This window comes from Kocuria sp. KKT182, assembly GCF_055635395.1.
On record NZ_CM145757.1, the window covers coordinates 2,978,847 to 3,204,499 of the forward strand.

Annotated in this window: 191 protein-coding genes, 1 tRNA gene and 1 pseudogene (2 of these 193 cut by a window edge); 95 read left to right on the top strand and 98 right to left on the bottom strand. The window is 73.9% G+C overall.

The window, feature by feature from the left end; translation table 11 throughout:
* On the top strand, positions 1-323 hold the 3' end of the coding sequence (locus ACZ2G1_RS13940; protein ID WP_470377022.1) for a ferritin family protein. Its footprint begins 373 nt before the window's first position; 323 of the gene's 696 nt are visible here — the last part of the coding sequence; its start codon lies off the left edge, out of view; its stop codon occupies positions 321-323.
* A 196-nt stretch (positions 324-519) separates the two neighbouring features.
* A complete protein-coding gene (locus tag ACZ2G1_RS13945) occupies positions 520-1,635 on the top strand; it encodes an NAD(P)-dependent alcohol dehydrogenase (RefSeq protein WP_336650334.1) in 1,116 nt (371 codons plus the stop codon).
* Positions 1,636-1,678: 43 nt separating this feature from the next.
* Here ACZ2G1_RS13945 and ACZ2G1_RS13950 read toward each other — a convergent pair whose 3' ends face one another.
* Entirely contained in the window at positions 1,679-2,353 is a 675-nt protein-coding gene (locus ACZ2G1_RS13950; RefSeq protein ID WP_336650335.1) for an SDR family NAD(P)-dependent oxidoreductase, read from the bottom strand.
* A 219-nt stretch (positions 2,354-2,572) separates the two neighbouring features.
* Here ACZ2G1_RS13950 and ACZ2G1_RS13955 point away from each other — a divergent pair, with 219 nt between their 5' ends.
* Positions 2,573-3,445: a hypothetical protein gene (locus tag ACZ2G1_RS13955; protein ID WP_470377023.1), complete on the top strand. Its 873-nt coding sequence runs from the start codon at positions 2,573-2,575 to the stop codon at positions 3,443-3,445.
* A gap of 67 nt (positions 3,446-3,512) precedes the next feature.
* On the opposite strand, the gene ACZ2G1_RS13960 is transcribed toward ACZ2G1_RS13955, so the two are convergent.
* The 4 genes from ACZ2G1_RS13960 to ACZ2G1_RS13975 all read right to left on the bottom strand — a co-directional run bounded on the left by ACZ2G1_RS13960 (position 3,513) and on the right by ACZ2G1_RS13975 (position 8,901).
* Positions 3,513-4,358: an IclR family transcriptional regulator gene (locus tag ACZ2G1_RS13960; RefSeq protein ID WP_017833551.1), complete on the bottom strand. Its 846-nt coding sequence runs from the start codon at positions 4,356-4,358 to the stop codon at positions 3,513-3,515.
* Positions 4,359-4,494: 136 nt separating this feature from the next.
* Complete coding sequence (locus ACZ2G1_RS13965; protein ID WP_470377024.1) at positions 4,495-6,444, bottom strand: BCCT family transporter; 1,950 nt, start codon at positions 6,442-6,444, stop codon at positions 4,495-4,497.
* Complete coding sequence (locus ACZ2G1_RS13970; protein WP_035923494.1) at positions 6,434-7,633, bottom strand: aromatic ring-hydroxylating oxygenase subunit alpha; 1,200 nt, start codon at positions 7,631-7,633, stop codon at positions 6,434-6,436. The genes ACZ2G1_RS13965 and ACZ2G1_RS13970 overlap by 11 nt, the downstream gene beginning before the upstream one ends.
* Before the next feature lie 77 nt (positions 7,634-7,710).
* Entirely contained in the window at positions 7,711-8,901 is a 1,191-nt protein-coding gene (locus tag ACZ2G1_RS13975; protein ID WP_109221432.1) for an NAD(P)/FAD-dependent oxidoreductase, read from the bottom strand.
* Positions 8,902-9,252: 351 nt separating this feature from the next.
* Here ACZ2G1_RS13975 and ACZ2G1_RS13980 point away from each other — a divergent pair, with 351 nt between their 5' ends.
* The 4 genes from ACZ2G1_RS13980 (at position 9,253) to ACZ2G1_RS13995 (ending at position 14,124) form a co-directional block, all read left to right on the top strand.
* A complete protein-coding gene (locus ACZ2G1_RS13980; RefSeq protein ID WP_035923488.1) occupies positions 9,253-9,615 on the top strand; it encodes a bifunctional 3-phenylpropionate/cinnamic acid dioxygenase ferredoxin subunit in 363 nt (120 codons plus the stop codon).
* A 48-nt stretch (positions 9,616-9,663) separates the two neighbouring features.
* Positions 9,664-12,132: a GcvT family protein gene (locus ACZ2G1_RS13985; protein WP_470377025.1), complete on the top strand. Its 2,469-nt coding sequence runs from the start codon at positions 9,664-9,666 to the stop codon at positions 12,130-12,132.
* Between the two features lie 133 nt (positions 12,133-12,265).
* The gene (locus ACZ2G1_RS13990) at positions 12,266-13,447 is read left to right on the top strand and encodes an S-(hydroxymethyl)mycothiol dehydrogenase (RefSeq protein ID WP_109221430.1); all 1,182 of its coding nucleotides are present in this window, start codon (positions 12,266-12,268) and stop codon (positions 13,445-13,447) included.
* Complete coding sequence (locus tag ACZ2G1_RS13995; RefSeq protein ID WP_109221429.1) at positions 13,444-14,124, top strand: MBL fold metallo-hydrolase; 681 nt, start codon at positions 13,444-13,446, stop codon at positions 14,122-14,124. Before ACZ2G1_RS13990 ends, ACZ2G1_RS13995 begins: the two co-directional genes overlap by 4 nt.
* Positions 14,125-14,236: 112 nt before the next feature.
* On the opposite strand, the gene purU (ACZ2G1_RS14000) is transcribed toward ACZ2G1_RS13995, so the two are convergent.
* The 7 genes from purU (ACZ2G1_RS14000) to glyA are packed head-to-tail and all read right to left on the bottom strand — an operon-like array spanning position 14,237 to position 22,943.
* Positions 14,237-15,124 (bottom strand): formyltetrahydrofolate deformylase, encoded by an 888-nt coding sequence (purU, locus tag ACZ2G1_RS14000; RefSeq protein ID WP_109221642.1) that lies wholly within the window; start codon positions 15,122-15,124, stop codon positions 14,237-14,239.
* A gap of 7 nt (positions 15,125-15,131) precedes the next feature.
* Positions 15,132-16,532, bottom strand: coding sequence for an L-serine ammonia-lyase (locus ACZ2G1_RS14005; RefSeq protein ID WP_336650340.1), 1,401 nt, complete (start codon positions 16,530-16,532; stop codon positions 15,132-15,134).
* Entirely contained in the window at positions 16,532-17,212 is a 681-nt protein-coding gene (locus tag ACZ2G1_RS14010) for a sarcosine oxidase subunit gamma (RefSeq protein ID WP_109221427.1), read from the bottom strand. Before ACZ2G1_RS14010 ends, ACZ2G1_RS14005 begins: the two co-directional genes overlap by 1 nt.
* Positions 17,202-20,117: a sarcosine oxidase subunit alpha family protein gene (locus ACZ2G1_RS14015; RefSeq protein WP_470377026.1), complete on the bottom strand. Its 2,916-nt coding sequence runs from the start codon at positions 20,115-20,117 to the stop codon at positions 17,202-17,204. The genes ACZ2G1_RS14010 and ACZ2G1_RS14015 overlap by 11 nt, the downstream gene beginning before the upstream one ends.
* Positions 20,114-20,401 (bottom strand): sarcosine oxidase subunit delta, encoded by a 288-nt coding sequence (locus ACZ2G1_RS14020; protein ID WP_017833539.1) that lies wholly within the window; start codon positions 20,399-20,401, stop codon positions 20,114-20,116. Before ACZ2G1_RS14020 ends, ACZ2G1_RS14015 begins: the two co-directional genes overlap by 4 nt.
* A 14-nt stretch (positions 20,402-20,415) precedes the next feature.
* Positions 20,416-21,633, bottom strand: a complete 1,218-nt coding sequence (locus ACZ2G1_RS14025) for a sarcosine oxidase subunit beta family protein (protein WP_336650342.1) — start codon at positions 21,631-21,633, stop codon at positions 20,416-20,418.
* Positions 21,633-22,943 carry a serine hydroxymethyltransferase gene (gene glyA, locus ACZ2G1_RS14030; protein WP_470377027.1) on the bottom strand — a complete coding sequence of 437 codons (1,311 nt, stop codon included), beginning with the start codon at positions 22,941-22,943 and terminating at the stop codon, positions 21,633-21,635. Before glyA ends, ACZ2G1_RS14025 begins: the two co-directional genes overlap by 1 nt.
* 151 nt (positions 22,944-23,094) lie before the next feature.
* On the opposite strand from glyA, the gene ACZ2G1_RS14035 reads away from it, so the two are divergent.
* The 6 genes from ACZ2G1_RS14035 to ACZ2G1_RS14060 all read left to right on the top strand — a co-directional run bounded on the left by ACZ2G1_RS14035 (position 23,095) and on the right by ACZ2G1_RS14060 (position 30,283).
* Positions 23,095-23,754 (top strand): GntR family transcriptional regulator, encoded by a 660-nt coding sequence (locus ACZ2G1_RS14035; protein ID WP_470377028.1) that lies wholly within the window; start codon positions 23,095-23,097, stop codon positions 23,752-23,754.
* Positions 23,755-23,947: 193 nt separating this feature from the next.
* Positions 23,948-25,291 carry an MFS transporter gene (locus tag ACZ2G1_RS14040; RefSeq protein ID WP_470377029.1) on the top strand — a complete coding sequence of 448 codons (1,344 nt, stop codon included), beginning with the start codon at positions 23,948-23,950 and terminating at the stop codon, positions 25,289-25,291.
* 87 nt (positions 25,292-25,378) lie between these two features.
* The gene (locus tag ACZ2G1_RS14045; protein ID WP_109221423.1) at positions 25,379-26,638 is read left to right on the top strand and encodes a M24 family metallopeptidase; all 1,260 of its coding nucleotides are present in this window, start codon (positions 25,379-25,381) and stop codon (positions 26,636-26,638) included.
* Between the two features lie 116 nt (positions 26,639-26,754).
* Complete coding sequence (locus ACZ2G1_RS14050) at positions 26,755-27,531, top strand: creatininase (protein WP_109221422.1); 777 nt, start codon at positions 26,755-26,757, stop codon at positions 27,529-27,531.
* A 7-nt stretch (positions 27,532-27,538) separates the two neighbouring features.
* A complete protein-coding gene (locus ACZ2G1_RS14055) occupies positions 27,539-29,284 on the top strand; it encodes a BCCT family transporter (RefSeq protein WP_035923471.1) in 1,746 nt (581 codons plus the stop codon).
* A gap of 168 nt (positions 29,285-29,452) precedes the next feature.
* The gene (locus tag ACZ2G1_RS14060) at positions 29,453-30,283 is read left to right on the top strand and encodes an IclR family transcriptional regulator (protein WP_081994055.1); all 831 of its coding nucleotides are present in this window, start codon (positions 29,453-29,455) and stop codon (positions 30,281-30,283) included.
* A 12-nt stretch (positions 30,284-30,295) separates the two neighbouring features.
* On the opposite strand, the gene ACZ2G1_RS14065 is transcribed toward ACZ2G1_RS14060, so the two are convergent.
* Positions 30,296-31,489, bottom strand: a complete 1,194-nt coding sequence (locus ACZ2G1_RS14065; protein WP_470377030.1) for an acyl-CoA dehydrogenase family protein — start codon at positions 31,487-31,489, stop codon at positions 30,296-30,298.
* Complete coding sequence (locus ACZ2G1_RS14070) at positions 31,486-32,160, bottom strand: TetR/AcrR family transcriptional regulator (protein WP_470377031.1); 675 nt, start codon at positions 32,158-32,160, stop codon at positions 31,486-31,488. Before ACZ2G1_RS14070 ends, ACZ2G1_RS14065 begins: the two co-directional genes overlap by 4 nt.
* Before the next feature lie 124 nt (positions 32,161-32,284).
* Between ACZ2G1_RS14070 and ACZ2G1_RS14075 the strand changes: the two genes are divergently transcribed.
* The 7 genes from ACZ2G1_RS14075 (at position 32,285) to ACZ2G1_RS14105 (ending at position 40,564) form a co-directional block, all read left to right on the top strand.
* A complete protein-coding gene (locus ACZ2G1_RS14075) occupies positions 32,285-33,892 on the top strand; it encodes a carboxyl transferase domain-containing protein (protein ID WP_470377032.1) in 1,608 nt (535 codons plus the stop codon).
* Complete coding sequence (locus tag ACZ2G1_RS14080) at positions 33,889-36,042, top strand: acetyl/propionyl/methylcrotonyl-CoA carboxylase subunit alpha (protein ID WP_470377033.1); 2,154 nt, start codon at positions 33,889-33,891, stop codon at positions 36,040-36,042. The genes ACZ2G1_RS14075 and ACZ2G1_RS14080 overlap by 4 nt, the downstream gene beginning before the upstream one ends.
* Positions 36,039-37,199 (top strand): acyl-CoA dehydrogenase family protein, encoded by a 1,161-nt coding sequence (locus ACZ2G1_RS14085; RefSeq protein ID WP_470377034.1) that lies wholly within the window; start codon positions 36,039-36,041, stop codon positions 37,197-37,199. Before ACZ2G1_RS14080 ends, ACZ2G1_RS14085 begins: the two co-directional genes overlap by 4 nt.
* Before the next feature lie 10 nt (positions 37,200-37,209).
* On the top strand, positions 37,210-37,698 hold the full coding sequence (locus ACZ2G1_RS14090; RefSeq protein WP_031282867.1) for a MaoC family dehydratase: 489 nt from the start codon (positions 37,210-37,212) through the stop codon (positions 37,696-37,698).
* Positions 37,699-37,771: 73 nt separating this feature from the next.
* Positions 37,772-38,593 carry an HpcH/HpaI aldolase/citrate lyase family protein gene (locus ACZ2G1_RS14095; RefSeq protein ID WP_109221415.1) on the top strand — a complete coding sequence of 274 codons (822 nt, stop codon included), beginning with the start codon at positions 37,772-37,774 and terminating at the stop codon, positions 38,591-38,593.
* A gap of 83 nt (positions 38,594-38,676) precedes the next feature.
* The gene (locus tag ACZ2G1_RS14100; RefSeq protein ID WP_470377035.1) at positions 38,677-39,501 is read left to right on the top strand and encodes an electron transfer flavoprotein subunit beta/FixA family protein; all 825 of its coding nucleotides are present in this window, start codon (positions 38,677-38,679) and stop codon (positions 39,499-39,501) included.
* A gap of 67 nt (positions 39,502-39,568) precedes the next feature.
* On the top strand, positions 39,569-40,564 hold the full coding sequence (locus ACZ2G1_RS14105; RefSeq protein WP_470377036.1) for an electron transfer flavoprotein subunit alpha/FixB family protein: 996 nt from the start codon (positions 39,569-39,571) through the stop codon (positions 40,562-40,564).
* A 45-nt stretch (positions 40,565-40,609) separates the two neighbouring features.
* Here ACZ2G1_RS14105 and selB read toward each other — a convergent pair whose 3' ends face one another.
* From selB to ACZ2G1_RS14120, 3 genes are all read right to left on the bottom strand, one after another.
* Positions 40,610-42,400, bottom strand: a complete 1,791-nt coding sequence (selB, locus tag ACZ2G1_RS14110; RefSeq protein ID WP_470377732.1) for a selenocysteine-specific translation elongation factor — start codon at positions 42,398-42,400, stop codon at positions 40,610-40,612.
* A 2-nt stretch (positions 42,401-42,402) separates the two neighbouring features.
* Complete coding sequence (gene selA / locus ACZ2G1_RS14115; protein ID WP_470377037.1) at positions 42,403-43,740, bottom strand: L-seryl-tRNA(Sec) selenium transferase; 1,338 nt, start codon at positions 43,738-43,740, stop codon at positions 42,403-42,405.
* A 49-nt stretch (positions 43,741-43,789) separates the two neighbouring features.
* Positions 43,790-43,884, bottom strand: a tRNA-Sec gene (locus ACZ2G1_RS14120).
* A 41-nt stretch (positions 43,885-43,925) separates the two neighbouring features.
* On the opposite strand from ACZ2G1_RS14120, the gene selD reads away from it, so the two are divergent.
* Positions 43,926-44,945, top strand: coding sequence for a selenide, water dikinase SelD (selD, locus tag ACZ2G1_RS14125; RefSeq protein WP_470377038.1), 1,020 nt, complete (start codon positions 43,926-43,928; stop codon positions 44,943-44,945).
* 27 nt (positions 44,946-44,972) lie between these two features.
* Here the strand turns inward: selD and nrfD are convergent, their stop codons facing one another.
* From nrfD to fdh, 3 genes are read right to left on the bottom strand one after another with little or no spacing between them, the layout of a single operon-like run.
* The gene (nrfD, locus tag ACZ2G1_RS14130; RefSeq protein ID WP_470377039.1) at positions 44,973-46,064 is read right to left on the bottom strand and encodes an NrfD/PsrC family molybdoenzyme membrane anchor subunit; all 1,092 of its coding nucleotides are present in this window, start codon (positions 46,062-46,064) and stop codon (positions 44,973-44,975) included.
* A complete protein-coding gene (locus ACZ2G1_RS14135) occupies positions 46,061-47,065 on the bottom strand; it encodes a 4Fe-4S dicluster domain-containing protein (protein ID WP_035923449.1) in 1,005 nt (334 codons plus the stop codon). The genes nrfD and ACZ2G1_RS14135 overlap by 4 nt, the downstream gene beginning before the upstream one ends.
* Entirely contained in the window at positions 47,065-50,430 is a 3,366-nt protein-coding gene (gene fdh, locus ACZ2G1_RS14140) for a formate dehydrogenase (RefSeq protein WP_181821146.1), read from the bottom strand. Before fdh ends, ACZ2G1_RS14135 begins: the two co-directional genes overlap by 1 nt.
* 218 nt (positions 50,431-50,648) lie before the next feature.
* On the opposite strand from fdh, the pseudogene ACZ2G1_RS14145 reads away from it, so the two are divergent.
* Positions 50,649-51,656: pseudogene (locus ACZ2G1_RS14145) on the top strand (IS481 family transposase); the annotation flags it as partial.
* Here the strand turns inward: ACZ2G1_RS14145 and ACZ2G1_RS14150 are convergent.
* Positions 51,656-52,897 carry a heparan-alpha-glucosaminide N-acetyltransferase domain-containing protein gene (locus ACZ2G1_RS14150; protein ID WP_470377040.1) on the bottom strand — a complete coding sequence of 414 codons (1,242 nt, stop codon included), beginning with the start codon at positions 52,895-52,897 and terminating at the stop codon, positions 51,656-51,658. The pseudogene ACZ2G1_RS14145 and the gene ACZ2G1_RS14150 overlap by 1 nt on opposite strands.
* Before the next feature lie 429 nt (positions 52,898-53,326).
* Between ACZ2G1_RS14150 and ACZ2G1_RS14155 the strand changes: the two genes are divergently transcribed.
* The 6 genes from ACZ2G1_RS14155 (at position 53,327) to ACZ2G1_RS14180 (ending at position 59,752) form a co-directional block, all read left to right on the top strand.
* Positions 53,327-53,785, top strand: a complete 459-nt coding sequence (locus ACZ2G1_RS14155; RefSeq protein ID WP_017833148.1) for a hypothetical protein — start codon at positions 53,327-53,329, stop codon at positions 53,783-53,785.
* Between the two features lie 279 nt (positions 53,786-54,064).
* Positions 54,065-55,696, top strand: a complete 1,632-nt coding sequence (locus ACZ2G1_RS14160) for a peptide ABC transporter substrate-binding protein (protein WP_043738875.1) — start codon at positions 54,065-54,067, stop codon at positions 55,694-55,696.
* Positions 55,697-55,779: 83 nt separating this feature from the next.
* The gene (locus tag ACZ2G1_RS14165) at positions 55,780-56,703 is read left to right on the top strand and encodes an ABC transporter permease (RefSeq protein ID WP_017833150.1); all 924 of its coding nucleotides are present in this window, start codon (positions 55,780-55,782) and stop codon (positions 56,701-56,703) included.
* Positions 56,696-57,664, top strand: a complete 969-nt coding sequence (locus ACZ2G1_RS14170) for an ABC transporter permease (protein ID WP_109221407.1) — start codon at positions 56,696-56,698, stop codon at positions 57,662-57,664. The genes ACZ2G1_RS14165 and ACZ2G1_RS14170 overlap by 8 nt, the downstream gene beginning before the upstream one ends.
* On the top strand, positions 57,661-58,728 hold the full coding sequence (locus tag ACZ2G1_RS14175; protein WP_031282879.1) for an ABC transporter ATP-binding protein: 1,068 nt from the start codon (positions 57,661-57,663) through the stop codon (positions 58,726-58,728). Before ACZ2G1_RS14170 ends, ACZ2G1_RS14175 begins: the two co-directional genes overlap by 4 nt.
* The gene (locus tag ACZ2G1_RS14180) at positions 58,721-59,752 is read left to right on the top strand and encodes an ABC transporter ATP-binding protein (RefSeq protein WP_284562878.1); all 1,032 of its coding nucleotides are present in this window, start codon (positions 58,721-58,723) and stop codon (positions 59,750-59,752) included. The genes ACZ2G1_RS14175 and ACZ2G1_RS14180 overlap by 8 nt, the downstream gene beginning before the upstream one ends.
* 39 nt (positions 59,753-59,791) lie before the next feature.
* On the opposite strand, the gene ACZ2G1_RS14185 is transcribed toward ACZ2G1_RS14180, so the two are convergent.
* Positions 59,792-60,781, bottom strand: a complete 990-nt coding sequence (locus ACZ2G1_RS14185; RefSeq protein WP_470377041.1) for a DNA-3-methyladenine glycosylase family protein — start codon at positions 60,779-60,781, stop codon at positions 59,792-59,794.
* Positions 60,782-60,981: 200 nt separating this feature from the next.
* Between ACZ2G1_RS14185 and ACZ2G1_RS14190 the strand changes: the two genes are divergently transcribed.
* Entirely contained in the window at positions 60,982-62,235 is a 1,254-nt protein-coding gene (locus ACZ2G1_RS14190; protein WP_373994745.1) for an NRAMP family divalent metal transporter, read from the top strand.
* A gap of 71 nt (positions 62,236-62,306) precedes the next feature.
* The gene (locus tag ACZ2G1_RS14195) at positions 62,307-63,050 is read left to right on the top strand and encodes a putative hydro-lyase (protein WP_229588624.1); all 744 of its coding nucleotides are present in this window, start codon (positions 62,307-62,309) and stop codon (positions 63,048-63,050) included.
* On the opposite strand, the gene ACZ2G1_RS14200 is transcribed toward ACZ2G1_RS14195, so the two are convergent.
* Positions 63,013-63,747, bottom strand: coding sequence for a GntR family transcriptional regulator (locus ACZ2G1_RS14200; RefSeq protein WP_217905330.1), 735 nt, complete (start codon positions 63,745-63,747; stop codon positions 63,013-63,015). The genes ACZ2G1_RS14195 and ACZ2G1_RS14200 overlap by 38 nt on opposite strands.
* A gap of 112 nt (positions 63,748-63,859) precedes the next feature.
* Here ACZ2G1_RS14200 and ACZ2G1_RS14205 point away from each other — a divergent pair, with 112 nt between their 5' ends.
* Positions 63,860-64,822 carry an ABC transporter substrate-binding protein gene (locus ACZ2G1_RS14205; RefSeq protein ID WP_115163428.1) on the top strand — a complete coding sequence of 321 codons (963 nt, stop codon included), beginning with the start codon at positions 63,860-63,862 and terminating at the stop codon, positions 64,820-64,822.
* A gap of 40 nt (positions 64,823-64,862) precedes the next feature.
* On the opposite strand, the gene ACZ2G1_RS14210 is transcribed toward ACZ2G1_RS14205, so the two are convergent.
* Genes ACZ2G1_RS14210 through ACZ2G1_RS14220 form a run of 3 tightly spaced genes read right to left on the bottom strand, consistent with a single transcriptional unit; the run spans position 64,863 to position 69,017 of the window.
* On the bottom strand, positions 64,863-66,593 hold the full coding sequence (locus ACZ2G1_RS14210) for an acetyl/propionyl/methylcrotonyl-CoA carboxylase subunit alpha (RefSeq protein ID WP_035923430.1): 1,731 nt from the start codon (positions 66,591-66,593) through the stop codon (positions 64,863-64,865).
* Positions 66,594-66,597: 4 nt separating this feature from the next.
* On the bottom strand, positions 66,598-68,256 hold the full coding sequence (locus tag ACZ2G1_RS14215; RefSeq protein WP_470377042.1) for a 5-oxoprolinase subunit B/C family protein: 1,659 nt from the start codon (positions 68,254-68,256) through the stop codon (positions 66,598-66,600).
* Complete coding sequence (locus ACZ2G1_RS14220) at positions 68,253-69,017, bottom strand: LamB/YcsF family protein (RefSeq protein ID WP_035923428.1); 765 nt, start codon at positions 69,015-69,017, stop codon at positions 68,253-68,255. The genes ACZ2G1_RS14215 and ACZ2G1_RS14220 overlap by 4 nt, the downstream gene beginning before the upstream one ends.
* A 206-nt stretch (positions 69,018-69,223) precedes the next feature.
* Here ACZ2G1_RS14220 and ACZ2G1_RS14225 point away from each other — a divergent pair, with 206 nt between their 5' ends.
* On the top strand, positions 69,224-69,730 hold the full coding sequence (locus tag ACZ2G1_RS14225; protein ID WP_017833162.1) for a PTS sugar transporter subunit IIA: 507 nt from the start codon (positions 69,224-69,226) through the stop codon (positions 69,728-69,730).
* A 141-nt stretch (positions 69,731-69,871) separates the two neighbouring features.
* On the opposite strand, the gene xylB is transcribed toward ACZ2G1_RS14225, so the two are convergent.
* Positions 69,872-71,296: a xylulokinase gene (xylB, locus tag ACZ2G1_RS14230; protein WP_109243174.1), complete on the bottom strand. Its 1,425-nt coding sequence runs from the start codon at positions 71,294-71,296 to the stop codon at positions 69,872-69,874.
* A gap of 150 nt (positions 71,297-71,446) precedes the next feature.
* A complete protein-coding gene (gene xylA, locus ACZ2G1_RS14235; RefSeq protein WP_017833164.1) occupies positions 71,447-72,670 on the bottom strand; it encodes a xylose isomerase in 1,224 nt (407 codons plus the stop codon).
* 148 nt (positions 72,671-72,818) lie between these two features.
* Here xylA and ACZ2G1_RS14240 point away from each other — a divergent pair, with 148 nt between their 5' ends.
* On the top strand, positions 72,819-73,985 hold the full coding sequence (locus ACZ2G1_RS14240) for an ROK family transcriptional regulator (protein WP_115163433.1): 1,167 nt from the start codon (positions 72,819-72,821) through the stop codon (positions 73,983-73,985).
* Positions 73,986-74,067: 82 nt separating this feature from the next.
* Here ACZ2G1_RS14240 and ACZ2G1_RS14245 read toward each other — a convergent pair whose 3' ends face one another.
* From ACZ2G1_RS14245 to ACZ2G1_RS14265, 5 genes are all read right to left on the bottom strand, one after another.
* On the bottom strand, positions 74,068-75,063 hold the full coding sequence (locus ACZ2G1_RS14245; protein WP_470377043.1) for an endo-1,4-beta-xylanase: 996 nt from the start codon (positions 75,061-75,063) through the stop codon (positions 74,068-74,070).
* 261 nt (positions 75,064-75,324) lie between these two features.
* Positions 75,325-77,682, bottom strand: a complete 2,358-nt coding sequence (locus ACZ2G1_RS14250) for a glycoside hydrolase family 3 N-terminal domain-containing protein (RefSeq protein WP_144835757.1) — start codon at positions 77,680-77,682, stop codon at positions 75,325-75,327.
* 29 nt (positions 77,683-77,711) lie between these two features.
* A complete protein-coding gene (locus tag ACZ2G1_RS14255; RefSeq protein ID WP_081615855.1) occupies positions 77,712-78,626 on the bottom strand; it encodes a carbohydrate ABC transporter permease in 915 nt (304 codons plus the stop codon).
* A 4-nt stretch (positions 78,627-78,630) separates the two neighbouring features.
* Positions 78,631-79,536, bottom strand: coding sequence for a carbohydrate ABC transporter permease (locus ACZ2G1_RS14260; RefSeq protein WP_017834650.1), 906 nt, complete (start codon positions 79,534-79,536; stop codon positions 78,631-78,633).
* On the bottom strand, positions 79,536-80,885 hold the full coding sequence (locus tag ACZ2G1_RS14265; RefSeq protein ID WP_081615857.1) for an extracellular solute-binding protein: 1,350 nt from the start codon (positions 80,883-80,885) through the stop codon (positions 79,536-79,538). Before ACZ2G1_RS14265 ends, ACZ2G1_RS14260 begins: the two co-directional genes overlap by 1 nt.
* A 192-nt stretch (positions 80,886-81,077) precedes the next feature.
* Between ACZ2G1_RS14265 and ACZ2G1_RS14270 the strand changes: the two genes are divergently transcribed.
* Complete coding sequence (locus ACZ2G1_RS14270) at positions 81,078-82,118, top strand: LacI family DNA-binding transcriptional regulator (protein ID WP_109268364.1); 1,041 nt, start codon at positions 81,078-81,080, stop codon at positions 82,116-82,118.
* Here the strand turns inward: ACZ2G1_RS14270 and ACZ2G1_RS14275 are convergent.
* The 6 genes from ACZ2G1_RS14275 to ACZ2G1_RS14300 form a co-directional block, all read right to left on the bottom strand.
* Entirely contained in the window at positions 82,105-83,322 is a 1,218-nt protein-coding gene (locus tag ACZ2G1_RS14275) for an MFS transporter (protein WP_109268363.1), read from the bottom strand. The genes ACZ2G1_RS14270 and ACZ2G1_RS14275 overlap by 14 nt on opposite strands.
* Before the next feature lie 127 nt (positions 83,323-83,449).
* Positions 83,450-84,427, bottom strand: coding sequence for an AEC family transporter (locus ACZ2G1_RS14280; protein WP_095650251.1), 978 nt, complete (start codon positions 84,425-84,427; stop codon positions 83,450-83,452).
* Positions 84,428-84,446: 19 nt separating this feature from the next.
* On the bottom strand, positions 84,447-85,775 hold the full coding sequence (locus tag ACZ2G1_RS14285; RefSeq protein WP_095650252.1) for an enolase C-terminal domain-like protein: 1,329 nt from the start codon (positions 85,773-85,775) through the stop codon (positions 84,447-84,449).
* Positions 85,772-87,397 carry an aldehyde dehydrogenase (NADP(+)) gene (locus ACZ2G1_RS14290; protein ID WP_470377044.1) on the bottom strand — a complete coding sequence of 542 codons (1,626 nt, stop codon included), beginning with the start codon at positions 87,395-87,397 and terminating at the stop codon, positions 85,772-85,774. The genes ACZ2G1_RS14285 and ACZ2G1_RS14290 overlap by 4 nt, the downstream gene beginning before the upstream one ends.
* 49 nt (positions 87,398-87,446) lie before the next feature.
* Complete coding sequence (gene kdgD, locus ACZ2G1_RS14295) at positions 87,447-88,394, bottom strand: 5-dehydro-4-deoxyglucarate dehydratase (protein WP_109243165.1); 948 nt, start codon at positions 88,392-88,394, stop codon at positions 87,447-87,449.
* Between the two features lie 132 nt (positions 88,395-88,526).
* Positions 88,527-89,411 carry a LysR family transcriptional regulator gene (locus ACZ2G1_RS14300; protein ID WP_017834658.1) on the bottom strand — a complete coding sequence of 295 codons (885 nt, stop codon included), beginning with the start codon at positions 89,409-89,411 and terminating at the stop codon, positions 88,527-88,529.
* 163 nt (positions 89,412-89,574) lie between these two features.
* Between ACZ2G1_RS14300 and ACZ2G1_RS14305 the strand changes: the two genes are divergently transcribed.
* Genes ACZ2G1_RS14305 through ACZ2G1_RS14320 form a run of 4 tightly spaced genes read left to right on the top strand, consistent with a single transcriptional unit; the run spans position 89,575 to position 93,193 of the window.
* The gene (locus ACZ2G1_RS14305; RefSeq protein WP_017834659.1) at positions 89,575-90,576 is read left to right on the top strand and encodes a Bug family tripartite tricarboxylate transporter substrate binding protein; all 1,002 of its coding nucleotides are present in this window, start codon (positions 89,575-89,577) and stop codon (positions 90,574-90,576) included.
* A 14-nt stretch (positions 90,577-90,590) separates the two neighbouring features.
* Positions 90,591-91,199, top strand: a complete 609-nt coding sequence (locus ACZ2G1_RS14310) for a tripartite tricarboxylate transporter TctB family protein (RefSeq protein ID WP_229587592.1) — start codon at positions 90,591-90,593, stop codon at positions 91,197-91,199.
* Between the two features lie 39 nt (positions 91,200-91,238).
* On the top strand, positions 91,239-92,792 hold the full coding sequence (locus tag ACZ2G1_RS14315) for a tripartite tricarboxylate transporter permease (protein ID WP_017834661.1): 1,554 nt from the start codon (positions 91,239-91,241) through the stop codon (positions 92,790-92,792).
* Positions 92,789-93,193, top strand: a complete 405-nt coding sequence (locus ACZ2G1_RS14320) for a universal stress protein (RefSeq protein ID WP_017834662.1) — start codon at positions 92,789-92,791, stop codon at positions 93,191-93,193. The genes ACZ2G1_RS14315 and ACZ2G1_RS14320 overlap by 4 nt, the downstream gene beginning before the upstream one ends.
* A 74-nt stretch (positions 93,194-93,267) precedes the next feature.
* Here ACZ2G1_RS14320 and ACZ2G1_RS14325 read toward each other — a convergent pair whose 3' ends face one another.
* Positions 93,268-94,266: a LacI family DNA-binding transcriptional regulator gene (locus ACZ2G1_RS14325; protein ID WP_470377045.1), complete on the bottom strand. Its 999-nt coding sequence runs from the start codon at positions 94,264-94,266 to the stop codon at positions 93,268-93,270.
* A 153-nt stretch (positions 94,267-94,419) separates the two neighbouring features.
* Here ACZ2G1_RS14325 and ACZ2G1_RS14330 point away from each other — a divergent pair, with 153 nt between their 5' ends.
* From ACZ2G1_RS14330 to ACZ2G1_RS14370, 9 genes are all read left to right on the top strand, one after another.
* Complete coding sequence (locus ACZ2G1_RS14330; RefSeq protein ID WP_470377733.1) at positions 94,420-95,622, top strand: Gfo/Idh/MocA family protein; 1,203 nt, start codon at positions 94,420-94,422, stop codon at positions 95,620-95,622.
* Positions 95,619-96,884: a dihydrodipicolinate synthase family protein gene (locus ACZ2G1_RS14335; RefSeq protein WP_109268362.1), complete on the top strand. Its 1,266-nt coding sequence runs from the start codon at positions 95,619-95,621 to the stop codon at positions 96,882-96,884. Before ACZ2G1_RS14330 ends, ACZ2G1_RS14335 begins: the two co-directional genes overlap by 4 nt.
* On the top strand, positions 96,881-97,780 hold the full coding sequence (locus ACZ2G1_RS14340; RefSeq protein WP_470377046.1) for a sugar phosphate isomerase/epimerase family protein: 900 nt from the start codon (positions 96,881-96,883) through the stop codon (positions 97,778-97,780). Before ACZ2G1_RS14335 ends, ACZ2G1_RS14340 begins: the two co-directional genes overlap by 4 nt.
* Before the next feature lies 1 nt (position 97,781).
* Positions 97,782-98,990 carry a glycerate kinase gene (locus ACZ2G1_RS14345; protein WP_470377047.1) on the top strand — a complete coding sequence of 403 codons (1,209 nt, stop codon included), beginning with the start codon at positions 97,782-97,784 and terminating at the stop codon, positions 98,988-98,990.
* 163 nt (positions 98,991-99,153) lie between these two features.
* The gene (locus tag ACZ2G1_RS14350) at positions 99,154-100,110 is read left to right on the top strand and encodes a carbohydrate ABC transporter permease (RefSeq protein WP_017834668.1); all 957 of its coding nucleotides are present in this window, start codon (positions 99,154-99,156) and stop codon (positions 100,108-100,110) included.
* Complete coding sequence (locus ACZ2G1_RS14355) at positions 100,103-101,047, top strand: carbohydrate ABC transporter permease (protein ID WP_017834669.1); 945 nt, start codon at positions 100,103-100,105, stop codon at positions 101,045-101,047. Before ACZ2G1_RS14350 ends, ACZ2G1_RS14355 begins: the two co-directional genes overlap by 8 nt.
* Positions 101,048-101,157: 110 nt before the next feature.
* Complete coding sequence (locus ACZ2G1_RS14360) at positions 101,158-102,546, top strand: Gfo/Idh/MocA family protein (RefSeq protein ID WP_470377048.1); 1,389 nt, start codon at positions 101,158-101,160, stop codon at positions 102,544-102,546.
* A complete protein-coding gene (locus ACZ2G1_RS14365) occupies positions 102,543-103,508 on the top strand; it encodes an NAD-dependent epimerase/dehydratase family protein (protein ID WP_470377049.1) in 966 nt (321 codons plus the stop codon). The genes ACZ2G1_RS14360 and ACZ2G1_RS14365 overlap by 4 nt, the downstream gene beginning before the upstream one ends.
* Positions 103,505-104,596 (top strand): mandelate racemase/muconate lactonizing enzyme family protein, encoded by a 1,092-nt coding sequence (locus ACZ2G1_RS14370; protein ID WP_229588629.1) that lies wholly within the window; start codon positions 103,505-103,507, stop codon positions 104,594-104,596. The genes ACZ2G1_RS14365 and ACZ2G1_RS14370 overlap by 4 nt, the downstream gene beginning before the upstream one ends.
* Before the next feature lie 80 nt (positions 104,597-104,676).
* Here ACZ2G1_RS14370 and ACZ2G1_RS14375 read toward each other — a convergent pair whose 3' ends face one another.
* The 4 genes from ACZ2G1_RS14375 to ACZ2G1_RS14390 all read right to left on the bottom strand — a co-directional run bounded on the left by ACZ2G1_RS14375 (position 104,677) and on the right by ACZ2G1_RS14390 (position 110,434).
* Positions 104,677-105,741, bottom strand: a complete 1,065-nt coding sequence (locus ACZ2G1_RS14375) for a M24 family metallopeptidase (protein ID WP_095650262.1) — start codon at positions 105,739-105,741, stop codon at positions 104,677-104,679.
* Positions 105,738-107,765 (bottom strand): DUF6807 family protein, encoded by a 2,028-nt coding sequence (locus tag ACZ2G1_RS14380; protein ID WP_470377050.1) that lies wholly within the window; start codon positions 107,763-107,765, stop codon positions 105,738-105,740. The genes ACZ2G1_RS14375 and ACZ2G1_RS14380 overlap by 4 nt, the downstream gene beginning before the upstream one ends.
* A gap of 112 nt (positions 107,766-107,877) precedes the next feature.
* A complete protein-coding gene (locus ACZ2G1_RS14385; protein WP_470377051.1) occupies positions 107,878-109,152 on the bottom strand; it encodes an ABC transporter substrate-binding protein in 1,275 nt (424 codons plus the stop codon).
* A 148-nt stretch (positions 109,153-109,300) separates the two neighbouring features.
* Positions 109,301-110,434, bottom strand: a complete 1,134-nt coding sequence (locus tag ACZ2G1_RS14390; protein WP_109268356.1) for an L-talarate/galactarate dehydratase — start codon at positions 110,432-110,434, stop codon at positions 109,301-109,303.
* Positions 110,435-110,647: 213 nt separating this feature from the next.
* Here ACZ2G1_RS14390 and ACZ2G1_RS14395 point away from each other — a divergent pair, with 213 nt between their 5' ends.
* Genes ACZ2G1_RS14395 through ligM form a run of 3 tightly spaced genes read left to right on the top strand, consistent with a single transcriptional unit; the run spans position 110,648 to position 113,859 of the window.
* On the top strand, positions 110,648-111,520 hold the full coding sequence (locus ACZ2G1_RS14395; protein ID WP_290467602.1) for a methylenetetrahydrofolate reductase: 873 nt from the start codon (positions 110,648-110,650) through the stop codon (positions 111,518-111,520).
* Positions 111,521-111,537: 17 nt separating this feature from the next.
* Positions 111,538-112,392: a formyltetrahydrofolate deformylase gene (gene purU, locus ACZ2G1_RS14400; protein WP_109268461.1), complete on the top strand. Its 855-nt coding sequence runs from the start codon at positions 111,538-111,540 to the stop codon at positions 112,390-112,392.
* 57 nt (positions 112,393-112,449) lie between these two features.
* Positions 112,450-113,859 (top strand): vanillate/3-O-methylgallate O-demethylase, encoded by a 1,410-nt coding sequence (gene ligM / locus ACZ2G1_RS14405; RefSeq protein ID WP_035923410.1) that lies wholly within the window; start codon positions 112,450-112,452, stop codon positions 113,857-113,859.
* Here ligM and ACZ2G1_RS14410 read toward each other — a convergent pair.
* From ACZ2G1_RS14410 to ACZ2G1_RS14420, 3 genes are read right to left on the bottom strand one after another with little or no spacing between them, the layout of a single operon-like run.
* Complete coding sequence (locus tag ACZ2G1_RS14410; RefSeq protein WP_470377052.1) at positions 113,856-115,958, bottom strand: bifunctional anthranilate synthase component I family protein/class IV aminotransferase; 2,103 nt, start codon at positions 115,956-115,958, stop codon at positions 113,856-113,858. The two genes, ligM and ACZ2G1_RS14410, sit on opposite strands and share 4 nt — an antisense overlap.
* Positions 115,959-115,965: 7 nt before the next feature.
* On the bottom strand, positions 115,966-116,676 hold the full coding sequence (locus tag ACZ2G1_RS14415; protein ID WP_095650268.1) for a FadR/GntR family transcriptional regulator: 711 nt from the start codon (positions 116,674-116,676) through the stop codon (positions 115,966-115,968).
* Between the two features lie 45 nt (positions 116,677-116,721).
* Positions 116,722-117,105 (bottom strand): avidin-fold protein, encoded by a 384-nt coding sequence (locus tag ACZ2G1_RS14420; RefSeq protein WP_017834682.1) that lies wholly within the window; start codon positions 117,103-117,105, stop codon positions 116,722-116,724.
* A gap of 136 nt (positions 117,106-117,241) precedes the next feature.
* Here ACZ2G1_RS14420 and ACZ2G1_RS14425 point away from each other — a divergent pair, with 136 nt between their 5' ends.
* Positions 117,242-117,562 (top strand): putative quinol monooxygenase, encoded by a 321-nt coding sequence (locus tag ACZ2G1_RS14425; protein ID WP_017834683.1) that lies wholly within the window; start codon positions 117,242-117,244, stop codon positions 117,560-117,562.
* Between the two features lie 82 nt (positions 117,563-117,644).
* On the top strand, positions 117,645-118,442 hold the full coding sequence (locus tag ACZ2G1_RS14430; RefSeq protein WP_017834684.1) for an IclR family transcriptional regulator: 798 nt from the start codon (positions 117,645-117,647) through the stop codon (positions 118,440-118,442).
* Between the two features lie 21 nt (positions 118,443-118,463).
* Here the strand turns inward: ACZ2G1_RS14430 and ACZ2G1_RS14435 are convergent, their stop codons facing one another.
* Together ACZ2G1_RS14435 and ACZ2G1_RS14440 are read right to left on the bottom strand one after the other, a co-directional pair.
* On the bottom strand, positions 118,464-120,062 hold the full coding sequence (locus ACZ2G1_RS14435; protein ID WP_017834685.1) for a GMC family oxidoreductase: 1,599 nt from the start codon (positions 120,060-120,062) through the stop codon (positions 118,464-118,466).
* A complete protein-coding gene (locus ACZ2G1_RS14440; protein WP_017834686.1) occupies positions 120,059-120,673 on the bottom strand; it encodes a hypothetical protein in 615 nt (204 codons plus the stop codon). Before ACZ2G1_RS14440 ends, ACZ2G1_RS14435 begins: the two co-directional genes overlap by 4 nt.
* A gap of 130 nt (positions 120,674-120,803) precedes the next feature.
* Between ACZ2G1_RS14440 and ACZ2G1_RS14445 the strand changes: the two genes are divergently transcribed.
* Positions 120,804-121,241, top strand: a complete 438-nt coding sequence (locus ACZ2G1_RS14445) for a GNAT family acetyltransferase (protein WP_017834687.1) — start codon at positions 120,804-120,806, stop codon at positions 121,239-121,241.
* 7 nt (positions 121,242-121,248) lie between these two features.
* On the opposite strand, the gene ACZ2G1_RS14450 is transcribed toward ACZ2G1_RS14445, so the two are convergent.
* On the bottom strand, positions 121,249-122,175 hold the full coding sequence (locus tag ACZ2G1_RS14450) for a DUF5996 family protein (protein WP_109221395.1): 927 nt from the start codon (positions 122,173-122,175) through the stop codon (positions 121,249-121,251).
* 219 nt (positions 122,176-122,394) lie between these two features.
* On the opposite strand from ACZ2G1_RS14450, the gene ACZ2G1_RS14455 reads away from it, so the two are divergent.
* Both ACZ2G1_RS14455 and ACZ2G1_RS14460 read left to right on the top strand, forming a co-directional pair.
* Complete coding sequence (locus ACZ2G1_RS14455; RefSeq protein WP_017834689.1) at positions 122,395-123,855, top strand: MFS transporter; 1,461 nt, start codon at positions 122,395-122,397, stop codon at positions 123,853-123,855.
* 187 nt (positions 123,856-124,042) lie between these two features.
* Positions 124,043-125,623 carry an alpha/beta hydrolase gene (locus ACZ2G1_RS14460; protein ID WP_470377053.1) on the top strand — a complete coding sequence of 527 codons (1,581 nt, stop codon included), beginning with the start codon at positions 124,043-124,045 and terminating at the stop codon, positions 125,621-125,623.
* Positions 125,624-125,833: 210 nt separating this feature from the next.
* Here the strand turns inward: ACZ2G1_RS14460 and ACZ2G1_RS14465 are convergent, their stop codons facing one another.
* Positions 125,834-126,796, bottom strand: a complete 963-nt coding sequence (locus ACZ2G1_RS14465; RefSeq protein ID WP_470377054.1) for a DMT family transporter — start codon at positions 126,794-126,796, stop codon at positions 125,834-125,836.
* 93 nt (positions 126,797-126,889) lie between these two features.
* On the opposite strand from ACZ2G1_RS14465, the gene ACZ2G1_RS14470 reads away from it, so the two are divergent.
* From ACZ2G1_RS14470 to ACZ2G1_RS14480, 3 genes are all read left to right on the top strand, one after another.
* Positions 126,890-128,065 (top strand): PQQ-dependent sugar dehydrogenase, encoded by a 1,176-nt coding sequence (locus ACZ2G1_RS14470; protein WP_035923394.1) that lies wholly within the window; start codon positions 126,890-126,892, stop codon positions 128,063-128,065.
* Positions 128,066-128,267: 202 nt separating this feature from the next.
* Positions 128,268-129,449 carry a glycosyl hydrolase family 8 gene (locus ACZ2G1_RS14475; RefSeq protein ID WP_144835765.1) on the top strand — a complete coding sequence of 394 codons (1,182 nt, stop codon included), beginning with the start codon at positions 128,268-128,270 and terminating at the stop codon, positions 129,447-129,449.
* A gap of 118 nt (positions 129,450-129,567) precedes the next feature.
* Positions 129,568-130,743: a DUF418 domain-containing protein gene (locus ACZ2G1_RS14480; protein ID WP_109268344.1), complete on the top strand. Its 1,176-nt coding sequence runs from the start codon at positions 129,568-129,570 to the stop codon at positions 130,741-130,743.
* Between the two features lie 54 nt (positions 130,744-130,797).
* On the opposite strand, the gene ACZ2G1_RS14485 is transcribed toward ACZ2G1_RS14480, so the two are convergent.
* Genes ACZ2G1_RS14485 through ACZ2G1_RS14505 form a run of 5 tightly spaced genes read right to left on the bottom strand, consistent with a single transcriptional unit; the run spans position 130,798 to position 136,114 of the window.
* Positions 130,798-131,850, bottom strand: a complete 1,053-nt coding sequence (locus ACZ2G1_RS14485; RefSeq protein WP_017834695.1) for a siderophore-interacting protein — start codon at positions 131,848-131,850, stop codon at positions 130,798-130,800.
* Positions 131,847-132,812, bottom strand: a complete 966-nt coding sequence (locus ACZ2G1_RS14490) for an ABC transporter ATP-binding protein (RefSeq protein ID WP_017834696.1) — start codon at positions 132,810-132,812, stop codon at positions 131,847-131,849. The genes ACZ2G1_RS14485 and ACZ2G1_RS14490 overlap by 4 nt, the downstream gene beginning before the upstream one ends.
* Positions 132,809-133,888, bottom strand: coding sequence for a FecCD family ABC transporter permease (locus ACZ2G1_RS14495; protein ID WP_017834697.1), 1,080 nt, complete (start codon positions 133,886-133,888; stop codon positions 132,809-132,811). Before ACZ2G1_RS14495 ends, ACZ2G1_RS14490 begins: the two co-directional genes overlap by 4 nt.
* Complete coding sequence (locus ACZ2G1_RS14500; protein ID WP_272026658.1) at positions 133,885-134,976, bottom strand: FecCD family ABC transporter permease; 1,092 nt, start codon at positions 134,974-134,976, stop codon at positions 133,885-133,887. The genes ACZ2G1_RS14495 and ACZ2G1_RS14500 overlap by 4 nt, the downstream gene beginning before the upstream one ends.
* A gap of 13 nt (positions 134,977-134,989) precedes the next feature.
* The gene (locus ACZ2G1_RS14505; protein ID WP_470377055.1) at positions 134,990-136,114 is read right to left on the bottom strand and encodes an iron-siderophore ABC transporter substrate-binding protein; all 1,125 of its coding nucleotides are present in this window, start codon (positions 136,112-136,114) and stop codon (positions 134,990-134,992) included.
* Between the two features lie 213 nt (positions 136,115-136,327).
* Here ACZ2G1_RS14505 and ACZ2G1_RS14510 point away from each other — a divergent pair, with 213 nt between their 5' ends.
* The 5 genes from ACZ2G1_RS14510 to ACZ2G1_RS14530 all read left to right on the top strand — a co-directional run bounded on the left by ACZ2G1_RS14510 (position 136,328) and on the right by ACZ2G1_RS14530 (position 143,872).
* On the top strand, positions 136,328-137,797 hold the full coding sequence (locus ACZ2G1_RS14510; RefSeq protein ID WP_109221386.1) for a pyridoxal phosphate-dependent decarboxylase family protein: 1,470 nt from the start codon (positions 136,328-136,330) through the stop codon (positions 137,795-137,797).
* A complete protein-coding gene (locus ACZ2G1_RS14515) occupies positions 137,797-139,158 on the top strand; it encodes a lysine N(6)-hydroxylase/L-ornithine N(5)-oxygenase family protein (RefSeq protein WP_109221385.1) in 1,362 nt (453 codons plus the stop codon). Before ACZ2G1_RS14510 ends, ACZ2G1_RS14515 begins: the two co-directional genes overlap by 1 nt.
* Positions 139,155-141,554 (top strand): GNAT family N-acetyltransferase, encoded by a 2,400-nt coding sequence (locus ACZ2G1_RS14520; RefSeq protein ID WP_470377056.1) that lies wholly within the window; start codon positions 139,155-139,157, stop codon positions 141,552-141,554. The genes ACZ2G1_RS14515 and ACZ2G1_RS14520 overlap by 4 nt, the downstream gene beginning before the upstream one ends.
* 95 nt (positions 141,555-141,649) lie before the next feature.
* Positions 141,650-142,762 (top strand): hypothetical protein, encoded by a 1,113-nt coding sequence (locus ACZ2G1_RS14525; protein ID WP_109221383.1) that lies wholly within the window; start codon positions 141,650-141,652, stop codon positions 142,760-142,762.
* A gap of 93 nt (positions 142,763-142,855) precedes the next feature.
* Complete coding sequence (locus ACZ2G1_RS14530; RefSeq protein WP_052132701.1) at positions 142,856-143,872, top strand: DNA topoisomerase IB; 1,017 nt, start codon at positions 142,856-142,858, stop codon at positions 143,870-143,872.
* Between the two features lie 43 nt (positions 143,873-143,915).
* Here ACZ2G1_RS14530 and ACZ2G1_RS14535 read toward each other — a convergent pair whose 3' ends face one another.
* Positions 143,916-145,151 (bottom strand): FG-GAP repeat domain-containing protein, encoded by a 1,236-nt coding sequence (locus ACZ2G1_RS14535; protein WP_470377057.1) that lies wholly within the window; start codon positions 145,149-145,151, stop codon positions 143,916-143,918.
* Positions 145,152-145,431: 280 nt separating this feature from the next.
* A complete protein-coding gene (locus tag ACZ2G1_RS14540; protein ID WP_017834706.1) occupies positions 145,432-145,665 on the bottom strand; it encodes a hypothetical protein in 234 nt (77 codons plus the stop codon).
* A 419-nt stretch (positions 145,666-146,084) separates the two neighbouring features.
* Here ACZ2G1_RS14540 and ACZ2G1_RS14545 point away from each other — a divergent pair, with 419 nt between their 5' ends.
* Positions 146,085-146,597: a DUF6544 family protein gene (locus ACZ2G1_RS14545; RefSeq protein WP_470377734.1), complete on the top strand. Its 513-nt coding sequence runs from the start codon at positions 146,085-146,087 to the stop codon at positions 146,595-146,597.
* Between the two features lie 58 nt (positions 146,598-146,655).
* Here the strand turns inward: ACZ2G1_RS14545 and ACZ2G1_RS14550 are convergent, their stop codons facing one another.
* Both ACZ2G1_RS14550 and ACZ2G1_RS14555 read right to left on the bottom strand, forming a co-directional pair.
* Positions 146,656-148,242 carry a DUF4389 domain-containing protein gene (locus ACZ2G1_RS14550; RefSeq protein WP_470377058.1) on the bottom strand — a complete coding sequence of 529 codons (1,587 nt, stop codon included), beginning with the start codon at positions 148,240-148,242 and terminating at the stop codon, positions 146,656-146,658.
* Between the two features lie 169 nt (positions 148,243-148,411).
* Positions 148,412-149,410, bottom strand: a complete 999-nt coding sequence (locus ACZ2G1_RS14555; RefSeq protein WP_017834710.1) for a zinc-dependent alcohol dehydrogenase family protein — start codon at positions 149,408-149,410, stop codon at positions 148,412-148,414.
* A 282-nt stretch (positions 149,411-149,692) separates the two neighbouring features.
* Here ACZ2G1_RS14555 and ACZ2G1_RS14560 point away from each other — a divergent pair, with 282 nt between their 5' ends.
* Complete coding sequence (locus ACZ2G1_RS14560) at positions 149,693-150,556, top strand: VOC family protein (RefSeq protein WP_035923377.1); 864 nt, start codon at positions 149,693-149,695, stop codon at positions 150,554-150,556.
* Between the two features lie 66 nt (positions 150,557-150,622).
* Here ACZ2G1_RS14560 and ACZ2G1_RS14565 read toward each other — a convergent pair whose 3' ends face one another.
* Positions 150,623-150,880 carry a DUF6480 family protein gene (locus tag ACZ2G1_RS14565; protein WP_017834712.1) on the bottom strand — a complete coding sequence of 86 codons (258 nt, stop codon included), beginning with the start codon at positions 150,878-150,880 and terminating at the stop codon, positions 150,623-150,625.
* A 288-nt stretch (positions 150,881-151,168) separates the two neighbouring features.
* Between ACZ2G1_RS14565 and ACZ2G1_RS14570 the strand changes: the two genes are divergently transcribed.
* The 4 genes from ACZ2G1_RS14570 (at position 151,169) to ACZ2G1_RS14585 (ending at position 156,677) form a co-directional block, all read left to right on the top strand.
* A complete protein-coding gene (locus tag ACZ2G1_RS14570) occupies positions 151,169-152,863 on the top strand; it encodes an ABC transporter substrate-binding protein (protein WP_470377059.1) in 1,695 nt (564 codons plus the stop codon).
* A 97-nt stretch (positions 152,864-152,960) separates the two neighbouring features.
* Positions 152,961-153,965 carry an ABC transporter permease gene (locus tag ACZ2G1_RS14575; RefSeq protein ID WP_017834714.1) on the top strand — a complete coding sequence of 335 codons (1,005 nt, stop codon included), beginning with the start codon at positions 152,961-152,963 and terminating at the stop codon, positions 153,963-153,965.
* Positions 153,962-154,924 carry an ABC transporter permease gene (locus ACZ2G1_RS14580; protein WP_017834715.1) on the top strand — a complete coding sequence of 321 codons (963 nt, stop codon included), beginning with the start codon at positions 153,962-153,964 and terminating at the stop codon, positions 154,922-154,924. The genes ACZ2G1_RS14575 and ACZ2G1_RS14580 overlap by 4 nt, the downstream gene beginning before the upstream one ends.
* A 13-nt stretch (positions 154,925-154,937) precedes the next feature.
* Positions 154,938-156,677 (top strand): ABC transporter ATP-binding protein, encoded by a 1,740-nt coding sequence (locus ACZ2G1_RS14585; RefSeq protein WP_470377060.1) that lies wholly within the window; start codon positions 154,938-154,940, stop codon positions 156,675-156,677.
* 20 nt (positions 156,678-156,697) lie between these two features.
* Here the strand turns inward: ACZ2G1_RS14585 and ACZ2G1_RS14590 are convergent, their stop codons facing one another.
* Both ACZ2G1_RS14590 and ACZ2G1_RS14595 read right to left on the bottom strand, forming a co-directional pair.
* On the bottom strand, positions 156,698-157,069 hold the full coding sequence (locus ACZ2G1_RS14590) for a fluoride efflux transporter FluC (protein ID WP_109243137.1): 372 nt from the start codon (positions 157,067-157,069) through the stop codon (positions 156,698-156,700).
* A complete protein-coding gene (locus ACZ2G1_RS14595; RefSeq protein WP_095650291.1) occupies positions 157,066-157,476 on the bottom strand; it encodes a fluoride efflux transporter FluC in 411 nt (136 codons plus the stop codon). The genes ACZ2G1_RS14590 and ACZ2G1_RS14595 overlap by 4 nt, the downstream gene beginning before the upstream one ends.
* Positions 157,477-157,557: 81 nt before the next feature.
* On the opposite strand from ACZ2G1_RS14595, the gene ACZ2G1_RS14600 reads away from it, so the two are divergent.
* Entirely contained in the window at positions 157,558-158,640 is a 1,083-nt protein-coding gene (locus tag ACZ2G1_RS14600; RefSeq protein WP_470377061.1) for an FUSC family protein, read from the top strand.
* 109 nt (positions 158,641-158,749) lie between these two features.
* On the opposite strand, the gene ACZ2G1_RS14605 is transcribed toward ACZ2G1_RS14600, so the two are convergent.
* From ACZ2G1_RS14605 to ACZ2G1_RS14625, 5 genes are all read right to left on the bottom strand, one after another.
* Positions 158,750-159,562, bottom strand: coding sequence for a hypothetical protein (locus ACZ2G1_RS14605; RefSeq protein ID WP_470377062.1), 813 nt, complete (start codon positions 159,560-159,562; stop codon positions 158,750-158,752).
* A gap of 415 nt (positions 159,563-159,977) precedes the next feature.
* A complete protein-coding gene (locus ACZ2G1_RS14610; RefSeq protein ID WP_470377063.1) occupies positions 159,978-161,387 on the bottom strand; it encodes an MBL fold metallo-hydrolase in 1,410 nt (469 codons plus the stop codon).
* A gap of 113 nt (positions 161,388-161,500) precedes the next feature.
* Positions 161,501-162,658: a glycosyltransferase family 4 protein gene (locus ACZ2G1_RS14615; RefSeq protein WP_336650528.1), complete on the bottom strand. Its 1,158-nt coding sequence runs from the start codon at positions 162,656-162,658 to the stop codon at positions 161,501-161,503.
* An 8-nt stretch (positions 162,659-162,666) separates the two neighbouring features.
* Positions 162,667-163,893 (bottom strand): NAD-dependent epimerase/dehydratase family protein, encoded by a 1,227-nt coding sequence (locus ACZ2G1_RS14620; RefSeq protein ID WP_470377064.1) that lies wholly within the window; start codon positions 163,891-163,893, stop codon positions 162,667-162,669.
* Between the two features lie 51 nt (positions 163,894-163,944).
* Entirely contained in the window at positions 163,945-164,712 is a 768-nt protein-coding gene (locus tag ACZ2G1_RS14625; RefSeq protein WP_095650297.1) for a methyltransferase domain-containing protein, read from the bottom strand.
* Positions 164,713-164,841: 129 nt separating this feature from the next.
* Between ACZ2G1_RS14625 and ACZ2G1_RS14630 the strand changes: the two genes are divergently transcribed.
* The 5 genes from ACZ2G1_RS14630 (at position 164,842) to ACZ2G1_RS14650 (ending at position 168,355) form a co-directional block, all read left to right on the top strand.
* The gene (locus ACZ2G1_RS14630; protein ID WP_336650530.1) at positions 164,842-165,228 is read left to right on the top strand and encodes a hypothetical protein; all 387 of its coding nucleotides are present in this window, start codon (positions 164,842-164,844) and stop codon (positions 165,226-165,228) included.
* A 25-nt stretch (positions 165,229-165,253) separates the two neighbouring features.
* Positions 165,254-166,045, top strand: a complete 792-nt coding sequence (locus tag ACZ2G1_RS14635) for a nitroreductase family protein (protein ID WP_109268327.1) — start codon at positions 165,254-165,256, stop codon at positions 166,043-166,045.
* Between the two features lie 81 nt (positions 166,046-166,126).
* Positions 166,127-166,483 carry a PadR family transcriptional regulator gene (locus ACZ2G1_RS14640; RefSeq protein WP_031283698.1) on the top strand — a complete coding sequence of 119 codons (357 nt, stop codon included), beginning with the start codon at positions 166,127-166,129 and terminating at the stop codon, positions 166,481-166,483.
* Positions 166,484-166,488: 5 nt separating this feature from the next.
* Complete coding sequence (locus tag ACZ2G1_RS14645; protein WP_470377065.1) at positions 166,489-167,508, top strand: permease prefix domain 1-containing protein; 1,020 nt, start codon at positions 166,489-166,491, stop codon at positions 167,506-167,508.
* A 319-nt stretch (positions 167,509-167,827) separates the two neighbouring features.
* The gene (locus ACZ2G1_RS14650) at positions 167,828-168,355 is read left to right on the top strand and encodes an Lrp/AsnC family transcriptional regulator (protein ID WP_136341739.1); all 528 of its coding nucleotides are present in this window, start codon (positions 167,828-167,830) and stop codon (positions 168,353-168,355) included.
* Here the strand turns inward: ACZ2G1_RS14650 and ACZ2G1_RS14655 are convergent.
* From ACZ2G1_RS14655 to ACZ2G1_RS14675, 5 genes are all read right to left on the bottom strand, one after another.
* The gene (locus ACZ2G1_RS14655) at positions 168,330-168,653 is read right to left on the bottom strand and encodes a hypothetical protein (protein WP_017834729.1); all 324 of its coding nucleotides are present in this window, start codon (positions 168,651-168,653) and stop codon (positions 168,330-168,332) included. The genes ACZ2G1_RS14650 and ACZ2G1_RS14655 overlap by 26 nt on opposite strands.
* Before the next feature lie 126 nt (positions 168,654-168,779).
* Positions 168,780-169,316, bottom strand: a complete 537-nt coding sequence (locus ACZ2G1_RS14660; protein WP_017834730.1) for a hypothetical protein — start codon at positions 169,314-169,316, stop codon at positions 168,780-168,782.
* Positions 169,317-169,495: 179 nt separating this feature from the next.
* The gene (locus tag ACZ2G1_RS14665) at positions 169,496-170,200 is read right to left on the bottom strand and encodes a response regulator (protein WP_251356051.1); all 705 of its coding nucleotides are present in this window, start codon (positions 170,198-170,200) and stop codon (positions 169,496-169,498) included.
* Positions 170,197-171,429 carry a sensor histidine kinase gene (locus ACZ2G1_RS14670; RefSeq protein WP_251356052.1) on the bottom strand — a complete coding sequence of 411 codons (1,233 nt, stop codon included), beginning with the start codon at positions 171,427-171,429 and terminating at the stop codon, positions 170,197-170,199. Before ACZ2G1_RS14670 ends, ACZ2G1_RS14665 begins: the two co-directional genes overlap by 4 nt.
* Before the next feature lie 10 nt (positions 171,430-171,439).
* Positions 171,440-171,964 (bottom strand): hypothetical protein, encoded by a 525-nt coding sequence (locus ACZ2G1_RS14675; protein ID WP_095650302.1) that lies wholly within the window; start codon positions 171,962-171,964, stop codon positions 171,440-171,442.
* A gap of 249 nt (positions 171,965-172,213) precedes the next feature.
* Between ACZ2G1_RS14675 and ACZ2G1_RS14680 the strand changes: the two genes are divergently transcribed.
* Positions 172,214-173,050 carry an SRPBCC family protein gene (locus ACZ2G1_RS14680; protein ID WP_017834734.1) on the top strand — a complete coding sequence of 279 codons (837 nt, stop codon included), beginning with the start codon at positions 172,214-172,216 and terminating at the stop codon, positions 173,048-173,050.
* A 96-nt stretch (positions 173,051-173,146) separates the two neighbouring features.
* On the opposite strand, the gene ilvD is transcribed toward ACZ2G1_RS14680, so the two are convergent.
* Positions 173,147-174,838, bottom strand: a complete 1,692-nt coding sequence (gene ilvD / locus ACZ2G1_RS14685) for a dihydroxy-acid dehydratase (RefSeq protein ID WP_126346599.1) — start codon at positions 174,836-174,838, stop codon at positions 173,147-173,149.
* Between the two features lie 188 nt (positions 174,839-175,026).
* On the opposite strand from ilvD, the gene ACZ2G1_RS14690 reads away from it, so the two are divergent.
* Together ACZ2G1_RS14690 and ACZ2G1_RS14695 are read left to right on the top strand one after the other, a co-directional pair.
* The gene (locus tag ACZ2G1_RS14690) at positions 175,027-175,929 is read left to right on the top strand and encodes an SDR family oxidoreductase (RefSeq protein WP_017834736.1); all 903 of its coding nucleotides are present in this window, start codon (positions 175,027-175,029) and stop codon (positions 175,927-175,929) included.
* 35 nt (positions 175,930-175,964) lie between these two features.
* A complete protein-coding gene (locus tag ACZ2G1_RS14695) occupies positions 175,965-176,387 on the top strand; it encodes a ChaB family protein (protein ID WP_336650371.1) in 423 nt (140 codons plus the stop codon).
* Between the two features lie 13 nt (positions 176,388-176,400).
* On the opposite strand, the gene ACZ2G1_RS14700 is transcribed toward ACZ2G1_RS14695, so the two are convergent.
* Positions 176,401-177,153 carry a sulfite exporter TauE/SafE family protein gene (locus ACZ2G1_RS14700; RefSeq protein ID WP_017834738.1) on the bottom strand — a complete coding sequence of 251 codons (753 nt, stop codon included), beginning with the start codon at positions 177,151-177,153 and terminating at the stop codon, positions 176,401-176,403.
* Positions 177,154-177,364: 211 nt separating this feature from the next.
* Here ACZ2G1_RS14700 and ACZ2G1_RS14705 point away from each other — a divergent pair, with 211 nt between their 5' ends.
* Positions 177,365-179,062, top strand: coding sequence for a RecQ family ATP-dependent DNA helicase (locus tag ACZ2G1_RS14705; protein WP_470377066.1), 1,698 nt, complete (start codon positions 177,365-177,367; stop codon positions 179,060-179,062).
* Positions 179,063-179,083: 21 nt separating this feature from the next.
* Here ACZ2G1_RS14705 and ACZ2G1_RS14710 read toward each other — a convergent pair whose 3' ends face one another.
* Positions 179,084-179,641 (bottom strand): dihydrofolate reductase family protein, encoded by a 558-nt coding sequence (locus ACZ2G1_RS14710; protein ID WP_017834740.1) that lies wholly within the window; start codon positions 179,639-179,641, stop codon positions 179,084-179,086.
* A 194-nt stretch (positions 179,642-179,835) separates the two neighbouring features.
* Between ACZ2G1_RS14710 and ACZ2G1_RS14715 the strand changes: the two genes are divergently transcribed.
* A complete protein-coding gene (locus ACZ2G1_RS14715) occupies positions 179,836-181,062 on the top strand; it encodes an FAD-dependent oxidoreductase (RefSeq protein WP_284562839.1) in 1,227 nt (408 codons plus the stop codon).
* A 34-nt stretch (positions 181,063-181,096) separates the two neighbouring features.
* On the opposite strand, the gene ACZ2G1_RS14720 is transcribed toward ACZ2G1_RS14715, so the two are convergent.
* Entirely contained in the window at positions 181,097-181,642 is a 546-nt protein-coding gene (locus tag ACZ2G1_RS14720) for a TetR/AcrR family transcriptional regulator (protein WP_031283706.1), read from the bottom strand.
* A 122-nt stretch (positions 181,643-181,764) separates the two neighbouring features.
* Here ACZ2G1_RS14720 and ACZ2G1_RS14725 point away from each other — a divergent pair, with 122 nt between their 5' ends.
* From ACZ2G1_RS14725 to fmdA, 6 genes are all read left to right on the top strand, one after another.
* On the top strand, positions 181,765-183,282 hold the full coding sequence (locus ACZ2G1_RS14725; protein WP_136341894.1) for an MFS transporter: 1,518 nt from the start codon (positions 181,765-181,767) through the stop codon (positions 183,280-183,282).
* A 113-nt stretch (positions 183,283-183,395) separates the two neighbouring features.
* Positions 183,396-183,920, top strand: a complete 525-nt coding sequence (locus ACZ2G1_RS14730) for a mycothiol transferase (RefSeq protein ID WP_470377067.1) — start codon at positions 183,396-183,398, stop codon at positions 183,918-183,920.
* A 184-nt stretch (positions 183,921-184,104) separates the two neighbouring features.
* Complete coding sequence (locus ACZ2G1_RS14735) at positions 184,105-185,865, top strand: M23 family metallopeptidase (protein ID WP_470377068.1); 1,761 nt, start codon at positions 184,105-184,107, stop codon at positions 185,863-185,865.
* 111 nt (positions 185,866-185,976) lie between these two features.
* The gene (locus ACZ2G1_RS14740) at positions 185,977-187,404 is read left to right on the top strand and encodes an FAD-binding oxidoreductase (RefSeq protein WP_109268318.1); all 1,428 of its coding nucleotides are present in this window, start codon (positions 185,977-185,979) and stop codon (positions 187,402-187,404) included.
* Positions 187,405-187,566: 162 nt separating this feature from the next.
* A complete protein-coding gene (locus ACZ2G1_RS14745) occupies positions 187,567-187,851 on the top strand; it encodes an FmdB family zinc ribbon protein (protein ID WP_109221354.1) in 285 nt (94 codons plus the stop codon).
* Positions 187,852-187,891: 40 nt separating this feature from the next.
* Positions 187,892-189,145, top strand: a complete 1,254-nt coding sequence (gene fmdA, locus ACZ2G1_RS14750) for a formamidase (RefSeq protein WP_109221353.1) — start codon at positions 187,892-187,894, stop codon at positions 189,143-189,145.
* Positions 189,146-189,147: 2 nt separating this feature from the next.
* On the opposite strand, the gene ACZ2G1_RS14755 is transcribed toward fmdA, so the two are convergent.
* The 3 genes from ACZ2G1_RS14755 to ACZ2G1_RS14765 all read right to left on the bottom strand — a co-directional run bounded on the left by ACZ2G1_RS14755 (position 189,148) and on the right by ACZ2G1_RS14765 (position 191,396).
* Positions 189,148-190,089 carry a serine hydrolase gene (locus ACZ2G1_RS14755; RefSeq protein ID WP_470377069.1) on the bottom strand — a complete coding sequence of 314 codons (942 nt, stop codon included), beginning with the start codon at positions 190,087-190,089 and terminating at the stop codon, positions 189,148-189,150.
* A gap of 52 nt (positions 190,090-190,141) precedes the next feature.
* Entirely contained in the window at positions 190,142-190,675 is a 534-nt protein-coding gene (locus ACZ2G1_RS14760) for an alpha/beta fold hydrolase (protein WP_017834750.1), read from the bottom strand.
* A 73-nt stretch (positions 190,676-190,748) separates the two neighbouring features.
* Entirely contained in the window at positions 190,749-191,396 is a 648-nt protein-coding gene (locus tag ACZ2G1_RS14765; protein WP_035923331.1) for a maleylpyruvate isomerase family mycothiol-dependent enzyme, read from the bottom strand.
* A 75-nt stretch (positions 191,397-191,471) separates the two neighbouring features.
* Here ACZ2G1_RS14765 and ACZ2G1_RS14770 point away from each other — a divergent pair, with 75 nt between their 5' ends.
* The 5 genes from ACZ2G1_RS14770 (at position 191,472) to ACZ2G1_RS14790 (ending at position 195,555) form a co-directional block, all read left to right on the top strand.
* The gene (locus tag ACZ2G1_RS14770; RefSeq protein ID WP_126346588.1) at positions 191,472-191,942 is read left to right on the top strand and encodes a MarR family winged helix-turn-helix transcriptional regulator; all 471 of its coding nucleotides are present in this window, start codon (positions 191,472-191,474) and stop codon (positions 191,940-191,942) included.
* Between the two features lie 114 nt (positions 191,943-192,056).
* Entirely contained in the window at positions 192,057-193,064 is a 1,008-nt protein-coding gene (locus tag ACZ2G1_RS14775) for a zinc-binding alcohol dehydrogenase (protein ID WP_368828446.1), read from the top strand.
* 27 nt (positions 193,065-193,091) lie between these two features.
* Positions 193,092-193,511, top strand: coding sequence for a 6-pyruvoyl trahydropterin synthase family protein (locus ACZ2G1_RS14780; protein ID WP_017834754.1), 420 nt, complete (start codon positions 193,092-193,094; stop codon positions 193,509-193,511).
* The gene (locus ACZ2G1_RS14785; RefSeq protein WP_470377070.1) at positions 193,508-194,692 is read left to right on the top strand and encodes a glycosyltransferase family 4 protein; all 1,185 of its coding nucleotides are present in this window, start codon (positions 193,508-193,510) and stop codon (positions 194,690-194,692) included. Before ACZ2G1_RS14780 ends, ACZ2G1_RS14785 begins: the two co-directional genes overlap by 4 nt.
* Positions 194,689-195,555 carry a class I SAM-dependent methyltransferase gene (locus ACZ2G1_RS14790; RefSeq protein WP_109268317.1) on the top strand — a complete coding sequence of 289 codons (867 nt, stop codon included), beginning with the start codon at positions 194,689-194,691 and terminating at the stop codon, positions 195,553-195,555. Before ACZ2G1_RS14785 ends, ACZ2G1_RS14790 begins: the two co-directional genes overlap by 4 nt.
* On the opposite strand, the gene ACZ2G1_RS14795 is transcribed toward ACZ2G1_RS14790, so the two are convergent.
* Positions 195,548-196,315, bottom strand: coding sequence for a CDP-alcohol phosphatidyltransferase family protein (locus tag ACZ2G1_RS14795; protein WP_470377071.1), 768 nt, complete (start codon positions 196,313-196,315; stop codon positions 195,548-195,550). The two genes, ACZ2G1_RS14790 and ACZ2G1_RS14795, sit on opposite strands and share 8 nt — an antisense overlap.
* 94 nt (positions 196,316-196,409) lie before the next feature.
* Here ACZ2G1_RS14795 and ACZ2G1_RS14800 point away from each other — a divergent pair, with 94 nt between their 5' ends.
* Positions 196,410-197,315, top strand: a complete 906-nt coding sequence (locus tag ACZ2G1_RS14800) for a lysylphosphatidylglycerol synthase domain-containing protein (protein ID WP_470377072.1) — start codon at positions 196,410-196,412, stop codon at positions 197,313-197,315.
* A gap of 39 nt (positions 197,316-197,354) precedes the next feature.
* On the opposite strand, the gene ACZ2G1_RS14805 is transcribed toward ACZ2G1_RS14800, so the two are convergent.
* From ACZ2G1_RS14805 to ACZ2G1_RS14820, 4 genes are read right to left on the bottom strand one after another with little or no spacing between them, the layout of a single operon-like run.
* On the bottom strand, positions 197,355-198,533 hold the full coding sequence (locus tag ACZ2G1_RS14805) for a GTP 3',8-cyclase MoaA (RefSeq protein ID WP_470377073.1): 1,179 nt from the start codon (positions 198,531-198,533) through the stop codon (positions 197,355-197,357).
* A complete protein-coding gene (gene xdhC, locus ACZ2G1_RS14810) occupies positions 198,530-199,384 on the bottom strand; it encodes a xanthine dehydrogenase accessory protein XdhC (protein ID WP_035923326.1) in 855 nt (284 codons plus the stop codon). The genes ACZ2G1_RS14805 and xdhC overlap by 4 nt, the downstream gene beginning before the upstream one ends.
* A gap of 1 nt (position 199,385) precedes the next feature.
* A complete protein-coding gene (gene xdhB, locus ACZ2G1_RS14815) occupies positions 199,386-201,770 on the bottom strand; it encodes a xanthine dehydrogenase molybdopterin binding subunit (RefSeq protein WP_284562828.1) in 2,385 nt (794 codons plus the stop codon).
* The gene (locus ACZ2G1_RS14820) at positions 201,767-203,290 is read right to left on the bottom strand and encodes a xanthine dehydrogenase small subunit (RefSeq protein WP_284562827.1); all 1,524 of its coding nucleotides are present in this window, start codon (positions 203,288-203,290) and stop codon (positions 201,767-201,769) included. Before ACZ2G1_RS14820 ends, xdhB begins: the two co-directional genes overlap by 4 nt.
* Positions 203,291-203,684: 394 nt before the next feature.
* Here ACZ2G1_RS14820 and ACZ2G1_RS14825 point away from each other — a divergent pair, with 394 nt between their 5' ends.
* Positions 203,685-204,182, top strand: a complete 498-nt coding sequence (locus tag ACZ2G1_RS14825) for a nucleoside deaminase (RefSeq protein ID WP_035923319.1) — start codon at positions 203,685-203,687, stop codon at positions 204,180-204,182.
* A 158-nt stretch (positions 204,183-204,340) separates the two neighbouring features.
* Entirely contained in the window at positions 204,341-205,957 is a 1,617-nt protein-coding gene (locus tag ACZ2G1_RS14830) for a nucleobase:cation symporter-2 family protein (protein WP_470377074.1), read from the top strand.
* Positions 205,958-206,152: 195 nt separating this feature from the next.
* Here ACZ2G1_RS14830 and ACZ2G1_RS14835 read toward each other — a convergent pair whose 3' ends face one another.
* The 10 genes from ACZ2G1_RS14835 to ACZ2G1_RS14880 all read right to left on the bottom strand — a co-directional run bounded on the left by ACZ2G1_RS14835 (position 206,153) and on the right by ACZ2G1_RS14880 (position 219,856).
* Positions 206,153-207,538: an 8-oxoguanine deaminase gene (locus ACZ2G1_RS14835; protein ID WP_470377075.1), complete on the bottom strand. Its 1,386-nt coding sequence runs from the start codon at positions 207,536-207,538 to the stop codon at positions 206,153-206,155.
* Between the two features lie 204 nt (positions 207,539-207,742).
* Positions 207,743-209,062: an allantoinase AllB gene (gene allB / locus ACZ2G1_RS14840; RefSeq protein WP_031283715.1), complete on the bottom strand. Its 1,320-nt coding sequence runs from the start codon at positions 209,060-209,062 to the stop codon at positions 207,743-207,745.
* 464 nt (positions 209,063-209,526) lie between these two features.
* Entirely contained in the window at positions 209,527-210,693 is a 1,167-nt protein-coding gene (locus tag ACZ2G1_RS14845; RefSeq protein ID WP_470377076.1) for a glycerate kinase, read from the bottom strand.
* 32 nt (positions 210,694-210,725) lie between these two features.
* Complete coding sequence (gene gcl, locus ACZ2G1_RS14850; RefSeq protein WP_176336912.1) at positions 210,726-212,501, bottom strand: glyoxylate carboligase; 1,776 nt, start codon at positions 212,499-212,501, stop codon at positions 210,726-210,728.
* Between the two features lie 59 nt (positions 212,502-212,560).
* Positions 212,561-213,445, bottom strand: coding sequence for a 2-hydroxy-3-oxopropionate reductase (locus tag ACZ2G1_RS14855; RefSeq protein WP_017834767.1), 885 nt, complete (start codon positions 213,443-213,445; stop codon positions 212,561-212,563).
* Positions 213,446-213,520: 75 nt separating this feature from the next.
* Complete coding sequence (locus ACZ2G1_RS14860) at positions 213,521-214,327, bottom strand: hydroxypyruvate isomerase family protein (RefSeq protein WP_035923312.1); 807 nt, start codon at positions 214,325-214,327, stop codon at positions 213,521-213,523.
* Positions 214,328-214,559: 232 nt separating this feature from the next.
* Positions 214,560-215,381: a bifunctional allantoicase/(S)-ureidoglycine aminohydrolase gene (locus ACZ2G1_RS14865; RefSeq protein WP_017834769.1), complete on the bottom strand. Its 822-nt coding sequence runs from the start codon at positions 215,379-215,381 to the stop codon at positions 214,560-214,562.
* On the bottom strand, positions 215,378-216,724 hold the full coding sequence (locus ACZ2G1_RS14870; RefSeq protein WP_095651233.1) for a DUF6986 family protein: 1,347 nt from the start codon (positions 216,722-216,724) through the stop codon (positions 215,378-215,380). Before ACZ2G1_RS14870 ends, ACZ2G1_RS14865 begins: the two co-directional genes overlap by 4 nt.
* Positions 216,721-218,349, bottom strand: a complete 1,629-nt coding sequence (aceB, locus tag ACZ2G1_RS14875; RefSeq protein WP_035923310.1) for a malate synthase A — start codon at positions 218,347-218,349, stop codon at positions 216,721-216,723. The genes ACZ2G1_RS14870 and aceB overlap by 4 nt, the downstream gene beginning before the upstream one ends.
* A 91-nt stretch (positions 218,350-218,440) precedes the next feature.
* Positions 218,441-219,856 (bottom strand): NAD-dependent malic enzyme, encoded by a 1,416-nt coding sequence (locus tag ACZ2G1_RS14880; RefSeq protein ID WP_095651232.1) that lies wholly within the window; start codon positions 219,854-219,856, stop codon positions 218,441-218,443.
* A gap of 183 nt (positions 219,857-220,039) precedes the next feature.
* On the opposite strand from ACZ2G1_RS14880, the gene ACZ2G1_RS14885 reads away from it, so the two are divergent.
* On the top strand, positions 220,040-220,813 hold the full coding sequence (locus tag ACZ2G1_RS14885; protein WP_095651231.1) for an IclR family transcriptional regulator: 774 nt from the start codon (positions 220,040-220,042) through the stop codon (positions 220,811-220,813).
* Between the two features lie 34 nt (positions 220,814-220,847).
* Here ACZ2G1_RS14885 and aceE read toward each other — a convergent pair whose 3' ends face one another.
* The 3 genes from aceE to pucL all read right to left on the bottom strand — a co-directional run.
* The gene (aceE, locus tag ACZ2G1_RS14890; RefSeq protein ID WP_470377735.1) at positions 220,848-223,568 is read right to left on the bottom strand and encodes a pyruvate dehydrogenase (acetyl-transferring), homodimeric type; all 2,721 of its coding nucleotides are present in this window, start codon (positions 223,566-223,568) and stop codon (positions 220,848-220,850) included.
* A gap of 140 nt (positions 223,569-223,708) precedes the next feature.
* On the bottom strand, positions 223,709-225,268 hold the full coding sequence (locus tag ACZ2G1_RS14895; RefSeq protein WP_017834774.1) for a nucleobase:cation symporter-2 family protein: 1,560 nt from the start codon (positions 225,266-225,268) through the stop codon (positions 223,709-223,711).
* A gap of 236 nt (positions 225,269-225,504) precedes the next feature.
* Positions 225,505-225,653, bottom strand: the 3' portion of a protein-coding gene (gene pucL / locus ACZ2G1_RS14900; RefSeq protein ID WP_052132657.1) for a factor-independent urate hydroxylase. Its footprint extends 763 nt past the window's final position; 149 of the gene's 912 nt are visible here — the last part of the coding sequence; its start codon lies off the right edge, out of view — the gene reads right to left on this strand; it ends in the stop codon at positions 225,505-225,507.

The window sequence follows — 225,653 nt, forward strand, 5'->3', positions numbered from 1 at the left end:
CCGCCGAGGAGCAGCACGTCGACGCCCTGACCCGCCAGCTGGAGCGGCTCGGTGTCACGGTCCCGCCGAACCCCTACACCGGGCGGATTTCCGCGCCCACCGACCTCGAGGCCGCCGCCACCGCCTGGGCGGCCTGGGAGACCGACAACATCGCGCTCTACGACCGGCTGCTGGAGGAGGTCCGCGGGGACGAACCCCTGACCCGCGTCTTCACCAACCTGCGCAGCGCCTCCCAGGAGATCCACCTGCCGACGTTCGAGGCCGCGGCGGCCAACGGGGGCCGGCTCACCCCGGAGCAGATGCGGGACCTGGGCCACGGCTGACCCGTCGCTCCTCCTGCGGGAGGAGTGCGCCGAGGCCGTCCGGGGGCCGTCCGCCGCCTCCCGCGCGGATCGGCTCCGGCCGCCTCGTCCTGTCCGGTTGCGCCCGCCCTCTCCTGGAGACCGTGCCCGCCCCTAGACTGCCGAGCAGGGGGCGCGTGAGCCGCGTCACCGCACCGGGAGTGCCGAGGAGGACACCATGAGGATCCGCGCCGCCGTCGTCGAGGGGATCGGGGCCCCGTTCGAGCTGGAGGACGTCGAGCTCGCCGAACCCGGCCGCGGGGAGGTGCTGGTCCGGATCGTCGCGACCGGGGTCTGCCACACCGACGCCATCACCCGTGCGGGCGACATGCCGCTGCCGCTGCCGGGGATCCTGGGCCACGAGGGCGCGGGGATCGTGGAACGGGTCGGCGAGGGCGTCGGCGCCGTCGTGCCCGGCGACCGGGTCGTCATCGGGTGGCCCTCGTGCGGAGCGTGCCGCAACTGCCTGGACGGGCAGCCCCGCTACTGCGCCCGGACCGGGGAGGCTCTCGTCTCGGGCCGCCGCTTCCGGGGCGAGGACGCAGGGACCTCGGCCTACACGCGGGCGGACGGCTCGGAGGTCTCCGGCCACTTCTTCGGCCAGTCGTCCTTCGCCACCCACTCGATCGTCCTCGCCGACGCCCTCGTGAAGGCGCCCGACGACGTGCCGCTCGAGCTGCTCGGACCCCTGGCCTGCGGGCTGGGCACGGGCGCCGGCGCGGTGCTCAACGAGGCCCGCCCGGAGCCGGGCTCGTCCCTGGTGGTCTTCGGCGTCGGGGCCGTGGGACTGGCCGCGATCATGGCCGCCCGCTGCACCGCCGCCACCACGGTCGTCGCCGTGGACCTGCACGACTCCCGGCTCGAGCTGGCCACCCGCTACGGGGCCACCCATGTCATCAACCCCCGGGACACGGACGTGGTCGCGGAGGTCGCCCGGATCACGGGCGGCTCCGCCGACTACGCCTTCGAGTGCACCGGGGTGGTCCCCGTCGTGGAGCAGGCCGCGGACTGCGTGGGCATGCTGGGCACGCTCGTGCTCATCGGCGGCGCGCCCGCCCAGGCGCGCTTCAGCCTCGACCACATGCACGCGCTGTGGGGCAAGCGGATCGTCGGGGTCCTGGGCGGCGGCAGCCGCAGCGGAAAGTTCATCCCCGCCCTGATCGACCTCCACCGGCAGGGGCGGTTCCCGTTCGACGAGCTGGTGCGCTTCTACGAGCTCGACGAGATCGAGCAGGCCCTCGCCGACAGCGGGTCCGGCGACGTGGTCAAGCCCGTCATCCGCATGCCCCGGTGACGCGGCGCCCCCACCGCCGCGGCGGGACCGGCGGGCACACGGTTCAGTCGATCCGCAGCTCGTGGACGCCGCGCTCGAGCCCGCGCTCCACCGCGGCGATGACGTCGTCCACGTTGTGCCCCGGCGGCAGCCGGGGCGGCAGGCCGGTGAGCGCCCGGTCCACGAGCCCGGTGTCCATGTGCGGCAGCCGCGCGTCCATCACCGCGACCCGACGACGGCGCAGCTCCCGCCGCAGCGACCCCAGCCACGAGGCCATGGCCGCCTTGCTGGCGGCGTAGCCGGCCATCCCGGCCAGCGGCAGCTCCGCGACCACCCCGGTGAGGACCGCGACCGCGCCGCCGTCCGCGACGTGGGGCAGGGCCGCCCGGATGACGGCCATGGGGCCGAGGGCGTTGACCTCGAACAGCTCCTCCACGACGGCCTCGTCCTCGTCGGCCGCGGGGCCGAACGCGGCGACCCCGGTGGCGATCACCACGGCGTCGAGCCCGCCGAGCTCCTCGGCCGCGCGGCGCACGACCTCCGCCGCCTCGTCGTGGTCCACGAGGTCGAGGGCGTGGGCCGCGCGAAGGCCGAGCCCGCGCCGCAGCTCCTCCGCGGCGGAGGCGGAGCGGCCGGTCACCACGATGTCGGTGGTGCGCTCGCTCAGCCGTTCGCACAGCCGCCGTCCGAGGACGCCGGTCGCCCCCACCACGAGGATCCTCGCGCCGTTCAGGTCCATGGCCCCACTCCTGTCCCCGGTGCGGCCCCGGAGCGGGCCGTGCCCCGAGCGTACCCAGCCTCTCCGACAGCGCCCAGGAATTTGCGATCCCACAACGATCGCCGGGTGCCCGTCGCCCCCGTTGCCGACCGCGAACCGGGCGGCGTAGCCTGCAGCCCTCGGGGCCGGACCGGGCGGACGCCCGTGGCGCTGGTGCTCCGCGATCGGAGGGCCGTCCCCATGTCACCGACCACGTCACGATCGACCCGGGCGCTGGGCGCGGCCGCCGCGGCACTGCTCCTGCTGGTCTCCTGCGGCGCCCCGTCCGGCGGGGACCCCTCCGCCGAGGGCACGAGCCCGGCCGCGTCGCCGGCCGCCACGGCGGCGGAGTCCCCGGCGGGCCCGGGCACGGGGACCCCTTCGGCGGCCACCGCGAGCCCGACCGCCGACCCGGACAACGGCCCGACCGCGAGCCCGACCGCCGGCCCCGCCGAGGGCTCGGCGGGCACTCCGACCGCGAGCCCCACGGCGGCGCCCGCTCCCGCGGAGCTCGTGACCTACTCCGGCACGGCCGCCGACGCGGCCTTCGCCTTCGAGCTGCCCGCCGCGTGGAGCGTGGACGGGGACTTCTCGGACGTCGGCGGCACGGTGGCGGTGCTCGGGCCGGACGGTGCTCCCGTGGGCCACCTGTCGGTGCTCATCGCCTGGGGCGCCGAGTGCGGCCCCGACTGCTCGATGCCGCCGGTGGCCCACCTCGGGGACGTCCCGGGGAGCGTGCCCCTGTCCAGCAGCGGGGAGTTCGTGGTGCGCTCCGTGGCCATGGACCTGACGTCCTCGCCGGAGCTGCGCAACGCGTACGGCTGGCCGGACGCCGTGCGGCTCGTGACCTCGCTGACCGATGCGGACGCCCCTCCGCCCACCACGATGCTGCCGCACGTCCTGTACGGCCTGGGGCTGGTCGAGACCGGGGTGGTCGCGCCCAACGGCATCACCTACCGGACGGTGATCTTCAGCTCGGTCCACGACTTCCCCACGCTCGAGGCCGCCCGGGAGTACGCCGGATCGGAGCAGCACCGGCAGGTCGAGGCGATGATCGCCTCCTTCCGCGCCTGAGTGCTCGAGAGGCCGTCCCGGGCGCCGTGGACCACGTCGTGCCAGGGGCGAGGCGGCGCGGATGCTGCTACGCGGAGTCGTCGAGGGGGGCGTACCCCATGCGCCGGCTGACCCGCAGGCCGGCCTCCTTGAGGTCCTCGACCAGGTCGGCCATGTGCTGCTCCGTGAACCGGAACGCCGGTCCCGAGACGCTGATCGAGGCGATGACCGTGCCGAGATGGTCCCGCACGGGCACGGCGACGGAGTTCAGCCCGATCTCGAACTCCTCGCACACGGTGGCGTAGCCCCGGGCGACCACGTCGATCAGCTGTCGCTCCAGCTGCTCCCTCGACGTGATCGTGCGCGCGGTGAGGGCCGGCATGCCCTGGTCGCGGAGGACGTGGGCCCTCTCGTCGGACGGCAGCCCCGACAGCAGCACCTTCCCGCTGGCGGTGGCGTGCAGGGGGGTCAGGCTCCCGATCCAGTCGTGGGTCGCGACCGAGGAGGGGCCCATCTCCTGGTCCACGTTGACGGCGTGGCCCTCCCGCAGGACCGCCAGGTTGACCGTCTCGGAGTGGGTCCGGGCCAGGCCGCGGACCTCGTCGCGCGCCTCGGCCACCACGCTCAGCCGGCCGGGGATCGCGTGCGCCAGCCGAAGGATGCCGAACCCGAGCTGATACGGGCTGCCGTCGCTCGGGTGGTGCACCAGGCCCCGGGACTCCAGGGCGCCGAGCAGCCTCGACGCGGTGGACTTGTGCACGCCCAGCTCCGCGGCCACCTCGGTCACTGTGGAACCACCGGTCCGGGCGAGGACCTCGAGCACGGTGATGGCCCGGTCCACCGACTGCACACCCCCCGGGGTGACCCCGTCCGTGCCGGGCTGCTCCTTGGCGGCGTCGGGGGCGGTCGGGGGTCTGGGGCCGGGGGAGGACATGACTCCATGGTAGTCAATCGTCATTGTCGCGCTCCGTCCGCTCCGCCCGCTCCACCCCGGCTCGCCGGGGTGGAGCGGGCGGGGCGCGCGGTAACGTGCCGTGCGGGCCGGGCGCGTCCCGGACCGTCCCGCGGTGTCATGGGCGGGCCGCCTTCTTCTTCCGGACCTGGCCGTTCTCCTGGCCCTTCACCCGGGCGTAGATCGGCTGACCGGCGGCCGTGGCGTCCACGGCCTGGATCTGGCCCGTGGGCGGATCCGTGCTCTCCTGGGTGACCAGGGTGAACTTCTGGTGCCCGTACTCGTCCACGGCGGTGCGGATGGCGCGGCGCACCACGGAGTCGGACAGCCGCTGGCGCAGCCACATCGGGTCCGCGCGCAGGTCGCGGGTCAGGGCGATGCACAGGACGCACATCACGAGGACGAACGGCAGCGCGGCAACGATGGTGAGCCGCTGCAGACCCCCCAGCGCCTCCGCGGGGGTGTCACCGCCGGCCAGGAGCATGACGGCCGCGACCCCGCCCATCAGCACGCCCCAGAAGATCACGACGGGCTTCGACGGCTCGAGACTGCCCCGGGAGCTGAGGGAGCCCATCACGATGGACGCCGAGTCGGCACCGGTGACGAAGAAGATGGCGGTGAGCACCATGGCCATCACCGCCAGGCCGATGGTCAGCGCCTGCGGCGTGCCGAGGCTGTTGAACATGTCGTAGATCGCGCCGTCGAAGGAGATGGTGGGGACGCCGTCGACGACCGTGGCGATCCCGTCGCCGGGGTCGGGGGTCGCGTTCGCCGTCCGCTGGATGTGGATGGCGCTGCCGCCGAAGACGGCGAACCACAGCAGGGACACCAGGGAGGGCACCAGCAGCACGCCGGTGACGAACTGGCGGATGGTGCGACCGCGGCTGATGCGAGCGATGAACATGCCCACGAACGGCGTCCAGGAGATCCACCAGGCCCAGTAGAAGATCGTCCAGCTGGACAGCCACGCGCGCATGTCCTCGCCGCCGGAGGCCTCGGTGCGGGCGGCCATCTCCGGCAGCTGCTGGAGGTAGGAGCCGATCGCGTTGGGGATGAGGTTGAGGATGAACAGGGTGGGCCCCACGACGAAGACGATGAGGGCCATGACCACCGCGAGCACCATGTTGGTGTTGGCCAGGAACTGGATGCCGCGCTCGATGCCCGACACCGCCGAGGCCACGAAGCAGAACGTGAGCACCGCGATGATCAGCACGAGCATCGGGGTGGCCACCTCGCCCACCACGCCGTTGAACTGCAGGCCGCTGCCGATCTGGAGGGCGCCCAGCCCGAGCGAGGCCGCGGAGCCGAAGAGCGTGGCGAAGATGGCCAGGATGTTGATGATCTTGCCGCCGGCGCCGTCGACCGCCCGCCGCCCGAAGAGGGACACGAACGCCTCGGAGAGCAGGTTCTTGCGGCCCAGCCGGAAGGTGCCGTAGGCGATGGCGATGCCGAGCACCGCGTACATGGCCCAGGGGTGCAGCGTCCAGTGGAACAGCGACGTGGCCATGGCCGTCTCGACGGCTTCGGCCGTGCCGGCGTCGACCGTGGCCGGCGGCGGGGAGATGTAGTAGTAGAGGGGCTCGGCGACGCCGTAGAACATCAGGCCGATGCCCATGCCGCAGGCGAACATCATGGAGATCCACGAGACGGTCCTGAACTCGGGCCGTTCGCCGTCCTTGCCCAGCGGGATGTTGCCGAACCGGCCCAGGGCCAGCCACAGGACGTAGGCGACGAACAGGGAGGACAGCAGCACGAAGATCCACCCGGTGTTCTCCAGGACCCACCCGAGCGCCGCGGTCGAGACGGTGGACAGGTTCTCCGTGCCGACGAAGCCCCAGACCACGAAGGCGACGACCAGGGCGCCGGTCACACCGAAGATCACCTTGTCCAGGCCCCGGGGCTCTCCCTGGAGCGCGCTGCGCCGTTCCTGGACCCCCTCCCTGAGCTCGCCGAGGATCTGGGTCTCCTCGGCCTCCGCCTCGTGGAGGTGCGTCGTGTCGTCGACGGGACAGGCCGGCGGGGCCTCCGCGTCCGACGACGGAACCAGTGGTGGATTCTCAGTGCTCATCGTGATCCCCTCCCGGGAACAGGTGCTGCGGCCCGGTCCCGGAGGACCGGGGTGGCGCCGTCCCGACGACGTCGCCGACCTTGTCGGTGATCCAGTCGTGGAAGGCGCCGATGTGGTGCTCGGAGGGGACGAGGACCCCGCCCTTGGCGTAGATCTTGGAGTTCATGGCGGGCTGGCAGCGTTCGCAGGCGTCGAAGTCCTGCTGGTTGACGCGGTGGAAGAGCTCCACGGAGGTGGAGACGTCCTTGCCGGAGTCCACGACCGAGGGGAGGTAGAGCCAGTCGCACTCCACGACGGTGTGGTCCGGAGCCAGCGGGAACATGCGGTGGATGATGACGTGGTCGGGGACGAGGTTGACGAACACGGTGGGCTTGACGGTGATGGCGTAGTAGCGGCGGTCGTGGTCGTCGTCGACGCCGGGGAGCTTGTCGAGGCCCTCGGAGCCGTCGATGGTGAAGCCGCGCACGTCGTCGCCGAACTCGGCGCCGTGTCCGACGAAGTACTGGGCGGCGAGGCCGTCGGCGAACTCGGGCAGCACCTCCGTGAGCTCGGGGTGGATGGTGGCGCAGTGGTAGCACTCCATGAAGTTCTCGATGATGAGCTTCCAGTTGGCCTTCACGTCGTAGGTGATCCGCCGGCCCAGGGAGAGATTGGCGATGTCGTAGCCCTCGATGGCCTGGGTGTCCCCGAGGCGCTCCTGGATGTCGCCCATGACGTCCTCCTCGAAGGACGGAGGGGTCTCGGCCAGGCAGACCCAGACGTAGCCGAGGTACTCGCGGACCGGGATGGTGACCAGGCCGTACTCCTGGCGGTCGATGTCGGGCATCTTGGTGAGGTTGGGGGCGGCGATGAGCTTGCCGTCGAAGTCGTAGGTCCAGGCGTGGTACGGGCACTGGAAGGAGCGCGCGGCTTCGCCGGCGTCCTCCATGCACAGCTTCACCCCGCGGTGGCGGCAGATGTTGTAGAACGCCCGGATGCCGTGCTTCCGGTTGCGGGTGATGATGATGGACTCCCGCCCGACCTGGACGGTGCGGAAGGCTCCGGGCTTGTCCAGGTCGGCGGCGCGCACGGCGCAGAACCACATCTGCTCGAAGATGCGCTCCTGCTCGGCGCGGAAGACTGCCTCGTCCACGTAGGTGGAGCCGGGCAGGGTGGAGATCAGGGACTCCGAGACAACGTTGATCGACAACACGAACTCCTGGGTTCGGACAGTGCGCAGAGCGCGGGGTGGGAGAGGGAGGAGGAGTGGCAGGGCTGCGTGGGCGGTCAGGCCGCGAGCGACTGGACCGCGGCGACGGCGAGCTTCTCGAGGGTCTTGCGCCAGCGGCAGAAGAGCCTCGTCTGGTTCCAGGCGAGCACGGCGACCGGCTCGTCCCCGGCGTAGTAGACGGCGAGCAGGGAGTCCTGGCCCGGGCCGCCGTGTTCGTAGGCCACGCGGTCGGCGCGAGAGGCGTCGCCGGCGAACTGCAGGCGGGTGCCGTACTGGTCGGACCAGAAGTACGGGGGCTTGACGGCGGGCAGCCCGGCCGGGTCGGCGCCCAGCAGGGCGCCCACGGCCACCGCCGGGCGCTCGGCGGCCCCGGTCCAGTGCTCCACCCGGTGGTGGCGGCCGGTGCCCGGCTCCCACCACGCGGCGCAGTCGCCCACGGCGACGACCCCGGGGATGCTGGTGGCCCCGACGGCGTCGCACAGCACGCCGTTGCCCAGCTCGATCCCGGAGCCCTCCAGCCAGGCGGTGTTCGGCGCCGCGCCGATGCCCACGACCACCACGTCGGCGGGCAGCACCCGGCCGCCGGCCAGGCGCACCGCACTGACCGACCCGCCGGTGAACTCGAAGTCCTCGATGTCGACGCCGCAGATCAGCTCCACGCCGGCGCGTTCGTGCAGCCCGGCGACCACCCCGCCCAGCTCGGTGCCCAGCGGGCCGCACAGGGGGGTGGGGGACTTCTCCAGCACCGTGACGTCCAGACCGAGGGCGTGGGCGGTGGAGGCGACCTCCGCGCCGATGAAGCCGGCGCCCACGACCACGAGCCGCCGCCCGGCAGACAGCAGTCCGCGGAGCCTCTGCGCGTCGGCGACGGTGCGCAGGCTCACCACGTTCGCGCTCCCGGCGAGCTGCGGCAGCGACCGGGGCGAGGCCCCGGTGGCGATCACCAGGCCGTCGGCGCGCACCGACCGCCCGTCCTCCAGGTGCACCAGGCGGGTGGTCGCGTCGAAGGACACCGCCCGGGTCCCGAGGATCCACTCGGCCTCCAGGGCCTCGTCGTCGGTCTCCAGGGCCAGGTCCTCGAGCTCGATCCGGCCGGCGAGGAAGTCCTTGGACAGCGGTGGGCGGTCGTAGGGGCGCTGGGGATCATCACCGATGATCACCAGTCGTCCGGCGAACCCGAGGTTCCGGGCGGCCCGGGCGGCGGACAGGCCCGCCAGCGACGCTCCGACAATGACGAGGGACTCCATGAGGGACCCCTTTCAGATCTTCGTCCTGAATGACCCGGAGCAACGGCGGGGAGGTCCGAGGTCCGGACGTCCTGTGCGCTTCGTGCAACAGGGCTCACAATGTGAGAATCAGCGTGAACCTCGTCACCGGCCCCGTCAAGGGGTCCGGCGAATTCGACCCGGCGAATTTACATTGCGTCCCCGTGCGGCCCGGCGCGGGTTCCGGGTGGGCCCCGGCTCTTGACAGGGTTCGGTGGAAGTCCTCACGATGTTGCACATTGCAACACTTGTTGCTCATCGTGAGGCAGTGCGGTCGAGGTGGCAACGCTCGGCACAGCAGGCCCGAGCCACCTCAGGAAAGGATCCGCTCCGATGCACCAGGCCTGCCCCCTCAAGGACCTCGCCCCCGGTGACGCCCTGCGCCTCGACACCGTCCCGCCCATCGCCGTCTTCCACACGGAGGAGGGCGAGCTGTTCGCCATCGACGACACCTGCACCCACCAGGACGCCTCGCTCGCCGACGGCTGGGTGGAGGGGTGCGAGGTGGAGTGCCCGCTGCACGCGTCCAAGTTCGACCTGCGCACCGGCGCGGTGGACGCCCCTCCGGCCAAGCTGCCGGTGCGGGCCCACGAGGTGAGCGTCGTGGACGGCATCATCATGGTCGAGGAGTCGTCCGAGGCACCGAACCTGCCGCCCGGTCTCACCGTCAACGGCCACGAGTCCCGGCCGAGCTGAACCCGGCCGAGCCCCCGCACGACATCCGCAGGTCAGGAGAACCGCCCCATGAGCACCACCCCTCGCGTCGTCATCATCGGCGCCGGCATCGTCGGCACGAACCTCGCCGACGAGCTCGTCCAGCGCGGCTGGACGGACGTCACCGTCCTCGAGCAGGGTCCGCTGCCCCTTCCCGGGGGCTCGACGTCCCACGCGCCCGGACTCGTCTACCAGACGAACCCGTCACGGACGATGACCCACTTCGCGCGGTACACCGTGGAGAAGCTCGTGTCCCTGGGCTGCTTCAACCAGGTCGGCGGTCTCGAGGTGGCCACCACCCCGCAGCGGCTGGAGGAGCTCCGGCGCAAGGTGGGCTACGCGGCCTCCTGGGGGATCGAGGGCCGGCTGCTCACCCCCGAGGAGGTGCTGGCGCAGCATCCCCTCGTCAATCCCGAGATGGTCCTGGGCGGCTACCACGTGCCGACGGACGGGCTCGCCCTGGCGGCCAAGGCGGTGCAGGTGCTCATCGACCGCACCGCCCGCGCCGGCGTGACCTACTGCGCGGAGACGACCGTCACCGGCATCGAGCGGGCCAACGGCCGCGTGACCGGCGTGACCACGTCCGACGGAACCGTGCCGGCGGACATCGTCGTCTCCTGCGCAGGATTCTGGGGGCCCGCGATCGGCGAGATGGCCGGCATGCCGTGCCCCCTCCAGCCGCTGGCCCACCAGTACGTCTTCACCTCCGCGGTCCCGGAGCTGGTCGGCAAGCACGACGCCCCGAACGGCGCGACCCTGCCGATCCTCCGGCACCAGGACGCGGACCTCTACTACCGGGAGTGGGGGGACCGGATCGGCATCGGCTCCTACGCCCACCGCCCGATCCCGGTGGATCTGACCGACCTGCCGCAGTACGCGCCCCGCGACATCGCCCACGACCGGATGCCCTCCCGCCTGGACTTCACGCCCGAGGACTTCGCCGAGCAGTGGGCCGAGAGCCGGCGCTTCCTCCCGAGCCTGCGCGGCAGCGAGGTGGCCGAGGGCTTCAACGGGATCTTCTCCTTCACCCCGGACGGGGGCCCGCTCATCGGCGAGTCCCCGGACCTCGCCGGCTTCTGGGTGGCGGAGGCCGTGTGGGTCACCCACTCCTCGGGCGTGGCCAAGGCCGTGGCCGAGCTGCTGGTGGACGGCACCTCGGAGACGGACCTGCACGGCTGCGAGGCCACCCGGTTCGACGACGTGCAGCTCTCCCCGGAGTACGTCGAGGAGACGGGCAAGCAGAACTTCGTGGAGATCTACGACGTCCTCCACCCCCTCCAGCCCCGGGAGTCGCCGCGCAACCTGCGGGTCAGCCCCTTCTATCCCCGGGAGCTGGAGCTCGGCGCGTTCTTCCTGGAGAGCCACGGGTGGGAGCGCCCGCACTGGTACGAGTCCAACGCCGCGCTCCTGGAGCAGCTGCCCGAGGAGTGGCGCGAGCCGGAGCGCGAGCCGTGGGCGGCCCGGTTCCACTCGCCGATCGCGGCGGTCGAGGCCTGGAAGACCCGCACCGCCGTGGCGATGTACGACATGACCCCGCTCAAGCGCGTGACCGTCGAAGGTCCCGGGGCCGCCGCTCTGCTGCAGCGGCTCACCACCGGCAACGTCCTGCGCAAGCCGGGCGCCGTGACGTACTGCCTCCTGCTGGACGAGAAGGCCGGGATCCGCAGCGACATCACCGTGGCCCGGCTCGGCGAGAACCTGTTCCAGGCCGGCATCAACAGCAGCGTGGACGTGGCGTACCTGTCCGCCGAGGCCACCCGGCAGAGCGCCGCGGACCCCACGGCCTGGGCCCTGGTCCGGGACACCACCGCCGAGACCTGCTGCATCGGGCTGTGGGGGCCGAAGGCCCGGAAGGTCATGGCGAAGGTCTCCCGCGACGACCTGTCCAACGACGGCCTGAAGTACTTCCGCACCAAGCAGATCCGGGTGGGCGGCCTGCGGGTCACCGCGATGCGCCTCTCCTACGTGGGCGAGCTCGGTTGGGAGCTGTACACCACCGCGGACCAGGGACTGCGGCTGTGGGACCTGCTGCACGAGGCGGGCCAGGAGTTCGGCATCGTCCCCGCGGGGCGCGCCGCCTTCAACAGCCTGCGCGTGGAGAAGGGCTACCGGTCCTGGGGCACCGACATGACCACGGAGCACACCGCCCTGGAGGCGGGACTGGACTTCGCCGTCAAGAAGGACAAGGGCGAGTTCGTGGGGTCGGCGGCCGTGGCCTCCGACGGCCAGGTGCGGCGCCGGCTGCGCTGCCTGACGGTCGACGACGGCCGCTCCGTGGTGATGGGCAAGGAGCCCGTGTACGTGGACGGCGCCGCCGCCGGCTACGTCACCAGCGCCGTCTTCGGCCACACCGTGGGCCGCCCGGTCGCCTATGCCTGGCTCCCGCCGGAGCTCTCCGAGGGGGACGGCGTCGAGATCGAGTACCTCGGCGAGCGCGTCCCCGCCACGGTCAGCGCCGAGCCGCTCGTGGACCCCGGCATGGAGCGCATCCGCGGCTGAGGCCCCTGCCGTCGCGGCCGGGGCGTGCGCCGCTCCGGCCGCGGCTCTTCGTCCCGACCTCGGGACTTCCCAGTACGACTTCTGCGATCGAGCACCGTTACCGGTGCCGACGACGACGAAAGGCAGTTCCAGCATGCACAAGGTCAAGGGCGTGGTGTCCAAGGGCAAGAACCAGCCCGTGAGTGTGGAGACCATCCTGGTCCCGGACCCGGGGCCGGGCGAGGCACTGGTGGACGTGCTCACCTGCGGGGTGTGCCAGACCGACCACCACTACGTCGAGGGCGGGGTGGGCGACGACTACCCGTTCCTGCTGGGCCACGAGTCCTCGGGCGTGGTGTCGGCGATCGGGGAAGGGGTCACCGAGGTCGCCGTGGGCGACCACGTGATCCTGAACTGGCGGGCGGTGTGCGGGCAGTGCCGGGCCTGCCGCAGGGGCGAGCCCTGGTACTGCTTCGCCACCCACAACGCCACCCAGAGGATGACGCTCGAGGACGGCACCCCGCTGACCCCGGCCCTGGGCATCGGGTCGTTCGCCGAGAAGACCCTCGTCGCCGCCGGACAGTGCACCAGGATCGAGGCCGACCTCGAACCGCACCAGTACGCGGCCGTCGGGCTGCTCGGGTGCGGGGTGATGGCCGGCATCGGCGCGGTGCTCAACACCGGCGCCGTGAAGCGCGGGGAGTCCGTGGCCGTGATCGGCTGCGGTGGGGTCGGGGCGGCCGCGGTCGCCGGTGCCGCCCTGGCCGGGGCCACCACGATCGTGGCCGTGGACCTCGACGACGAGAAGCTGGCCACCGCGGAGCATTTCGGCGCCACTCACGTGGTCAACTCGAAGGAGCAGGACCCCGTGGCGGCGATCCGGGCGCTCACGGGCGGCAACGGCGCCGACCTGGTGATCGACGCCGTGGGCATCGCCCCCACCTTCAAGCAGGCGTTCGAGGCCCGTGACCTGGCCGGCCGGATGGTGCTGGTCGGGGTGCCCGCCCCCGGCACCACGTGGGAGATCCCGCTGGACGAGGTCTTCGGCCGCGGCGGGTCCATCAAGTCCGCCTGGTACGGCGACACCCTGCCGAACCGGGACTTCCCGATGCTGGTGGACCAGTACCGGCTCGGCCGGCTGGACCTCGACGGGTTCGTCACCGAGCGCATCGGCCTGGACGACGTCGAGGAGGCCTTCGCGAAGATGAAGGCCGGCACCGTCCTGCGCTCCGTCGTGGAGCTGGACCGCTCCGCGACCGGTGCGGAGGAGCGTGACGCCGAGCAGACGGGCGACGCTCAGCCCGGCGTGGCCGCCCCGGCCGGAGCGGCCCGATGACCGCGCGGCAGGATGTGGGGCAGCGCACGGACGCCACGGGCCGGGTCCGGGTGGAGCACCTGGTGACCTCGGGGACGTTCTCCCTGGACGGGGGCACCTGGGAGGTCGAGAACAACGTGTGGATCGTGGGCGACGACGAGCAGTGCGCGGTCATCGACCCGGCCCACGCCCCGCAGCAGGTCGTGGACGCCGTCGGCGGCCGGGCAGTGGCGGCCATCCTGCTCACCCACGGCCACGACGACCACATCCGCGCCGTCGTCGAGGTCGCCGAGCAGCTGCGGGCACCGGTGCACCTGCACCCGGACGACACGATGCTCTGGGAGCAGGTCCACCCCGCCCGCCGCTTCGACCGCATCATCCGCGACGGTGACGTCTACTCGGTGGGCGGGGTGCGCCTCACCGCGCTGCACACCCCGGGCCACTCGCCGGGCTCGGTGTGCTTCTGGGCACCGGACCTGGGCGAGGGCGGAGTGCTGTTCTCCGGGGACACCCTCTTCCAGGGCGGTCCCGGCGCCACCGGCCGGTCCTGGTCGGACTTCCCCACGATCGTCGACTCCATCCGCGAGCGGCTGCTCACCCTGCCGGGGACCACGGAGGTGCTCACCGGCCACGGGGACACCACCACGATCGGCGCGGAGGCCCCCCACCTGCAGGAGTGGATCGACCGCGGCCACTGAGCCGGCAGGAGGCCGGCCCGGGTGACGTTCCGGAGCACGCACGACGTCCCGGAGCACCCACGACGGAGCGCCGCCCCCGGGATCCCCGGGGGCGGCGCTCCGTCGTGCGTGCTCAGCGCAGGACGACCGTGCGGTTGCCGTGCAGGATGACCCGGCCCTCGCAGTGCCACTTCACGGCGTTGGACAGGGCCTTGCACTCGGTGTCCCGCCCCGCGGCCACGAGGTCCTCCGGGCCGTAGGTGTGGTCCACGTCCACGAGCTGCTGCGCGATGATCGGGCCCTCGTCCAGCTCGGCGTTGACGTAGTGCGCTGTGGCGCCCACGGTCTTCACCCCGCGCTCGTAGGCCTGGTGGTACGGCTTGGCGCCCTTGAAGGACGGCAGGAACGAGTGGTGGATGTTGATCACCCGTCCCTCCATCCGGGTGGCCAGCGAGTCGCTGAGCACCTGCATGTAGCGGGCCAGGACCACGAGGTCCACCTCGAAGCGGTCCACGAGCTCCAGCAGCCGGGCCTCGGCCTCGGGCTTGGTGTCCCGGGTGACGGGCACGTGGAAGAACGGGATGCCGTGCCACTCGACGAGGCGCTGGTGGTCGCGGTGGTTGGAGACCACCGCGACGATGTCCACGGGCAGGTCCCCGGTCCGGGCGCGGAAGAGCAGGTCGTTGAGGCAGTGGCCGAACTTGGAGACCATCACCAGCACCCGCCGCTTCGCCCCGTGCTCGCTGAGCTCCCAGCGCATGTCGAAGCGCTCGGCCACCGGGGCCAGGTCCGCGCGGAGGGCCTCGGGGTCGAGGCCCTCCTCCGTGGCCGAGGCGACGTGCACGCGCATGAAGAAGTGGCCGAGCCTCCGGTCGTCGAACTGGGTGAGCTCGACGATGTTGCACCCCTGGGCCAGGAGCACCCCGCTGACGGCGTGCACGATCCCCGGTTTCTCCGGGCAGTCGAGGGTCAGCACCAGCTCCGTCGCGGGAGGGGCTGCGGACGCGGCCTGCGGCTGCAGGAGCTGCTCAGCATTCGATGACGTTGACGGCCAGTCCACCACGGGAGGTCTCCTTGTACTTGATCTTCATGTCGTTGCCGGTCTCGCGCATGGTCTTGATGACCTGGTCGAGCGAGACCTTGTGCTCGCCGTCGCCGTGCAGGGACAGGCGCGCGGCGTTGACGGCCTTGGTGGCCCCGATGGCGTTGCGCTCGATGCACGGGATCTGCACGAGCCCGCCCACCGGGTCGCAGGTCAGCCCGAGGTTGTGCTCCATGCCGACCTCGGCGGCGTTCTCGACCTGCTCCGGGGTGCCGCCGAGCACCGCGCACAGGCCGGCGGCGGCCATGGAGCAGGCCGAGCCCACCTCGCCCTGGCAGCCCATCTCCGCGCCGGAGATGGAGGCGTTCTCCTTGATGAGGATGCCGACGGCGGCCGCGGTGAGCAGGAACTCCACCACCCCGTCCTCGTCCGCCCCGGCGAGGAAGCGGGTGTAGTAGTGCAGCACCGCGGGGATGATGCCCGCCGCGCCGTTGGTCGGGGCGGTCACGATCCGCCCGCCGGAGGCGTTCTCCTCGTTGACGGCCAGGGCGTAGAGGTTGATCCACTCCATGGCGTGCAGGGCGTCGGAGACCGGTCCGCCCGTGGCCGTCGCGGCGGCCTCGGCCTCCCGCAGCCGGGCCCGCAGGCCCGGGGCCCGGCGGCGGACCTTCAGCCCGCCGGGCAGCGTGGCCTCCGTGCGGGTGCACCCGTTCTCCACGCACTGCTGCATCACGGACCAGATGTGCAGCAGCGCCGCCCGGGTGTCCTCCGCCGGACGCCAGGAGAGCTCGTTGGCGGCCATCACCTCGGCGATGCTCATGCCCTCGCGGCGGCAGACCTCGAGCAGCTGGTCACCCGAGGTGAACGGGTACGGCACCTCGGTGGTGTCCTGGACGACGCGGTCCGCCCCGGATGCGTCACCGTCCACCACGAACCCGCCGCCCACCGAGTAGTAGGTCCGCTCCCGCACCGGCTCGCCGTCCGCCCCGTACGCGAGGAACGTCATGCCGTTGGGGTGCGCGGGCAGCGACCTGCGCCGGTGCATGACGACGTCCTCGGCGCGGTCGAAGGGAACCGGGTGGGTCCCCGCCAGGCACAGCTGCCGGCGCTCCGTGCTCGTGCGCACCCAGGCGTCGGCGGTGTCGGTGTCCACGGTCTCCGGGTCCGCGCCCTGCAGGCCCAGGATCACGGCCTTGTCCGAACCGTGACCGTGCCCGGTTGCGCCCAGGGAGCCGAACAGCTCGGCCCGGACCCCGGCGACCTCCTCGAGGAGGCCGTCGCCGGCCAGCCCCTCCGCGAACAGCCGGGCGGCCCGCATGGGGCCCACCGTGTGGGACGAGGAGGGGCCGATGCCGACGGAGAACAGGTCCAGGACGGACAGGGCCATCAGGGCACCTCGGGAGAGGCGAACTCCGTCATGCCGTCCAGCAGCCACCGGGCGGTGTACTCGGCGAAGGAGGCCCGCGGCATGATCCGCCACGTCAGCTCCTCCGTGCGCCACAGCAGCACCTGCACCGGGCCCAGGGTCGTGGCCACGGCGGTGCCGACCGCGAAGGCCCGCGGGTGCAGGTCCAGATGGCAGCTCTTCTCGAGCACGGCGCGGGCCGACGGGCCGGACAGCTCGAGGGTGGTGCGGTTGGCGGACAGGTCCACGGCCTGCCCGGGCTCGGTGCCCAGGGCCCGGGCCAGCCCGGCGGCGGTGCCGGCGTCGTCGGTGCCCGCCGCCCGGAGGTCGCTCCCCGCGGGGCCGATCTCCGCGGGCCCTGCTCCCTCGGGGCCGACGAGCAGGAACTCGTCGGGCCCGATCCACAGGATCGCCGTGGTTCCGGCGGTGCCGGTGACCCGGCCGTGGCCGGTCGGCAGGGGCATCCCTGCCGCGGCGGCGACCGCCTCGGCGGCCGGAGTGCCGGGCGCCACCCGGATCCCGACCATGGTCAGGAAGGGGATCTCGCGCAGGGCCACGCCGCGCTCACCGGCCACGGTGGCCGCCCGGATCGTCTCGTCCAGGTGGGCCAGCGGGCTGCGGCGCAGCCGGGTGGCGTCCGTCAGTACTTGTTCAGCCGTCACGGCGGGCTCCTTCGGGGTCGTAGAGGACGGGTTCTGCGATGACGACGTCCACGAGCCGGCCGTCGAGCGGGGCCTGGAGCGTCTCACCGATGCGGTTGCGGCCGTTCTCGACCAGGGCGAGCCCGAAGGTCCGGTCCAGGGCGGCGCTGCGGTAGCTGGAGGTGACGTGACCGACCATCGGCACGGGGGCGACCTCCGGCGTGATCGGCGTGCCGTGCTCGACCAGCTGGGCGCCCTCCGGCAGCCGGAACGTGCGGTCCACCGGCAGGACTGCGACCAGCTGCTTGCGGTCGGGGCTCGTGGCGGACGGGCGGTCGTAGGAGCGCCTGCCGATGAAGTCCTTGGTCTTGGACACCACCCAGTCCATCCCCAGGTCCTGCGGGGTGACGGTGCCGTCGGTGTCCTGGCCCACGATGGGGAAGGCCTTCTCCGCGCGCAACACGTGCATGGTCTCGGTGCCGTAGGGCGTGATGCCGAACTCGGCGCCGGCCTCCGCCACGGACTCCCAGACCGACAGGCCGTACCAGGAGGAGACGTTGATCTCGAAGGCGAGCTCTCCGGAGAACGAGATCCGGCAGATCCGTGCGGGCACCCCGGAGGCCAGGACGGTCTCGCGGAAGGCCATGAACGGGAACGCCTCGTTGGACAGGTCCAGCTCGGGGGCGAGCTTCTCGACGACGGCCCGGGACTTCGGGCCGACGACGGCGACGGTGGTGTACTGCTCCGTCACCGAGGTGAAGGTGACGTCGAGCTCCGGCCACTCGGTCTGGGACCACTCCTCGAGCCAGTCCAGGACCTTGGCCGCGCCACCCGTGGTGGTGGTCATGAAGTACCGGTCCTCGTCCAGGCGCAGGGTCACGCCGTCGTCGAAGACCATCCCGTCGGGGGTGCACATGACCCCGTACCGGCCCATGCCGGGCTTGAGCTTCTTGAAGGCGTTGGTGTAGACGCGGTTGAGGAACTCCCCGGCGTCCTTGCCCCGGATCTCGATCTTGCCCAGGGTGGTGGCGTCCATGAACCCCACGGACTCGCGCACGGCCGCGCACTCGCGCAGCACCGCCGTGTCCATGTCCTCTCCGGCCTGCGGGTAGTACCAGGGCCGCTTCCACTGACCGACGTCCTCGAAGAGGGCCCCGTGGGCCACGTGCCAGGGGTGGACCGAGGTCAGCCGCGCCGGGTCGAACAGGTGGCCGAGCCGCCGTCCGGCCAGGGCCGTGAAGGCCACCGGGGTGTAGGGGGCGCGGTAGGTGGTGGTGCCGATCCCGCCGACGTCGGTGCTGTTCAGCGCCGCGGCGATGACGCCGATGGCGTTGACCCCGGACGTCTTGCCCTGGTCGTTGGCGGTGGAGATGGAGGTGTAGCGCTTGACGTGCTCCACGGACCGCATGCCGGCGCCGGTGGAGCGCAGCACATCGGCCACGGTCTGGTCGCGCTGGAAGTCCACGAAGTGGCGGGTCCAGTCGTCGGACGCGCCCTCGGGCCCCGGCACCAGCCACAGCGGGCGGACGGGCGAGGACTCGACGCTCTCCGCGTGCGGGGTCTCGGGCTGGGTCTCGAAGCCGGCCCGGCCGGCGGCCTCGGCCCCGGCGAGGGCACCCTCGGTGAGGCACCACGCCAGGTCGGTGGTGCCGTTGACCGAGCCCGCGGTGTGCTGGTCCCGCACCGGGGCGCCCGGCACGAACGCCGCGAGGCGCTCGTCCCAGGTCAGCTTCCCCTGCCGCTGGCTGTGCAGGTGGACCACCGGGGTCCACCCGCCCGAGACGGCGAGCAGATCCGTGTCCACGGTCGTGGTGGGACCGGCAGGGGTGCCTGCCCCGTCGAGACCGCTGATCGTCACGGCGCTGATCCGCCCGTGCTCGCCGCCGCCGGCGGTGTCCACCACGGCGCTGCCGGTGAACAGGCGCACCCCGGTGCTCGAGGCGATGTCGGCGGCCCGGCCGTGGAGCTCCGGGCGGGAGTCGACCACGGCCGCGACGCGGACCCCGGCGGCGGCGAGATCGGCCACGAGGTCGTAGGCGGAGTCGTTCGTGGTGGCCACGACCACCGACGTGCCGGCGGCGACGGCATAGCGGTTGAGGTAGGTGCGCACCGACCCGGCGAGCATGACGCCGGGGCGGTCGTTGTTGGCGAAGACGACCGGCCGCTCGTGGGCGCCGGTGGCGAGCACGATCTGCTGCGCCCGCACGTGCCAGATCCGCTCCCGGGACACGCCGGGACCCGGGGCCTCGGCGAGGTGGCCGGTGCGCCGCTGGACGGCGACGACGTAGTTGGCGTCGTAGTTGCCGAACGCCGTGGTGCGGTGCAGGACCGTGACCTCGGGCTCGGCCTCGAGCGCGGCGAGGGTGCGGGCGACCCAGTCGCGGGCGGGCAGGCCGTCGACGACGTCGTCGCGGCCCGACAGCAGGGAGCCTCCGGCCTCCGGCTGCTCGTCCATGAGGATGACCCGGGCCCCTGACTTCGCGGCCTCGCGGGCCGCGGCCAGACCGGCGGGTCCGGCGCCGACGACGAGGACGTCGGTGTGCACGTGCTTGTGGTCGTAGACGGCCTCGTCCTTGCGGGGGTCGAGCTGTCCGAGCCCGCGCAGGTAGGACGCCTGCAGCCCGTCGGTCAGCTCGACGGTGGTGGCCGGGAGCATGGACTCGTCGACATCGGCGCCGGTTCGCGCGGCGACCTTGACCAGCGCGTTGGGCTCCTCCACGCCGGCGGACATGATCCCGCGCGGACGGCCCAGGTACATCGAGTCGCCGCAGTGGATGCGTCCCGCGGCGAGCAGGGCCGAGGCCAGGGTGTCGCCGGCGTATCCGGCGTGCTCCTGCCCGTCGACGGTGAAGTGCACCGGCGTGGTGCGGTCGATGCTGCCGGGCGCGCTCTGCTGCGCCGGCAGGCGGTGGGTCTGAGCGCTCACTTGACGCCTCCGATCTCGGGCTTGGGCTCGTCGATCCTGTATACGGCCTTGATGTCATAGGTCACGGTGTCGCGGACGACGTTGAACCAGCGGCGACAGCCGACGGCGTGCGCCCACCGTTCCGCGATCAGGCCCTTGGGGTTGTTGCGGTAGAAGAGGTACTCCGCCCACTCCTTGTCGGAGAGCCGGCTGGGGTCCTCGGGGTAGGGCACGTGGGCCTCCCCGCCGTACTGGTACTCGGTCTCGTCGCGCGGCCCGCAGTTGGGGCACTCGATCAGCAGCATGGTGTTCCGGCCTCCTAGTGGGCCACGGCGGCGGCGCCGTGCTCGTCGATGAGGACCCCGGTCTCGAACCGCTCCAGGGCGAAGGGCTCGTTGAGGGGGTGGGGCTCGTCGTGGGCGATGGTGTGGGCGAAGGAGTAGCCGGCGCCGGGGGTTCCCTTGAACCCGCCGGTTCCCCAGCCGCAGTTGACGTACATCTGGTCCACGGGAGTCTTGGAGACGATCGGGGAGGCGTCCAGGGTGACGTCGACGATGCCGCCCCACGTGCGCAGCACGTGGGCTCGGGCGAAGATCGGGAAGAGCTCCACCGCTGCCGCCATCTGCTCCTCGATGACGTGGAAGGCACCCCGCTGGCCGTAGCCGTTGTAGGCGTCCACGCCGGCGCCCATGACCAGCTCGCCCTTGTGGGCCTGGGAGACGTAGACGTGCACGTGGTTGGACATCACCACGGTCGGGTGCACGGGCTCGTGCAGCTCCGAGACCAGGGCCTGCAGCGGGTGGGACTGGATCGGCAGCCGGAACCCGGCGAGCTCCGCCAGGACCGAGGAGTGCCCGGCCCCGCAGAGGCCGACCTTGCCGGTGTTGATCCGCCCGCGGGACGTCTCCACTGCCACCACCCGGTCGCCGTCCTTGACGAAGCCGGTGACCTCGCAGTTCTGGATGATGTCCACGCCCATCTCGTCGCACTTGCGGGCGAACGCCCAGGCGACGTGGTCGTGCTTGGCGATGCCCGCGCGCGGCTGGTAGGTCGCCCCCATCACCGGGTAGCGGATGTCGTCCCCGATGTTGATGATCGGGCACAGCTCCTTGACCTGCTCCGGGCTGATCCACTCCGCGTCGATGCCGTTGAGCTTGTTCGCGTTGACCCGGCGCATCGACTCGCGGACGTCGCCCAGGGTGTGGGCCAGGTTCATCACCCCGCGCTGGGAGAAGAGGAAGTCGTACTCCAGCTCTTCGGGCAGGATCTCCCAGAGCTTCAGGGAGTGCTCGTACATCGCCGCGGACTCGTCCCACAGGTAGTTGGAGCGGATGATCGTGGTGTTCCGGGCCATGTTCCCGCCGGCCAGCCATCCCCGCTCCAGCACGGCGATGTTGGTCATGCCGTGGTTCTTGGCCAGGTAGTAGGCGGTCGCGAGCCCGTGCCCGCCGCCGCCGACGATCACGGCGTCGTAGGAGGACTTCGGGTCCGGGTTGTGCCACAGGAAGTCCGGGTGCTCCGGGAGCAGATCAGCCATCAGAGGGCTCCGTTCAGGACAGGGGCGGACAGGTTCGGGTAGAGCGGGAAGGCCTCGGCCAGGGCCGTGACGCGGTCGCGCAGCTGCTCGGCGAGTTCGTCGGTCAGCTCCTGGATCAGCGCCTGGGCGATGATGTCGGCCACCTCCGTGAACTCCTCGGCCCCGAAGCCGCGGGTGGCCAGGGCCGGGGTGCCGATCCGCAGACCGGAGGAGACCATCGGCGGGCGGGGGTCGAAGGGCACGGCGTTGCGGTTGACCGTGATCCCGATGCGGTGCAGCCGGTCCTCGCCCTGCTGTCCGTCGAGCTCGGAGTTCCGCAGGTCCACCAGCACCAGGTGCACGTCGGTGCCGCCGCTGACCAGGTTGATCCCGGTGGCCATGACGTCCGGGGACAGCAGCCGGGTGGCCAGGATCTTCGCGCCCTCCAGGGTGCGCACCTGGCGGTCGGTGAACTCCTCGGCCGCGGCGTGCTTGAAGGCCACGGCCTTGGCGGCGATCACGTGCTCCAAGGGGCCGCCCTGCTGACCGGGGAAGACCGCGGAGTTGATCTTCTTCGCGTGCTCCTGCTTGCACAGGATCACCCCGCCGCGCGGGCCGCCGAGCGTCTTGTGCGTCGTGGAGGTCACCACGTCGGCGTGGGGCACCGGGTTGGGGTGCAGCCCGGCGGCGACGAGCCCGGCGAAGTGCGCCATGTCGACCATCAGGTACGCCCCGACCTCGTCGGCGATCGCGCGGAACGCGGCGAAGTCCAGCTGCCTCGTGTAGGCGGACCAGCCGGCGATGATGAGCTGCGGGCGGTGCTCGCGGGCGAGCCGGGCGACCTCGTCCATGTCGACCCGGTGGTCGTCCTCGGAGACCCCGTAGGCGGCGACCTGGTAGAGCTTGCCGGAGAAGTTGAGCTTCATCCCGTGCGTCAGGTGCCCGCCGTGGGCGAGGTCCAGGCCCAGGATGGTGTCCCCGGGCTGGAGCAGCGCGGACATGGCCGCGGCGTTGGCCTGGGCCCCGGAGTGCGGCTGGACGTTGGCGTGCTCGGCGCCGAACAGGTTCTTGAGGCGGTCGATGGCCAGCTGCTCGATCACGTCCACGTGCTCGCAGCCGCCGTAGTAGCGGCGGCCGGGGTAGCCCTCGGCGTACTTGTTGGTCAGCACCGAGCCCTGGGCCTCCATCACCGCGACCGGGGCGAAGTTCTCGGAGGCGATCATCTCCAGCGTGGACTGCTGGCGCCGCAGCTCGGCGTCGACGGCCGCGGCGACCTCGGGGTCGCTCTCGGCCAGCGGCTGGTACAGGGGGTGGTCCTGGTGCACGGTCATGTGCCCTCCTGGGAAGTCATCTGTGTGCAACTGATATATCAGTTGTTCAGGTCTAGTATGTGACCCGGGGCACGGCGGGTCAAGCATGACTTCCCGTCCCGTCGTCATCCGGCGCTCCGGCCCCGTCACACACGCCGCAGGAAGGGCCCGCATGCTGCAGCACACCGACGAGACCGCGGCGGGCGGCCGGTCCCTGGCCGACCAGGCCTTCCTTCGACTGCAGGACCGGTTGATCCTGCTCGACATCCCGCCCGGCAGTCCGCTCAACGAGGCCCGCCTGAGCGAGGACCTGGGCGTGGGGCGCACTCCGCTGCGCGAGGCGCTCAAGCGGCTGGAGTCGGAGCACCTCGTGGTGACCTATCCGCGCCGGGGCACGTTCGCGACCACGGTGGACATCACGGCCCTCTCCGAGATCTCCCAGGTGCGCGAGGTGCTCGAGCCGCTGGCCGCCCGTCTGGCCGCCGGGCGGCGCGGGGGCGCCGCCCGCGAGCGGCTGGAGCGGCTGCGGGAGCAGCTCGAGGAGCCGGCCGCGGAGGACCGCGAGGACACCCTGCGCTGGGACGTGGCCATCCACCGGGCCGTCTACGCCGCCGCCGGCAACGCGCACCTGGAGACGACCCTGACGCGCTACGGCAACCTGGCCACCCGCATCTGGTGCGTGGCCGCCGACCGGATCCCGCAGCTGCAGGAGCACATCTCCGTGCACACGGCCCTGCTCACCGCGGTGCTGGAGGGGCGCGGCGACGAGGCGGCCGCGATCATGCTCGAGCACATCCGCGACTTCGAGGAGCAGGTGCGGCGGGTCCTCTGAGAGCTATTTTGTTGCGCTGAACACAACCTCGGTGCGCCAACCTGGCATCACCGTCGGCCCTATGTCTCCTTGTGTTACCTGATTTGACCCTGCAGTAACACGTATTAACGTCCCGGCCATTGACCGTGAGCTGCATCACTCTCTACATTGAGGCAACGCTGTTGCAAGAAATGCAACACATCATTCTCGGGAGATGTCCATGTCCCACACCTCCGACGGCAACGTCACCACGACGGCGCTGACGACCCCCCCGGTCATCGGGGGCCCTGACCCCTCGGTCCGGCGCCGCGTAGTGGCCGCCAGCTTCATCGGCAACTTCGTCGAGTGGTTCGACTACGCCATCTACGGATACCTGGCCGCTACCATCGCCATCGTCTTCTTCCCCGAGTCGGACCCTCAGACGGCCCTGCTGGCGACCTTCGCGCTCTTCGCCATCTCCTTCTTCGTCCGGCCGTTCGGCGGATTCGTCTGGGGGCACATCGGCGACAAGCTCGGCCGGCGCACCGCACTGTCCCTGTCGATCCTGATCATGTCGGTGGCCACGTTCTGCATCGCCCTGATCCCGGGCTACGCCAGCATCGGCATCTTCGCGCCGGTACTCCTGCTGGTCGTGCGCATCGTGCAGGGCTTCTCCGCGGCCGGGGAGTACGCCGGGGCCTCGGCCTTCCTCGTGGAGTACGCCCCTGCCGGCCGTCGCGGGCTCTACGCGGCCGTCGTGCCGGCCTCTACCGCCGCCGGCCTGCTCTTCGGGTCCCTGTTCGTGGCGGGGCTGACCACGGTGCTCTCCGACGACCAGCTGAACACCTGGGGCTGGCGGATCCCGTTCCTGCTGGCAGCACCGATGGGCCTGATCGGCCGCTACATCCGCACCAAGCTCGAGGACACCCCGGTCTTCCAGGAGCTGGCCGAGGAGGACGAAGTCATCACGGCCCCGGTGCGCGACATGTTCCGCAACCACTGGGCCACCCTGCTGCGCGCCTGCGGGGCCGTACTGCTCAACGCCGTGGGTTTCTACATCCTGCTCAGTTACATGCCGACCTACCTCTCCGAGGAGATCGGCTTCGGCAAGACCGAGTCCTTCCTCGCGACCTCCATCGCCCTGCTGTCCTACATCGGGTTCATCTTCCTCACCGGACTGGCCTCGGACCGGTTCGGGCGCAAGAAGATGCTCATGACCGCCTCCGTGAGCTTCATCCTCCTCACGGTGCCGCTGTTCATGCTCCTGGACACCGGGTCCTTCCTGGTCGTGCTGCTCGTCCAGATCGTTCTCGGCGCCATGCTGACCCTCAACGACGGCACCCTCCCGAGCTTCCTCGCCGAACAGTTCCCCACCCGCATCCGCTACAGCGGCTTCGCTGTCAGCTTCAACCTGTCCAACGCCGTCTTCGGCGGCACCGCCCCGTTCATGGCCACCCTGCTGATCTCCGCCTTCGCCACGAACCTTGCACCGGCCTGGTACCTGATGGCCGCCGCAGCAGTGTCCTTCGTCGCCGTCGCCCTCTCCCGGGAGACCTGCGGCAAGCCCCTGGAGCGCTGACGCTCCTCCACGACCACCCTTCCCGGTCGGCGCCGCCCGGCGCGGACCCTCCCACACCGCACCAGCACCACCCACGAAAGGACGACCATGACCACCTCGCCCATCACCGCCCCCGCTGCCTCCGTCGCCGAGCTCGAGCGTCTGAAGACCCTGCACAACGGGCAGAAGGAGCAGCTGACCTTCTCCGACGCCGAGTTCGAGCGCCGTCTCACCGGCCTGCGGGCGATCATGGCGGAGCAGCAGCTCGACGCCGTCATCCTCACCAGCTACCACGGCATCAAGTACTACTCGGACTTCCTCTACACCACGTTCGGGCGCAACTACGCCCTGGTCGTCACCGCCGACGACTCCGTGACGGTCACCGCCAACATCGACGCCGGCATGCCGTGGCGCACCAGCTACGGCGACAACATCGTCTACACCGACTGGCGGCGCGACAACTTCTACTACGGCCTCCAGGAGGCCCTGCGCCGGCGCGGTGTGCAGGCCCGGCGGATCGGCGTCGAGGACGACGCCCTGCCGCTGCTGACCCGCCGGCGCATCCAGGCCGCGTTCGAGGGCGCGGAGCTCACCGACGTCTCCCAGGACGCCATGCGCCAGCGCATGATCAAGTCCGCCGAGGAGATCGAGGTCATCAAGCACGGCGCCCGCATCGGCGACCTCGGCGGCGAGGCCATCCGCGCGGCGATCCGCGAGGGCATCACCGAGTACGAGGTCGCACTGGCCGGCACCGAGGCCATGGTCCACGAGATCGCCCGCACCTTCCCGCACCGGGAGGTCCGCGACACGTGGGTGTGGTTCCAGTCCGGGATCAACACCGACGGCGCCCACAACTGGGCCACCACCCGGAAGCTGCAGCGCGGAGACATCCTGTCCCTGAACTGCTTCCCGATGACGTCGGGCTACTACACCGCCCTGGAGCGCACCCTGTTCCTCGGCGAGCCGGACGCCCGCTCGCGCGAGCTGTGGGAGATCAACGTCCAGGTGCACGAGCGCGGCCTCGAGCTGATCAAGCCCGGGGCGGTGTGCAAGGACATCGCCGCGGAGCTCAACGAGATCTTCATCTCCCACGGCCTGCTCGCCAACCGCACCTTCGGCTACGGCCACTCCTTCGGCGTGCTCAGCCACTACTACGGCCGCGAGGCCGGCCTGGAGCTGCGCGAGGACATCGACACCGTGCTGGAGCCGGGCATGGTCGTGTCCATGGAGCCGATGATCACGGTCCCGGAAGGCGAGCCGGGCGCCGGGGGCTACCGCGAGCACGACATCCTCGTCGTCGGCGAGGACGGCGCGGAGAACATCACCAAGTTCCCGTACGGCCCCGAGCACAACATCATCTCCGCCTAGGCACGGAACGACGACGGCGGCGGCGCCCCGGTGCGCCGCCGCCGTCCTCCCCGGCAGCTCCTCTGCCGCAGCCGCACCCCGCGGCACCGCCACATCCACTGCACGGAAGGACCACGGTGGTCACCACCCGTTCGCTCGAAGACCTCGACGCCCACAGCTACCAGGAGTACGTGGCCACCGGTCAGGGGCTGGTGCTCATCCCCACCGGGGCCACGGAGCAGCACGGGCCGCACATGCCGCTGGGCGTGGACGCCATGCTCTCCCGCGCCGTCTCCCTGGCTGCGGCGGAGGACCTCGACGCCCTCGTGGCGCCGGCCTTCTGCTACGGCTACAAGTCCCAGCCCCGCTCCGGGGGCGGCAACCACCGCGCCGGCACCACCAGTCTCTCGGCCCAGGCCCTCATCACGCAGACGAAGGACGTGGTCCTGGAGTTCTTCCGCCACGGCGTCCGCCGGATCGCGGTGGTCAACGGCCACTTCGAGAACTACCAGTTCCTCTACGAAGGACTCGACCTCGCGGTGCGCGAGGCCCGGGCCGGCGGCCTCGACGACAGCCGGGCCCTGCTGCTCTCGTACTGGGACTTCGTCGACGAGCAGACCCTGGCGGCCGTCTTCCCCGACGGCTTCCTCGGCTGGGACATCGAGCACGGAGGCGTCCTCGAGACCTCGCTGATGCTCCACCTGCACCCCGAGAAGGTCGACATGTCCCGGGCCCCCGACCATCCCCCCGCTGACCTGGCCCCCTACGACGTTTTCCCCGAGGACCCCGCTCGCACCCCGAGCTCCGGGTGCCTCTCCTCTCCAGCAGGCGCGACCGCCCAGCGCGGCGAACTGCTGCTCTCCACCGTCCGCACCGGCATCGTCCGGGCGGTCACCAGCGAGTTCGGGAAGTGAGAAACACATGAAGAAGTCACACGCCTCCGCGGCGGCCGCCACCGAGGCCGTGACCGTGCCGCGGTTCCGGGGGCGGCACCTGCCCGCCCTGGACAGGCTCGTCATCACGGTCCTCCCGCCCCTGCTCATCATCGCTGTGCTGGTGGTGGTGACCATGGACCCGGGCGGCGCCGCCGAGGCCATCTCCACGGCGCGCACCTTCGTGACCGGGAACTTCACGTGGCTGTTCATCCTGTACTCGCTCGTGGCGGTCGCCGTGTGCGTGTGGCTGGTCGTCAGCCGCGTCGGCTCGATCCGCCTCGGCGGCCCGGACGCCCGCCCGGAGCACGGCAAGTTCGCCTGGTACTCGATGCTCTTCGCATGCGGACAGGGCATCGGCCTCATCTTCTGGTCGGTCGCCGAGCCCATCCTGCTCCGGGACGACAACCCCGTCGTGCCCGCGGGACAGGACGGCGCGGCCGAGGGCGCCATGGTGTGGTCCTACTTCCACTGGGGCCTGACGGCCTGGGCCATGTACTGCGTGGTGGCCGTCTGCCTCGCCTACTCCCACCACAACCTCGGCAAGACCCTCACCTTCCGCGAGGCCACGGTCGACATCCTGCCGAAGTGGTCGCAGCGCGGGGCCGGCGTGGTCGTGGAGCTGCTGGCCATCATCGCCACCGTCCTGGGCCTGGCCACGTCCTTCGGCTTCGCCGCCATGCAGTTCAGCTCGGGACTCGCGTCCTTCACGGGGCTCTCGCCGAGCTCGGGCGTCTGGCTGCTGGTCATCCTGGGCCTGGGCGGGCTCACCGCCGTCTCCGCGTTCTTCGGCATCAACAAGGGCATGAAGCGGATCAGCGAGCTCAACTCGGTGCTGAGCATCGTGCTGCTCGTGGCCGTGTTCGTCTTCGGCCCCACGATCTTCCTCATCTCCAACATCACGCAGACCTTCGGCTCCTTCTTCACCAACTTCCTCCCGATGAGCTTCTGGACCGACGCGGGGACCGCGGGTCAGGACATCGCCACCTGGCAGGACAGCTGGAACGGCTGGTGGACCGTGTTCATCTGGTGCTGGGTCATCGCCTTCAGCCCGTTCGTCGCCGGCTTCATCGCCCGCATCTCCCGGGGGCGCACCATCCGTGAGTTCGTCATCGGTGTAACGGTGGTCCCCTCCCTGATCGTGATGGCGTGGATCGGCGTGATCGGCTCGGCGGCGCTGCACTACGACGACCGCAGCGACCGCGGCATCTCCGCGGCGGTCGCGGCGGACACGTCCAGCGGACTGTTCGTCATGCTGGAGTCCGTGCCCGTCGTCGGCTCGCTGCTGCTCGTGGTCGCCACCGTGCTCGTCGCCACCTACTACGTCACCTCCCTGGACTCCGGCGCCCACGCCCTGGCCGAGTTCGTCTCCGCGCCGCGGAGGGCCGGGCCCCTCTTCCGCGTGGTGCTCGTGGCCAGCATCGCCGCCGTGGCGGTCACGCTGCTCACGCTCGGCGGCACCGCGGTGGTGGACACGGTGCAGACCGGCACCATCATCGGGGCCTTCCCGTTCTCCTTCGTCATCCTGTTGATGATCGCGAACCTGGTCCGGCGGCTGCTCACCCGCACCCCGGAGACCGAGCGCCTGGAGCGCGAGGTCAACGACCCCTCGCCGGACGCGCCCGGCGGCGGGGACGCCACGGTGGTGGAGCGGGCGGTCCCGCAGCCCCCGGCCCGGCCGGCCGCGGTGCCCGCCGGACGGGAGCCGGTCCCGGACGCGCTCGCGCGGCCGTGATCCCCGCCCGCGGGACGGTGGCCCTGACCGCGGTCGCGGCGTGCCCACCGTCCCGCGGTGCGAGCGCCGGCGCACGGCCTTCGGGCGGCGGGGCCGCGACACACGGCCCCGCCGCCGGGACGGCCGTGCACGGCGGACCCGCCCCCGTGCAGGAGAATGGAGAGTCCTATGACTGAATCACCGGCCAGCGCCTCCTCGAGCGAAGCCCGCGCGGCGTCCGTCGTCTCCCACGCCCTGCGGGTGCTGCGGTGCTTCTCCGCGGCCGAGCCCACGCTCGGGGTGACCGAGATCGCGGCGCGCGTGGGCCTGCACAAGAGCACCGTCTCCCGGCTCCTGACCACCCTGGAGCGGGAGGACGTGGTGGAGCGGGACCCGCAGACGCGGCGATACCGCCTGGGGCTCGGCCTGATCTCCGTGGCCGGCCCGCTGCTCGCGGAACTGGACGAGCGGCGGGTGGCGTACCCCGTGCTGCTCGAGCTGACCGAGCAGACCCAGGAGACCAGCGCGCTGCTGGTCTGGAACGGCGACCAGGCCGTGTGCGTGGAGCAGATCCCCAGCCCGCGGCAGATCAAGCACACCACCCCGCTGGGCACCCGGTACGACACGGCCCTGAGCGCCTCGGTGCAGATCTTCCTCGCCGAGCAGCCGCCGGAGCGGGTCCGGGCGCTGCTGCTGTCCGGGATCGTCGAGCTGCCCGATCCCACCGAGGCGGGCATCGAGCTCTACCTGGAGTCCCTGCGGCAGGTCGCCGAGGACGGGGTGGCCCTCAACTACGGCAAGACCTCCGTGGAGGAGGTCGGGGTCGCCGCCGCCGTCCGCGACCACCGGGACCAGCTGGTGGCGGCCGTCATGGTCGCCGCGCCCCGCTACCGGGTCACGCCGGAACAGGCCGAGCTGCTCGCGGCCGCCACCGTGGCGGCGGCCCGGGAGGTGTCCCAGCGGCTCGGCGCGGCACCGGCGGCCCGCCGGGCCGGGCGGGCGTCCCTGGAGGTGCGCTGACCGGGGCGCTCCTCACGCCTCGTCGGCCACGGCCCGCCCGATGGTCTCCCGCAGGATCTCGCTGGTGCCCCCGAAGATCGTCAGCAGCCGGGACGCGAGATAGGCCTGCGCCACCGGGTAGTCGAGGATGTACCCGTAGCCGCCGTGCAGCTGGAGGCACCGGTCGGTGACGGAGCGCGCCCGCTCGCCGGCCCAGTACTTGGCCTTGGACGCCCCCACCACGTCGAGGGCCCCCGCGTTGAACGCGTGCACCGCCCGCTGCACGTAGGCCTCGACGACCTCCACCTCGACCGTCAGCTCCGCGAGCTCGAACCGGGTGTGCTGGAAGTCCAGCACCCGGGAGCCGAAGGCCGTGCGCTCGCCGGTGTACCGGAGGGTGTCCGCCAGGGTCGAGCGGGCGACGGCGCTCGCGGCCACGGCGACCGCCAGCCGCCCCTGCGGCAGCACCTGCTGGATCTGCCGCAGCCCGCCGCCCTCGGCGCCGACCAGGTTCGCCGCCGGGACCCGGACGTCCTCGAAGAACAGCTCGGCGGTGTCCGAGGCCCTGACCCCCATCTTGTCGAGCTGCTTGCCGGTCTCGTATCCGGGGGAGTCCGCCTTGTGCACCAGGAACAGGCTGAGGGCGTCCTCCCCGGCGCGCGCGGTCCCCCCGTCCGTGCGCGCCAGGACCAGGGCGGCGTCCCCGCTGATCCCGTTGCCGATGAACGTCTTCTGACCGGTGAGCACCCACTCCTCGCCGTCGCGCACGGCCCGGGTGCGCACCCCGCGCAGGTCGGAGCCCGCGCCCGGCTCGGTCCAGGCCACGGACGTGACGAGCTCCCCCGTGAGCATGCGCGGCAGCCACCGCCGCTTCTGCTCGTCGGTGCCGTGGGCGAGCAGGTGGGGCAGCACCCAGTCGTCGTGCAGGTGCAGGGCCAGGGCCACGCCGAGGGCGCCCTGCCGGACCAGCTCCTCGTCGAGCACGGCGCGGAACCGGTAGTCCGTCAGGCCCATGCCGCCGAACTCCTCCGGCACGGCGAGGCCGAGCAGGCCCGCCTCCCCGGCGGCCGTCCACAGGCGGCGGGGCATCAGGTGCTGGGCGTCCCACGCGGCGTAGTGCGGGGCCACCTCGCGGGTCGTGAACTCCCGGGCCACCTCGCGGAACTCCTCGTGCTCCTCCTCGTAGAACGACGGGGGGAAGGGCCGGCCGGCCGGGGTCTCGTTCACGGGGTGCCTCCTGTGCTGGCGGGGGTCGGGTCGAACGCGGTGCGCAGAGCGGCCCAGGTCATCTCCTCGAGGGCGGCCCGGGCCGCGTCGAGCCGCCCCGCGTCCTGCGGGGCGCGCAGCCGGTGGGCCCTCCGCAGGGAGTGGGGGGTCGAGTTGATGAGCCCGAAGGCGGCCTGGGCGCGCAGGGTGAGCTCCGCGACGTCGCGCGCCGGGGCCAGCTCCTGCAGGGCGTCCACCCACAGCGTCACGTAGCCGCGCTGCAGGACGCGGACCGCGCGGCGGTCCTCCTCGGTCAGGTTCGGCAGCTCCCGGTCCTGCACCACGATCACGGCGGGACGGTGCAGCGCGAACTCCACCTGGAAGGAGATCAGCGCCCGCAGCCGCCGGGCCGGATCGGGGGAGCGGGCCACCACCTCGCGGCCCCGGTCGAGCAGGTCGTGGCTGACCTCGAGCAGGATCGCGCCCAGGACCGCCTGCTTGCTCGGGAAGTGCCGGTAGACCGCGGGCCCGCTGACCCCGGCGGCGGCGCCGATGTCGTCGATCGAGACGCCGGCGAAGCCGCGCTCGGCGAAGAGCGTGGCGGAGGCGGCCAGGAGGTCCTGGCGCCGCCGGGCCTTGGCCTGCCCGCGCACGGTGGTGGGCGGGCCCGGGCTGTCCTGGGTCTGGGTCACGGGTCCTGCTCTCGGGGTCGGATTACTGGACATTCTAGTGAGCCACCACTAACTTGAACCCCAAGTTAGTCGTGATTAACCGAAATGGCATCCCCGGACGGCCGGCCCGGAGCGGAGGGAACCCATGCGCGTGCTCAGCACCCAGGTCGATCCGGGCGGCGCGGAGTTCGCCGCCAACGCGACCGCCCAGCAGGGGCTCGCCGAGGAGCTGGCCCGGCGCCTGGAGCGGGCGGCGCAGGGCGGGCCGGAGGCCTCCCGGCAGCGGCACGTGGCGCGCGGCAAGCTGCTGCCGCGCGAGCGGGTGGAGCACCTGCTGGACGAGGGCAGCCCGTTCCTGGAGCTCGGCGCCCTGGCCGCTGAGGGCATGTACGACGACGAGTGCCCGGGGGCCGGTCTGATCGCCGGGATCGGCCTGGTCCACGGCCGGCAGGTGATGGTCGTGTGCAACGACGCCACGGTCAAGGGCGGCACCTACTACCCCGTGACGGTCAAGAAGCACCTGCGCGCCCAGGAGATCGCCCTGGAGAACCGGCTGCCCTGCGTCTACCTCGTCGACTCGGGCGGGGCGTACCTGCCGCTGCAGGACGAGGTCTTCCCGGACCGGGAGCACTTCGGGCGGATCTTCTTCAACCAGGCCCACCTCTCGGCGGCCGGCGTCGCGCAGATCGCGGCCGTGCTCGGCTCCTGCACCGCGGGCGGGGCCTACGTCCCGGCGATGAGCGACGAGACCGTGATCGTGCGCGAGCAGGGCACCATCTTCCTGGGCGGCCCGCCGCTGGTGAAGGCCGCGACCGGCGAGGAGGTCACCGCCGAGGAGCTCGGCGGCGGGGACCTGCACGCCCGGACGTCCGGGGTGGTCGACCACCTGGCGGAGAACGACGCCCACGCCCTGCAGATCGTCCGGGACATCGTGGCGACCCTGCCGCCGCCGGGCCCGCGGGCCTGGCCGGTGGGGGAGCCCGCGCCTCCGGCCGTGGCCGAGGACGAGCTCCCCGGGGCCGTGCCGGTCGACCCCAACTCCGGCTACGACGTGCACGAGGTCATCGCCCGGCTCGTGGACGGCAGCCGCTTCTCCGAGTTCAAGGCCGAGTACGGCACCACGCTGGTCACCGGCTTCGCCCACGTCCACGGCCACCCGGTGGGCATCGTGGCCAACAACGGGGTGCTCTTCGCGGAGTCGGCGCTGAAGGGCGCCCACTTCGTCGAGCTGTGCGACCAGCGCGGGATCCCCCTGCTGTTCCTGCAGAACATCACCGGCTTCATGGTGGGCCGCGACTACGAGGCCGGCGGCATCGCCAAGCACGGCGCCAAGATGGTCACGGCCGTGGCCACCACCCGGGTGCCCAAGCTCACCGTGGTGATCGGCGGCTCCTTCGGGGCCGGCAACTACTCCATGTGCGGGCGGGCCTACTCCCCGCGCTTCCTGTTCCTCTGGCCCCAGGCGCGGATCTCGGTGATGGGCGGGGCCCAGGCCGCCTCGGTGCTGGCCACCGTGAAGGCCGACCAGCTGGCCGCCCGCGGGCAGGAGTGGGACCCGGCCGAGCGCGAGGCGTTCATGGCGCCCGTCCGGGCCCGGTACGAGGCCCAGGGCAGCCCCTGGTACTCCACCGCCCGGCTCTGGGACGACGGCGTGATCGCCCCCACCGACACCCGGGAGGTGCTCGGGCTGGCCCTCGAGGTCTGCTCCCGGACCCCGCTGCCCGAGCCGGCCTTCGGCCTCTTCAGGATGTGATCCCCGTGACCGCCGGCACGCCGCCGCGCCGCTTCGACGTCGTCCTCGTGGCCAACCGCGGGGAGATCGCCCGCCGGGTCCTGCGCACGCTCCGGGCGCTGGGGATCCGCTCGGTCGCGGTCTACAGCGAGGCCGACCGGGACGCGGTGCACGTGCGGGAGGCCGACACGGCCGTGTGCGTGGGCCCGGCGGCCCCGGCCGAGAGCTATCTGCGCATCGACGCCGTGATCGGGGCGGCGCGGGCCACCGGCGCGCAGGCGATCCACCCCGGCTACGGGTTCCTGTCCGAGAACGCCGCCTTCGCCCGGGCGTGCGCGGACGCGGGGATCGTGTTCATCGGCCCCGGCGTGGAGGCCCTCGAGACGATGGGCGACAAGATCCGCGCCAAGCGGCACGTGTCCGCCGCCGGGGTGCCCACGGTCCCCGGGGTCTCCGAGCCCGGTCTCGACGACGACGCCCTGGCGGCCGCGGCCGCCGGGATGACGTACCCGATCCTGATCAAGCCCTCTGCCGGGGGCGGCGGCAAGGGCATGCACGTGTTGGCGGCCCCGGGCGAGCTGCCGGAGGCCCTGGCCACGGCCCGCCGGGTGGCCGCGGCGGCCTTCGGCGACGACACCCTGCTCCTCGAGCAGCTCGTCGAGTCCCCCCGGCACATCGAGGTGCAGGTCCTCGCCGACGCCCACGGGGCCGTGGTCCACCTGGGGGAGCGGGAGTGCTCCCTGCAGCGGCGGCACCAGAAGGTCATCGAGGAGGCGCCCTCGCCGCTGCTGGACCCCGCCACCCGGGAGCGGATCGGGCAGGCCGCCTGCCGGGTGGCCCGCTCCGTGGGCTACACCGGTGCGGGCACCGTGGAGTTCCTGGTGCCCGCCGCGCAGCCCGGCACCTTCTACTTCATGGAGATGAACACCCGCCTGCAGGTGGAGCACCCCGTCACCGAGCTGGTCACCGGCACGGACCTCGTGGCGCAGCAGATCCGCGTCGCCGCGGGGGAGCCGCTGGACCTGGTGCAGGAGGACGTGGTGCTCACCGGCCACGCGGTCGAGGCCCGGCTCTACGCCGAGGACCCCGCCCGCGGCTTCCTGCCCACCGCCGGCACCGTGCTGGCCCTGGAGGAGGCCTCCGGCCCGGGGATCCGCGTGGACTCCGCGCTGGCACCGGGGCTGACCGTGGTCTCGGACTACGACCCGCTGCTCGCCAAGGTCGTCGCCTGGGGCGCCGACCGGGCCCAGGCCCTCGACCGGCTCGACCTGGCCCTGGCGGACACCGTGGTGCTCGGGGTGGGCACCAACACCGAGTACCTGCGCGCCCTGCTGGCCGATCCCGGGGTGCGCGCCGGGGTCATGGACACGACCCTCATCGAGCGGTGCCTGCCGGAGCTGGAGTTCACGGCACCCGACGAGAGCCACTTCGCCGCCGCGGCCGCCCACCTCGCCCGGCACCGGCCCGCCGACCCGCGCCCCGCCGGGGACACGGGCCCCTGGTCCCGCCCGGACGGCTGGCGGGCCGCCGGCCGCGTCCGGCCCACGGTGGTGCTGGCCCACGGGCTCGAGGAGCCCCGGCGGACCGCCGTGGACCCCGCCGTGCGCCTGACCCCGCTGCCGGGCCGCCCGGCCGCGCACCTGCTCGAGAGCGGCGGGACGGCCCGGGTGGTCCACGTGGCCGCGGGCGCGGACAGCGTCTGGGTGGGCGAGGGCGGCTGCGCCTACGAGCTCCGGGTGCTGACCCGCGAGGCCCGGCTCGAGCGGTCGCTGGCCGCCCTCGAGCGCACGGCCGGGCCCGCCGCCCCGGAGCTGCACTCGCCCATGCCCGGCACCGTGGTCGCCGTCCCGGCCGCCACCGGGGACCGGGTCGCCGAGGGGCAGACCGTGGTGGTGGTCGAAGCCATGAAGATGGAGCACCGCCTGACCGCCCCCACCGCCGGCACCGCCGAGCTCTCCGTGCGGGCCGGTGACCGCGTGGCGCTGCACCAGCTGCTCGCCCGCGTGGTCCCCGACGTCGTCCCCGAGGGCGTGCCCGCACCGGTCCCCGGGGACGCCCGCGACGACGTGCCGGACGGCGCTCCCGCCGGGACGCCCGGCGGCGCCCCGGAGGACCCCGGCACCCGCCCGCAGACCGACCCCCGTCCGACCGACCAGGAGCGCACCCCATGAACTTCGAGCTCGACGAGGAGTACCAGGACCTCTCCGACACCGTCCGCGACTTCGCCGACGAGGTGATCGCCCCGGTCTCCGCGCGGTACGACGCCGCGCACGAGTTCCCCTACGACATCGTGGCGCAGATGGGGGAGATGGGCCTGTTCGGCCTGCCCTTCCCCGAGGAGTACGGGGGGATGGGCGGGGACTACTTCGCCCTGTGCCTGGCGCTGGAGCAGATCGCCCGCGTCGACCAGTCCGTGGCCATCACCCTCGAGGCCGGGGTGTCGCTGGGCGCCATGCCCATCCACCGCTTCGGCACCGAGGAGCAGAAGCAGCGGTGGCTCCCCGACCTCGCCGCGGGCCGGGCGCTCGCCGGGTTCGGGCTCACCGAGCCGGAGGCCGGCTCGGACGCCGGCGGGACCCGCACCACCGCGAAGCGGGAGGACGGGCAGTGGGTGATCGACGGCGCCAAGGAGTTCATCACCAACTCCGGCACGGCGATCACCCGCCTGGTGAACGTCACCGCGGTCACCGGCACCACGGAGCTGCCGGACGGGCGGGTGCGCAAGGACATCTCCACGATCATCGTCCCCACGGACACCCCCGGCTTCCGCGCCGAGAAGGCCTACGACAAGGTCGGCTGGAACGCCTCGGACACCCACCCGCTGTCCCTCCAGGACGTCCGCGTCCCCGAGGAGAACCTGCTGGGGGAGGAGGGCCGCGGCTACGCCAACTTCCTGTCCATCCTCGACGAGGGCCGCATCGCCATCGCGGCCCTGGCCACGGGCGCGGCCCAGGGCTGCGTCGAGGAGTCCGTGCGCTACGCGCGGGAGCGGCGGTCCTTCGGACGGCCCATCGGGGACAACCAGGCCGTCTCCTTCAAGATCGCCCGGATGCAGGCCCGCGCCCAGACCGCCCGGCTGGCCTACTACGACGCCGCGTCCCGGATGCTCGCCGGGCGGCCGTTCAAGACGCAGGCCGCGATCGCCAAGCTCGTGGCCGGGGAGGCCGCGATGGACAACGCCCGGGACGCCACCCAGGTCTTCGGCGGCTACGGGTTCATCAACGAGTTCCGGGTGGCCCGCCACTACCGGGACGCCAAGATCCTCGAGGTCGGCGAGGGCACCACCGAGGTGCAGCTCATGCTCATCGCCCGCGAGCTCGGACTCTGAGGGGGCCGTCGTGACCGAGGAGCGCCGGGTGGTCCGCCAGCGCGGGCTGTGGTTCGAGGAGTTCGAGGTCGGCACCGTCTACGAGCACGCCCCGGGCCGGACCGTGACCGAGGCGGACAACGTGCTGTTCACGACCCTCACCATGAACACCCAGTCCCTGCACCTGGACGCCGCCTGGTCCGGGCGCCAGCCCTTCGGCCGGCGGCTCGTGAACTCCATGTTCACCCTCTCGACCATCGTGGGGGCGTCCGTGGCCCAGCTGACCCAGGGCACCATCGTGGCGAACCTGGGCTTCGAGGAGGTCGCCTTCCCGCACCCGCTCTTCCACGGGGACACCCTGTACTCGTCCTCCGAGGTCCTCGGCGCCCGCCCCTCGGCCTCCCGGCCCGGGCAGGGCATCGTCCGCGTGAAGCACGTGGGCCGCAACCAGGAGGGGGTCGTGGTGGCCGAGTGCACCCGCTCGGTGCTCGTGTGGTCCCGCGACGCCGCCCCGCAGTGACACCCCACCGCGACACCCCGCAGCGGCAGCGCACCGTGACGCCCCGCGGCGACACCCCGGCGAAGGAGCCCCGATGACCGACCCGTTCACCCTCGGACCCGCCCTGCTGTTCTGCCCGGCCGACCGCCCCGAGCGCTACGCCAAGGCGGCCGAGCGCGCCGACGCCGTGATCCTGGACCTCGAGGACGCCGTGGCGCCCTCCGCCAAGCCCGCCGCCCGGGACGCCCTCGTGGCCACGCCCCTGGACCCCGCCCGCACGGTCGTGCGGATCAACGCCGAGGACACCGAGGACTTCGCCCACGACCTCGTCGCCCTGCGGCACACCGGGTACACCACCGTGATGCTGCCCAAGACCGCCTCCGCGGAACGGCTCGCCGTCGCCGCCGAGCTGGGCCTGCACCGCGTCGTCGCGCTGTGCGAGACCGCGGAGGGCGTGGTCAACGCGGCCGAGATCGCCCGGTCCCCCAACGTGGTCGCGCTGATGTGGGGCGCCGAGGACCTCGTGGCCTCGCTCGGCGGCAGCTCGTCCCGGCGCCGGGACGGCGCCTACCGGGACGTGGCCCGCCACGCCCGCTCCGCTGTCCTGCTCGCGGCCGGCGCCGCCGGCCGGCCCGCGATCGACGCGGTGCACGTCGACCTCGCCGACCACGACGGGCTGCGCGAGGAGGCCCTCGACGCGGCGGCCTCCGGCTTCGCGGCCACCGCCTGCCTCCACCCCGGGCAGGTCGGGACCGTCCGCGCCGCCTACCGGCCCGGTGCCGAGGAGGTCGCTGCCGCCCGGGAGCTGCTCGCCGCCGCCCGCCGCACCCCCGGCGTCTTCGCGTTCCGCGGGCGGATGGTCGACGCACCCCTGATCCGCCACGCCGAGCGCCTCGTGCGCCGCGCGGACGCCTGAGACCCCGTCCGTCCGCGCGGACCGCCCGTCACCACCCCGTCACCGCCCCGTCCCGTCCATCCCCGTCCCGCCCGGAGGAGACCATGAGCCAGCCCCTGACGATCGTCGTCCCCGTCAAGCACGTCCCCGACGCCGCGGGGGACCGCGTCCTCGCCGGGAGCCCGCCCCTGCTCGAGCGCGCGTCCGGGATCCTCTCCGAGCTCGACGAGTACGCCCTCGAGGCCGCCGTGCAGATCGTGGAGACGCACGGGGGCGCGGCGGCCGGGCACCGCGTGCTCGCCCTCACCCTGGGACCCGCGGGTGCGACGGGCGCGCTCAAGCGCGCCCTCCAGCTGGGCGCCGACGCCGGGTTCCACGTGCTCGACGACGCCCTCGCCGGCTCCGACGCCTGGGTCACCGCCCGGGTGCTCGCCGCGGCGGTGCAGCGGATCGCCGCGGCTGAGGACCGGGCCGTGGACCTCGTGCTCACCGGCATGGCCTCCACCGACGGCGAGACGTCCCTGGTCCCCGGTCAGCTCGCCGAGCGGCTCGGCCTCGCCCACGTCGGCTTCGCGAGCTTCCTGGCGCTGGCCGAGGACGGCGCCTCGCTCACCGCCGTCCGGCACACCGAGACCGAGGCCCTCCGGGTCGCCGCGGACCTGCCGGCGCTCGTGGCCGTGACGGACCAGGTCAACACCCCGCGCTACCCCACCTTCAAGGCGATCATGGCGGCCAAGAAGAAGCCCGTGCAGACGTGGTCCGTCGCCGACCTCGGCCTGGACACCGGGGACGTGGGCCTCGCCGGCTCGCTCACCGAGGTGCTCGACGCCGTGCCGCGCCCGCCCCGGACCGCCGGGGAGGTCGTGGCCGACGACGGCGAGGGCGGCATCCGCCTCGCCGAGTTCCTCGTGGCCCGGAGGCTCGTCTGAGCACCCGGCCGCACCCCGCCGGACCCCCATCGCACGCGCCCGCCCGCCGGGCAGGAGGAGGACGACCATGACCACGACCACGACCGTCGCACTGGTGGTGCTGGGCACCACGGACCGGCTGCGCCGCGCCGACCGGGAGCTGCTCGTGCTCGCCGGCACGCTGGGCGAGACCCACGTCGTCGTGCCGGACGCGCCCGGCGACGCCCTGCTCGGCGAGCTCGCCGCCCACGCGGTGGGCACCGTGCACGCCCCGGAGGGCGGGCCCGGCGACCGGCTCACCACGCCGGCGGTCGCGCTGGCGGAGGCCGCCGCCCGGGAGACCGGCGCCGGGGTGCTGCTGCTCGCCGCCACCCCCGAGGCCAAGGACGTCGCCGCGCGCCTGGGCGTGCGGCTCGGGGCCGGGGTGGTCACCGACGTGGTCGCCCTCGACGCCGACCTCGTCGCCACCAAGTCCGTCCTCGCCGGGCGATGGACCACCCGGTGCCGGGCCACGAGCCCGGTGCTGATCGCGACCGTCCGCCCCAACTCGGTCGAGCTCCCCGCCGACCTCGCGGCCGGCGCCGCCGCGGGCGCCCCCGGCGCGGAGCCGACCGGGGCGCAGCGCCCGCGGGTGCGCACGCACGCGCTCGAGGACACCGTGCCCGCGGCCCGGGTGGTGGGCCGGTCCGCGCTGCCGGCCTCCGGGCGCCCGGCCCTGGGCGAGGCGCGCGTGGTCGTGGCCGGCGGCCGCGGCACGGGCGGGGACTTCGGGCCGCTCGAGGCGCTCGCGGACGCCCTCGGCGGGGCGATCGGAGCCTCCCGCGCGGCGGTGGACGCCGGGTGGATCGGCCCCGAGGCGCAGGTGGGCCAGACCGGGCGCACCGTCTCCCCGCAGCTCTACGTCTCGTGCGGGATCTCCGGGGCCGTCCAGCAGCGCGCGGGGATGCAGACGGCGGGCACGATCGTGGCCGTGAACAAGGACGCGCAGGCGCCGGTCTTCGAGATCGCCGACCTCGGCATCGTGGGCGACCTGCAGAAGGTGCTGCCCCAGGCGGTCGAGCACCTCAGGGCGCTGCGCGGATAGGAACCGGGCGGGGCCGCCGGCCGGGCCCCGCCCTGGGCCGGGGGCTCAGCGCACCACGGTCCGGTGGCCGGCGTCCAGCCGCCGGGTCCAGCCGCGGGCGTCGAGGTGCTCGAGCAGCGGGATCGCGACGCGCCGGGACGTGCCGAGCGCCTGGCGCGCCTGGCTCGTGGTGAAGGGCTGCGGCAGCCGGGCGAGCTCGCGCATCGCCAGGGCAGGGGCGGTGGGGAGCAGCACGACGCCGTCCCCGAGCCGGAGCAGCCGGCCGGTGCGCTCGGCCGCGGCGAGCTCGCGGGCGCCGAGCCGCAGCGCCGTCAGGTCGTCGGCCTCCGGGCTCCGGAAGGGGGCGGCCCCGAGTCGCCGCTCCAGCTCGAGCACCGCGGTCTCGTGGGCGTCGAGGCCGCCGCGGTGGTGCGGGGACCGGATGTGCCCGCCGTCCTGCTCCAGGCCGGCGCCCCGGACCACGGGGTCGACCAGTGCGGCGTCGGGCAGCGCGAGCAGGTCGCGGGCGGCGCCCCGCGAGAGACCCGCGGCCAGCGGATCCCGGGCGTGCAGCTCCTCCACGGCGGTGCGCAGCCGCTGCGTCCAGGACTCGAGCACGGGGGCGTGCACCCACCAGCCGCCGAGCGCGCGCACGTCGCCGGGCGGGGCGGTGTCCGCGCTGGGCACCAGCCCGAGGCGGTGCAGGTGCTGCGCCGGCACCGCGCCGCGGCGGGCCACCTCCGCGCCGACGTCTCCGCGGACGTCCGCGCCGGCGAGCCGGGCGGCCCGGCGGGCCCGGTCGCCGCGCCGCAGCAGCGCGGGCGGGTCGGCGTCGAGGACCTGGGCGCCGCCGAGCACCGAGCGGCTGCCGGGGTCGCGGAGCACCAGGCGGTCCCCGAGGACCAGGGGCAGCGGCCGGTCCAGGACCAGCCGGGCGTGGTCGTCGTCGAACGGGCTCAGCCGGGCGGGCACCGCCGCGGTGCCGGCGTGGACCACGAGGTGCTCGGCCGTGTCCGTCAGGGCGGGCCCGGTGGCCCGGCGGACGTCCAGGACGTCGGTGAGGGGCCACGTGCCGGGGGTGACCAGGGCGTCGCCGCGGTGCACGTCGGAGGCCGGGATCCCGCGCAGGTTGAGCGCCACGCGGGTGCACGGCTCCAGCGCGGTGTGCGGCACGTTCCGGCTGTGCATGCCCCGGACCACGACCGGCACGGCCCCGCCGCGGCCGAGCAGGTGCAGCCGGTCGCCCTGCCGGAGCGATCCCGCGGCCAGGGTGCCGGTCACCACCGTGCCGGAACCGGTGATCGTGAAGGACCGGTCCACCCACAGCCGCAGCCGCCCCTGGGCGGGGGCGGGCGCCCTCGCCAGGACGTCGTCGAGGGCGGCGCGCAGCTCGTCGAGGCCCGTGCCCTCGAGGGCCGAGACGGTGACCACGGGCGCGTCGTGCAGGCCGGTCCCGGCCAGCTCCGCGCGGACCTGGGCGAGCACCTCGCCGGTGCGCCCGGGGGCCCGGTCGGCGCGGGTGAGCACCACCACGCCGTGCTCGATGCCGAGGGCCGCGACGGCGTCGCGGTGGTCGCCGGACTGGGCCTGCCAGCCCTCGTCGACGGCGACCACGAAGCAGACCACGGGGGCCGGGCCGAGACCGGCGAGCATGTTGCCGAGGAAGCGCTCGTGGCCCGGGACGTCCACGAAGGCCACGTCCCGCCCGGACGGCAGCGTGGTCCAGGCGTAGCCCAGGTCGATGGTCAGCCCGCGGCGGCGCTCCTCCTCCCACCGGTCGGGCTCCATGCCGGTGAGGGCCCGCACCAGGGTGCTCTTGCCGTGGTCGACGTGCCCGGCCGTGGCGACGACGTGCACGCTCACCGGGTCCCGCCGGTGTCGGCGTCCGCCCCGGTCAGGGCGGTCAGGGCCGCCTGCACCGCCGCGCGCAGACGCCCGTCCTCGGACTCGGGCACGCAGCGCAGGTCGAGCAGGCACGCGTGGTCGTGGACCCGGGGGAGCACAGCGGGGCGGCCGGTGCGCAGCAGCGGGGCCGCCGCCTCGGGCAGCCGCACCGCCCACCCCGGCAGGGGCACCCCGGGCGCGCCGCCGCCGCCGACACGGCCGTCGTGGGCGACCACGGGCGCGCCGACGGCCGCGCCGAGCCGTTCGGCCCGGTCGCGGAGCCGGTCCGGGTCCGCGTGCAGCGCGACCGTCACCGGGGCGGGCCCCCCGGTGAGAGTGGCCTCCAGGGCGGCGAGCGCGAGCTTGTCGGCGCGGACCGCCCGGGCGAGGGGGTGGGCGGCCAGCCGGGCGACGACGTCCCGGCCGCCGAGCAGCAGTCCCGCCTGCGGGCCGCCGAGCAGCTTGTCGCCGCTCGCGATGACGAGGTCGGCGCCGTCCTCGAGGGCGGAGGCGGCGTCGGGCTCGGCCGGCAGGTGCGGGTCCGGGGTGAGGAGCCCGCTGCCGAGGTCCGCCACGAGGGGTACGCCGTGGGCCCGGGCCAGCGTCCGGAGCTCGCCGACCTCGACGGCCGCGGTGAACCCCTCCAGCCGGAAGTTGCTCGGGTGCACCTTGAGCAGGCACCCGGTCTCCGGGCCGATCGCCTCGGCGTAGTCGCGCAGGTGGGTCCGGTTGGTCGTGCCCACCTCGCGCAGCCGGGCGCCGGTCGACTCGATCAGCTCCGGCAGCCGGAAGCCGGCCCCGATCTCGACGAGCTCGCCTCGGCTGATCACCACCTCCCGGCCGGCGGCCAGGGCCGTGGTGGCCAGCACCAGGGCGGCCGCGCCGTTGTTGACGACCAGGGCGTCCTGCGCCGGGGGGCAGGCGGCGAGCAGGGCCGCCCGGGCCGCAGCGCCGCGGCGGGATCGGGTGCCGGTCCCCAGGTCGAGCTCCACGTCGACGTACCCGCCGGCCGTGACCAGCGCGTCGAGCGCCGCCGCGGACAGCGGGGCGCGGCCCAGGTTGGTGTGCACCACCACGCCGGTGGCGTTGAGCACCGGCGTCAGGGTCGAGGCGGAGCGGGCCCCGAGCGCGTCGAGCACCGCCGGCTCGACCTCTCCGGGGGCGATCTCGCCGCGTCGTGCCCGGTCCTGGGTCTCGCGCACCAGCGCGCGGACGACGTCCTCGCTCAGCCGCTCGAGCGCCCGGCGGACGGGCGGCAGGGCCATGAGCTGGTCGGTGCGCGGGATCAGGCGGCGCGGGTCGTCCAGGGCCACAGTCCCTCCTCGTCGAGCGGCGCGCGGTGCGGTGGGGGAGCACAGAGGTTGGCGGAGGCGGACGGGAATCGAACCCGCCAGGCCGAGGTGCTCGGCCTCACCGGTTTTGAAGACCGGGGGGCCCACCAGGACCCGGACGCCTCCGCCACCCAACCTAGCACCGCCGTCACCAGTAGGCTGACGGCATGGAACAGACCCGGACGTCGACCCCGCCCCTGCCCGCGCCCGGGACGGTCCGCCTGACCGGCTTCGCCCACGGCGGCGGATGCGCGTGCAAGATCCCGCCCGGCGAGCTCGAGGACGCGGTCCGGGGCCTCACCGGCCAGGCGGGGAACGGCGTGCTGGTCGGTCTCGACGACGGCGACGACGCCGCGGCCGTCCTGGTGCGCGAGGACCTCGCGGTGCTGTCCACCGCCGACTTCTTCACCCCGGTGGTCGACGACGCCTACGACTGGGGCCGGATCGCCGCCGCGAACGCGCTCTCGGACGTCTACGCCATGGGCGGGCGCCCGGTCATGGCGATCAACCTCGTGGGGTGGCCCCGCGACGTGCTGCCGATGGAGCTGATGACCGAGGTGCTCCGCGGCGGCCTGGCGGTCGCGTCCGAGGCGGGGTGCCCGGTGATCGGGGGGCACTCCATCGACGACCCGGAGCCGAAGTACGGCATGGCCGTGACCGGTGTGGCCCACCCGGACCGGCTGCTGCGCAACGACGCCGCCGCACCGGGGCTGCCCCTGACCCTCACCAAGCCGATCGGCGTGGGGCTGCTCAACAACCGGCACAAGGCGACCGGCGAGGTCTTCGCCGAGGCGCTCGCCACGATGACCCGGCTCAACCGGGACGCGGCCGAGGCGGCGCTGGCGGCCGGGGCCCGGGCGGCCACGGACGTGACCGGCTTCGGCCTGCTCGGGCACCTGCACAAGATGTGCCGTGCCTCCGGGGTGGGCGCGGTGCTCGACCGGGGCGCCGTGCCCCTGGTCGAGGGCGCGGCCGAGGCGCTGCGGGACGGCTACGTCTCCGGCGGGACCCGCCGCAACCTGGACTGGGTGCGCCCGCACCTGCGGGCGGGGACCGGTGTCACCGAGGACGACCTGCTGCTGCTGGCCGACGCGCAGACCTCGGGCGGCCTGCTGGTCGTCGGCGAGGTGCCGGGGTACCCCGTGGTGGGCCACACCGTGGTCGGCTCCGGACTCCAGGTGCGCTGAGCCCCGTCGGGGCACGGCGCCGGGCGCTCAGCCGACGGTCGTGATCGCGTCATCGGTGATCCCGGCGGCGCGGCGGGCGGCCAGCCGGGCCTTCTGCGGCTCGATCGTGTAGCGGGGGTCCACGGCCGAGTGCAGACCGGCCTCCATCACGCCGAACCGGGTGAGCGCCGAGGAGGCCAGCAGCGCCAGCCCGGAGACCGCGGCGACGGCCCGGTGCCGCCCGCCCAGCAGCGTGCCGAGACCGCCGGCGACCGCCAGCCGCTCGCTCCACGCCAGCATGGTCCCGGCCTGGCCGTGGTGCAGCGGCTCGGCCGCCACCGGGTCCATCCGGCGCTCCATCAGCTTCGTGGCGATCAGCTCACCGGCCACGCCCAGCAGGGCCAGCCGCCTGGCGGGGCCGGCCTCGCCGACCGAGGTCGTGACCATGGCCAGGCCGCCCGAGGCGAGGCTCGCCGAGCTCACGAAGACGAACGCCAGGTCCTCGCGGGCGGCGTTCCAGGTGGGCGTCGCCGTGTCGGAGAGCAGCGCCGCGGTGTACGCGGCGAGCGGGCCCGCGAAGACCGCGGCCTCGACGCCGGCCGGGCCCTCCACGGCCCGCAGCACCGGGCGCAGCGGGCCCAGCGGAAGGCGGGAGCCGGTCATCCGGTCCACCTCGGACGCGACCGCGGTCCCCATGCCGGCCCCGAACGCGCTGAGGATCCACGTGCCCATGCTCATCGGCGAGGTCGGCTTGAACGTGCGCAGCATGTGCAGGAAGCGCTCCGGGCGGCCGAGGTCCGCGACCAGCGCCGCGCCGCCGAGACCGAGCGCGGTCACCGAGCCCAGCCGGGCGTTGCGGCGCAGCTCGGCCCGGCCCGTGAGCTGACCGCCGAGCGCGAGCAGCGCGGAGCCGCCGGCCACGCCGCCGAGGAACAGGTACGCGGCGACCTCGTGGCCCCAGGGCGCCGGCTTGACCACCGGGCGGCCGTAGTAGGAGCCGAACTCCGGCTCCGGGACCATCGGCATCTCCCGGGAGCCGTCGCCGCCGCCCTGCCCGGCGCCCCGGCGGCGCGGGCCGTCCCGCCGCCGGCGGCGCGGCGGCTCGGGCGGACGGTAGCCGTCGAACTCGGACAGGCTCACGAGCGGCCCCCCGCGAAGGCCAGGGCGGCGGCGGCGAGCATGCCCGCCGCGGCCAGTCCGGCCCGCTGGTACATCCGGGGCAGGTCCGCGGTCGGCACCCGCGGGTCGGGCGGGAGCCCGTAGACCTCCGGCTCGTCGAGCAGCAAAAACACCGAGCCGGTGCCGCCCACGCCGTCCAGCTCGTTCGCGCCGTAGAGCCGCGCCTCGGTGCGCCCCTGGGCGTGCAGCTCGGCGACCCGGTGCCGGGCCGTCTCGACCATGTCGTCGTGCTCGCCGTACTTGATGGACGTGGTGGGGCACGTCTGCGCGCACGCGGGCGTCTGGTCGTCCACCATGCGGTCGTAGCACAGGGTGCACTTCTGGGCGACGCCCACGTTCTTCACCGCAGGCTTGTCCGGCTTGCCCGGCTGCCCGTCCCGCTCCGTGCGCGGGGCGGCCGTGCCGTCGGTGCGCCGCTCGATCACGCCGAACGGGCAGCCGGCCACGCAGGTGCCGCACCCGTTGCACACGTCGTCCTGGACCACCACGGTGCCGTGCTCGGTGCGGAACAGCGCCCCGGTGGGGCACACGTCGAGGCACCCGGCGTGCGTGCAGTGCTTGCAGACGTCCGAGGACATCAGCCAGCGGAACTCCTCGGTGTTCGGCGGGGTGGTGTCCCCGGCGGCCGGCTGCGGGCGCGCCTCGGGCGGGCCGACGCGCGGCATGCCCAGGCTCACGAGCTTGCGCCCGGACTCGCGGGCCTCCTCGATCCGCTCGCTGTCCTGCTCGACGAACGCCACGTGCCGCCAGGTGCTGGCACCCAGGGCGCCGGTGTTGTCGTAGGAGGACTCGAGCAGCTCGAGGTCCCCGTCCTGGGGGTTCTGGTTCCACTCCTTGCAGGCCACCTCGCAGGCCTTGCACCCGATGCAGATCGAGGTGTCCGTGAAGAAGCCCTTCCGCGCGTGCGCGTGCTCCCAGTGCGCGTCGGCCGTGGGATCGGTCGGTCCGGCCAGCTGGCCCATCAGTGCTCCCTCATCGGGTCGGTGGTCGGGTCGGTGCCCGGATCGGTGCTCCGGTCGGTGCCGGGGACGTCGATCCGGGTGTTGCCGGTCTCCACGGTGGCGCCCGCGCGCTGCTGGTACTCCAGGACCAGGTCGAGCAGCTCGGGACCCCGCGGCCGGCGGCCCGGGCGGATGTGGCACGAGCCCACCTTGGAGTCCTGGATCTGCACGTTGGGCTCGAGGGTCAGGCCCAGCAGGTCGTTGGCGGAGTCGCCGCTGACCACGGCGTCGTCGCCCACGCCCCAGTGGTACGGGAGGCCGATCTGGTGCACGGTGTGCCCGCGCACCACGAGCGGGGTCATCCGCTCGGTGACGAGCACCCGCACCTCGATCGCCGCCCGGGGCGAGACGATCGTGGCCCAGCCGTACGGCTCCAGCCCGCACTCGGCGGCGAGCTCGGGGGAGACCTCGCAGAACATCTCCGGCTGCAGCTCCGAGAGGTACGGCAGCCACCGGCTCATGCCGCCGGCGGTGTGGTGCTCGGTGAGCCGGTACGTGGTGAACACGTAGGGGTACACGTCCGCCCCCGGCTCCCCGGCGCTCGGGGCGGTGAGGTTGTCCTGGCGGGCGAACAGCACCCGGGAGGGGTTGCGCTGCTGGGTGTACAGGGCGTTGGCGACCGGCGACTCCTGCGGCTCGTAGTGCGTGGGCAGCGGCCCGTCCAGCACGCCCTTGGGCGCGTACAGCCAGCCCTTGCCGTCGGCCTGCATGATGAACGGGTCGTCGCCGGCGAGCGCGGCCGCGCCCCCGGAGTCGGGGTCGGGGCGGGTGCCCGGGGCGAGGTGGAGCGGGAAGTCGGGCACGTCGTCCCCGACCCACTGGTCCTGCTCCTCGTCCCACCACACGAGCTTCTTGCGCTCGCTCCAGGGCCGGCCCTCCGGGTCCGCCGAGGCGCGGTTGTAGAGCAGCCGACGGTTGGCCGGCCACGCCCAGCCCCACTCGAGCGCGGCGGGACCCTGTTCCTCGCCGGGTCTGCGGGCGGCGGCACGGTTGACGCCGTCGGCGTAGACCCCGGTGTAGATCCAGCAGCCGCCGGAGGTCGAGCCGTCCGCCCGCATCTCGGTGTACGAGGACAGCGGCTTCCCGGCGTCCGGGCCGGTGAGGTGCCGGCCGTTGATCTCGGCGAGCACCGCCTCGGGGTCCGGCTCGCCGTGCTCGTCGACGGGGTAGTCCCAGGTGAGGTCGAGCAGCGGGCGGTCGCGCTCGTCCCCGGACCCGGCCAGCCGCTCCCGGATCCGCCGGCCCAGCTCGAAGAAGAACTGCAGCTCGCTCTGGCACTCGCCCGGCGGGGCCACGGCCTGGTGGCGCCACTGCAGCAGCCGCTGGGTCTGGGTGAAGGTGCCCGACTTCTCCACGTGCGTGGCCGCGGGCAGGAAGAACACCTCGGTCTCGATGTCCTCGGTGCGCAGCTCGCCCGAGGCGATCTCCGGGCCGTCCTTCCACCAGGTCGCCGACTCGATGAGGTTGAGGTCCCGCACCACCAGCCACTTGAGGTGGGACATGGCCATCCGCTGCATCCGGCCGTTGGAGGAGCCCACCGCGGGGTTCTGGCCGAGCAGGAAGTAGCCCTCCACCTCGTCGTCGAGCATCTTCGTCAGCGTCTGGAAGGTGCCGTGCGCGCCGGTGAGGCGCGGGAGGTAGTCGTAGGCCCAGTCGTTGTCCGCGGTGGCGGCGTCCCCCCACCAGGCCTTGAGCAGGCTCGTCGTGTAGGCGTCGGCCTCGGCCCAGTAGCCCTTCTGCTTCTTCGACGCGATCGCGGCCAGGTAGTCGTCGAACGTGTCGTGGGTGCCGGCCACCGGCATGGGCAGGTAGCCGGGCAGCAGGTTGAACAGCGTGGGGATGTCGGTCGAGCCCTGGATGCTGGCGTGCCCGCGCAGGGCCATGATCCCGCCGCCGGGGCGGCCCATGTTGCCCAGCAGCAGCTGCAGGATGGACGCGGTGCGGATGTACTGCGCGCCCAGGCTGTGCTGGGTCCAGCCCACGGCGTAGGCGAAGCACGTGGTCCGCTCCCGCCCGGAGTTCTCCGTGATGGAGCGGGCCAGGTACGCGAAGTCCTCGGGGGAGACGCCGCACACCTCCTGCACCATCTCGGGGGTGTAGCGCGCGTAGTGCCGCTTGAGGATCTGGAACACCGTCCGGGGGTCCTGCAGGGTCTCGTCGCGCTGCATGCGGGCGTGCTCCATCGGGGCGCCGCCGCTGCCGAGCTGCTGGCCGGCGGCCTCGTCCACGGCCTCCGCCCCCTCCTCGGCGCCGTGGTCGGGGTCGCCCGCGGGTGCGTCCACCCGGCCGTCGTGGTCCCCGGCGCCGCCCTCGTTCTCGGCGTAGGCCCAGGTGGACATGTCGTACTGGCCGGTCTCCGGGTCGAACCCGGAGAACAGCCCGTCGAGGTCCTCGGCGTCGCGGTAGTCCTCGTTCACCAGCGTGGCGGCGTTGGTGTAGGCGCGCACGTACTCCTCGAACCACAGGTCGTGGGTGAGCACGTGGTTGACCAGGGCGCCGAGCAGGACGATGTCCGAGCCGGCCCGGATCGGGACGTGCTTGTCAGCGACCGCCGAGGTGCGGGTGAAGCGCGGGTCGACGTGGATGACCCGGGCGCCGCGCGCCTTGGCCTCCGTCACCCACTGGTAGCCCACGGGGTGGCACTCGGCCATGTTGGAGCCCTGGATGACGATGCAGTCGGCGTTGGCCATGTCCTGCAGGGACTGCGTGGCACCGCCACGTCCGAACGAGGCTCCCAGACCGGGAACCGTGGCGGAGTGTCAAATACGGGCCTGGTTCTCGATCTGGATCGCTCCCGCGGCGGTGAAGAGCTTCTTGATGAGGTAGTTCTCCTCGTTGTCCAGCGTGGCGCCGCCCAGGGCGGCGAAGCCCATCGTGCGGCGCAGCGGACGGCCCTGCTCGTCGGCGTCCTGCCAGCCGTTGCGGCGGGCCTCGAGGACGCGGTCGGCCACCATCTCGAGGGCGGTGCCGAGGTCCAGCCGCTGCCACTCGGTGGCCCGGGGCGCACGGTAGAGCACCTCGGTCTGCCGGCCGGGGGCGTTGACCAGCTGCTCGCTGGCCGCGCCCTTGGGGCACAGGCGTCCGCGGGAGATCGGCGAGTCCGGGTCGCCCTCGATCTGGACGACCTTCTCGTCCTTGACGTACACCCGCTGGCCGCAGCCGACCGCGCAGTACGGGCAGACGCTCTGCACGACCCGGTCCGCGGTGGTCGTGCGCGGGCTCGTCGTCCGGGTGCGCTCCGAGGTCACCGCCGGTCCGCGACCGAGCAGGTCGCCCGAACGGATCTGCCGGAGGACCGGCCACTCCAGGGGACTGAATCGTGACATGTCAGGAGCATAGCCCGCCGGTGTGTCAGGAGCCACACCGGCGGGCGCCGCGGACGCAGGCGCCGCCGGCGCGCGGAACCCGCTGGTCCAGTAGGGACTCCGCTAGGTGTTGTGGGGCATGAGGTTCTTGGCGCGGGTGCGTCGATGAGTTGAGGAACGGGCTCCTCGTCACAGGATGGAAGTTCCTACACCGTCCGTCCGCGCGAGAGAGCCCGTTCATGACCCACGTTAATGCACCTCTGACCCCGACCGGCCGGCTGCGCATGGTGTTGCGCCACCTCGACGACGGGATCCCCAAGGCCCACGTGGCCGCGGAGTTCCGGGTCTCCCGGCCGACCGTGGCCACTTGGGTGGCCCGCTACCTCGAGGCCGGGGAAGCAGGGCTGATCGACCGTTCCTCTGCTCCGCACGAGAGCCGTACGCTCACCCCGGCGGCGGTCGTCGACCTTATCGAGGCGCTCCGTCGGGGCCGCAAGTGGTCGGCGCGGCGCATCCACCGTCACCTGGTCGACCGCGCCGTCCAGATCAGTCTGCGCACCGTCGGCCGTTGGCTGCATCGACTCGGGATCTCCCGGCTGCGCGACCTTACCCCCGCAGGTGAGAACTCCCGCAGGACCCCGGGACGGATCCGCGCCGCCTGGCCCGGACACATGGTCCATCTGGATGTGAAGAAGGTCGGCAAGATCCCTGACGGCGGCGGCTGGCGGGCCCATGGCCGCGGGTCCAGCGCCGCGAAGCAGTCCAAGCGCGGGCCCGGGGCGAAGGTCGGCTACACCTACCTGCACTCGGCCGTGGACGGGTTCTCCCGGCTGGCTTACACCGAGGCCCTCGCCGACGAGAAGGCCACGACCACGATCGGGTTCTTCTGCCGGGCGCGAGCCTTTTTCGCCGCCCACGGCATCACCCGTCTGCACCGGGTGGTCACGGACAACGGCGCCAACTACCGGGCCCGGGACTTCACCCGTTGCGTGGAAGCCTTGGCCGGCCGGCACCAGCGCATCAAGCCCTACACGCCACGGCACAACGGCAAGGTCGAGCGGTACAACCGGCTGCTGGCCGACGAGGTGCTCTACGTCCGCCCCTACGCCAGCGAGCAGGCCCGCCGGGACGCGATCGGGGTGTGGGTGAACCACTTCAACTACCATCGACCCCATACCGCCTGCGGCGATCAGCCCCCGGCCTCACGCGTCCCGGCCCGCGCCAATAACGTCATGCCCTCCTACAGCTATGCCCGCGGGGACGCCGCCGTCCGGGAAGGGGTGCCCAGGACCAGGCGGCGGGTGCCCCGGACGGCGGCCGCGATCACCCGCTCGAGCGGTCCCTGACCGAACGTCGCCTGCCAGAGCGCGGCGAAGCCGGCGGCCACGGCCACGTGCACGGCGAACCAGAGCACGCGGTCCTCGTAGTGGAGCGTCGTGGCCAGGGCGAGCAGGTGGGCCGAGTACAGGGTCAGGGTGCGGGCCCCCATGGCGCCCAGGGTGGTCCACAGCCGGTTCGGGCGCGCGACGAGCAGGAAGAGCCCCAGCACGGCCAGGCCGGTGCCCAGGTCCATGAGCAGCGTCACCGGGGTGTTGCTGTGCGGTCCGGGGGTGAGCAGCCACCACCACGTGGAGGTGGGCAGGTCCGGGCTCGGGCCCCAGACGAGGATCTCGTCGACCTGGTCCTCGCTCAGCCACGGGGTGTGCCGCAGCAGCTGGTCGTAGCCGCCGGCCTGCAGGACCAGCACCCAGTAGACGAACCAGGCCCCGAGCGCCAGGACCACGCCGGCCACGGCGATCCGGACCCGCACCACGACCTCGTGCAGGTCGGTCCGGCCGAGGAGCAGACCGGCGCAGAGGTACGTCAGGTAGGGCACGGCCGGGTAGGTCCCGGTCAGCAGCACCTGGGCCAGGGTGGCGCCCGGGTCCGCGAGCGCGCTGCCGAGGGTGGGGTTGACCGCCTCGGCCTGGGGCAGGGCGGGGCCGAGGACGTGCACGAGCACGGGGCCCAGGACTGCGGCGAGCGCCGCGACGGCGGCCAGCGTGCGGCGCCGCAGGCCCAGCAGCGGGACGGCGAGCAGGAAGAACGCGCCGTAGTAGACGAGGATGCCCAGCGCGGGCGCCGGGGACGGCATGACCTGGTTGATCGCCAGCCCGGCGGCGGCGATGAGCAGGGCCCGCACCACCAGGCCGGCGCGGGTGGCCGTCAGCGCGCGGCCCCGGTGCGGGGCGCGCCCGCCCGAGGAAAACGCCAGGCTCAGCCCGGCCAGCAGGGCGAACAGCGCCGCGGCGCGCCCGCCGAACAGGGTCCACTGGAGGGTGGGCTCGAAGGTGTCGGGGTCGTGGGCGGGCAGGATGTGGACCGCGATCATGCCGATCAGCGCCAGGCCGCGGGCAGCGTCCACGGCGATGAGGCGGGGTCTGCGGGCGGGGGCCGCAACGGTCGTGCTGATGGTGCCGGTCGTGGGGGCTTCGGACGTTCGGCTCATGGGATCTCCGGGGGGCGGGGGCGCGCAGGGGATCGTGACCGCTGCCGGCGGGGACCGGTGCGGCCCGTGCGCGGGGGTGCGCAGGGGTGCGCACGGACGGGGCGGCTCGCGGGGATCCGGGCGGCCGGCCGGTGGGACGTCCGGCCGGCCCCCGGGGGAGGGGCCGGTGCGGACGTCGGTGCGCCCGGGCGGGGGCCCGGTGCGGCGGCGGTCCCGAATCCCCCTCGGGCCGCCTCCGACCCTAGGAGCCGGATCCTCTCCTGTCCACTTGGCGCGTTTGCATTGTCCCAGGTCACAAGGCGTTTGCGACGTGTTCACCGACGCCCCTCTGGAAGTCCGCCGGGGTCGCTGGTTCCATGGGAGCAGGCCTCTCCGACCCGCGCCGGGCGCCGGGTGGAGGGCGCGGTCGCAGGTCCTGAGGAAGGTTCGATGATGAGCAGTGCACTGTCCCCCCGGCCGGCGTTCCGGTCGGTCGACCCCGTCCACGTCCCGCTGCTCCCGGAGCACCCCGACGACGCTGCCCCCGACCGCCAGGACGACGGCCTCGGTCTGCACCCCGCCGGGCTCCTCCAGCGGGTCTTCACCGCGGCGGGAGAGGTGGAGGCCGCGGAGTGGGCGCTCGACCACGTCCTCGACGCCGTGGCCTCCGGCGAGGAGGTGGGCATCGGTCTCGACGTCGCCCCCCTCGACGGCGCCCTCGAGTCGGCGCGCTGGGCACTGGACCGGGCGGTGGGCGCCCTGCGCGCCGAGATCCGCTGGGCGGCGCGGCACGGCGTCCCGCTCTGCCTCCTCGCCGAGGCCTCCGCGACGGAGCTGGACGAGGTGCGCTCCGTGCTGCGCTCCGCCGCTCTCGGGGCGGGGACAGGGGGACTGGCCGTCGCCGGCTGAGCCGACCTCCGCCCCGCGGGGGCTCGGAGCCCGGCCTTGTTGTTACGAATGGGTAACTGATACCGGCGGTTCCTGTTTCTCCTGGCGTGTCTGCTGTCGTCCCCCGAACGGACCACATAGATTTCTTCTGGGTGCGGCGGACGGTGATCTCCGTCACGTCGGACCCGGAGCCCCGTGCTCCACGACGCGAGCCCCGTGCTCGCCCCGGCGTGGCCCCGTCCCCCTCGGACTGCGAACCCAGCACTCCTGGCGGGCCCGTATCGACCCATGGAGGAAACGATGAGAACGAAGCGGATCGCGGGCACGTCAGTGGCGCTCTCCGGAGCCCTGCTGCTCACCGCGTGCGGCGGGGGAGACGGCGGGGGCACCGCCGCCGAGGGCGGCGGCGACGGCACCTTCAGCGTGTACATCGGGGAGCCCGAGAACCCGCTGCTGCCCGGCAACACCGGCGAGACGGAGGGCGGTCAGGTCGTCGACGCCCTCTGGACCGGCCTGGTCGAGTACGACCGGGAGTCCAACGAGGCCGTCTACACCGGCGTCGCGGAGTCGATCGAGTCCGAGGACCAGACGACGTGGACGGTCAGCCTCAAGGACGGCTGGACCTTCCACGACGGGTCCCCGGTGACCGCCCAGAGCTACGTGGACTCGTGGAACTACGTGGCCAACAGCGAGAACGCGCAGGGCAACTCCTACTTCTTCTCCAACGTCGAGGGCTACGACGCCCTCCAGGGCGAGGAGGGCGCGAGCCCCACCGCCACCGAGATGTCCGGCCTGCGCGTCGTCGACGAGCAGACCTTCGAGGTCACCCTCAGCGAGCCCTACGCGCAGTGGCCGACCACCGTCGGCTACACCGCGTTCTTCCCGATGCCGGAGGCGTTCTTCGAGGACCCCGAGGGCTTCGGCGAGCAGCCGATCGGCAACGGCCCGTTCAAGGCGGACGAGGCCTTCCAGGAGGGCCAGGGCATCACGCTCACCCGCTACGACGAGTTCGGCGGCGACGAGCCGGCCAAGGCCGCCGCCGTGGAGTTCCGCGTCTACACCGAGATCAACACCGCCTACAACGACCTCCAGGCCGGCTCGCTCGACGTGGTCGACCAGATCCCGCCGGACGCCATCGCCTCCGCCGAGGACCAGTTCGGCGAGCGGTTCAAGACCACCCCGCGCGGCGACATCACCGCGCTCGGCTTCCCGACCTACGACGAGCGCTTCGCCGACCCGGAGGTCCGCCGCGCCTTCTCCATGGCCATCGACCGGCAGGCGATCACCGACGCGATCTTCCAGGGCTCCCGCACCCCGGCCGCGTCCTTCGTCTCGCCCGTGATCGACGGCCACCGCGAGGACGCCTGCGACGCGTGCGAGCTGAACGTCGAGGAGGCCAACCGGATGCTCGACGAGGCGGGCTTCGACAAGTCCGAGCCCGTGGACCTGTGGTTCAACGCCGGCGCCGGCCACGAGGAGTGGATGCAGGCCGTCGGCAACCAGCTCCGCGAGAACCTGGGCGTCGAGTACCAGCTGCGCGGCGACCTCCAGTTCGCGGAGTACCTGCCCAAGCAGGACGAGAAGGGCATGACCGGCCCGTTCCGCTCCGGCTGGATCATGGACTACCCGGTCATGGAGAACATGCTCGGCCCGACGTACTCCACGGCGGCCCTGCCGCCGGCCGGCTCGAACGTGACGTTCTACTCGAACGAGGAGTTCGACGCCAAGCTGCAGGAGGGCAACGCCGCCGACTCGATCGACACGGCGATCCAGGCCTACCAGGAGGCCGAGGACCTGCTCGTGGCCGACATGCCGGCCACGCCGCTGTTCTTCGGGCTCGTGCAGTACGCACACTCGGAGAACGTGGAGGAGGTCTACGTCAACAGCTTCGGCCGCGTCGAGGTCGAGGACGTCGTCGTCACCTCGGAGTGATCCGACCCTGACCCGGGGCGCCCCGCACGGGGCGCCCCGGGCCCACCTGTCCGCGCAACACCTCCGCACACACAAGGAGACCCATGGGGCGGTACGTCCTCCGCCGTCTGCTGCTGACCGTCCCGGTGCTGCTGGGCGCGTCCCTGCTCATCTTCTCGATGGTCTACGCGCTGCCCGGCGATCCCATCCGGGCGCTGGCCGGCGACCGGCCGCTGTCCGAGGCCGTGCAGGCGCAGCTGCGCACCGAGTACAACCTCGACGACCCGCTGCTGATCCAGTACGCCAAGTACCTGGGCGGCCTGGTGCAGGGCGACTTCGGCACCGACTTCTCGGGCCGTCCCGTCCTCGACACGATCGTGGACCGGCTGCCGGTGACGGCCCGGCTGGCCCTCGTGGCCGTGGCCTTCGAGATCCTCATCGGCATCCTCGCCGGCGTGCTGGCTGGCCTGCGGCGCGGATCCTTCTTCGACAACCTCGTGCTGGTCTCCACCACGGTGGTCGTGTCCATCCCCGTCTTCGTCCTCGGCTTCCTCGCCCAGTACGTCTTCGGCGTACGGCTCGGCTGGTTCCCCATCGCCGGCATCTCGGACGGCTGGTACAGCTACGTCCTGCCCGGCTTCGTGCTCGCGGCGCTCTCGCTCGCCTACGTGGCCCGGCTGACCCGCACGAGCCTCGCGGAGAACCTGCAGAGCGACTACGTGCGCACGGCGCGCGCCAAGGGCCTCAGCGAGGTGTCGGTGGTCGGCAAGCACACCCTGCGCAACAGCCTCATCCCGGTGGTCACCTTCATCGGCGCCGACCTCGGCGCCCTCATGGGCGGGGCCATCGTCACCGAGTCGGTGTTCAACATCCCCGGTCTCGGCCGGGCGGTCTACGACGCGGTGCTGCGGCAGGAGGGCGCCGTCGTCGTCGGGATCGTCACCCTGTTCGTCTTCTTCTACATCTTCTTCAACCTGGTGGTCGATGTCCTCTACGCCGCCCTCGACCCGAGGATCCGCTATGAATGAGCCGCGTCCGGAGAGCGTCCGCGAGGAGCGGGACGCCCACCACGAGACCTTCTCCGACCGCGTGGACGACCGCGCCGACGAGATCGCCTCGGCGGCGGCCGCGGGGGACATCGAGCAGGTCAGCCTGTGGCGGGACGCCTGGAAGGGCCTGCTCCGCAACCCCTTCTTCCTGGTGGGGGCCCTGCTCTTCGTCGTGTTCGCGGTGATGGCCCTCGCCCCGCAGGTGTTCACCTCGGTGGACCCGCGGGCCTGCAGCCTCGGCCGCTCGGGGGAGGGCCCGCAGCCCGGGGCGCCGTTCGGCTACGACGTCCAGGGCTGCGACTACTACTCGAACGTGGTGCACGGCGCGCGCATCTCCCTGGCCATCGGCTTCCTCGCCGTCCTGGGCACCCTGGCCATCGGCGTGGTGGTGGGCGCGCTCGCCGGCTACTACGGCGGCTGGCTCGACTCGCTGCTCGCCCGGATCACCGACATCTTCTACGGCCTGCCGCTCATCCTGGGCGCCATCATCCTGCTCTCCGTGCTGCCCGAGCGCGGGGTGCTCGAGGTCTCCCTCGCGCTGATCGCGTTCGGCTGGATGACGGCCATGCGCCTGGTCCGCTCCAACGTGATCGGGGTCAAGGAGGCCGACTACGTCCAGGCAGCCCGGGCGCTGGGCGCGCGGACCGGCCGGATCCTCACCAAGCACATCCTGCCCAACGCCGTGGCGCCCGTCCTGGTCTACTCCACCATCGCGGTCGGCACGATCATCGCCTCCGAGGCGACGCTCACCTTCCTGGGCGTGGGCCTGCAGCTGCCCGAGATCTCCTGGGGTCTGCAGATCAACGCGGCGCAGAACAGGCTGCGCGACGCCCCGCACCTGATCCTCTTCCCGTCGCTGTTCCTGTCCCTGACCGTGCTCTCGTTCATCCTCATGGGCGACGCGCTGCGCGACGCCCTCGACCCGAAGTTGCGCCGATGACACCCTCCTCCGTCCCCGCTCCCACCCCCGCCCCCGTGCCCGCGCCGCCGGGCGGCGCGGCGGGCCCCGTGCTCGAGGTCGACGACCTCGCGGTGGAGTTCCGCTCCCGCCGGCGCACCGTCCGGGCCGTCAACGGGATCAGCTACACCGTCCGGGCCGGCGAGACCCTCGCGATCGTCGGGGAGTCCGGCTCCGGCAAGAGCGTCAGCGCCCAGGCCGTCATGGGCATCCTCGACATCCCGCCCGCCCGCATCACGCACGGCGAGATCCGCTTCCACGGCGAGGACCTGCTGGGCATGAGCCGCCGGGACCAGCGGGCGGTGCGGGGGCCGGGCATCGCCATGGTCTTCCAGGACGCCCTCTCCGCGCTGAACCCGGTCTTCTCCGTGGGCCACCAGATCGGCGAGCTGTTCCGCGCCCACCGGGGCGCCTCCCGGCAGGAGGCGAAGGCCCGGGCGATCGAGCTCATGGAGCGCGTGGGGATCCCCGCGGCCCGGGAGCGCGTGGGCGACTTCCCGCACCAGTTCTCCGGCGGCATGCGCCAGCGCGTGATGATCGCGATGGCCATCGCCCTGGACCCGGACATCCTGATCGCCGACGAGCCGACCACCGCGCTCGACGTCACCGTCCAGGCCCAGATCATGGACCTGCTCACCGAGCTCCGCACGCAGACCGGGATGGGCGTCATCCTCATCACCCACGACCTGGGGGTGGTCAACGAGGTCGCCGACCGGGTGGCGGTGATGTACGCGGGCAGCATCGTGGAGAACGGCACGGTCGACGAGGTGCTCTCGGCGCCCCTGCACCCCTACACCCGGGGGCTGATGTCCTCGATGCCCAGCCTCGAGTCCCAGGGCGAGCGGCTCCTGCCCATCGCCGGGACCCCGCCGGACCTCTCCGCCGTCCCCGCCGGCTGCGCGTTCCACCCGCGCTGCCCCATGGCCCGGTTCGGGCGGACGGCGGCACCGGGCAAGGACTGCGCCGCGGACGTCCCGGTGCTGCGCGAGGTCGTGCCGGGCCGGACGGCCGCGTGCCACTACAGCGAGGAGCTCGAGCATGAGTGACACCCTGCCGACGACGGCGGACGCGCCCCTCCTGGAGCTGCGCGGGCTCACCAAGCACTTCCCCCTCACCCAGGGGGTGCTGCTGCGGCGGACCGTGGGCCAGGTCCAGGCGGTGGACGGCGTGAGCATGACCCTCGGCCCGGGGGAGACCCTGGGGCTCGTGGGCGAGTCCGGCTCCGGCAAGTCCACCGTGGCGAAGCTCATCATGGCGCTGCAGCAGCCCACCGCGGGCCAGGTCCTGTACAAGGGCCGGGACGTGGCCGCGATGTCCTCGCGGCAGCTGCGGGAGTACCGCCGCAACGTGCAGATCATCTTCCAGGACCCCTACTCGTCCCTCAACCCGCGGATGACGGTGGGGGACATCGTGGCCGAGGCCTGGGACGTGCACCCCAACGCCGTGGCGCGGCAGGACCGCGCGGCCACGGTCCGGGAGCTGCTGGAGCGGGTGGGGCTGCGGCCCGACTACGCCAACCGGTACCCGCACCAGTTCTCCGGGGGCCAGCGGCAGCGCATCGGGATCGCACGGGCCCTGGCCCTGCGCCCCGAGGTGATCATCTGCGACGAGCCGGTCTCGGCCCTGGACGTCTCCGTCCAGGCGCAGGTCATCAATCTGCTGCAGGACCTGCAGGACGAGTTCGGCCTGTCCTTCCTCTTCATCGCCCACGACCTCTCGGTGGTGCGCCACCTCAGCGACCGGGTCGCGGTGATGTACCTGGGCAAGGTGGTGGAGACGGGCGACCGGGACGCGATCTACCACCGGGCCGCCCACCCGTACACGCAGGCCCTGCTCTCCGCGGTGCCGGTCCACGAGCCCGCCCTGCGCGGGGGGCGCGAGCGGATCATGCTCAGCGGCGACCTGCCCAGTCCCGCGAACCCGCCCTCCGGGTGCCGGTTCCGGACGCGGTGCTGGAAGGCGCAGGACGTGTGCGCCGAGCAGGAGCCGGAGCTCGTGGACCGCGGCCAGGGCCACCCGGCGGCCTGCCACTTCGCCGAGAGCCGGGACCTCGTGCCCGGCTCGGCCTAGCAGCCGGCCCGCGCGGCAGACCCGCGCCGCCGGCCGGGCTCAGCGGGCCCCGGACCCTCCGGGGCCCCCGGCGGGGCCGGGGCCGCCGGGCGCTGCGCGGTCCCCGCCGGCGGGCAGGGCGGCCGAGTCCGGGAACGCCGCGCGGGCCCACAGCCGCATCACGGCGTAGCTGCGCCAGGGGCTCCAGGCGGACGCGGTCGCCGCGGCGGCGGCCGCCCCGGCCGCCCCGAGCGCGCGCCGCAGGACCAGGTCCTGGGGCAGGAAGACGTCGGGGTCGCCCAGGACGCGCAGCGAGATCGACCCGGCCGTCCACGGGCCGATGCCGGGCAGGGCCAGCAGGCGCTCGCGCAGCACGGCTGCGTCCTCCCCGGCCGGCACGCCGGCACGTCCCGGCGGGGCGTCGAGGACGAGTCCGTCGCGGACCGCCACGGCGAGCGCGTGCACGGTCGCGGCCCGGCGGGTGGTGACGCCCACGTCCCGCTGCAGCCGGGCCGGGTCCGTCCCGGCGATCCGGCGGGCCGTCGGGAAGGCGGTGGCGCCGCCGGTCACGGGCGTGCCGTGGTGGCGGACCAGGCGCCCGGCGAAGGTGCGGGCCGCGGCGAGGGAGACCTGCTGCCCCAGTACGGTCAGGACTGCCGTCTCGAAGCCGTCCGGTGCACCGGGCAGCCGGATCAGGGGCCAGGCGCGCACGTCCGCGGCGAGCACGGGGTCGGCCGCCAGGGCGCGGTCCGCCGCGGGGGACTCCGTGCCCTCGCCGAGCCAGCGGCGCACCCGCTCCAGCACGGGCTCCAGGGTCTCCGCCGCCCCGGGCCCCACGCGCACCGGCAGACCGGCCGGAGTGAGGCCCCTCCAGTCGACCGTCACCGTGCGGACGGCTCCGTCCACCACGACGGGGCGCCGGTGGGCGCCGCCCGCGAGGTCGTCGCACCCGGGCACGGCCTGGGAGGCCAGGAAGTCCCGGAGGAACCCGGGGGACGCCGGCGCCGGGAGCAGGACGTCCACGGCACCCGCGGACCCGTCGTCGTGCATGCGCTGCTCCCGGTCGTCGAGGGGCGGGGATCCGGACCCAGCCTGTCCCGGGGGCCGCTGCGTGTCCAGGCGGAGAAGCGGCGGAGGCCCTGTTCAGATTGTTCAACAATCACTACACTGGCACGAGAGTGACCGCGGCCACGTCCAGGGTGGCCGGCGCCGTGCCCCGGCGCAGGTCGCCCCCGTCCCGAGGAGGCCGCATGTCCAGCTCCGCCCCCGTCCCGCCCGTCCCGGAGGGCCGCGGCGCCGTCAGCAGCCCCGCGGCGATGCGGGCCGTGAACCGCTCCGCCCTGCTCGGCGCCCTCTTCCTGATGGCCACCAGCGCCATCGGCCCCGGGTTCATCACCCAGACCGCGAACTTCACCGTCCAGCTGGGCGCCGCCTTCGCGTTCGCCATCGTCATCTCCATCGTCGTCGACATCGCGGTGCAGCTGAACGTGTGGCGGATCATCGGCGTCTCCGGGCTCAAGGCGCACGAGCTCGGCAACCGCGTGCTGCCGGGCCTCGGCTGGTTCATCGCCGCGCTCGTGGCCACCGGCGGGCTCGTCTTCAACATCGGCAACACCGCCGGCGGCGGGCTCGGCCTCGACGCGCTGCTCGGCCTCGACCCCACCTGGGGAGGCATCATCACGGCGCTGATCGCGGTGGGCGTGTTCGTCAGCAAGCGCGCGGGCGTGGCCCTGGACCGGATCGTGGTGGTCCTCGGCGTGCTCATGATCCTCGTGACGAGCTACGTCGCGTTCGTCTCGCGGCCCCCGGTGGGGGAGGCGCTGCGCAACGTGGTGCTGCCCGAGAACGTGGACTTCCTGATCATCACGACCCTCATCGGCGGGACCGTGGGCGGGTACATCACCTACGCGGGCGCCCACCGCATCGTCGACGCCGGGATCACCGGCGTGGAGAGCGTCAAGCAGATCTCCCGCAGCTCCGTGGTGAGCATCGTGCTCACCGGGGTCATGCGCTTCCTGCTGTTCCTGGCGATCCTCGGGGTGGTCGCCGGCGGCGCCCAGCTCACGGGCGAGAACCTCGCCGCCCAGGCGTTCCGCTCCGCCGCCGGGGAGGTCGGCCTGCGCCTGTTCGGGGTCATCCTGTGGGCCGCGTCCATCTCCTCGGTCATCGGCGCCGCCTACACCTCGGTGTCCTTCCTCACCACCTCCCGGACGAAGCCGCGCACCCGGAACCTGATGACCATCGCCTTCATCCTGGTCTCCGCCACCGTGTTCGCCCTGCTCGGCCAGGCGCCGTCCACGCTGCTCATCGTGGCGGGCGCCGTCAACGGGCTCATCCTGCCGCTGGGCTTCGCGGTGCTGCTGTGGGTGGCCTGGCGCCGGCGGGACCTGCTGGGCGGCTACGAGTACCCCAAGTGGCTCGCGCTGATCGGCACCGTGGTGTGGCTGCTCACCATCTTCCTGGGCTACCAGTCCCTCAGCGGCATCGCCGCGCTGTGGGCGTGATCGCCGTGGGACCGGACAGCACGCAGGCCCGGCGGGACCGGGCCGCCCTGGCCCCGGGCGCCGCCCGGGCGATGTTCCGCAGCGGCCTGGTCACGCCCACGTCGGGCTGGTGCGACGGCTTCGCGCAGGCCAACCTGATCGTCGTCCCCGCGGACTGGGCCTTCGACGTCCTGCTCTTCGCCCAGCGCAACCCCAAGCCGTGCCCGGTGCTCGGCGTGCTCGAGGCCGGCGAGGTGACCGGGCCGCTGCTGGGCGGCGGCGACGTCCGCACCGACGTCCCCCTCTACACCGTCTACCGGGACGGAGAGGCGGCGGGCACCCGCACCGACCTGCTCGACGTGTGGCGCGAGGACCTCGTGACCTTCGCCCTCGGCTGCAGCTTCACCTTCGAGGCGGCCCTGCAGGAGGCCGGGATCCCGATCGCCCACATCGACCAGGGCGTCAACGTCCCGATGTACCGCACGAACGTCCCGTGCGCGCCCGCCGGGCGGCTGTCCGGCCCGCTGGTCGTGTCCATGCGGGCGATCCCCGCCTCCCGGGTGGCCGACGCGGTGCGCATCACCTCCCGCTATCCCGCCGTGCACGGCGCCCCGGTGCACGTCGGCGCCCCGCAGGAGCTGGGCATCCGGGACCTCGGGGCCCCCGACTACGGGGACGCGGTGCAGATCCCGGACGGCCACGTCCCCGTGTTCTGGGCCTGCGGGGTGACGCCCCAGGCGGCGGTGCTCGAGTCCGGGGTGCCGTTCGCCCTCGGCCACGCCCCGGGCCACATGCTGGTCACCGACCTGCCCGACTGGCAGTACCAGGTCCCCTGAGCGCGGCCGGCGCGGGGCCCTCCAGGACGTCCAGCAGCTGCTGCCGGGAGGCCTCCAGGTAGTCGTGCATCTGCACGGCGGCCTCCTCGCGCCGGCCCTGCTCGAAGAGCTCGAGGATCCGGGCGTTGCGCTCGATCCAGGGCGCGTGGAAGGACGGGTCCTGGCGCATGGAGTAGAACACCAGTCGCATCTCCGCGAGGGTCCGGGACATCAGCTCATCCTGGCGCGGCGAGCCGGCCAGCTCCACCACGCCGCGGTGGAACTGCTGGTTCGCGTCGGCCATGCCGGTGACGTCCCGGCGGTCGCGGGCGGCGCGGCCGTCCTCGACGGCGGCGTGCAGGCCCGGCTGCGGGACCGGGTCCGACCAGCGCAGCGCCGAGGTCTCCAGCGCGAGCCGCACCCGGTGGATCTCCCGCACGTCGTCCGCGCCGGGCCGGGCCACCGAGACGCCGCGGTTGGGCACCCGCACCAGCAGGTTCTCCCCGACCAGGATCGTGAACGCCTCGCGCAGGGTGTTGCGGGAGACCCGCAGCGCCTCGCTGACCCGGGCCTCCGAGAGCCGGGTCCCGGGCGGCAGCCGGCCGGCCACGACGCCCTGGCGCAGCACGTCCACCGCCCACGGGATGGCCTCGCCCTGCGGGGCGGGCCCGGCCTGGGCGACGGCCGTCGTCAGGAACTCGTTCTGCACGGTGTTCATCGATCCCCATCCTGACATCCCGGGGGCGCCCGGCCGTGCGGCGGCACCCTGGTGGCGGACCAGGCCGTCCTCTACGCTGTCAGGACGTCCGACCCACTCCCTGGAGGCTTCGATGCAGAAGACCGGTGCAGCACTCGCCACGGCGGCCGTCCTGACGGTGACCGCGTGCGGGGGAGGGGAGTCCGGCGGCGGAGCGGCCGGGGACGGCGAGCTGACCAGGGTCGGCGTGGGCGTCATCGCGAGCACCGACGTGGCACCCCTCTACCTCGGGATCGAGCAGGGCTTCTTCGAGGAGGAGGGCCTGGAGCTCGACATCACCCAGGCCCAGGGCGGTGCGGCCATCGTCCCGTCCGTGGTCAGCGGGGAGATGGACTTCGGCTTCAGCAACGTGACGTCGCTGATCGTCGCCCGGTCCCAGGGGCTGCCGCTGCAGATCATCGCCAACGCCAACAACTCCACCGGGGTCCAGGGCGAGGACTTCGCCGACGTCCTGGTGCGCGAGGACAGCGACATCCAGGACGCCGCGGACCTGCAGGGCAGGACCGTCGGGGTGAACACCCTGAACAACATCAGCGACACCACCATCCGCGCGGCCATCGAGGCGCAGGGCGGGGACCCCGGGGACGTCGAGTTCGTCGAGGTCCCGCTCCCCGACATGCCGGCGGCCCTGGAGCGGGGCGAGGTGGACGCGATCGGCTCGATCGAGCCGTTCCGGACCATCGCCATGCAGGACGGGGCGCGCTCGGCGGTCTCCAACTACGCGTTCCCGATCGAGGACCTGACGGTGGCCGTGTACTTCACCACCGAGGACGTGCTGGCCCAGGAGCCCGAGACCGTCGAGGCGTTCCGGGCCGCCATCGAGAAGTCGCTGCAGTTCGCGCAGGACAACCCCGACGAGGTCCGGGCCGTGCTGCCCAGCTACACGCAGCTCGACGAGGAGCTGATCGACCAGCTCGTCCTGCCCGCCTACCCCACCGAGGTGAACCGGCAGTCCGTGCAGGAGCTCGCGGACCTCGCCGTCCAGCACGGACTCATCGAGGAGGCCCCGTCCCTCGAGGAGCTGCTCCCCGAGTGAGCCCCCGGGGAGGTCCGGGCACCCCGGGGACGGAGCCCGGTCAGGAGAGGCGGGCCAGCACCTGGTCGGCGGTCACCGCGTCCCCCGGTCCCACCGCGAGCTCCCGGACCGTGCCGGCCCGCGGCGCGGACACCCGGGTCTCGGTCTTCATGGCCTCCAGCACGGCGACGTCCTGGCCCGCCTCGACGTCGTCCTGCTCGGCCACCAGCCACGAGACGAGCGTGCCCGCGAAGGGCGCGGTGACGGCGCCGTCGTCGGCGGGCTGCGCCCCCGCGGGGGCGGCCTCCGACGCCGCGGGGGCGGAGCCCAGGGCCGCGGCGAGGGCGTCGGGGATCCCGATGCTCACGCGCCGCCCGTCCACGTCCACCGTGAAGCGGGTGCGGCCCGGCTCGTCCGCGCGGGCGTACTCGGCGTCCGGGGCGAGCCGGCCGGCGAACTCGTCCTCGATCCACGTGGTCCACACCCCGAGCCCCTCGCCCCCGGCGAAGGCGGGGGCGTCCAGCACGGCGCGGTGGAACGGGACCGTGGTGGCCACGCCGTGCACCCGCAGCTCGCGCAGGGCGGTGCGGGCCCGCACGAGCGCCTGCTCGCGGGTGGGTGCGCTGACGACGAGCTTGAGCAGCAGCGAGTCGAAGGTCGTGGCCACCCGGGTGCCGCGGTGCACCCCGGAGTCCACGCGCACGCCCGGGCCGGTCGGGGTGTCGACGGCCTCGACCGTGCCCCCGGAGGGCAGGAAGCCGCGGCCGGGGTCCTCGGCGTTGATCCGGAACTCGAACGCGTGCCCGCGCGGGACCGGGGTCTCGAGCACGGGCAGCGGGTCCCCGGCGGCCACGGTCAGCTGGGCGCGGACCAGGTCCACGCCGTAGACCTCCTCGGTGATCGGGTGCTCCACCTGGAGCCGGGTGTTGACCTCCAGGAAGGAGATCAGCCCGTCCGGGGCCACGAGGAACTCGGCGGTGCCCACCCCCACGTACCCGGCCTCCCGGAAGATGCCCTCGGCGGCGGCCGCGATCCGCTCGCGCTGGTCGTCCGAGAGGAACGGCGCGGGGGCCTCCTCGACGAGCTTCTGGTGGCGGCGCTGCAGGGAGCAGTCCCGGGTCCCGAGCACGACGACGTGGCCGTGGGAGTCGGCCACGACCTGCGCCTCCACGTGCCGCGGGCGGTCCAGGAAACGCTCCACGAAGCACTCGCCGCGGCCGAACGCGCTCTGCGCCTCGCGGGCGGCCGAGCGGAAGGCGTCCTCGACCTCGTCGAGCTCCCGGACCACGCGCATGCCGCGGCCCCCGCCGCCGTGGGCGGCCTTCACGATCACCGGCAGGCCGTGCTCCTGCGCGAAGGCCCGGGCGTCCTCCGGCGACTCGACCGGGCCGTCGCTGCCCGGCACGAGCGGGGCGCCCGCGCGCCGGGCGATCTCGCGGGCGGCGACCTTGTCCCCCAGCAGCACGATCGTCTCGGGGGAGGGGCCGATCCAGGTGAGACCGGCCTCGATCACCGCCCGGGCGAACCCGGCGTTCTCGGAGAGGAACCCGTAGCCCGGGTGCACGGCGTCGGCGCCGCACCGGCGCGCGATCGCGAGCACCTCGTCCCCGTCCAGGTAGGTCTCGGCGGCCGAGGTGCCCTCCAGGGCGTACGCCTCGTCGGCCAGGAGGACGTGCGGGGCGTCGGCGTCGGGGTCGGCGTAGACGGCCACGGACTCGAGGCCGGCCTCGGCGCAGGCGTGGACGACGCGGACGGCGATCTCCCCGCGGTTGGCGATCAGGATCTTGCGCACGGTGCTACTCCCGGGAGGTGTCGGTGGACATGTCGGTGGACGTGCTGGTGGCGGTGCTGTCGGGTTCGGCCTGCGCGGTGGCGGGCCCGGGGTCCTCCGCGGGCGGCGGGCCGAGATCGGGCGCCGGCAGCCGGGTGAAGCGCAGGCGCCCGCCGGGGCGCAGCTGGGCGAGCACGGCGAGGTCCTCCGGGTGCACCACCCCGAGCACGGGGTAGCCGCCGGTGGTGGGCGCGTCCTGCAGCAGGACGACCGGCAGGCCCGCGGGCGGGACCTGGACGCAGCCGGGCACGGTCCCCTCGCTGGGCAGCTCGTCCGTGCGCACCCGCTCCAGCGGCTCGCCGGAGAGCCGGGCGCCCACGCGGTCGGAGGACGCGGTCAGCTCCCACTCCTGCGCGAAGAAGGAGGCCACGGCGGCGGGGGTGAACCAGTCGTCGCGGGGGCCCGGGACCACGCGGACCGCGGGCACCGCGGCCGGGGCGGGCGCCGGCTCGGGGGGCCGGACGGCGGTGCCCGGCTCCGGTCCGACCGGCAGGGCGTCGCCGGCGGCCAGGGGGGCCGGGCCCAGCCCCGCGAGCGTGTCCGCGGAGCGGCTGCCCAGCACCGGCGGGACCGTGATCCCGCCGCGGACGCCCACGTAGACCCGCGCCCCGGCCGTCACGGTGCCGACGGCCAGCCGTTCGCCGTCGCGCAGGGCGAAGGGGGTGCCGGGCGGGGGCCGCCACGGGGCCGGGCCCGTGACCGTCAGCGCCGCCCGCGCGCCGGTGACCGCCAGGACGTGCTCCCCGTGGGCGGTCAGCTCGAGCCCGCCGAGCAGGTGCTCCAGCACCGCCGCCCCCGGACCGTTGCCCACGAGCCGGTTGGCCGACCCGGCGGCGGTGGCGTCGAGCGCGCCCGAGGGGGACACGCCCAGCGCGGCGGAGCCCGCCCGGCCGCCGTCCTGGACGAGGGTCTGCAGCCCGGGGGTGCCGACCGTCAGGTGGGGCCCCCGCACCGGGGCGGTCCGGGCTGCGGTCGCGGCGACCTCCACGAGCTCGCGCACGGGCCGGTAGCGCACCCGGTCCCCGGGGCGCAGCAGGGCGGGGTCCTCGCGGTCGAGGTCGAACATCCGGGCCGCGGAGCGGCCGATGAGCTGCCAGCCGCCGGGGGAGCTGCGGGGATAGACGGCGGAGAACCGGCCGGCCAGGGCCACCGAGCCGGCGGGGACGGCGGTGCGCGGCGTGCCCCGGCGCGGGACGTCGGGACCGTCCTCGCCCACGCAGTAGAAGAAGCCGGGCGCGAAGCCGGCGAAGGCGGCCGTCCACGCCTGCCCGGTGTGGAACCGGACCACCCCGTCCGCGCCGAGGCCCGTGAGCTCGCCGACCGCCGCCAGGTCCTCGCCGTCGTAGACGACGTCGATGGTCACGGTGCGGGCCCCGCCGGCCCCGGCGCTCCCGCGGGGGACGGCGCGGGCGGCGCGGACGACTCCCCGCAGCGCATCGGTGGTGCTCGCGCGCACCACCACGGTCTCCGCGCCGGCCACGCAGTCCACGAGCCCGGGCAGGTCCGCGGCGGCGAGCCGGGCGTGCACCGCCACGGCGTCGTGCAGGTCGGCGCACTCGACCAGCGCCGCCCGCGGGCCGAGCGGCCGGACCCGGCGGGGCCCCGCGGGGGCCGGCCCGCTCACAGGAAGCTCCCGACCCGCAGGCCGGCCTCCTCGAGGGCGCGGCGCACGCGCTCGGCGATGGCCAGCGCCCCGGGGGTGTCCCCGTGCACGCAGATGCTCTGGGCGTCCACCGCCACGAGGGAGCCGTCGACGGCCTCGACCACGCCCTCGACGGCCATCCGCACCACGCGGGCGGCGATCTCGTCGGCGTCGTGCAGGACGGCGCCGGCCTCGGTGCGGGGCACGAGCGTGGCCTGCGGCGTGTAGCCGCGGTCGGCGAAGGCCTCGCGGACCGTGCGCAGCCCGGCCGCCCGCGCCTGGCGCTCGATCTCGGAGCCGGGCAGCACCAGCAGGGGCAGGGCGTCGTCGACGTCGCGCACGGCGTCCACCACCGCTCCTGCGTGCTCCTCGTGGTGGACGATCGCGTTGTACAGGGCGCCGTGCGGCTTGACGTAGCTCACCCCGGTGCCCGAGGCGCGGGCCAGGGCCTGGAGGGCGCCGATCTGGTACACCAGCTGGTCGGTCAGCTCCGCCCGGGGCACGGCGATGAAGCGGCGGCCGAAGCCCTTGAGGTCGTCGTAGGAGACCTGCGCGCCCACGGCCACGCCCTGCTCGGCGGCCACGGTGCAGGTCCGGCGGGCGACCGTCGGGTCCCCCGCGTGGAAGCCGCAGGCCACGTTGGCGCTGGTGACCACGTGCAGGACGGCCTCGTCGCCGGCCATGGCCCAGGCGCTGAGCGACTCGCCGCAGTCCGCGTTGAGGTCGATGTCGGAGGGGGGCATGCTGTGCTCCTTGTCACGTCGGTCCCTCCAGCATGCCCTGTCCCCCAGGATTGTTCAACAATATTTGCCGTCGGGATCGGAATCCGCGCGGACCGGTGGACGCCGGGGCCCGGCCGCCGTAGGTTGGCCCGCACGAGGGCGCAGCGGTGCCGCGGGCAGCGCGGTGGGACCGCGCCGCCCGTCCACCTCCACCGATGGGACAGCACATGAGCGACAGGACCTCCCGCGCCGAGGACGACTCCCCGGGGCGCTCCGGCTCCGTCCTGGACCACCTGAGCGAGTCGACCGTGCTCCTGGACGTCCACGGGGCGGACCGGGACGGCGTCATCCGGCAGCTCGCCGAGCTCGGCGCGCACACGGGGCGGGCGTACGACGCCGACAGCACCGTCGCGGCGGCCCTGGCCCGGGAGGAGGAGGGGTCCACCGGGGTGGGCAACGGCGTGGCCCTGCCGCACGCCAAGTCCGCCGGTGCCGAGCGGCCGATGATCGCGTTCGCCCGCAGCCGGGACGGCGTGGAGTGGAACGCGCTGGACGGCGAACCGGTCCACCTGGTCTTCCTGATCTCCCTCCCGGAGGAGCGCTCCGGGGAGGAGCACCTGGAGCTGCTGGCCGAGCTCTCCGAGGCCCTGGCCGGGGAGTCCTGCCGGCGGGCCCTCCTCGACGCCGGGAGCGCGTCCGAGGTGCTGGCCGCGCTGGAGGAGGCGCTGGGCTGACCGGTCCGGCCGGGCAGGTGCGGGGCCCGGACCGCGGCGCCGAGGTCGAGCGCCCGCGGGCTCAGACCGACCGGGGCGGCCGGGGTGCGGACGGTGGTCTCCCGCCCGTCGGGCGGCGCCCCGCCGGACCGCGGGCCGGTCTCACCGCTGGGGGTGGGCGCCGGCCGGGGGCCGGGACCAGCCGGCGGTCCGGTCGCGCAGCGTGCGGTAGGCCTCCAGGACCCCGGGCGTCGGCTCGGCCTCGTACTGCCGGGCGCCGGCGAGCGCCCAGGCCGGGGGCTCGTCCTCGCCCGAGAGGGCCCAGGCGGCCTGCCGGGCGGCGCCGAGGGCCACGTACTCCGCCGGGGCGGGGACGAGCACGGGACGGCCGAGCACGGCCGGGGCGAGCCGGCGCACCGCCTCGGACTGCGCGCCGCCGCCGATCAGGAGGATCCGCTCCGCAGCGGTGCCGGTGGCCCGCTCGAGCGCGGCCACGCCGTCGGCGAGGGAGCAGAGCAGGCCCTCCACGCAGGCCCGGGCGATGTCCTCCCGGCCGGTGCGCGAGGACATCCCGTGCAGGGTGGCGCGGGCCTCGGGCCGGTCGGGCGTGCGCTCCCCGTCGAGGTAGGGGAGCAGGGTGACGCCGCCCGCCCCGGGACGGCCCGCGAGGGCGAGCTCGGCGAGGCCCGCGTGGTCGACGCCCAGCACCCGGGCCCCGAACTCCAGGATCCGGGCGGCGTTGAGGGTCGTGGCCATGGGCAGGTAGCGGCCGGTGGCGTCGGCGAAGCCGGTCACCAGCCCGCTGGGGTCCGCGGTGCGGGTCTCCGAGACCATGGCCGCGACCCCGGAGGTGCCGATCGACAGGGACACGTCGCCGGGGCCGAGCGTGACGCCCAGCGCGGCGGCCATGTTGTCGCCCGTGCCGGCCGCGAGCACCGCCCCCGCGGCCGTGCGGCCCATGACCGCGTTCGGGGCGGCGGCCACCTGCGGGAGCTCGAGGTCGTGGCCGAGCGCCTGCTCCACGAGGGCGTGCTCCCAGGCGCCGGTGCGCGTGGAGAAGTAGCCGGTCCCGGAGGCGTCGCCGCGGTCGGTGAAGAAGGACGACCGGCCGGCGTCGAGGTGGTGGGACAGGTAGTCGTGGGGCAGCAGCACCCGGTGGGTGCGGGCGGCGTGCTCCGGCTCGTGCTCCGCCATCCAGCGCAGCTTGGTGGACGTCATGGACGCGACCAGCACGCTGCCGAGCTCCTCGGCGCAGGCGGCCGCACCGCCCATCTCCTCGACGAGCCCGCGGGCCTGCGGCGCCGAGCGGGTGTCGTTCCACAGCAGGGCGTCGCGCACCACGGCGTCGTGCTCGTCGAGGGCGACCATCCCGTGCTGCTGGCCCCCGACGGAGACCGCGGCGGCCTCCGCGAGGAAGGGCCCGGCGGCGTCGTCGAGCGCGGCGAGCCAGGCCCGGGGGTCCACCTCGGTCCCGTCCGGGTGGGGGGCGCGGCGCTGCGCGAGGACCTCGCCGGTGCCGGCGTCGACGAGGAGCGCCTTGGTGGACTGGGTGGAGGAGTCGATGCCCAGGACGGTGGTGCGTGCCATGAAGAACCTCGGTGCGGGGTCGGGACGGAGCGGCGAGGGCGCCGCGGGACGGGACGCGCAGTGCCCGGCCCGGCGCAGGGGGGATGTGCGCCGGACCGGGCCGGGACGGGGCCGGCACCCCGGAGGGGGTGGGTGCCGGCCCCGGGCGTCTCAGCCCCGGGCGCCCATGAGGTGCTCGACGGCGAGCTGGTGCAGGCGCACGAAGCCGTAGTTGCGCTCCGACGGGCCCGTCAGGTCGAGGTCCTCGTAGGCGCTGCGGTCGGCGAGGAACGCCTCGAGGTCCTCGCCCTCGGCGAGGGTCGGCTCGCCGAGCTCGAGGATGCCGGACTGCTCCATGGCCTCCTGGACGTCGGGGTCCTGGCGGAAGGCCACCGCCCGCTCCTTCAGCAGCAGGTACATCCGCATGTTCGCCGCGGCCGAGTCCCAGACGCCGTCGAGGTGCTCGGTGCGGGAGGGCTTGTAGTCGAAGTGCCGGGCCCCCTGGTAGGCGCCCGGCAGGGACGGGAACCCGTTCTCCAGCAGGTCCACCGTGAAGAAGGCGCTGATCAGGTTGCCGTGGCCGAACACCAGGTCCTGGTCGTACATCGGGCCGTTCTGCCCGTTGAGGTCGATGTGGAACAGCTTCTCGCACCACAGCGCCTCGGCGAGGCCGTGCGTGTAGTTCAGCGTGGCCATCTGCTCGTGCCCGGTCTCCGGGTTCACGCCCACGACGTCCCCGTTCTCGAGTCGGTCGATGAACGCGAGGGCGTGCCCGATGGTCGGCAGGAAGATGTTGCCGCGGGGCTCGTTGGGCTTCGGCTCGAGGCCGATGCGCATGTCGTAGCCCTGGGACTTGATGTACCCGGCCACGGTGTCGATGCCCTCGGCGTAGCGGTCCAGGGCGGCGTAGAGGTCCTTGGAGGAGTCGTACTCGGTGCCCTCGCGCCCGCCCCACATCACGAAGGTCGTGGCGCCGAGCTCGGCGGCGAGGTCCACGTTGCGGAGCACCTTGCGCAGGCCGTAGCGCCGGACCCGCCGGTCGTTGGACGTGAACGCGCCGTCCTTGAAGATCGGCTCCGCGAAGGTGTCCGTGGTGACCATCTCGCAGACCATGCCGGTCTCGTCCATGGTCTGCTTCAGCTGCCCGATCAGCTTCTCGCGCTGGGCCTCGGTGGCGTCGAAGGGGATCAGGTCGTTGTCGTGGAAGGTGAAGCCCCAGGCGCCGAGCTCCTTGAGCTTGCGCACGGACTCGAGGGGGTCGAGCTCGGGCCGGGAGGCGGTGCCGAACTGGTCGCGGGCGGCCCAGCCCACGGTCCACAGGCCGAAGGAGAACTTGTCCGCGGGGGACGGGGTGAGTGACGGGGCGAGGGAGGTCGCGGGGGAGGAGGTGGGCATCGGAGGTCCTTTCCCAGTTGGTTAGTTTCCGTTACTTACTATAGGAGCTGGGATACCGTGGGGGAAGACCGCCGGCGGATTTTCTGCCGTCCGGTCGGCCGGGATCCGCGCCGGACCCGGTCCTCTCGGCACCAGAGGAGAGTCGTCCGTGCAGTCGAGCCACCTGCGGGAGCACAACCTCTCCACCGTGCTGCGCGCCGTCGCCGGGGCGGACGCGCCGGTCTCGCGCGCCGCGCTCGCCAAGCTCACCGGGCTCACGAAGCCCACCGTGTCCAAACTGGTGCAGGAGCTGCTCGAGGCGGGTCTGCTCGTCGAGGGCCGGCAGACGGCCGCGCGGGTGTCCGGGCGGCCGACGATCCCCCTGACCGTGGCCCGGGGGACCGTGCTGGGCGTGGGCCTGGAGATCGCCGCCGACCACCTCGCGTGCCTCGTCACGGATCTCGGCGGCCGCGTCCTGCACGAGGAGTCCCGTTTCGGGGCCTTCGCCGGGGCGTCCGTGGACGAGGTCGCCTCCGTGCTGGCCGGTCTGCTGGACACCGCCCTGGCGCCCCGCCGGGACGTGCCCGTGGCCGGGATCTGCGTCTCGGTCCCCGGCCGGCTCTCCACGGACCGCGCCACCGTGCTCTCCGCCCCCAACCTCGCCTGGCAGGACGTCCCGCTGGTCGAGCGGCTCCGGGAGCACCCGGCGTTCCGGGGCCCGGGGCTCACCGCCGGCAACGACAGCATGCTCGCCGCGCGCACCGAGGTCCTGCGCCGGCCGGGCGCGTCCTTCCTCTTCCTGCACGGCCAGACCGGCATCGGCGGCGCCGTGGTCCTGGAGGGGCGCATCCTCCGCGGTGAGCACGGCTGGGCGGGGGAACTGGGCCACGTCACGATCACCCCCGGCGGGGAGCTGTGCCGGTGCGGGCGGCGCGGCTGCCTCGAGGCCTACGCCAGCTACCACGCGCTGCGGGGCCGGACCGGCCTGCCGGAGGACGTCCGGATCGAGGACCTCGTGGCGGCCACGGCGGAGCGGCTGCAGAGCCGGGAGGCGGTCATGGAGATGATCGGGCGGCCCCTCGGCGTGGTGCTCGCGAACTCGATGAACGTCCTGGACCTGTCGACGGTCGTGCTCTCCGGGTACTTCGCCCCGATCGCCCCGGAGCTGGAGCCCGTGCTGCGCGAGGTCCTGGAGGCGCACGCGCTCACGGCGGAGGTGGGGCCCGTCGAGATCCAGCGCTCCGCCGCGGAGGCCCATCCCGCCCTGACCGGCGCGGCCGCCACGGCCCTCGAGGCCATTTACGACTCGCCGGCCCGCTGGATCGACCGGCGCTGACCCGCTCCCGTCCGGGGACGACGACGGGGCCCGCTCGCACGAGCGGGCCCCGTCGCGCTCCGGCCGGGGCCGGGCGATCGGCTCAGCGGAACGCGGGGTGGTGCTCCCACTTCGCGTCGCCGCCGGGCTGCGAGCGGACCAGGGCCTCCTGGAGGGCGTCGTAGGCCGGCTTGCGCTCGTAGTCGCCCTCCATGGTCAGGGCGTCCCCGTAGCCGGGGAAGGTGTTCGGCACCCAGGAGTGCTCGTCGAGCACGCCCCACACGGTGAAGGAGTTGCAGTCCTCCACGGCCAGGCACGCCTCGAGGGCCATGCGGTACCAGTCGGCCTGCTTCCGGCGCAGCTCGTCGGTCATCCGGTCGTCGCCGTCGACCGGTCCGCGGACGTCGATCTCCGTGACGGCCGTCTCCAGCCCCAGGTCGTCGAAGCGCTGGAGGTTCTGCTGCATGCGCCCGTCGAAGCCGTACTGGAGGCCGAGGTGGGTCTGCATCCCGAAGCCGTGGACCGGCACGCCCTGCGCGAGCAGGTCCTGGATCAGCGCGTAGTAGGCGTCGGACTTCGCGTTGATGCCCTCCACGTTGTAGTCGTTGAAGAACAGCTGGGCGTTCGGGTCGGCCTCGTGGGCCCAGCGGAAGATGTCGGCGATGATCTCCGGGCCCAGCTCCCGCAGCCAGATGTTCTCCTGCAGGCGCAGGTTCCCGCTGTCGTCGAAGATCTCGTTGGCGACCTCCCACTGCTGGATGCGGCCCTCGTAGTGGCCGACCACCGTGTGGATGTGCTCCTTGAGGATGGCGCGCAGCTCGTCGGGGGTGTAGTCGCCTTCCTCGAGCCAGTCGGGGTTCTGGCTGTGCCAGAACAGGGTGTGGCCGCGCACGACCTGCCCGTTGGCCTCGGCGAAGTCGACGATGTCGTCCGCGGGGCCGAACTCGTAGACCCCCTCCTCGGGGTGGATGAACTCCCACTTCATCTGGTTCTCGGGGGTCAGGGAGCTGAACTCCCGCGCCAGGACGGAGCGGTACTCGGGGTCGGAGGGGAAGGGCTCCGGGTAGTCGGCGCTGGTGTGGTGGCCTCCGCCGGCCACGGCGCTGCCGATGCGGAAGTCCTTCGGGGTGTTCCAGCGCAGGGTGTCCTGCTTCGCCAGGCCGGGGGGCCGGGTCTCCGGGGCGGCGCTCGCGGCCTGGGGGACCGCGGTGAGGCACAGGGCGGCGACGGCGGTGGCCGCTCCGGCGCGGAGGAGGGGGGGCTCGTCTGCTCATGTCGGGGCTTCCTTCATCGGGGGGTGGGGGATTCGCGGGGACGGGTGGGACGGGGCGCGGGCCGCACGGCGGCCCGCGCCCCGGGCTCAGGAGGCGTCGGCGGACGCGGCGAGCGCGCGGTCGGCGACGCGGACCTCGACGGGGGTCGTGAGGACGCGGTCGGCGTCCTCCACGTCCCGGACCGTGCCGGTGACCGTGAACCGGCCCTCGAGGGGCAGGTCCTCGCTGGAGGTGCCGGCGCGCAGGACGAACTCGCCCGGCTCCACGATCAGGCGCACGGCCCGGCCCGTGAACGAGGTGCGGTCGGCGTGGACGGAGAAGACCACGCGGGCGCTCTGCCCGGCCTCCAGCGCGATCTTGGCGAAGCCGACGAGCATCTTCAGCGGCCGGACGACCTGGGCGACGGGGTCGCTCAGGTACAGCTGGACGACCTCCTGGCCGGCCCGGCCGGAGGTGTTGGTCACGGTGACCGCGGCCTCCACGGTGCCGTCGGTGCCGATCTCGGCCGCGGACAGCTCGAGCGCGTCGTAGGAGAAGCTCGAGTAGCCGATGCCGTGGCCGAACGGGTACAGCGGCCGAGGGTCCAGGTTGGAGACGCCCTCCGAGTATCCGCCCAGGGCGGGGGTCAGGTAGGTGCCGGGCTGCCCGCCCACGTGCCGGGGGATCCCCACGGGCAGCCGCCCGGAGGGGTTCACCCGCCCGGAGAGCACTCCGGCGACGGCGTGCCCGCCCTCCTCGCCGGGCATGAAGGCCTGCACCACGGCCGCGCAGCGGTCGTCGAACGCGCCGAGGCTGTAGGGGCGGCCCGTCACGAGCACGAGGACCACCGGGGTGCCCGTGGCGAGCACGGCCTCGACGAGCTCGGCCTGCCGGCCGGGCAGGGACAGGTCCACGACGTCGCAGCCCTCGCCGGAGGTGCCCGTGCCGAAGAGCCCGGCGAGGTCGCCCACGGTGACGACCGCGAGGTCGGCCTCCTCGGCCGCGGCCACGGCCTCGGCGATGCCGCTGGTGTCGGGGTCGGTGAAGTCGACGCCGCGGGCGTGCCGGAAGGTGGTCCCCCCGTCCGCGAACTCCTCGGCGAGGGCGTCGACGATCGAGGTGATCTCGATGCCGGTGCCGGACTCCCCGAAGCGGGACAGGACGTGGTTGGTGAAGCTGTAGCAGCCGAGGAACGCGCGGGGCTGCCCGGCGCTGGGGCCGATGACCGCGACCTTCCGGGCGGTGTCGCGGGCCAGCGGCAGGACGCCCTCGTTCTTGAGCAGGACGACGGACTCCTCGGCCATGCGCCGGGCGAGCCGGCGGTTCGCCGGGGAGTCGAGGTCGACGGCCCCGCCCGCGGTGCCGGGGTCGAAGCCCGGATCCAGCAGGCCCAGCTCGACCTTCTGCGTCAGCACCCGCCGCACCGCGCGGTCGAGCAGGGACTCGTCGAGCGCGCCGTCGCGCACGGCGCCGGCGAGGTCCGCGAAGCAGCCGGTCTCGGGCAGCTCCACGTCCATCCCGGCCGCGAGCGACTGGACGCCGGCGTCGCGGGGGTCCGCGGCGACGTGGTGCATGGACTCCAGGAAGCTCACGGCCCAGTAGTCGGAGACGACCGTGCCCTCGAAGCCCCAGGTCTCCCGCAGGAGGGTGGTGAGCAGCTCGGGGTCGGCGACGGGCGGGACGCCGTCGACGTCCGCGTAGGAGTTCATCACCGCGCCGGCCTGCCCGAGCTTGACGGCCATCTCGAAGGGCACGAGGACGACGTCGCGGAACTCGCGCGGTCCGATCGAGACGGGGGCGTGGTTGCGCCCGGCGCGGGAGGTGGAGTAGCCCGCGAAGTGCTTCAGGGTGGCGATCACGCCGGCCTCCTGCAGCCCCCGGACGTACTCGGTGGTCAGGGTGCCCACGAGGTAGGGGTCCTCGCCGACGGTCTCCTCGACGCGGCCCCAGCGGTAGTCGCGGACGACGTCGAGCACGGGGGAGAGGCCGAGGTGGACGCCCACGCCCTTCATGTCGGCGCCGATGTGCCGGGCCATGGTGCGGACCAGCTCGGGGTCGAAGGCGGCGCCCCAGGCGATCGCGGCCGGGTAGCAGGTGGCCCCCAGGGTGGTGAACCCGGTGAGGCACTCCTCGTGGGCGATGGCCGGGATCCCGAGCCGGGAGGTCTCCACGACCTGGCGCTGCAGGGTGCGCAGGTGCTCCACCCCGTCCGCGGCCGAGATCGGCGCGCTGCCGAAGGCCCGGGTGATGTGGCCGAGACCGTGCGCGATCGCGGCCTCGAAGGTCGAGCGGTCGTCGGCGAAGGCGGACTCCATGGGGGCCGCGCCGCCCGTGGCCTCCTCCGGGTCGGGGCGCAGCCAGTAGCTGCCGAGCTGACCGGCCTTCTCCTCGAGGCTCAGCTCCTGCAGCAGGGCGTCGACGCGTTCGGCGACGGGGCGGGCGGGGTCGTTCCAGGGTGCTGTCATGGGGGTGTTCTTTCTGCTCGGTGGGCGCGTCACTTGCCGAAGCCGGCGGTGAGCCCGGCGACGAGGTGCCGGCGCCCGAAGACGTAGAGGACGAGGATCGGCAGCGCCGAGAGGACGACGGCGGCCAGGACGGCGGGGATGTCGGCCTGGAACTCCCCCTGGTAGGTCCACAGGGACAGGGGCAGCGTGCGCTTCGCGGAGCTCTGCGTGAGGATCAGCGGGAACAGGAAGTTGTTCCAGCTGTTGAGGGCGTTGTAGACGCCCACGGTGGTGATGGCGGGCAGGCTCAGCGGCAGCACGAGCGTGCGGAAGACCTTCCAGTCGCCGGCGCCGTCGAGGGTCATGGACTCGTAGAGCTCGTTGGGGATGTCCCGCATGAAGTTCGTCAGGATCAGGACCGTGATCGGGATCCCGGACGCGATCCCGGGCAGGATCAGGGCGGCCAGGGTGTCGTAGAGGCCGAGCTGGACGATGATCAGGTAGATCGGGATGATCGTCGCCTGGATCGGGATGGCGATGCCCAGCAGGAACAGCCGGTTCGAGAACACGGCCAGCCCGCTCCGGCTGCGCACGATCACGTAGGACGCGAGCAGGGACAGGAAGACGATCCCGGCCACCGTGAACACGACCACGACCACGCTGTTGAGGAAGTACTGGACGAACTGGTTCTGCAGGACCGTGGCGTACGGCGCGAACGTCGGGGACGAGGGCAGCAGCGGGTTCGTGGAGTAGTAGTCCTCGCGGGGCTTCAGGCTCGTGATGGCGATGTAGTAGATCGGGATGATGATCGCGCCCAGCCACAGCCAGCCGCCGACGGCCGCCGGGATGTTCGGGAGCCCCCGGCGCCGGCGGGCGGGACGGGCGGCCGCCGGCCGGGCGTCCGGGCGGGGCGCGCCCCCGGGCCGCGTGCGCACGGGAGGGGTGTCCGTGGTTCGTGTGCTCATGGGACTACGCACCTTCCGCCTGGCTCTCCATCTTTTCGGCCCCGGTGAGCCGTTGCAGGCCGAGGGCGAGGGTGAGCCCCACGGCGACGAGGATGACCGCCAGGACACTGGCCTCGCCCATCTGGTTGCTGCGGAATCCGGTCAGGTACATGTCCAGGGGCAGGATCCGGGTCGCGGTGCCCGGCCCGCCCCCGGTGAGGGCGAAGACGAGGTCGAAGTAGGTCAGGGAGCCGACCAGCATCAGCGTGGAGGACGTCACGATGGTGTACTTCAGCTGCGGCAGCGTGATCGAGAAGAACTGCCGCACCGTGCCCGCGCCGTCGATGGTGGCGGCCTCGTACATGGTCCGCGGGATCTGCCGGACCCCCGCCTGGTAGAGCAGCGAGTGGAAGGGGATGAAGGACCACGAGATGACGACGACGACGACGTAGAACGCCAGGCTCCCGTCACCCAGCCAGTCCTGCCGCAGCAGCGCCGCGTCGAACGCCCGCGACAGCCCGAAGTTCGGGTCGAGCAGGGCCTTGAAGGCGATGCCGATCGCCGCGGCCGAGAAGAGCATCGGCAGGAAGTACAGGACGGAGAGGAACTCCCGGTACCGCTGGCGGCCGGCCATGAACACGCCGAGCAGCAGACTCAGCGGGAACTGCACGGCGTAGCTCAGCAGCGTGAGCTGGACCGTCAGCACCATCGCCTGCCGCGAGACCGGGTTCTCGAGCACGGACACCCAGTTCTCGCCCCCGGTCCACTGCGGGGTGCCCAGGCCGTCCCACTCCATGAAGGACAGCACCAGGACGCCCAGCAGCGGACCGATCGCGAAGATGCCGAAGAAGACCAGGGCGGGCGCCAGCATCCAGTTGCTGGGGCCGGCGCCCGCCCGGGCCCTCCGCCGGGTGGAGGAGCGCACGAGCATCAGAGCGTCCCGTTCATCGCGGTCTGGAACTCCTCGGGGCTCATCTCGCCGGCGAAGACCTGGCTGAGGTTGGTCAGCAGGGCCTGTCCCTGGTCGGCCGGGAGCGCCTGGTCCCAGGAGAGCTGGAAGTTCGGCGCGTCCTGGACCATCGAGTAGGCGAAGTCGAGGTACTCCGGGTGCTCGGTCTCGGCGATCCTGTCCTCCACGCCGTCCACGGCGGGGATCAGCCCGGCGTCGAAGAGCGTGTCGACCGCGGCGTCGTCGAGGTTCATGTCGTCGAGGTACTCGAGGGCCGTGGCCTGCTCCTCCTCGGACGCGTCCGCGGACACGGCCCAGAAGTTCGCCGGGTTGCCCACGATGTTCTGCGGGTCGCCCTGTCCGCCCTCGATCTCGGGGAACGTGGTGTAGCCCAGGTTGCCCTCGGCGGTCCACTCGGGGGCGTCGGTGAGGAAGCTGGAGTAGACCCAGCTGCCGTGCAGCATCATGGCCGCCTGGTCGGTGTGCACGAGCGCCACGTCGGCGCCCGCGTCGGCCACCACGGATCCGTAGGCGTCGCCGAAGCCGCCGGCCTCGACGAGCTCCTGGATCTTCTCCAGGGCCTGGGTGATCGCCGGGTGCGACCACGCGTCCTCCTCGCCGTCCACGACGGCCTGGAACACCTCGGGCCCGCCGATCCGGTCGGTGAGGTACTGGATCCACATCAGGTACGGCCACTGGCTGGAGCCGGCCACGGAGATCGGCGTGACGCCCTCGGCCTTGAAGGCCTCCACGGCGTCCAGCATCTCCTCCCACGTGGTGGGGACCTCGACGCCGGCCTCCTCGAAGAGCTTGGTGTTGTAGTACAGGATGACGGGCTGGGTGTTGTTGTTCGGGACGGCGTAGAGCTTCCCGTCCACCTTGCCGGTCTCCAGCACGGAGTCGAGGGCGCGCTCCTCCATCTCGGGGATCTCCCCGGTCAGCTCCACCACGCTGCCGTTCTCGACGTAGCTCTCCAGGGTGTCGCCGCCCCAGTTGTAGATCAGGGTCGGCGCGTTGCCGGAGCCGACGCTGGTGCGGATCTTCTCCTTGAAGGCGTCGTTCGCGAAGTACTCGGCGGTGATCGGGCTGTCGCCGTTGGCGTCGTTCCACGCCTGGAAGGAGCTGCGGAACGTCTCCTCGGCGCCGCCGGTCAGTGTCCAGGCGCTGGCGCCGCCCTCGCCGCCCCCGCCGCCGGGCTGGGCCCCGGCGCTGCACCCGGCCAGGGTCAGGGCCGCGGCGCCCACGAGCGCGATGCGGGACAGCGAGCGGGGGGAGAAGGGGCCCCGGTGCGCGCCGGCGGGCGCGGGGCGGAGGCTGCGGTGGGTGGTCATGGCGTTCTCCTCGTCGTCGAGCAATGCATTGCGCCCACGAAACTTTTCGTATAGCGTTTCGTTGCGAGAAGAGTAAGTGGCCTGTTTCACACCCGTCAACCCCCTGGTGTGACCGGGGCCACTGCGGCGAAGTGCGTCGAAACGTTTCGCCGTCCGCCCGTGACCCGCCCGCGTCCGAGGAGATCGTCCCGCATGAAGAGAACCACGCTGAGCCAGGTGGCCGCCCAGGCCGGCGTCTCCAAGGGCACGGTCTCCAAGGTGCTCAACGGACGCCCCGACGTGGGGGAGGACACGCGGGAGCGGGTCCGGGCCGCGGTCGCCGACCTCGGCTACACGGGCTCGGCCGCCCGCCGGCCCCGGACGGCCATCGTGCTCGTCTTCGACACCCTCGAGAGCAACTACTCCCTCCAGGTGATGGCCGGCGCCGTGGACGCCTGCGGCCGCGCCGAGGCCGACCTCATGCTGAGCACGCTGCCGAGCCTCGAGCAGGGCGACGTCTCCCCGTTCTCCGAGGACTGGTTCGCCCGCTGCGGCCGCACGGGCGAGACCGCGGTCATCGCCGTGACCACCCCGCTGACCGCGGAGCAGGTGGCCGCCGCGGCCCACGCGCAGGTCCCGCTGGTGGCCATCGACCCCGTGAACAGCCTGCCGTCCACGGTTCCCAGCATCGGCTCCACCAACTGGGCCGGCGGGCACGAGGCCACCACCCACCTCCTGGGGCTCGGGCACCGCCGGATCGGCCACCTCAGCGGCGCCGGGGGCTCGGTCCCGGCGCGCGAGCGCCTGGCCGGCTACCGCAGCGCCCTGGAGGACGCCGGGGTGCCGCACGACCCCGGCCTCGTGACGGGCGGCGGGTTCAGCTACGAGGCGGGCTTCGCCGGCGCCCAGGAGCTGCTCGAGCTCGAGGACCCGCCCACGGCCCTGTTCGCGGCCTCCGACGAGGCCGCCCTCGGCGCCTTCGAGGCCGCCCGGCAGGCGGGGCTGCGGGTGCCCGAGGACCTCAGCGTGGTCGGCTTCGACGACACGCTGCTCGCGCGCTGGGCCTCGCCCAAGCTGACCACGGTGCGCCAGCCCCTGCACGCCATGGGCGAGATGGCCGTCGAGCGCGCGATCACCCTGCTGGCCGGCGGGTCCCGCCGGGTCCACCCGCTCCAGCTCCAGACCTCGCTCGTCGAGCGCTCCTCCACCGCCGCGCCCCGGGGCGCGGCGGACGGGGTGGTCACTCCCGGATGAGGCGGGCCCGGCCGGCCTGCCAGCCGAAGACCGCCGCGAGCGTGCCGACCGCCGCGAACATGACGCCCGCCGCGGCGAAGCCCCCGGTCCAGTGCAGCAGCTGCCCCACCAGGAAGGTGCCCGAGGAGCCCACGCCGTAGCCGACGCCCTGCATCATGCCCGAGAGCCGCACCGCCATGTGGCTGCTGCGGGTCCGCAGCGCGATCATCGTCAGGGCCACGGCGGTGAGGCTGCCCTGGCCCAGCCCCAGCAGCCCGGTCCAGACCCAGATCAGCTGGAGGGGCCCGAAGATCGAGAGCACGAAGCCGCCGCCGGCCATGAGGGCCACCGCGGCGTTGAGCACCCGCTGGTCGGCCATCCGCGCGGCCAGGACCGGGGCGAAGAGCGAGCCCGTCATCTGGAGCAGGATGGACACGGCCACGATCAGCCCGGCGGCGGCGCCGTCGATCCCGCGGTCCCGCAGGATGGGGGCGAGCCACGCGAAGACGCTGAAGGACATCATCGCCTGGAAGACCATGAACAGGGTGATCTGCCAGGCCACCGGCGAGCGCCAGGGGCCGGGCCCGTCGGTCCCTGGCGGCGGGGGGCCGGGCGCCCGGCGGCGGAGCGCCACCGGCACGAGCAGCGCCACCACCACGGCCGCGGGCACCGCCCACACCGCCAGGGAGCCCCGCCAGGAGCCCGTGGCCTGGAACACCGGGTAGGTGAGGCCCGCGCCGAGGGCGGCGGACGCGCAGATCGCGGTGGTGTAGAGCCCGCTCATCAGGCCGATCCGGTGGGCGAAGTCCCGCTTGACGATGGACGGCAGCAGCACGTTGCCCAGGGCGATCGCGGCGCCGCACGCGACCGTCCCCGCGAGCAGCAGCGGCAGGGCGCTCGCCCCGGGCAGGGGCAGCCCGCGGGCCACCAGGCCCAGGGTCAGGACCACCATCGCGCCCAGCAGCACGTTCTCGGACCCGAACCGGCGGGCCAGGCGCGGCGCGAACGGCGCGAAGACGCCGAGCAGCGTCACCGGGGCGGTGGTCAGCACGGTGACCGCCCACCCGGGGAGGCCGGCGGCCGCGGTGATCTCCGGGAGGATCGCGGAGAAGCTGGAGAAGACCGTGCGCAGGTTCAGGCCCACCAGGACCACGCACACGGCGAGGTAGACGAGCGCCCGGCGGGACGTGGGGGCGCTCGGCGGATCGGCGCTCGGGCTCGGCACGGGGAGGTCTCCTCGGGGCTGGCGGGCAGGCCGGCCCCGCGAGGGGCGGCCCGGACAGGCTCCACGGTACTGCGACAGCGCTCCGACCCCGTGCAGCGCCGGTGCCGTGCACGCGGGGCGCCCCGGGTCAGTGCAGGAGCAGGCCGGCGAGGAGGACGGCCGGGAAGGAGAGGAACGAGCTGAGGAGGATGATGTCGCGGGCGGCGTTGGCCGGCATCCGGAACTGGGACGAGAACAGGAACACGTTCTGGGCCGTGGGCAGGGCCGCCATGACGACCACGCCCAGCAGCTCGGTGCCGCCCAGGCCGAACCCGAACCTGCCGATCGCCCACGCCAGCACGGGCATCGCGACCACCTTGACCAGCGTCCCGCCGAGCACGTCCGGCACGAGCGCGCGGTTCCGGAACGGGCGCTGCCCGTGCAGTCCCATCCCGAACAGCAGGAGCAGCAGGGGGACGGACGCCTGGCCGAGCATCTCGAGGGGGGCCCACAGCACCTCGGGCACCTCCAGGCCGGTCGCGGAGAGCAGCACTCCGGCCGCGGTGCCGACCGTGACGGGGTTCGCCACCGACCGCACGATCGTGCGGCCGGTCGAGGTGCTCGTCCGCCCGGGGGCCGCCGTCCGGATTGCCGCTCCCGGACCGGCACGGCGCGACGGGCGGGTGGCCCAGGAGAACACGAGCAGATAGAGCGGGGCGATCACCAGCAGCTGGGCCAGCAGCACGGAGACCACGGGCGCGGCGCTGCCCACCGCGTAGAGCGCGATGGGCAGCCCGATGTTCCCGGCGTTCACGTAGGAGGAGGCCATGGCGCCGACCGCCGTGCGGGCCGCTCCCCGGCGCAGCACCAGGCCGCTGTACAGGGCGAAGAGCGCACCCGCCACCGCGGCGGTGGCGAGGGCGATCGGGGTGTAGACCCCGAGCACGGCCCCGAGGTCGGTGCCCGCCACGAGCACCACCATCAGCGCCGGATTGGTCAGGTAGTAGATGACGGGGGTGAGGCCCGCACGCATGGTGCGGGCCTCACCGGGCAGCAGCGCGGCGGTGGCGAAACCGACGGCCGTGAGCACGGCCACCACGCCGAAGCCCAGCAGCACCCCCGTCATCCGGCCGCTCCTCTCCGGCTCAGCGGACCAGGCAGGGGCGCTTCGGGTCGAAGCTCCAGCCCTCGATGAGGTACTGCATGGCCGCGGCGTCGTCGCGGGCGCCCAGCCCGTGCTCGAGGTAGAGCTCGTGGGCCTCCGCCAGGCGCTCGCGGTCCAGCTCCACGCCGAGGCCCGGGCTCGCGGGCACCCGGATCTCGCCGTCGCGGATGCGCAGCGGCTCCCGGGTGAGGCCCTGGCCGTCCTGCCAGATCCAGTGCGTGTCCAGCGCGGTGATCTCGCCCGGTGCCGCCGCACCCACGTGGGTGAACATGGCCAGGGAGATGTCGAAGTGGTTGTTGGAGTGGGAGCCCCACGTCAGCCCGAACTCGTGGCACAGCTGGGCCACGCGCACGGAACCGGCCATCGTCCAGAAGTGCGGGTCCGCCAGCGGGATGTCCACGGCGCCGGCACGCACCGCGTGGGACATCTCGCGCCAGTCGGTGGCGATCATGTTCGTCGCCGTCGGCAGGCCGGTGGCCCGCCGGAACTCCGCCATCACCTCGCGGCCGGAGAACCGGCCCTCGGCGCCGCACGGGTCCTCGGCGTAGGCGACCACGCCCTGCATCCGCCGGCCCAGCCGGACGGCCTCCTCGAGCAGCCAGCCGCCGTTGGGGTCGAGGGTGACCCGGGCCTCGGGGAATCGCTCCTTGATCGCCGTGACGGCGTCGACCTCGAGGTCGCCGGCCTGGACGCCGCCCTTGAGCTTGAAGTCCTTGAAGCCGTACCGCTCCCGGGAGGCCTCGGCCAGGCGCACGATGCCCTCGGGGGTCATCGCCTCCTCCCGGCGCACCCGCTCCCACTGGTCCGCGCCGTGGGGCTCGCGCAGATACGGCAGGCCGGTGCTGTCCGGGTCGCCCACGAAGAACAGGTAGCCCAGCATGGGCACCGAGGCGCGCTGCTGCCCGTCGCCGAGCAGCTCGGCCACCGGCACGCCCAGGAACTGCCCGTGCAGGTCCAGGAGGGCGGACTCGATGCCGGTCACGGCGTGCACGGCGGTGCGCAGGTCGAAGGTCTGCAGGCCGCGCCCGCCGGCGTCCCGGTCCGCGAAGGCCGCGGCGACCCGGCGCAGCAGGGTGCGGAACAGCGCCACGGGCTGCCCCGCCAGCAGCCCGGCAGCCTCCTCGATCGTGGCGCGGATCGCCTCCCCGCCCGGGACCTCGCCCAGGCCGGTCCGCCCGTCGGAGTCCGTCACGATCACCACGTTGCGGGTGAAGAACGGCCCGTGGGCGCCGGAGAGGTTGAGCAGCATGGAGTCGTGCCCCGCGACGGGCACGACCTCGAGCCGTGCGACGGTGGGCTGGGCGCTCATGCGCGGTCTCCTTCCTGGGGGCCGGCCAGCTGGATGCGGCCGTCGACCCGGCGGTTGAGGTGCCACGGGTTGTCGTCCTGCACGGGCGCGGGCAGCAGGGCGGCGGGGATGTTCTGGTAGGCCACGGGGCGGAGGAACCGTTCGATCGCGAGCGTGCCCACCGAGGTGGTCCGCGAGTCGGAGGTCGCCGGGAACGGGCCGCCGTGGACCATCGCCTCGCCCACGTCCACGCCGGTCGGCCAGCCGTTGGCGAGGATCCGGCCCACCTTGCGCTCCAGCACCGGAAGCAGCGGGGCCGCGGTGGGGACGTCCTCCTCGGACAGGAACAGGCTCGCCGTCAGCTGGCCCTCCATCCGGGCCGCCGCGGCCACCAGCTCCTCCGCGGAGCCGTAGCGGATCGCCAGGGACGAGGCGCCGAAGATCTCCTCCTGCAGCACCGGGTTGGTGAGGAAGGTGGGGACCTGGGCGCCGAAGACCACGGGGGCGGGGGCGTTCTCGGTGGGGCCCTCCTTGCCGCGGGCCACGATCTCGACGTCCTCCTGGGAGCCCAGGGCGTCGATGCCCTCCCGGCAGGAGCGGGCGATGCCGGGGGTGAGCATGGTCGCGCCCTCGGCGTCGGCCAGTACGAGCCCAACGGCGGCCAGGAACGCGTCGCCGGCCTCTCCCTCGGGCACGAACAGCAGACCCGGGTTGGTGCACAGCTGCCCGGAGGAGCCCGTCAGGGAGGTGACGTAGGCGCGGGCGAACTCCTCGGCGTCACCGCGCAGGGCGGAGTCGAAGAGGAAGACGGGGTTGATGGAGCTCATCTCGGCGTACACCGGAATGGGCTCGGGACGGGCCGCAGCCGTGGCCATCAGCGCCGTGCCGGCGCCGCGGGACCCGGTGAACCCGACGGCCTTGATGGCCGGGTCCCTGACCAGGGCCTGGCCGATGCTCGCGCCGGGACCGTAGATCAGCGAGAACACCCCCGGGTGCAGGCCGCTCTCGCGGACCGCGTCCGTGAGGGCGCGGCCCACGATCTCTCCCGTGCCGGGGTGGGCGTTGTGCGCCTTGAAGACCACCGGGCAGCCGGCTGCCAGCGCGGAGGCGGTGTCGCCGCCGGCGGTGGAGAAGGCGAACGGGAAGTTGCTGGCCCCGAACACGGCCACCGGGCCCAGCGGGACCTTGCGCTGGCGCAGGTCCGGGCGGGGCAGGGGGGTGCGCTCCGGCAGGGGCGGCTCGATGCGCACGCCGCGGTGGTCGCCCTGCCGCACCACACGGGCGAACAGCCGCAGCTGCCCGGTGGTGCGCGCCAGCTCGCCCTGCAGGCGGGGCTTCGGCAGTCCGGTCTCGGTCGAGGCGCGGTCCACCAGCTCGGGGCCGGCGGCCTCGATGTTGGCGGCGATCTTCTCGAGGAAGCCCGCGTGGGTCTCGGGGTCGAGGCTGCTGAAGGACTCGAAGGCCTCTTCGGCGGCCGCGGTGGCCTGGGCGAGCTGGGCCTCGTCGACCAGGGAGTACGCGGGCTCGAGCTCGGCGTTGGTCGCCGGGTCGATGCCGTGGGTGGTGCCGCCGGTGCCGACGACCTGGCGGCCGGCGATGATCGAGTGGCCGGAGAGGGTGGTGGTCTGGGTGCTCACGGACATGGGTTTCCTTCGCTGTCTGTGCGTGCGGTCTCTTGGGGAGAGGCTGGTGTCAGGCCCGCTGCAGGGTGTCCGCCGGGGTGCCGGTGGGGAGGGCGTCGATGAGGGCGGTGAGGTCGGCGAGGTCGGTCTCGGTGAGGTCCTGGAGCGGGGGGCGGACCCCGCCGGCGGGCCGGCCCACGGCCTTGAGCCCGCCCTTGACGATGGAGACCCCGTAGCCCTTCACCCGGTCGCGGATCTCGATGTAGGGCAGCACGAACCGGTTGAGCTTGTCCGTGACGGCGGCCCGGTCCTGGGCGCGGACGTCGGCGTAGAACTCCAGGGCGAACTCGGGGACGAAGTTGTACATCGCCGAGGAGTAGGTGCTCATCCCCAGCTGCAGCAGGGGCAGGGCGAAGGTCTCCGCGGTGGGCAGCCCGCCGAGGTAGAACAGCCGGTCCCCGTTGGTGGCGTAGACCTTGGTGAGGTGCTCGATGTCGCCGACGCCGTCCTTGAAGCCGATGAAGTTCTCGTGCCGCTCGGCCAGCCGGGCGATCGTGGCGGCGGAGTAGATGGCGTTGGCCCGGTTGTAGGCGATGACCCCGAGGTCGGTGGCCGCGCACACGGCCGAGGCGTGGGCGAGCAGGCCCTCCTGGTCGCACTCGGTGAGGTAGGGGGGCAGCAGCAGCAGGCCCTCGGCGCCGGCGGCGGAGGCGTCGGCGGCGTTGCGCACGGCCTGGGCGGTGTTGCCGGCCGCCGGGGCCAGCACGGGGACCCGGCCGGCGACCTCGTCAACGGCCGCGGCCACCACGGTGGCGGTCTCCTCGGGGGTGAGGGAGAAGCCCTCCCCGGTGCCGCCGGCGGCGAAGAGCCCGGCCACGGGGTAGGAGGCCTGCCAGGACAGGTGCTGGCGGTAGGCGCTCTCGTCGAAGAGCAGGTCCTGGTCGAACGCGGTGACGGGGAAGGACAGCAGGCCGTCCTTGAGCTTGTCCGCCAGTTCCCGGGGAGTGTGTGTGGCCACGGTCGTCGTCCTTCGCATGGGTCGAGGTGAGGCGTTCTGCCTGTGAATCACGTCTCACCCTAGGGAGGACTTTTGATGCTGTCCAAGGCCGTTTTTGAATGGAGTCATGCACTGAGGGCATCGATACTGTGCTCAGTGCGGCTGGGTGCGCAGGAGGTCGAGCAGGTGGTGCAGGGCGGGATTCTTCGAGGTGCGGTCCCACAGGGCGTGCAGCTCGACGGAGCCCGAGGAGCTGCTGGCCAGCCGGTGGTAGGACACGCCGTCGATGCCGAGCAGCCGGGCGGACTCCGGGACGAAGGCGATTCCTCGCCCCGCGGCCACGAGCGCCACCATGGTGAGGACCTGGCTGACGGTGTGGACGACGTTGCGGTGCTCCACCTCCACGAGCCGCACCACGTGGTCGTAGAAGTACCGCGCCTTGGTGGGGGAGTGCATGATCAGCGGGAGGTCCTTGAGGTCGGCCGACGTGACGGGCCGCCTGAGGGTGCTCAGCGGGTGGTCGGCCGGGGCGGCGACGTACAGGTCCTCGGCGAGCAGCAGCTGCGACTCGAAGAGCTCCGTGTCGAAGGGCGGGCGGGCGAGCCCGAGGTCGAGGTCGCCGTTCTCGAGCGCCTGCAGCTGCTCGCCGGTCACCAGTTCCTGCAGGTCGACGTCGACGTCCGGCAGCACCCGCTCGATCTCGCTGAGCAGCGGTCCCAGCAGGCTGAACCCGGAGGCCGCCGTGAAGCCGATCCGCAGCACCCCCGAGCGCCCGGCGGCGATCCGGCGCGCCAGCAGCGGCGCCCGGTCGGCGGCGACCACCAGCTTGCGGGCCTCGACCAGGAACGCCCGCCCGGCGGCCGTGAGCGCCACCCGGCGGTTGTCCCGCTCCAGGAGCTCGACCCCCACCGTCTTCTCGAGCTTCTGGATCTGGCGGCTCAGGGGAGGCTGCGTCATGTTGAGCCGCACGGCGGCGCGGCCGAAGTGCAGCTCCTCCGCGACGGCGATGAAGCTCCGTGCCTGATCGAGTGTGAACATCATGTCCTCCGGGTATTACTCAATGCACGAATTGGCTTGGACAGGCATCATCATCCCTCTTTAGGCTCGGGAACCGATCCGCTTGTGATGCCACTCACAGGGGTGCGAGTCCTCTCGCGCCCCGGTCGGGCGGTTCCGATCCCTCACCCCTTCAGGAGAACCCATGAAGAACACCTCGTTCCGCACGGCGCTCGTCGGCGTCACCGCAGCGACCTCGCTCCTCGCGCTCAGCGCGTGCGGCGGCAACGTCGGCGGGGGCAGCAGCGCCTCCGGGGCGGACTTCCCGACGGATCCCATCACCCTGACCGTCGGCCAGGCCGCCGGCGGATCCACCGACCTCATCGCCCGCGCCGTGTCCGACGCCGCCGCGGAGGACCTCGGGGTCCCGATGCCGGTCGTGAACAAGCCCGGCGCCAACGGCGCCCTCGCCACCCAGGAGGTCGCCGGCGCGTCCCCCGACGGCCAGAACCTGGTGCTGCTCAACGCCTCGCTGATCACCATCACGCCGCTGGCCGTGGGCGAGGAGGAGGCCGTGTCCCTGGACGACGTCGAGGTGCTCAAGGGCCTGTCCCAGGACGACTACGTGATGGTCGCGAGCAAGGAGTCCGGCTTGGAGTCCCTCGAGGACGTGCAGGGCGCCTCGGGCTCGTTCAGCTACGGCACCACCGGCGTGGGCACCGGCTCCCAGCTGGCCCAGACCGTGCTGTTCGCGCAGGCCGACATCACCGGCACCGAGGTGCCCTTCGACTCCGGCTCCCCGGCGCTGACCGCCGTGCTCGGCGACCAGGTGCAGGTCGCCACCGTCCAGCTGGGCGAGGCCAAGCCGCAGATCGACGCCGGCGAGGTGACGCCGATCGTGGTGTTCTCCGAGGAGCGCAACGAGTTCCTGCCCGACGTGCCCACCGCCGTCGAGTCCGGCTACGACGTCCCCGTCTCCCAGTACCGGGCGGTGGCCGCTCCCGAAGGGCTCCCGGACGACGTCAAGGCGCGGCTGGTCGAGGCCTTCGACGCCGCCGTGCAGTCGGAGGCCTACCAGGACTTCAACGAGCAGAACCTGCTCACCCCGTGGGAGGTCTCCGGCGAGGAGGTCGAGGCGGAGTGGACCGAGCTCGCCGAGCGCTACGAGCAGCTCGTCGAGGAGCACGACATCTCCCTCGCCGAGTAGGGACCGGCGCCGCCATGACCACCACCACGGCCCTGCCGACCACTACAGCCAGGAGCGACTCCATGAAGCAGTCCCGCCCGGACGGCACGGCCTCCGTCGCCGACGTCCTCCACGACCCGGAGACGGCGGTCGAGGAGCTCACCCCGGAGCAGCTCGCCGCCCGGTGGGAGGCCGAGGGCCCGCCGCCCGGCGGCCGCGCGGCGGCCCTCGGCTCGACCCTGGCGGTCACGGTGCTGGCGGCTGCTGCGGCCGTGCTGTCCCTGCGCATGGGACTGGGCACACCGCAGCAGCCGGCCCCCGGCATGTGGCCGTTCGTGGTGAGCGTCGTGGCCGTCGTGATCGGCCTGTCCCACCTGGTCCTGGGCCGGCGCGGAGGAGAGGGGGAGAAGTTCACCCGGGAGTCGCTGCTGGCCGCCTGCGGGCTCGTGACCCTCGTGGGGTTGGTGCTGCTCATGCCCGTGATCGGCTTCGAGATCCCCGCCCTGCTCCTGTCCTTCGTCTGGATGAAGTTCCTGGGCGGCGAGACGTGGCGGGCCGCGGCCCTGTACTCCGCGCTCGTCGTCGTCGCCTTCTACCTGATCTTCATCACCGCCCTCGGCACGTCGATCCCGCACCTGTTCTGACGGCCGCCGCCACGGCGGCCACCGACCAAAGGCTCCCGCATGGACTTCCTGCAACCCGCCCTGGACGGCTTCGGCGTCGTCCTCCAACCGACCAACCTGCTGTACTGCCTCCTGGGCGTGACCATCGGCATGCTGATCGGCGTGCTGCCCGGCCTGGGCCCCGCCGCGACCATCGCCATCCTGCTGCCGCTGACCTACGGCATCGAACCGGTGACGGCGATCATCATGCTGGCCGGCATCTTCTACGGGGCCCAGTACGGCGGGACCATCACCTCCGTGCTGCTCCGGCTGCCCGGCGAGGCCAGCTCCGTGGTCACGGTCTTCGACGGCTACATGCTGGCCAAGCAGGGCCGCGCCGGCACCGCGCTGGGCATCGCCGCGATCGGCTCCTTCATCGGGGGCACCGTCGCGATCGTCGGCCTCACCTTCCTGGCCCCGCTCGTCGCCGGCTTCGCCCTCGACTTCGGTCCGCCCGAGTACACCGCGCTCGCCCTGCTCGGCATCCTGCTGGTGGCCACCATCAGCAACGGCAACAAGTCCAAGGCGCTGATCGCCGCGTGCTTCGGGCTGCTGCTGGCCACGGTCGGCCGCGACGTCTTCACCGGAGCCGAACGGCTCACGTTCGGCAACCTCAACCTGGCCGACGGCATCGACTTCGTGCCCGTGGCCATGGGGCTGTTCGGCCTCGGCGAGATCCTGCACAACCTGGAGGAGCGCCACCGTGCGGCCAAGGCGCCCGACAAGGTCTCCAACGTCTGGCCCTCCCGGGCGGACCTCAAGCAGTCGTCCGGGGCCATCGGCCGCGGCTCGGTCCTGGGCTTCTTCCTCGGCATCCTGCCCGGCGGCGGCGCCACGATCTCCTCGATGGCCGCCTACGCCATGGAGAAGAAGCGGGCCAAGCAGCCCGAGCGCTTCGGCAGGGGCGCCATCGAGGGCGTCGCCGGGCCGGAGACCGCCAACAACGCGGCGGCCACCAGCTCCTTCATCCCCCTGCTCACCCTGGGCATCCCGGCCAACGCCACAATGGCCCTGATGTTCGGCGCCCTGCTCATCCAGGGCGTCACGCCGGGCCCGCAGCTCGTCCAGCAGGACCCCGAGCTGTTCTGGGGCGTGGTCAACTCCATGTACGTCGGCAACATCCTGCTGCTGATCATGTCGATCCCCCTCATCGGGGTCTTCGTGCGCATCCTCCGGGTGCGGGGCGCCATCCTCGCCCCCATCACCGTGCTGATCACGATGCTGGGCGCCTACACGATCAACAACTCGATGTTCGACGTCATGCTCGTCGTGGTCTTCGGCGCCGTCGGCTACCTCATGAAGAAGTTCGGCTTCGAGCCCGGCCCCCTGGTGCTGGCCTTCGTCCTCGGCTCCCTGCTGGAGTCCAACCTGCGCCGCTCCCTGCTCGTCTTCGAGGGAGACGTCACCGGGTTCTTCACCCGCCCCATCTCGGCGACCCTGCTGCTGCTGTTCGTGCTCGTCGCCGTGCTGCCCGTCATCCAGTCCGCCCTCCGCCGTCGCAGCGCCTCCGGGACGTCCCCCGCGGGACCGTCCGTCGAGGACTCCGACCGCACCCCTGTCAAGGAGAACGCATGAGCATCCTCGTCGGTTACGTCCCCACCCCCGTCGGCGAGGCCGCCGTCCGCGCCGCCATCGAGGAGGCCCGGCTGCGGGGGGAGCGGCTGCTGATCGTCAACTCCGTGCGCGAGGGCGCCCTGGCGGACAAGTCGGTCGCCTCCGACGACGACCTGCGCCGCGTCACCTCCGCCGCCGAGTCCGCCGGCGTCCCGCACACCGTGCTCCAGCCGTCCCACCGGGACGACCTCGCCCAGGAGATCCTCGATCTCGCCCGGGAGCACGACGTGTCCCGGATCGTCATCGGCCTGCGCCAGCGCTCCCAGGTGGGGAAGTTCATCATGGGCTCGCACGCCCAGCGGATCCTCCTGCAGTCCGACCGGCCGGTCCTGGCCGTGAAGGCGGGGGAGGCGCACCTCTGAGCCCCTGCCCCGCACGACGGAGGGCGCCGCCGTCGGACAGGAGTCCGGCGGCGGCGCCCTCGGCCGTGCGGGGGTCAGGCGCTCTCGCGCCGCACGATCTCGCCCACCACGTGCTCGATCCGGACCGGGTCGTGGCTCAGGGCGATGTCCGCGGCGGTCTCCCCGATCTGCTCCAGGGGGAAGCGCACGGTGGTCAGGCCCGGGGAGAAGTCCCGCAGGTTGGGGATGTCGTCGAAGCCGGCCACCCGCAGGTCGTCCGGCACCACGAGCCCGGCGTGCCGGAAGCCCGCGATCGCGCCGAGCGCCATGACGTCGTTGCCGACCACGACCGTGAGCCCGCGCACGGCGTCGGCCCCGAGCCGGTCCACCAGCGCCCGTGCGGCCTCGTAGCCGCCCTGGCTGTTGAAGTCCTCCGTGACCTCGGCCTCCGGCTCCACGCCCGCCCGCTCGAGGGCCGCGCGGAAGCCCGCCCGGCGCTCCGCCGCGCTGGCGAGCTCGTCCGGCCCGCCGAGGAAGGCGAAGCGGGTCCGGCCCGTCCCGATCAGCATGTCCGTCAGGTCGTCGCCGGCGCTGCGGTTGTCGATGGTGACGGCGCCGGCGCCCTCGAGCCAGGCCTGGCCGATGGTCACCACCCGGCCGCCGTTCTTCTGGTAGCGGGTGAGCTCGGCGAGCAGCCGGGGGTCGATCTCCCGCCGCCGCGAGCCCGCCATGATGATCGCGTCGGTGCGGTGGGACGCGAAGGCCGCGACGGCGTCGAGCTGGTCGGTGCCGTCGGTCGCGGCCAGCAGCAGCTGGTGCCGGTCCGTGCGGGCCCGGCGCTGCACGCCCTTGGCGATCGAGGAGAAGTAGGGGTCGGCGATGTCGTGGACCACGAGCCCCACCAGCCCGGTGGTGGACCGCGCCAGCGCCTGCGCCTGGGCGTTGGCCACGTAGCCGAGGGACTCCGCGGCGTCCCGGACGCGCTCCGCGATGTGCTCGGCCGGCCGGCGGTCCGACCCGTTGAGCACCCGGGAGGCCGTGGCCAGGGACACCCCGGCCTCCCGGGCCACCTGGGAGAGGGTCACTGCGCTCATCGTCCGGTCCTGCTTCCTCCTCACCGCATCCGGTGGGCGTCTCGCCCCCGCGCCGGGGAGTCCGGGACCGGGAACGTGTTGACAGTCACACTGAGCCAACCCTAGAGTGGAAAGCGCTTTCCTACAAATTTCCCGAATTCTCTGGAGTTGATGATGTCCGAGCCCCGAGTTCTCCGCATCGCCATGAACGGCATCACCGGCCGCATGGGCTACCGCCAGCACCTGCTGCGCTCGATCCTGCCCATCCGGGACCAGGGAGGAGTGACCCTGCCGGACGGCACCCGCGTGACCGTCGAGCCGATCCTCGTGGGCCGCAACGAGGCCAAGGTCGCCGAGCTGGCGCGCCGGCACGGCGTGGAGCACTGGACCACCGATCTCGACGCGGTCATCGAGGACCCCACCGTGGACGTGGTCTTCGACGCCTCCATGACCAGCCTCCGGGCTGAGACCCTCAAGAAGGCCATGCGCGCCGGCAAGCACGTCTACACCGAGAAGCCGACCGCCGAGACCCTGGACGAGGCGGTCGAGCTGGCGCAGATCGCCCAGGAGCGCGGCGTCACCGCCGGCGTGGTCCACGACAAGCTCTACCTGCCCGGTCTCGTGAAGCTGCGGCGGCTCGTGGACGAGGGCTTCTTCGGCCGGATCCTGTCCCTGCGCGGCGAGTTCGGCTACTGGGTCTTCGAGGGCGAGCACCAGGAGGCCCAGCGCCCGTCCTGGAACTACCGGCGCGAGGACGGCGGGTCCATGACCGTCGACATGTACTGCCACTGGAACTACGTCCTCGAGGGCATCGTGGGCCCGGTCCGGTCCGTCACCTCGACCGCCGTGACGCACATCCCCGCGCGGTGGGACGAGCAGGGCCACGAGTACCCGGCCACCGCGGACGACGCCGCCTACGGCGTCTTCGAGCTCGAGACCCCGGACGGCGACCCCGTGGTCGCCCAGATCAACTCCTCCTGGGCCGTGCGCGTGTACCGCGACGAGCTGGTGGAGTTCCAGGTGGACGGCACCCACGGCTCGGCGGTCGCCGGGCTGAACAAGTGCGTGGCCCAGCAGCGGGCCCACACGCCCAAGCCGGTCTGGAACCCGGACCTGCCCGTCACCGAGTCCTTCCGCGACCAGTGGCTGGAGGTGCCGGCCAACGCGGAGCTGGACAACGGCTTCAAGGCGCAGTGGGAGGAGTTCCTGGCCGACGTCGCAGCGGGCCGCGAGCACCGGTTCGGGCTGCTCTCCGCCGCGCGCGGGGTGCAGCTGGCCGAGCTTGGCCTGCGCTCCTCGGCCGAGCGCCGCACCATCGACCTCCCGGCGATCGAGCTCTCCCCGGCCGAGCGGCGCACCGCCGAGGCCGTCCGGTGAGCGCCGTGCTCCTGCCCGACGGCAGCGGATCCCGCACCGAGCACGTGCTCTCCGGGCCGGGGAGCTGGACCCGGCCGCAGGCGCCCCTCACCGCGCGCAAGGCCTACGCCGCCGCGCACGTGGTGCCCCTGGTGCTCGCGGACAACACCCCCGGGGCGCCGGCGCAGCTGGACTGGGACGCGACCCTGGGCTTCCGCCACGACATCTGGTCCTACGGGCTGGGCGTGGCCGACGCCATGGACACCGCCCAGCGGGGGATGGGCCTGGACTGGCCGGCCACCCAGCAGCTGATCCGGCGCTCGACCGCCGAGGCCTCGGCGGCGCTGGCCACCGGCAGCCCGGCCCTGGCGGGCAGGACCGTCCGCGACCTCATCGCGTGCGGGGCGGGCACGGACCAGCTGGACCCGGCGGGCGTCACGCCCGGCGAGACCGGGCTGCGCGCCGTGCTCGAGGCCTACCGGGAGCAGGTCGAGGTGGTCGAGGGCGCCGGGGCGAAGGTCATCCTGATGGCGTCCCGCGCACTGGTGCGGGCCGCCCGGGACGCCGACGACTACCTGCGGGTCTACTCCCAGCTCCTGGGCGAGGCCCGGCACCCGGTGGTCCTGCACTGGCTCGGGACGATGTTCGACCCGGCGCTGGCCGGCTACTGGGGCAGCGACGCGGTGGACACGGCCACGGAGACCTTCCTCGAGCTCATCCGGTCCCACCCGGGGCAGGTCGACGGCGTCAAGGTCTCCCTCCTGGACGCCGCGCACGAGACCCGGCTGCGGGCGGCGCTGCCGGAGGGGGTCCGCCTCTACACCGGCGACGACTTCAACTACCCCGAGCTCATCGACGGCGACGGCACCCGGCACTCCGACGCGCTGCTGGGGATCTTCGCCGGCATCTACCCGGCGGCGTCCACCGCGCTGCAGGCCTACGACGCCGGGGAGCCCGGCCGGGCGCGGGCGATCCTCGACGCCACGGAGGAGCTCGGGCGCCACGTCTTCAGCGCCCCGACCTTCTACTACAAGTGCGGCATCGCGTTCCTGTCCTGGCTCAACGGCAGCCAGCCGGGGTTCCAGATGGTCGGCGGACTGCACTCGGGCCGCTCCGTGCCGCACCTGGTCGAGGTGTTCAGGCTGGCCGACCGGGCCGGGCTGCTGCTCGACCCGGAGCTCGCCGCGCGGCGGATGAGCACCTTCCTCGACGCGGCGGGCCTCGGCGCGCCGGTCCTCGCACCGGCTCTCGTGCCGGCCGGCAGCACCGGAGGTGCGGCATGAGCGCGGACTTCCAGCTGTCGCTGAACACGGGCACCACCCGCGGCCTGACCCTGCAGCAGGCGGTGGACGCCACCGCCCGCGCCGGGCTGGGGCACATCGGCGTGTGGCGCGACCGCGTGGCCGAGGCAGGGCTCGAGAACGCGGCCCGGATCATCGAGCAGGCCGGGCTGCAGGTCTCCAGCCTGTGCCGCGGCGGCTTCCTCACGGCGGCCGACGAGGCCGGGCAGCGGGCCGCGCTCGAGAACAACCGGGCCGCCATCCGGGAGGCCCAGGTCCTGGGCACGAGCGAGCTGATCATGGTCGTGGGCGGCCTGCCCGCCGCCGCCCACGTCCTGGGCGGCGAGGGCGACCGGGGCGACAAGGACGTCGTGGCCGCCCGCGAGCGCGTGGCCGAACGGCTCGCCGAGCTCGTCCCCTACGCCCTCGAGCACGGGGTGCGCCTCGTGCTCGAGGCCCTCCACCCCATGTACGCGGCCGACCGGGCCGTGCTCTCCACGCTCGGGCAGGCCCTGGACCTCGCCGCCCCGCACCCGGTGGACGCCGTGGGCGTGGTGGTGGACACCTTCCACGTCTGGTGGGACCCCGGGCTGGAGACCCAGATCGCCCGGGCCGGCGCGGAGGGCCGGCTGGCGTCCTACCAGGTCTGCGACTTCAACCTGCCGATCGCCTCCGACGCCCTGCTCTCCCGCGGGATGATGGGGGACGGGGTGATCGACTTCGGCACGATCGGGCGCTGGGTCGCCGCCGCCGGCTACACGGGCCCGGTCGAGGTCGAGATCTTCAACCAGGAGATCTTCGACCAGGACCCGGACGTCGTGCTCGCCGTGATGAAGGAGCGCTGGGAGTCCCTGGTGCTGCCGTCCCTGACCGGCGCACCCGCCCGCGCCACCGCCTGACGTGGGGCCGCACGTGCTCGGCGAGCGGCCCCGGGTGGTCGTGGCCCCGGACAAGTTCAAGGGGTCGCTGACGGCGGCCGAGGCCGCCGCCGTGCTCGCGGCCGGGGTGCGTGAGCACCGGCCCGGGGCCCGGATCCGGGCGGTGCCCCTGGCCGACGGGGGCGAGGGCACCGTCGACGCCGCGGTGGCGGCCGGGGCGCGGCTGCGCCGCACCCTCGTCCGGGGCGCCGTGGAGGGCAGAGTGCGGGCGCGCTGGGCGCTGCTCACGGCGCCCTCCGGCGCCACTACCGCGGTCGTCGAGTCCGCCCAGGCGAGCGGGCTGGACCAGGTGCGCCCGAGTCCGGCGACGGCCCGGGCGGCGCACAGCTACGGCTGCGGCCAGCTGATCCGGGCGGCGCTGGACGCCGGGGCGACCGACGTCGTCGTCGGGCTCGGCGGCTCGGCGATGACGGACGGGGGCTCGGGCGCCCTGCGGGCGCTCGGCCTGGACGTCCTCGACGACGACGGCGCGCCCGTCCCCCTGGGCGGGGAGGGGCTGCTGTCCGCCGCCCGCCTGGACGTCTCCGCCCTGGACCCGAGGCTGCGCACGGTGCGGCTGCGGCTGGCCGTGGACGTGCAGAACCCGCTGCACGGCCCCGACGGGGCCGCGCACGTCTTCGCCCCGCAGAAGGGCGCGAACCGCGATGCCCGGCGCGAGCTGGACGCCGCGCTCCGGCGCTGGGCCGGGCTGCTGGCCGGTCTCGAGGGCGCCCGTCCGTTCCTGCTCCCGGGGGCCGGCGCCGCCGGCGGCTTCCCGTCCGGCTTCCTGGCCCTGACCCCGGCGACGCTCGAGCGCGGCTTCGACCTCGTGTCCTCCCTCGTGGGGCTCGAGGAGCAGCTCGAGGACGCGGACCTGCTCGTCGTCGGCGAGGGGTCGCTGGACGCCCAGTCGCTGCAGGGCAAGGCGCCGCTCGCCGCGGCCGCGCTGGCCGCGGCCCGGGGGGTGCCCGTCGTGGCCGTGGCCGGGCGGCTGGGCCTGTCCGCGGAGCAGCTGCGCGGCGCGGGGGTCCTGGCGGCGGCCTCGCTCGTGGGCGTCGCGCCGTCCGTCCGGGCCGCGCAGGACGAGGCGGAGCGCTACGGCCCGCCGGCGACGGTCGAGGCGCTGCGACTCCTGGCCGGGCTCCCGTCCGACGGCGGGCCGGCCCCGCGACGGGCGCCGACACAACCGTAGATTGTGGTTGACGTCACAGGAACCGGCCACTAGCCTGGACGCAACGCAGCTCTGGAAAACGCTTTCCCACACGCTTCGAGGAGATACCGATGACAACGACGCACATCGAAACCGAACCGCTCCGGGTCTCCCGGGCGCGGCTGCGCCGAGGGGCGGTCCCGGCATGAGCGTCGTCGAGGAGCTGACCCGGGAGGGCCTGCCCGGGAAGCGGGCCAAGCGTGCGGCCGGCCGGCGGAAGCCCCGCGCCGACAGGCGGGACAACAAGGCCGCGGCGGTCTTCCTGGCCCCGTGGATCGTGGGACTGGTGGTCATCACCCTGGGCCCCATGCTGATGTCCCTCTACCTCTCCTTCACCGACTACAACCTCATGCGGGCGCCCGACTGGATCGGGACGGAGAACTTCTCCCGGATGCTCGCGGACGAGCGGCTGCACAACTCGCTGCAGGTGACCTTCACGTACGTGCTCGTCGGGGTGCCGCTGCAGCTCATGCTGGCCCTGGCGATCGCCATGGTCCTCGACCGGGGCCTGCGCGGCCTCGCGTTCTACCGCTCCGTCTTCTACCTGCCCTCGCTGCTCGGCTCCTCGGTGGCCATCGCCATCCTCTGGAAGCAGCTCTTCGGCACCACCGGACTGGTCAACCAGCTCCTGGCCCTCGTGGGCATCGAGGGCATCGGCTGGATCGCCGACCCCCGGACCGCGCTCGGCAGCATCATCCTGCTGCACGTGTGGACCTTCGGGGCGCCGATGATCATCTTCCTCGCGGGCCTGCGCCAGATCCCCACCATGTACTACGAGGCGGCCTCCATCGACGGCGCCGGGAAGATCACAAAGTTCTTCCGGATCACGCTGCCGCTGCTGAGCCCGATCATCTTCTTCAACCTGGTGCTGCAGATCATCCAGGCGTTCCAGTCCTTCACGCAGGCGTTCATCGTCTCCGGCGGCCGAGGAGGTCCGTCCGACTCCACGATGTTCTTCACGCTGTACCTGTACCAGACGGGCTTCGGCCGCTTCGACATGGGCTACGCCGCGGCCATGGCCTGGCTGCTGCTCCTCATCATCGGGGCGTTCACCGCCCTCAACTTCATCGCGTCTAAGTATTGGGTGTTCTACGATGACTAATTCGACAATCGCCGACAGCGCCGTCCGGACGGCCGACCAGGACCTCGTCCCGGCGCAGACCGAGGGCTCGCAGAGCGCCCCGGCGCCGAAGCCCCGCGGTCCGGGGACCCGGGCACGGATCCGCTCCCTGCTCAAGCACCTGGCGCTGATCCTCACCGGCGGCGTGATGATCTACCCGCTGCTGTGGATGGTGGCCAGCTCCCTGCGCCCCGACGACATCATCTTCCGCGAGCCCGGGATCCTGCTGCAGACGCTCGAGACCGCGAACTACTCGGACGGGTGGGGCGCCCTGTCCAGCCCGTTCAGCGTGTACCTGTTCAACTCCGCGGTGGTGGTGCTCGGGTGCATCATCGGCAACCTGGTCTCCTGCTCCATGGCGGCCTACGCGTTCGCCCGGCTGGAGTTCCGCTTCAAGAAGCCGGCCTTCGCCCTCATGCTCCTCACGATCATGCTGCCGTTCCACGTGGTGATCGTGCCGCAGTACATCATGTTCTCCCAGATCGGGTGGGTGAACACCTTCTGGCCCCTGATCGTGCCGAAGCTGCTCGCCACCGACGCGTTCTTCGTGTTCCTCATGGTGCAGTTCATCCGCGGCATCCCGAAGGACATGGACGAGGCGGCGCGGATCGACGGCGCCGGGCACGCCCGGATCTTCGGGCAGATCATCCTGCCGATGATGGTCCCGGCCCTGGCCACCACCACGATCTTCACGTTCATCTGGACCTGGAACGACTTCTTCAGCGCCCTGATCTACCTGACCGACCCGAACATGTTCACCGTCCCCGTGGCGCTGCGGGCCTTCGTGGACGCCTCCGGGGAGTCCTCGTGGGGATCCCTGTTCGCGATGTCGATCGTGTCCCTGCTGCCGGTGTTCATCGCCTTCCTCGTGGGACAGAAGTTCCTCGTGAAGGGCATCGCCACCACGGGCATCAAGTAGCCGGCGACGGGCCCCGCGCAGGGGCCCCGGTGTCCCCGGCCCGCCCGGGCCGGGGACACCCGGCCGCCGGCCCCCACCCCCGCACACCCCTCCAGAACCAGGAGCAACCGATGGACAGCGCAGAGCACAGCGGCACGGACGGCACGGCACGGCAGGGGAGGCGGACCCGGTACGTCCTGGTCGGCACCGGCAACCGGTGCGAGATGTACCTCCGCTCCCTGCTGGACGACCACGCCGACGTCGCCGAGCTGGTGGCGGTGGGCGACACCAACCCCGGGCGGGCCGAGCACTACCGCCGGCTCGCCGAGGAGACCTCGGGCGTCCGGATCGGCGTCCTGGACCCCGCGGAGCTCACCCGGACGATCCGCGAGCAGGGGATCGACCGGGTCATCATCACCACCCCCGACCTCACCCACGCCGACTACATCTGTCAGACGCTGCGCGCCGGGGCGGACGCCGTCGTCGAGAAGCCCCTGACCGTGGACGCCGAGGGCTGCCGCCGGATCACCGCGGCCGTCGAGGAGACCGGCCGCCACGTGGTGGTCACCTTCAACTACCGGTACTCCCCGCGCAACACCGCCCTCAAGGACGTCGTGCAGTCCGGGGCGATCGGCACGGTCACCTCCGTGGACTTCAGCTGGATGCTCGACACCGTGCACGGCGCCGACTACTTCCGCCGCTGGCACCGGCAGAAGGAGAACTCCGGCGGGCTGCTGGTGCACAAGTCCTCCCACCACTTCGACCTGGTCAACTGGTGGCTGGCCGACACCCCGGAGCGGGTCTTCGCCTCGGGTGGGCTGCGGTTCTACGGCCGGGACAACGCCGAGGCCCGGGCGCGCGCGGGCGCCCCCGCACGGGATGTCGACGGGGGCGACCCCTTCGCCCTGGACCTGCGCACCGACGAGCGGCTGAGCCGGCTCTACCTCGACCACCAGCACCACGACGGGTACCGCCGGGACCAGGACGTGTTCTCCGACGGGATCAGCATCGAGGACAACCTGGCCCTCGTGGTCGACTACGCCCGCGGCGCCACCCTCTCCTACTCCCTCAACGCCCACTCCCCGTGGGAGGGGTACCGGGTCGCCGTCAACGGCACCGAGGGCCGGGCCGAGCTGGAGGTCGTCGAACGGGCGGCGGTCCTGCCGGCGAGCGGTGGCTCCCCGGTGGACCCCTCGGTCACGGTGGGCCCCCGCCGGGGCGGTGCCCGCAGCCGCGGCGAGCGCCTGACCGTCCAGCGCCACTGGGGCGCCGCCGAGGAGGTCGTCATCAGCAACGGGGCGGGCAGCCACGGCGGCGGGGACCGGCTGCTGCTGGCCGACGTCTTCCGCGGCCCCGGCGAGGACCCGTACGGGCGGCCCTCCGGCTACCGGGACGGCGTGGCGGCGGTGGCCGTGGGCATCGCCGGCAACCGCTCCCTCGAGTCCGGGCTGCCCGTCCGGATCGCCGAGCTGGACCTGGGGGCGCCCTCCGGGGCGAGCCGGAGCGAGGTCCCGGCATGAGCCGCGTCCTCGTCACCGGCGGCGCGGGCCGGCTCGGCCGCAGCGTGGTCGCCGGGCTGGCGGAGGCCGGCTACGACGTCCTCAGCGTCGACCGGTCCCTGCCCGCGGACCCCGCCGGCTCCCACCCCGCCGTGGAGCACCGCGGCGCGGAGCTCACCGACCCGGACGCCGTGCACGCGCTGATGCGCGCGGTCCGCCCGGACGCCGTGATCAACCTGGCGGCCATCGCCGTCCCGTTCAGCGCCCCCGAGCGCGTCATCCTGCAGACCAACGCGGTGATCGCGCACAACGTGGCCGGCGCGGCGACCGAGGCCGGGGTGCGGCGGATCGTCATGGCCAGCAGCCCCACGGTGCTGGGCTACGGCTCCCCGGCGGGCTGGCTGCCGCCCGCGCTCCCGCTCACGGAGGAGACCCCTCCCCGGCCGTGGCACGCCTACGGGCTGTCCAAGCACGTGGCGGAGCAGGTGGCACAGATGTTCGCCGCCGCCCGGGGCGAGGCCGTGCGCTACGCGTCCTTCCGCCCCTGCTACGTGATCGCCCCCGAGGAGTGGGAGGGCGCCCCCACGCAGCAGGGCCACACCGTGCGGGAGCGGCTCGACGACCCCGCGCTCGCCGCGCCGGCGCTGTTCAACTACGTGGACGCCCGGGACGTCACGGCCTTCCTGGAGGCGCTGCTGGAACGGATGGGCGCGATCCGCAACGGCGACACCTTCCTGGTGGGCGCCGCCGACGCCCTGGCCCGGCGCCCGCTCGCGGAGCTGCTGCCCGAGTTCGTCCCGGGCAGCGAGCAGCTCGCCGCGGGGCTGACCGGGACGGCCCCCGCCTTCAGCATCGACAAGGCCCGCCGGGTCCTGGACTGGGAGCCGGCGCGCAGCTGGCGCACCGAGCTCCGGGAGGAGCCCGTGGCCGCCGCGGCCGGGGAGCCCGCGGGCGCCGGCCGGCACGGGAAGGACACCGCATGAGCATCGCCGCCCTGCACACGGAGCTCATCACGGCCCGGCTGCCGCGCAGCTGGGGGCCGGAGGCCCCGCAGAACCACGTCGTGGCCGTCACGGTCGTGGCCGACGACGGCGCCACCGGCACCGGCTTCTCCTGGACCCCGACGATCGGGGCGACGGCCGTCAAGGCGCTCCTCGACGACGACCTCGCGGGCTTCGTGCGCGGGCGCACCGAGAACCCCGAGGCCCTCTGGGACGACGCCTGGAAGCACCTGCACGAGGGCGGCACCGGGCTGACCGGGGTGGCGCTCGCGGGCGTGGACCTCGCGCTGTGGGACCTGCGGGCGCGCCGGGCCGGGGTCTCGATCACCGCGCTGCTGGGCCGGCGGCAGGAGAGCGTGGCCGTCTACGGCTCCGGCGTGAACCTGCACTACACCCTGGAGGAGCTGCAGGAGCAGGTGCGCCGGTGGGTCGCCGCCGGCTTCGGCGCGGTCAAGATCAAGGTGGGCAGGGCCGACCTGCGCGAGGACGTGGAACGCGTGGCGGCCGTCCGCGAGCTGCTCGGCCCGCACCGCGGGCTCATGGTCGACGCCAACCAGCGGTGGGACCTGCCCACGGCGCGCCGGGCCCTGGACGCCCTCGCCGAGTTCGGGCCGTCGTGGCTGGAGGAGCCGCTGCGCGCCGACGACCTCGAGGGCTACCGGCAGCTGCGCCGGTTCAGCCGGGTCCCCATCGCCCTGGGGGAGAACCTGCACAACGTCTACCGCTTCCGGGATTTCATCACGGCCGGCGCCGTGGACGTCGTCCAGCCGAACATCGTCCGGGTGGGCGGCATCACGCCGTTCCGGCGGATCGTGGAGCTCGCGCGCACGCACAGCGTGGGGATCGCCCCGCACCTGCTGCCGGACCTCTCCGGGCAGCTGGCCCTGACCCTCGCCGAGCCCACCACGGTCGAGGTCGTGGAGGACGCCGGGTTCGCGGACCTCGGGATCCTGGACGGGCCGTCCCCGGTCCTGGTGACCGGCTCGCGGCTGGAGACCCGGGACCTGCCCGGTCTCGGGCTGGCGCTGCGGCAGCAGGTGCTGCCCGCCCTGGACGGTGCGCGTCCCTGAGCACCGGAGCCCGGACCGCCGGAAGGCCCGCACCCCCGGGGGTGCGGGCCTTCCGGCTCGGTGCGGGCGGACGGGGGCGGTCAGCGCTCCAGCACGGCCGGGCGGTCCCGGCCCCGGACCCGGACCACGGGCCAGCGCGGGTCCACGGACAGGGGCACGACGCCGCCGGGACCCAGCAGCACCGTGTCCTCGATCTTCGTGCCCGGCGCGGACGGGTTCCACGTGAAGGCCTGGTGCTCGTGCACGAGGTCCGGCACCCCGGGGGCGAGCCGCGGGTCCCGCCCGGCGTACCCGGCGGGCCCGCCCTGGTGGTGGCGGGTCCACTCCTCGGCGTCGAAGCCGTGGCGCGGATAGGCGTGCCGGAGCACCGGCAGCAGGTCGGCGAGGGGCAGCCCGGGGCGCAGCGCGTCGAGGACGTCGGCCTCGACCTCCGCGATCCTCGCCTCCGCGTCCGTCTCGGCGGGCTCGGCCGGGCCGAAGCGCACCCAGCGGGTCGCATTGGCGATGAGTCCGCCGCGGCGGGCGCAGACGACCGCCATCGCGCGCCGGCCCAGGGGCCCGGCGGTCGGCAGGGGGTGGCGGTGGGGCAGGCGGTCGGCGCCCCCGCACAGCACCACGACGGGTTCCGCGCCCGCGCGCACCAGGCCGGCGGTCAGCTCGGCGGCGAGCTCCCGCTCGGTGGTGCGCGGCGTCGCCCGGGTCAGCGCCCCGGTCAGCACCGCCGCGGCGTCCCGGCACAGCTGCGCGTAGCGCTGCGCCTCGCCGGGGAGCAGCGAGGCCCGCGCCGCCCGCAGCGGTGCGGCGACGCACTCCTCGGCGGCCACGGCCATCGCACGCGCCCCGGGGAACCAGTCCTCCGGCGCCGTGAGGGACCCGTGCCAGGGCACCTCGTGCAGCCGGAGGCCCGCGGGCAGCTCCTCGGCCACCAGGCGGGCGGCCTCGTTGGCGGAGGTCACGACCTCGTCGCCGTCCCGGTGCACCAGGACCGCGGCCACCGGCGGACCGGCGAGCGAGACGTGCACGCGCGCGCCGTCGAGGTACCAGGACACGGCGGAGTGGCTCTGCAGCAGCACGGCGTCCACCCCGTGCGCGTCCAGCACCCGCAGGACCCGCCGGCGCTTCTCCGCCCGCTCCGGGGCGCTCACGCGGTCCGGCTCCGGGCCGCGTCCCCGAGCAGGGCCTCCACCCGGGGGGTGTCGAGACGGCCGTCGACGACGAGCACGCGCACCTCCCGCTCGACCGGCCGGTCCGTCGTCGTCGTGACGGGCGCGTCCCAGGCCAGGGCGAGACCCACCCCCGGGTACCCGGCGTGCCGGACGAACCAGGGGTCGGCCGAGTCGTCGCCGCGCCGCAGGACGAGGGTCGCGGGGCGCCCCGCGAACTCGGCGGAGAAGGCGAGCCACGGGGAGGTGCTGCCGTGCACGGCCTGCTCGCCCGCCGCGTCCGCGGTGAACACGTCCGCGTCGGTGCAGGCGGGGAGCCGCCAGAAGAATCCTCCGTAGCCGCCGCCGGCCCGCCCGTTGGAGCCGGGGCTGCCGAGCCGCACCGGGTGGTCGCCGGCGGGGGAGAGGCGGAAGCGCAGGCCGAGCTCCCAGGCGTGCTCGTGCACGGGCCGGAACGTCCAGCGGCGCTCCTCGGTCAGCACCGCGGCGCCGTCCGGGCCCGTCCAGGCGAGCTCCTCGTCGAGGCGGTCGTCGGCGTGGTGCGCCGCGCCCCGGAGCACGCGGCCGTGGTCCTCCCGCCACACGTAGCGCTGCGCCTCCCGGGTGTAGGTGCGCCCGCCCCAGAAGTTGAGGCCGTCCACGTCCTGGAGCGCCGTGCCGACCCCCAGGTGCCAGACGTGGTCCAGGGGCTGCTGGTCCGTGAGGACGACGCCGCCGAGGGTCCGCACGGGGTGCAGGAACGGGCGGGGGGAGGAGGTCGGGGCGACGTCCTCGCCCGTGCGGACCTGCGCCACCTCGCGCTCGCCGAGGAGCACGCTCCCGCTCGTGGCGGCGGGTTGCGCCCAGGGGGCGCCCAGGCCGGCGAAGTCCGACTGCGCCCTGACCGCCCGCGCCGCCCAGTCCTCGATCCCGTCGAGGACGGCGCGCGGCGCCGTCCCGTCCTCCTGGTGCCAGCGGACGTGCTCGGGGGCGATCGGGACGGGGTCCGGGGCGGTGCGGACGGCGTCCAGCACCCGCACGAAGGCCCCCGTGGCGACCAGCGGGCACAGCAGCGCGGTGCCCCGGGCCCGGGCGTCGATCAGGTTCTCGAGCAGGTTCGTGCGCCCGGACTCGACAACCCGCGTCCCCTCCGGGCCCGTGACGGTCAGCCGGTCCTGGGTGTAGTGCAGGACGGCCTGCCCCTCCGTGCCCTCCACGGTGATGAACGGGTCCTGCTGCTCGGCGGCGCACAGGGTCAGGGCACACGTGACCGGGATCCCGGCCGCGGTGCGCACCCGGACCACCGAGGTGTCGTCGGACTCGATGGCGTTGGCGCGGTAGAGCTCGGTGCTCAGCTCGGCGACGTCCTCGCGGGTGCGGGCACCGGCGAGGTGCAGGGCGGTCATCACCGCGTGGGCCAGCGGGTTGGTGACCACGCCGTCCACCACGTCCACCCCGCCGATGCGGCGCCGCCCGGCCCACGGGGACCGGGTGAAGTAGTCGGTGTCCCGGGACCACAGCCCCGTGGCGCCCACCGCGCGCAGCCGCCCGATCTCCCCGCTGGCGAGCAGTCGCTCGACGACCTCCAGGGAGTGGGAGCCCAGGCTCTGGAAGCCCACCTGGACGAGCCGGTCCGCCGCCCCGGCGGCCTCGAGGAGGCGGTCGAACTGGTCGAGGCTGGCCACGGGGGGCTTCTCGAGCAGGACGTCGGCCCCCATCCGGAGGGCGGCCAGGGCGAGGTCGAAGTGGGTGTCGATGGGGGTGGAGACCACCACGACGTCCACGTCCGGGCCGGCGTCCTCCAGCTGCGCCAGGTCGCCGAACATGGGCACGTCCGGTCCGAGCACCCCGTCGTCGTCGACCCGCCGGTCGACGGCCGCCACCAGGCGGACACGGCCCTCCTCCTCGAGCCGGCGGATGTTCGCGAGGTGGCGTCCGCCGAAGCCGCCGATCCCCACCAGGCAGACGCGCACGGGTCCCTCCGGCGCGGTGCGGGCGGCGGGGGCGGACACGGTCTGGGTCTGCACAGGTTCTCCTGGATTCGGCGGGCGGGTTCGGCGGGCGGGTTCGGCTGTCGGAGGCAGGTGGAGCCGCGGGCGCCGGACGGTGCCGTCCGGCGCCCGCGGAGTGTGCGGGGGGTCAGCTGATCGCCGACTCCATCTCGGACATCATGCGCTCGGCGGCCTCCTCGGGGGTCGAGCGCTCGAAGAGCACGTCGAGCTCGTAGCGGTAGATGATCTCCTGCAGGGTGCTGAAGCCCAGCGGCGGGACCGGCAGCGCCTCGCCCAGCTCGGGCTGGATCTCCTCGACGAACTCCGCGGCCGCGGTGTCCGCCTCGCTGAGCTCGGGCAGCACGGCCTCGCGCACCGTCTCGTTGGCGGGCAGGCCGCGGTCCGCGAGGTTGATCTTGCCGGCCTCCTCGCTGTTGACCATGAAGTCGATGAACGCCTTGACCTCCTCGGGGTGCTCGGTGCGGGCGGAGGCGGACATGAACATGGCCGACTTCTGGAAGAGCTGCGCGCCGCCCTCGGTGCCGTCGGTGCTCGGGAAGCGGAGCGGAACGAGCTGGTTGCCGGACGCGGCGTTGAGGGCGCTCAGCTGGTTGGTCCACCACATGCCCATGGCCGCGCCGTTGGTGCCGGTGAGCGACTGGTCGGGGCCCGGCTCCTGGTCCTCCGTGACCACCGAGGCCGGGGGTAGGGCGCCGTCCTCCATCATCTGGTGCCACATGCCCAGGTAGCCGGCGGCGTCGCTCGCCTCGAAGCCGAGCTGCCCCTCGGGCGTGGTGAGCTCCTTGCCCTGCTGGCGCAGCCAGATCTGGAAGCCGGCCGGCTCGTTCGGGCCGCTGGTGCCGTGGACGTCCGTGTTCTCGGCGATCTGCTGGGAGACCTCGGAGAAGTCGTCCCAGGTCCACGTGGAGTCGTCCGGCAGCTCGACCCCGGCCTCCTCGTAGATGGTGGGGTTCGCCATCATCGCCATCACGTTGACGCCCGTGGCCACGCCGAAGAGGCCCTCCTCGGTCCGGCCGCTGTCCACGACGCCCTCGTCGAGCTCGGCGACGTCCACGTCGGAGAGGTCCAGCAGCGCGCCGTTGTCCGCGTACTCGCGCAGGTACTTCTCGTCCATCTGGATGATGTCCGGGGCGTCGCTGGAGGCCGTCTGCGTGGCCAGCTTGTCCCAGTAGCCGCCGAAGTCGCCGTACTCGCCCACGATGGTGACCCCCGGGTTCTGCTCCTCGAAGGCGTCGATGATCTCCTGCGTCTGCTGGTGGCGGGTGTCCGAGCCCCACCAGGCGAAGCGCAGCTCGACGTCGCCGTCCGCGCTGGCGCTGTCCCCGCCGCCGCAGCCGGTCAGGGCCAGCGCCGAGACGCTGAGGACGGTGGCGGCCTTCGCGAGGGTTCCCGTTCGCTTCATGCTGATCATGTCTCCTATGGGTCGAGGCAACGCGTTCTGGAAAGCGTTTTCCCGAGCGTAGCTGTGACCTGCCTCACGGGTCAAGAGGTCGCTCGGATTTCGTCGGCCGTGTCGCGCCGGTCCCCGACGGGGGCGCCGGCCGCGGTGCCTACGACCGGCCGAAGGCCACGCTGTCCGTGGTCCAGGCGCGGGCCTGGCCGCTGAGCGTGACGCCCAGCCCGGGGCGGTCGGGGACGAGCATGCGCCCGTCCCGGGTCTCCAGGCGCTCCTCGAAGAGGGGATCGAGCCAGTCGAAGTGCTCCACCCACGGCTCGCGCGGATAGGCCGCCGCCAGGTGCAGGTGGATCTCCATGGCGAAGTGGGGGGCCAGCCCCAGTCCGCGCTGGTCGGCCAGGGCCGCCAGGCGCAGGAACTGGGTGATGCCGCCCACGCGCGGGGCGTCGGGCTGGATGATGTCGCAGGCCCGGGCGTCGATGAGCCGGACGTGCTCCGCGACGGAGGCGAGCATCTCGCCGGTGGCGATCGGCGTGTCCAGGGCCGCGGCCAGCTGGGCGTGGCCCTCGGCGTCGTAGGCGTCCAGGGGCTCCTCGATCCAGACGAGGTCGAACTCCTCCAGCCGGCGGCCCATGCGCAGGGCCGTGGCGCGGTCCCACTGCTGGTTGGCGTCGACCATCAGGGGCACGTCCGCGCCGATGTGCTCGCGGACGCCCGCCACGCGGCGCAGGTCCTCGGCGGAGTCGGGCAGGCCCACCTTGATCTTGATCCCGCCGATGCCCTCCTCGAGGGAGCGGGTGGCGCGGTCCCGGACCTCCTCCAGGGAGGCGTTGAGGAACCCGCCGGAGGTGTTGTAGGTCCGCACGGAGTCCCGGTGGGCGCCCAGCAGCTTGGCCAGCGGCAGCCCGGCCCGCTTGGCCTTGAGGTCCCAGAGGGCCACGTCGATCGCGGCCAGCGCCTGGGTGGCCACTCCGGAGCGGCCCACGGAGGCGCCCGCCCACAGCAGCTTGTCGTACACCCTGGCGATGTCGTTGGGGTCCTCGCCGATCAGGCCCTCCGCCACCTCCTTCGCGTGGGCGTACTGGGCGGGGCCCCCGGCGCGCTTGGAGTAGCTGAAGCCCATCCCGGTGTGCCCCTGCGCCGTGCTGATCTCGGCGAAGAGGAACACGACCTCGGTCATCGGCCGCTGCCGGCCGGTGAAGACCTTGGCGTCGGAGATCGGGGTGCTCAGCGGCAGGGTGGCGGTGGAGAGCTGGACGTGGCGGACGGTGTCCGGGGTGTACGGCATGGCGGGATCCTCGAGGGTCTCGGCGGCGGCGGTCAGAACGAATAGTACAAATAAATAACTTGTATGACTAGTGCTCGCGGGTGCGCCCGGGCCGCCCGGCACCGAAACACTCTGTACATAGTTATTGTGACCTGCAACACTGGCGGCGAGACCGTGTGAACCCCACGCCCGCGGCGCGCCCCCGGGCACGCACCGCGGAAAGGATGTGGACCGATGCCGATCGACCCGCCCCACGCCGGACCGGCCGCCGCGCTGCTCCGGGACTTCTCCCTCGAGATGACGGGCAAGGACGTGCCGGCCCTGGAGGAGGCCGCCGCCGTGGTCCCTGCGGGGACCCGGATCAACGTGACCTTCCTCGGCAACGAGGACCTGGGCATGCGCGTGGCCGCGGCCCGCGCGGTGCGCGAGCACGGCTTCGTCCCCGTGCCCCACCTCTCGGCGCGGAGGCTGCGCTCCCAGGGCGAGCTCGAGGAGTTCCTCGCGGCGCTCGCGGAGGTCGGCGCCGCCGAGCACGTGTTCGTGGTGGGCGGGGACCCCGAAACCCCCGAGGGCCCCTACCCGGACTCCCTCTCGGTCATCCGCACCGGAGTGCTCCCGCGGCACGGCGTGCGGGGGGTGGGCGTCAGCGGCTACCCGGAGGGCCACCCCGGCATCGACGACGCCACCCTGTGGTCCGCCCTGACCGACAAGACCGCCGCGATCCGCGAGCAGGGCCTCGAGCCCGAGATCATCACCCAGTTCGGCTTCGACAAGGACCCGGTCCTGGAGTGGCTGGCCGAGGTGCGCCGCCGCGGCGTCGACACCCCGGTGCGGATCGGGGTGCCCGGGCCGGCGGGCGTCCGGCGGCTGCTCGGCTACGCGCGCCGCTTCGGCGTGGGCACCTCGGCGGGGATCGTCCAGAAGTACGGCTTCTCCCTGACCAACCTGCTGGGCACCGCGGGCCCGGACCGCTTCCTGCGCGACCTCGCCGCCGGACTCGACCCCGCCGTCCACGGGCAGGTGCTGCTGCACTTCTACACCTTCGGCGGGCTGCGGGCCACGGCCGAGTGGGTCCGCGAGTTCGGGACGGACGGGGGGACCCCGTGAGCGCGGCCCGCCCGTCGATGCTCCGCCCGGACCACGCCAGCCTCGTGGTGCACGGCCGGGACCAGCCGGGGATCGTCGCCGTCGTCACCGACGTCCTCGCCCGGCACGGGGCGAACATCGTGGCCCTCGACCAGCACTCGGACGACCCCGAGGGCGGGGCGTTCTTCCAGCGCACGGTCTTCCACCTGCCCGGCTACCCGGCCCTGCGGCCGGCGCTCGAGCAGGACCTCGGCGCGGCCCTCGCGGACGGGTTCGAGCTGGAGTGGCGGTTCACGGACCTCTCGGTGCCGCGGCGCGTGGCGATCTTCGCCTCGAAGTCCGACCACTGCCTGCTCGACCTCGTCTGGCGCCAGCGCCGGGGCGAGCTGCCCATGACGATCTCCATGGTCGTCTCCAACCACCCCGACATGGCCGAGGACGTCCGCGGCTTCGGCATCCCCTTCTTCCACGTCCCCACCCAGGACAAGGCCGCGGCCGAGGCGGAGCACCTGCGCCTGCTGCAGGGCAACGTCGACCTCGTGGTCCTCGCCCGCTACATGCAGATCCTGTCCTCCACGTTCCTGACCGAGGTCGGGGTGCCGGTGATCAACATCCACCACTCGTTCCTGCCGGCCTTCATCGGGGCCGAGCCGTACCGCAAGGCCAAGGAGCGGGGCGTGAAGATCATCGGCGCCACCGCGCACTACGTCACCGAGGACCTCGACGAGGGCCCGATCATCGAGCAGGACGTGGTCCGGGCCTCGCACCGGGACTCCGCGCAGGAGCTCGCCCGCCGCGGCGCGGACGTGGAGCGTCAGGTGCTCTCCCGCGCCGTGCTGTGGCACTGCCAGGACCGCATCATCCGGCACGACCGCCAGACCATCGTGTTCTGATCCCCGTCCCGGCCGCGCCGTCGCGGCCGGGACACCACCGCAGAGAAGGAGTCAACCGTGGCACCCCGCACTCTCCAGGACGTCCTCGACGCCTCGAACGGCACCGTCGAGCTGCTCCGCAACTCGCAGATCGGCGCGTACGTCTACCCCGTGGTCGCGCCCGAGTTCCACAACTGGCGCAGCGAGCAGAAGGCGTGGCGGGAGACCGCCGTGCTCTACGACCAGTCCCACCACATGGACAACCTGTTCATCCGCGGCAAGGACGCGCTGCGACTGATCTCGGACACCGCGATCAACAGCACGAGGACGTTCCCCGTGAACAAGGCGAAGCAGTACGTGCCCACCACCCCGGCCGGCCACGTCATCGGCGACGGCATCCTGTTCCACCAGGAGGAGGACGAGTACGTCTACGTGGGCCGCGCCCCGGCCGCCAACTGGCTGCTCTACCACGGCGAGACCGGCGGCTACGACGTCGACATCGAGGTCGACCGCCGCTCCCCGTCCCGCCCGATGGGCAAGCCCGTGGTCCGGAAGTACTGGCGCTTCCAGATCCAGGGCCCCAGCGCGTGGCAGATCATCGAGAAGCTCAACGGCGGGCCCCTCGAGCAGCTGAAGTTCTTCACGATGGACCGCATGAGCGTGGGCGGCGCCCGGGTGCGCACCCTGCGCCACGGCATGGCCGGCGCCCCCGGCCTGGAGATCTGGGGCCCCTACGAGTCCTACGACCAGGTGCGGGCCACGATCCTGGAGGCCGGCGCCGAGTTCGGCATCGTGCCCGTCGGCGCCCGAGCGTACCCCTCGAACACCCTCGAGTCGGGCTGGATCCCGTCCCCGCTGCCGGCGATCTACACCGGGGAGGGCACGGCGGACTACCGGAGGTGGCTCGGGGCGGACAGCTACGAGGCCACCAACGCGCTCGCCGGCAGCTTCGTCTCCGAGAACATCGAGGACTACTACCTCACGCCGTGGGAGCTGGGCTACGGGTCCTTCGTGAAGTTCGACCACGACTTCATCGGCCGCGACGCCCTGGAGCAGGTCGACCCCTCGACCCAGCGCCGGAAGGCGACCCTGGCCTGGAACGCCGAGGACATGACGAAGATCTTCGCCTCCCTGTTCGACACCGAGGGCCCGGACTACAAGTACTTCGACCTGCCCCTGGCCAACTACGGCTCGTCCAACTACGACGCGGTGGTCGACGCCGACGGCCGCACGGTGGGCCTGTCCATGTTCACCGGCTACAGCTACAACGAGCGCAAGGGCCTGTCCCTGGCGACCGTCGACCCGAACGTGCCCGAGGGCACCGAGCTGAAGGTCGTCTGGGGCGAGCCGGACGGCGGCAGCCGCAAGACCACCGTGGAGCCGCACGAGCAGCTCGAGGTCCGTGCCGTGGTCAGCCCCGTGCCCTACTCCGAGGTGGTGCGCAAGGACTACCACGGCGGGTGGCGGACCGCCTCGGCGAAGGGCTAGCCGAGGAGCGGTCCGAGGGCGCGCAGCACGGGCCCGGGCTCCCACCGCCCGAGGCCGTCGACCGCCCCGACGGGGTGCACGCCCGCCACCGAGTTGGTCACGAACGCCTCGGTGGCGCGGGCGAGCTCCGCCCACGCCACCGGGCGCTCGCGGACGTCCGTGCCGGCGGCGCGCAGCGCCGCCAGCACGCGGGCGCGCACCACCCCGGGCAGGATCCGTCCGTCCGCGGGCGGGGTGAGCACGGCGCCGTCGACGACGACGAAGACGTTCGCCCGGCCCGTCTCCAGGAGCATGCCGTCCGCGTCCACGAGCAGCGGGTCGCAGCTGCGCGACCACAGCCCGGGGACCGGCTCGTGGGCGAGCACCCGGCGGTCCGCCCACTTGTGCCCCCCGAGGCCGCCGGGCAGCCGGACGGGGACGAGCCGCCACGGCGGCACCGGCTCCGGGGGGAGGGCCGTGGCCGTGACCGTCACGGTCACGGCGCCCCCCGGGGCGGGCACGGCCGTGATCCGCAGCCGGTGCGGACCGGGCAGCGCGGCGGCCCGGTCCAGCACCTCGCCGCGGACGCCCGCGGGCAGGGCCGCACCGCAGCAGGCGAGGCAGCTGGCGCCGAGCCGGGCGAGGTGGGCCTCGAGGTCCACGGGCGCGCCGTCGCGCACGAGCAGCGTGGTGAACACCCCCTCCTCCCGGGCCGGCGGGAGGACCGGCAGGGCCGGGAGGAGCTCGAGCACGGTCGCGGGCCGGTGCCCGTCCCAGTCCCGCCGGAGGTCCTCGTCCAGCACGGCCCCGACGGCGTCGAGCAGGGGCACCGCCTTCACGAGCGTCTCGTGCGCCTCGTCCGCGGGGTCGGAGTCGGCCACGATCCCGCCGCCCACCCCGAGCCGGACCCGGTCGCCGGTGAACTCGAAGGTGCGGATCGCCACGCTGAGCACCAGACCGGCCGGGCCCGCGCGGCCGATCGCCCCCGTGTAGACCTCGCGGGCCGCGGGCTCGAGCGCGTTGACGATCTCCATGGCCCGGATCTTGGGCGCACCCGTGCAGGACCCCGGGGGGAACGTGGCCCGCAGCAGCGCCCCGTCCCCCAGCCCCGCGGGCAGCCGCCCGTGCACGTCCGCCACCAGGTGGTGGACCCCGGTGTGCGGCTCGACCCGGGGCGTGGCCGGGGCGCGCACCGACCCGGGCACGCACGCCCGGGAGAGGTCGTTGCGCATCAGGTCCACGATCATGACGTTCTCCGCCCGGTTCTTCGCCGAGCCGTGCAGCGCCGCGGGGTCGCTCGCGGCCGGTGCGGTGCCCTTGATCGGGGACGTCAGGACCGTGCGCCCGGTGCGGCGCAGGAACAGCTCCGGGGACAGGCTCGCCACCGCGGCCCCCTCCGGGAGGCGCAGGAACGCGGCGAAGCGCGGGGCCAGGGCCTCCTGGCCGGCGCAGAACAGGTCCAGCGGGTCGCCCCGGAAACCGGCCTCGAGACCGCGGCAGACGTTGGTCTGGAAGACGTCGCCGTCGCGGATGTGGCCCAGCGCCGCGGTCACGGCGGCGGCGTGCGCGGCGGCCGAGGCGTCGGCCGTGAAGGGCCCGCACCGGTAGGGCGCCGGTGCGTGCGGGGCGTCCTGCGCCGTGCGGGCGAGCTCCCGCGCGGCCGCCACCCGGGCCGGGTCCGTGCCCGGCAGCCACTCGAGCACCCAGGCGCCGTCCGCGGCGCGGTGGCGCAGGACGTGGTCGTAGTACCCGAGGTGGTGGTCCGGCAGCCGCGCGGGGCGCGGCGGGGCGGTGGGGAGCCGCTCGAGGCGCCGGGCCAGCTGGTAGCCGAGGTAGCCGATCCAGCCGCCGCCGAAGGCCGCCTCCTGGGGGTCGTCCGGCGGGGGATCCCCCTCCGGGGTGGCACCCGGCAGCGGGGCGTCCGGCAGCGGGACCCGGGCGTCCAGGGCCGCGAAGGGGTCCTCGCCGGCGCCCAGCACCCGGAGCGGCCGCACGCCGATCACGGTGTCGCCGCCGGACCAGTCGCCGAACAGCCCCACCAGCCCGGGCTGGTCCCGCAGGGCCCGCAGCATCTGCACCGGGGACAGGCGGACCCCGGTGAGGACCTCCTGCGTCGTCACGGCCGCCTCAGCCGTTCCCCGGGGCGGTCGCGGACGGCCCGTCGCCCGCCTCCGCCTCGAGCCGCCACCGGGAGTTCGCCAGGTGCGCGCGCATCGCCGCCGACGCGGCGAGCGGGTCGCGGGCCCGGATCGCGTCCAGGACCGACCGGTGCTCGGCGGCGACCCGGGCCGCGCGCCCGCCGCCGGGGGCGCCGTCCAGCCGGCGCGGCGGCATGGTGATCATGGCGGGCCCGAGGCCGGTCAGGGCGTCCACGTAGTACGGGTTCCCGCTGGCCTCCGCCACGGTCCGGTGGAACTCGAAGTCGTTCTCCAGGGACGCGGCCGGGTTGTCGACCTCCTCCTCGGACCGCGCCAGGGCGTCCTCCATCCGGGCGAGCTGGTGCTCCTCCCGCGCCGTGGCCGCCAGCGCCGCGGCCTCGGACTCGACCCCGGTGCGGAAGGCCAGCAGGCGGCGCCGGTCCTGCAGGGTCCGCACCGGCCGGCTCGTCCCGCCGGGCGCGGCCGGAGGGGTCAGCACGAAGCTGCCGCTGCCCCGCCGGGTGTGCACGAGCCCCTCCGCCTGCAGCCGGGCGACGGCCTCGCGCACCACCGTGCGGCTGACCCCGTGCTCCGCGATCAGGGTGCTCTCGCTGGGCAGGCGCTCGCCGGGGGAGATGCGCCCGTCCACGATGCGCGCCCGGAGGTCGTCCACGAGGGCGGAGGTGAGGTTGCGGCTCATGGGGACATGATCCCACCCCGGGAGCGGCCCCCGCAGCCCGGGGCGTCAGGGCCGGCGGCCGACCTCCTCGACCACGCTGCGCCCCGTGCCCGCCCGGGACTCCCAGGCCCAGGTCTCGTGCAGGCGCACCCTGCCGTCCCCGAGCACCTCGATGCGGGACGTGCACGCCCCGCCGGCGGTCTCCCCGGCACGGTCCAGGTGCGAGTAGCGGAAGCTCAGCCCGTCCCCGGCGCGCGTGCCGACGAGGAAGCCCCGGCGCACCGAGCCGCCCGCGTACTCGGCCCACACGAGGTCGTCCTCCTGGTGGTAGTCGAAGACCGTGTCGGAGCCGACGTCCCCGTCGGCGGCGTTGGACACGCCCACGAACGTCCTCCCGTCGAGGTCCACGGCGTCCGGCGCGGTCGGCGGGGTGCGGTGCAGATCGGTCATGGGTCCACCGTACGGTGCGCCGGGCGCCGTCGTTATCGGTCCGCGATAACCTCCCTTGGCGGGCCCTTCCACGGGCCGCGACACTGGCACCGAGAGTCCCGGGGTGAACCGGGACGTCCGCGAGAGGGGAGCAGGGATGATCTTCATCGTCGTCAAGTTCAAGGTGAAGCCGGAGTGGGCCGACCGCTGGGTCGAGTTCTCGAAGGAGTTCACCGAGGCCACCCGCGCGGAGCCGGGCAACCTGTGGTTCGACTGGTCCCGCAGCGTGGAGGACCCGCACGAGTTCGTGCTCGTCGAGGCCTTCGCGGACGACGGCGCGGGCCCGCACGTGAACAGCGACCACTTCAGGAAGTTCACGGCGGAGGCGCCCCAGGCGCTCGTGGAGACCCCGCAGATCATCAGCGAGCAGATCTCCGCCTCGGGCTGGAACCGGATGGGGGAGATCACGGTCGGCTGACCGTCCGACGGCGCGCCGCCGGCCCGGGAGCGAGGCTCCCGGGCTGTTGGCATGTGCAACCCGGCACGCCACAATGTGAGGCATGACCGCACGCGACACCGGCATGGCCTCCGTCCAGAAAGCCTTCGCCCTCCTGGACGTGGTCGCGCGGGATCCCCGGGGCGCCACGGCCAAGGACATCAGCACCGAGCTGGGGATGCCGCTGCCCTCGGTCTACCGGCTGCTGCAGACGCTCGTAGCCTCCGAGCACGTGGTGCACCTCCGGGACCAGCGCCGCTACGGTCTGGGCTACAAGCTGCACGCGCTCGACGCCTCGCTGCGTCAGCAGGTCGCGACCCCGGCCACCGTGCAGCGCGCGGTGCGGGAGCTGCACGGGAGCGCCGACGCCGCCGCGTACTTCGCGGTCTACCGCGGTGACGCCGTGGTGGTGGCGCACGTGGTCGACTCCCCGCGCCGGCCGCGCATCGACCCCATGGACTTCGGCTTCACGGGCGGCGCGCACGCCACGGCCTTCGGCAAGATCCTGCTCTCCCGCATGGACGACGACGAGGTGGCGGACTACCTCGGCCGCCACGGGATGCGCCCCCTGACGGACCGCACGCTCACCACGCCGGACGAGCTGGGGCGCGAGCTCGGGCGGGTGCGCGCGGAGGGCGTCGCCGTGGAGCGCGAGGAGTTCGTGCCCGGCGCCTCGTGCCTGGCCGCGCCGGTGGTCGACTCCGCCGGGCGCACCCTGGGCTCCGTGGCCGTGTCCCTGCGGCCCACCGACTTCGAGCGGCGGCACCGGGCGATCGCGCCGGTCCTGCGGGACGCCGCGGACCGGGTGGGACGGGCCCTGCGCGCCGCGGAGGGCTGCCCGGTCCGGTCCGCGACCGGCTGAGCAGCCCTCCACGTCCGACGGCTACAGGTGGCGTCCCGCCAGCTGCTCGGCGATGTAGTCCGCCTGCCGGGCGGCCAGGGCCACGATCGTCAGCGTCGGGTTCGCCGCCGCGCCGGTCGTGAACAGGGAGCCGTCCGCGACGAACAGGTTCGGCACGTCGTGGGTCTGGCCGAACGCGTTGGTCACCCCGTCCTCGGGGCGCTCGCTCATCCGGGCCGTGCCCATGTTGTGCGTCGACGGGTAGGGCGGCGTGTGGTGCACGGAGGTCGCGCCCACGGACTCGTAGAGCAGGGACGCCTGCTGGTAGCCGTGGTTGCGCATCGCCACGTCGTTCGGGTGGTCGTCGAAGTGCACGTTGGGCACGGGCAGCCCCAGGTGGTCCGTCACGGAGGAGTTGAGGGTCACCCGGTTGCTCTCCTGCGGCATGTCCTCGCCCACCACCCACATCCCGGCGGTGTTCTCGTAGCCGTCCAGCAGGGCCGTGAACTCCGGCCCCCAGGAGCCGGGGTCCACGAAGCTGGCGAGGAAGGCGGGGCCCAGGGAGATCGTCTCCATGTAGTAGCCCCCGGCGAAGCCGCGGTCGACGTCGTGCCGGGACTCGTCCGCCACGAGCCCGGCCATCGTCTCGCCCCGGTACATGTGCACCGGCCGGTCGAACTGCGCGTAGATCGAGCCCGTGGTGTGCCGCATGTAGTTGCGGCCCAGCTGCCCGGAGGAGTTCGCGAGCCCGTCCGGGAACAGCGGGGAGCCGGAGAGCATGAGCAGCCGGGGCGTCTCGATCGCGTTGCACGCCACCGCCACCAGCCGTGCCCGCTGCCGCTGGACCCGGCCCTCGCCGTCGACGTAGAGCACGCTGTCGACCAGGCCCTTCTCCGTGTGGGTGATCTGCACGGCGTGGCAGTCCGGACGCAGGTCGAGGTTCCCGGTGCGCAGGGCCTTGGGGATCTCCGAGACGAGCGTGGACCACTTCGAGCGGTTCTTGTCGCCCTGGAAGTTGAACCCGTCCTGGACGGACGCCGGCCGCCCGTCGTAGGGCTCCGCGTTGGTTCCGTAGGGGCCGGTCGCGTAGTGCCGGTAGCCGAGCTTCTGCGCGCCCGCGGCGAGCACCTTGTAGTTGTTGTTCGCGGGCAGCGGCGGCCGGCCGTGGCGGTGGGTGCTGCCGATCTTCTGCTCGGCCCGGTCGTAGTACGGGGCGAGGTCCTCCAGGCCGATCGGCCAGTCCAGGAGGTTGGCGCCGTCGACGCGCCCGTAGACGCTGCGCGTGCGGAACTCGTGGGCCTTGAACCGGGGCGTGGCCCCGGACCAGTGGGTGGTGGTCCCGCCGACGGCCTTGACGATCCACGCCGGGAGGTTGGGGAAGTCCCGGGCGATCCGCCACGACCCCGTGGTGGTGCGCGGGTCCAGCCAGGCCATCTGGTGGAAGGCCTCCCACTCGTCGTTGACCCAGTCCTCGCTGGTCAGGTGCGGCCCGGCCTCGAGGAGCACCACCTTGACGCCCTTCTCCGTGAGCTCGTGGGCGAGGGTGCCTCCGCCGGCTCCGGAGCCGATGACGACGACGGCGGAGTCGTCGTCGAGCTCGATCCGTGCGGCGCGCTGCTGGTCCTGGGGCGTGGTGGTCATGCGGTCTCCCCGTGCTCGATGACGTCCGACCCCTTGAAGAGGTCGCTGAAGGGCTGCTCGGTGGTCTCGGAGGCGCCCTGCTGGTCCAGGTTCCACCCCTCCTTGGGGGCCGCGGTCGCCACCGGGTAGCCGAGGGGCCCGCACTCGGCCAGCTCCTCCTCGGACTCCTCGACGCGCGGGTCCGGCAGCCAGTCGAGGTCGTCGAAGCCGCGGTGCAGGTAGCCGCCCTTCGAGAAGGACTCGCCCTCGTAGCCCAGGGCCTCCCACACCTCGTGGTCGTCGTAGAGGTGCAGCACGGTGGTGCGGCGGATGAAGCCGAAGAACTCGAGGTCGGCGATCCGCTTGAGCACCTTCAGCGCGGCGTCGTCGGACAGCTCCACGAACGGTGCGTCGCTGAGCGAGTTCAGGGTCAGCAGCCCCTGGGTCAGGGCCATCCGGAACCACGTGGAGTCCTCGGCCTCGGCGGCGATCTTCTCCGCCATCCGTTCGTACGGGCCGTCGGGGATCCGGGGGTGGGGGAACGCCACCCGGATGACGCGGGTGAGGGTGCGCTTCGCCTCGTCCGTCAGGGCGAGGGCGTTGAGAGCGGAGTACTTCGCGGGATAGACCATGGGTCTCCTCCTCGTCGGCGGTGACGGGTGTGTCTCAGAGTGTGAGCCAGCGCACGTCCGCGGGCCAGGTCCGTTATCGCAGGACGAGAATCGGCGCCCGTGAGAGCATGGGCCGACCGAAGGAGGCCGTGTGATCGTCGAACGACTGCCGGAGCACCTGCACGAGGACGCCGTGTCCCTGTGGGAGGAGGCGGGGCTGACCCGCCCCTGGAACGACCCGCGGGCGGACCTGGACCGGGCGCTCGCCGGCCCGACCTCCACCGTCCTGGCCGCCGTCGAGGAGGGGCGTCTCGCCGGCACCGCCATGGTGGGCCACGACGGCCACCGGGGGTGGGTGTACTACGTGGCCGTGCACCCGTCCCGCCGGGGCCAGGGGCTCGGCCGCGAGCTGATGGTCGCCGCCGAGGGGTGGGTGGCCGGGCGCGGCATCCCGAAGATGCAGCTCATGGTCCGCAGCACGAACACGGGGACCCGGGAGTTCTACGAGCGGATGGGCTACGCCGTCCAGGACACCGTGGTGCTCGGGAAGTTCTTCGACCCCGAGCGGCAGGCCCGGCAGAGCGGCTGAGCCCGGCTCAGCGCAGGGGGTCGGTGACGCCCTGCGGGCAGTCGTAGCGGGCGAAGTCCCAGGCGCTGCGGCGCGCCCCCGCCCGGTAGGCGCTGTCCCAGAACTCCAGGACGGCGCCGTGCGGATCGGGCAGCGCCCGCACGTCGTCGTAGCGCAGGACCGCGAGGTGGCTGCCGCCGCGCTCGCGCCAGGACGCGGCGGCCGGCCGCAGGGGCTCACCGGCCAGCCCGTCGGGCTCCGGGGCGGTGTAGGAGTAGAAGGCCGGTTCCGGGAACGTGGGGTCCCCGAACCAGAACCCGGAGCTGATGACCTCCCGGGAGTAGGCCTCCCGGGTGACGGGGTCCGTGCCGGGCGGGGGATCCACGAAGCGGTCCGCGAAGCGGGTCACGGCGATGTCGAACGTGTGCCAGAAGTGGTGCACGGGGCTGGTCTTCCCGGACCAGCCGGCCGCGAACTCCTCCAGCAGCAGGTTCACCTGGCCGAGGACCTGCCAGTAGCGGGTGACGGCGGCGGTGTCGTAGGCGGCGTGCTCGGTGTCGGCGCCGAACGGGCGCCCGGAGTCGGGCAGGTCGAACGGGTGGGGACGGGCGATCGTCACCTCCACCCCCACCGCCTCCAGGGCGTGCAGGACCCGGGCGTGGAACTCGGCGACGGACAGCCCCGGCAGGGCGAAGGAGTGCCGGGCCCCGGCGGCGGTGCTCACGTCGAGGCGGTGGTCCAGGAGGTCGAGGTCGACGGCGAAGACCGGGTCCCGTCCCATCGGCCGGGTGGTGATGCCGCGGCCGGTCAGGTGGAACGGCACGTTCCACCAGTGGTTGCGCCGCGGCGCGGACGCCAGCCGCACCTTGCCGACCACCTGCGCGAACCGGTGGAGGGTGTCCAGGGTGTCCCGCCAGGACTCGTAGGGCATCTCGGGGAACGCGACGTGGGTCATGGTGGCCTCCTGCGCCCCAGTGTGCTGCCCCACCGGGCGGTCCGTCCAGGGCGCCCGGGGCCGCGGGCACGGGACCGGGGGTCCTCCCAGTGGGACACTGGGCGGGAACGATCCGGTGACGGCGCGGGGTGCTCCGGCGGGGCCCCGTGCCCGACCCCGTGCCGGACCCCGGGACCGACCCCGGTACCGACCCCCGTACCGAGGAGGAACGAGCTGCCCATGGTGCGATCCTCCGGCGACGGCCCTCCGTCCGAGCCGCTGGCCTGGGGTGAGCGGCGGGCTCGCTGGGTGCTGGCCGCCACCGTGCTCGGCTCGGCCCTGACGTTCATCGACACGACGGTGGTGAGCATCGCCCTGCCGTCCGTCGCCGCCGACCTGGGCGCGGGGAGCACCGGCCTGACCTGGGTGGTCAACGGGTACACGCTGACCCTGGCCGCCCTGGTCCTGCTCGGCGGCTCGCTGGGGGACCGGTACGGCCGGCGCCGGATCTTCCTGATCGGCGTCGGCTGCTTCGCCGGGGCCTCCGCGCTGTGCGGCCTGGCCCCGGACGTCACCGTCCTCGTCGCCGCGCGGGCCGTCCAGGGGATCGGCGGCGCCCTCCTGGTGCCGACCGCGCTCGCGATCCTGCAGGCCTCCTTCGCCCCGGAGCACCGCGCCCGCGCCATCGGCGCCTGGTCGGGGCTCACAGGGGTCGCCTCGGCCGTGGGGCCGTTCGCGGGCGGCTGGCTCGTCCAGACCACCTCGTGGCGGTGGGTGTTCCTGGTCAACCTCCCGGTGGCGCTCGCCGTGGCGCTGATCGCCCGCCGGCACGTCCCCGAGTCGAGGAACCCGGCGGCGTGCCCGCAGCTGGACGTGCCCGGCGCGGCGCTGCTGGTGGCCGGTCTCGGGGCGCTGACGCTCGGGCTGACCACCGCGTCCGGCGACGACCCGTCGGTGCCGGCGGCGGGCGGGGCGCTCGCGGCCGGGGCCGTCCTGCTGGCGGCGTTCCTGCTCCGGGAGCGGCGTGCGAGGTCCCCGCTGCTGCCGCCCGCCCTGTTCCGCCGGCGCCTGTTCGTGGCGGCGAACGTCATCACCTTCGTGGTCTACGCCGGCCTGGGCGCGGTCTTCTTCGTCCTCGTCGTCGCCCTCCAGGTGGGAGCCGGGTTCTCGCCCGTGGCCGCCGGACTGGCCCTGCTGCCCGTCACCGTCCTGATGCTGCTGCTCTCGCCGTCCGCGGGCGCCCTGGTGCACCGGGTGGGTCCGCGGGCGCCCATGACCGCCGGGCCGCTGATCGCCGCGCTCGGGGTGCTCCTGCTGGGCCGGGCCGGGCCCGGGGCGCACTACCTCCTGGAGGTGCTGGTGCCGGCCGCGGTGTTCGGCGCCGGGCTGACCCTGCTGGTCACGCCGCTGACCGCCACGGTCCTCGGCGCGCTGCCCACGGAGCAGGCCGGGCTGGCCAGCGGGGTCAACAACGCCGTGGCGCGCACGGCGGGCCTGCTCGCGGTCGCGGCGATCCCGCTGGTGGGCGGGCTCGGGGAGACCGGTCTCACCGACCCGGCCCGGCTCCGTGCGGGGTTCCCCGTGGTCATGGGGCTGTGCGCGGGCCTGCTCGCGGCGGGCGGGCTGCTGTCCGCCGTGGTCCTCCAACCGCCCGCGGCGCGGGGCGGGCCGGGAGGCCTTCGCGCCACGACACATCCTTGACCGCCCGATCGGCGCGCTCCTAGCCTGAAGCCCCTGGTGGGACGCCGGTGGGGTGCGGAGGCCGGGGCGCGGGGGCGCCCGGTGCCCGGGCGGGCCGCGAGGCCGGTGGCAGGATCCTGACGTGCGCGTCCGCGCTCGTGCTCGCGCACCGGCGTCCGGCCGGTCCGACCGAAAGCAGTGGTGAGCCATGCGTGCTCCCGAGAACGACCAGCGCCCCGCCTCCGGCCCCGGTCCCCGCGACCGGAGGCGCCGGCGCACGCGCCGGGCGGGCTCCGCACTGGCCCTGGCCGTGCTGCTGGCGACCGCTCCGGCGGCCGGGGCGGCCACGGTCGCCGCACCGCCGCCAGGCGTCCTCGTCACCGCCCAGGTGCCGCCCGGGCTCGAGGAGTTCTACGCCCAGCAGCCCGTCTGGACCCCGTGCGGGGCGGCGGCGGAGTGCGCCCTGGTGCAGGTGCCGCTCGACCACGAGAACCCGGCCGCAGGGCAGATCCAGCTGGCGGTCACCCGGGTGCCGAGCACGGACCCCGCCGCCCGGCAGGGCTCCCTGCTCGTCAACTTCGGCGGCCCGGGCGGATCCGGGACGGCTTCGATCGAGGCGTGGGCGGCCGGACTGGACCCGCGCGTCCGGGCCGCGTACGACATCGTGGGCTTCGACCCGCGGGGCGTGGGCAGCTCCACCGCGGTGGAGTGCCTCGACGACGCCGCAATGGACGCGAGCCGGGCCACCACGGTCGACCCCGACACCCCGGAGGGCCTGGCCCAGGCCGTCGCGGCGGCCGAGCGGTTCGCCGCGGCGTGCGCGGCGAACACCGGCCCGCTGCTCGGCGAGGTCGACACGGTCAGCGCCGCCCGGGACCTGGACATCCTGCGGGCGGTGCTCGGCGACGAGGAGCTCGACTACCTCGGCTACTCCTACGGCACCCGGCTCGGCGCCACGTACGCCGACCTCTTCCCCGAGCGGACGGGACGGTTCGTGCTGGACGCGGCGGTGGATCCGTCCCTCGACGGGGCCCGACTGACCCTCGATCAGGCCGCCGGCTTCGAACGTGCCCTCCGGGTGTACGTCGAGTCCTGCCTGCCCCTGGACGGGTGCCCGTTCGAGGGGACCGTCGACGAGGGGACGGCCGAGATCGAGGCGCTGCTCCGGCAGACCGAGGTGCAGCCGCTGCCGACCGCCGACGGGCGGCCGCTCACCGTGAACGACGCCGTCAGCGGGCTCATCAAACCGCTCTACGACTCGCGCATCTGGTGGTTCCTGACCCAGTCCCTCACGCTGGCCACGGAGCACGGGGACGGGACGGGACTGATGCGCCTTGCGGACATCGCCTACGGCCGGGGACCCGACGGCACCTACGCCAACTCCAGCGCGGCGAACATCGCGATCAACTGCCTCGACCTTCCCGAGGACGACGACCCCGCCGCGATGGCGGCGCTGGACGCGCAGCTGCAGGAGGTGTCCCCGACCCTCGGTGACTGGTTCAGCCACGACGAGGTCACCTGCGGGGCCTGGCCGCACGAGCCCGTCGGCGTGCCCGCCCCGATCGACGCCGCCGGTGCCGGGCCCATCCTGGTGGTCGGCGGCACGGGGGACCCGGCCACGCCCTACGCGTGGTCGCAGGCGCTGGCCGAGCAGCTCGAGGGCGGGCACCTGCTGACCCGGGTGGGCGAGGGGCACGGGTCCTACGCGACCGGCAACCGGTGCATCGACGAGACGGTCACCGCTCATCTCCTCGAGGGCGTGCTGCCCGCGGAGGAGCGGATCTGCTGAGCCGGAGGGCCCGCGGCGGAGCGGGCAGAAAGCGGCCGGTACGAGATCGCCCCCGCACCGGCCCAGCCACCAGGGAAATCAGGAAGATCCGGCGGCCTCGCCCCATCCTACTGAGACGCCGGTCACGGATCACCCCTTGATTTTCCGGACCGCGTGCGAACCGGCGCGGACCGCCGCCGCCGATCGACCGGCAGGACGTCCGGCGGCAGCTCATGAAGAACCATGACGGGCTCCGCGGCCGCTGCGGTGTGGTCCGTCTCCGCCCGGGCGGGACCGGCCGGCGTCCCCGCGGCGGAGCCCTGCGCGCGGCAGGCCCGGCAGCTGTCCCGCCAGGGACGCGACGAGGGCCAGGCCGAAGCCCGCGGCCTGGAGGCCCGTGAGCGTCTCGTCCAGCAGCAGGAGGCCCAGGGCCGCGGCCGTCACCGGAGTCAGCGGGATCAGCAGGGTCAGGCTCGTGGCCGGCACGCGCCGGCCGGCGTGGAACCACGCGGCGTAGGCAATGGCGCCGCCGGGCAGCGCCAGCCAGGCGTAGCCGAGCACGGCCGGCAGGTCCAGGAAGAAGGCACCGGTGTCCAGCAGGGGCACGAGCGGGGCGATCATCAGACCGCCCAGGGTCAGCTGCCAGCCGGTCGCCGCGAGCCCGCTCATGCCGTCGGGCAGACCCCACCTGCGGGTCAGGACCACCCCGGCGGCCATGACCGCGGTTCCGGTGAAGGCCGCGGCGAGCCCCAGGGCGTCCAGGGTGACGGTCCCGGCGAACACGGCCACGGACACGCCCGCCACTGCGGCGAGGGCCCACAGCATCCGGGGCAGCGGCGTGCGCTGCCGGAAGGCCAGCAGCAGCAGGAGTGCGGCGACCAGGGGCTGGGCGGAGCCCACGACCGCGGCGAGACCGCCCGGCAGGCGGTAGGCGCCGAGGAACAGCAGGGGGAAGAACGCCCCGAAGTTGAGCAGCGCGAGCACCGCGAACCGTCCCCACCAGTCCCGCGGCGGCCGCTGCCGGGTCAGGGCGAGCAGCAGCAGCCCGGCGGGGAGGGCCCGCAGGAGGGAGGCGGTCATGGGCCGGTCCGGCGGCAGCAGCTCGGTGGTGACCACGTAGGTGGTGCCCCACACGACCGGCGCCACGGCGCCCAGGAGGATCAGCCGGGCACGACCAGCCGGGGCGTGGTCCACCGGCGCACCTCCGATCCGCTCCGCGCCCCGTCCGGGGCAGGATGCCCCGATCCTACGGGTCCGGCCCGGCGGCGACCGGAGTAGATTGCCACCATGGACATCCGCGGGGGGATCGTGAGCACGCTGTCCGTGCTCGTGCTGCTGCTGAGCGCCTGCGCCCCGGAGGGCGGCGGGACCGTGGCCACCGGCGAGCGCCTGGGCGCCCCGGCGGACGCCCCCGCCCTCGACGTCGAGGTCGTCGTGGACGAGCTCGAGCTCGCGTGGGACGTGGCCCGCACCCCGGAGGGGACCGTGCTGGTCACCGAGCGGGGCGGCCGGCTGCTGGCCCACGACGAGCAGGGCACGCGGGAGGTCGCGGCCGACCTGGACGACCTGTTCGTGGGCAGCGAGGCCGGGCTGATGGGCCTGGAGGTCTCCCCGGACTTCGGGCGGACCCGGGAGATCTTCCTGTGCCACGCGACGCGCACCGGGGACGGCCTGCCGCAGGACGTGCGGGTCACCCGCTGGCGGCTCGACGAGGGCGCCGCGGCGGCCGAGCGCACCGGGACGGTCGTCGACGGCCTGCCCATCAGCTCCGGCCGGCACAGCGGCTGCCGGCTGCGCTTCGTCCCGGACGGCACGCTCCTCGTGGGCACCGGGGACGCCGCGCAGGGCGCGAACCCGCAGGACCCCGACTCGCTCGGGGGCAAGACGCTGCGGCTGCACCCCGACGGCACGGTCCCGGAGGACAACCCGTTCGCCGACCGGGACGGGCCCGGGGCCGCCGTCCACACCCTGGGCCACCGCAACGTCCAGGGCCTGGCGGTGCAGCCCGGGACGGGCACGGTGTGGTCGGCGGAGCACGGCCCCGGCACCGACGACGAGATCAACGTCCTGGAGCCCGGCGCCAACTACGGGTGGGACCCGGCGCCCGGCTACGACGAGTCCGTGCCCATGACCGATCTCGAGGAGTTCCCGGACGCGCTCCCGGCCGCGTGGTCCTCCGGGCGCCCGACGGTCGCCCTCAGCGGGGCCGCCTTCCTCGAGGGGGACCAGTGGGGGGCGTGGGAGGGCGCCCTGGCGGTCGCGGAGCTGAAGAACACCGGCGTGGGGGTCTACCGGGTCGAGGACACCGCGGTCACCGGGCTGACCCGCATGGCGGAGCTGGAGAACGACTACGGCCGGCTGCGCTCGCTGACCCTCGACGACGAGGGCGCGCTGTGGGTCACCACCTCCAACGGCGACGACGACGCCGTCCTGCGCGTCACGGCGAGCGCCGGCGACTCCTGAGCGGGGCGCACGACACGCCGGAGGGCGCCGGTGCCGCCCGCCCGCCGGGCGGCTCCGGTTGACTGGCGCCTGACACCGTCCCCCGAACGGCCCCCGCGGAACGGTCCCCCCGGTGACGCGGCCCCCGACCTCGTCACGATCCCCCTCCCGCACCCCCACCCCCACCCCCACCCCCCCCCTCTCGGGCCCAGGGAGTTCCCCCATGCACCGCCGCACCCTTCTCGCGCTGGGCGCCGCCCTCGCGACCGTCCCCGTCGCCGCCCCGACGACCCCCGCACAGGCAGGAACCACGCTCAGCCCGAGCAGCACGACGCAGCGGCAGCTGGACGCCGCGATCCGCACGCTGTGGGCCGACTGGACGTCGCTGCTGCGGCACGACGCGGCCCGCGGCTGGTGGGCCGTCCGTGCCGATGCCCAGAACGGGGCCAACCCCTACGTCGCGGAGGGGCAGGGGTACGGGCTGATGCTCAGCGCCCAACTGGCGCCCCTCGACCCCCGGGCCCGCGGCTACGTCGACGGGATCACCCGCTACGTCCTGGACCACCCCTCCCGGATCGACCCGGGCCTGCACGCCGCCGAGCAGGACGACCGCATGGTCTCCCACCACGGCCGGGACAGCGCCACCGACGGCGACCTGGACCTCGCCATGGGGTGGCTGATGGCGCACCAGCGGTGGGGCTCCGGGGGGACGTACGACTACCGACGGCTGGCCCTGACCCGCATCGCCGCGATCAAGCGCTCCCTGATCTCCCCCACCACCGGGCTCCTCGAGCTCGGGGACTGGTCCAACGGGGCCTGGCAGAACGTCTCGCGCCCGAGCGACTGGATGATCGGGCACTTCGGGGCGTTCCACCGCGCCACGGGGGACGTGAGCTGGGCGGCCGTCTGGGGGCGGCACCTGGCCGCGGTCCGGCGCCTGCAGTCGGTCCACGCTCCGCGCACCGGCCTGCTCCCGGACTTCACCGTGGGCTCCGCCTCGACCATCGCCCCCGCCCCGGCCCACACCCTGGAATCCGGCCACGACCGGCACTACTACTACAACTCGTGCCGCGTCCCGCTGCGGCTGGGGGCGTCCCGGCACCCGGAGGCCCGGGCCGCCGCGGCCCGCATCTCCGGCTGGGCGCGGACGAAGTGCGGCGGTGATCCTGCCCGGCTGCCCTCCGGCTTCACCCTGGACGGAGCGACGCTGCCGGGCGGGGGCTACCAGGACCTCGCGTTCATCGCGCCCCTGCTCGTGGGCGCCCGCTGGGGCGGCGACCAGGCCTGGCTCGACGCCCTGGGCCGCTGTCTGGCGGCCCGCACGGAGTTCACGTCCTACTACTCCAGCTCGATCCAACTGCTGTCCATGGTGAGCGTCTCCCGCGCCTACGCCCTCCACCCCTGAGCCGGCGCGGCCCGCCGTGCGTCGCGTCGCCCCCGCCCGGTCGACGGCGGACCGCCGCCCCGCCGGGCTCCGCCCCGGGGCGGATCCGCCGCGTGCCGGGGCCGGGCAGAGTGGACCCATGCCCGCTCCCGCCCCCTCCCGCATCGCGGCCCTCGACGTGGCCCGCGGTCTCGCGATCCTCGGCACGCTCGCCACCAACATCTGGATCTTCAGCCACCAGGGCGGCTTCCTCGGCTACCTGACCGATCCGCTGGCCGGCACCGACGGCGGAGCGGCGCGCGCTGCCCAGGCGCTGCTGATGGCCGCGGCCAACGGCAAGTTCCTGGGCCTGCTGATGCTCCTCTTCGGGATCGGCCTCGCCGTCCAGCACGCCTCCGCCCGGCGGCGCGGACTCGCGTGGCCCCGGTCCTACCGGGTGCGGGCGGGGATCCTGTTCCTGGACGGGCTGCTCAACTACCTGCTGATCATCGAGTTCGACGTCCTGATGGGCTACGCGCTCACGGGGATGGTCGTGGCGTGGCTGGTGACCACCTCGGAGCGGGTGCAGCGCGGCGTCGTCCTGGCGTGCGCCGCCGCGCACGTCGCGGTGATCGGCGCGCTGACGGCCGTCCTCCTCGTCGTCCCCGCCGGGGATCCGGCCGAGGCCCTGGCCCGGCCGAACCCCTACGCCGACGGCACGTGGTGGGAGCTCGTGCTGCTGCGGCTGGACGCCGTCGTCCTGTTCCGCGCCGAACCCGTCCTGATCCTCGGACTGGGGGTGGTCATGTTCCTGGCCGGGCGGTTCCTGTGGCGGGCCGGTCTCCTCGTCCCGGACGGGGGCCGGTGGCGGCGGCGGCTCATGGTCCTGGGCCTGGGGGCCGCCCTGCCCGTGGACCTCGGCCTGAACGTCCTGGGCGGTCAGGCCGGTGCCTTCTTCGCCCGCTACACCACCGCCCCGGTCGTGGCGCTGGGTCTGCTGGCCCTCGTGGCCCACCTCGGTGTGCGTCGCCCCGGACAGCCGCCGTCCTGGGCCGCACGGAGGCTGGCAGAGGTCGGCCGGACCGCCCTGAGCTGCTACCTGCTGCAGAACCTCCTGGCCTCGGCGCTGTTCTACGGCTGGGGCGCGGGCCTGGCCGTGGCCGCGGCCCAGCACCGGCTGCCCGCCACGGTGCTCGGCTGGCTGCTGGTGTGCGCCGCCGTGCTGGTCTTCGCGCACCTGTGGCTGCGGCGCTTCCCGCGCGGCCCGCTGGAGGAGCTCACAGCGCGCGCCGCCGGCGCGCGCCGGGCCCCTGCGGCCGTGGCCCGCCAGAGCTGAGACCTCGGACCCCGGCGTCGGCTCCGGCGGCCGGGCGGCCCGGCGCGCGGCCGCTCAGGACTCCGCCTGCCCCTGCCGCCAGTAGCCCATGAAGGAGACGTGCTCCTTGGGGATGCCCGCGGCGTCGACGCACAGCCGGCGCAGCGCCTTGACGGTGCCGGACTCGCCGGCGAGGAACACGTAGGGGGCGTCGGCGCGCGCGGGGGCGGCCACCGACCAGGCCCGGGGCTCCGCGGCGTTCTCCGCGACCGCCAGGGCGGGCGTCCCGCGGCCGCGCTGCGGGCGGCGGCCGGCCAGGACGTCGTCCACGGCTCCGCCGGGCAGCTCGAGCAGGCGCGCGAGGCGCACCGCGGCCCGGTGCCCGTGCCCGGCCGGCTCGGCGCCCCCGGCGCGCGGCAGGACGTGCAGCCGGACGTCCGGAAGGTCCGCGGGCAGGCGGTGGGCGGCGACGTCCTCGGGGTGCGGGACCTCGAGCACCACGTCGAGGCGGGGGCGGGTCCCGCCGGCGGGCAGCCCGTGGTGGGCGTCCGTGAACTCCTCCGCGACGGACATCAGGGCCGGGGCGGCGGTCTCATCCCCGACGGCGAGCACGCGCTGGGCGCCGCCGTGGTCCCACGCCGCCCAGGGCCGCTCCTGGGGACCGGGTCCGAGCAGGTACACGCGCTCGCCGGGGGACACGGCGGCCGCCCACCGGCTGCCCGGGCCGTCCTGGGCATGCCCGCCGTGCACCACCACGTCGATCACGAGCTCCGGGACCACCATCCCGCAGAACGTGGTGCGCCGGACGCCGCGCACGGTGTAGGTGCGCATCCACCCGCGCTCCTCGGCGGGCCGGGCGAACCAGCCCTCCCGCAGCCCCAGGGACAGGTCCGCCCGCTCGGGCTCGCGGCCGGGGGGCGGGACCAGCAGCTTGATGTAGGCGTCCCGGCACCGGGTCCGGTCGCCGGCCCCGATGAGCGCGGGGGACAGGCCGGCGAGCTCCGGGCCCGCCAGGGTGATCCGGCGGAAGGACGGGCACAGCTGGGTCACGGACGTCACGGCGGCCTCGACGCACAGCACGGGGTCCGCGCGGGCACCGGTGGCCTCGGGGGTGGGGATGACGGTCACGGCAGGGTCCTTCCGATCTCGGCGGCGGCCCGGGGCGCGGGCTCCAGGGCCACGGGTGCGGCGGGCGGTACGGGGTGGGAGCCCTCGCGGGCCCGCCCGCGGGGCAGGACGACGGGCCGGCCGCCCACGGGGTCCCGCGCGACGTCCGCCCGGAGCCCGAAGACCTCGGCCAGCAGCTCGGGGGTGAGCACCTCGGCGGGCGTGCCCACGGCCACGATCCGTCCCGCGGCCATCGCCACGAGCCGGTCGGCCACGCGCGCGGCCAGGTTCAGCTCGTGCAGGACGGCGACGACGGTGGCCCGGCCGGCACCCGGCCCGTCCGGGTGCTCCAGCCCCCGGAGCATGTCCAGCAGGTCCACCTGGTGCGCCAGATCGAGGTAGGAGGTGGGCTCGTCGAGGAGCATCGTGCGGGCGCGCTGGGCCAGGGTCAGGGCGATCCAGACCCGCTGGCGCTGCCCGCCGGAGAGCTCCTCCACGGGCCGCGCGGCCAGGGCCGTGAGCTCGGTGAGCTCCATCGCCCGGGCCACGGCCGCGTCGTCGTCGGGGGAGGGGGCGCCCCACCACCGGCGGTGCGGGTGCCGTCCGCGCTCCACGAGCTCGGCGACGGTCAGGCCCTCCGGGACCACGGGCGACTGCGGCAGGAGGCTGACCGAGCGGGCGTACTGGCGGGCGTGCCACTCGCGCACGCCGCGGCCGTCCGCCTCGAGCGTGCCGGCGAGCGGGCGCAGCTGCCGGGACAGGCCCTTGAGCAGCGTGGTCTTGCCGCAGCCGTTGGCGCCGATGAGCACGGTGGTGGCCCCGTGCGGGATGTCGAGGTCCACCTCCCGCACCACGGTGCGGTCCTGGTAGCCCAGGGACAGGCCGCGCATCCGGAACGCGGGGACGCCGGCCCCGGGGTCCGCCACGGGCTCCTCCACGGGGCGCAGGCCGGGGCGCACGTCGTCGCGCAGCTCGGGGCTCATGCCAGGGCTCCTCTCCGCTGCCGCACGAGCAGCCACAGCATCACGGGGGCGCCCACGGCGCCCGTGACCACACCGGCCGGCAGCTGCACCTGCGCCACCAGGCCCGCGCCGACGGCGTCGGCAACCACCACGACCACGGCGCCCACGAGGGCGCACGCCACGATCGAGGTCCGCCCGCGGGTCAGGGCGGTGGCCACCGGGGTGGACATGAGCGCCACGAAGGCGAGCGGGCCGGTCGCGGCCGTGGCCACGGCGGCCAGCAGCACGCCCAGGCCCAGGGCGAGGGCCCGGCTGCGCGCCGGGCGCGCCCCGAGCCCGGCCGCCAGCTCCGGGCCGAGCTCGGCGGGCTCGAGCGCGCGGTGCACGGCCACGGCCGCGGGCACGGCCAGCAGCAGGCACGCCCCGAGGACCGTGATCCGGTCCCACGTGGCGGCGTTGAGGGAGCCCGCGGTCCAGAGGGCGGCGTCCTGGGCGGAGTTCAGGGACAGCCGTGCCAGCAGGGCCGCGGTGAGGGCCTGGGCGAGCGCGGCCACGCCGATGCCGGCGAGCAGGAAGCGCTCGCCCACGATCCCCCCGGTGCGCAGCCGCACCGAGGCGGTGGCGATGAGGGCCGCGGCGAGCAGCGCCCCGGCCAGGGCGGTCCAGGACACGGCCGTGCCCCGCAGACCCCACAGCGCGGTGCCGGCCACGGCTCCCGCCGCGGCGCCGTAGGTGATGCCCAGGATGTCGGGGCTGGCCAGGGGGTTGCGGAGCACCCGGCGGAACAGGGCGCCGGAGCAGCCGAGGGCGGTCCCGGCGAGCGCGCCCAGCACGGCGCGCGGCAGCTTCTCCTGCAGCACGATGAAGCTCGCCCCGGGGATCTGCTCCCCGGCGAGGATCGCGAAGAAGTCGGGGACCGTCACGGTGTAGCGCCCGAGCAGCACGCGCACGGCCAGGGCCGCGAGCAGCGCCAGGGCCAGCAGGGCGACCGCCCGGCGGGTGCGGCGGGTCCGGTCGCGGCGGACGCCCCGGACGAGCTCGGCGGCGCCGGGATCCGCGGGGGCGGCGGGCGCGGGGGCGAGCACGGTGCCGGTCACAGCGTCACGCTCCGGCCCCGGCGCAGCAGCGCCAGCAGCACGGGCACGCCCAGCACCACGGTGGTGACGCCCACGTGGATCTCCTGGGGCGGGGTCAGCACCCGGCCCAGGACGTCGGCCGAGAGGAGCAGCACGGGGCCCAGGACCACGCTGAACAGGACGATCCAGCGGTAGTCGCCGCCGAGGAGACGGCGCACGGCGTGGGGCACGAGCAGGCCCACGAAGGCGATGGGGCCCGCGAGCGCCGTGGCCGAGCCGGAGAGCAGGACCACGCCCACGAAGACGAGGACGCGCTGCACGCCCAGGTCCACGCCCAGTCCGTGGGCGAGCTCGTCGCCCAGGGCCATGGCGTTGAGCCCCGAGGAGCCGCCGAGCACGAGGAGCACGCCGAGCAGCACGAGCGGCGCCACGGCGGCGAGATCGGTGGTCTCGGCGCGGGCGACCGAGCCGATGCTCCAGAACCGGAAGCGGTCCAGGACCGCGGGCAGCATCAGCACCACGGAGGAGGTCAGCGCGGTGAAGCCGGCGTTCACGGCCGCGCCGGAGAGGACCAGGCCCGCGGGGGTCGGGGCGCCGCCGCCGAGCCGGGAGGAGCCGAAGACGAGCACCGCGGCCACGGCCGAGCCGGCGAGGGCCAGAGCGGTGAGCTGCCACGTGGCCACGAGGCCGAGCCAGCCGATGCCGAGAACCACCGCGCACGCGGCGCCGGCGGTCAGCCCCAGGAGCCCGGGGTCGCCCAGCGGGTTGCGGCTGACCCCCTGCATGCCGGCGCCGGCCACGGCCAGGGCCGCCCCCGCGAGCACCGCGGTCAGGGTGCGGGGGATCCTGCTCTGCACCACGGCGGCGTCGATGCCCAGGCCGGCGGAGACCTGCGCCCAGCCGCCCTCCAGGAGCGCGGCGGGCAGGCCGGTGAGCACGGCGACCACGGTGGCCGGGTCCACCGAGCGGGCCCCCCAGAACAGGGAGGCCGCGGCGGCGAGGGCCAGCAGCAGCACGGCCGCGGACAGGGCGGGGCCCCGGCGCCGCTGCGCGGTGCCGGGGACCTGCCGGGTGGCCCGGGCGGGGGAGACCGTGCTCGAGCTGCTCACCGGGACCGCGGTCTCACCGGCCGCCGGCGGACGCGGCGGCCTCGGCGGACGCGGCGGCCTCGGCGATGTCCGGCAGCACGTTCTCGAGCGCCCACGGGATGCTCAGCGGGGAGGCGGCCGAGACCGAGAGCACCTCCTGCTGGTCGCTCTGGAGCACCAGGGCGTCGTTCTCGACCGCGGGGACGCGGCTGAGCAGGGGGTCGCTCTCGATGGCCTCCCGCACGCTGTCGTCCTCGGCCCAGCTGACGAAGACGTCGGAGGTCAGCTCGTCGGCGCGCTCCGGGGACCAGGTGATGAAGAACTCGTCCTCCTTGCCCTCGGCGGCCTCCGCGACCGCCTCGGACTGGACCATGCCGAGGGACTCGAGGAACTTGGGGCGGTTGTCCACCGCGGTGTAGGCGAAGATCTGGTCGGCCGCGGACGGGTCGAGCGTGCCGTACACGAAGGACGTGCCCTCGAGCTCCGGGTGCTCGGCGGCGGCGTCCTCGATCTGCTGCTCGACGTCCGCCACGACCTCGGCGGCCCGCTCCTCCCGGCCCAGGGCCTGGCCGATGAGCTCGGTGGAGTCCTGCCAGGACGTCCCGTAGGCCACGGCGTCCTCGGGGAAGCCGACCACGGGCGCGATCTCGGAGAGCTTGTCGTAGTCCTCCTGCGTCAGCCCGGAGTAGGCGCCCAGGATGACGTCCGGCTGGAGCGCGGCGATCGCCTCGAAGTTGATGCCGTCCGTCTCGGCGTAGGTCTCCGGGGCCTCGGCGCCGGACTCCTCGAGCGCGGCGTCGAACCAGTCCGTGGAGCCGTTCTCGTTGGCGCCGAAGTCCAGGGCGGGCACCCCGACCGGGACCACGCCGAGGGCGGTGGCGACGTCGTGGTTGACCCAGGACACCGTGGCCACGCGCTCGGGGGCCTCCTCGATCGTGGTCTCGCCGAAGGCGTGCTCCACGGTGCGCGGGAACTCGCCGGTGGTGCCCTCCGCAGAGGCGGACCCGCTCCCGGACTCCCCGCCCGCCGGTCCGGTGGAGCACCCGGTCAGGACCAGGGCCCCCGCGGCCAGCAGGGCGGACGGGGCGAGGACGCGGCGGCCCGCGGCGGACGGGGCGGGGAACAGCGGGCGCGGAGCGCGGGGGAGCAGAGAGGCCACGGCCACCCTTTCGGACGTCGACGGCGGAACCGTCGGTGGGACGCGAGGTGAGGCAAGGGTTGCCTAACCCGGAAGACAGGGATCACCCTAGGGCGTGATCCGGCGAATACGCAACACGAGCATGATGTAATCGCTCCGCCGATGTGGTTAGGTATGCCTTGCCTAACTCCACGAGGGGCCCGAGCGGCCCCGTCCACCCCCTGCGAGGAGCCCATGCACGACTTCCTGCTGACCCACGACACCCCGGCGCAGTACGCCCGCGCCCTGCACGAGACCGTCGACGTGCTCGCCGTCCACCTCGCCGGCGCCCGGAGCCCCCGCTCCGCCGCCACGCCCGAGGAGCTCGAGGAGCTGGTCGCCGCGGTGGACCTCGAGCGGCCCCTCGGGGACCTCGGCGCCGTGGTCGAGGAGACCCGGCGGCTCTACCTCGACCACGCCGTGCACTTCCACGCCCCGGGCTACATGGCCCACCTCAACTGTCCCGTGGCCATCCCGGCGGTGGCCGCCGAGGCGCTCACCGCCGCGGTGAACACGGCGGTCGAGACCTGGGACCAGAGCACCACCGCCACCCTGGTCGAGCAGCGGATCGTGGACTGGACCGCCGCGCGGATCGGCTTCCCCGCCGCGGGCGAGCCGGACGGCGTGTTCACCACCGGCGGCACCCAGTCCAACCTCCAGGCGCTGTTCACGGCCCGGGAGGAGCGCCTGTCCCGGGCGCACCCGGCGTCCCGCGGGGAGCGGCTCGGGCGGCTGCGGATCGTGGCGGGGGAGCACGCCCACTTCAGCATCGCGAAGGCGGCGCACCTGCTGGGCCTGTCCGCGGACGCGGTCGTGCCCGTGCCCGCCGCCCGGGGCGGAGCCCTGGACCCGGTCGCTCTCGAGCGCGTCCTGCACGACGTCGCCGCGTCCGGCGCCGAGGTCGCCGCGGTCGTGGCCACGGCCGGCACCACGGACCTCGGGGCCATCGACCCCCTGGCCGACGTCGCCCGGGCGTGCGCCGCCCACGGCGTCTGGCTGCACGTCGACGCCGCCTACGGCGGCGGCCTGCTCGTCTCGCCCGCCCACCGCCACCGGCTGGACGGGATCGAACGGGCGGACTCCGTCACCGTGGACTTCCACAAGTCCTGGTTCCAGCCGGTCGCCGCCTCCGCCCTGCTGCTGCGGGAGGGGCGGAGCCTGCGCTTCTCCACGTGGAGCGCCGAGTACCTGAACCCCCGGCACGCGGTGCGGCCCAACCTCGTGGACAAGTCCCTGCAGACCACCCGCCGCTTCGACGCCCTGAAGCTGTGGATGACCCTGCGCACCGTCGGCGCCGAGGGGATCGGCCGCGCCCTCGACCGGGTGCTGGAGCTCGCCCAGGAGGCGGGCCGGATCGTGGACGAGACCCCCGACCTGGAGCTGGTGGCCGAGCCCGTGCTCTCGACCGTCCTGTTCCGGCACCGGTCCCCGGACGCCGACGACGACGCCGCGGACCGGCTCGTGGAGACCGTGCGGAGCGCGCTGTTCGACTCCGGCCGCGCCGCGGTCGCCTCGACCGTCCTCGACGGCCGCCGGTGCCTGAAGCTCACGCTCCTCAACCCGGCGACGACCACCGAGGACGTCCGGGGCGTGCTGGACCTCGTCCGGGCCGCCGCCCGCGGTGCCGCGCCCCGCCCGCTCGAAGCCGCGGCGGGGGCCCGCTGATGGCCCCCGCGACCGGGCACGTCCACGACCTGCTGGGCATCGGGATCGGCCCCTTCAACCTGGGCCTGGCCTGCCTCGCCGCACCGCTGGAGGACCTCGACGCGGTGTTCCTCGACGCGAAGGACGCCTTCGACTGGCACCCCGGGCTGATGCTCGAGGACGCCACGATCCAGGTCCCGTTCCTCGCCGACCTCGTCACCCTGGCCGACCCCACCTCCCCCTACTCCTTCCTCCACTACCTCAAGCGGACCGGACGGCTGTACCCGTTCTACATCCGGGAGGACTTCAACCCGCTGCGCGCCGAGTACAGCGCCTACTGCCGGTGGGCGAGCGAGCAGCTCGACAGCCTGCGCTGGGGCCGGGAGGTCGTCGGTGTCGAGCGCGACCCCGCCGACGACGCCTACGTGGTCACGGCCCGGACGGCCGCCGGGACGGAGCAGTGGCGGGCCCGCCGGCTGGTCCTCGGCGTCGGCACGGTGCCCGCGGTGCCCGCGGGCGTGGACCCCGCCGCCGTGGACCCCGCCGCCGGCACCGTCCTGCACACCAGCGACTACCTGCCCCGGCGCGAGGAGCTGCTCGGGCGGGGGAGCGTCACCGTGCTCGGCAGCGGCCAGTCCGCCGCCGAGGTCTACCGCGACCTGCTCGAGCGCTCCGGCGCCGGCGGCCCGCGGGTGGACTGGATCACCCGCTCCCCGCGGTTCTTCCCCATGGAGTACACGAAGCTCACCCTCGAGCTGACCTCCCCCGAGTACGTGGACCACTTCCACGGCCTCGGCGCGGACCGGCGGGACCGGCTCAACCGCGAGCACGCCAGCCTCTACAAGGGGATCAGCGCGGAGCTGGTGAACGACATCCATGAGCTGCTCTACCGCCGCTCGGTGCACGGGCACCCCGCCGGCCTGCTGACCACGAGCACCACCCTCACGGGTGTCGAGCAGGACGGCGGCGACCTGGTCCTCGCCCTGCACGACGACGAGCTCGAGCGCGACTGGCGGCACCCCACCGGCGCCCTGGTGCTGGCCACCGGATACCGCGCCGAGGTGCCCGGCTTCCTGGCCCCGGTCCTCGACGACATCGCGTGGGACCCCGCCGGCCGCTACGACGTCTCCCGCGACTACGCGGTCGACCACGAGCGCTCCCGGATCTGGGTGCAGAACGCCGAGGTGCACACCCACGGCCTGACCTCCCCCGACCTCGGCATGGGCGCCTACCGCAACAGCGTCATCCTCCGGGCCGTCACGGGCCGGGAGGTCTACCCGGTCGAGCCAGCCATCGCCTTCCAGACCTTCGGCGTCCCCCGGGGCGCCGCCCAGGACGTCCCCCGTGACGTCCCCCGCGACATCCCCCAGGAGACCGCATGACCGCCCGCCCCGCGCCCGCCCGTCTCGCCACCCCCGGCGGCGTCCTGACCCTTGAGCCGCTCGTCCCGGACGCGACCACCGTCGAGCTCCTGCACGCCTGGCTCACCCACTCCCGGTCCCGGTTCTGGGACCTGCTCGACGCCGACCCCGAGCGCGTCCGGCGCACCTTCGCAGCCGTCGCCGAGGACCCGCACCGCGACGCGTGGCTGGCCCGCCTCGACGGCGTCCCGCTCGGGCTCGTCGAGACCTACGACCCCGGCGCGGTGCTCCTCCCCGGCCACTACGCGCACCGGCCCGGCGACGTGGGGATGCACCTGCTCCTCGCCCCCGCACGGACCCCCGTGCCGGGCACGAGCGCCGCCCTCATGGCCGCCACGCTGCGCTGGCTCTTCGAGGCGCGCGGGGCCCGGCGCGTCGTCGTCGAGCCCGACGTCCGCAACACCGCCGTCCACCGGCTCAACGCCCGCGCCGGCTTCGAGGTCCACGGCCCGCTCGAGCTGCCCGGCAAGACCGCGCTGCTCAGCACGTGCACCCCCGAGGGGTTCGCGGCCTCCGAGCTGGGCCCCGCGACCGCCGTGGTCCCCGCCGTGGTCCCCGTCGCGGTCCCCGGGGAGGAGGCCGACGACGGGCCCGCCCACCTCGGCCTGCACCCGATGCGGACCGCCCACCGCCACCTGTGCTGCAAGGCCCTGGCCGAGTTCGCCCACGAGCGGCTGATCGCCCCCGAGCCCGTGGGGGAGGGGCTCTACGAGGTCCGCACCGGCGGGGACCGGGTCCGCTACCGGTTCCGCGCCCGGCGCACCGCCCTGGAGCACTGGGTGCTGGACGAGGGCTCGCTGCGCCGCTCCGTGGACGGCGCGGACGCCGAGCCGGACGCCCAGGCGCTGGTCACGGAGCTGGCCCCCGCGCTCGGCATCCCCCCGCACCTGCTGGCGACCTACCTCGAGGAGATCGCCGGGACCCTCGCCTCGGCCGCGTACAAGCTGGTGCACCGGACCCGGCCCTCGGCCGCGCTCGCGGAGGCGGGCTTCCAGGACGTCGAGGCGGCGATGACCGAGGGGCACCCGGGCTTCGTGGCCAACAACGGCCGGATCGGGATGGGCGTCACCGAGCACGACCGCTTCGCCCCCGAGGCCGCCCGTCCGGTGCGCCTCGTGTGGCTCGCCGTCCGCCGGGAGCTCAGCCGCCTCGACACCGGGCGCGGCCGCACCGAGGAGCAGCTGTGGGCCGGCGAGCTGGACCCGGCCGTGCGGTCCCGCTTCCGGGCCCGGCTGACCGGTCTGGGCCTGGACCCGGAGGACTACCGTCCCCTGCCGGTGCACCCCCACCAGTGGGAGCACCGGATCGCGGTGACGTTCGCCCCCGACCTCGCCCGCCGGGACCTCGTGCTGCTGGGCACCACCGGGGACGAGCACCGGGCGCAGCAGTCGATCCGCACGTTCTTCAACGTCTCCCGTCCCGACCGGCACTACGTGAAGACCGCCCTGGCCGTGCAGAACATGGGCTTCCTCCGGGGGCTCTCCCCCCGGTACATGCGCGACACCCCCGCGATCAACGACTGGGTCGCCGACGTCATCGCGGCCGACCCGGTGCTCGCGGAGGCCGGGTTCTCGGTCCTGCGGGAGGTGGCCGCGGTCGGCTACACCGGGGACGCGTATCACCGCGCCGCCGCCTCCGGCCACGGGGAGGAGGGCCCGCACACGAAGATGCTCGCGGCGCTGTGGCGGGAGAGCCCCGTGCCCCGGCTCGCGGACGGGGAGCGGCTCGCGACCCTCGCGTCCCTGCTGCACGTCGACGCCGGCGGCACGCCGCTGGTCTCCGTGCACGTGCGCGCGTCCGGGCTGGACGCCGGGGACTGGGTGCGGCGGCTGCTCGCCGTGTACCTCGCCCCGGTGGCCCGGTGCCTGCTCGCCCACGACCTCGTGTTCATGCCGCACGGCGAGAACGTCGTCCTCGTCCTGGCCGGGCACGTCCCGCGGCGGGCGGTCATGAAGGACATCGGCGAGGAGGTCGCCGTCGTCACGGACCGTCCCCTCCCGGAGGGCCTCGAGCGGATCCGCCACGTGGTGCCGCCCGCCACGGCGGCGCTGTCCGTGCACACGGACGTGTTCGACGGCGTGCTGCGGCACCTCGCGGGCCTGCTCGAGGCCGACGGGCTGCTGGCCGCGGACGAGTTCTGGGACCTCGCGGCGCGGTGCCTCCAGGACGTCGCCGACGCCGACCCGGCCGGCGCGGACCGCGTGCCGCTCTTCGCGCCCCGGTTCGAGCACTCCTGCCTCAACCGGCTGCAGCTGCTCAACACCCTGCAGATGGTCGACCTGACCGACCAGGCGGCGTCCCTGCAGTACGCCGGGACCCTGGAGAACCCGGTGGCCGGGCGGATGCCCGTGCACTGAGCACGACGCGGCCCCACTCGGGGTCCGGGCGGGCGGGGCCCCGCCCGCCCGGACCCCGAGTGGCGTTTCCCCGGGACCTGCCCCAGGATTGAGCGGTGCCCGACGACCGTTCCGCCACCGCCGACCCCACCCCCGGCCACGAGCCCGCCCACGACTCCGTGCCCGAGCTGCTGGTCGGCCTCGTCCTCTCCCCGCAGATCGCGGGCGCCCTGCCCCGGGACCTCGCGGCCTCCCTGCCGGGGCCGCTGCACGCGCGCTATCCCGGGGTGCGCTGGCGGGTGGCGGCGGTGACCGACCGGCTGGTCGTCCCGCCCGCCGACGGCCTGGACCTGCTCGAGGCCGCTCGCGACCGGATGCTGGACGAGGACTGGGACCTCGTCGTGGTCCTCACGGACGTCCCGCTCAAGGACGGCCGCAGCCCGGTGCTCACGCAGCTGAGCCCCGTGCACGGCGTGGGCCTGGTCGCCGTCCCGGCCCTCGGCGCGCTGCACGTGGGGCAGAAGGTGCGGCAGACGACCGTGCGGGTGGTCGGCCACCTGCTCGGCCACGACACGGAGGACGCGGACGACGCCGACGCGCAGGAGGAGCTCGTGCGGCGGGCGCGGCAGCGGTCGGAAAACCTGGAGGACCGGCCCGAGGACAACGCCGTGCAGTTCACGGCCCGCGTCCTCGGCGGCAACGTGCGCCTGCTGCTCGGGATGATCCGCGCCAACCGGCCGTGGACCCTGGTGGTGCGGCTGTCCCGCACGCTCGCCCTGGCCGCGGCGACCGGCGTGCTCACCCTGGTCGCCTCGGACCTGTGGCTGCTCGCCGCCGCCTACGGGCCCTGGCGGCTCGGGCTGCTGGGTCTGCTGTCGATCGCCGCGGTGACCGGTGCCCTCGTCGTCGGCGCCCGGCTGTGGGAGCGCCCGCGCCGGCGGGCCGAGCGCGAGCAGGTGGCCCTGTTCAACCTCGCCACCGCCGCCACCGTGGCCATCGGCGTCTCCGTCTTCTACCTCGCGGTCTTCGCCCTGTCCTGGCTCGGGGCGCTGCTGCTCGTGGACGGCGGAGTCTTCGCGGCGGTGATCGGCGCCCCGGCCGGGGCGGTGGAGTACGTCAAGCTCGCGTGGCTGACCGCCACGCTCGCCACCGTGGGCGGGGCCCTCGGCGCCGGGCTGGAGGACGACGACGCCGTGCGCGCCGCGGCGTACACCCGCTCGGAGCCCTGACCGGACCCGCCGCGGGCCTCGTCCGCGCGGACGCCGACAGTCAGTAGACTTGGTGTTCCCGGGGTGCTCCCGGAGCCGACCCGGGAGGACACCATGGCCGCCGCGCAGCAGAGCCCCGCGAAACCCCGCACGCCCCGCACGCCGCGCCTGCGGCGCAGCAACTGCAGCCGTCCCGGGATCACCCGCCGCGGGTACGGCAAGGGGTTCGCCTACCGGCACGCCGACGGCACGAAGGTCCAGGACGGGGACGAGCTCGACCGGATCCGCGGGCTGGCGATCCCCCCGGCCTGGAAGGACGTGTGGATCAGCCCCCAGCCCAACGGGCACATCCAGGCCACGGGAGTCGACGGCGCCGGACGGCGCCAGTACATCTACCACCCCCGGTGGCGGGAGCTGAAGGACCGCGAGAAGTTCGACCGCGTCCTCGACTTCGGCGACACGCTCCCGCAGGCCCGCCCGGCCGTCACCCGGCTGCTGCGGACGGAGGGCGCCACGGAGGAGAAGGCCTGCGCGGCGGCCTTCCGGCTCATGGACGAGGCCGCCCTGCGCATCGGCAACGAGGAGTACGCCCAGTCGAACGGCTCCTACGGCGTCACCACCCTGCTGGTCCGGCACGTCCGGGTGGACGGCCGGGACGTGCACCTCGACTTCCCCGGCAAGAGCGGGCACCGCTGGACGCTGGACCTCCGGGACGCCGACCTCGCCGCCGCGCTCGCGCCCCTGCTGGAGCGCGGCCCGGACGAGACCGCGCTCGCGTTCCGCGACGAGGACGGGCAGTGGACCGGCATCACCAGCGCCCGCCTCAACGACTTCGTGCGGGACCGGTGCGGCCCCGACTTCACCGCCAAGGACTTCCGCACCTGGCAGGGCACGGTGACCGCCGCGATGGCGCTCGCCGCCCGCGCCGGCACCCGCCCCAGCGAGAGCGCCCGGAAGAAGGCCGTGTCCGCCGCCATGCGGGAGGTCGCCGAGCACCTGGGCAACACCCCCGCCATCGCCCGCAGCTCCTACACGGACCCGCGCGTGATCGACCGGTTCCTGGACGGCGAGACCATCGACGCCGCCACCTACCGGGCCGCGGAGCGGTCCCTGCGCGGATTCCTCACCTGAGCCGCGGGCCCGGGGTGGCCGGGCGGCCGCCCCGGGCCCGTGCTCAGGACAAGCCCACGTAGGTGGCCGAGTAGCCGAAGCCGACGACGTCGTCGCGGCCGTCGCCGTCGACGTCCCCGAGCAGGCGCGGATACCGCGCCGGGTCCCAGCCGGCCGCCCAGCCGAAGGAGCCGGACGTCAGCTCGGGCCCGGTCAGGAAGTCGTCGTCCCCGTAGGCCACGAGCACGCCCGCGTTGCCGAAGCCGACCACGTCCAGGATCCCGTCGCCGTTGATGTCCGCGAGGTCCCGGGGGTGCCGGTCGGTGCGCCAGCCCTGCGCGGCGCCGAAGTCGGCGAGCTCGAGCGAGACCGGCTGGTACCTGGGCTCGCCCGGGTCGGAGGGCCGGGAGTAGGCGGCGAGGACCCCGCGGTGGCCGAAGCCGACCACGTCCGGGGGAAGGTGACCGCTGACGTTGCCGACGACCCGGGGGTGCTGGTCGACGCGCCACCCCTGGGCGTAGCCGAAGTCGCGGATCTCCAGGGCGGGCTGGGTGAACGTGTCCCCGAGCGCCGAGAAGTAGGAGACGTACGTGCCGGCGTCGCCGAAGCCCACGATGTCGGCCGTCCCGTTGCCGTCCATGTCGGCGAGCAACCGGGGGTTCTTGTCGATCCGCCACCCGCGGTCCCAGCCGTAGCTGTCGATCCGCTTGCCGGTGCCGTCGAAGGTGCGGTCCGCCCGGCCGTGGGAGACGGTCACGCCGGAGTACCCGAAGCCGACGATGTCCGCCGTCCCGTTCCCGGAGAGGTCGGCCAGCTCCCGGACGTGCCGGTCGACCCGCCAGCCCTGGTCCCAGCCGAAGTCGCGGACCTTGAGCCGCGGCGCGGTGAAGCTGCCGTCGGGCTGCGCGTAGGAGACGATCACGCCGGCGTAGCCGAATCCGACGAGATCGTCCCGACCGTCGCCGTCGACGTCGGCGACCGTGCGCGGGTGCCGGTCGGTGCGCCAGCCCTGCGCGGTGCCGAAGTCGCGGACCCTCAGCACCGGCGCGGCGAACGTGCCGTTGGTCTGGCCCAGGGCGACGAAGACGCCGGGGTCGCCGAAGGCCACGACGTCGGCGCGGCCGTCCCCGTTGACGTCGGCGAGCTCGCGCACGTGCTGGCCGACCCGCCAGCCGTCGACGTAGGAGAGGAACCCCTGGGTGGACACGGCGTGGGCCGGTCCGGCGAGAGCGATGCCGGTGGTGGCCAGCGCCGCCGCGGAGAGCCCGGTGAGCAGCCGGGCCGTCGGTGAGCGTTTCATGGTGGAACCTCCAGGTTCCGTGGAGCGGAGAACTCGGTCCGGAGCGCCGGACGGCGGGTGGGACGCCGGTCGGCCCCCACCGCCCGGCGATCGGCCGTGCGCTCGGCCGGGGTCCCGGGACCGTGGGTCCACCGGTGACCGCCCTCTGCCGAGCGGACGGAACTGCTGGTGGGACCAGTCTAGATCCGTGCGTATGCGATCGCTAAGTGTTCTCCGTGCCGTGCTGAATCGTTATCCCGGATCCGTGACCGGGAGGCCCGGGTCCCCGTCCCGGGGCCGCTCAGCGGCGGATGCCGCGGCGGAAGTACAGGACCGGGCCCACGAAGTTGACGGCGATGATCGCGGCCCACTTCCCCTTGCCGCCGTTGACCTCCGCCGCGGGCCGCAGAGCGAGGTCCGCCCAGGCGGTGGCCGCCAGTGAGACCTGCACGGACGCCAGCGTCAGCAGCGCGGTCCGCTGCCCCGGCGTGAGGTCCTTCCACCGGGTGCTCCTCCTGGTGCCGATGCGCGTCATGGTCGTCCTCCCGGTGCTCGGGGACTCGGGGTCCCGGCGGCCGCTCCGCGGGCGGCCCGTGGCACTCATGCTGGTGCGGGCGCCGCCGGCAGTCAACGCCTGACCGGCATGCGGGCCCCGGGCGCCGGTGCACGCGCATGGGGACATCCTGCTCCACCGACGGGTCCCGTGTCCGAGTGCGACCGAGGATTCAGGGCGTCGCCGGGCTCCGGCGCCCGCCGCGGGGCCGGCACCGGTCCGGCGGTCTAGCCTGGGAGGCATGACCCGGTCCCGGACCTTGTCGCCGTCCGTTCCCGTCCCCGTCCCCGTTCGGGGGCCGGGCGCCCGCGCGGCCGCAGCCGTGCCGCTCGGGGTCCGGCCGTGACCGGGCGGTTGCCGCGCGGCGCCCCTTCTCCGCCCGGCAGCTCATCACCCCCGGGATCGGCTTCGTCTGGGCCGCCCGCACCCGGGTCCTCAGTCTGCCGGTCGCGGGCTACGACCGGTACGGGCCCGGCGGGGGCGAGCTGCGGTGGCGGCTGCTGGGCCTCGTGCCCGTGCTGTCCGCCGCGGGACCGGACATCACGCGCAGCGCCGCCGGGCGGCTCGCCGGCGAGGCGGTCGTCGTGCCGTCGGCCTGCCCGGCCGCCGTGTGGTCGGAGGGGCCCGTCCCGGACACCGCCGTCATGACCTGGGTCCTCGACGGGGAGCGCGAGGACGCCCTGATCCGGGTCGACCCGGACGGCCGGCTCCGGGAGCTGAGCATGCAGCGGTGGGGCGACCCCGACGGCACCGGGTACGGCCGCCACCCCTTCGGGGTCGCGTTCTCCGAGGAGGCCGATCTCGCCGGCGTGCGCGTGGCCACCGTCCTGCGCGCCGGCTGGGCCCGGGGCACCGACCGGCAGGCCGAGGGCGAGTTCTTCCGGGCGCGGATCGAGGGCGTCCGGTTCCGCTGAGCGGCCCTCCCGGGACGGGACTCCCCGAACGGGGCGACCTGCCCCGGAGGCCGTCCGGTCAGCGGGCCGGTCCCTGGTCGACCGGTCCGTCCCCGGGCCGGTCCTGCGGCCGGTCGTGCGGCCGGTCGGGCGCCGGGGAGGACCAGGGCACCGGCGCGGCCGCAGGGGACCGGGGCTCGACCGGCCCCTGGTCGAGCCGGAACGGCGGGTACTCGTCCCGCAGGAGCAGCACGTAGGCGAGGACCCGGTTGACCCAGCGGTTGATGCCCACGACCAGCGCGAACAGCTCGGGACGGTACCGGCCCGTGAAGAGCAGGACCACGGCGGCCACCAGCACGAGCAGCCCGAGCAGGGACGGTCCCCAGCTGGTGGTCGTCGTGCCGTCGTCGCCGCTGCGGGTGGTGCTCCACGTGCCTCCGCCCGTGAGCACCCCCACGATCAGCAGGTGCGGGATCGCCAGGAGCCACCACTTCACGAGCACGAGGCCGCGGGAGAGCCGCTCCGGGTAGGCGACCTCCAGCTGCGCCGGATGGTCCGCGCGGGCCAGGGTGAAGGGCGGGTACCGGTCGGTGCCCAGGGCCGAGTAGGAGTAGAACGCCACCCGCCAGCTCCACCGCAGGACCCCCACGCTGAAGAAGAACCACGAGGGCGGGTACCGGCCCGTGAACAGGATGGCGAACCCGGCGGCGACCGTGGTGACCACCAGGGCGAACCACAGCACGGCCAGCACGATCAGGTGCGGGATCACCAGCAGCCACTTGACCAGCCACAGCCACCGGGACAGCCTCGCGTCGAGGAAGCCGGTCAGGCGCACGGGCGAGACCGGCGGCGGGGTCCGGTCCCGCCCCGGGTCCTCGGCGAGGGCCGCGCCCGGGCCCGTGCCGCGCGGCGGGGTGCGCGGGTCGATGTCCCGGCCGAGTCCGGCGGCGCCGAGCAGCAGCAGCGGGAGACCCACGACCAGCCCGGCCAGCCCGCCGACCAGCTGGCCGCCGGCCAGGGGGCCCAGGAGGTCGGAGCGCGCCCCGAGCTGCAGGTCCGCCCAGACCGGCCGGGTGGCGTCGGCGTTCATCACCACGAGCGTCCAGCTGCCCGAGCGCAGGTCCAGGGTCAGCTCCCGGGTGCCGGGGCCCTGGTCCGAGTCGGCCCAGAAGGTCTGGTTCCCGGGCCGGTCGGGCACCCGCTCGCCGGGCACCCGGGCCCGCGTGTCGTCCCCGGACTCCGTGGCGCGGCCGAGCTCGGCGTGGGCGACGCCGTCGAGGTACCGGTCGACGTCGGCGGTCTCGGCCACGCCCACGAAGATGTCCTGCTGCGGGTCGGCGGCCGTCACGCGCACCTGCACCCTGCCGAGCTGGTCGAGGAAGGGCACGGGGGAGAGCTGGGCGTCGCCGACGTCGAGCACGGCGGGCGGGCCCACCAGGGCGTAGGTGATGGTCTGGTGCCGGTCCGGGGACGCGGTGAGGAAGCGCCCGTCCTGCTGGGCCGCGGCCGCGCCGGCGAGGACCAGACCGCTCACGAGCGCCGCCAGGCCCAGGGCGGTCAGCAGGGTGCCCAGGACCAGCAGCACCCACTGCCCGGGTCTGGTGCGGCGCGGAGCGTCCTGCCGGTCGGCCGGACGGGGTGGGCGGGAGGCGGGGTGCTCGTTCACAGGAGCTCCTGAGGAGTCGGGCGGTGGCCGGAGCCCGGTGCGGGGCGTCCGCGGGATGTCGGCGGGTGGTCTCTTCGATGTGCTTCCCGGGTCCGCTGCCCTGCGGTGCGGTGCGCTCCCCGCGGTGCGGTTCGGTCCCGGCCGGGCCCGGGGCCGGTGGGGCCGGGGCTCACCCGCGCAGGACGGCGGCCCCCGTGATCCGGTCCGCGGCCAGGTCGGCGAGGGCCCGGTCCGCGGCGCGCAGGGGGTAGGGGACGGTGGTGGGCCGCAGCCCCAGCCGGGCGGCCAGCCGCAGGAACTCCTCGCCGTCCTGCCGGGTGTTGGCGGTCACGCTGCACAGCTGCCGCTCCTGGAAGAGCTCCGCGGCGTAGTCGAGGGCCGGGACGTCGCTGAGGTGGATCCCGGCGACGGCCAGGGTGCCGCCCCGGTCCAGGGCGCGCAGCGCCGGGGGGACGAGGGTGCCCACGGGGGCGAAGAGGATCGCCGCGTCCAGCGGCACCGGGGGAGGCTCGTCGGCCTCCCCCACGAAGGCGGCGCCCAGGTCGCGGGCCAGCTCGCGCGCCGCCTCCGAGCGGGTCATGACGTGGACCTCCGCGCCCTGGTGCAGGGCCACCTGGGCGGCGAGGTGGGCGGACGCGCCGAAGCCGTAGATGCCCAGCCGGCCCCCGGGCGGCAGCTGGGCCCGCCGCAGCGCCCGGTAGCCGATGATCCCGGCGCACAGCAGGGGGGCCGCGTGCTCGTCGTCGAACTCCTCGGGCAGACGGTAGGCGAAGGCCTCCGGGGCCAGGGTGAGCTCCGCGTAGCCGCCGTCCTGGTCCCACCCGGTGAAGCGCGGGGCGGTGCAGAGGTTCTCCCGGCCGCGGCGGCAGAACCGGCAGCGGCCGCAGGTGTGCCGCAGCCACGCGACGCCCACGCGCTCGCCCTTCCGGAACCGGGCGCAGCCGGGACCCGCGCCCACCACCTCGCCGACGATCTCGTGGCCCGGGATCACCCCCGCCCGGTGCAGCGGGAGGTCGCCCTCCACGAGGTGCAGGTCGGTGCGGCACACCCCGCAGGCCCGCACCCGGAGGAGCAGCTCCCCGGGCCCCGGCACGGGGTCGGGGCACTGCCCGAAGCGCATCGGCCCGCCGGCCGCGGGACCGGGCTCATCGATCCACCACGCACGCATGCTGTCCTCGTCGATCCCCCGGGGAGGGCTCCGGCCGCGGCCGTGACCCCTGTCCTGGCTCCGAGTCTAGGAACGGATCGGGGGCGCCGTCAGGAAACGAGGAATGTTAATGCCCGGCCCCGGAGCCCGGGGCCGTGCGGGCCGCCCCCGCTTCTCGGCGGGAGGTGTTCCCAATCGGGACGCGGGGGACGAGCATGGGGGGACGAAGGACCGCGCGGGTGCGGCCCGCGTCGCAGGCACCCGGGCGGAACCCGATCCGGCGCGCGACGAGAGGACTCAGGGATGACCGAGCGCATCGACCGATGGCCCACGGGGGCTCCGTGCTGGGCGGACATCATGGTTTCGGACCTCGACCGTTCCATGGACTTCTACGCGAGCGTGCTCGGGTGGCGGTTCACGCCCTCGGACCCGGAGTACGGCGGCTACTGCAACGCCCTGGTGGACGGCCAGCCGGTGGCGGGGATGTCCCCCGCGCTGCCCGAGATGGAGGACGACCCGCACGCGTGGGCGGTCTACCTCGCGTCCGACGACATCGTGGCCACGGGCAGGGCCGCGGTGGCGGCCGGTGCCCGGCAGCTGTTCGAGCCGATGGCCGTGGGCAGCTTCGGCACCATGGGCGTGTGGATCGATCCCACGGGGGCGGCCTTCGGGGTGTGGCAGCCGCAGGAGCACACCGGGTTCAGCATCGTCGGCAAGCACGGGACCGTGGCCTGGTGCGACCTCCTGACCACCGACCAGACAGCCGCCGAGCGGTTCTACGCCGAGGTCTTCGGCTACACGTACCAGGACATCGGGACGCGGCACGAGGCGTACGCGGTGTTCACGGTCCCGGGCATGGACCGTTCGGCCGGCGGCATCGGCGTGGCCGCCGAGGACGTCGACCACCTGCAGGAGGCGCCGCCGCTGTGGTGGGTCTGCTTCGAGGTCGACGACGCCGACACCGCCGCCGAGCGGGTCGTCGCCGCGGGAGGCGCGCTGGTCCAGGAGCCGGAGGAGTTCGGCTACGGGGAGCTGGTGTTCGCCGCCGGCCCGGACGGCGAGCGCTTCGCCATGATGGGCCCGTCCTCGGAGGACTGGACGGAGGAGGACGACGAGGACGCCGACCCGGACGACGACGGCGCCGACGGGGACGCCGGCCGGCCGTGAGCGCCGTCCCGGCCCGCCCCCGCCCGGCGGCGGGCCGGGACGGTCGGGTGCCTCAGGTCGGCGGGCTCAGAACATCCCCACGACGGCGCCGACGAACCACAGCACCACGAACAGCGCCACGAGGCCGATGATGACGGCCAGCGCGAGCTTCCCCTTCGAGGAGTCGCCGGGCCGGTCGACGTCGAGCTCGGGGTTGGTGGGGCCCACGCCCGAGCCGGCGTCGGGAGGGGTGTCGCCCTCGATGCTCAGGCCGGACTCCTCGTTCAGGGCGTCACCGGCCTTCTTCGGGTCGTTGCGTGCCTGCTCGGGATTGATCTCGGCCACGGGGTCCTGCTCTCTTCCGGTGGGACGTGCTGGGACGGGTGCTCCCAGCAGAATAGCAAGCTTGCTGGTGAAACGGTCGGGGTCGCCCGGGTGCGCCGGGAACGGACGAACCGGTGTGCGCGATCGGAAACATGCCCGCCACGCGGGCATGAGATGACTTGAGTGCAACTCGTGGTATCACTTGTACCGTGTGGTACCCGTCACACGCCTGCCGGCAGTCCGGGGACCCGCGTCCCCGCTCCGCCACCCGGAGCCGGTCCTGCCGCTCGCCCCTCGAGGAGTCCGTTCATGTCCACGCCATTCCGTCCGGTGCGCGCCCGCCGCCCCCTCGCCGTCACCTCCCTGGCCGCCGTGGCCGCCCTCGTCCTCACCGGATGCCTCTCCTCGGACCGCGAGGAGGGAGGAGCCGACGCCACCCAGGCCGCCGGCGGCGGCGACGTCGACGGCACGTTCGTCTTCGCGGCGTCGTCCGACCCCAAGACCCTCGACCCGGCGTTCGCGCAGGACGGGGAGTCCTTCCGCGTCTCCCGTCAGATCTTCGAGGGTCTCGTGGGCGTGCAGGAGGGCTCGGCGGACCCCGAGCCCCTGCTCGCCGAGTCGTGGGAGCAGTCCGAGGACGGGCGGACCTACACGTTCCAGCTCCGGGAGGGCGTCACCTTCCACGACGGCACGGCGTTCGACGCCGAGGCCGTCTGCGCGAACTTCGAGCGCTGGTACAACTTCGAGGGCCTCCTGCAGTCCGAGAACATGGCCTACTACTACGGCTCGCTGTTCAAGGGCTTCGCGGACGCCCCCGAGGACGCCATCTACTCCGGCTGCGAGGCCACGGGGGAGGGGGAGGCCGAGGTGACCCTGAACAAGCCGTTCGCCGGTTTCATCGCCGCCCTGTCCCTGCCGGCGTTCGCCATGCAGTCCCCCACGGCCCTCGAGGAGTACGGCGCGGACACCGCCGGCGGCACGGAGGAGTCCCCGGAGCTCTCCGAGTACGCCCAGGGCCACCCGGTGGGCACCGGACCGTTCCGGTTCGACTCCTGGGACGTGGGCAACCAGGTGGTCCTGGCCGCCCACGACGACTACTGGGGCGAGCAGGGCCAGGTCACCGACGTGATCTTCAGGATCATCGACGACCCCCAGGCCCGCCGCCAGGCGCTCGAGTCCGGCAGCGTGGACGGCTACGACCTGGTGGCCCCGGCCGACACCCAGGCCCTGACGGACGCCGGCTACAACGTGGTCACCCGCGACCCGTTCACGATCCTGTACCTCGGCTTCAACCAGGCGCAGGAGGAGCTCGCGGACGTCGACGTCCGCCGCGCCATCGCGCACGCCATCGACAAGGAGGCCCTGGTCTCCCAGACGCTGCCCGAGGGCACCACGGTGGCCACCCAGTTCATCCCGGAGTCCGTCAACGGCTACAACGAGGACGTCACCGAGTACGAGTACGACCCCGAGCGGGCCCGCGAGCTGCTCGCAGAGGCCGGCTACGCCGACGGCCTGGAGCTGGACTTCAGCTACCCGACCGGCGTCTCCCGCCCCTACATGCCGAACCCCGAGCAGACGTTCACCACGCTCACCGCGCAGCTGGAGGAGGTGGGCATCACCGTGAACCCGCAGCCGGACAAGTGGTCCCCGGACTACCTCGACCGCATCAACGGCACCCCGGACCACGACCTGCACCTGCTCGGCTGGACCGGCGACTACAACGACACCGACAACTTCGTGGGCGTGTTCTTCGGCCGGGAGAAGCCCGAGTTCGGCTTCGCGGAGCCCGAGCTGTTCCGGGCGCTGGCCGAGGCCCGCGAGCTGACCAGCGTCGAGGAGCAGACGCCGGTCTACGAGGACATCAACGAGCAGATCATGCAGCTGCTGCCGGCGGTGCCCCTGGCCAACCCGGCGCCGTCGCTGGCCTTCGACCCCCGGGTGGAGTCCTACCCGGTGAGCCCGGTCAACGACGAGGTCTTCAACAGGATCGAGCTCAGCGAGTGAGCCCGGGTCCGGGGCGGCGCAGCGCGCCGCCCCGGACCGCCCCCGCCGTCCTCCCGGCGGTCCTCCCCTCTGCCCCTCTCCGTCCGGAAGGACCGGAATGCTCCGCGTCATCGGCAAGCGGCTCGCCCTGCTCGTCCCCACCCTCCTCGGCCTGTCGGTCCTGCTCTTCGCGTGGGTCCGCGCCCTGCCCGGCGGGCCGGCCACCGCCCTGCTGGGGGACAAGGCCACCCCCGAGGCCGTGGCCCGCATCAACGAGGTCTACGGCTTCGACCGCCCCCTGCTCGAGCAGTACGTCGTCTACACGGGCCAGCTCCTCCGGGGGGACTTCGGCGCCTCCATCGTGACCGGCCGGCCCGTGGTCGAGGAGTTCCTCACCCGCTTCCCCGCCACCCTGGAGCTCTCGCTCGTGGCGCTGGTCTTCGCCGTGGGCATCGGGGTCCCGCTCGGCTACGTGGCCGCCCGCCACCGCGGCAGGCTCCTGGACCACTCCTCGGTGGTGCTGTCCCTGCTGGGCGTCACCGTCCCCGTGTTCTTCCTGGCGTTCATCCTCAAGTGGCTGCTCGCGATCCAGGTCCCGCTCTTCCCGGCGGACGGACGGCAGGACCCGCGCATCGACGCGACGCACCACACCAACTTCTTCGTCCTCGACGGCCTCCTCACCGGCGAGTGGGATGCGGCGTGGGACGCGCTCCTGCACCTGGTCCTGCCGGGCGTGGCCCTGGGCACCATCCCGCTGGCGATCATCGTGCGCATCACCCGGGCCTCCGTGCTGGAGGTCCAGAGCGCGGACTACGTGCGCACCGCCCGCGCCAAGGGCCTGACGCGCGGTCTGATCCGCGGCCGCTACATCCTGCGCAACGCCATGCTCCCCGTGGTCACCACCATCGGCCTGCAGACCGGCCTGCTGATCTCCGGGGCCGTGCTCACCGAGACCGTCTTCGCGTTCAACGGCATCGGCCGGTTCCTGCGGGACGCGATCTTCACCCTCGACTACCCCGTGCTGCAGGGCTTCATCATCTTCATCGCCCTGGCCTACTCCCTGATCAACCTGCTGGTGGACATCTCCTACAGCCTCATCGACCCCCGGGTGCGTGTCCAGTGAGCGCCACACTTCCTCCTGCCCCCTCCGGCCCCTCGCACACCGAGGGCCCCGAGGCCGTCACGACCACCCCGGGCACCACCGCGGCGGTCGGCACGAGCCTGTGGAAGGACGCCTTCCGCCGGCTGCGCCGCAATCCCGCGGCCATCGCCGGGGCCGTGATCGTCGGCGTCTTCCTGCTCGTGGCCCTCCTGGCCCCGTGGCTCGCCCCGTTCGGCGGCGAGGAGCTGCCCGGGCGCACCGAGATCACCCCCACCACCATCCCCGGCCCCGGCGAGGTCGAGGGCTATCCGCTGGGCCTGGACCGCTTCGGCGGGGACCTGCTGTCCAAGCTGATCTGGGGCGCCCGCGCCTCCCTGGTGATCGGGGTGGTCTCCACCGCCCTGGGCCTGGTCGGCGGAATGGTCCTCGGCCTGCTGGCCGGCGGTCTCGGCGGCTGGGTGGACAGCGTGATCATGCGCTTCGTGGACATCCTGCTGTCCGTGCCCAACCTGCTGCTCGCGGTGTCCATCGCCGCGATCATGGGGCAGAGCCAGTGGGCCGTGATGATCGCGATCGGCGCCTCCCAGGTGCCCATCTTCGCCCGCCTGCTGCGCTCCTCGATGCTGTCCCAGCGGGGCGCCGACTACATCCTCGCCGCCCAGACCCTGGGCCTGTCCCGCCGCACCATCACCATGAGCCACCTGCTGCCCAACAGCACCGGGCCGGTCATCGTCCAGGGCACCCTGACGCTGGCCACCGCGGTGATCGACGCGGCCGCCCTGTCCTTCCTGGGCCTGGGCGGCGGCGTGCCGCAGACGGCGGAGTGGGGCCGCATGCTCACCTACGCCCAGGCCGAGCTGTCGATCGCCCCGCAGCTGGCGTTCCTGCCCGGCCTGTGCATCGCCGTCACCGCCCTGGGCTTCACCCTGCTGGGGGAGTCCCTGCGCGAGTCCCTCGACCCCAAGTCACGAACCGCGTGAGGTGCACCGACCGATGAGACCGGAGAACCACGCCCCGGGGGCGGACCCCGCCCCGCTGCTCGAGGTCGGGAACCTCGCCGTGGCCTTCAGCACGATGAACGGACCGGTCCAGGCCGTCCACGAGGCGTCCCTGACGCTGCGCGAGGGCCGGACCCTCGCCATCGTGGGGGAGTCCGGCTCGGGAAAGTCCACCACCGCCATGTCCGTGATCGGGCTGCTGCCCGGCAACGGCCGGGTGACCGGCGGCTCCGTCCGCTTCGCGGGCCAGGAGCTCGTGGGCCTGGACGAGGCGCGGATGCGGCGGATCCGCGGCCGGCAGATCGGGCTCGTCCCGCAGGACCCCATGTCCAACCTCAACCCCGTGACCACGGTCGGCCGCCAGGTGGCCGAGACCCTGCTCGTGCACGGACTGGCCACCCGCCGGGACGTGGACGAGAAGGTCGTGGCGGCGCTCGCGGCCGCGGGGCTGCCCGAGCCCGAGCGGCGCGCCCGGCAGTACCCGCACGAGTTCTCCGGGGGCATGCGCCAGCGCGCGCTCATCGCGATCGGTCTCGCCTGCCGGCCGCGGCTGCTCATCGCCGACGAGCCGACGTCCGCCCTCGACGTCACCGTGCAGCGCACCATCCTGGACCAGATCGAGCGGATGACCGAGGAGATCGGCACGTCCGTGCTGCTCATCACCCACGACCTGGGCCTGGCCGCCGAGCGCGCCCAGGACATCGTGGTGATGCACCGCGGGCGGATCGTCGAGGCCGGCCCGTCCGCCCGGGTGCTCGAGGACCCGCAGGACGAGTACACCCGCCGCCTCGTGCAGGCGGCGCCCTCGGTGGCCGCGGCCCGGGTGGGCCGGCAGGCCGTCCCGTCGCCGGGCCGGAGGGGAGCGGGGACGACGGCGGCGGCTCCGGCGGTGGCCGGTCCGTCGGCCTCGGGCCCGACGGCGGGAGGCATCGCGGCCCCCGCCGCCCGGGAGCCGCTGGTGGTGATCGAGAACCTCACCAAGGTCTTCAAGGGCCGGCTGGGACAGGCGGACTTCACCGCGGTCCAGGACGTCTCCCTCACGGTGCCCCGCGGCAGGACCGTGGCGATCGTGGGCGAGTCCGGGTCGGGGAAGACGACGACGGCGCGGATGCTGCTGAAGCTCTACGAGCCCACCTCCGGGTCGATCCGCTTCGACGGCCAGGACGTGACGGGACTCCGGGGCAGGCAGCTGGCTGCGTTCCGGCAGCGGGTCCAGCCGATCTTCCAGGACCCGTACTCGTCCCTCAACCCGATGTTCACGATCGGGCGGATCGTCGAGGAGCCGCTGTCCACCTACGGCCGCGGCACCCGGGCGGAGCGCCAGGACCGGGTGAAGTGGCTGCTCGAGGAGGTCGCCCTGCCGCCCTCGACGGTCAGCCGCTACCCCAACGAGCTCTCCGGCGGCCAGCGCCAGCGCGTGGCGATCGCCCGGGCGCTCGCCCTGCAGCCGGAGCTGATCGTGTGCGACGAGCCGGTGTCCGCGCTCGACGTGCTCGTGCAGAAGCAGATCCTGGACCTGCTGGGGCGGCTCCAGGACGAGTTCGGGCTGTCCTACCTGTTCATCTCGCACGACCTCGCGGTGGTCCGGCTGATCTCGGACGAGGTGTGCGTGATGAAGGACGGCCGGCTGGTGGAGGCCGGCGCCAGCGAGGAGATCTTCACCGACCCGCAGCACCCGTACACCCGGCAGCTGCTGGCCTCCATCCCCGGCAACGAGCTGCGCGTAGGGGTCTGAGACCGGCCGGGCGGCCGCGCTCAGCGCAGCGGTGCGGTCGCGGCCAGCCCCGCGAGCACCGCGAGCACGGTCAGCGCGCCGGTGCCCGCGGCGTTGAGCACCGCCCGGAGCGTCCTGCCGTCCCGGACCAGCCGCACGGTGTCGGCCATCGCGGTGGAGAAGGTGGTGTATCCGCCGCAGAAGCCGATCACGGCGACCGACGCCGCGGGCCCGCCCAGCACCCCGGCCAGTGCGGCCCCGGACAGGAGACCGGCCAGGAACGAGCCGCTCACGTTGACGACCACGGTCCCGGCGGGGAAGGACGTCCCCCACCGCTGTCGCACGGTCCCGTCCACCGCGAACCGGGCCATCGCGCCCAGTCCGCCGAGGAGGCAGATCAGCAGGGCGGTCACGCGCGCCGCCCGCGGGCCGCGAGGACGGTGCCGGCGAGGCACGCCAGGAACCCGCAGAACAGCGAGATCCCCACGTAGGCCAGCGCCTGTCCCGCGGCCCCGCCGGTCAGCAGCCGCTCCGTCTCGAGGGCGAGCGAGGAGAACGTCGTGAAGCCGCCCAGCGCCCCGGTGCCCGCGCCGAGGCGCAGCAGCATCCCGCGGGGGGTCTCCGCACCGCGCCGCAGGAGGACCTCCAGGAGCATCCCCAGCAGGAACGCCCCGAGCAGGTTCGCGGTCAGGGTGGCCAGGGGCCAGCCGGCCACCGTCGGCACCAGCTGGGCGAGTCCGTGGCGGGCGCCGGTGCCCAGCGCCCCGCCGGCTCCCACGGCGAGGACCAGCAGCAGGCGCCGGTGCGGCGGTCGGCTCATGGGGGTGCTCCTCGGGGGCGGGCTCCCCGGGGGGAGCGGTCGGCGGGCTCGATCCTACCGGCCGGTCCGTAGGATGTCCGGGTGCAGACGATACGCGGCGCCCGGATCCTCCTGGCCCTCAAGACCTCGCTCGCCGTGGCACTGTCCTGGGTCGTGGCCCAGCGGATGCCCGGGGTGATCGACGACTACCCGTACTACGCCCCGCTGGGCGCGATCTCCGCGATGTACCCGACCGTGCTGGGCTCGGTGCGCGCGGGGCTGCAGACGGTGGCCGGCATCGCCCTGGGCATCATGCTGGCCGCAGGAGTCCTGCTGGTGGGTGACCCCAACCTCGTGACGGTCTCGGTGGCGGTCGGCGTGGGCGTGCTCCTGGCGGGCATCCGCCGGCTCGGGGCCGGGGCAGAGTACGTCCCGGTCGGCGCCCTGTTCGTCCTCATCGTCGGCGGCCAGGACGCCGAGGGCTTCTCGGCGGGCTTCCTCGTCCAGATGTCGGTGGGCGTGGCGATCGGGCTGCTCGTCAACGTGACGGTCTTCCCGCCCCTGGACTTCCGCACGGCCCGCCTGCAGCTCGACCGGCTGCAGAACGTCGTCGTCGACTACCTCGAGGACGTCGCCGGGGAGCTCGCCGAGCCCGGGACCACCGGGGGACGGGACTGGCGCCGGCGCAACCACTCCCTGGTGCGGATCACCGGCGAGGTGCGCGAGGCGGTCGACGAGTCGGCGCGCAGCGCCCGCGGCAACCCCCGGATGGTGCTCCGGCGGCGGCGGCGACCCGCCGCGGACCCGGGGGACCCGGGCTACGACTCCCTGCTGAAGCTCGAGAACGTCATCTTCCACCTCCGGGGCTTCACGGACGCGGTGCGCGAGCTCTACGACCACCAGGCGCACGACTGGCTGGTGCCCGCGGCCCTGACCGCCCGGCTCGGCGAGGCGGTGCAGTCCGCCGCCGACGCGGTGCGGGCGTGGGCCGCGGATGAGGATCCGGAGGAGGCCGCCGAGCGGGTCCGCTCCCTGGTGGGCCGGCTCCACTCCGATCTGACCGACCCCTCCCGGGCGGAGGACCGGCTCGTCATGGCCGCGGCCCAGGACCTCGCCCGGCTCGTGGCGGTCCTGGACCCGCCGACCGCCCCGACGGCCGGCAGCAGCGCCGTGACCCGGAGCTAGGGGCCTCCTCCGTCCCGAGGCCTCCTCCGGGCGGACCCCCGGGCGGCTTCGGCGCGGCTCGGGGCCGCGCCGTCCCGGGGCCCGTGGGGCCGCCGGGACGGCGGGCGGCTCAGGACCGGCTGCGACGCCGCAGGCGCAGCGCGCCCGCCGCGCCCGCGGCGATCCCGGCGGCGAGCAGGCCCGCGGCCAGGCCGGCGCCGGGGCGCTGCTCCTGCTCCGCGACGGCCGTCTGCATGTTGAGGCCCGCGTTGACCTCCACCGGTGCGGTCTCGATGGGCGCCTCGACGGGTGCTGCCACGACGGGTGCTGCCTCGACCGGCGCCGCCACGACGGGGGCCGGGGCCGGCTCCGCCGGGGCCGGGAGCACCGGTGCCACGGGGGCCGGGGCTGCGGGCGCCTCGCAGGCCAGGACGGCCTGCTCGAGGAGCACGAGGAACTGGTCGACCGCGCTCTCGTCGAGGGCCAGCTCGGCCAGGAGCGCCTCGAACGCCACGGCGGCGTCGGCGACGGCCTGCTCCGCGACGGCGGGGTCGAGCGTGCCGAGCGCAATGGTGAGCTGCTGGTCGAGCTCCACGAGACGGGCCTCGGCCAGGGCGACGGCCTCCGCGTCGCCGGACTCCTGGGCCGCCATCAGCGCGGCCGCGGCCGCCTCCAGCTCCTGCAGGCTGGGTCCGCCGGCGCCCTCGACGAGCGCGGCGTACTGCGCCTCGGCGGCGGCCACGGCCTCGGCCGAGAGGTCGAGCGCCCCGAGCGACTCGGGGGTGAGCCCGGCGCCCGCCAGCGCCGCGTCCAGCTGTGCCGTGGCCTGCAGGCAGGCGGGGTCCCCCGGGGCCGCGACGGCCGCCGGGGCCCCGAGGAGGAGGCCTCCGGCCAGCATCGCGGCGGTGGCGCCCGTGGCCGCCCATGTCTTTCCAGCAGTCATGTCCTGTGTCTCCTGTGCTCGGTCGTCGCCCCGGGGTCGCCCCGCGGCCGGCAGCGCGCGGCAGGACCTCCCCCCGCGTCGCCGGTCCGCGCGGCGGCGGGGGCGACAGGAAATGTCGTGCTGCTGGTCGTGCGGCGTGCACCGCGGAGCTCGCGGAGATCCGGAGCGCGTCCGACGGACTGCTGTGCCGTCAAACTACTTGCCGGTAGTCCGTGTTGACAATAGTGAACGGGTCGGGCGCGTGCGGGCCCCGGCCGCTGGGCTCCGGCGGCGTCCTGCGCGTGCTGGGTGCTCCCGGTTGCCGTCCTGCGCGCACAGGACGGGGACCGGGCACGCAGGACGCCGCGTCCCCCGGTGCGGTGGCACCGGGGGACGCGGCGTCAGGGGCGGGGCTGCCGTCCGAGCGGAGCGGGGCTCAGCGGGCGGGGGTGGCCTCCAGGGCCTCCTGCCCGGCGGACCAGGCGGCGTAGGAGCCCTCGAGCTCCACCACGTCGTAGCCGGCGTGGCGCAGGGTCGAGGCCACGACCGAGCTGCGCAGCCCGCTCTGGCAGTAGGTCACGATCGTGCCCTGCTCCGGGAGCCGGTCCAGGTTCCACAGGACCCGGCCGCCGTGCAGCTGGGTGGAGCCGGGGATGTGGCCGGCGGTGTGCTCGCTCACGGCGCGCACGTCCAGCAGGAGGGCCTTGTCGAAGGTCTCGACCTCCTCGGGGGAGACCAGCCGCGGGGTGGTCTGCGGCAGGCCCTCGATCCCGGTGACGTAGCCGGCCACGGCGTCGATGCCCACGCGCACCAGGTGGTCCCAGAACTCCTGGGCGGCCTCCTGGTCGGGTGCCAGCAGCACCAGCGGCCGGTCGTCGGCCTCGGGGTTCACGGCCCAGGCGCCGAAGGTCGCGATGGACTTCCCCGCCGGGATGTTCAGCGCCCCGGACACGGTCCCGGTGTGCACCTCGTCCGCGGAGCGGGTGTCCACGAAGGTCACCTCGCCGGCCGCCAGCCGCTGCGCGACCTGCTGCGGGTCGAGCTCGGGCAGGGGCGCCCGCTCGCCCATGACGGCCGGGCCCCGGCGGTTCTGGTTCTTCATCCGGCCGAAGTAGAACGGGGCGTCCGGCTGGCCGTCGAGCAGCTCGGCGACGAAGCCGGCCTCGTCGTCGGCCGCCAGGTAGGGGCCCCACCAGGCGTAGAGGCGCTCGTAGCCCACCGTGGTCGACGGGATCGCGCCCAGGGCCTTGCCGCAGGCCGAGCCCGCGCCGTGGCCGGGAAAGACCTGGACGTGGTCGGGCAGGGTGAGGAACTTCTCCTTGAGGCTGGCGAACATCTGCTTCGCGCCGAGGAAGCGGGTGTCCACCCCACCGGCGGCCTCGTCCAGCAGGTCCGGGCGGCCCAGGTCGCCGGAGAACACGAAGTCGCCGGTCAGCAGGTAGCCCGGGGCGTCGGCGAAGGCGCCGTCGGTGACCAGGAAGGACAGGTGCTCGGGGGTGTGGCCCGGGGTGTGCACCGCGGTCACCACGATGTTGCCGATGCGGATCTCGTCGCCGTCGTGCAGGCGGGCGGCCTCGAACCCGTACTGCCAGTCCTCCCCGCCCTCGCCGGAGACGTGGATGTCCGCGCCGGTGGCCGCGGCCAGCTCACGGGTGCCGGAGAGGTAGTCGGCGTGGATGTGGGTCTCGGTGACCGCGGTGATCTCCATGCCGTTCTTCGCGGCCATGTCCCGGTAGACGTCGATGTCGCGGCGGGCGTCGACCACCAGCGCCTGGCCGGTGCGCTGGCACCCGATGAAGTAGCCGGCCTGGGCGAGGTCCTCGTCGTAGATGCGCTCGATCAGCATGAAACTCTCCTTCGTTCGATGGCTGGTGACGCGTGTCCGGAAGGGGTTCCCGCGTCGTCCTGAGCACAACGGTAATACCCCAGGGGGTATAGCGCAAGTACCCCCTGGGGTATCTAGCCGCGCGGGTGGCGGGACGGTGGGCGGCGGCTCCGGTGCCGGCGGACCGCCTCGTCGTAGGAGGACACGAGGAACGCCGTCGCGGTCCGCCAGCCGAGGCCCTCGGCCTCCGCCCGGCCGGCCGCGCCCATCCGCGCGCGCAGGGCCGCGTCGTCGAGCAGCCGGGCCAGGCCCTCGGTGAGCGCGTCCGCGTCGCCGGGCGGCACGAGCAGCCCGGTCCGCCCGTCGGCCACCGCGAACGGGATGCCGCCGGCCCGGGCGCCGACCACCGGCACCCCGCTCGCCAGGGACTCCAGGGCCACGAGCCCCAGCGTCTCGGTGGTGGACGGGAACGCGAGCACGTCCGCCGAGGCGTAGGCGGCCGCCAGCTCCTCCCCGGCGAGCCGCCCCGGGAAGACCGTGGGGGTGCCCGCGAAGCGCCGTTCGAGCTCCGGCCGGTGCGGGCCGTCGCCCACCACGGCGAGCCGGGTGCCCGGCAGCCGCCGGATCGGCTCGAGCAGCGCCGCCACGTCCTTCTCCCGCGACAGCCGCCCCACGGAGAGCACCAGCCGCTCCCCGGGGTGCCCGCCGGTGAGCCGCGAGCGCATCGCGGCGGAGGCCCTGGCGGGGTGGAACAGGTCGGTGTCCACACCCTTGGGCCACAGGGCCACGCGGTGCACGCCCAGGGCCGCGGCCCGGTCCACCATGGGCCCCGACGTGCACAGGTTGACCTCGGCGAGGTTGTGGGTCGTGCGGATCCACCGCTCCACGGGCCGGCGCAGGGCACCGAGCCCGTGCCCGAGCACGCTCATGTACTGCGGCACGTCGGTGTGGAACGACGCCAGCAGCGGCAGGTCCCGCGCCCGCGCGGAGAGCGCGCCCCACGCGCCGAACCACACCGGGTTCACGGCGTGCACCACGTCGGGGCGGAACGCCGACACGGCGCGCTCGACGCGCGGGGACGGCAGGCCTCCCCGGACGTCCCGGTACCAGGGGAAGGTCACGGACGGGGCGCTGACCACCCGGTGCGGACCCCAGTGCCCGGGCGGATCCCCCGGCGTGAGCACGAGCACCTCGTGGCCGAGGTCCCCGAGCTCGTCGAGGGTGCGTGTCAGGCGCGTCACCACCCCGTCGACGTTCGGGGCGAAGACGTCCGTCCAGAGCGCGATCCGCATCCGCCGGCTCAGGCGCCCGCGACCGCGACCGCGCCCGCGGACCGGGCCGGCCGCGCCGGGATCCCCGGGCGCCGGCGGGAGTTCCACACGGACGTGGCCGGGATGCGGGAGCGGTCCACGCGGTGGGCCCAGCGCACGGCGGTCCGCTCGACCTCGAGCAGCAGCCCCTCCGACAGGGTGATGGGCCGCAGACCGAGGTCCAGGAACGCGTCGTTGTCGACGTGCAGGTCGTTCTCCGCCGACTCCTGGCGGGGATTGGGGACCATCTCCACCTCGGCGCCGGTGAGTCCGGCCACGAGCTCCGCGAGGTCGCGGACCCGGTGGGTCTCGGTCATCTGGTTGAAGATCTTCACGCGGTCGCCGGCCGCCGGGGGGTGGAGCAGGGCCAGCTCCACGCACCGGACCATGTCCTGGAGGTGGATGAACGCCCGGGTCTGCCCGCCGGTGCCGTGCACGGTCAGCGGGTGGCCGACGGCCGCCTGGACGAGGAAGCGGTTGAGGACCGTGCCGTAGTCGCCGTCGTAGTCGAAGCGGGTGACGAGCCGCTCGTCGCGCGCCGTCTCGGCGGTGCCGGTGCCCCAGACGATGCCCTGGTGCAGGTCGGTGATCCGCAGCCCGTCGTTCCGGGCGTAGAACGCGAACATGGTCTGGTCCAGGACCTTGGTCATGTGGTAGAGCGAGCCGGGGTGGGAGGGGTAGAGGATCTGCTGCGGGACGGTGCCGTGCGGTCCGGGGACCTCCACGTCCAGGTAGCCCTCCGGGATCCGCATCCCGGCGGTGCCGTAGCCGTAGACCCCCATCGTGCCCAGGTGCACCACGTGGACGTCCAGCCCGGACTCCACGACCGCGCACAGCACGTTGTGGGTGGCGTTGACGTTGTTGTCCACGGTGTAGCGCTTCGTGCGGGGGGTGCGCATGGAGTACGGCGCGGCCCGCTGCTCCGCGAAGTGCACCACGGCGTCCGGGCGCTCGACGACCAGGAGGTCGAGGAACGCCTCGTAGTCGGCGGCGAGGTCGATCTCGGCCGCGCCGATCCGCCGGCCCGTCAGCTCCTGCCAGGCCGCGCGGCGCTCGTCGAGGCCGCGGATGGGCGTCAGCGACTCCGTCCCGAGCCGGACGTCGATGGCGCGGCGGGAGAAGTCGTCCACCACCACCACGTCGTGGCCGCGCGCGGACAGGTGCAGGGCCGCGGGCCAGCCGCAGAAGCCGTCGCCGCCGAGGATCGCGATCTTCACTGGTGCTCCGTTCCCGGGCCGCTGCCGGGCCCCGTCGTGTCGGTCTCGCACTCAGCGTGGAGGACGCGCGTGAACCGGGAGTGAACGGTCCTGGACCAGCTGCTGGTGCCCGAACGAACCGGGGAGCACCTCCCAGCCCGGACCGGTCAGCTCGCGCAGCTCGTGGGGCAGGTAGGCGCGGCGCAGGGACCGCAGCCCGTCGGTGCGCAGGAAGGAGCCCGGGGCCAGGGGCAGCACGCCCACCGAGTACAGCCGGTAGGCCGCCGGGCTGCGCACGAGGTCGTTGTGCAGCACGAGCCGGCCGGCCAGGTGCTCCGAGTCCGCCGCGAGGTCCCGCACCGGCCCCGGGTCCAGGTGGTGGAGCAGGTGGTTGGAGACCACCACGTCGAACGTCTCGCCGGCCGCGACCAGCTCCCGGCTGGTGACCCGCCGGAAGACCGGGGGCACTGCCCGCGGGTGCCGGGTCGACCAGCGGCGGGTCCGCGCCGAGGCCCACTCGTGGGCGCGGGCGTCCGGGTCGATGCCGGTGACCCGCAGGTCGATCCCGTCCCGCTGCGCCCACCGGGCCAGGGCGCGTGCCACGTCCCCGCCGCCGGCGCCGACGTCCAGGAGGGTCAGCGGCCGGCCGGGCACGGCCAGGGGCCGGATCCGGCGCCGGTAGGTCGCGGCCCACCCGGCGACCAGGGAGTTGACCACGTCGAAGCGTGCGTAGGTGCGCCGCAGCGCGGCGAGGTCGCAGCAGGGGTCGTCCATGAGCTCGCGCAGCTCGGCGTCCCGCCGGGAGAGGTCGGGCCGGGCGCGCGGCTGGACGGAGGGCATCTGCCCATTCTCCGCGGGCCGACACGATCCGCCAAGGAGCACGGCGGGCCGGGGGCGGCGCGGGGTGCCGTCACTAGACTGGGGCTCCCGGCCGGTGCCGGGCAGGACCGGACGGCAGGAGGGGACCGCGTGGGACACACCGTGCACGCCGTGGGCTCGCGACCCGGCCCGTGGATCGGCCTCGCGAGCGCGTGCTGGGCCGCCAACGCCGCCCTGGGGGCCTGCGTCGGCGCCGGGATCGTGCGCACGGGCCGGTTCCGCTGGATCCACCACGCCCTCTACGTCACCACCACCACGACGACGGCGCTGGCCGCGGTCCTCGCCGCCGGCTCCTCCTCCGCCTCCGGGCGCGCGGCGGGCCGGGCCCTGGCGCCGGCGCTGCTGCCCCTGGCCGCCCTGCCGCACCTCGGCACGCCCGCCCAGGGGCACCCGCGCCGCCACGCGCTCGCCGCGCTGTCCGCGGCGCCGTTCTACGCCACCGCCCTGTTCCGAGCCCGCGCCGCCCGCGCCGGCTGAGCCGCCCGACCTGACCGGAGAGCACATGGAGTTCCTCGACGTCGTCTTCAACCGCCGCACCACCAACGGCCCGTTCCTGCCGGACCGGGTGTCCCCGGAGCATCAGAAGCTGCTGCTGCGCACGGCGGCGGCCGCACCCTCCCAGTTCAACAGCCAGCCGTGGCGCTTCGTGCTGGTCGAGGACCGGGGGACCATCGACCGGATCGCCCGGATCAGCGCCGACTCGATGACGCAGGTGATGGCCGAGGGGAGCTTCTTCGACCGGTACAAGCGCTACTTCCGCTTCAGCAGGCAGGAGATGGAGGAGCAGCGCTTCGGGATGCTCTTCGACAAGCTGCCCGCGGTGCTGCGCCCCTTCACCAAGAAGGCGTTCACCCCGGGCGGGCAGGCGATGATGAACCGGCTGCGGGTGCCCCAGACCCTGGGCGCGGAGAACCACAAGCTCGTGGCGGGCTCCCCCCTGCTGATCGGCGTGATGCTCGACCGCCGCGAGTACCGGCCCGGGGAGCTCTCCGGGTTCTACTCGCTGTTCTCGATGGGCGCGGCCATGGAGAACCTCTGGCTGACCACCGTGGAGCTCGGCATGGGCATCCAGTTCATCTCCTTCCCCATGGAGGCGCCCGCCCGGTGGGCCGAGGTCGTGAACCTGCTGGACGTGCCCGAGGACCTCGAGCTCATGGCCGTCTACCGCCTGGGCTACGTCCCCGAGGAGCACCGCCGCCCGGCCATCGACTGGTCCAGCCGGGAGCGGCGCCGGATCTCCCAGTACGTCTTCCGGGAGTCCTGCGCCACGCCGCAGGAGGGCTGGGACGACTGAGCGCCGCCCGCCGGCGACGAGAGCCGCGGCGTGGGGCGGGCGGCTCTTCCATTAGTGTGTGACACACACTATCGTGTGGTCATGGCAGCTGAACCGAGCGACCCGATCGTGGCCTCCCACTTCCAGGAGCTACGCCGCGGCACGGTGGTCCTGGCCTGCCTGCTCGTCCTGGACGAGCCCCGCTACGGCTACGCCCTGCTCCGGACCCTCGGTGACGCGGGGCTCGACGTCGAGGCCAACACGCTCTACCCGCTGCTGCGCCGGCTCGAGGCGCAGGGCCTGCTCGAGAGCGACTGGAACACCGACGAGTCCCGGCCCCGCAAGTTCTACCGGATCACCGGTCCGGGGGCCCGTGTCCGGGACGCCCTCGAGGCCGAGCGGCTCCGGCTGCACGCCGCCCTGTCCACCCTCGCCCGCCCCACTCGTCCCGAGGACTGATCGCCATGTCCGCCAGCACCCTCCCCCCGCGCACCGAGAGCTATCTCCACGAGGTCGCCCGGCGCCTGCCGCCCCGAGCCCGCGAGGACGTGTCCCGGGAGCTGCGGGGCACCGTCGCCGACATGGTCGACGACGGCGTGGCGCACGGCCTCCCGCCGGCCGAGGCGGAGCGCCGCGCCCTCGAGGAGCTCGGCGACCCCGCCCTGCTGGCCGAGGACTACGGCCCCGGCCCGCGGCACCTGATCGGGCCCGAGCACTACCACGACTTCCTCGAGCTGCTGAAGGTCCTGGTGCCCGTCCTGGCCGGCCTCTTCGGCGGGCTCACCCTGATCGGCCGGCTCTTCGGGGAGGCGGGGCGCGAGGACCTGGTCACCTACCTCGTGCTCTCGCTCGCCCCCGCGGTCGGTGCCGCGATCCAGGGGGCGCTCATGGGGGCGGGCATCGCCGTCGCCGTCTTCGCCGTGGTGGAGCGCACGGAGGTCGCGGAGGCGGTGGAGCGCGGCTCCCGGGGGGAGACCGGGGCGGCGGCGGAGGCGCCCCCGCGCTGGACGGTCGAGCAGCTGCCGCCGCCGCGCCCGGAGCGGGACTCGACCGTGGGGGAGCTGGTCTGGGCCACCATCGCCCTGGGCCTGGCCTTCGCCGCGCCGTTCCTGCTCTCGCGGCCGCTGCTCCGTGAGGGCCCGCTCGCCGGCGAGCCCCTGCTCGACCCCGCCGTGTGGACGCCCTGGGTGCCGCTCTACCTGGGGATCGTGCTGCTGGCCTGGGGGTGGGAGCTGCTGCGCTTCTTCCGCCGCCGCTGGTCCTGGGCGCTGTTCGGGGTCGGCGCCGTCCTGGACCTCGCCATGGCCGCGCTGCTCATCACCGTGCTGCGCACCGAGTCCGTGGTGAACCCGGTCTTCCGCGAGCGCGGCTGGGTGGGCGAGGAGTTCGCGCAGATCGGGGTCGCGCTCGTGGTGGTCGTCACCGTCTGGGACCTCGTGGCGAGCTTCCTCGCCTGCCGCCGGTCGACGGGCCGGCGGCGCTGAGCGGCGGCGCCCACCGGCGAAGGCGCCCGCCGCTCCTGTCCGCGGGAGCACTGAGCCGGTGGCAGCACTCGGCCCGCGGGAGCTCCGAGGAGCTCCCGCGGGCCGGAAGGGGGCCTCTGCCGCCGCGGGGTGCCGGGCAGCGCGGGACGCGGGACGCCTCGTGGGCGACCGGCGCCGGCCGGGATGCACCGAACCGGGTCAGGTGGCGCATCGTGTGACCATCATTCGACACCCTGGTCGGCACTGTGCGCAAACGTCTACTCTGGAACCGGTCAGATCGATCAGATCGGGGCGGGGAAGTGGGGCTGCGGTGGTCAGCATGACGAACGGCGGGGCGGCAGCGGGTCCGCTGGACGCGACGGACCGGAGGATCCTGGCGGCGCTGGACGAGGACCCGCGGATGACGGTGCTCGCCCTGGCCCAGCGCACCGGCCTGGCGCGCGGGACGATCCACGCCCGGCTCGAGCGCTACCGCGCGAGCCCCGCGCTGCGCCCGCACAGCACCCGGGTGACGCCCGCGGCGCTCGGCTACGGCCTGGCCGCGAGCGTGGCCGTGGAGCTCGACCAGCACCAGCTCGACGAGGCGATCGCGGGACTGCAGGCGATCCCTCAGGTCATCGAGGTGTTCGCCCCCGCGGGGCAGACGGACCTGCTGTGCCGGGTGGTGGCGAAGGATCCCGAGGACCTCTACCGGGTCTCCGAGGAGATCCGGCTGTGCCCCGGCATCCTGCGGACCTCCACGAGCATGTTCCTGCGCACGGTCATCCCGTACCGGGTGGCGCCGCTGCTCGCGGGGGACGAGGTCCCGGGGAGGGGCGGGGTCAGTTCCGGGCGGCCGCGCCCATGACCTCGGCGCGCAGCCGGTCCAGGTCCACGGCGTCCCCCTCGTGCAGGCCGTGGGTGCGGACCCACGCGCGGGCGCTGAGCATGATGTCGTCGTAGTGCTGGTGCGTCTCGCAGTGGGCGGCGCCGATCCGGGCCTGGGCGCGGTGCTCCCGGTCGTCCTCCGTGAAGGAGATGACGGCCACCGGGCTGAGGGCGAGTCCCACCACGCCGCGAACGGCCGTGATGGTGCGCCCGTGGAAGGTGTCGCCGGGAGCGAGGTCCCAGGCCCTGGCGGCGGGGTGCTGATGGGTGAGGTCCATGATCGGCTCTTGTGGTGTCGGGAGGCCGTCCCCCGCGCGCAGTGCCGGGGGACGGCCTCGGGGGCGTCGGGAGGAGGAGCGGTCCGGGGGTCGTCCGGTGTCCGGCCGGCCCCCGGTGCCGTCCGGTCAGTGGCCGAGACCGGTCCAGTGGCTGGTCTCCTGGTACCAGGGGGACCAGTGCTTGCCGTCGTAGTAGCGGTACTTGACCACGTGGTAGACCTTCTTGGCGTCGTGGTGGTCCAGGTGCTTCCAGTGCTCGCCGCCCCAGGAGCCGCCCCAGTAGTAGTCGTGGTGGCCGCCGGTGTAGTAGTGGTGGTCGTGCTTGTCCACCGCGTAGTAGTACTGCTTGACCTCCACCTTGTATCCCTTGTGGCACTTCACGTGGAAGGGGTACTTGACGTACTTCTTCCCGTGGTGCCACGTCCAGGACGGCTTGTGGGCGTCGACCGAGCAGTGCTTCTGGTGGGGCTTGTGCGACGCCGTCTCGAGCACCGAGGACTGCGTCGAGGCGGCCTGGGCCGGTGCGGCCTGGGCCGGGGCGCCCAGCAGCGGCAGGGCGCCTGCGGCCAGGGTCAGGGAGGCCAGGGACAGCACCGCCTTGCGGGCGTGGCGGCGGGCGCCGGCCGGCTGCGGGGCTGCGGTCGTGCTGGTTTCGATGGACATTTCGGGTCTCCTGCGGGACAGAGATTTCGTGGGTGCCGGCGGTTCCTGCCCGGGGTCCGGAGGGGAACTTCTCGAACCGACAGGACCAGGGTCGCAGTGGGGGGCACCTCCCGGCGTCCACCCGGGAGGTGAACTCCGGCGTACAACCGGGGTGGTACGCGCGGGACCGGGGGCAGGGCTCAGAAGCGGTCGGTGGGCTTGACGAGCCCGCTCTTGAACGCCGCCGTGACCGCCTGGGCGCGCTCGCTGACGCCCAGCTTCAGGAAGATCCGGTGGACGTGGGTCTTCACGGTCGCCTCGCTGAGGAACAGGCGCCGGGCGATCTCCGAGTTCGTCAGGCCGTGGGCGACGGCGACCAGGACCTCGCGCTCCCGCCGGGTCAGCTGCTGCAGCCGCTCCGGCGGAGGGGCGGAGGGGTCGGGCCCGCGGCCGAACTCGGTCAGGAGCCTGCGGGTCACGTCCGGGTCCAGCCAGCCCCCGCCGCGGGCCAGCGAGCGGACGGCGTCCGCCAGGACCTTCGGCGCGGAGCTCTTGAGGATGAAGCCGGAGGCGCCCGCCCGCAGGGCGGCGTGGACGGCGGCGTCCTCGTCGAAGGTCGTCAGCACCAGGACGGCGGGGACGTTCGGCACCCGGTCCAGGAACGCGTCGGAGGTGAGCACCCGGGTGGCGGCCACCCCGTCCGTGCCGGGCATGCGCACGTCCATGACCACCACGTCCGGCTGCAGCCGCGCGGTCTCCTCGACGGCCTCCGTGCCGTCGGCGGCCTCCCCGACGACGACCAGGTCCGGCTCGGCCGTGAGGAGCATGGCCAGCCCGGAGCGCACCATCGCCTCGTCGTCCACCAGGAGCACCCGGACGGGTGCGGGTTCCGCGCCCCGTGTCATCCGGTGCCCTCCCCGCGGCCGGTGGCCGCCGTGGTCGCCGCGGCGTCCTGCGCCGCGGCGTCGCCGGGGCAGGGCGGCCGGACGGGCAGCCGCGCGGACACCAGGTACCCCCCGTTCGGATCGGGCCCGGCCGTCGCCTCGCCGCCCACCGCCCGGGCCCGCTCCGCCATCCCCCGCACCCCGTGCCCGGTCGACAGCCGCGCGGAGAGCCGGCCCCGGGCCCCGGCGCCGTCCGTGCGGACGGAGAGCTCGACGTCCCGGGGGCCCCAGTCGAGGGCGACCCGGACCGGGCGGTCCGGGGCGGCGTGCTTGACCGCGTTGGTCAGCGCCTCCTGCGCGATCCGGTACGCGGCCTCGTCCACCGCCGGCTCCAGGGCCCCGGGCTCGCCCGCCACGCAGAGCTCCACCTCACGGCCCGCCGTGCGCAGGTGGTCGAGCAGGCTGTCCAATCGCTGCAGGCCCACCGGCTCCGGCGCGGTCTGCGCCGCATCGGACGGCGCCGGGGAGAGCAGGCCCAGCATGCGCCGCAGCTCCGTGACGGCCTGCTCCCCGAGCTCGTCGACCTGCCGCAGCGCCGCCCGCGCCCGCTCCGGGTCCCGGTCCATCACGCGCTCGGCCCCTCCGGCCTGCAGCACCATGAGGCTCACCGCGTGGGCCACGACGTCGTGCAGCTCGCGGGCGATGCGCTGGCGCTCCTCGGCCTCGGCCCGGGCGGCGGCCAGCCGGGCCACGAGCGCCCGCTGGGCCACGCTCCAGCGGACCCACCGGCCCACGCCGAAGACGACCACGTGGGCCACGGTGAGGAACAGCGCGGCGACGACGAACGTGGCCACCCGCATCGACGGGTCGGGAGTGTCCCGGACGGTGGCCTGCACGCTCGTGGCGACCGGCAGGAACGCGAGCGCCAGGCCGAGGAGGGCGTTCCGGTCGGAGCAGTGCGCGGCCGCCGCGAAGAGGGCCAGCCAGACGCAGAAGACGGGGTGGAACGCGAAGCCGAGCAGGGGGACGGCCACGGCGCCCAGCGACACCAGGGCCAGCACCGTCAGGGGCCGGCGCCGGCGCCAGAACAGGGGCAGGTACAGCAGCGCCGCCGTGAGGACGACCACCCAGGTGGCGGTCGCGTCCGGCTCCGCCGTGCGGTCCCACGTGATCTGGAGCTCGATGCCCCACAGCACCGGTACCGCGACGAGGTCCACGGCCAGGCGCGAGGGGTGCCTCCGGGATCTCATCGGGTCCCGCTCAGCTGCACACGGACCTGCCGAAGACGGTGCAGATCCACATCCGCTCGACGGGAGGAGCGGGCAGCCGGCAGTCCTCCACGATCGAGTGGCGCCGGATCTCCTCCCACGCCACCACGGGTCGCAGGGCCTCCTCGGTGCTGTCCGGGGCCTCCTCGGCCGGGGCCGGGCCCAGCACCGTGTCCACGGCCGAGCACAGTTCGGCGCCCGTGGCGAGCCGGCGCTCGGAGCCCGCGCCGTCCGGTGGGCCCTGGGCCGGGCACCCGGACGGGTGGTCGAGCCGGATGCCCGTCATCTCGGACGCGGGGTCGTGCAGGACGCCGTGCAGCTGGATCCGGGCGATCCTGATCCGCTCGACCTCGTCCGTCCGCCCCGACACGACCCGGGCGATCAGCACCTCGGGGTCGACGTCCCGTCCCAGCCAGTCCGGCGGCCCGTGCACCAGCACGTAGTCGCTGTCCACCAGGCGTCCCCACGCCAGGTGTCCCTCGACGGCATCAGCTGCCCGCGCGTCCTGGACGGACACCAGTGTCCGGAATTCTGTCTCGAGATTCGCCATGTCGAGCCCCCCGCAGGTCGTGCGGCAATTCTCCCCGTCCGCCCACGTCAAGTCCATAGTCCTCCGTGGGGCGCCCCGGGCCGGTGTCGGCCGGCCCGGTGCCGGCCGGGCCGCCGACCCCTGGTCACACCGCGCGCCCAGCGGTATCGTAAGCACGCTGGCGAATCGGCGACGCTTCGCCGCCCCTGATCGTCGAGACGGATCGAAGGAGATGCCATGAGCACCAAGGTCGAGAAGAATGTCGTGGTCGACGTGCCGCTGAGCACCGTGTACAACCAGTGGACCCAGTTCGAGGACTTCCCCCACTTCATGAACGGCGTGCAGAGCGTGACCCAGCTCGGCGCCGACCGCCTCCAGTGGGTCGCCGAGCTCGGCGGCGTCCGCCGGCAGTGGGAGGCGAAGATCGTGGAGCAGGTCCCCGACAGCCGGGTCTCCTGGGCCGCCACCGAGGGCGCCACCAACGCCGGCACCGTGACGTTCCGCGACGCGGGCAACGGGCGGACCGAGGTGCACCTGGTCCTCGAGTACGAGCCCGAGGGCCTCGTGGAGAAGGTCGGCGACAAGCTCAACGTGGTCGAGAACCAGGCCGAGGGCGACCTCGAGCGGTTCAAGAAGTTCATCGAGGCCGAGGGCTACGCGACCGGCGCCTGGCGGGGCTCCGTCAACGAGGGCGCACCGGTCGGCACGCCCGGGGTAGAGCACGCCGCGGCCTCCCGCGGTGACGACGGCAAGGCCGGGGTCTCGGGCAAGGCGGTCGCCGCGGGCGTCGCCGCGGCCGGGGTGGCCGCCGCCGGGGTCGCGGCCGCGGCGAAGAAGAAGGACTCCGGCCCGGACACGGAGCCGGTGACCTTCGAGTCGACCGCGCCCCCGGCGGCGCCGGCCGCACCGGTGGCACCGGTGGCGCCGGGGGCTCCCGGGGAGACCGTGACCGGGGAGGTCCCGCCGATCCCGCCCGTGGACGAGACGCTCGCCGACGGCACCGTCGACGCGGACCCGGGCGTGGACCCCGCCACCCGGCGCATCGACGACCGCCCCGCGGGGGGCCCGCTCTGATTCGTCCCCGTGCACGCACCGGGCCCCGACCGCACACGGTCGGGGCCCGGTGCGTGCACGGGGCGTCCCGTTCGGCGGGGCGGCGGAACCGGCCGGTCAGCCGGTGACGGCGCCCAGCGAGGCCGAGCGCACCAGCTTGACGTACTTGCCCAGCACGCCGCCCTCGTACTGCGGACGCAGGGGGGCCCAGCCGCTGCGCCGCCGCGCCAGCTCCTCGGCGTCCACCAGCAGGTCCAGGGAGCGGGCCGCCAGGTCCACCCGGATCCGGTCGCCGTCGCGCAGGAACGCGACCGGTCCGGCGTCGACGGCCTCCGGCGCGATGTGGCCGATGCACAGACCCGTGGTGCCGCCCGAGAACCGGCCGTCCGTGAGCAGCAGGACGTCCTTGCCCAGCCCCGCGCCCTTGATCGCCCCGGTGATGGCCAGCATCTCGCGCATGCCGGGGCCGCCCTTGGGGCCCTCGTAGCGGATCACGAGCACGTCCCCGGCCGTGATCTCCCCGGCCTCCAGGGCGTCCATCGCGGCCTGCTCGCGCTCGAAGACGCGGGCCGGGCCCTCGAAGACCTCGGCGTCGAAGCCCGCGGACTTCACCACCGCGCCCTCCGGCGCCAGGGAGCCGTGCAGGACGGTGATCCCGCCCGTGCGGTGGATCGGGTTGTCGAGCGTGCGGATCACGTCGCCGTCCAGGGGCCCGGGGTCCAGGGCGGCCAGGTTCTCGGCCACCGTGCGGCCGGTCACGGTGAGGGCGTCCCCGTGCAGCAGCCCGGCGTCGAGCAGGGCCTTCATGACCACCGGGATGCCGCCGTGCCGGTCGACGTCGTTCATGACGTACCGGCCGAACGGCTTGAGGTCCGCGAGGTGCGGGACGCGGTCCCCGATCCGGTTGAAGTCCTCGAGGGTGAGCTCCACCTCCGCCTCGTGGGCGATGGCCAGCAGGTGCAGGACGGCGTTGGTGGACCCGCCGAGGGCCATGAGCACGGTGACGGCGTTCTCGAAGGCCTCCTTCGTCAGGACGTCCCGGGCCGTGATGCCCTGCCGGAGCATCTCGACGACGGCCTCCCCGGAGCGGTGGGCGAACTGGTCGCGCCGCCGGTCCGCCGAGGGCGGGGCCGCGGAGCCGGGCAGGCTCATGCCCAGGGCCTCGGCCACGGAGGCCATCGTGTTGGCCGTGTACATCCCGCCGCAGGCGCCCTCGCCCGGGCAGATGGCCCGCTCGATGCGGTCGAGGTCCGTCCTGCCCATCAGGCCCGCCTTGCACGCGCCCACGGCCTCGAACGCGTCGATGAGGGTGACGTCCTTCTCGGTCCCGTCGGTGAGCTTCACCCACCCCGGGGCGATGGTCCCCGCGTAGAGGAACACCGAGGCCAGGTCCAGGCGCGCGGCGGCCATGAGCATGCCCGGCAGGGACTTGTCGCACCCGGCCAGCAGGACGGACCCGTCGAGGCGCTCGGCCTGCATCACCGTCTCCACGGAGTCCGCGATGACCTCGCGCGAGACCAGCGAGAAGTGCATCCCCACGTGGCCCATCGAGATCCCGTCCGAGACCGAGATCGTGCCGAACTGGAGGGGGTAGCCGCCGCCGGCGTGGACGCCCTCCTTGCAGCCCTGGGCGAGCCGGTCCAGGGAGAGGTTGCAGGGGGTGATCTCGTTCCAGGAGCTCGCGATGCCGATCTGGGGCTTCTCCCAGTCGGCGTCGCCCATGCCCACGGCGCGGAGCATGCCGCGGCTGGCGGTCGCGTCGATGCCGTCGGTCACCTGACGGCTGCGGGGCTTCATGTCGGGGCTCATGCGGTCTCTCCCGGGTCGTCGGTGCGCGGTGGGGTGCGTGCCGCGAACCTATCAACGGAACTCGAGGAGCGTCGAGGGGTGTCCACGGCCGGCGCGGAAGATTGTGCCCCCGGGGGAAGACAAGGGGGCGCCCCTCCTCCTAGGGTGGGAGGAGCAAACGATAAGCAACCTGATCGAAGGAGTCCGACATGCCCGAGGCACCCGTCTCCCAGCACGCCCGCGCGATGGCCGACGACGAGGGCGGGATGCCCGAGCAGCAGCAGACGCCTCCGGGGCTGACCGCCGCCATGGACCCCGTCCCCGACCACGGCGAGGCGTCCTGGGAGGGCAGGGGCCGGCTCGAGGGGCTCAAGGCCCTCATCACCGGCGGGGACTCCGGGATCGGCCGCGCCGTGGCCATCGCGTTCGCGCGGGAGGGGGCCGACGTCGCGATCAACTACCTGCCCGAGGAGCAGGAGGACGCCCAGGACGTGGTGGGGTGGATCGAGAAGGCCGGCCGCACCGCCGTCCTGGTCCCCGGCGACGTGCGCGAGGAGCAGAGCTGCCGGGACATCGTGGACCGGGCGGTCGAGGGCCTCGGCGGGCTCAACGTGGTCGTCAACAACGCGGGCTTCCACTGGGCCCGCGGGGAGGCGGGGCTCAAGGGCCTCGCCACGGAGGACCTCGAGCGCGCCGTGCGCACCAACCTCTACGGCACCCTCTGGATCAGCCGGGCGGCGCTGCCGCACCTCGGCCGCGGGGACAGCATCATCAACACCACGTCCGTGCAGGCCTACGACCCGTCCGTGTCGATGATCGACTACGCGGCCACGAAAGCCGCGCTGAACAACGTCACCGCCAACCTCGCCGCCGAGCTGGGGCCCGAGGGCATCCGCGTCAACGCGGTCGCCCCCGGACCGGTGTGGACCCCGCTGGGGCCCGCCACGAAGGAGCCCGGAGCGGTCGCGAACATGGGCAAGGAGACGCCCCTGGGCCGGATCGGCCAGCCCGCCGAGCTGGCCGGCGCCTACGTCTTCCTCGCGAGCCCGGCCGAGGCCAGCTACGTCAGCGGCACCGTCCTCGGCGTCACCGGCGGCATGCCCGTCTTCTGACCCGCGCCCCCACACCCCTACGGAAGGAGCACCTCGTGCCCAAGACCGGCAAGGACGACCACGCCAAGAAGAGCGAACTGCCCTCCACCCTGCAGCGCTCGGGGCAGAAGGCGCAGGACACGTTCGCCAAGACCTACGACTCCGCGCTCGAGGAGTACGGCGACGAGGAGCGTGCGGCGCGCACGGCCTACAGCACGCTCAAGCACACCCACGAGAAGGTCGGCGACCACTGGGAGGGCAAGGAGGAGTACGGGCCCTCCGACGAGCACGCCGCGGGCGGCCGCGACTCCCGCGCGGAGACCGCCGGCGGGGTCGACGCGAACTCCTCGAAGGAGCACCTCTACCAGGTGGCGAAGCGGCTCGACGTGGAGGGGCGCTCCTACATGACCAAGAAGGAGCTCGTCGACGCGATCCGGAAGGCCAACGACGCCGCGACGCGCCGGGCCCGCGAGGACTGAGGGGCGGCCGGGCTCAGAGCACGCCCAGCAGCCCGCGCACCAGCGTGATCGCCCCGCCCAGCCCCGCGAGGACCAGCGCGACCGTGCGCGCCGTGCTCAGGGACACGCGGCGGGCGACGACCCCGCCGATCCGCACGCCCAGCACCACCGTGAGGACCACGCCGGGGGCCACCCACCACGGCGGCATCCCGCCGGTCCCCGCCGCCCCCAGCAGGGTCTTGGTGAGCACCGACAGGGCGCCCATCGTCATGAACACCGGCTGCAGGGTCGCGGCGAAGGAGCGCTGCTCCCAGCGGGCCAGCCGGGAGTGGATCACCATGACCGGTCCGGCCACCCCCGCCGTGGTGTTGAAGAACCCCCCGATCGCCCCGGCGAGCACCGTGGGCAGCCGCCCCGGCCACTCGGGCAGGCGGGGGAGCCCGAACATGGTGGTGAGGGCCAGCAGCACCACGCCGCCCACCAGCACCTGCAGCCAGGCGGCGGGCAGCTCGCGGACCACGAGCGCCGCCGGCACGGCGCCCACCGCCGCGGCCGGGGCGATGAGGGCGAACCGCCGCCAGTCCACGTGGCGCCACACCGAGAGCATGATGAGGAAGCCGGAGACGGTCGTCGTCGCGTTGGTCACGAGCACGCCCGTGGCGGGGCCCAGCAGCAGGGCGAGGGTCGGGGCCACGACCAGGCCGACCCCCGTGCCCGAGACGCGCTGCAGGACCGAGCCCACGAGGATCGCGAGGGCGGCGATGACGATGATTTCCACGGGTCCCATTCTGCGCCTCCGGCAGCCCGGCCCCGGACCGCACACGGGCCCGCCGTGGTGATTCCCGGATCCGGTGCCTACCCTGGCCGTGAGGAGAGACGGCCGCAGGGTGCGGCAGCGGACGGGAGCGGCACCATGGGCACCAGCCGGGACCTGGTCGACGACGACGAGGGCGGGCACGGGCCCGCGACCGTCCTCGCCCTGATCCCCCGCTGAGCCGGTGGGTGCCGCCACGGGCGCGGGCGGGCGCGCCGCACCGGTCACCGCGGAACGGCTCCGGGAGGTCGCCGCGTCTGGCTTCGGCATCACGGAGTTCCGCGAGGGCCAGCTCGAGGCGATGGCGGCGGCGGCGGCCGGCCGGGACGTCCTGGCGGTGATGCCCACCGGCCACGGCAAGTCCGCGATCTACCAGGTCCCGGGCGCCGCCCTGCCCGGGACCGCCGTGGTGGTGTCCCCGCTGATCGCCCTCCAGCACGACCAGGTCGAGGCGATCAACGAGGACCTCGGGGCGGAGGTCGCCTTCGCGGTGAACTCCGCGGTGGGGGCGCGGCGCGAGCGCGCCGCCTGGGACGCCGTGGCGCGCGGGGACGCGAAGTTCCTCTTCCTCGCCCCCGAGCAGCTGGCCAGGGAGGAGATCACCGAGCGGCTCGCCGCGCACCCGCCGTCCCTGTTCGTGGTGGACGAGGCGCACTGCATCTCCTCGTGGGGCCACGACTTCCGCCCTGACTACCTGGTGCTGCAGGAGGCCGTCGAGCGGATGGGGCGCCCGGCCGTCGTGGCCCTGACTGCCACCGCCTCCCCGCACACCCGGGCAGAGATCGTCGACCGGCTGGGCCTGCGCGACCCCCTGGTCCTGGTGCACAGCTTCGACCGGCCCAACATCGAGCTGCGGGTGGTGCGCCACCACCAGGCCTCCGACAAGCGCCGGGCGGTGCTCGACGAGGTCGCCGGGCTCGCCGGCCCGGGGCTGGTCTACGTCGCCACCCGCCGGGAGACGGAGGACTACGCCGCGGAGCTGGTCCGGCGCGGCGTGCGTGCCGAGGCCTACCACGCGGGACGCCGGAGGTCCGAGCGGGACGAGGTGCACGCCCGGTTCCACGGCGACGAGCTGGACGTGGTGGTGGCCACCACCGCCTTCGGGATGGGCATCGACAAGCCGGACGTGCGCTTCGTGGTGCACGCGGACATCCCCGACTCCCTGGACAGCTACTACCAGGAGATCGGCCGGGCCGGCCGGGACGGGAGGCCTGCCCTCGCCGTGCTGCACTACCGCTCCGAGGACCTGGGGCTCCAGCAGTACTTCGCCGGCGCCGCCCCCGAGCGGGCGGACCTCGAGGAGGTCCTCCGCGCCGTCCTCGGGCACGGGCCGGTCGGGGCCCGCGAGCTGCGCGAGCACACCGGCCTCGGCCCCCGCGCCCAGGCCCGGGCCCTGCACCTGCTCGAGCACAGCGGCGGCGTGCTGGCCCGGCCCGAGGGCTACCGGGCCGTGGACGGGGTCGCGCCGGAGGACGCCGTCGCCGCCGCGCTCGCGGAGGCCGAGGCCCAGCACCGGATCGACCGCTCGCGGATCGACATGATGCGGGGCTACGCCGAGACGGACGGGTGCCGGCGGGACTGGCTGCTCCACTACTTCGGCGAGGAGACCGACGGCTGGTGCGGCAACTGCGACACCTGCGCGGAGACCGGCTCCGCCGCCGAGGCCGCGGAGCGGTCCGCCGCCACCCCGCACGGCTGGGAGATCCAGAGCCCGGTCACCCACCGCGAGTGGGGCCACGGGATCGTGATGGGCGCGGAGCCGGACCGGATCACCGTGCTGTTCGACGCGGTCGGGTACAAGGAGCTGTCCCTGCGCCTGATCGAGGAGCACGACGGGCTGCTGGTGCGCGGCTCCGGGGAACGGCCGGATGAGGGACCGTGAGCCCCGACGGGCGGCCGCCGGTCAGCGGACGACGTCGTAGACGGACTTGAGGACGCCGTTGGCGTAGGCCTCGTGCTCCACCAGTTCCAGGGTGCGGAACGTGTCGGTGCTGTCGTCGAAGAGACGGCGGCCCGCGCCGAGCAGCACGGGGAACACCAGCAGGTGGTACCGGTCCACGAGATCCGCGGCGGCGAGGCCCTTGGCCAGGGTGGCGCTGCCGTGCACGAGGATCGTGCCGTCGACCGTGGCCTTCAGCCGCGCGACCTCGTCGAGGGAGCGCAGCACGGAGGTGTTGTGCCAGCGCGGGTCCTCCAGGGTGGAGGAGACCACGTACTTGGGCATGGCGTTGTACTCGGCGAACTCCTCCATCGACGGCCAGACGGGGGCGAACTCGTCGTAGCTGACCCGGCCCATCAGCATCGCCGCCGCCTCCTTCTGCTCCCGGTCCTTGAGCTCGTAGGCCGCCTCGTCATAGGTCACGTGCCGGAAGCTCCAGCCCGCGTGCGGGTGCGGGCCGCCGCCGGGGGAGTCGACGACGCCGTCGAGGGTGATGAACTCGGTGACGATCAGCGTGCCCATGGGGATCTCCTGTCGGTGCGGTCGGCGTCCGGCGCTGCGGTTCCCACTCTCGCGCTCCCGGTCGGCCGGGGGAAGGGGGCGGCGCGGGATGACGCGTCCGGCCGGGACGCGGGCCGGGCCGCCTCTTGCGCGACCGCCACCCCGGTGGGATCGTCGGCAGGGACAGCGGACGAGCGAGGGCCCGGGAGGCACCCGTGGCGGCGGAGCGGACGACGGAGCAGGTGCGGACCACGTGCTGCGTGGTGGGCGGCGGCCCGGCCGGGCTGATGGCCGGGGTGCTGCTCGCGCGGCAGGGCGTGGACGTGGTGGTCCTGGAGAAGCACGGGGACTTCCTGCGCGACTTCCGCGGCGACACCCTGCACCCCTCCACCCTGGAGCTGATGGCCGAGCTCGGCTGGCTCGAGGACGTCCTGGCGCTGCCGCACACCCGCGTGGAGCGCGCCACCGTCTCCCTCGGCGGCGAGACGGTGGTGGTCGGCCGGTTCGACCGCCTGCCCGTGCGCTGCCCGTTCATCGCGTTCCTGCCGCAGTGGGACTTCCTGGACCTGCTCGCCGAGAAGGGCGAGGCGCTGCCCGGCTTCCGGCTGCTGCGCTCCACGGCCGCCGACGGCCTGCTCGTCGAGGACGGCCGGTGCACCGGCGTCACGGCGCACGACGACGACGGGGCGCCGGTGCGGATCCGGGCCGAGCTGGTGCTGGCCGCCGACGGCCGCGACTCCGTGCTGCGGGCCGCGGCCGGCCTGGTGCCCAGGGCCTCGCCGTCGCGGATGGACGTGCTGTGGTTCCGCGTGCCCCGCCGCGAGGGGCAGGAGCAGCCGCTGTTCAACGCCGGGGACGGCGCGGTGGTGGCCCTGCCGCGCACCGGCTACTGGCAGGCCGCCATGATCGTGCGGGCCGGCGAGCACGACGCCCTGCGCGCCCAGGGACTGGACGCCTTCCGGGAACGGGTGCGCGCGCTCGCCCCCGGGCTGGGGGAGGGGGTCACCACGATCGAGGACTGGGACCAGGTGAAGCTGCTGCGTGTGCGCGTGGACCGGCTGCGACGGTGGTGGCGGCCCGGGATCCTGTTCCTCGGCGACGCCGCGCACGCGATGTCCCCGGCCGGGGGTGTGGGCATCAACCTCGCGATCCAGGACGCGGTGGCGGCGGCGAACCTGCTCGGGCCGCGGCTGCTGCGCGGCGGGGTGCGGGCGCGGGACCTCGCGCGCGTGCAGCGCCGGCGGGCGTGGCCGGCGCGCGCCACCCAGCTGTTCCAGCTCGTGCTGGCCCGCCGGCTCGTGCCGGCCCGGACCGGGGCGCGGCCGCGGCCCCCGGTGCCGCTGGGCCTCGTCCGGGCGCTGCCGTTCCTGCCCCACCTCACGGGGCGGGCGATCGGCATCGGTCTGCGGCCCGAGCACGTGCGGCCGTTGCCCCGCGCATGACGAGGGCCGTCCCGCCCGGGCCGGCGCGGCGCGCTCAGGGGCGTGGGCTGAGCCGGTCCACCGCGGCCAGGAGGTGCTCCAGGATGGTGTGCCGCCGGGCGCTGCCGTCGGGCAGCAGGCCGATCGACGCGTTGTGGTAGAGCCCGTCGCCCATCTGCTGGACCGCGGTCGCCACCACCGGGTCGCCCACGTCCGCGAGGATCAGCTCGTACCATGCCACTTCGAGCCGCTTCAGGGCGGCCCGGGCGTTCTCGTCCCCGGCCTGGACCAGCCGGGAGGCCACGATCAGGGCCCGGTCCAGCCGGCTGTCCTCGAACAGGGACGTGACCAGGAAGTAGCGCGCGGCCCCGTCCGGCGCCGCCGCCATGGCCTCGAGGTCCAGCTGCATGAGCTCCTCGAGGCGCTGCAGCGTCGCGTCCACGAGGGCCTGGCGGTGCGGGAAGTGGTAGAGCAGACCCCCCTTGGACACTCCGGCGGCGGCGGCGACGGCGTCGAGGGTCGCGGCGCGCTCGCCGTCGTCGAGGACGATCTGCTCGAAGGCGGCCAGGAGCTTGTCCCGGGCCACGGGTGGGCGGGGCATGTGAGGAAGACCTCCCTGGGTCGGACGTGGTGCCCATTGTGTCAGCTCGCCCATAACTGTACCGTCTAGACGGTACAGTTACTGAGGCTGTCCGCTCCCGATCCGTTCCCCGGAGGTGAACCATGACCACTCTGCTGACGCCCCGCCCCACGGCCGGTGCGCGCGAATGGGCCGCGCTCGCGGTCCTGATGATGCCCGTCCTGCTCGTGTCGGTCGACAACACGGCCCTGAGCTTCGCGCTGCCCACCATCTCGCAGGCGCTGCACCCCACCGGCGCGCAGCTGCTGTGGATCGTGGACGTCTACCCCCTCGTGCTCGCCGGCCTGCTCATCCCCATGGGCTCCATGGGGGACCGGATCGGCCGCCGGCGGCTGCTGCTGATCGGCGGCACGGGCTTCGCCGCCGTCTCCGCGGCGTCGGCCTTCGCGCCCACGGCCGAGCTGCTCGTGGCCGGGCGGGCCGCCATGGGGCTCTTCGGCGCGATGCTGATGCCCGCGACCCTGTCCCTGCTGCGCAACATCTTCCTGGACCCGGGGCAGCGCCGGATCGCGATCGCGGTCTGGGCCGGCGGCTTCAGCGGCGGCGCCGCACTGGGCCCCATCGTCGGGGGCTTCCTGCTCAACCACTTCTGGTGGGGCTCGGTGTTCCTGATGTCCGTGCCGGTGCTGCTGCCCCTGCTGGTGCTCGGCCCCCTGCTGGTGCCGGAGTCGCGCGACCCCCGGCCCGGGCCGGTGGACGTCCCGTCCGTGCTGCTCGCCATGCTCGCCATGACCCCCGTGGTCTACGGCATCAAGGCGGCGACGGCCTCCGGGGAGCTCTTCCAGGGCCTGCTCAGCGCGGCCTTCGGCGTGCTGGCCGGTGTGCTGTTCGTCCGGCGCCAGGCGGTCCTGGCGCACCCGATGCTGGACCTCGGCCTGTTCCGGCACCCGGGCTTCCGCGGCGGCGTCACCGTCAACGTGCTCGGCAACGTGGGGCTCTACGGGTTCCTGTTCATGCTGACCCAGTACCTGCAGCTCGTGGTCGGTCTGGACCCGATGACCGCGGGCCTGACCATGGTCCCGGGCCTCGTCCTCACGGTCCTCGCCGGCTTCGTGGCCGTGCGCGCCGTGCGGTGGCTGAGCCCCCGGACCGTGATCACGGCGGGGATCCTCCTGTCCTCGACCGGCTTCCTCGTGGTCACCCTTGCGGACCTCTCCGCGGCCGCCGGCGCCGTGGTGGTCCTGGTGGCCTTCTGCCTGGTGGGCACCGGCATCGGGCTCGCCGAGACGCTGTCCAACGACCTCGTCCTCACGGCGGCCCCGCCGCACAAGGCCGGAGCGGCCTCGGCGATCTCGGAGACCGGCTACGAGGTCGGTGCGGTGCTGGGCACGGCCGTGCTCGGCGGACTGCTGACCGCCTTCTACCAGCGCCACCTCGACCTGCCCGCGGCCCTGGACGCCGGCTCCTCGGCCGCGGCGCACGAGACCCTCGGCGGAGCCGTCGAGGTCGCGGAGGGCGCCGGGGCGCTCGGTCCCGCGGTGCAGGAGGCGGCGGTCGCCGCGTTCACGGCGGGCATGCACTGGACGGCCCTGGTCATGACGGCCGTGGTGGTCCTGGCGGCGTTCACGGTCGCCCGCATGCTGCGGCCGGCCGTGCGCTGACCCGGCCGCCCCCCGGGCCGTCACCTCACCGGGACCCCGCGTCACGGGCCCCGGGGGACGTAGGCTCGGCGGCAGGGGCCGGCCCGGCCCCCGGTGTGGAAGGAGTGGTCGCGATGACGCCGCAGGAACTGTTCGAGGACGCCGCCCGCCGCCCGTCCGAGGTGGCGGAGCACGTGCTCGAGGGCATCTCGGCGGAGGTGCTGCACACCATGCCGGGCGGGACCGCGAACTCCGTGGTCTGGCTGGTGTGGCACGCGTCCCGCCAGCAGGACGCACAGGTGGCCCAGCTCGCCGGCACGGAGGAGGTGCGGACCGCCGAGGGGTGGAGCGGGTGGTTCGGCCTCGACGTCCCGGACTCCTCCATGGGCTTCGGAGACGGGCCGGAGGACGTCGCACGGATCCGCGTGGCGTCCCCCGACCTGCTGCGCGGCTACCTCGACGCGGTGGTCGAGCGCACCGTGGCGTACGTGCACGGACTCACGGAGGCTCAGCTGGACGACGTGGTGGACCGGTCGTGGACCCCGCCCGTCACCCGTGGCGCCCGCCTGGTGAGCACGGTCGACGACGCCGCGCAGCACCTCGGCCAGGCCGCCTACGCCCGCGGTCTGCTCGAGGACGGGTGGTCGGGGCCCTACTGACCGCCTGTCCCGAGGTGTTTGCTTTTGCATCAAGTCGTCGCATGACAAGGCGCTGATGTGGGGACGGGAGTTTCCTCGGTGGTCAGACTCCGTTCGCTTAAGCTGATCACGCTGGGTCCCAGCACCTCGAACTCCTGCACGATCTTCACGTCGCTCGTCGCGACATCCTGGGGGAAACACCGTCATGCCCCGCGACTCCTCTCGCCGTCCCGCCCGCCCCGGTCTGCGCCACCGCGCGTCCTCCCCGGTGACCGCGCTCACCGCGTTCTCGGCGCTGGTGGCCGTCAGCGTGGCGGTCAGCTCCGGCATCAGCCCGGACACCGGGCAGGGCCGGGGCTCGGCCTTCGGCGCCCCGGCGGCCTCCGCGGAGCGGACGGAGCAGAGGGACAGCGGATGGAGCCTGCTCGCGGCCGGGCAGGAGCGGCCCGCTCCGCCGGCCGGGCCGCTGCGGGACGACCGCACGACCTCGCCCGTGCGGGACGGCGGAGCGGGCAAGGGCTCCTGGCGGGCCGGGACGGGCCGCGGTGACGGGGGGCGCGAGTCGGCCTCGACCGTGCGCCCGGGCCGGCAGGCGCCGAAGCTGTACCAGGGCGAGCTGCCCGTCAACACGATCATCGCGCCGGCCCGGCCCGGCGCCGTCCTGCCCGGTGGCCAGTTCGGCTGGCGGATCGCCCCGGACCGCGGCGGGCGCGAGTTCCACAACGGCACCGACGTCTCCGCCGCGGCGGGCCTGCCCGTCGTCGCCGCCCTCGACGGCGTGGTGACGGCCGTGTTCTGGGACGTCTGGGGCGGCAACCGGGTGGAGGTCACCCACGCGGACGGGATCAGGACCACCTACAACCACCTCGAGGACGTCCGGGTCCGGACCGGGGACCGGCTCGCCGCCTCCGAGCAGCTCGGCACGGTGGGGGCCACCGGCGTCCGGGTCACGGGCCCGCACCTGCACTTCGAGACCTGGGTGGACGGGCAGGCCGTCGACCCGCAGTCCTTCGACTGGGTCGACGGCATGCGCGTCATCCCCGCCTCCCGCAGCAAGTACTCCCTCGAGGTCCCCGTCCCGGGCACGGTCGAGGACCCGGCCGCGCAGCAGGCGGAGGCCGCCAAGAAGGCCGATGCGGCGAAGAAGGCGGCGGCCGCCAAGAAGGCCGATGCGGCGAAGAAGGCAGGGGCCGCGAAGAAGGCGGCGGCCGCGAAGAAGACCGAGGCTGCGAAGAAAGCCGATGCGGTGAAAAAGGCGGAGGCCGCCAAGAAGGCCGAGGCCGCGAAGCGAGCAGAGGCCGAGAAGGCCGGAAACGCCAAGCCGCCCGTGCAGCAGGCGGAGGCCGCCCCGGCTCCGGATACCCCACCCGTGCCGGCCATCCCGGCCGTGCCGGCTGCCCCATCCGTGCCGGCTGCTCCTCCGGCCGATCCTGACGTGCCCGAGCCCGTTCCGGCCCCGCCGGTACTCGAGGAGCCAGAGCTGCCTCCGGTGGCACCCGAGCCCGTGGTGAAGCCCGCGCCTCAGCCCGACGTGGAGCCCGAGCTCGAACCGGGAGTCGCCCCGCGGATTCCGGACGCGCAGCGGGACACCGACAAGGACGGGATCCCGGACGTCGACGACGACAACCTGGACGGCGACCTCCTCGACGGCGCCCCCCTGCTGAACCACGAGGACCCCGATCTCGACGGGGACGGCTTCCCCAACGACGAGGACCCGGACCTGGACGGCGACGGCCTGCGCAACGAGGACGACCTGGACCGTGACGGCGACGGGATCCCGAACGACCAGGACGCGGAGCCGGACAGCCCGGCGCCGAAGGCCGCGGCCGGGCCGGCCACCGGCAGGACCGGGACCACCGACCCGGCCGATCCGGCCGGCCCCGCGGAGGGCGCCGGTGCCGCCGGGGCGGCTCCGGCCGCCGAGCTCCGGCCGGCCGCCGGAGCGGACGGGACCGTCCGTCCCTGACGTCCCGCGCGGAGTTATGCAGGCGTGACGAGGTCATCTGCCGAGTCGGGAACGCGGACGACTAGAATTTGCCCCGGGCCGACGAATTATTTTCGCGCGGGAGCGGGAGCCATGAGCACCACCGACCACGGTGCGCCGGACCACGGGACGACCAGGGCGCTCCAGGAACTCCGGGGCCGTCTCGCCGGGGCGCTGGTGGAGCCGGGGGACGCCGACTACGACAGGGCCCGCCGCGTCTGGAACGGCCTGATCGACGCCCGTCCCCGGGCTCTCGTGCGGGCCGGGGACCTCGCCGACATCGACCTGGCGCTGGCCGCGGCCCAGCGCACGCGCCTGCCGCTGGCGGTGCGGGGCGCCGGGCACGGCGTGGCGGGCCACGGCACGGTCGAGGGCGGCCTGGTGCTGGACCTCGGGCGGCTGCGGGGCGTCGTCGTCGATCCCGCGAACCAGCTCGTGAGCGTGGAGCCCGGCACCACCTTCGCCGCTCTCGACCGCGCCACGGCCCGGCACGGCCTCGCCGTTCCCGGCGGCCTCACCGGCGCGGTGGGCGTGGCGGGGCTGACCCTGTGCGGGGGCATGGGGTGGCTGACCCGCAGCAACGGGCTGAGCCTCGACAACCTGGACTCCGCCGACGTCGTGACCGCAGCCGGCGACCACCTGCACGTCAGCGAGGAGGAGAACGCCGGGCTGTTCTGGGGGCTCCGCGGCGGCGGGGGCAACCTCGGGGTGGTCTCCTCCTTCACCTTCCGGGCCCGCCGGCTGCCGTCCACCGTGCTCGCGGGGAACCTCCACTACCGAAGGCCGCGCTGGGCGGGCGCCCTGTCCGCCTTCGCCGCGTGGTCGCGCGGTCTGCCGGACGAGATGAACCCGGTCCTCACCTTCGCGATCCCGCCCCCGGCGGCCGGGATGGGCGAGGAACCGGTGCTGACCGTGGGGTTCAGCTGGGTCTCGGAGGACCACGCAGCAGGCCTGGACGTCGTCGACGGACTGCGGGAGGACGCTCCGCCCGACGCCGAGGAGATGGGCCCGACGCCCTGGCTCGCGTGGCAGGGGGCGCGGGACGGGCTCTTCCCCCGGGGCTCGCACGGCCACTGGCGCAACCTTCCCTTCTCCCGGCTGGACGACGAGGTCGTCGACGTCCTCGTCGGGCTGGCCTCCGGGATCACCTGCCGAGGCACCGGCATCGACGTCCACCACCTCGAGGGCGCCTTCGGCAGGGTGCCCGAGGAGGCCACCGCCTTCCCCAACCGGTCCGCACGGTACTGGCTGACGGTGCACGGCGTCCGGCACGACCCGGCCGAGGACGAGCACCTCGCAGCCTTCGTGCGGACCGTGCGGGACACGATGCAGCCGTTCGCCGAGCACGGCGAGTACGTCGGCCTCATGGGGCCCGACGCCGAGCTCGGGGGCGACCCGGTGGAGGCGGCCCGCCTGGCCTACGGGCGGGAGAAGCACCAGCGGCTGGCCGCCCTCAAGGACCGCTACGATCCCGGGAACCTCTTCCGGCACAACCTGAACGTGCCGCCCGGCCGGCCCTGAGCGCACGTCCGGCAGGGCCTCCTGGTGCGGGCTCGCGCCCCGAGGAACCTGCGGCCCCGCCCCGTCATGTCCGGGCGATGTCGATGGCAGCCCTTCCCCGGCCACGGACCCCGCACTAGGGTCGTCAGTCCAGAGACCCCGCGTTCCCGGGAGGCGCCCCGCATGCCGATCTACGAGTACCGGTGCCGGGAGTGCGGCGACTTCGAGGTCCTGCTGGGCATGGGCGCGGCCACGCGCGAGAGCGACTGCCCCGGCTGCGGCTCCGCGGCGCGGCGGCTGATGAGCGCGCCCGGGCTCTCCCGGGCCGGCACCCCCGCGGCCCGGCTGATCGAGCGCACCGAGCGCACCGCCGCGGAGCCCGACGTCGTCGCCGCGCCCCCGCCCGGCTCCCGGCGAGCGACCCGCACCACCGGCAACCCCCTGCACCGCAGACTTCCCCGGCCCTAAGAGGCACACCACCGCAGCACAGCCGCCAAGGAGGCACGTCATGCCGGAGCTCATCTTTCCCCTGGACTCGTCACGGCCGTTCGAGGACCAGCAGCTGGTCGGGCACAACCGGTGGCACCCGGAGATCCCCCCGGTGGCCACCGTGCGACCGGGGGACACGTTCCGGGTGCACTGCCGGGAGTGGTTCGACGGCGCGATCGTCAACGACGACTCCGCCGAGGACGTCCTCAACGCGCCGCTGACGACCGTGCACAAGCTCTCCGGCCCGTTCGCGGTGCAGGGCGCCCAGCCGGGCGACCTGCTCGTCATCGACATCCTCGACGTCGGCCCGATCCCGCAGGAGGACTCCGGCCCCCTGGCCGGGCAGGGCTGGGGGTACACCGGCGTCTTCGCGCGGTCCAACGGTGGCGGCTTCCTCACCGACCGGTTCCCGGACGCCTACAAGGCGATCTGGGACTTCCGCGGCCAGACTGCGACCTCGCGGCACGTCCCGGAGGTCTCGTTCACCGGCATCGTCCACCCCGGCCTGATGGGCACCGCGCCCTCCGCGGAGCTCCTGGCCCGGTGGAACGCGCGCGAAGGGGCGCTCATCGCCACCGACCCGGACCGGGTCCCGCCCCTGGCGCTGCCGCCCGAGCCGGAGAACGCCCTGCTCGGCGGGGTTCCCGGCCCGGACGTCGAGCGGGTCGCCGCGGAGGCCGCGCGCACCGCGCCGCCCCGCGAGAACGGCGGCAACCAGGACATCAAGAATCTCACCAAGGGCACCCGCGTCTTCTACCCCGTCTTCGTGGACGGCGCGAACTTCTCCGTGGGCGACCTGCACTTCTCCCAGGGCGACGGCGAGATCACGTTCTGCGGCGCCATCGAGATGGGCGGGTTCATCGACTTCCACGTGGACGTCATCAAGGGCGGCATGGAGACCTACGGGGTCACGGAGAACGCAATCTTCCTGCCGGGCAGGACGGACCCGCAGTACAGCGAGTGGATCGCCTTCTCCGGCACCTCGGTGACCCTCGACGGGGAGCAGCGCTACCTCGACTCGCAGCTGTCCTACCAGCGGGCGTGCCTGCACGCCGTCGACTACCTCACGAAGTTCGGGTACTCCCCGGAGCAGGCGTACCTGCTGCTGGGCGCCGCGCCGATCGAGGGCCGGTTCTCGGGGGTGGTGGACATCCCCAACTCCTGCGCCACGGTCTATCTGCCCACCGCGATCTTCGACTTCGACGTCCGGCCGTCCGCGTCCGGACCGCACCGGGTGGATCCGGGCGCGGGGGCGCCGCACGCGGCCGCGTGAGCTCAGCCGGTCCCGAGCGCGAGGTACAGGTCGACCACGGCGGTGGCCACGTCCTGGCCGCAGGCCGCGGAGGGGTAGCCGGAGCCCAGCACCGCGATGTGGTGGGCGGTCCCGCCCGACACCGTGCGCCCCACGCTGTGGGTGTCCCACGCGCCGCCGGCGTCCGGCAGCCACCCGTTCTTGACGAGGGAGTCCGCCGCCCCGGACCCGTCCGCGCGGGCCGCGCCCACGCCCCAGGTCTGGGACGGATGGGTGGGCCGCATCTGCTCCCGCAGCCAGGCCAGGTCCTCCTCGGGCAGCCAGTCCGCCCCGCGGACGACCGTGCCCAGCACGGCCAGCTGGTCGGAGGCGGTGGTCAGGTTGTGGCCCCAGCCGCCCGAGGACCGGGTCGAGCTGACGCCCATGAGGTCGTAGGTCTCGTTGAGCTCGCCCTCCATGGCGGAGAGCGTGGGCCCGAGCGCGCCGTAGAGAGCGGTGGTGGACTCGTTGCCGCTCTCGTGGACGCTGTCGCGGATCAGGGCCCGCTGCTGCTCCGTGAGCCGGCCGTCCCGCTCGGCGGCCAGGCTCATGGTGGTGAGGGCCAGCGGGACCTTGGAGAGGCTGGCCTCCATGCCGGACACCTCGGGGCGGTGGGCGAAGACCGTGCGGCCGTCCGCGTCCTGCACCAGCAGCCCGATCTCGGCGCCCACCGCCGCGCTCAGCCCGTCCAGCGCGGTGGTCAGGGCACGCCGGTCGTCCTGCGCCCCGGGTCCCACCGCGGCGGGCAGCGGGCCCGTTGCCGGACCGCAGGAGGCGGGGACGGAGACCGCCGCGGTCGTGGCGGCCGCACCGCCCGGGGCGGCCGGGAGCGCCGCCGCGGGGGCCGGGACGGAGAGTCCCAGGAGGAGCGCGGCGGCCCCCAGGGTGCGGACGGTCCTGCGGTGCTGCGGGTGCGATCGGCTCATGGTGCCCATGCTCTCGCACGGCGGCCGTCCTGCCGAGCCGGGCGGGTCCGCCTCACGCAATGAGACCCCGGTCCGTCCAGGACGTCGGCAGGTGCCCGCCGGAGGGGAGCAGCACGAGCTGGGCCGAGGGCAGCCGCTCGGTGAGGCAGCGCGCGTGGGCGGGGGGCACCACGTCGTCGTCCTCGGCGTGGACCACGACGATCTCGAGGTCCGCGAGCTTCCGGCCCACGGTCGAGGGCAGGGCGAACCCCTGCTCCTCCACGTCCGGGTGCTCCGGGCACCAGCACGGGGCCGCCACGGTCACGACGCGCTGCAGCAGGGTGGGGATCCGGTGGCACAGGAAGCGCAGGGCCTCGGACCCCCCGAGGGAGTGGCCCACGATCACCCAGGGCTCGTCCGGGATGGCGCGGACGGCCCGGCCGATCGCCTCCTGCCACTGGTCCGGGTCGGGATCCTCCGGGCTCGGGAGGTCCGGGGCCACGAGGTCGGCATCGGGCCACTGCCGCCGCACGGCCTCGAGCACCGGGTTGTCGCCGGTGCGGGGCTGGGGCCCGGCACCGTGCAGGAAGAGGATGCGCTGGACCATGGGTCACCTCGGGGACGGGGGAGGTGACGGCGGACGCCGCCTCCACCAGCGTCCCCGCCGCCGCGGCAAGGTGTCAAGAGCGGCGGGAGGCTCCCGGGCCCGCTCCCACGACGTCGAGGCCGGGCCCCTCGAGCCGGTCCAACGCCGCGGTGCGGCCGGTCAGCAGCAGCAGGAGCGCGTCGATCGCGCCCCGGACCTCGGGGCCGCTGCCGGCGTGCCAGTCGACGTCGGTCGCGGTGAGCGCCACCCCGCGCAGTCTCCGGCGCGCCCGGAACGGGAAGGGCATGGACCACACCCGGTCGGCGGCCGTGCGCGCGGCCTCCGGGGGCATGGCGTGGTGCCGGCCCAGGGGCAGGACGATGTCCTGGGTGTGGACCAGGACGTCCAGCAGCGGCTCGCGGACGGTCGTTCCCGGCGGGTGGCGCCTCGAGCCGTCCAGGCGGCGGTAGTCGGCGAGGATCGACTCGACCGGCCGGCGGCCGCGGGCCCGGCCGTCCAGGTACAGGGCGCGGTTGTAGTCCCCGCGGCCCCGCCACAGGGCCGGGACGAGATCGGCGAGACCGACCTGGGGCGAGGCGATGACGTGCGCCGCGACGTCCCGCACCGCCCATCCCGGGCAGAGGGTGGGGTGGTCCCACTCCTCGGGACGGAGCGTCTCGAGCAGGTCCGCCAGCGCGGACCGCTCCCGGTGGACGGCGTCCCAGATGGCGTCGCGGTCCATGATAATCTCCTCCAGATGGTCAGGTTTCCTGACTGAATTTTCCGGCGGCGACGGCCAGGCTGTCAAGGGGTGGGCATGCACGAGGACGCGGGGACCAACACGGGGCTGCTGCTGTACTACCCGTACCGGGACATGGAGATCCGGGTGGTCGAAGCCCTGCACGCCGCCGGCTTCGCGGACCTCTCCTACGCGCAGGCCCGGATCTTCCAACGGATCGGCCCGGACGGCACCCGCACGGTGCAGCTGGCGGAGCAGGCCCGGGTCACCAAGCAGACGGCCAGCCTGCTCGTCCAGGCCCTGGAGGAGGAGGGGTACGTGGAGCGGCGCCCCGATCCCGCCGACGCCCGGGCGCGGCTCGTGAGCGTCGCCGAGCGCGGCCGGGCCGCCCAGGCGGTGGCGGCCGGGGTGGTCGCCGAGGTGGAGGAGCAGTGGCGGCGCCGGCTCGGGGCGCGGCGCTATGCCGCGCTGCGCCGGGGGCTCGCCGAGCTGCACGAGGAGCCCGGCGGCGTCCGCTCCCCGCCGGCCGACCACGGGGCGCCCGGCTGACCCGGCGGCGCCCGGCCGACCCCGCGGCGGCGTGGTCGGCCGGGGCACGGGGGTCACGGGGGCGCGCCGTGGTCACCCGGTGGCGCGGCGCGGCCGTCAGGACACAATGGGACCATGACCGACGCCGCTCACCCCGCCCCGCCGGAGGACCCCCGCACCGGCCGGGCCTACTGGACCGTGGAGCCCGGCCGGGGAGAGCTGCGTACCGCGGAGCTGCCCGTCCCGGGCCCCGAGGACGTCCTGGTGCGGGCGCTGCGCTCCGGGGTCAGCCGCGGCACCGAGTCGCTCGTCCACCGCGGCCTCGTCCCGGCGCGCGTGCACGGGCGGATGCGCGCCCCGTTCCAGGAGGGGGACTTCCCCGGCCCCGTGAAGTACGGCTACCTCTCCGTGGGCGTCGTGGAGCAGGGGCCGGAGGACCTGGTGGGCCGGCGGGTCTTCAGCCTCCACCCCCACCAGGACCGCTACGTGCTCCCCGCCTCCGCCGTGACCCCGGTGCCCGACGACGTCCCCTCCGGGCGCGCGGTGCTCGCCGGCTCGGTGGAGACGGCCGTCAACGCGCTGTGGGAGGCCGCGCCCCGCTTCGGGGACCGCGTGGCCGTGGTCGGCGCCGGGATGATCGGCGCGTGCACGGCTGCGCTGCTGGCCCGCTTCCCGCTGGCCCGGCTGCAGCTCGTGGACCCGCAGCCGTCCCGCGGGGGGCTCGCGGCCCGGCTCGGCGTGGAGCACGTGCTGCCGGAGGACGCCGCGGGGGAGTGCGACGTCGTCCTGCACGCCTCCTCCACCGCCGCCGGCCTGGCGCGGGGGCTCGAGCTGCTCGGCGACGAGGGGGAGCTGATCGAGCTGTCCTGGTACGGCGACGAGGACCCGGCCGTCCCGCTCGGCGCCGACTTCCACGCCCGCCGGCTGCAGCTGCGCGCCAGCCAGGTGGGCGCCGTCGCCCCCGCCCGCCGGGCCCGCCGCACGACCGCCGACCGGCTCGCCACCGCGCTGGAGGCCCTCCGGGACCCCCGCTTCGACGCCCTGCTCTCCGGGAGCTCCTCGTTCGAGGAGCTCCCCGCCACGATGGCGCGGCTCGCCGCAGGAGCCCCGGACGTCCTGTGCCACGTGGTGCACTACGACTGACCGTCCCCCACCCACCCGAGGAGCTCCGTGTTCACCCTGACCGTCCGAGACCACATGATGATCGCCCACAGCCTGCCGGACCCGTTCTTCGGCCCCGCCCAGAACCTGCACGGGGCCACCTACGTGGTGGAGACCACCTGGTCCCGGCCGGTCCTCGACGAGCACGGGGTGGTCATGGACATCGGCGTGGCCAACGACCTGCTCGCGGGCGTCCTCGACGGGCTGCGCTACCGCAACCTCGACGAGCACCCGGACTTCGCGGGCCGGCTGTCCACCACGGAGGTCCTGGCCCAGTACGTCGCCGAGCGGCTCGCGGCGGGGGCGGCGTTCGTCGAAGGGCTCGAGCGGCTGACCGTGACCCTCCGGGAGACCCCCGACGCCTGGGCCTCCTACACCCTCGAGCTGCCCGTGCTGAGCGAGCGCGGCGGGCCCGCCCCCGCCCGGTGAGCACCGCGCGCGGGGGCATCGACGTGGTGGTGCCCGACGACGGCGGGCGGCCTACCGGCGGCTCGCTCTACGACCGCCGGCTCGTGGCGGCGCTGGACGCCCTGGGGCGCCCGGCCCGGCTCGTGCCGGTGGCCGGGGGCTGGCCCGCGCCGGACGGTGCCGCCCGGGCCCGGGTGCGGCGCGCGCTGGGCGCACCGGCCCCCGGGCGGGCGGTCGTCCTCGACGGCCTCGTGGGGTGCGCGGCACCGGAGGCGGTCGACGACGCCGTGCGCTCCGGGGTGCCCGTGCACCTGCTCGTGCACCTGCCCCTGCCCGCCGAGACCGGGCTGGACCCCGCGGCCGCCACGGAGCTCGCCCGGCGGGAGGCTGCCGCTCTGGCCGCCGCCACCGGCGTGCTGGCGCCCAGCGCCTGGGCGGCCCGCGACCTCCTCCGCCGCTACGGCACCGCGGACGCCGTCGTGGCCGAGCCGGGGGCCGAGCGCGGACCGGTGGCCGCGGGGTCGCGCCCGCCGCGGCTGACCTGTCTGGCGTCCCTGACGCCGCGCAAGAACCAGGGCCTCCTGCTGGAGGCCCTCGCGCCGCTGACCGCCCTCGGCTGGACCCTCGACCTCGTCGGCCCCGAGGGCGGCCCCGAGCACGTCCGCACCCTGCGCGCGGCAGTCCGGGACCTCCCCGATCCGGGGCGCGTGTGCTGCCCCGGTCCCCTCGAGGGCGCCGCGCTGGCCCGGCAGTGGGCGCGCACCGACCTGCTGCTGCTGCCCTCCACGACCGAGACCTACGGCATGGTCGTCACCGAGGCGCTCGCCCACGGCGTGCCCGCGGTGGTCGCGGCCGGCACCGGTGCGGTCGAGGCCCTCGACGGCACGCCAGGACCCCGGGGTGCGCCCGACACCGGTGTTCCGTCCGGTGCCGGCCCCCGGGCCGGTGCCGCCCTCGACCCCACCGACCCGTCCGCCTGGACCGCGGTGCTGCGCGACTGGCTGACCGACCCCGCCCTGCGCGCGCAGTGGCGGGCCGCCGCACTGGCCCGTCGCGACCGTCTGCGCAGCTGGACGGACACCGCCCGCGACGTCCTCGCGGCGATCGACCCGCACCTCGACCCGCCCCTCGACCCGTCCGATCCCCTCGGGCGCAGTCCCGACCCCGACCACGACCACGACCGCACCAGGAGACCGTCATGACGAACCACTCCGCCCCCGACCGTCCCGTCGCCGGCGACTGGCTGGCCCTGCGCGAGCCCGCCGACGCCGCGGCCCGCGAGGACTCCCTGCCGCTGATCGCCCGCATCGTGCGGCACTGGGAGCAGCTGCCGCCGGCCGCGGCCCCCGGCGCCGCGGACACCGAGCCGGTCGTGGTGGTGGACCTCGGCGCCGGGACGGGCGCGAACCGGGCCTGGCTCGCCCGGCACCTCCCCGGCCCCCAGCGCTGGATCCTGCTCGACCACGACCGCGAGCTGCTCGACCAGGCCGTGGCCGCCGCCCGGGCGGAGGGGGCCGACGTCGTGCCCGTCCTCGCCGGGGTCGAGGAGCTCGGCCGAGTGCTCGCGGAGCACCCGGCGGCCCGCCGGCTCGTGACGTGCTCCGCCCTGCTCGACCTCCTGACCCGGCAGCAGCTCCGGGACCTGGCCCGCGTGCTCTCCGAGGAGGCCGTCCCGGCGCTCCTCGCCCTGACCGTCGACGGCGAGGTCCTCCTCGACCCGCCCCACCACCTGGACCCCTCGGTGCTGGGGGCCTTCGAGGACCACCAGCACCGCGGCGAGCTCGCCGGGACCGACGCCGTGCGGCTGGCCGCGGAGGCCCTGCAGGAGCGCGGCATGGTCGTGGACGTGACGCCCACCCCCTGGTGGATCTCCGACCAGGCGTGGGCCCGGCCCCTCCTGGAGCGGTTCCTCGCCGACCGCGCGGACGCCGCCGTGGAGCACCGCCCGGACCTCACGGCCGAGGCCCACGCCTGGCTGCGGACCCGCCTGGTGGACTGCGCCCGCGGCCGGCTGCGGGCCACCGTGGGGCACGCGGACGTGCTCGGCCTGCCGCCCGTCAGCTGAGGCCGCGGGCGCACCGCTCCAGCCACAGCACGTCCCGGCCGAAGGACACCAGCAGCAGGACGAGCGCCACGACGGTCGCCGTGACGGCCAGCGGCAGCGGGATCAGCGGGACCAGGGCGCCGAGCAGGACGCCGCCCTGGATCCCCGCCACCATCCGCCGGTACGAGGAGAAGGGCAGCTCGCGGCGCCACGCCGGGCGCACCCGCAGACCCAGCAGGAAGAGGTAGCGCAGGGCGCCGATCACCACCACCCACCACGCCTCCGGCAGCCCGATCCGGGCGGCGACCGCCACCGAGAGGAAGAGCAGCAGCACGGCGTCGACCTCCTGGTCGAACCGGGCCCCGGCGCGCGTGGCGGTCCCGGTGCGGCGCGCCACCCACCCGTCGATCCCGTCGAGCAGCCACGCGGGCAGCGCGACGGCGAACACGGCCCAGCACCAGGCGTCGGCGGGCCGGCCCCCGTCCTGCCCCAGCACCGGGGCCAGCCCCACGGGCAGGAGCCCGGCGGCCAGGGCGACGAGCACGGAGCGGCCCACGGTGACCCGGTCGGCCGGGCCGTAGGGCTCGCCGCGGCGGCGCACGGTGCTGCGCACCACCGCGCCGAGCACGGCGAGACCCAGCAGCACCGAGCACACCAGCACGGGGAGCGGCGCGTCCGCCAGGAGGAGGAGCGCCGCGAGGGCTCCGCCCAGCGCCACGAAGGCGAGCAGACCGTCCCGGCGCGCCGAGGGGTGCGGGCCGGTGGAACGGGCCAGGGGCATGCGGTCGCCTTCCGCGTCGGGGGGTCTTCATCCTGGGCGGGCCCGGTCCGCCGCGTCAAACCGGGCGACGGCGGGCGGTGGCTAGACTGCGCCCATGCCCGCCGAGACCACGCCCGCCCTCACGCGGCGGCGGCCCGTTCTCCGCGTGCTGCTCGCCGCCGGGCAGGCGGTGGCCGGGCTGGTCCTCCTCGCCATGCTGTTCCGCGTGCTCGGCACGGACGCGGTCCGCAGCGCCGTCGGGATCCTCACCCCCGCCACGGTGGCGCTCGCCCTGGGCGTCGGGCTCGTGGCCACCGCGGCCCAGGCCCAGCGCTGGCGGCTGGTGGCCCGCAGCCGGGCCACGCCGATCGGCTTCCGGGAGGCGCTGGGCGAGTGCTGGGCGTCCGGGCTCGTCAACCTGCTGCTGCCCGGGGGTGTGACCGGGGACGCCGTGCGGGTGCTGCGCCGCCGCCGGCGCGGCGACAGCTGGCCCGGCGCCGGCGGCTCCGTGCTGGGCGAACGGCTGGCGGGGACGTCCGTGCTCCTCGCGGCCGGGGTCGTCCCGGCCCTGGCGGTCGGCGGCTGGCTCGCCGCGGCCCTCGGCCTCGGGGCGCTCGCCGTCGGGGCCGTCGCCTGGCGCTCCACGAGCGGCGCCCCGGCGCGGGACCGGGCCGGGGTCTGGGCGCTGTCCGTGCTCGCCTGGGCCTGCTACCAGGGACTGTTCCTGCTGGCGGCCGTGCGCACCGCACCCCAGGAGACCCTGGCGAACCTGTGGGGGACCACCGTGCTGGGCCTCGCCGGGATGTCCGTGCCCGTCGGGGTGGGCGGCTGGGGTCCGCGGGAGGGGATCACCACCCTGGCCGCGATGGCCCACGGCCTGCCCGACGGGACCGGCTTCGCGATCTCGATCGGCTACGGGCTGCTCGCCCTGATCTCGGCCCTGCCGGGAGCCGTGGTCCTGGCGGGCTGGCTGCTGCCCCGGCGCACCGGCTCTCCCCGCGCCGGTTCTCCCCGCGGCTGACGAGCCGGTCCCCCGGCGTCGGGAGGCCCGTGGTGCGCGTCAGCCGCCGATCGCGCTCATGGGGCGTTCCGGTTGGACGTAGTCGGAGGAGTCCAGGCCTACGTGGTCCATGCCGTGGGCGGCCGGTTTCGCCCACATCGCCGCCCGCCAGCGCTCGGCCAGCTGGGCGTCGGTCGCACCGGTGCGCAGCAGCGGCAGCAGCTCGACCTCCTCGTGGGAGAACAGGCAGGAGCGGATCCTGCCCTCGGCGGTGATCCGGGTCCGCTTGCAGTCGCCGCAGAAGGGCTCGGTGACCGAGGCGATGACCCCCACCGTGCCCAGCGGCGGGTCCTGGGCGCCGGGGCGCAGGGCGGAGGACGCGGCGGGGGGCGCCGCGGACGTCGCGTCCGAGGTCGCGCCGGAGTCCACGGGGGCGGCGCTGGCCGTGCGGGGGTGGACGTCCCACAGCTCGGCCGGGGCGCCCTCGCGCGGCCCCGGGTGCGGGGCCAGCCGGAACCGGCCGGCGAGCCGGTGGCGGATCTCGGCGGCGGTGACCATGTCCGCCCGGGTCCAGCCGTGGTCGGCGTCCAGGGGCATCTGCTCGATGAACCGCAGCGCGAAGCCGCGCGCCAGCGCCCACGCGAGCAGCTCGGGGGCCTCGTGGTCGTTGACCCCGCGCATCAGCACCGCGTTGATCTTCACCGGGTCCAGCCCGGCGGCGGCCGCTGCCTCCGCCCCGGCCAGCACGTCGGTCAGGCGGTCCCGGCGGGCCAGGGTGCGGAAGGTCGCCGCGTCCAGGGAGTCCAGGGAGATGTTGATCCGGGTCAGCCCCGCCGCCGCCAGGGTGGCCGCGCGAGTGGTGAGGCCGATGCCGTTGGTGGTCAGCGACACCGGCAGGTCCGGGTGGGCGGCACGGATCCCGGCGATGATCTCCTCGAGGTCGGCCCGCACCAGGGGCTCCCCGCCGGTCAGGCGCAGCTCGGTGACCCCGAGCTCGGCCACCCCGACGTGGACGAGGCGGGTGATCTCGGCGGGGGTCATCAGCTGGGCGGCGGGCAGCCAGGGCAGGCCGTCGGCGGGCATGCAGTAGGTGCAGCGCAGGTTGCACTTGTCGATCACCGACAGGCGCAGGTCGGTGGCGCGGCGGCCGTGGCGGTCCATCAGCCCGGCCCCGGCCGGGGCGCCGCTGGGGCCCGGACCGGTGTCGCGCAGCCGCGGCAGTCCCAGGGAAACGCTCATGTCACCGCCTCGGTGGTCGTCTCCGGCCCCCGGCGGCCGGGGTGCGCCGGAGCCGCGGCGGCACCGAACCGCCCGAGCAGGTCGGCGGCGACGCTGATGGCGATCACCGCCGGGGCCTTGCCCGGGATGCCGGGGAGCCCGATGGGACACGCGATGCGCTCCAGCGCGGCGTCGGAGTGCCCCTCCGCCCGCAGCCGCGCCCGGAACCTCGACCACTTGGCCCGGGAGCCGATCAGGCCCACGCTGCCGAGGTCGTCCCGGCGCAGCGCGGCGTCGCACAGCACGAAGTCCTCGGCGTGGTCGTGGCTCATGATCAGCACGTGCGCCCCGGCCGGCAGCCCGGCCAGCACGTTCTCCGGGACGGGGCTGTGGTGGAGGCGGACCTGCGCGGCTCCGTCGGTGACGTCGGCCAGCCGGGCGGGGGCCAGCTGACCCTCCCGGCTGTCCACCAGGTGCAGGTTCAGGGGCAGGCGGGACAGCACCCGGGCGAGCTCGTGACCCACGTGGCCCACACCGAACACGGCGACCACGGGGCGGGCGCCCTGGGGCTCGAGCAGCACGCTGACCACGCCTCCGCAGCACTGGCGCCCGTGCTCCACGGCGGCGTGCTCGTTGAGCGAGAAGGTCATCGTCTCCGGATCCGTGGCCCCCGCTGCGAGGAGGACCCGAGCCCGCTCGACCACGGTCGCCTCGAGGTTGCCGCCGCCCACGGTGTCCCACGCGGCGGACCCGGACACGACCATCTTGGCCCCGGCCTCCCGGGGGGCGTGCCCGCGCACCTCCGTGACGGTGACGAGCACCCCCGGCGCGCCCTCCGCGCGCAGGTGCTGCAGGGCGTCCAGCCAGTCCACGTCAGCGCGCCGCCGGAGCGGCCGGAGCGGTCGACGCGGCGACGTCCGCCACGGGCAGGGCGCGGCGCGCCTCCTGGACCGCCCAGAACACGGCCTCCGGGGTGGCGGGGCTCGCGAGCTCGGTGCTCCGCCCGCCCGGCCCGAACGCGGCCGCGGCCTCCCGCAGCGCCTCGCGCACGCTGAAGGCCAGCATGAGGGGCGGCTCCCCCACGGCCTTGGAGCCGTAGACGACGCCGCTCTCGGTGGCCTCCTCGAAGAGGTGCACGTTGAACTCCTCGGGCATCTCCGAGAAGCTCGGCAGCTTGTAGGTGCTCGCCGCCTGGGTCGCCAACCGGCCCCGGTGCGGCCCGTCGGACTCGTCCCAGCGCAGCTCCTCGAGCGTGAGCCAGCCGGCGCCCTGGACGAACCCGCCCTCGATCTGCCCCACGTCGATCAGCGGGGAGAGACTGTCGCCCACGTCGTGGACGATGTCGGTGCGCAGCAGCCGGTACGCGCCCGTGAACCCGTCGACCTCCACCTCGGAGACGGAGGCGCCGTAGGAGAAGTACTTGAACGGCTCGCCCTGCATCCGGGCCGCGTCCCAGTGGAGCCCCTCGGTGCGGTAGTAGCCGGCGGCCCACAGCGAGATCCGCTGGAAGTAGGCGTCGTGGGCGAGCTCGGCAAAGGACATCTGCCGGTCATGGAAGCCGATCCCGGTGACCGTGCCGTCGACGAACCGGACGTCATCGGGGTGGATGTCGAACTTGCGGGCGGCGACCTCGGCCAGCCGGTCGCGGATCTGCTCGCAGGCGTTCTTCACGGCCCCGCCGTTGAGGTCCGCCCCGGAGCTGGCGGCCGTCGCGGAGGTGTTGGGCACCTTGTCCGTGCGGGTGGGCGCGAGCCGGACGGTCTCCATGGGCACGCCCAGGGCCGTGGCCGCGACCTGGCGCATCTTGGTGTGCAGCCCCTGTCCCATCTCGGTGCCGCCGTGGTTGATGAGCACGGACCCGTCCTTGTAGACGTGCACGAGGGCGCCGGCCTGGTTGAAGGCCGTGAGGTTGAAGGAGATGCCGAACTTCACGGGGGTGAGCGCGAGCGCCCGCTTGGTGTCGGGGTGGGCGGCGTTGAAGGCGGCGATCTCCTCGCGGCGGCGCTCGACCTCGGCCCGGTCGAGCAGCTGGGTCCAGATGGTGCGCAGCCGCTCGGCGTGCCGGACGGGCTGGCCGTAGGGCGTGGTCTGGCCGGGGACGTAGAGGTTGCGGTGGCGCAGCTCCGTGGGGTCCAGGCCGAGCAACGGGGCGCAGCGGCCCATGACCTCCTCGATCACCAGCATGCCCTGCGGGCCGCCGAAGCCGCGGAACGCGGTCTGGGAGGTCTTGTGGGTCCGTGCGATCCGGCCGTGGACCTGCACGTGCGGAATCCAGTAGGCGTTGTCGATGTGGCACAGCGTGCGCTGCAGCACGGGCTCGGAGAGGTCCAGGCTCCACCCGCCGTCGCTGGTGACGGTGGCCTCCAGGGCCTGCAGGCGGCCGCTCTCGTCGAAACCGGCCTCCCACCGGGCGTGGTACGGATGACGCTTGCCGGACAGCGTGAGGTCCTGGGTGCGGTTGAGCCGCAGCCGCACCGGCCGGCCCGTCAGCACCGAGCCGAGGGCGGCGACGGCGGCGTAGCCGTGCGGCTGCATCTCCTTGCCGCCGAACCCACCGCCCATGCGCAGGCACTGCACGGTGACCTCGTGGCTGTGCAGACCCAGGACGTGGGCGACGATCTCCTGGGTCTCCGTGGGGTGCTGGGTGCTGCAGTGCACCAGGACCTGCTCGCCCTCGTCGACGTAGGCGAAGGAGGCGTGGGTCTCCAGGTAGAAGTGCTCCTGGCCGCCGAACTCGAACTCACCGCTGAAGCGGTGGGCCGCGGTGGCCAGCGCGGTGCTGGTGTCCCCGCGGCTGACGGTGGGCTGAGCGCCCTGGAAGCTGCCGGCCTCGATCGCCTCGGCCACGGTGACCAGCGACGGCAGCGGCTCGTAGTCGACCTCGACCGCTGCGGCGCCCAGCCGGGCGGCCTCCTGGGTCTCGCCCAGCACCCAGCACACCGCGTGCCCGTGGAACATGACCTCGGTGGGGAACAGCGGCTCGTCGTGCTTGGTGCCGGCGTCGTTGACCCCGGGCACGTCCGCGGCGGTGAGGACCCGGACCACCCCGGGGACCGCCAGGGCCGGGGCCGTGCGCAGGTCCTGCACGCGGGCGTGGGCGTGCGGGGCCTGCACGGGCCAGGCGTGCAGCACGTCCTGGTGGCGCACGATGAGGTCGTCGGTGTACAGGGCCGTGCCGGTGACGTGCAGCGCGGCGTTCTCGTGCGCGACGGGCACGCCCACCACGGGGTTGACGGGGCGGTCAGCGAGGGACGTCATCGGGACACCTCCATGTCGGGGGCGGACGCGTGCTGCGTCCAGAACTTGAGCAGGGCCTGCTCGAGCATGGCCGAGCGGTAGCGGGCGCTGGCCCGGTGGTCGTCGATCGGGGTGCCCTCCCCGGCCAGCTCGGCCGCCGCGGCGAGGACCGTGTCACGGTTCCACGGCGCACCGATGAGGATGCGTTCCGGGGCTTGCGCGCGGATCGGGGTGGCCGCCACCCCGCCCAGGCCGATCCGCGCGGAGGTGACCGTGCCGGCCTCCACGTGCACGGCGATGCCGACGGCCACGCTCGAGATGTCGTCGAAGCGTCGCTTGGCGATCTTGTGGAACGCGCTGTACCGGGCCGTCGGCAGCGGGATCCGCACGGCACGGATGATCTCCCCGGGGCGGCGGACGCTCTGCCGGTACCCGGTGTAGTACTCGTCCAGGGGCACCTCGCGCTCGCCCCCGGCGGAGGCCAGGACCACGGACGCGCCCAGGGCCAGCAGCGCCGGGGCGGAGTCCCCGATGGGCGAGCCGGTTCCGAGGTTGCCGCCGAACGTCGCGGCGTTGCGGATCAGACGGGAGGCGAACTGGGGGAAGAGCTGGTCCAGCAGCGGCACCCGCCCGGCGAGGCCGCGCTCGACCTCGGACAGGCTCAGGGCCGCCCCGATCTCGACCTGCTCCTGTCCCACCTCGAGCGTGCGCAGCTGCTCGAGCCGGTCCACCGCCAGGGTCAGCGGCGGACGGGCGTGCTGGATGTTGACGCCCACGCCCGCGTCCGTGGAACCGGCGACCAGCTGGGCGTCCGGGGTGTCCTCCAGGTGCTCGAAGAGCTCCTCCAGGGAGCCGGGACGGACGAACCGTGCGCCGTCGGCCTCCACCCGGGTGGGCGGGGCGGGCTGCGCGGGCCGCTCCTGGCGCCGGAGCAGGGGGTCGGCGTCGGCCGGAGTCCCCAGGGCGTAGGCGGCGTCGCGGATGGGCCGGTAGCCGGTGCAGCGGCAGAGGTTGCCGCTCAGGGCGTGCAGGTCGAAACCGTTGGGCCCGCACTCGTGGTCGGCCGCGTGCTCCTCGCCGACGACCGCGGTGCCGGTCTGCGCCCCGGCGGCCGCCTCGGCGGTCGCGCCGGGGGCCTCGCGCTCGGGCCGGTAATACTCGGCGGCCATGGAGCAGACGAAGCCAGGGGTGCAGTAGCCGCACTGGGAGCCTCCCCGGAACGCCATCTCCTGCTGGACGGGGTGCAGCGCCGCCGGCGTGCCGGTGCCGCCCGCGGTGCCGAGGCCCTCTGCGGTGACGACCTCCTGACCGTCGAAGGCGGCGGCGGGGGGCAGGCAGGCGTTGACGGAGGTCCACCGGCTGCGTCCATCGCCGTCCGGCCGGGCCACCAGCACCGCGCAGGCACCGCACTCGCCCTCGGCGCAGCCCTCCTTGGCCCCGGTCAGGCCCTCGCCGCGCAGCCAGTCCAGCAGCCGGGTGTGCGGGCCGACCCCGGCACCGTCCCGGGCCCGACCGTTGACCGTCACTCGGATGTCGCTCATGCCTGCTGCTCCTCGGTGCATGCCACTGGCCGCGACCTGGAGTCAGGTGGTTCCCCGGGGGTACCGGGAGCTCTCTGGCGGCGGACCAGCGCGATTCGTCGTTGCTCGCCCGGTAGATAGTCCGCTCGAGGACCCGCCGTAGGCTGAGTCACACCATAACCACGCCGTGACGGGCCCGCAAGAGGTCGGTCGCCACCATCGGGTCAGGGTGTATCTGGAAGAATTCTTCCACAATGTGTTGTGGATCACGTCGATCTCCCCTAGGTTGGCCTCAGCCAAAGGCGGGCCCCGGTCGACCGGGGCTATCTACCGGGCATGATCTGACAGCCGGGCGGGCCCGCCGACGGACAAGCCGTTTCTCGGGTTCCCCACGATCCGTGAGGACCTGAGCATCATGTCGACCATCCACGAAACCGCTCCGCGCACCCAGGTCCACCTGGAACGTGCCGTCGAGCTCGCGGCGGAGAACGCCGCCGGCGACGGCGGGCCGTTCGGCGCCGTCGTCGTGACTGCGGACGGGCGGGAGTTTCCCGCCGTCAACCGCGTGACGGCGGACCACGACCCCACAGCGCACGCGGAGGTCATGGCCATCCGCAGCGCCTGCCGCGAGCTGGGGACCTTCGACCTCAGCGGGGCCGTGCTCTACACCAGCTGCGAACCGTGCCCGCTGTGCCTCTCGGCCTCGCTGTGGGCCCGGCTGGACGCGGTGTACTTCGCCGCCGACCGGCACGACGCCGCGGCCGGCGGATTCGACGACGCCGAGTTCTACGAGTTCTTCGCCCGGAGCGCGCAGGAGCGGGACCGGGCCCTTCCGGTCCGCCACGTCGCCCTCGCCACGCGCACGGAGCCGTTCGAGGCCTGGGCCGGCAACGCCCAGCGCACCGCGTACTGATCCGAGCACCCCGCCGCCCCGGTCGGCTCCTACCGGGACCATCAGATCTGGACACTTCACGGGAGCCCCACCGGCAGCGGCTGGGCCCCGGAAAAACAGAGGATCGCCGGACCTTGCGCAGCAGAGCCGACGCCTGCGCGCTGAAGGAGGCACCTTCCATGTCATCGACCACACCTGACCGTCCGACCGACGCCCGCACGACCGCGGCCCGCACGATCCGCCGTGGGCGCCCGTCGCGACCGGCGCACGCGCCCGGACCGGAGGACGAGCGGCTGCCGCTGGGGCGCACCACCGCCTACGGCTTCCAGCACGTCCTCACCATGTACGGCGCCATCGTCGCCGTCCCCCTCATCATCGGGCAGGCCGCCGGGCTCTCCGGCGAGGAGATCGCCCTCCTCATCAGCTCCTGCCTGCTCATGGGCGGGGTCGCCACCGTCCTGCAGAGCTTCGGGGCGCCCTTCCTCGGCTCCAGGCTGCCGCTCGTGCAGGGCGTGTCCTTCGCCGGGGTCGCCCCCATGCTCGCGATCCTGGCCGGTGGCAACGACCTGACCACCATCTTCGGGGCCGTGCTCGTCTCCTCGGTGGTGGGCTTCCTGCTCGCCGGCGCGTTCTCCCGCGTCCTCCGGCTGTTCCCGCCGGTGGTCACCGGAACGGTGATCACGGTCATCGGCATCTCCCTGCTGCCGGTCGCGATCTCCTGGGCCGCCGGGGACGGGGACGGCGGAGCCGCCGATCCCCGCAGTCTCGCCCTGGCCGGGATCACCCTGCTCATCGTGCTGGTGCTGTCCAAGGTGGGCGTCGGGATGATCTCGCGCCTGTCCATCCTGCTCTCCTTCGTGCTCGGCACCGTGATCGCCCACGCGATGGGGATGGTGGACTTCTCCGGTGTGGGCGAGGGCGGCATCGTCACCTTCCCGACGCCCCTGGCCTTCGGTCCCCCGACCTTCGAGCTCGCCTCGATCATCTCGATGCTCATCGTGGTGCTCGTGACGATGACCGAGACCACGGCGGACATCCTCGCGGTGGGCGAGATCACGGGGGCCGAGGTCGACTCGAAGCGCGTGGCCAACGGCCTGCGGGCGGACATGCTCTCCTCCGCGGGGGCACCGCTGCTCAACTCGTTCACCCAGACGGCTTTCGCCGCCAACGTGGGCCTCGTCGCGGTGACGGGCGTCCGCAGCCGCTTCGTGGTCACGGCCGCCGGCGTCATCATGGTGGGGCTGGGCCTGTTCCCCGTCATCGGCGAGGTCGTCGCGGCCATCCCGGCCCCGGTCCTCGGCGGCGCGTCGATCGTGCTCTTCGGCACGGTGGCCTCCTCCGGCGTGCGCACGCTGGGCAAGGTGAACTTCAACAACTCGATGAACCTCGTCATCGTGGCGGTCGCCTTCGCGTTCGGCCTCATCCCCGTGGCCGCGCCCCAGTTCTACGCCGGCTTCCCGTCCTGGACCCAGACCATCCTCGGCTCGGGGATCAGCGCCGCAGCACTCGTGGCCATCGCCCTCAACCTGCTGTTCAACGAGCTGACCGCCGGCAACTCCCGGCACCAGTCCGTCATGGCGGCGGCTCCGGTGCGGGTCGTCCGGGCGGACACCCTGGCGCACCTGCGGGAGGGCGACCGCATCCAGGACGGTGCCGTGGTGGACAGCGACGGAGCCGAGGTGGCGGTCGTGGCGGAGCACCACTTCGACGACGTCCGGAGGATGATCGACGAGGGGGAGATCACGCACACGGGACAGATCCGGACGGTCCTCGCCGCCAAGGACGCGACGGCCTGAGCACCCGGGCTCGCACCGCACCTGCGAGGCCTCGACCAGGGGCGTCCCCCGCCTCCGCCCGGCACACCGCCGGGCGGAGGCGGGGAACGCCCCTGCGACGGTGTCCGGGCCGGCCCGATCAGCTCGCTGCCACCGGGCCGCGGCGCCCCGCCCCGGCCCGGTCCGCGAGCGCCGGGCCCGGCGGGGTCGGGAGCTTCAGGCGTTCACCAGGCGGCGGGCCGCCGCGGAGTGCTCGGCGGTGAGCGCCTCCACGTCCAACCCGGTGATCGCACCGTCCTCCACGAGCCAGCGCCCGCCCACCATGACCCGGTCCGCGCGCTCCGCGCCGCACAGCAGCAGCGCGGAGAGCGGGTCGTGGGCGCCGGAGAAGCGCAGCCCGTCCAGCCGGAACATCGCGAGGTCCGCCTGGGCGCCCGGGCGCAGCACGCCGAGGTCCGGGCGCCCGAGCAGGCGCGCGGAGCCGCGCGTCGCCCAGCCGAGGGCCCGCTCCGGGGGCACGGCCTCCGCCCCGTAGCGCAGTCGCTGCACGTACAGGGCCTGCCGGACCTCCTGCACCAGGTTGGAGGCGTCGTTGGAGGCGGACCCGTCCACCCCGAGCCCCACGGGGGCTCCCGCCTCCTCGAGCTCCACGGCCCGGCAGATCCCGGAGGCCAGGCGCATGTTGGACGTGGGGCAGTGGGCCACGCCCACCCCGGCCGCGCCCAGGCGGGCCACCTCGGCGTCGTCGAAGTGGATGCCGTGGGCCAGCCACGTCCGGTCGGTGAGCCAGCCCGTGGACTCGAGGTAGTCGACCGTCCGCAGCCCGAAGCGCTCCCGGCAGAAGTCCTCCTCGTCGATGGTCTCGGCGAGGTGGGTGTGCAGCCGCACGTCCAGCTCGCCGGCCAGGACGGCGGTGTCCCGCATGATCTCCCGCGTCACCGAGAACGGTGAGCACGGGGCCAGGGCGATCTGGGTCCGGGCGCCGTCGCCGCGCTCGTGGTAGGTCCCCACCAGGCGTGCGCTGTCGGCGAGGATCGTCTCCGCCTCCTGCACCGTCTGCTGCGGGGGCAGCCCGCCGTCGCGCTCGCCCAGGCTCATGGATCCCCGGGAGAGGACGGCCCGCATGCCGAGGCTCCGGGCGGCCTCGACCTGCACGTCGATCGAGTGCTCCATGCCGCCGGGGAACAGGTAGTGGTGGTCGGCCGCCGTGGTGCAGCCCGAGAGCAGCAGCTCCGCCATCGCCACCGTGGTCGCGAGCTGCAGGTCGCGGGGGCGCAGACGGGCCCACACGGGGTAGAGGTCCCGCAGCCACGGGAACAGGGGGACGCTGACCACGGGCGCCCAGGCACGCGTGAGCGTCTGGTAGAAGTGGTGGTGCGTGTTGATCAGCCCGGGCACCACCACGTGCTCCCGGGCGTCGAGGACCCCGCACGGAACGGTCGGGGCTCCGCCGGCCGGGACCAGCTCCACCACGGTGCCGGAGGCGGTGTCCACCACGACACCGCCGGCCGTGTCCGCGGAGGTGTCCTCGCCGGTGTACAGGGCCAGGGGCTCGCGCAGCCACAGCAGGTGGGAGCCGGAATTCGAGGTGTGGGGACGCACAGGGTTCTCCGATCGGTCGCAGGTCTCGTCACCGGCGCCGTGCGCCTCGTGTGTTCCGAGGGCGGCACGCGGCGCCGCCAGCTCAGTGAGGTCCTGTCTGCTGATCCAGGAGACCGCTCCCGCGGTCCCGGTGACCGTAGCACCGGCGGATGTTCGCCTTCAACCGTCCGGGCCCCGACGACGACGGGCCCGGACGGCGTCCGGTCAGCTCTCCCCGCGCCGGATCAGTCGGCCCGACGGAGTCCGGAAGTCCACGGAGCTGCCCCGCAGATAGGTTCTGCGCACCTTTCCGGACAGCGCCTTGCCCTGGTACGGGGTGATGGGGTTCTTGTGATGCAGCTTCCCGGCGTCCACGACGAAGGCGTCGTCGGGCGCGAAGACCACCAGGTCGGCGTCGTAGCCGATGGAGACCTTGCCCTTGGCGCGCAGGCCGGCCCGCTGGGCCGGCTTCGTCGACATCCACTCCACCACGCGGCCCAGGTCCACTCCGCGGCGCCGGGCTTCCGTCCAGATCAGGGACAGCCCCAGCTGCAGCGAGGAGACACCACCCCAGGCCACCCCGAAGTCGCCGTTGTCGAGGTCCTTGAGGTCCAGGGTCGAGGGGGAGTGGTCGGAGACGATGAAGTCGATGGTCCCGTCGATCAGTCCCTCCCACAGCAGCTCGCGGTTGCCGACCTCCCGCACGGGCGGGCAGCACTTGAAGGCGGTGGCGCCGTTGGGCACCTCCTCGGCGAGCAGGGTGAGGTAGTGCGGACAGGTCTCCACCGTGATGTCCAGGCCGTCCCGCTTCGCGGTGGCGAGCATGGGCAGAGCGTCCGAGGAGGACAGGTGCAGGATGTGGGAGCGGGCGCCGGTCCAGCGGGTGCGCTCGATGACCTCGGCGATGGCCAGGTTCTCGGCGCCGCGCGGGCGGGACTTCAGGAAGTTCTCGTACACGTCCCCCTCGGGCCGCGGGGCACGGTCGATGGCCCGGGAGTCCTCGGCGTGCACGATCATCAGCGAGTCGAACGTCTTGATCTCGGCGAGGTCCTCCTCCATCTCGTCGGCCTCCAGATGGGGGAACTCGTCCACCCCGGAGTGCAGCAGGAAGCACTTGAAGCCGAAGACGCCGTCGTCGTGCAGCTCGCGCAGGTCGGGCTTGTTGCCGGGGATCGCCCCGCCCCAGAAGCCGACGTCCACGAAGACGTTGTCCTGGGCGAAGAGGCGCTTGTACTCGAGGGCCGGCACGTTGACGGTCGCCGGGACCGAGTTGAGCGGCATGTCCAGGACCGTGGTGACGCCCCCGGCGGCGGCCGCGCGGGTGGCGGAGGCGAAACCCTCCCACTCGGTGCGGCCGGGCTCGTTGATGTGCACGTGGGTGTCCACCAGGCCGGGCAGCAGGTGCTCGTCCTCGGCCAGCTCCACGACCTCGCGGCCGACCAGGCCGGCGCCGAGGGGTTCGATGGCCACGATCCTGCCGTTGCGCACGCCGACCTCGCGGGGAGCGAAGTGGTCCCCGCAGGAGACGTTCTGCCCCCGCACCACGAGGTCGAACTCGCGGTGGCCGTGCGCATCGGTGCCGGCGTCACCCGACGCCGGGCGGGAGGCCTCCGCGGCATCGGCAGGCATCCCGTGCTCCCGCTTGTAGTCGGCGATCAGCCGGCGCACGCGCTCGGGGTCGTTGACGTCGTGGCTCACGTCCAGCTTGTGCGCCTGCTCGGCCTCGAAGGCGCTCCGGGCGGCGGCCGGCTTGGTGGCCGCGCGGGCGGAGTCCTCCCGGGCGATCGCCGCAGGGTCCGCACTCACCTGCTGCGCACGCCCTGCGGCGTCAGAAGCGTCGTCCGCGCGCTGTCCGGGCTCCGCGGACGGTTGACCCGGATCCGGTCGGTGCCCCTGCTCGTCGCTCTGCTTCCCGCCCCGGTCGGTGGTCCCCGGCCGCTGCGGCGTCTTCTTCTCCGTCATTCGGAGCTCCTCCTCGTCTTCGGCGTCCGCGCGGGCCGCCGGATCGATCAGTTGGGTCGGGTCCCCGTGAGCAAAGCGGGGAGCTCGAGGGCGAGCCGGGCGCCCACCTGCTCGAGCAGCCTGCCGGCCTCGCGCATGCTGACCCGCGGGTCCGGCTCGAGCTCCGTGAGGGCATAGGTGCGCACGAAACCGGCGGCCCTGCGGGTCTCCTCGTCGAGGGTGGTGCGGCCGCACACGGCCACCACCGGGACGCCGGCGGCGTGCGCGGTGGTGGCGACCCCCATGGGGGTCTTCCCGCCGAGCGACTGCTCGTCGAGGCTGCCCTCCCCGGTGACGACCAGGTCGGTGCCCGCCATCCGGTCGGCGAGCCCCACGAACTCCAGGACCACGTCGATGCCGGGGCGGCGCTGGGCCCCGAGCACGGCGAGGGCCGCGTAGCCCACGCCGCCGGCGGCTCCGGCGCCGGGGGCCCCGGCCGCCGTCAGGGCGGCCGGGCCCAGGGCGTCCGCCAGCCGGTCCCGGAAGACCGTCAGCGCGGCATCGAGGGATGCGACGAGATCCGGGTCGGCGCCCTTCTGCGGGCCGAACACGGCCGCCGCACCGTTGGTCCCCGTGAGGGGGTTGTCGACGTCCGCGGCCAGGACGAACTGTGCGTCCCGCACCCGGGGATCCAGCCCGGTGAGGTCCACCCGGGCCAGCCGGGCGAGCTCGGCGCCTCCGCGGCCCAGCTCGGCGCCCTCGCCGTCCAGCAGGCGAGCGCCGAGGCCCTGGAGCAGCCCCGCACCGCCGTCGGTGCAGGCGCTGCCGCCCACCCCCAGGACGATCCGGGTGGCTCCGGCATCGAGGGCGGCGCGGACCAGTTCGCCGGTGCCGCGGCTGGTGGCGCCCCCGGCGTCGAGCACGGGTGCGCCGTCCTCGTCCACGGGGAGCGCGGCCAGTCCCGAGGCCAGGGCCATCTCCACCACCGCGGTCCGGTCGAGCAGGGCGAACCCTGCCGCGACGGGGTTCCCGGCGGGACCGGTCACGGTGGTGGAGCAGGCGACGAATCCGGCACCGACGGCGGCGTCGAGGGTGCCCTCGCCGCCGTCGGCCACCGGGACGGCCACGACCGTGGCGGACGGCTCCACGGACCGGATGCCCGCCGCGAGGTGCTCCACCACGTCGGTGGCTTCCAGCGAACCCTTGAACTTGTCCGGGGCGACGACGATGCGCACGGGGCGTGCCTCCTGTTCTGTGCGGACGGGGATCAGTCGAGCAGGGCGATCGCCGTCGGGGCGTCCACGCCGCTGACGGCGAGCTCCTCGAACTCGACCACGTTGTCGATCTCGGTCCCCATGGAGATGTTGGTGACCTTCTCCAGTATGACCTCCACCACCACGGGGACCTGGTGCTTCTCCAGGAGGACCCGCGCCTGGCCGAAGGCCTCCTGCAGCTTCTCGGGATCGGTCACGCGCAGGGCCTTGCAGCCCAGGCCCTCGACGACCTTGAGGTGGTCCACGCCGTAGCCCTGGGTCTCCGGGGAGTTGATGTTCTCGAACGCCAGGGAGACGTTCTGCTCCATCTTGAACCCGCGCTGGGACTGGCGGATGAGGCCCAGGTACGAGTTGTTCACCACCACGTGGAGATAGGGCAGGTTGAACTGCGCCCCGACGGCCAGCTCCTCGATCATGAACTGGAAGTCGTAGTCCCCGGAGAGCGCGACGACGGTGGCCTCGGGCTTGCCCCGGACGACGCCGAGGGCGGCGGGCCCGGTCCAGCCCAGCGGGCCGGCCTGGCCGGCGTTGATCCACTGGCGAGGGCCGTGCACGTGCAGGAACTGGCCGCCGGCGATCTGGGAGAGCCCGATCGTGGAGACGTAGGTGACGTCCGTGCCGAAGGCGGTGTTCATCTCCTCGTAGACGCGCTGCGGCTTGACCGGGACCTGCGTGAAGTGCGTCTTGCGCTGCATCGAGCCCTTGCGCTGGGCGCAGTCCTTGACCCACCCGGACCAGTCCGGCACGGAGAACCGCTCCTTCCGCTCCCGGGCGACCTCGATGAGGATCTCCAGGGCCGCGCCGGCGTCGGAGACGATGCCGAGGTCGGGGGAGAAGACGCGTCCGATCTGAGTGGGCTCGATGTCGATGTGCACGAACGTGCGGCCCCGGGTGTAGGTGTCCAGGCCGCCGGTGTGGCGGTTGGCCCACCGGTTGCCGATGCCGAGCACGAAGTCGGACTCGAGGAACGTCGCGTTGCCGTAGCGGTGGGAGGTCTGCAGGCCCACCATGCCCGCCATCAGCGGGTGGTCGTCCGGGATGGCGCCCCAGCCCATGAGGGTCGGGATCACGGGCACGTCCAGCAGCTCGGCGAGCTCGACCAGCTGCGCCGAGGCATCGGCGTTGATGATGCCGCCGCCGGCCACGATGAGCGGACGCTGCGCGGAGGAGAGCATGTCCAGGACCTTCTCGGCCTGCGCGCGGGTCGCCGCGGGGCGGTGGACGGCCAGGGGCTCGTAGACGTCGATGTCGAACTCGATCTCGGCGAGCTGGACGTCCAGGGGGAGATCCAGCAGCACCGGACCGGGCCGGCCCGAGCGCATGAGGTAGAAGGCCTTCTGGAACGCCCCCGGCACCTGGCCGGGCTCCAGCACCGTCATGGCCATCTTGGTGACCGGCGCGGCGATCGAGGAGATGTCCACGGCCTGGAAGTCCTCCTTGTGCAGCTTGGCCACGGGGGCCTGGCCGGTGATGCACAGGATCGGGACGGAGTCCGCCCACGCGGCGTAGAGGCCGGTGATCATGTCGGTGCCCGCAGGCCCGGACGTCCCCACGCAGATCCCGATGTTGCCGGGGGCGGCCCGGGTGTAGCCGTCGGCCATGTGCGAGGCGCCCTCGACGTGCCGGGCGAGGGTGTGCCGGATGCCGCCGTGGGCGCGCATCGCCGAGTAGAACGGGTTGATGGCGGCGCCGGGCAGGCCGAAGGCCTCGGTGGCGCCCTCCTTCTCGAGGATGGCGACGACGGCGTCGACCGTGCGCATTCTGGCCATGATGAACTCCTTGGAAGCAGGACCCGGGATCGGGTCGGGAAGCGGTGGGGTGGGGAAGGTCAGCGGCCCGAGCGGCCGGAGAGCTCCTCGACGAGCTTGAAGAGACCCGAGTGGTCGAGTCCGCCGTCGCCCTTGTTGACGGTGGCGGCCACGAGCTGGGCGACGATCGCGCCGAGCGGCACGGCCACGCCGGCCTCCCGGGCGGCGGAGGTCACGATGCCCATGTCCTTGTGGTGCAGCTGGAGCCGGAAGCCCGGGTCGAAGTTGCGGTCCAGCATCTTCTGGCCCTTCTGGTCCAGGACCTTGGAACCGGCCAGGCCGCCCCCGAGGACCTTCAGCGCGGCGTCCGTGTCCACGCCGTAGGCCTCGAGGAAGACGACGGCCTCCGCGAGCAGCTGGATGTTGCCGGCCACGATCAGCTGGTTGGCCGCCTTGACGGTCTGCCCGGAGCCGGCGGGGCCCACGTGCACGATCGTCTTCCCGACGGCCTCGAGCACCGGGCGGGCGGCCTCGAAGTCCGCGGCCTCGCCGCCGACCATGATCGAGAGCACGGCGTCGATGGCGCCCTGCTCCCCGCCGGAGACCGGGGCGTCCAGCGGGCGCAGTCCGTGCTCGACGGCCTCCCGGGACAGGCGCGCGGCCACGTCCGGGCGGATGGAGCTCGCGTCGATCCAGACGGTGCCCTGCGCGGCGTGGGCGAAGACGCCGTCCTCGCCGGTCACGACGCCCTCGACGTCCGGGGAGTCCGGGACCATCGTGATCACGACGTCGGCGTTCGCGACGGACTCGGCCACGCTGGACGCGCCCTTGCCGCCGGCCTCGACGAGCTGGTCGATCTTGTCCTGCGAACGGTTGAAGCCGACGACGTCGTAGCCGGCCGTGACGAGGTTCTTGGCCATGGGCAGGCCCATGATGCCGAGTCCGATGACGGTGACGTTGGTCATGGTGGGATTCCTCACTGTGGGAGCCCGTGCGGTGCGTGCGACGGGCCGTGGTGGCAGGTGCGGGGAGGAGCGGCGTCAGGCGCCGGCGCGGGCCGCGGACCACGCGGCGGTCCAGGCGAAGGGGTCCTGCTGCGACGCCTTGTACTCGAGGCCCACGTAGCCCGAGTAGCCGAGCTCCCGGCTGCGCTCGATCCACTGCTGGAGCGGGAGCTCGCCGGTGCCGGGCTCGTTGCGCCCTGGGGCGTCGGCGATCTGGATGTGGCCGAAGTCAGCGGCGTGCTTCTCGATGACCGCGGAGACGTCGTCACCGTTGACCGACAGGTGGTAGAAGTCGGCGAGCAGCCTGATGTTGTCGGCACCGGCGGCCCGGACCTTCGCGATGACGTCGAGGGCGTCCTGGGCGGTCTTCAGGGGATAGGCCTCGGTGCCGGAGACCGGCTCCAGCAGCACGGTCCCGCCGATGCGCGCCACGCCCTCGGCGGCGGCCACGAGATTGCGCACCGCCAGCTCGTCCTGGGCCTCCGGCGTGTGCTCGGGCCGGCGGTTGCCGTAGAGCGCGTTGAAGGCCTTGCAGCCGGTGCGCTCGCCGATGGCGGCGACCACGGCGATGTTCTCCTTGAACTCCCCGCAGCGGCCCTTCCAGGACACGAGGCCCCGGTCTCCGCCCGGCATGTCGCCTGCGTTGAAGTTCAGCCCGCTCAGCTGCACCCCCGCGTCCCGGATCGCGTCCACGAAGGCGTCGACGTCGCGGTCCGCGGGCACGGACTCCGCGAAGGGCCACCAGAACTCGACCGCGTCGAAGCCGGCGGCCTTGGCGGCCGCGGGGCGCTCGAGCAGGGGCAGGTCGGTGAGAAGGATGGAGCAGTTCACGGTGTAGGACATCTGGATCCTCCTGGTTCGGACGGGACCGCCACATATTTCGGGATGTGGAAGTCAACTTCTGTCTTGTGAAACAGCGTACGGTCCCCTGTGACGCAGGTCAATCCCTGATTGGAAGAATTATTTCGGGATGTGGAAACTATGGGGTGTGGTCCGATGGCATGGAAGGACCCCGTGCCGCTGCGGTGGCAGGGCGGCACGGGGTCCGGTCGGTGGGGACGGGATCGCCGTCCGGTCAGCGCAGCTTCATCTGCCGGTTGACGTCCTTGTAGAGGAGGTACCGGAACCGGCCGGGGCCGCCCGCGTAGCAGGCCTGGGGGCAGAACGCCCGCAGCCACATGAAGTCGCCGGCCTCGACCTCGACCCAGTCCTGGTTGAGCCGGTAGACGGCCTTGCCCTCGAGGACGTAGAGCCCGTGCTCCATGACGTGGGTCTCGGCGAAGGGGATCACCGCCCCCGGCTCGAAGGTCACGATCGTCACGTGCATGTCGTACCGGACGTCGTCCGGGTCCACGAAGCGCGTGGTCGCCCACTTGCCGTCGGTCCCCGGCATGGCCGTCGGCTCGACCTCCTGCTCGTTGGTGACGAACGGCTCCGGCACCTCGATGCCCTGCACGTACTCGTAGGCCTTGCGGATCCAGTGCAGGCGGGCGGGCTCGCCGCCGCGGTTGCGCACGGTCCACTCGCACTCCGGTGGGAGGAAGGCATAGCCGCCGGGGACGAGCTCGTGCTCCTCCCCGTCGACGGTCAGGACGAGCGCCCCCTCCATGAGGAAGAGCACGCCCTCCACGCCGGCCTCCGTCTCGGGCCGGTCGCTGCCGCCGCCGGGGCCGACCTCCACGATGTACTGCGAGAAGGTCTCCGCGAAGCCGGACAGGGGCCGGGCGAGCACCCAGACCCGGGTGTCCTCCCAGAACGGGAGCCGGCTGGTCACGATGTCCCGCATGGTCCCGCGCGGGATCACCGCGTAGGCCTCCGTGAACATCGCCCGGTCCGTGAGCAGCTGGGTCTGGTCGGGGTGGCCGCCGTGCGGCGCGTGGTAGGTGGTCTCGGTCATCTGAAGTCGCCTCCGGTGGTCGATGCGGCCGGTGCCGCGGCCTTGGGGTGGGCCAGGGAGAAGAGCTCGTGCTCGCCGATGCCGGCGCTCTCCTCGAGCTCCTCCCCGGAGATCGCGCCGCACAGCACGCCGCGGTGGACGAAGCGGGCCAGGGCCCGGGCGGTGGCCGGTTCGTCCATGATCTCCGACTCGATGCCGTGCACGTAGTTCTTCAGCCGCAGCGCCGCCGCGGGGAAGCCCTCGCGGTAGAAGAAGTACGTGGCCAGGTAGCGGGTGGGCAGCTGGTGCGCGTGCAGGTCCCATCCCTGGTAGTAGCCCCGCTCCAGGGAGCGGCGCACCAGACGGGCGTGCAGCCGCCAGGCGGCCAGCTTCTGCCGGTCGCTCCCGGTGGGCAGGATGTTCGTGGAGCCGTCGGACAGCCGCACCCCGGTGCCGGCCACGGCGACCTGCATGACGGCCTTGGCGTGGTCGGCGGCCGGGTGCTCCATGGACTGGTACTGGGCGGCGATCTGCAGGGAGTCGGAATAGTCGTAGGTCCCGTAGTGCAGGGCCTCGACCCGTCCGTCCGTCCGGTGGAGCATCGCCGGGATGGGGCAGGTGCCGTCGGTCCCCAGGATCATCGGGGCCGTCTCCATCTGCACCTCGAACCGCAGCCGCCCGGCCGGCAGCCCGAGGCCCGCCTCGAGCTGTTCGCAGGCCTCGACCATGACGTCGACCTGCTCCGTGGTGCTCACCTTGGGCAGGGTGAGGACGAGGCCGCGGGGGAGGCCGTCCTCGCTGTGCCCGGCCTCCCGGAGCCCGCCCTCGCGCACCAGGGTGGTGACGAACAGGTCGAGCGTGCGCAGGCCGCGGTCCCGGGTGGCGGCCTCGAAGCACTTGAAGCGGATCCCGATGTACGGCGGCGCGGTGCCCTCCCGGACGGCCAGGGCCACGGTGCGCGCCGCGCGCACGGCCCACTCGTCCTCCTCCTGGTCCCCGCGGTCGCCGAAACCGTCCTCGAAGTCCAGGCGGACGTCCTCGATGGGCTCGGTGGCGAGCTTGTGCTCGACCGCTCGCGCCACCCGGTCGACCAGACCCGGGGCGGCACCCTCGGGGGCCACCTGCTCCGCGAGGGAGGCCGCACCGAGCCCGGCCACGGACCGGGCGGCGCGCTCTCCCCACTGCCGGGCGGTCTCCGGGGTGAAGCTGTCGGCGGGGAGGTAGACGGTGTGCACGGGCTGGCGTGTACCGGGGTCCCCCGGGTAGGACCGCTGGAGCAGCGCGTCGGTGCCGGCGAGCCGCTCCGCAGCGCGCTGCCGGAAGGCTGTGCCCAGCGTCCCGGTGTCCAGGTCGCCGGCGCTCACTTCGTGGCCACCCGGTCGCGGTCGGACTGCTCGAGCAGCTCGTAGGCGGGCAGGGTGAGGAAGTCGACGTAGTCCTCGCCCAGCACCAGATCGGCGATCAGGGCGGCCGCCGGCTCGAAGTGCGCCTCGTAGGACTGCGGGTCGACCTCCTCGCGCAGGACCTCCTTCTGCCGCTGGAGCTCCTCGGCCACGAGCTCGCGGGTCGCGGTGTTCCCGGTGTCCTCGTAGACCACGCCGTTGCGGATCTGCTGCCAGATCTGCGAGCGGGAGATCTCGGCGGTCGCGGCGTCCTCCATGAGGTTGTGGATGGCCACGGCCCCGTTGCCGGAGAGCCACACGGCGGTGTAGCGGATCGCCACGTAGAGGTTGGCCGCGAGCTCCTTCTGGGTGCTCACCCGCCCGGCGCTGGCGACGTCGAGCAGCTGCTCGGCGCTCACCCGCACGTCCTCGCGCAGCCGGTCCACCTGGTTGGGCCTCTCGCCGAGGACCCCGTCGAAGACCTCGCGGCAGGTGGGCACCAGGTCCGGGTGGGCCACCCAGGAGCCGTCGAAGCCGTCGTCGGCCTCGCGGGTCTTGTCCGCGCGCACCTTGGCGAACGCGGCCTCGGTGGCCTCCTGGTCCCGGCGGTTGGGGATGACCGCGGCCATGCCGCCCATCGCGAAGGCCCCGCGGCGGTGACAGGTCCGCACGAGCAGCTCGGTGTAGGCCCGCATCAGCGGGGCCGTCATGGTGATGGTGGAGCGGTCCGCCAGGACGAACTTCTCGCCGGCGTCCCGGAAGTACTTGATGATGCTGAACAGGTAGTCCCAGCGTCCCGCGTTGAGCCCCGAGGCGTGCTCGCGCAGCTCCCAGAGGATCTCGTCCATCTGGAACGCCGCGGGGATCGTCTCGATGAGCACGGTCGCCCGGACGGTGCCGTGCTCGATGCCCAGGTGCTCCTCGGCGAACGTGAACACGTCGTTCCACAGCCGGGCCTCGAGGTGGGACTCCAGCTTCGGCAGGTAGTAGTACGGTCCGTGCCCGTTGGCCAGCAGGAGCTTCGCGGTGTGGAAGAAGTGCAGGCCGAAGTCCACGAGCGCGCCGGAGGCCGGCTGCCCGTCCACCGTGACGTTGTGCTCCGGCAGGTGCCAGCCGCGGGGCCGGGTGACGACCACGGCGAGCGGGGCGTCCTGGCGCAGGGCGTACTGCTTGCCCTCCGGGGACGTGAAGCTCAGGGTGCCCCGGGCGGCGTCGCGCAGGTTGAGGACGCCGTCCACCTGGTTGTGCCAGGTGGGGCTCGAGGCGTCCTCGAGATCGGCGAGCCACACCTTGGCCCCGGAGTTCAGCGCGTTGATCGCCATCTTGGCCGGCGAGGCGGGCCCGGTCATCTCGACCCGGCGGTCCTGCAGGGCCGGCGGCGCCGGGGCGACCGTCCAGTCCCCCTCGCGGATCTCCCGGGTCTCCGGCAGGAAGTCCAGGGTGCCGGTCTCGGCGGCCCGGCGGCGGTTCTGCTCCCGGGCGCCGAGTAGCTCGGCGCGGCGGTCGGCGAAGTTGTGGTGCAGGGCCTCCACGAAGGAGAGGGCCTCGGCGGTGAGGATCTCGCTCGCGCGGTCCAGGCCGGCGGGGGTGGTGAACTCGATGGCCATGGTGGTCTCCGTTCGGTGCTGGGTTCGGTGGGCGTCGCCGCCCGTGGTGCCGGGCGGCGACGCCCGGTGGTGCGGACTCGGTGCCGCGCTGCTAGCGGGCGGCCACCGGTGCGAGCTGACGGGTGTCCTGCTGGGCCGCCTGCTGCACGGCCTCGGCCACGGCCGGCGCCACGTGCTGGTCGAAGACACTGGGGACGATGTAGCTCGCGTTGAGCTCGTCCTCGGCCACGCAGTCGGCGATGGCCTGCGCGGCGGCGACCAGCATGTCGGTGGTGATGTCGGATGCCCCGGCGTCGAGCAGGCCGCGGAACAGGCCCGGGAAGGCCAGGACGTTGTTGATCTGGTTCGGGAAGTCCGAGCGGCCGGTCGCGACCACCGCGGCGTGCTCCGCGGCGACGCCGGGATCGATCTCGGGGTCGGGGTTGGCCATGGCGAAGACGATCGCGCGGTCGTTCATGGCGGCCACGTCGGCCCCGTCGAGCAGGTCGGGGGCGGAGACGCCGATGAAGACGTCGCTGCCCACCACGGCCTCCTTGAGCGAGCCGGAGAACCCGGTCTCGTTGGTGTTCTCGGCGATCCACTGCCGGTGCGGGTCGTCGTAGCTCTCCCCGCGGTGGATCGCGCCCTTGCGGGAGCAGGCGATGATGTCCTGCACTCCCTGGGCCTTGAGGAGCTGGATGATGGCGTGCCCTGCGGCGCCCACCCCGGAGACCACGACCTTGATGTCGCCGATCTGCTTGTCCACCACGCGCAGGGCGTTGAACAGCGCGGCCAGGGCCACGATCGCGGTGCCGTGCTGGTCGTCGTGGAAGACCGGGATGTCGAGCTCCTCGCGGAGCCGGGCCTCGATCTCGAAGCAGCGCGGGGCCGCGATGTCCTCGAGGTTGATCCCGCCGTAGACAGGCGCCATGGCCTTGACGATGCGCACGATCTCGTCGGTGTCCGTCGTGTCGAGGCAGACCGGCCACGCGTCCACGCCGGCGAACGCCTTGAACAGGGCGGCCTTGCCCTCCATGACCGGCAGGGCGGCGGCCGGGCCGATGTCGCCCAGGCCGAGCACCGCGGTGCCGTCGGTGACCACGGCCACCGTGTTGCGCTTGATCGTCAGCCGCCGGGCGTCCCCGGGGTTGTCGTGGATGGCCATGCAGACCCGGGCCACGCCGGGGGTGTAGGCGCGGGAGAGGTCGTCACGGTTGCGCAGCGAGACGCGGGGGGTGACCTCGATCTTGCCGCCGAGGTGGATCAGGAACGTGCGGTCGCTGATCTTGCGCACCTGGACGCCGTCGAGCGCCTCGAGGGAGTCGCGCACCTCGTCGCGGTGGGAAGCGTCGGAGACGTTGCAGCTGACGTCGACGACGACGTGGTCTGCGTGGGACTCCACGATGTCGAGGGCGGTCACGGCCGCGCCGGCCCGAGCGGCGGCGGCGGCGAGCTCGCTGGTGACGGTGAGGCCTGCCGGGGCCTCCACACGCAGGATCATCGAGTATCCGGGACTGGGCGTGGCCATGGTTCCTCCAGGGGCTGTGGTGCGACCATTTCAGTCGCATCGTGGAATGAAACTTTCGTATTATGGATATTATGGGAGCCAGCCGAGGTTGGCAAGGATCTTTCGTGACACCTGTCACGGATCCGGCCACCGAGATCTCGCCCGGCGCACGAGGCGGCCGGGCTGTACCGACGGGAGATGGCCATGACCACGACGACCACACGAGCCGGTTCGGGCGGGGTGCAATCGGTGGAACGCGTTTTCGAGCTCCTCGAGGTGATCACCGCGGCCGGTGGGGAGATGTCGCTCAGCGAGCTCTCCGCCGCTGTGAAGCTTCCGCTGCCCACCATCCACCGGTTGCTGCGCACGCTGGTGCCCTCCGGCTACGTCCGTCAGCTCCCCAACCGCAACTACGCGCTGGGGCCGCGGCTGATCCTGCTGGGGGAGGCCGCCGGGCGGCAGTTCGGTTCGGCGGCCCGTTCGCGTCTGGACGAGCTGGTGGCCGAGCTCGGCGAGTCGGCGAACATGGCCGTGCTCGACGGCCATGAGGTCGTCTATATCGCCCAGGCCCAGTCCAACCGGTCCATGCGCATGTTCACGGAGGTGGGCCGCCGGGCCGACACCCACGACACCGGTGTGGGCAAGGCCATGCTCGCCACCCTGCCGGACGAACGGGTCCGTGCCATCGTGGGCGCGGCGGGCATGGCCACGCCCACGCCCAAGAGCATCGGGACCCTCGAGGAGCTGTTCGCGGACCTCGACCGGATCCGGGAGCGCGGCTACGCGATCGACGACGAGGAGACCGAGCTCGGCGTGCGCTGCTTCGCGATGGCGGTGCCCGGGGCGCCGACCCCCACGGCGATCTCCGTCTCCGGACCGGTGTCCCGGGTGGACGAGGAGTTCGGCCGCCGGGCCGTGCCCGTGCTGCGCCGGGCGGCCGAGGCGATCGCCGCCGAGCTGATGCCCGTCACGGCCTGACTCCCGGGCGTCGCTGTCGGAGGCGGGTGCGGGATCAGGCGTCGCCGCCGGCGTTGCCGGTGGTGCCGGCGGTGACGTCGTCCAGGCGGTAGCGCTCGAACGCCCGGGCCGGGGCCCCGTCGTCCACCTCCCCCCGGTCGGCGAGCATCTGCAGCGCCCGCACCACGATGGAGTGCACGTCGATCCCGAACCAGCGCCGAGCCGCGGCGCGGGTGTCCGAGAAGCCGAAGTCGTCGGCACCCAGGGTGGCGAAGTCGTTCGGCAGGTACTGCCGGATCCGGTCCGGCAGCTCCGAGACGAAGTCCGTGGAGGCGATGACGGGCCCCTCCGCCCCTGCGAGCTGCTGGGTCACGAAGGGCACCCGGCGCGGTGCTGCCGGGTTGCGGAACGCCTCCTGCTCGGCGGCCAGGCCGTCGCGGCGCAGCTCGTTCCAGGAGGTCACCGACCACACGTCGGCGGAGACCCCCCACTCCTCGGCCAGCACCTGCTGGGCCTGCAGGGCCCACGGCACCGACACGCCCGAGCCGAGCAGCTGCACCTTCGGGCCGGGGTGCGCGGAGCCGGCGACCCGGTGGATACCGCGCACGATGCCCTCGACGTCGACGTCCTCCGGCTCGGCCGGCTGCTGGTAGGGCTCGTTGTAGACCGTCAGGTAGTACATGACGTTCGGGTCCGCCGAGTCCGGGCCGTACATCTGCTCGAGGCCGTGCCGGACGATGTGGGCGATCTCGTAGCCGTAGGCCGGGTCGTAGCTGCGCACGGCCGGGTTCGTGCCGGCGAGCACGGGGGAGTGGCCGTCGGCGTGCTGGAGGCCCTCGCCGGTGAGCGTGGTGCGCCCGGCGGTGGCCCCGATGATGAACCCGCGGGTCATCTGGTCGGCGGCGGCCCAGAAGGAGTCGCCGGTGCGCTGGAAGCCGAACATCGAGTAGAAGATGTAGAACGGCACCATGGGCTCGCCGTGGGTGGCGTAGGAGGTGCCGGCGGCGGTGAAGGCCGCGACGGCGCCGGCCTCGTTGATCCCCGGGTGGAGCAGGACGCCCTGTGGGGACTCCTTGTAGGCGAGCATCAGCTCGCGGTCAACGGAGAGGTAGTTCTGCCCGCTGGGGTTGTAGATCTTCGCCGTGGGGAAGAACGAGTCCATGCCGAAGGTCCGGGCCTCGTCGGGGACGATGGGCACGATCCGGTGGCCGAAGTCCTTGCTCCGCATGAGATCCCGCAGGACGCGCACGAAGGCCATGGTGGTGGCCGCCATCTGCTTGCCCGATCCCTTCTTGCCGGACCGGTAGGCGTCGTCGCCGGGCAGCACCACGGGGGCGTGCTGGGCCCGGCGCACGGGCAGGCCTCCGCCCAGCTCCTTGCGCCGCTCGAGAAGGTAGCGGATCTCCGGGGCGTCGGGTCCGGGGTGGTAGTACGGGACGCCGTAGAGGTCGTTGTCGATCTGCTCGTCGGTGACCGGGATGCGCAAAAGGTCGCGGAAGGCCTTGAGGTCCTCCAGGGTCAGCTTCTTCATCTGGTGGGTCGCGTTGCGCGCCTCGAAAGAGGCGCCCAGGCCGTAGCCCTTCACCGTCATCGCGAGCACCACCGTGGGCTTGCCCCGGAACTCGGTGGCCGCCCGGTAGGCGGCATAGACCTTCCGATAGTCGTGGCCGCCGCGCTTGAGGGCCCAGATCTCGTCGTCGGTCATGTCCGCGACGAGCTCCTTGGTGGTGGTGGACCGGCCGAAGAAGTGGTCGCGGACGAATCCGCCGGACTCCGCCTTGAAGGTCTGGTAGTCCCCGTCGAGGGTCTCGTTCATGACCCGGACCAGCTCGCCGTTCGTGTCGGCCGCCAGCAGGGGGTCCCACTCCCGTCCCCACAGCACCTTGACCACGTTCCAGCCGGCGCCGCGGAAGAAGGCCTCCAGCTCCTGGACGATCTTGCCGTTGCCGCGCACCGGCCCGTCCAGGCGCTGCAGGTTGCAGTTGATCACGAAGTTCAGGTTGTCCAGCTTCTCGTTGGCGGCCAGCTGCAGCAGCCCGCGCGACTCCGGCTCGTCCATCTCGCCGTCGCCCAGGAACGCCCAGACCTGCTGCTCGGAGGTGTCCTTGATCCCGCGGTGGTGCAGGTAGCGGTTGAACTGCGCCTGGTAGATCGCGTTCATCGGCCCGATGCCCATGGACACGGTCGGGAACTGCCAGAAGTCGGGCATGGAGCGGGGGTGCGGGTAGGACGGGATGCCGTCGCTGCCCTTGGACTTCTCCTGCCGGAACCCGTCCAGCTGCTCCTCGGTGAGCCGGCCCTCGAGATAGGCGCGCGCGTAGTTGCCGGGGGCCGAGTGGCCCTGCCAGAAGACCTGGTCGCCGCCGCCGGGGTGCTCCGGGCCGCGGAAGAAGTGGTTGAAGCCGACCTCGTAGAGGGTGGCCGCGCCGGCGTAGGTGGAGATGTGACCGCCCACGCCGATCTCGGGGCGCTGGGCCCGGTGCACCATCACGGCGGCGTTCCAGCGCAGCCAGCGGCGGTAGGTGCGCTCGATTTCCTCGTCGCCCGGGAACTCCGGCTCCTGGTCCACGGGGATCGTGTTCACGTAGTCCGTGGTGACCGTCGGCGCGGCCGGGCCTGCGGACCCGGGTCGTGGTGCCGACGACTGCAGGAGGTACTGCGTCCGCTCCCGCACCTGCTTCTCGACGAGGTCCTCGAAGGAACCCAGCCACTGCGCGGCTGCGGCCGATGTGCTGTCCGGGGCCTCGGGGGTCGGCCGGTTGCGGTGTTCAACCATGTGCTCAGGGGTCACGTCAACTCTTTCTCAGGGGTCATGGGTGGAGAAAGCCAGGGGTGGAGGAGAGGCGCGTCCGACCGGTCTTCTGCGGCGCCGGGATCCCCGGCGCCGCTGAAGACCGGTGGAGGTTCGACGGCGGGTCAGTGTGCGGACGAGCCGCCGGAGCCGTCCTGGGGCTTGCAGACCCTGGTGTCGATGATCTCGCCGGCGGCGGTGATGACGGGCACCTCGTTGCCGTCGCAGTCCACGAGCTTGCCGTTCCTGACCGTGTCGCCCTCCTGGAGGTGGCCCTGCAGGTGCTCGATGCTCTCGTAGCGCACCGCGCGCACCGGGGCGTTGGCGAAGACGGAGCCGGTGCCCCGCGGTGGGTTGCCGGCGCGGAACTCGTTGAACAGGATGTTGAGCAGGATCGCCATCACGGCCGCCGAGCTGATGCCGGAGTGGAAGATCGTCTCGAACCAGGCCGGGAAGTTCGCGTAGATCTCGGGCACGGCGATGGGCAGCATGCCGAACCCGAGGGAGGTGGCCACGATGATCAGGTTGGCGCCGTTGCCGAAGTCCACCTTCGCCAGGGTGCGGATGCCGGAGGCGGCCACGCTGCCGAAGAGCACGATGCCGGCCCCGCCCAGCACGGGCGGCGGGACCGCCGCGACGACCCGCCCGAGCACGGGCAGCAGGCCGAGGGTCACGAGGATGAGGCCGCCGGCCGTGACCACGAAGCGGCTCTTGACGCCGGTGATGGCCACGAGCCCCACGTTCTGGGCGAAGGCGCTCTGGGTGAAGCCGTTGAAGAGGGGGGCCAGGGCGGAGGAGGCCATGTCCGCGCGCAGGCCGTCGGCGATGCGCTTCTTGTCGACCTTCGTGTCGACGATCTCGCCGACCGCGATGATGTCGGCGGTGGTCTCGGTGAGGGTCACGAGGATGACGATGAACATCGAGAGGATGGCCGCCACCTCGAACACGGGGGGACCGAAGGCCAGCGGCTGCGGGACGGCGAAGATGTCGCCGCTGAGCACCTGGCTGAAGTCCGCCATGCCCAGCGCCGCGGCCGCGGCCGTGCCGAGCACCAGGCCGATGAGGATGGAGAGCCGGGAGATGGCGGCGCTGCCCAGCTTGGAGAGCAGCATGATGATCAGCAGGGTCAGGCCGGCCAGGGCGATGTTGCCGACCGAGCCGTACTCGGGGGACTGCGCGTTGCCGCCCATGGCCCACCGGGCCGCCACCGGGAACAGCGTGAGGCCGATGGACGTGATCACCACGCCGGTGACGACCGGCGGGAAGAAGCGGATGATGCTCACGAAGAACGGTGTGATGAGGAAGCCGACGACCGAGGCGACGATGACGGCGCCGAAGACGGCCTGGATGCCGCCGCCGCTCTGGACGATCGCGGTCATGGTGGCCACGCCGGCGAAGGAGGTGCCCTGCACGAGCGGCAGCTGCGAGCCGAAGAACTTGAGGCCCCAGGACTGCAGGACCGTGGCGAGTCCGCCCACGAACAGCGAGGCCGCGATGAGCAGACCCTGCTCCTGCGGGGTCATGCCGGCGACCCCGCCGATGATGAGCGGCGGGGCGATGATGCCGCCGTACATGGTGAGCACGTGCTGCAGCCCGTAGCCGAGGCTGGCGCCCGCGCCGAGGTACTCGTCCTCGGGGCGGGCGCGGGTGGTGGTGGGCGGCTCGGCGGTGCGTGACCTGGCCATGGTGTTCTCCTAAGGATCCTGGTGACGGGAGAGACCCGGTGCCGGCGAAGGGGCGGGACCGGGGCGGAGCGAGGAGGTGGAGAGGTGCGCGATGCGCGGTGGGCGCCGCGGGGCGCCGGGTGAGCCGGCAGCGTGGGCGCCGCCCGCAGGAGGGTGCGGGGGTCCGCCGTCGTCGCGCACGGACGACGACGGACCCCGGCCGGTGCCGCCGTGGGCGGCACCGGGGAGTGCGGTGCTCAGCAGAAGCCTGCGATGCCCATCCAGGCGGACTCGTTCTCCGCGGCTCCCTTGCGCTGGATCGTGGCCTCGATGAGTCCGTAGGGGCGGTCGGCCGCCCAGTGGGTCTCCTTGTCGTTCTCGAGGCCGCAGAAGCCGAGGTCGTACA

Coding starts and splice junctions, on each gene's coding strand:
- ACZ2G1_RS13955 (WP_470377023.1), top strand. CDS start 2,573: ATGTCACCGACCACGTCACGATCGACCCGGGCGCTGGGCGCGGCCGCC.
- aceE (WP_470377735.1), bottom strand. CDS start 223,568: ATGGTTGAACACCGCAACCGGCCGACCCCCGAGGCCCCGGACAGCACA.
- ACZ2G1_RS14480 (WP_109268344.1), top strand. CDS start 129,568: ATGCCCGCTCCCGCCCCCTCCCGCATCGCGGCCCTCGACGTGGCCCGC.
- ACZ2G1_RS14865 (WP_017834769.1), bottom strand. CDS start 215,381: ATGACCGAGACCACCTACCACGCGCCGCACGGCGGCCACCCCGACCAG.
- ACZ2G1_RS14775 (WP_368828446.1), top strand. CDS start 192,057: ATGACCGACGCCGCTCACCCCGCCCCGCCGGAGGACCCCCGCACCGGC.
- ACZ2G1_RS14560 (WP_035923377.1), top strand. CDS start 149,693: ATGACCGAGCGCATCGACCGATGGCCCACGGGGGCTCCGTGCTGGGCG.
- ACZ2G1_RS14185 (WP_470377041.1), bottom strand. CDS start 60,781: ATGCACGACGACGGGTCCGCGGGTGCCGTGGACGTCCTGCTCCCGGCG.
- xdhB (WP_284562828.1), bottom strand. CDS start 201,770: ATGACGTCCCTCGCTGACCGCCCCGTCAACCCCGTGGTGGGCGTGCCC.
- ACZ2G1_RS14595 (WP_095650291.1), bottom strand. CDS start 157,476: ATGAGCCGACCGCCGCACCGGCGCCTGCTGCTGGTCCTCGCCGTGGGA.
- ACZ2G1_RS14330 (WP_470377733.1), top strand. CDS start 94,420: ATGTCCGAGCCCCGAGTTCTCCGCATCGCCATGAACGGCATCACCGGC.
- ACZ2G1_RS14615 (WP_336650528.1), bottom strand. CDS start 162,658: ATGCGGATCGCGCTCTGGACGGACGTCTTCGCCCCGAACGTCGACGGG.
- ACZ2G1_RS14820 (WP_284562827.1), bottom strand. CDS start 203,290: ATGAGCGACATCCGAGTGACGGTCAACGGTCGGGCCCGGGACGGTGCC.
- aceB (WP_035923310.1), bottom strand. CDS start 218,349: ATGGCCATCGAGTTCACCACCCCCGCCGGCCTGGACCGCGCGAGCGAG.
- ACZ2G1_RS14740 (WP_109268318.1), top strand. CDS start 185,977: ATGAGCACCACCGACCACGGTGCGCCGGACCACGGGACGACCAGGGCG.
- ACZ2G1_RS14720 (WP_031283706.1), bottom strand. CDS start 181,642: ATGCCCCGCCCACCCGTGGCCCGGGACAAGCTCCTGGCCGCCTTCGAG.
- ACZ2G1_RS14040 (WP_470377029.1), top strand. CDS start 23,948: ATGTCCATGTCCCACACCTCCGACGGCAACGTCACCACGACGGCGCTG.
- ACZ2G1_RS14515 (WP_109221385.1), top strand. CDS start 137,797: ATGGCCCCCGCGACCGGGCACGTCCACGACCTGCTGGGCATCGGGATC.
- ACZ2G1_RS14305 (WP_017834659.1), top strand. CDS start 89,575: ATGAAGAACACCTCGTTCCGCACGGCGCTCGTCGGCGTCACCGCAGCG.
- ACZ2G1_RS14770 (WP_126346588.1), top strand. CDS start 191,472: ATGCACGAGGACGCGGGGACCAACACGGGGCTGCTGCTGTACTACCCG.
- ACZ2G1_RS14420 (WP_017834682.1), bottom strand. CDS start 117,105: ATGACCGATCTGCACCGCACCCCGCCGACCGCGCCGGACGCCGTGGAC.
- ACZ2G1_RS14440 (WP_017834686.1), bottom strand. CDS start 120,673: ATGGTCTATCCCGCGAAGTACTCCGCTCTCAACGCCCTCGCCCTGACG.
- ACZ2G1_RS14745 (WP_109221354.1), top strand. CDS start 187,567: ATGCCGATCTACGAGTACCGGTGCCGGGAGTGCGGCGACTTCGAGGTC.
- ACZ2G1_RS14830 (WP_470377074.1), top strand. CDS start 204,341: ATGTCATCGACCACACCTGACCGTCCGACCGACGCCCGCACGACCGCG.
- ACZ2G1_RS14315 (WP_017834661.1), top strand. CDS start 91,239: ATGGACTTCCTGCAACCCGCCCTGGACGGCTTCGGCGTCGTCCTCCAA.
- ACZ2G1_RS14455 (WP_017834689.1), top strand. CDS start 122,395: ATGGTGCGATCCTCCGGCGACGGCCCTCCGTCCGAGCCGCTGGCCTGG.
- ACZ2G1_RS14640 (WP_031283698.1), top strand. CDS start 166,127: ATGGCAGCTGAACCGAGCGACCCGATCGTGGCCTCCCACTTCCAGGAG.
- ACZ2G1_RS14635 (WP_109268327.1), top strand. CDS start 165,254: ATGGAGTTCCTCGACGTCGTCTTCAACCGCCGCACCACCAACGGCCCG.
- ACZ2G1_RS14260 (WP_017834650.1), bottom strand. CDS start 79,536: ATGCTCGTGCGCTCCTCCACCCGGCGGAGGGCCCGGGCGGGCGCCGGC.
- gcl (WP_176336912.1), bottom strand. CDS start 212,501: ATGGCCAGAATGCGCACGGTCGACGCCGTCGTCGCCATCCTCGAGAAG.
- ACZ2G1_RS14700 (WP_017834738.1), bottom strand. CDS start 177,153: ATGGGACCCGTGGAAATCATCGTCATCGCCGCCCTCGCGATCCTCGTG.
- xylA (WP_017833164.1), bottom strand. CDS start 72,670: ATGCCCACCTCCTCCCCCGCGACCTCCCTCGCCCCGTCACTCACCCCG.
- xylB (WP_109243174.1), bottom strand. CDS start 71,296: ATGGCACGCACCACCGTCCTGGGCATCGACTCCTCCACCCAGTCCACC.
- ACZ2G1_RS14200 (WP_217905330.1), bottom strand. CDS start 63,747: ATGAACACCGTGCAGAACGAGTTCCTGACGACGGCCGTCGCCCAGGCC.
- ACZ2G1_RS14725 (WP_136341894.1), top strand. CDS start 181,765: ATGACCACTCTGCTGACGCCCCGCCCCACGGCCGGTGCGCGCGAATGG.
- ACZ2G1_RS14425 (WP_017834683.1), top strand. CDS start 117,242: ATGATCTTCATCGTCGTCAAGTTCAAGGTGAAGCCGGAGTGGGCCGAC.
- ACZ2G1_RS14095 (WP_109221415.1), top strand. CDS start 37,772: ATGACCGACCCGTTCACCCTCGGACCCGCCCTGCTGTTCTGCCCGGCC.
- ACZ2G1_RS14880 (WP_095651232.1), bottom strand. CDS start 219,856: ATGGCCACGCCCAGTCCCGGATACTCGATGATCCTGCGTGTGGAGGCC.
- ACZ2G1_RS14370 (WP_229588629.1), top strand. CDS start 103,505: ATGAGCATCGCCGCCCTGCACACGGAGCTCATCACGGCCCGGCTGCCG.
- ACZ2G1_RS14435 (WP_017834685.1), bottom strand. CDS start 120,062: ATGACCACCACGCCCCAGGACCAGCAGCGCGCCGCACGGATCGAGCTC.
- ACZ2G1_RS14670 (WP_251356052.1), bottom strand. CDS start 171,429: ATGAGATCCCGGAGGCACCCCTCGCGCCTGGCCGTGGACCTCGTCGCG.
- ACZ2G1_RS14805 (WP_470377073.1), bottom strand. CDS start 198,533: ATGAGCGTTTCCCTGGGACTGCCGCGGCTGCGCGACACCGGTCCGGGC.
- ACZ2G1_RS13980 (WP_035923488.1), top strand. CDS start 9,253: ATGCACCAGGCCTGCCCCCTCAAGGACCTCGCCCCCGGTGACGCCCTG.
- ACZ2G1_RS13960 (WP_017833551.1), bottom strand. CDS start 4,358: ATGTCCTCCCCCGGCCCCAGACCCCCGACCGCCCCCGACGCCGCCAAG.
- ACZ2G1_RS14790 (WP_109268317.1), top strand. CDS start 194,689: ATGACGAACCACTCCGCCCCCGACCGTCCCGTCGCCGGCGACTGGCTG.
- ACZ2G1_RS14825 (WP_035923319.1), top strand. CDS start 203,685: ATGTCGACCATCCACGAAACCGCTCCGCGCACCCAGGTCCACCTGGAA.
- ACZ2G1_RS13990 (WP_109221430.1), top strand. CDS start 12,266: ATGCACAAGGTCAAGGGCGTGGTGTCCAAGGGCAAGAACCAGCCCGTG.
- ACZ2G1_RS14250 (WP_144835757.1), bottom strand. CDS start 77,682: ATGACAGCACCCTGGAACGACCCCGCCCGCCCCGTCGCCGAACGCGTC.
- ilvD (WP_126346599.1), bottom strand. CDS start 174,838: ATGAGCCCCGACATGAAGCCCCGCAGCCGTCAGGTGACCGACGGCATC.
- ACZ2G1_RS14690 (WP_017834736.1), top strand. CDS start 175,027: ATGCCCGAGGCACCCGTCTCCCAGCACGCCCGCGCGATGGCCGACGAC.
- ACZ2G1_RS14045 (WP_109221423.1), top strand. CDS start 25,379: ATGACCACCTCGCCCATCACCGCCCCCGCTGCCTCCGTCGCCGAGCTC.
- ACZ2G1_RS14710 (WP_017834740.1), bottom strand. CDS start 179,641: ATGGGCACGCTGATCGTCACCGAGTTCATCACCCTCGACGGCGTCGTC.
- ACZ2G1_RS14160 (WP_043738875.1), top strand. CDS start 54,065: ATGAGAACGAAGCGGATCGCGGGCACGTCAGTGGCGCTCTCCGGAGCC.
- ACZ2G1_RS14170 (WP_109221407.1), top strand. CDS start 56,696: ATGAATGAGCCGCGTCCGGAGAGCGTCCGCGAGGAGCGGGACGCCCAC.
- ACZ2G1_RS14005 (WP_336650340.1), bottom strand. CDS start 16,532: ATGGCCCTGTCCGTCCTGGACCTGTTCTCCGTCGGCATCGGCCCCTCC.
- ACZ2G1_RS14320 (WP_017834662.1), top strand. CDS start 92,789: ATGAGCATCCTCGTCGGTTACGTCCCCACCCCCGTCGGCGAGGCCGCC.
- ACZ2G1_RS14165 (WP_017833150.1), top strand. CDS start 55,780: ATGGGGCGGTACGTCCTCCGCCGTCTGCTGCTGACCGTCCCGGTGCTG.
- ACZ2G1_RS14385 (WP_470377051.1), bottom strand. CDS start 109,152: ATGAAGCGAACGGGAACCCTCGCGAAGGCCGCCACCGTCCTCAGCGTC.
- ACZ2G1_RS14175 (WP_031282879.1), top strand. CDS start 57,661: ATGACACCCTCCTCCGTCCCCGCTCCCACCCCCGCCCCCGTGCCCGCG.
- ACZ2G1_RS14220 (WP_035923428.1), bottom strand. CDS start 69,017: ATGCCCCCCTCCGACATCGACCTCAACGCGGACTGCGGCGAGTCGCTC.
- ACZ2G1_RS14510 (WP_109221386.1), top strand. CDS start 136,328: ATGCACGACTTCCTGCTGACCCACGACACCCCGGCGCAGTACGCCCGC.
- ACZ2G1_RS14665 (WP_251356051.1), bottom strand. CDS start 170,200: ATGACACGGGGCGCGGAACCCGCACCCGTCCGGGTGCTCCTGGTGGAC.
- ACZ2G1_RS14020 (WP_017833539.1), bottom strand. CDS start 20,401: ATGCTGCTGATCGAGTGCCCCAACTGCGGGCCGCGCGACGAGACCGAG.
- ACZ2G1_RS14530 (WP_052132701.1), top strand. CDS start 142,856: ATGGCCGCCGCGCAGCAGAGCCCCGCGAAACCCCGCACGCCCCGCACG.
- ACZ2G1_RS14660 (WP_017834730.1), bottom strand. CDS start 169,316: ATGTCCATCGAAACCAGCACGACCGCAGCCCCGCAGCCGGCCGGCGCC.
- ACZ2G1_RS14355 (WP_017834669.1), top strand. CDS start 100,103: ATGACTAATTCGACAATCGCCGACAGCGCCGTCCGGACGGCCGACCAG.
- ACZ2G1_RS14310 (WP_229587592.1), top strand. CDS start 90,591: ATGACCACCACCACGGCCCTGCCGACCACTACAGCCAGGAGCGACTCC.
- ACZ2G1_RS14060 (WP_081994055.1), top strand. CDS start 29,453: ATGACTGAATCACCGGCCAGCGCCTCCTCGAGCGAAGCCCGCGCGGCG.
- ACZ2G1_RS14325 (WP_470377045.1), bottom strand. CDS start 94,266: ATGAGCGCAGTGACCCTCTCCCAGGTGGCCCGGGAGGCCGGGGTGTCC.
- ACZ2G1_RS14680 (WP_017834734.1), top strand. CDS start 172,214: ATGAGCACCAAGGTCGAGAAGAATGTCGTGGTCGACGTGCCGCTGAGC.
- ACZ2G1_RS14575 (WP_017834714.1), top strand. CDS start 152,961: ATGCTCCGCGTCATCGGCAAGCGGCTCGCCCTGCTCGTCCCCACCCTC.
- ACZ2G1_RS14255 (WP_081615855.1), bottom strand. CDS start 78,626: ATGAGCACACGAACCACGGACACCCCTCCCGTGCGCACGCGGCCCGGG.
- ACZ2G1_RS14350 (WP_017834668.1), top strand. CDS start 99,154: ATGAGCGTCGTCGAGGAGCTGACCCGGGAGGGCCTGCCCGGGAAGCGG.
- ACZ2G1_RS14655 (WP_017834729.1), bottom strand. CDS start 168,653: ATGGACCTCACCCATCAGCACCCCGCCGCCAGGGCCTGGGACCTCGCT.
- ACZ2G1_RS14885 (WP_095651231.1), top strand. CDS start 220,040: ATGACCACGACGACCACACGAGCCGGTTCGGGCGGGGTGCAATCGGTG.
- ACZ2G1_RS14795 (WP_470377071.1), bottom strand. CDS start 196,315: ATGCCCCTGGCCCGTTCCACCGGCCCGCACCCCTCGGCGCGCCGGGAC.
- ACZ2G1_RS14105 (WP_470377036.1), top strand. CDS start 39,569: ATGACCACGACCACGACCGTCGCACTGGTGGTGCTGGGCACCACGGAC.
- ACZ2G1_RS13995 (WP_109221429.1), top strand. CDS start 13,444: ATGACCGCGCGGCAGGATGTGGGGCAGCGCACGGACGCCACGGGCCGG.
- ACZ2G1_RS14150 (WP_470377040.1), bottom strand. CDS start 52,897: ATGAGCCGAACGTCCGAAGCCCCCACGACCGGCACCATCAGCACGACC.
- fmdA (WP_109221353.1), top strand. CDS start 187,892: ATGCCGGAGCTCATCTTTCCCCTGGACTCGTCACGGCCGTTCGAGGAC.
- ACZ2G1_RS14290 (WP_470377044.1), bottom strand. CDS start 87,397: ATGTCCGTGAGCACCCAGACCACCACCCTCTCCGGCCACTCGATCATC.
- ACZ2G1_RS14650 (WP_136341739.1), top strand. CDS start 167,828: ATGACGAACGGCGGGGCGGCAGCGGGTCCGCTGGACGCGACGGACCGG.
- ACZ2G1_RS14190 (WP_373994745.1), top strand. CDS start 60,982: ATGTCCAGCTCCGCCCCCGTCCCGCCCGTCCCGGAGGGCCGCGGCGCC.
- ACZ2G1_RS14610 (WP_470377063.1), bottom strand. CDS start 161,387: ATGCTGATCGAGCGCATCTACGACGAGGACCTCGCCCAGGCCGGCTAC.
- ACZ2G1_RS14155 (WP_017833148.1), top strand. CDS start 53,327: ATGATGAGCAGTGCACTGTCCCCCCGGCCGGCGTTCCGGTCGGTCGAC.
- ACZ2G1_RS13945 (WP_336650334.1), top strand. CDS start 520: ATGAGGATCCGCGCCGCCGTCGTCGAGGGGATCGGGGCCCCGTTCGAG.
- ACZ2G1_RS14415 (WP_095650268.1), bottom strand. CDS start 116,676: ATGAGCCGCAACCTCACCTCCGCCCTCGTGGACGACCTCCGGGCGCGC.
- ACZ2G1_RS14390 (WP_109268356.1), bottom strand. CDS start 110,434: ATGCCGTACACCCCGGACACCGTCCGCCACGTCCAGCTCTCCACCGCC.
- ACZ2G1_RS14340 (WP_470377046.1), top strand. CDS start 96,881: ATGAGCGCGGACTTCCAGCTGTCGCTGAACACGGGCACCACCCGCGGC.
- ACZ2G1_RS14360 (WP_470377048.1), top strand. CDS start 101,158: ATGGACAGCGCAGAGCACAGCGGCACGGACGGCACGGCACGGCAGGGG.
- ACZ2G1_RS14535 (WP_470377057.1), bottom strand. CDS start 145,151: ATGAAACGCTCACCGACGGCCCGGCTGCTCACCGGGCTCTCCGCGGCG.
- ACZ2G1_RS14395 (WP_290467602.1), top strand. CDS start 110,648: ATGCCGATCGACCCGCCCCACGCCGGACCGGCCGCCGCGCTGCTCCGG.
- ACZ2G1_RS14625 (WP_095650297.1), bottom strand. CDS start 164,712: ATGCCCTCCGTCCAGCCGCGCGCCCGGCCCGACCTCTCCCGGCGGGAC.
- ACZ2G1_RS14205 (WP_115163428.1), top strand. CDS start 63,860: ATGCAGAAGACCGGTGCAGCACTCGCCACGGCGGCCGTCCTGACGGTG.
- ACZ2G1_RS14490 (WP_017834696.1), bottom strand. CDS start 132,812: ATGAGCCCCGAGCTGCGCGACGACGTGCGCCCCGGCCTGCGCCCCGTG.
- ACZ2G1_RS14520 (WP_470377056.1), top strand. CDS start 139,155: ATGACCGCCCGCCCCGCGCCCGCCCGTCTCGCCACCCCCGGCGGCGTC.
- ACZ2G1_RS14895 (WP_017834774.1), bottom strand. CDS start 225,268: ATGGCCAGGTCACGCACCGCCGAGCCGCCCACCACCACCCGCGCCCGC.
- selD (WP_470377038.1), top strand. CDS start 43,926: ATGGAACAGACCCGGACGTCGACCCCGCCCCTGCCCGCGCCCGGGACG.
- ACZ2G1_RS14605 (WP_470377062.1), bottom strand. CDS start 159,562: ATGACTGCTGGAAAGACATGGGCGGCCACGGGCGCCACCGCCGCGATG.
- ACZ2G1_RS14270 (WP_109268364.1), top strand. CDS start 81,078: ATGAAGAGAACCACGCTGAGCCAGGTGGCCGCCCAGGCCGGCGTCTCC.
- ACZ2G1_RS14180 (WP_284562878.1), top strand. CDS start 58,721: ATGAGTGACACCCTGCCGACGACGGCGGACGCGCCCCTCCTGGAGCTG.
- ACZ2G1_RS14645 (WP_470377065.1), top strand. CDS start 166,489: ATGTCCGCCAGCACCCTCCCCCCGCGCACCGAGAGCTATCTCCACGAG.
- ACZ2G1_RS14025 (WP_336650342.1), bottom strand. CDS start 21,633: ATGGCTGATCTGCTCCCGGAGCACCCGGACTTCCTGTGGCACAACCCG.
- ACZ2G1_RS14735 (WP_470377068.1), top strand. CDS start 184,105: ATGCCCCGCGACTCCTCTCGCCGTCCCGCCCGCCCCGGTCTGCGCCAC.
- ACZ2G1_RS14760 (WP_017834750.1), bottom strand. CDS start 190,675: ATGGTCCAGCGCATCCTCTTCCTGCACGGTGCCGGGCCCCAGCCCCGC.
- ACZ2G1_RS14100 (WP_470377035.1), top strand. CDS start 38,677: ATGAGCCAGCCCCTGACGATCGTCGTCCCCGTCAAGCACGTCCCCGAC.
- ACZ2G1_RS14855 (WP_017834767.1), bottom strand. CDS start 213,445: ATGACCAACGTCACCGTCATCGGACTCGGCATCATGGGCCTGCCCATG.
- ACZ2G1_RS14085 (WP_470377034.1), top strand. CDS start 36,039: ATGAACTTCGAGCTCGACGAGGAGTACCAGGACCTCTCCGACACCGTC.
- ACZ2G1_RS14470 (WP_035923394.1), top strand. CDS start 126,890: ATGGACATCCGCGGGGGGATCGTGAGCACGCTGTCCGTGCTCGTGCTG.
- ACZ2G1_RS14135 (WP_035923449.1), bottom strand. CDS start 47,065: ATGGGCCAGCTGGCCGGACCGACCGATCCCACGGCCGACGCGCACTGG.
- ACZ2G1_RS14755 (WP_470377069.1), bottom strand. CDS start 190,089: ATGAGCCGATCGCACCCGCAGCACCGCAGGACCGTCCGCACCCTGGGG.
- ACZ2G1_RS13965 (WP_470377024.1), bottom strand. CDS start 6,444: ATGAGCACTGAGAATCCACCACTGGTTCCGTCGTCGGACGCGGAGGCC.
- ACZ2G1_RS14555 (WP_017834710.1), bottom strand. CDS start 149,410: ATGCGTGCGTGGTGGATCGATGAGCCCGGTCCCGCGGCCGGCGGGCCG.
- ACZ2G1_RS13975 (WP_109221432.1), bottom strand. CDS start 8,901: ATGGAGTCCCTCGTCATTGTCGGAGCGTCGCTGGCGGGCCTGTCCGCC.
- ACZ2G1_RS14300 (WP_017834658.1), bottom strand. CDS start 89,411: ATGTTCACACTCGATCAGGCACGGAGCTTCATCGCCGTCGCGGAGGAG.
- ACZ2G1_RS14430 (WP_017834684.1), top strand. CDS start 117,645: ATGACCGCACGCGACACCGGCATGGCCTCCGTCCAGAAAGCCTTCGCC.
- ACZ2G1_RS14075 (WP_470377032.1), top strand. CDS start 32,285: ATGCGCGTGCTCAGCACCCAGGTCGATCCGGGCGGCGCGGAGTTCGCC.
- ACZ2G1_RS14285 (WP_095650252.1), bottom strand. CDS start 85,775: ATGAGCGCCCAGCCCACCGTCGCACGGCTCGAGGTCGTGCCCGTCGCG.
- ACZ2G1_RS14800 (WP_470377072.1), top strand. CDS start 196,410: ATGCCCGCCGAGACCACGCCCGCCCTCACGCGGCGGCGGCCCGTTCTC.
- ACZ2G1_RS14460 (WP_470377053.1), top strand. CDS start 124,043: ATGCGTGCTCCCGAGAACGACCAGCGCCCCGCCTCCGGCCCCGGTCCC.
- ACZ2G1_RS14365 (WP_470377049.1), top strand. CDS start 102,543: ATGAGCCGCGTCCTCGTCACCGGCGGCGCGGGCCGGCTCGGCCGCAGC.
- ACZ2G1_RS14860 (WP_035923312.1), bottom strand. CDS start 214,327: ATGTCCTACACCGTGAACTGCTCCATCCTTCTCACCGACCTGCCCCTG.
- ACZ2G1_RS14450 (WP_109221395.1), bottom strand. CDS start 122,175: ATGACCCACGTCGCGTTCCCCGAGATGCCCTACGAGTCCTGGCGGGAC.
- ACZ2G1_RS14035 (WP_470377028.1), top strand. CDS start 23,095: ATGCTGCAGCACACCGACGAGACCGCGGCGGGCGGCCGGTCCCTGGCC.
- ACZ2G1_RS14280 (WP_095650251.1), bottom strand. CDS start 84,427: ATGACGGGGGTGCTGCTGGGCTTCGGCGTGGTGGCCGTGCTCACGGCC.
- ACZ2G1_RS14265 (WP_081615857.1), bottom strand. CDS start 80,885: ATGACCACCCACCGCAGCCTCCGCCCCGCGCCCGCCGGCGCGCACCGG.
- ACZ2G1_RS14055 (WP_035923471.1), top strand. CDS start 27,539: ATGAAGAAGTCACACGCCTCCGCGGCGGCCGCCACCGAGGCCGTGACC.
- ACZ2G1_RS13950 (WP_336650335.1), bottom strand. CDS start 2,353: ATGGACCTGAACGGCGCGAGGATCCTCGTGGTGGGGGCGACCGGCGTC.
- ACZ2G1_RS14195 (WP_229588624.1), top strand. CDS start 62,307: ATGTTCCGCAGCGGCCTGGTCACGCCCACGTCGGGCTGGTGCGACGGC.
- ACZ2G1_RS14540 (WP_017834706.1), bottom strand. CDS start 145,665: ATGACGCGCATCGGCACCAGGAGGAGCACCCGGTGGAAGGACCTCACG.
- ACZ2G1_RS14585 (WP_470377060.1), top strand. CDS start 154,938: ATGAGACCGGAGAACCACGCCCCGGGGGCGGACCCCGCCCCGCTGCTC.
- ACZ2G1_RS14765 (WP_035923331.1), bottom strand. CDS start 191,396: ATGGACCGCGACGCCATCTGGGACGCCGTCCACCGGGAGCGGTCCGCG.
- ACZ2G1_RS14570 (WP_470377059.1), top strand. CDS start 151,169: ATGTCCACGCCATTCCGTCCGGTGCGCGCCCGCCGCCCCCTCGCCGTC.
- glyA (WP_470377027.1), bottom strand. CDS start 22,943: ATGACCGTGCACCAGGACCACCCCCTGTACCAGCCGCTGGCCGAGAGC.
- ACZ2G1_RS14475 (WP_144835765.1), top strand. CDS start 128,268: ATGCACCGCCGCACCCTTCTCGCGCTGGGCGCCGCCCTCGCGACCGTC.
- purU (WP_109268461.1), top strand. CDS start 111,538: ATGCTCCGCCCGGACCACGCCAGCCTCGTGGTGCACGGCCGGGACCAG.
- ACZ2G1_RS14225 (WP_017833162.1), top strand. CDS start 69,224: ATGAGCGACAGGACCTCCCGCGCCGAGGACGACTCCCCGGGGCGCTCC.
- ACZ2G1_RS14730 (WP_470377067.1), top strand. CDS start 183,396: ATGACGCCGCAGGAACTGTTCGAGGACGCCGCCCGCCGCCCGTCCGAG.
- ACZ2G1_RS13985 (WP_470377025.1), top strand. CDS start 9,664: ATGAGCACCACCCCTCGCGTCGTCATCATCGGCGCCGGCATCGTCGGC.